At 41.7% G+C, this 230,686-nt stretch carries 214 protein-coding genes and 4 pseudogenes (1 of these 218 cut by a window edge); 116 read left to right on the top strand and 102 right to left on the bottom strand.

The annotated features are described in order from the left end of the window. The 12 genes from DWX61_RS08730 to DWX61_RS08670 all read left to right on the top strand — a co-directional run. Positions 1 to 1,829 carry the 3' portion of an ABC-F family ATP-binding cassette domain-containing protein gene (locus DWX61_RS08730; RefSeq protein WP_118624920.1) on the top strand. 7 nt of this gene lie to the left of the window's left edge, so the window shows 1,829 of its 1,836 coding nt (coding positions 8-1,836); the start codon falls outside the window, past its left edge; the stop codon is at positions 1,827 to 1,829. Between the two features lie 230 nt (positions 1,830 to 2,059). Continuing rightward, on the top strand, positions 2,060 to 3,106 hold the full coding sequence (gene plsX, locus DWX61_RS08725; protein ID WP_118369313.1) for a phosphate acyltransferase PlsX: 1,047 nt from the start codon (positions 2,060 to 2,062) through the stop codon (positions 3,104 to 3,106). Positions 3,107 to 3,154: 48 nt separating this feature from the next. Beyond that, entirely contained in the window at positions 3,155 to 3,403 is a 249-nt protein-coding gene (locus tag DWX61_RS08720) for an acyl carrier protein (RefSeq protein ID WP_118369315.1), read from the top strand. Next, positions 3,393 to 4,073, top strand: a complete 681-nt coding sequence (rnc, locus tag DWX61_RS08715; RefSeq protein WP_118624854.1) for a ribonuclease III — start codon at positions 3,393 to 3,395, stop codon at positions 4,071 to 4,073. Before DWX61_RS08720 ends, rnc begins: the two co-directional genes overlap by 11 nt. Before the next feature lie 13 nt (positions 4,074 to 4,086). Then, positions 4,087 to 7,647, top strand: coding sequence for a chromosome segregation protein SMC (smc, locus tag DWX61_RS08710; RefSeq protein ID WP_118624852.1), 3,561 nt, complete (start codon positions 4,087 to 4,089; stop codon positions 7,645 to 7,647). 18 nt (positions 7,648 to 7,665) lie between these two features. Beyond that, entirely contained in the window at positions 7,666 to 8,604 is a 939-nt protein-coding gene (ftsY, locus tag DWX61_RS08705) for a signal recognition particle-docking protein FtsY (RefSeq protein WP_118062468.1), read from the top strand. Between the two features lie 6 nt (positions 8,605 to 8,610). Continuing rightward, a complete protein-coding gene (ilvA, locus tag DWX61_RS08700) occupies positions 8,611 to 9,822 on the top strand; it encodes a threonine ammonia-lyase (protein WP_015525229.1) in 1,212 nt (403 codons plus the stop codon). A gap of 107 nt (positions 9,823 to 9,929) precedes the next feature. Continuing rightward, positions 9,930 to 11,768, top strand: a complete 1,839-nt coding sequence (glmS, locus tag DWX61_RS08695) for a glutamine--fructose-6-phosphate transaminase (isomerizing) (protein WP_118624850.1) — start codon at positions 9,930 to 9,932, stop codon at positions 11,766 to 11,768. Between the two features lie 383 nt (positions 11,769 to 12,151). After that, positions 12,152 to 14,008, top strand: a complete 1,857-nt coding sequence (locus DWX61_RS08690; protein ID WP_118624848.1) for a DNA cytosine methyltransferase — start codon at positions 12,152 to 12,154, stop codon at positions 14,006 to 14,008. A 252-nt stretch (positions 14,009 to 14,260) separates the two neighbouring features. Further along, positions 14,261 to 16,069 (top strand): Na/Pi cotransporter family protein, encoded by a 1,809-nt coding sequence (locus DWX61_RS08685; protein WP_118624918.1) that lies wholly within the window; start codon positions 14,261 to 14,263, stop codon positions 16,067 to 16,069. 395 nt (positions 16,070 to 16,464) lie between these two features. Next, positions 16,465 to 17,271 (top strand): alpha/beta hydrolase, encoded by an 807-nt coding sequence (locus tag DWX61_RS08675; protein ID WP_015525224.1) that lies wholly within the window; start codon positions 16,465 to 16,467, stop codon positions 17,269 to 17,271. A gap of 130 nt (positions 17,272 to 17,401) precedes the next feature. Then, complete coding sequence (locus DWX61_RS08670) at positions 17,402 to 18,226, top strand: TrmH family RNA methyltransferase (protein ID WP_118624846.1); 825 nt, start codon at positions 17,402 to 17,404, stop codon at positions 18,224 to 18,226. A 23-nt stretch (positions 18,227 to 18,249) separates the two neighbouring features. On the opposite strand, the gene DWX61_RS08665 is transcribed toward DWX61_RS08670, so the two are convergent. Beyond that, complete coding sequence (locus DWX61_RS08665) at positions 18,250 to 19,788, bottom strand: PucR family transcriptional regulator (protein ID WP_118624844.1); 1,539 nt, start codon at positions 19,786 to 19,788, stop codon at positions 18,250 to 18,252. A gap of 200 nt (positions 19,789 to 19,988) precedes the next feature. Here DWX61_RS08665 and DWX61_RS08660 point away from each other — a divergent pair, with 200 nt between their 5' ends. The 8 genes from DWX61_RS08660 (at position 19,989) to queA (ending at position 25,771) form a co-directional block, all read left to right on the top strand. Beyond that, positions 19,989 to 20,984, top strand: coding sequence for a uroporphyrinogen decarboxylase family protein (locus DWX61_RS08660; protein WP_118624842.1), 996 nt, complete (start codon positions 19,989 to 19,991; stop codon positions 20,982 to 20,984). A gap of 183 nt (positions 20,985 to 21,167) precedes the next feature. Then, the gene (gene ylxM / locus DWX61_RS08655) at positions 21,168 to 21,491 is read left to right on the top strand and encodes a YlxM family DNA-binding protein (protein WP_015525222.1); all 324 of its coding nucleotides are present in this window, start codon (positions 21,168 to 21,170) and stop codon (positions 21,489 to 21,491) included. Positions 21,492 to 21,494: 3 nt separating this feature from the next. Beyond that, entirely contained in the window at positions 21,495 to 22,847 is a 1,353-nt protein-coding gene (ffh, locus tag DWX61_RS08650) for a signal recognition particle protein (protein ID WP_118369243.1), read from the top strand. Positions 22,848 to 22,892: 45 nt separating this feature from the next. Continuing rightward, on the top strand, positions 22,893 to 23,138 hold the full coding sequence (gene rpsP, locus DWX61_RS08645) for a 30S ribosomal protein S16 (RefSeq protein ID WP_015525220.1): 246 nt from the start codon (positions 22,893 to 22,895) through the stop codon (positions 23,136 to 23,138). A 55-nt stretch (positions 23,139 to 23,193) separates the two neighbouring features. Next, positions 23,194 to 23,424 carry a KH domain-containing protein gene (locus DWX61_RS08640; RefSeq protein WP_015525219.1) on the top strand — a complete coding sequence of 77 codons (231 nt, stop codon included), beginning with the start codon at positions 23,194 to 23,196 and terminating at the stop codon, positions 23,422 to 23,424. 59 nt (positions 23,425 to 23,483) lie between these two features. Beyond that, complete coding sequence (gene rimM, locus DWX61_RS08635; protein WP_059085894.1) at positions 23,484 to 23,990, top strand: ribosome maturation factor RimM; 507 nt, start codon at positions 23,484 to 23,486, stop codon at positions 23,988 to 23,990. Next, on the top strand, positions 23,991 to 24,743 hold the full coding sequence (gene trmD / locus DWX61_RS08630; RefSeq protein ID WP_015525216.1) for a tRNA (guanosine(37)-N1)-methyltransferase TrmD: 753 nt from the start codon (positions 23,991 to 23,993) through the stop codon (positions 24,741 to 24,743). A gap of 2 nt (positions 24,744 to 24,745) precedes the next feature. Further along, complete coding sequence (gene queA / locus DWX61_RS08625; protein WP_118624840.1) at positions 24,746 to 25,771, top strand: tRNA preQ1(34) S-adenosylmethionine ribosyltransferase-isomerase QueA; 1,026 nt, start codon at positions 24,746 to 24,748, stop codon at positions 25,769 to 25,771. Between the two features lie 103 nt (positions 25,772 to 25,874). Here the strand turns inward: queA and DWX61_RS08620 are convergent, their stop codons facing one another. Further along, positions 25,875 to 27,194 (bottom strand): CapA family protein, encoded by a 1,320-nt coding sequence (locus tag DWX61_RS08620; protein WP_118624838.1) that lies wholly within the window; start codon positions 27,192 to 27,194, stop codon positions 25,875 to 25,877. A 153-nt stretch (positions 27,195 to 27,347) separates the two neighbouring features. On the opposite strand from DWX61_RS08620, the gene DWX61_RS08615 reads away from it, so the two are divergent. Together DWX61_RS08615 and DWX61_RS08610 are read left to right on the top strand one after the other, a co-directional pair. Beyond that, positions 27,348 to 28,193, top strand: a complete 846-nt coding sequence (locus tag DWX61_RS08615; protein ID WP_110104267.1) for a deoxyribonuclease IV — start codon at positions 27,348 to 27,350, stop codon at positions 28,191 to 28,193. Between the two features lie 3 nt (positions 28,194 to 28,196). After that, complete coding sequence (locus DWX61_RS08610; protein ID WP_118624836.1) at positions 28,197 to 28,730, top strand: ribonuclease domain-containing protein; 534 nt, start codon at positions 28,197 to 28,199, stop codon at positions 28,728 to 28,730. 82 nt (positions 28,731 to 28,812) lie between these two features. Here the strand turns inward: DWX61_RS08610 and DWX61_RS08605 are convergent, their stop codons facing one another. From DWX61_RS08605 to DWX61_RS08595, 3 genes are all read right to left on the bottom strand, one after another. Beyond that, positions 28,813 to 29,799, bottom strand: coding sequence for a 2-hydroxyacid dehydrogenase (locus DWX61_RS08605; protein WP_110104269.1), 987 nt, complete (start codon positions 29,797 to 29,799; stop codon positions 28,813 to 28,815). A gap of 240 nt (positions 29,800 to 30,039) precedes the next feature. Further along, on the bottom strand, positions 30,040 to 31,314 hold the full coding sequence (gene aroA / locus DWX61_RS08600) for a 3-phosphoshikimate 1-carboxyvinyltransferase (protein ID WP_118624834.1): 1,275 nt from the start codon (positions 31,312 to 31,314) through the stop codon (positions 30,040 to 30,042). A 71-nt stretch (positions 31,315 to 31,385) separates the two neighbouring features. Beyond that, entirely contained in the window at positions 31,386 to 32,477 is a 1,092-nt protein-coding gene (locus DWX61_RS08595; protein ID WP_118624832.1) for a prephenate dehydrogenase, read from the bottom strand. Between the two features lie 403 nt (positions 32,478 to 32,880). Here DWX61_RS08595 and DWX61_RS08590 point away from each other — a divergent pair, with 403 nt between their 5' ends. From DWX61_RS08590 to DWX61_RS08565, 6 genes are all read left to right on the top strand, one after another. Then, positions 32,881 to 33,603, top strand: a complete 723-nt coding sequence (locus DWX61_RS08590) for a phosphatase (protein WP_110103914.1) — start codon at positions 32,881 to 32,883, stop codon at positions 33,601 to 33,603. A 149-nt stretch (positions 33,604 to 33,752) separates the two neighbouring features. Further along, positions 33,753 to 35,843 carry an elongation factor G gene (locus DWX61_RS08585; RefSeq protein WP_110103913.1) on the top strand — a complete coding sequence of 697 codons (2,091 nt, stop codon included), beginning with the start codon at positions 33,753 to 33,755 and terminating at the stop codon, positions 35,841 to 35,843. A gap of 158 nt (positions 35,844 to 36,001) precedes the next feature. Further along, positions 36,002 to 36,172 carry a hypothetical protein gene (locus DWX61_RS08580; protein WP_015525206.1) on the top strand — a complete coding sequence of 57 codons (171 nt, stop codon included), beginning with the start codon at positions 36,002 to 36,004 and terminating at the stop codon, positions 36,170 to 36,172. Next, positions 36,169 to 37,176, top strand: coding sequence for a LacI family DNA-binding transcriptional regulator (locus DWX61_RS08575; RefSeq protein WP_118515381.1), 1,008 nt, complete (start codon positions 36,169 to 36,171; stop codon positions 37,174 to 37,176). Before DWX61_RS08580 ends, DWX61_RS08575 begins: the two co-directional genes overlap by 4 nt. Positions 37,177 to 37,394: 218 nt before the next feature. Then, positions 37,395 to 39,071 (top strand): glycoside hydrolase family 13 protein, encoded by a 1,677-nt coding sequence (locus tag DWX61_RS08570; RefSeq protein ID WP_118624830.1) that lies wholly within the window; start codon positions 37,395 to 37,397, stop codon positions 39,069 to 39,071. A 14-nt stretch (positions 39,072 to 39,085) separates the two neighbouring features. Continuing rightward, positions 39,086 to 41,077, top strand: a complete 1,992-nt coding sequence (locus DWX61_RS08565; RefSeq protein WP_118624828.1) for a glycoside hydrolase family 31 protein — start codon at positions 39,086 to 39,088, stop codon at positions 41,075 to 41,077. Positions 41,078 to 41,293: 216 nt separating this feature from the next. Here DWX61_RS08565 and DWX61_RS08560 read toward each other — a convergent pair whose 3' ends face one another. Continuing rightward, a complete protein-coding gene (locus tag DWX61_RS08560; protein ID WP_118624826.1) occupies positions 41,294 to 42,523 on the bottom strand; it encodes a dicarboxylate/amino acid:cation symporter in 1,230 nt (409 codons plus the stop codon). A 248-nt stretch (positions 42,524 to 42,771) separates the two neighbouring features. On the opposite strand from DWX61_RS08560, the gene leuS reads away from it, so the two are divergent. The 6 genes from leuS to DWX61_RS08530 all read left to right on the top strand — a co-directional run bounded on the left by leuS (position 42,772) and on the right by DWX61_RS08530 (position 50,774). Beyond that, a complete protein-coding gene (gene leuS / locus DWX61_RS08555; RefSeq protein ID WP_118515389.1) occupies positions 42,772 to 45,192 on the top strand; it encodes a leucine--tRNA ligase in 2,421 nt (806 codons plus the stop codon). Positions 45,193 to 45,540: 348 nt separating this feature from the next. Then, the gene (locus DWX61_RS08550; RefSeq protein ID WP_118624824.1) at positions 45,541 to 46,902 is read left to right on the top strand and encodes a radical SAM/SPASM domain-containing protein; all 1,362 of its coding nucleotides are present in this window, start codon (positions 45,541 to 45,543) and stop codon (positions 46,900 to 46,902) included. A 91-nt stretch (positions 46,903 to 46,993) separates the two neighbouring features. Continuing rightward, the gene (locus DWX61_RS08545; protein ID WP_118624822.1) at positions 46,994 to 47,650 is read left to right on the top strand and encodes a TVP38/TMEM64 family protein; all 657 of its coding nucleotides are present in this window, start codon (positions 46,994 to 46,996) and stop codon (positions 47,648 to 47,650) included. A 78-nt stretch (positions 47,651 to 47,728) separates the two neighbouring features. Then, on the top strand, positions 47,729 to 49,015 hold the full coding sequence (locus DWX61_RS08540) for a chloride channel protein (RefSeq protein WP_118624820.1): 1,287 nt from the start codon (positions 47,729 to 47,731) through the stop codon (positions 49,013 to 49,015). 149 nt (positions 49,016 to 49,164) lie between these two features. Beyond that, positions 49,165 to 49,368 (top strand): hypothetical protein, encoded by a 204-nt coding sequence (locus tag DWX61_RS08535; protein WP_118515397.1) that lies wholly within the window; start codon positions 49,165 to 49,167, stop codon positions 49,366 to 49,368. Positions 49,369 to 49,535: 167 nt separating this feature from the next. Continuing rightward, entirely contained in the window at positions 49,536 to 50,774 is a 1,239-nt protein-coding gene (locus DWX61_RS08530; protein WP_118624818.1) for an AGE family epimerase/isomerase, read from the top strand. 177 nt (positions 50,775 to 50,951) lie between these two features. Here the strand turns inward: DWX61_RS08530 and DWX61_RS08525 are convergent, their stop codons facing one another. Beyond that, positions 50,952 to 52,703 carry an Rqc2 family fibronectin-binding protein gene (locus tag DWX61_RS08525; protein WP_118624816.1) on the bottom strand — a complete coding sequence of 584 codons (1,752 nt, stop codon included), beginning with the start codon at positions 52,701 to 52,703 and terminating at the stop codon, positions 50,952 to 50,954. Positions 52,704 to 52,887: 184 nt separating this feature from the next. On the opposite strand from DWX61_RS08525, the gene DWX61_RS08520 reads away from it, so the two are divergent. The 8 genes from DWX61_RS08520 (at position 52,888) to DWX61_RS08485 (ending at position 59,248) form a co-directional block, all read left to right on the top strand. Further along, complete coding sequence (locus DWX61_RS08520) at positions 52,888 to 53,766, top strand: YicC/YloC family endoribonuclease (protein WP_118515403.1); 879 nt, start codon at positions 52,888 to 52,890, stop codon at positions 53,764 to 53,766. Between the two features lie 45 nt (positions 53,767 to 53,811). Next, complete coding sequence (locus tag DWX61_RS08515; protein WP_021978072.1) at positions 53,812 to 54,084, top strand: DUF370 domain-containing protein; 273 nt, start codon at positions 53,812 to 53,814, stop codon at positions 54,082 to 54,084. Continuing rightward, complete coding sequence (gene gmk, locus DWX61_RS08510; protein WP_015525188.1) at positions 54,077 to 54,697, top strand: guanylate kinase; 621 nt, start codon at positions 54,077 to 54,079, stop codon at positions 54,695 to 54,697. The genes DWX61_RS08515 and gmk overlap by 8 nt, the downstream gene beginning before the upstream one ends. Before the next feature lie 53 nt (positions 54,698 to 54,750). Further along, complete coding sequence (rpoZ, locus tag DWX61_RS08505) at positions 54,751 to 55,101, top strand: DNA-directed RNA polymerase subunit omega (RefSeq protein WP_015525187.1); 351 nt, start codon at positions 54,751 to 54,753, stop codon at positions 55,099 to 55,101. Positions 55,102 to 55,105: 4 nt separating this feature from the next. Then, entirely contained in the window at positions 55,106 to 56,443 is a 1,338-nt protein-coding gene (gene rimO / locus DWX61_RS08500) for a 30S ribosomal protein S12 methylthiotransferase RimO (RefSeq protein WP_118624814.1), read from the top strand. Then, positions 56,427 to 56,966, top strand: coding sequence for a CDP-diacylglycerol--glycerol-3-phosphate 3-phosphatidyltransferase (gene pgsA, locus DWX61_RS08495; protein ID WP_015525184.1), 540 nt, complete (start codon positions 56,427 to 56,429; stop codon positions 56,964 to 56,966). The genes rimO and pgsA overlap by 17 nt, the downstream gene beginning before the upstream one ends. Before the next feature lie 31 nt (positions 56,967 to 56,997). Next, positions 56,998 to 58,254, top strand: a complete 1,257-nt coding sequence (locus tag DWX61_RS08490; protein WP_118515409.1) for a competence/damage-inducible protein A — start codon at positions 56,998 to 57,000, stop codon at positions 58,252 to 58,254. Positions 58,255 to 58,552: 298 nt separating this feature from the next. Next, positions 58,553 to 59,248 carry an Ig-like domain-containing protein gene (locus DWX61_RS08485; protein ID WP_118624812.1) on the top strand — a complete coding sequence of 232 codons (696 nt, stop codon included), beginning with the start codon at positions 58,553 to 58,555 and terminating at the stop codon, positions 59,246 to 59,248. An 86-nt stretch (positions 59,249 to 59,334) separates the two neighbouring features. Here DWX61_RS08485 and DWX61_RS08480 read toward each other — a convergent pair whose 3' ends face one another. Both DWX61_RS08480 and DWX61_RS08475 read right to left on the bottom strand, forming a co-directional pair. Next, on the bottom strand, positions 59,335 to 60,165 hold the full coding sequence (locus tag DWX61_RS08480; RefSeq protein WP_118624810.1) for a Cof-type HAD-IIB family hydrolase: 831 nt from the start codon (positions 60,163 to 60,165) through the stop codon (positions 59,335 to 59,337). 87 nt (positions 60,166 to 60,252) lie between these two features. After that, the gene (locus DWX61_RS08475) at positions 60,253 to 61,836 is read right to left on the bottom strand and encodes a glucose-6-phosphate isomerase (protein WP_118624808.1); all 1,584 of its coding nucleotides are present in this window, start codon (positions 61,834 to 61,836) and stop codon (positions 60,253 to 60,255) included. 305 nt (positions 61,837 to 62,141) lie between these two features. Between DWX61_RS08475 and DWX61_RS08470 the strand changes: the two genes are divergently transcribed. From DWX61_RS08470 to DWX61_RS08445, 6 genes are all read left to right on the top strand, one after another. Beyond that, positions 62,142 to 63,467 carry a Na+/H+ antiporter NhaC family protein gene (locus tag DWX61_RS08470; protein WP_015525177.1) on the top strand — a complete coding sequence of 442 codons (1,326 nt, stop codon included), beginning with the start codon at positions 62,142 to 62,144 and terminating at the stop codon, positions 63,465 to 63,467. Continuing rightward, entirely contained in the window at positions 63,464 to 64,165 is a 702-nt protein-coding gene (locus DWX61_RS08465) for a DNA alkylation repair protein (RefSeq protein WP_118624806.1), read from the top strand. Before DWX61_RS08470 ends, DWX61_RS08465 begins: the two co-directional genes overlap by 4 nt. Positions 64,166 to 64,186: 21 nt before the next feature. Then, positions 64,187 to 65,641, top strand: a complete 1,455-nt coding sequence (locus DWX61_RS08460) for a P-loop NTPase family protein (protein ID WP_118624804.1) — start codon at positions 64,187 to 64,189, stop codon at positions 65,639 to 65,641. Positions 65,642 to 65,768: 127 nt separating this feature from the next. Next, positions 65,769 to 65,969, top strand: coding sequence for a hypothetical protein (locus tag DWX61_RS08455; RefSeq protein WP_118624802.1), 201 nt, complete (start codon positions 65,769 to 65,771; stop codon positions 65,967 to 65,969). 656 nt (positions 65,970 to 66,625) lie between these two features. Beyond that, positions 66,626 to 67,033, top strand: coding sequence for a hypothetical protein (locus tag DWX61_RS08450; RefSeq protein WP_147419615.1), 408 nt, complete (start codon positions 66,626 to 66,628; stop codon positions 67,031 to 67,033). After that, entirely contained in the window at positions 67,030 to 67,482 is a 453-nt protein-coding gene (locus tag DWX61_RS08445) for a PDDEXK family nuclease (protein WP_118624798.1), read from the top strand. Before DWX61_RS08450 ends, DWX61_RS08445 begins: the two co-directional genes overlap by 4 nt. Before the next feature lie 49 nt (positions 67,483 to 67,531). Here the strand turns inward: DWX61_RS08445 and DWX61_RS19255 are convergent, their stop codons facing one another. Continuing rightward, a complete protein-coding gene (locus tag DWX61_RS19255; protein ID WP_286188066.1) occupies positions 67,532 to 67,666 on the bottom strand; it encodes a hypothetical protein in 135 nt (44 codons plus the stop codon). A gap of 434 nt (positions 67,667 to 68,100) precedes the next feature. Between DWX61_RS19255 and DWX61_RS08440 the strand changes: the two genes are divergently transcribed. After that, positions 68,101 to 68,466 carry a hypothetical protein gene (locus tag DWX61_RS08440; protein WP_118624796.1) on the top strand — a complete coding sequence of 122 codons (366 nt, stop codon included), beginning with the start codon at positions 68,101 to 68,103 and terminating at the stop codon, positions 68,464 to 68,466. A 10-nt stretch (positions 68,467 to 68,476) separates the two neighbouring features. After that, a complete protein-coding gene (locus tag DWX61_RS08435; RefSeq protein WP_118624794.1) occupies positions 68,477 to 68,902 on the top strand; it encodes a DUF488 domain-containing protein in 426 nt (141 codons plus the stop codon). Between the two features lie 115 nt (positions 68,903 to 69,017). Here DWX61_RS08435 and DWX61_RS08430 read toward each other — a convergent pair whose 3' ends face one another. The 5 genes from DWX61_RS08430 to DWX61_RS08410 form a co-directional block, all read right to left on the bottom strand. Then, positions 69,018 to 69,230, bottom strand: a complete 213-nt coding sequence (locus DWX61_RS08430; RefSeq protein ID WP_118624792.1) for a hypothetical protein — start codon at positions 69,228 to 69,230, stop codon at positions 69,018 to 69,020. A gap of 34 nt (positions 69,231 to 69,264) precedes the next feature. Then, a complete protein-coding gene (locus DWX61_RS08425; protein WP_118624790.1) occupies positions 69,265 to 69,483 on the bottom strand; it encodes a hypothetical protein in 219 nt (72 codons plus the stop codon). 653 nt (positions 69,484 to 70,136) lie between these two features. Then, a complete protein-coding gene (locus DWX61_RS08420) occupies positions 70,137 to 70,457 on the bottom strand; it encodes a DUF3307 domain-containing protein (protein WP_244790355.1) in 321 nt (106 codons plus the stop codon). A gap of 17 nt (positions 70,458 to 70,474) precedes the next feature. Continuing rightward, the gene (locus DWX61_RS08415) at positions 70,475 to 71,194 is read right to left on the bottom strand and encodes a hypothetical protein (protein WP_118624788.1); all 720 of its coding nucleotides are present in this window, start codon (positions 71,192 to 71,194) and stop codon (positions 70,475 to 70,477) included. A gap of 112 nt (positions 71,195 to 71,306) precedes the next feature. Beyond that, positions 71,307 to 71,543: a hypothetical protein gene (locus tag DWX61_RS08410; protein ID WP_118624786.1), complete on the bottom strand. Its 237-nt coding sequence runs from the start codon at positions 71,541 to 71,543 to the stop codon at positions 71,307 to 71,309. 501 nt (positions 71,544 to 72,044) lie between these two features. Here DWX61_RS08410 and DWX61_RS08405 point away from each other — a divergent pair. The 27 genes and pseudogenes from DWX61_RS08405 (at position 72,045) to DWX61_RS08280 (ending at position 98,255) form a co-directional block, all read left to right on the top strand. Next, complete coding sequence (locus tag DWX61_RS08405; protein ID WP_118624784.1) at positions 72,045 to 73,187, top strand: trigger factor; 1,143 nt, start codon at positions 72,045 to 72,047, stop codon at positions 73,185 to 73,187. A gap of 834 nt (positions 73,188 to 74,021) precedes the next feature. Continuing rightward, entirely contained in the window at positions 74,022 to 74,996 is a 975-nt protein-coding gene (locus DWX61_RS08400) for a transglutaminase domain-containing protein (protein ID WP_118624782.1), read from the top strand. 1 nt (position 74,997) lies between these two features. After that, positions 74,998 to 75,219, top strand: coding sequence for a hypothetical protein (locus DWX61_RS08395; protein ID WP_118624780.1), 222 nt, complete (start codon positions 74,998 to 75,000; stop codon positions 75,217 to 75,219). Between the two features lie 23 nt (positions 75,220 to 75,242). Beyond that, positions 75,243 to 78,590, top strand: a complete 3,348-nt coding sequence (locus tag DWX61_RS08390; protein ID WP_118624778.1) for an FtsK/SpoIIIE domain-containing protein — start codon at positions 75,243 to 75,245, stop codon at positions 78,588 to 78,590. 49 nt (positions 78,591 to 78,639) lie between these two features. Further along, positions 78,640 to 78,909: a WXG100 family type VII secretion target gene (locus tag DWX61_RS08385; protein ID WP_118624776.1), complete on the top strand. Its 270-nt coding sequence runs from the start codon at positions 78,640 to 78,642 to the stop codon at positions 78,907 to 78,909. Between the two features lie 38 nt (positions 78,910 to 78,947). After that, positions 78,948 to 80,120 carry an ADP-ribosyltransferase gene (locus DWX61_RS08380; protein ID WP_182433972.1) on the top strand — a complete coding sequence of 391 codons (1,173 nt, stop codon included), beginning with the start codon at positions 78,948 to 78,950 and terminating at the stop codon, positions 80,118 to 80,120. 231 nt (positions 80,121 to 80,351) lie between these two features. After that, on the top strand, positions 80,352 to 80,996 hold the full coding sequence (locus DWX61_RS08375; protein ID WP_118624772.1) for a hypothetical protein: 645 nt from the start codon (positions 80,352 to 80,354) through the stop codon (positions 80,994 to 80,996). A gap of 75 nt (positions 80,997 to 81,071) precedes the next feature. Next, on the top strand, positions 81,072 to 82,052 hold the full coding sequence (locus DWX61_RS08370) for a type II CBASS E2 protein (protein WP_118624770.1): 981 nt from the start codon (positions 81,072 to 81,074) through the stop codon (positions 82,050 to 82,052). Positions 82,053 to 82,142: 90 nt separating this feature from the next. Beyond that, positions 82,143 to 83,210: a Mov34/MPN/PAD-1 family protein gene (locus DWX61_RS08365; RefSeq protein ID WP_118624768.1), complete on the top strand. Its 1,068-nt coding sequence runs from the start codon at positions 82,143 to 82,145 to the stop codon at positions 83,208 to 83,210. Between the two features lie 2 nt (positions 83,211 to 83,212). After that, the gene (locus tag DWX61_RS08360; protein WP_118624766.1) at positions 83,213 to 84,340 is read left to right on the top strand and encodes a ThiF family adenylyltransferase; all 1,128 of its coding nucleotides are present in this window, start codon (positions 83,213 to 83,215) and stop codon (positions 84,338 to 84,340) included. 20 nt (positions 84,341 to 84,360) lie between these two features. Continuing rightward, positions 84,361 to 84,858 carry a hypothetical protein gene (locus tag DWX61_RS08355; RefSeq protein WP_118624764.1) on the top strand — a complete coding sequence of 166 codons (498 nt, stop codon included), beginning with the start codon at positions 84,361 to 84,363 and terminating at the stop codon, positions 84,856 to 84,858. A 3-nt stretch (positions 84,859 to 84,861) separates the two neighbouring features. Next, positions 84,862 to 85,404 (top strand): VTT domain-containing protein, encoded by a 543-nt coding sequence (locus tag DWX61_RS08350; RefSeq protein ID WP_118624762.1) that lies wholly within the window; start codon positions 84,862 to 84,864, stop codon positions 85,402 to 85,404. A 30-nt stretch (positions 85,405 to 85,434) separates the two neighbouring features. After that, complete coding sequence (locus DWX61_RS08345; RefSeq protein ID WP_118624760.1) at positions 85,435 to 86,070, top strand: YARHG domain-containing protein; 636 nt, start codon at positions 85,435 to 85,437, stop codon at positions 86,068 to 86,070. 60 nt (positions 86,071 to 86,130) lie between these two features. Beyond that, positions 86,131 to 87,180: an N-acetylmuramoyl-L-alanine amidase gene (locus tag DWX61_RS08340; protein WP_118624758.1), complete on the top strand. Its 1,050-nt coding sequence runs from the start codon at positions 86,131 to 86,133 to the stop codon at positions 87,178 to 87,180. 397 nt (positions 87,181 to 87,577) lie between these two features. Next, entirely contained in the window at positions 87,578 to 89,002 is a 1,425-nt protein-coding gene (locus DWX61_RS08335; RefSeq protein ID WP_286188065.1) for a Mu transposase domain-containing protein, read from the top strand. A 206-nt stretch (positions 89,003 to 89,208) separates the two neighbouring features. After that, entirely contained in the window at positions 89,209 to 89,340 is a 132-nt protein-coding gene (locus DWX61_RS19250) for a hypothetical protein (protein ID WP_286188064.1), read from the top strand. Positions 89,341 to 89,352: 12 nt separating this feature from the next. Further along, a pseudogene (locus DWX61_RS08330) lies at positions 89,353 to 89,925 on the top strand (ATP-binding protein); the annotation flags it as partial. A 259-nt stretch (positions 89,926 to 90,184) separates the two neighbouring features. Further along, the gene (locus DWX61_RS08325) at positions 90,185 to 91,828 is read left to right on the top strand and encodes a hypothetical protein (protein WP_118624756.1); all 1,644 of its coding nucleotides are present in this window, start codon (positions 90,185 to 90,187) and stop codon (positions 91,826 to 91,828) included. Between the two features lie 207 nt (positions 91,829 to 92,035). Beyond that, positions 92,036 to 92,296, top strand: a complete 261-nt coding sequence (locus DWX61_RS08320; protein WP_118624754.1) for a hypothetical protein — start codon at positions 92,036 to 92,038, stop codon at positions 92,294 to 92,296. Beyond that, positions 92,289 to 94,805 (top strand): hypothetical protein, encoded by a 2,517-nt coding sequence (locus DWX61_RS08315; protein WP_118624752.1) that lies wholly within the window; start codon positions 92,289 to 92,291, stop codon positions 94,803 to 94,805. Before DWX61_RS08320 ends, DWX61_RS08315 begins: the two co-directional genes overlap by 8 nt. 148 nt (positions 94,806 to 94,953) lie before the next feature. Continuing rightward, positions 94,954 to 95,406 carry a hypothetical protein gene (locus DWX61_RS08310; protein ID WP_118624750.1) on the top strand — a complete coding sequence of 151 codons (453 nt, stop codon included), beginning with the start codon at positions 94,954 to 94,956 and terminating at the stop codon, positions 95,404 to 95,406. 11 nt (positions 95,407 to 95,417) lie between these two features. Further along, the gene (locus DWX61_RS18935; protein WP_182433971.1) at positions 95,418 to 95,585 is read left to right on the top strand and encodes a hypothetical protein; all 168 of its coding nucleotides are present in this window, start codon (positions 95,418 to 95,420) and stop codon (positions 95,583 to 95,585) included. An 84-nt stretch (positions 95,586 to 95,669) separates the two neighbouring features. Beyond that, entirely contained in the window at positions 95,670 to 96,209 is a 540-nt protein-coding gene (locus tag DWX61_RS08305) for a hypothetical protein (protein ID WP_147419614.1), read from the top strand. A 132-nt stretch (positions 96,210 to 96,341) separates the two neighbouring features. Continuing rightward, entirely contained in the window at positions 96,342 to 96,563 is a 222-nt protein-coding gene (locus DWX61_RS08300) for a hypothetical protein (protein WP_118624746.1), read from the top strand. Between the two features lie 20 nt (positions 96,564 to 96,583). Next, on the top strand, positions 96,584 to 97,303 hold the full coding sequence (locus DWX61_RS08295) for a hypothetical protein (RefSeq protein WP_118624744.1): 720 nt from the start codon (positions 96,584 to 96,586) through the stop codon (positions 97,301 to 97,303). 56 nt (positions 97,304 to 97,359) lie between these two features. Then, positions 97,360 to 97,761 carry a hypothetical protein gene (locus DWX61_RS08290; RefSeq protein WP_118624742.1) on the top strand — a complete coding sequence of 134 codons (402 nt, stop codon included), beginning with the start codon at positions 97,360 to 97,362 and terminating at the stop codon, positions 97,759 to 97,761. A gap of 209 nt (positions 97,762 to 97,970) precedes the next feature. Further along, entirely contained in the window at positions 97,971 to 98,255 is a 285-nt protein-coding gene (locus tag DWX61_RS08280) for a hypothetical protein (protein ID WP_118624738.1), read from the top strand. 234 nt (positions 98,256 to 98,489) lie between these two features. Here DWX61_RS08280 and DWX61_RS08270 read toward each other — a convergent pair whose 3' ends face one another. Beyond that, on the bottom strand, positions 98,490 to 99,578 hold the full coding sequence (locus DWX61_RS08270) for a WG repeat-containing protein (RefSeq protein WP_118624734.1): 1,089 nt from the start codon (positions 99,576 to 99,578) through the stop codon (positions 98,490 to 98,492). Then, a complete protein-coding gene (locus DWX61_RS18930; protein ID WP_182433970.1) occupies positions 99,575 to 99,736 on the bottom strand; it encodes a hypothetical protein in 162 nt (53 codons plus the stop codon). The genes DWX61_RS08270 and DWX61_RS18930 overlap by 4 nt, the downstream gene beginning before the upstream one ends. A 320-nt stretch (positions 99,737 to 100,056) precedes the next feature. Here DWX61_RS18930 and DWX61_RS08265 point away from each other — a divergent pair, with 320 nt between their 5' ends. The 5 genes from DWX61_RS08265 to DWX61_RS08245 are packed head-to-tail and all read left to right on the top strand — an operon-like array spanning position 100,057 to position 114,087. Beyond that, complete coding sequence (locus DWX61_RS08265) at positions 100,057 to 102,033, top strand: hypothetical protein (protein ID WP_118624732.1); 1,977 nt, start codon at positions 100,057 to 100,059, stop codon at positions 102,031 to 102,033. 42 nt (positions 102,034 to 102,075) lie between these two features. Continuing rightward, on the top strand, positions 102,076 to 102,765 hold the full coding sequence (locus DWX61_RS08260) for a hypothetical protein (RefSeq protein ID WP_118624730.1): 690 nt from the start codon (positions 102,076 to 102,078) through the stop codon (positions 102,763 to 102,765). Further along, positions 102,752 to 103,558: a PP2C family protein-serine/threonine phosphatase gene (locus tag DWX61_RS08255; RefSeq protein ID WP_118624728.1), complete on the top strand. Its 807-nt coding sequence runs from the start codon at positions 102,752 to 102,754 to the stop codon at positions 103,556 to 103,558. Before DWX61_RS08260 ends, DWX61_RS08255 begins: the two co-directional genes overlap by 14 nt. A gap of 21 nt (positions 103,559 to 103,579) precedes the next feature. Continuing rightward, positions 103,580 to 108,910: a protein kinase domain-containing protein gene (locus DWX61_RS08250; RefSeq protein WP_182433969.1), complete on the top strand. Its 5,331-nt coding sequence runs from the start codon at positions 103,580 to 103,582 to the stop codon at positions 108,908 to 108,910. Between the two features lie 20 nt (positions 108,911 to 108,930). Continuing rightward, complete coding sequence (locus tag DWX61_RS08245) at positions 108,931 to 114,087, top strand: protein kinase domain-containing protein (protein ID WP_118624724.1); 5,157 nt, start codon at positions 108,931 to 108,933, stop codon at positions 114,085 to 114,087. 345 nt (positions 114,088 to 114,432) lie between these two features. On the opposite strand, the gene DWX61_RS19685 is transcribed toward DWX61_RS08245, so the two are convergent. Then, positions 114,433 to 114,828, bottom strand: a complete 396-nt coding sequence (locus DWX61_RS19685) for a TFIIB-type zinc ribbon-containing protein (protein ID WP_118624722.1) — start codon at positions 114,826 to 114,828, stop codon at positions 114,433 to 114,435. A gap of 23 nt (positions 114,829 to 114,851) precedes the next feature. Next, a complete protein-coding gene (locus DWX61_RS08235; protein ID WP_118624720.1) occupies positions 114,852 to 115,580 on the bottom strand; it encodes an HD domain-containing protein in 729 nt (242 codons plus the stop codon). A 236-nt stretch (positions 115,581 to 115,816) separates the two neighbouring features. On the opposite strand from DWX61_RS08235, the gene DWX61_RS08230 reads away from it, so the two are divergent. The 18 genes from DWX61_RS08230 to rsfS all read left to right on the top strand — a co-directional run bounded on the left by DWX61_RS08230 (position 115,817) and on the right by rsfS (position 133,898). Continuing rightward, positions 115,817 to 116,485, top strand: a complete 669-nt coding sequence (locus DWX61_RS08230) for a 3'-5' exonuclease (RefSeq protein WP_182433968.1) — start codon at positions 115,817 to 115,819, stop codon at positions 116,483 to 116,485. A gap of 33 nt (positions 116,486 to 116,518) precedes the next feature. Beyond that, positions 116,519 to 118,819, top strand: coding sequence for an MBL fold metallo-hydrolase (locus tag DWX61_RS08225; protein ID WP_118624716.1), 2,301 nt, complete (start codon positions 116,519 to 116,521; stop codon positions 118,817 to 118,819). Positions 118,820 to 118,830: 11 nt separating this feature from the next. Beyond that, positions 118,831 to 121,476 carry an Hsp70 family protein gene (locus tag DWX61_RS08220; protein WP_182433967.1) on the top strand — a complete coding sequence of 882 codons (2,646 nt, stop codon included), beginning with the start codon at positions 118,831 to 118,833 and terminating at the stop codon, positions 121,474 to 121,476. A gap of 186 nt (positions 121,477 to 121,662) precedes the next feature. Continuing rightward, entirely contained in the window at positions 121,663 to 122,613 is a 951-nt protein-coding gene (locus DWX61_RS08215) for a WG repeat-containing protein (protein WP_118624712.1), read from the top strand. Between the two features lie 244 nt (positions 122,614 to 122,857). Beyond that, entirely contained in the window at positions 122,858 to 123,112 is a 255-nt protein-coding gene (locus DWX61_RS08210; protein WP_118624710.1) for a hypothetical protein, read from the top strand. Positions 123,113 to 123,381: 269 nt separating this feature from the next. Further along, positions 123,382 to 124,053 (top strand): site-specific integrase, encoded by a 672-nt coding sequence (locus DWX61_RS08205; protein ID WP_182433966.1) that lies wholly within the window; start codon positions 123,382 to 123,384, stop codon positions 124,051 to 124,053. Positions 124,054 to 124,075: 22 nt separating this feature from the next. After that, positions 124,076 to 125,416, top strand: coding sequence for a tyrosine-type recombinase/integrase (locus DWX61_RS08200; protein WP_182433965.1), 1,341 nt, complete (start codon positions 124,076 to 124,078; stop codon positions 125,414 to 125,416). A 348-nt stretch (positions 125,417 to 125,764) separates the two neighbouring features. Next, positions 125,765 to 127,636, top strand: a complete 1,872-nt coding sequence (locus DWX61_RS08195) for a TIGR03960 family B12-binding radical SAM protein (RefSeq protein ID WP_118624704.1) — start codon at positions 125,765 to 125,767, stop codon at positions 127,634 to 127,636. Then, the gene (locus DWX61_RS08190) at positions 127,611 to 128,327 is read left to right on the top strand and encodes a TIGR03936 family radical SAM-associated protein (RefSeq protein ID WP_334295811.1); all 717 of its coding nucleotides are present in this window, start codon (positions 127,611 to 127,613) and stop codon (positions 128,325 to 128,327) included. Before DWX61_RS08195 ends, DWX61_RS08190 begins: the two co-directional genes overlap by 26 nt. After that, a complete protein-coding gene (locus DWX61_RS08185) occupies positions 128,320 to 129,534 on the top strand; it encodes a ribonuclease E/G (protein ID WP_330575494.1) in 1,215 nt (404 codons plus the stop codon). Before DWX61_RS08190 ends, DWX61_RS08185 begins: the two co-directional genes overlap by 8 nt. Before the next feature lie 141 nt (positions 129,535 to 129,675). After that, positions 129,676 to 129,981: a 50S ribosomal protein L21 gene (gene rplU / locus DWX61_RS08180; protein WP_015525170.1), complete on the top strand. Its 306-nt coding sequence runs from the start codon at positions 129,676 to 129,678 to the stop codon at positions 129,979 to 129,981. 12 nt (positions 129,982 to 129,993) lie between these two features. Next, positions 129,994 to 130,314, top strand: coding sequence for a ribosomal-processing cysteine protease Prp (locus tag DWX61_RS08175; protein WP_015525169.1), 321 nt, complete (start codon positions 129,994 to 129,996; stop codon positions 130,312 to 130,314). A 5-nt stretch (positions 130,315 to 130,319) separates the two neighbouring features. Next, positions 130,320 to 130,607 (top strand): 50S ribosomal protein L27, encoded by a 288-nt coding sequence (gene rpmA, locus DWX61_RS08170; RefSeq protein WP_015525168.1) that lies wholly within the window; start codon positions 130,320 to 130,322, stop codon positions 130,605 to 130,607. A gap of 64 nt (positions 130,608 to 130,671) precedes the next feature. After that, positions 130,672 to 131,964 carry a GTPase ObgE gene (gene obgE / locus DWX61_RS08165; protein WP_118515427.1) on the top strand — a complete coding sequence of 431 codons (1,293 nt, stop codon included), beginning with the start codon at positions 130,672 to 130,674 and terminating at the stop codon, positions 131,962 to 131,964. A gap of 12 nt (positions 131,965 to 131,976) precedes the next feature. Continuing rightward, on the top strand, positions 131,977 to 132,267 hold the full coding sequence (yhbY, locus tag DWX61_RS08160; RefSeq protein WP_021978046.1) for a ribosome assembly RNA-binding protein YhbY: 291 nt from the start codon (positions 131,977 to 131,979) through the stop codon (positions 132,265 to 132,267). A gap of 16 nt (positions 132,268 to 132,283) precedes the next feature. Continuing rightward, positions 132,284 to 132,925 (top strand): nicotinate-nucleotide adenylyltransferase, encoded by a 642-nt coding sequence (gene nadD, locus DWX61_RS08155; RefSeq protein WP_118624700.1) that lies wholly within the window; start codon positions 132,284 to 132,286, stop codon positions 132,923 to 132,925. After that, positions 132,912 to 133,526, top strand: a complete 615-nt coding sequence (yqeK, locus tag DWX61_RS08150) for a bis(5'-nucleosyl)-tetraphosphatase (symmetrical) YqeK (protein WP_015525164.1) — start codon at positions 132,912 to 132,914, stop codon at positions 133,524 to 133,526. Before nadD ends, yqeK begins: the two co-directional genes overlap by 14 nt. 6 nt (positions 133,527 to 133,532) lie before the next feature. Next, positions 133,533 to 133,898 carry a ribosome silencing factor gene (gene rsfS, locus DWX61_RS08145; protein WP_118624698.1) on the top strand — a complete coding sequence of 122 codons (366 nt, stop codon included), beginning with the start codon at positions 133,533 to 133,535 and terminating at the stop codon, positions 133,896 to 133,898. Positions 133,899 to 134,070: 172 nt separating this feature from the next. On the opposite strand, the gene lexA is transcribed toward rsfS, so the two are convergent. Further along, positions 134,071 to 134,691: a transcriptional repressor LexA gene (gene lexA / locus DWX61_RS08140; RefSeq protein ID WP_015525162.1), complete on the bottom strand. Its 621-nt coding sequence runs from the start codon at positions 134,689 to 134,691 to the stop codon at positions 134,071 to 134,073. Between the two features lie 214 nt (positions 134,692 to 134,905). Here lexA and DWX61_RS08135 point away from each other — a divergent pair, with 214 nt between their 5' ends. The 11 genes from DWX61_RS08135 to DWX61_RS08085 all read left to right on the top strand — a co-directional run bounded on the left by DWX61_RS08135 (position 134,906) and on the right by DWX61_RS08085 (position 145,063). After that, positions 134,906 to 136,348, top strand: coding sequence for a biotin/lipoyl attachment domain-containing protein (locus tag DWX61_RS08135; protein WP_118624696.1), 1,443 nt, complete (start codon positions 134,906 to 134,908; stop codon positions 136,346 to 136,348). Positions 136,349 to 136,367: 19 nt separating this feature from the next. Further along, positions 136,368 to 137,060, top strand: coding sequence for a YggS family pyridoxal phosphate-dependent enzyme (locus tag DWX61_RS08130; RefSeq protein ID WP_118515432.1), 693 nt, complete (start codon positions 136,368 to 136,370; stop codon positions 137,058 to 137,060). A 24-nt stretch (positions 137,061 to 137,084) separates the two neighbouring features. After that, positions 137,085 to 137,738 (top strand): cell division protein SepF, encoded by a 654-nt coding sequence (locus DWX61_RS08125; protein WP_118624694.1) that lies wholly within the window; start codon positions 137,085 to 137,087, stop codon positions 137,736 to 137,738. A 4-nt stretch (positions 137,739 to 137,742) separates the two neighbouring features. Further along, positions 137,743 to 138,495: a YlmH/Sll1252 family protein gene (locus DWX61_RS08120; protein WP_118624692.1), complete on the top strand. Its 753-nt coding sequence runs from the start codon at positions 137,743 to 137,745 to the stop codon at positions 138,493 to 138,495. 20 nt (positions 138,496 to 138,515) lie between these two features. Next, a complete protein-coding gene (gene aroB, locus DWX61_RS08115) occupies positions 138,516 to 139,607 on the top strand; it encodes a 3-dehydroquinate synthase (RefSeq protein ID WP_118624690.1) in 1,092 nt (363 codons plus the stop codon). Further along, on the top strand, positions 139,604 to 140,140 hold the full coding sequence (gene lspA / locus DWX61_RS08110) for a signal peptidase II (RefSeq protein ID WP_118624688.1): 537 nt from the start codon (positions 139,604 to 139,606) through the stop codon (positions 140,138 to 140,140). The genes aroB and lspA overlap by 4 nt, the downstream gene beginning before the upstream one ends. Before the next feature lie 51 nt (positions 140,141 to 140,191). Continuing rightward, a complete protein-coding gene (locus DWX61_RS08105) occupies positions 140,192 to 141,106 on the top strand; it encodes an RluA family pseudouridine synthase (RefSeq protein WP_118624686.1) in 915 nt (304 codons plus the stop codon). A gap of 102 nt (positions 141,107 to 141,208) precedes the next feature. Next, complete coding sequence (locus DWX61_RS08100) at positions 141,209 to 141,850, top strand: cytidylate kinase-like family protein (protein ID WP_021978034.1); 642 nt, start codon at positions 141,209 to 141,211, stop codon at positions 141,848 to 141,850. 167 nt (positions 141,851 to 142,017) lie between these two features. Then, entirely contained in the window at positions 142,018 to 143,445 is a 1,428-nt protein-coding gene (locus DWX61_RS08095; protein ID WP_118515443.1) for an AI-2E family transporter, read from the top strand. Next, positions 143,442 to 143,891 (top strand): D-aminoacyl-tRNA deacylase, encoded by a 450-nt coding sequence (dtd, locus tag DWX61_RS08090; RefSeq protein ID WP_118515445.1) that lies wholly within the window; start codon positions 143,442 to 143,444, stop codon positions 143,889 to 143,891. Before DWX61_RS08095 ends, dtd begins: the two co-directional genes overlap by 4 nt. Positions 143,892 to 144,001: 110 nt before the next feature. Then, complete coding sequence (locus DWX61_RS08085; protein ID WP_118369250.1) at positions 144,002 to 145,063, top strand: tyrosine-type recombinase/integrase; 1,062 nt, start codon at positions 144,002 to 144,004, stop codon at positions 145,061 to 145,063. Positions 145,064 to 145,260: 197 nt separating this feature from the next. Here DWX61_RS08085 and DWX61_RS08080 read toward each other — a convergent pair whose 3' ends face one another. The 7 genes from DWX61_RS08080 to DWX61_RS08050 all read right to left on the bottom strand — a co-directional run bounded on the left by DWX61_RS08080 (position 145,261) and on the right by DWX61_RS08050 (position 151,547). Beyond that, positions 145,261 to 145,518 carry a hypothetical protein gene (locus tag DWX61_RS08080; RefSeq protein WP_059085862.1) on the bottom strand — a complete coding sequence of 86 codons (258 nt, stop codon included), beginning with the start codon at positions 145,516 to 145,518 and terminating at the stop codon, positions 145,261 to 145,263. 159 nt (positions 145,519 to 145,677) lie between these two features. Continuing rightward, positions 145,678 to 146,508: a rhamnulose-1-phosphate aldolase gene (gene rhaD / locus DWX61_RS08075; protein ID WP_118624684.1), complete on the bottom strand. Its 831-nt coding sequence runs from the start codon at positions 146,506 to 146,508 to the stop codon at positions 145,678 to 145,680. A 284-nt stretch (positions 146,509 to 146,792) separates the two neighbouring features. Beyond that, positions 146,793 to 147,665, bottom strand: a complete 873-nt coding sequence (locus DWX61_RS08070; protein ID WP_118515451.1) for a DegV family protein — start codon at positions 147,663 to 147,665, stop codon at positions 146,793 to 146,795. 23 nt (positions 147,666 to 147,688) lie between these two features. Continuing rightward, a complete protein-coding gene (locus DWX61_RS08065) occupies positions 147,689 to 148,330 on the bottom strand; it encodes a GNAT family N-acetyltransferase (RefSeq protein WP_118624682.1) in 642 nt (213 codons plus the stop codon). A 199-nt stretch (positions 148,331 to 148,529) separates the two neighbouring features. After that, positions 148,530 to 149,540 (bottom strand): sensor histidine kinase, encoded by a 1,011-nt coding sequence (locus tag DWX61_RS08060; protein ID WP_118624680.1) that lies wholly within the window; start codon positions 149,538 to 149,540, stop codon positions 148,530 to 148,532. Continuing rightward, positions 149,537 to 150,208, bottom strand: coding sequence for a response regulator transcription factor (locus DWX61_RS08055; protein WP_118515457.1), 672 nt, complete (start codon positions 150,206 to 150,208; stop codon positions 149,537 to 149,539). The genes DWX61_RS08060 and DWX61_RS08055 overlap by 4 nt, the downstream gene beginning before the upstream one ends. Positions 150,209 to 150,218: 10 nt before the next feature. Then, positions 150,219 to 151,547 (bottom strand): uracil-xanthine permease family protein, encoded by a 1,329-nt coding sequence (locus tag DWX61_RS08050; protein ID WP_118624678.1) that lies wholly within the window; start codon positions 151,545 to 151,547, stop codon positions 150,219 to 150,221. 303 nt (positions 151,548 to 151,850) lie between these two features. On the opposite strand from DWX61_RS08050, the gene DWX61_RS08045 reads away from it, so the two are divergent. Then, positions 151,851 to 153,233 carry a citrate/2-methylcitrate synthase gene (locus tag DWX61_RS08045; RefSeq protein ID WP_227752265.1) on the top strand — a complete coding sequence of 461 codons (1,383 nt, stop codon included), beginning with the start codon at positions 151,851 to 151,853 and terminating at the stop codon, positions 153,231 to 153,233. A gap of 220 nt (positions 153,234 to 153,453) precedes the next feature. On the opposite strand, the gene DWX61_RS08040 is transcribed toward DWX61_RS08045, so the two are convergent. From DWX61_RS08040 to DWX61_RS08015, 6 genes are all read right to left on the bottom strand, one after another. After that, positions 153,454 to 155,202 (bottom strand): alpha-amylase family glycosyl hydrolase, encoded by a 1,749-nt coding sequence (locus DWX61_RS08040; protein WP_118624676.1) that lies wholly within the window; start codon positions 155,200 to 155,202, stop codon positions 153,454 to 153,456. Between the two features lie 175 nt (positions 155,203 to 155,377). Continuing rightward, positions 155,378 to 155,608, bottom strand: a complete 231-nt coding sequence (locus DWX61_RS08035) for a hypothetical protein (protein WP_015525138.1) — start codon at positions 155,606 to 155,608, stop codon at positions 155,378 to 155,380. Between the two features lie 75 nt (positions 155,609 to 155,683). Continuing rightward, on the bottom strand, positions 155,684 to 156,916 hold the full coding sequence (locus DWX61_RS08030) for an MYG1 family protein (protein ID WP_118515463.1): 1,233 nt from the start codon (positions 156,914 to 156,916) through the stop codon (positions 155,684 to 155,686). Positions 156,917 to 157,083: 167 nt separating this feature from the next. Continuing rightward, the gene (locus DWX61_RS08025) at positions 157,084 to 157,503 is read right to left on the bottom strand and encodes a twitching motility protein PilT (protein ID WP_118515465.1); all 420 of its coding nucleotides are present in this window, start codon (positions 157,501 to 157,503) and stop codon (positions 157,084 to 157,086) included. A 128-nt stretch (positions 157,504 to 157,631) separates the two neighbouring features. Beyond that, positions 157,632 to 158,873 (bottom strand): DNA polymerase Y family protein, encoded by a 1,242-nt coding sequence (locus tag DWX61_RS08020; protein ID WP_118624674.1) that lies wholly within the window; start codon positions 158,871 to 158,873, stop codon positions 157,632 to 157,634. A gap of 42 nt (positions 158,874 to 158,915) precedes the next feature. After that, positions 158,916 to 159,464, bottom strand: coding sequence for a hypothetical protein (locus tag DWX61_RS08015; RefSeq protein WP_118624672.1), 549 nt, complete (start codon positions 159,462 to 159,464; stop codon positions 158,916 to 158,918). A gap of 195 nt (positions 159,465 to 159,659) precedes the next feature. Here DWX61_RS08015 and DWX61_RS08010 point away from each other — a divergent pair, with 195 nt between their 5' ends. Continuing rightward, positions 159,660 to 160,181, top strand: a complete 522-nt coding sequence (locus DWX61_RS08010) for a hypothetical protein (protein WP_118624670.1) — start codon at positions 159,660 to 159,662, stop codon at positions 160,179 to 160,181. A gap of 82 nt (positions 160,182 to 160,263) precedes the next feature. Here DWX61_RS08010 and DWX61_RS08005 read toward each other — a convergent pair whose 3' ends face one another. The 38 genes and pseudogenes from DWX61_RS08005 to DWX61_RS07805 form a co-directional block, all read right to left on the bottom strand. Further along, complete coding sequence (locus tag DWX61_RS08005; RefSeq protein ID WP_118624668.1) at positions 160,264 to 161,433, bottom strand: D-alanyl-D-alanine carboxypeptidase family protein; 1,170 nt, start codon at positions 161,431 to 161,433, stop codon at positions 160,264 to 160,266. Continuing rightward, positions 161,430 to 162,605, bottom strand: coding sequence for an FtsW/RodA/SpoVE family cell cycle protein (locus DWX61_RS08000; RefSeq protein WP_118515475.1), 1,176 nt, complete (start codon positions 162,603 to 162,605; stop codon positions 161,430 to 161,432). Before DWX61_RS08000 ends, DWX61_RS08005 begins: the two co-directional genes overlap by 4 nt. Positions 162,606 to 162,608: 3 nt before the next feature. Further along, a complete protein-coding gene (gene minE / locus DWX61_RS07995) occupies positions 162,609 to 162,848 on the bottom strand; it encodes a cell division topological specificity factor MinE (RefSeq protein ID WP_015525127.1) in 240 nt (79 codons plus the stop codon). A gap of 45 nt (positions 162,849 to 162,893) precedes the next feature. After that, the gene (gene minD / locus DWX61_RS07990; RefSeq protein ID WP_015525126.1) at positions 162,894 to 163,682 is read right to left on the bottom strand and encodes a septum site-determining protein MinD; all 789 of its coding nucleotides are present in this window, start codon (positions 163,680 to 163,682) and stop codon (positions 162,894 to 162,896) included. A 57-nt stretch (positions 163,683 to 163,739) separates the two neighbouring features. Next, positions 163,740 to 166,637, bottom strand: coding sequence for a penicillin-binding transpeptidase domain-containing protein (locus DWX61_RS07985; protein ID WP_118369264.1), 2,898 nt, complete (start codon positions 166,635 to 166,637; stop codon positions 163,740 to 163,742). Further along, on the bottom strand, positions 166,622 to 167,149 hold the full coding sequence (mreD, locus tag DWX61_RS07980) for a rod shape-determining protein MreD (RefSeq protein ID WP_021652034.1): 528 nt from the start codon (positions 167,147 to 167,149) through the stop codon (positions 166,622 to 166,624). Before mreD ends, DWX61_RS07985 begins: the two co-directional genes overlap by 16 nt. Beyond that, on the bottom strand, positions 167,139 to 168,035 hold the full coding sequence (gene mreC / locus DWX61_RS07975; protein WP_015525123.1) for a rod shape-determining protein MreC: 897 nt from the start codon (positions 168,033 to 168,035) through the stop codon (positions 167,139 to 167,141). The genes mreD and mreC overlap by 11 nt, the downstream gene beginning before the upstream one ends. A gap of 13 nt (positions 168,036 to 168,048) precedes the next feature. Then, positions 168,049 to 169,062: a rod shape-determining protein gene (locus DWX61_RS07970; protein ID WP_118515483.1), complete on the bottom strand. Its 1,014-nt coding sequence runs from the start codon at positions 169,060 to 169,062 to the stop codon at positions 168,049 to 168,051. A 16-nt stretch (positions 169,063 to 169,078) separates the two neighbouring features. Then, on the bottom strand, positions 169,079 to 169,786 hold the full coding sequence (radC, locus tag DWX61_RS07965) for a RadC family protein (RefSeq protein ID WP_118624666.1): 708 nt from the start codon (positions 169,784 to 169,786) through the stop codon (positions 169,079 to 169,081). Between the two features lie 105 nt (positions 169,787 to 169,891). After that, the gene (locus tag DWX61_RS07960) at positions 169,892 to 171,493 is read right to left on the bottom strand and encodes an NAD(P)/FAD-dependent oxidoreductase (protein WP_118624664.1); all 1,602 of its coding nucleotides are present in this window, start codon (positions 171,491 to 171,493) and stop codon (positions 169,892 to 169,894) included. Continuing rightward, the gene (locus tag DWX61_RS07955) at positions 171,490 to 172,695 is read right to left on the bottom strand and encodes a BaiN/RdsA family NAD(P)/FAD-dependent oxidoreductase (RefSeq protein ID WP_118624662.1); all 1,206 of its coding nucleotides are present in this window, start codon (positions 172,693 to 172,695) and stop codon (positions 171,490 to 171,492) included. The genes DWX61_RS07960 and DWX61_RS07955 overlap by 4 nt, the downstream gene beginning before the upstream one ends. Beyond that, positions 172,692 to 173,966, bottom strand: coding sequence for a methionine gamma-lyase family protein (locus DWX61_RS07950; protein ID WP_118624660.1), 1,275 nt, complete (start codon positions 173,964 to 173,966; stop codon positions 172,692 to 172,694). Before DWX61_RS07950 ends, DWX61_RS07955 begins: the two co-directional genes overlap by 4 nt. 21 nt (positions 173,967 to 173,987) lie before the next feature. Continuing rightward, positions 173,988 to 174,941: a tRNA (adenosine(37)-N6)-dimethylallyltransferase MiaA gene (miaA, locus tag DWX61_RS07945; protein ID WP_118515493.1), complete on the bottom strand. Its 954-nt coding sequence runs from the start codon at positions 174,939 to 174,941 to the stop codon at positions 173,988 to 173,990. A 27-nt stretch (positions 174,942 to 174,968) separates the two neighbouring features. Continuing rightward, entirely contained in the window at positions 174,969 to 177,089 is a 2,121-nt protein-coding gene (mutL, locus tag DWX61_RS07940; protein ID WP_353652867.1) for a DNA mismatch repair endonuclease MutL, read from the bottom strand. Next, complete coding sequence (mutS, locus tag DWX61_RS07935) at positions 177,086 to 179,704, bottom strand: DNA mismatch repair protein MutS (RefSeq protein WP_118624914.1); 2,619 nt, start codon at positions 179,702 to 179,704, stop codon at positions 177,086 to 177,088. Before mutS ends, mutL begins: the two co-directional genes overlap by 4 nt. 167 nt (positions 179,705 to 179,871) lie before the next feature. Then, on the bottom strand, positions 179,872 to 181,155 hold the full coding sequence (locus DWX61_RS07930) for a tyrosine-type recombinase/integrase (RefSeq protein ID WP_118515497.1): 1,284 nt from the start codon (positions 181,153 to 181,155) through the stop codon (positions 179,872 to 179,874). 335 nt (positions 181,156 to 181,490) lie between these two features. Further along, positions 181,491 to 182,150 carry a hypothetical protein gene (locus tag DWX61_RS07925; RefSeq protein ID WP_147419240.1) on the bottom strand — a complete coding sequence of 220 codons (660 nt, stop codon included), beginning with the start codon at positions 182,148 to 182,150 and terminating at the stop codon, positions 181,491 to 181,493. 766 nt (positions 182,151 to 182,916) lie between these two features. Further along, positions 182,917 to 183,135 (bottom strand): annotated as a pseudogene (locus tag DWX61_RS07915) (single-stranded DNA-binding protein); the annotation flags it as partial. A gap of 23 nt (positions 183,136 to 183,158) precedes the next feature. Next, entirely contained in the window at positions 183,159 to 183,458 is a 300-nt protein-coding gene (locus DWX61_RS07910; protein ID WP_242858680.1) for a hypothetical protein, read from the bottom strand. A 1,248-nt stretch (positions 183,459 to 184,706) separates the two neighbouring features. Continuing rightward, positions 184,707 to 185,579, bottom strand: coding sequence for an ATP-binding cassette domain-containing protein (locus DWX61_RS07895; protein ID WP_118624656.1), 873 nt, complete (start codon positions 185,577 to 185,579; stop codon positions 184,707 to 184,709). A gap of 3 nt (positions 185,580 to 185,582) precedes the next feature. Then, complete coding sequence (locus DWX61_RS07890; RefSeq protein WP_286188062.1) at positions 185,583 to 186,239, bottom strand: transporter; 657 nt, start codon at positions 186,237 to 186,239, stop codon at positions 185,583 to 185,585. Then, the gene (locus DWX61_RS07885; protein ID WP_118624654.1) at positions 186,236 to 187,306 is read right to left on the bottom strand and encodes an ABC transporter permease subunit; all 1,071 of its coding nucleotides are present in this window, start codon (positions 187,304 to 187,306) and stop codon (positions 186,236 to 186,238) included. Before DWX61_RS07885 ends, DWX61_RS07890 begins: the two co-directional genes overlap by 4 nt. Positions 187,307 to 187,422: 116 nt before the next feature. Next, positions 187,423 to 188,601 (bottom strand): sensor histidine kinase, encoded by a 1,179-nt coding sequence (locus DWX61_RS07880; protein ID WP_118624652.1) that lies wholly within the window; start codon positions 188,599 to 188,601, stop codon positions 187,423 to 187,425. Further along, on the bottom strand, positions 188,589 to 189,326 hold the full coding sequence (locus DWX61_RS07875; RefSeq protein WP_004612310.1) for a response regulator transcription factor: 738 nt from the start codon (positions 189,324 to 189,326) through the stop codon (positions 188,589 to 188,591). The genes DWX61_RS07880 and DWX61_RS07875 overlap by 13 nt, the downstream gene beginning before the upstream one ends. Positions 189,327 to 189,356: 30 nt before the next feature. After that, positions 189,357 to 189,959, bottom strand: a complete 603-nt coding sequence (locus DWX61_RS07870; protein ID WP_243101197.1) for a helix-hairpin-helix domain-containing protein — start codon at positions 189,957 to 189,959, stop codon at positions 189,357 to 189,359. Then, positions 189,950 to 190,489 (bottom strand): hypothetical protein, encoded by a 540-nt coding sequence (locus DWX61_RS07865; protein ID WP_118624650.1) that lies wholly within the window; start codon positions 190,487 to 190,489, stop codon positions 189,950 to 189,952. Before DWX61_RS07865 ends, DWX61_RS07870 begins: the two co-directional genes overlap by 10 nt. 23 nt (positions 190,490 to 190,512) lie before the next feature. Then, a complete protein-coding gene (locus tag DWX61_RS07860; protein ID WP_118515511.1) occupies positions 190,513 to 190,905 on the bottom strand; it encodes a hypothetical protein in 393 nt (130 codons plus the stop codon). Positions 190,906 to 191,387: 482 nt separating this feature from the next. Further along, positions 191,388 to 192,491, bottom strand: a complete 1,104-nt coding sequence (locus tag DWX61_RS07855) for a DUF4179 domain-containing protein (protein WP_118624648.1) — start codon at positions 192,489 to 192,491, stop codon at positions 191,388 to 191,390. Beyond that, positions 192,464 to 193,018, bottom strand: coding sequence for an RNA polymerase sigma factor (locus DWX61_RS07850; protein WP_118624910.1), 555 nt, complete (start codon positions 193,016 to 193,018; stop codon positions 192,464 to 192,466). Before DWX61_RS07850 ends, DWX61_RS07855 begins: the two co-directional genes overlap by 28 nt. 305 nt (positions 193,019 to 193,323) lie before the next feature. Beyond that, complete coding sequence (locus DWX61_RS07845; RefSeq protein WP_118624646.1) at positions 193,324 to 193,500, bottom strand: Ig-like domain-containing protein; 177 nt, start codon at positions 193,498 to 193,500, stop codon at positions 193,324 to 193,326. A gap of 36 nt (positions 193,501 to 193,536) precedes the next feature. Further along, positions 193,537 to 196,182: an ABC transporter permease gene (locus DWX61_RS07840; RefSeq protein WP_118624644.1), complete on the bottom strand. Its 2,646-nt coding sequence runs from the start codon at positions 196,180 to 196,182 to the stop codon at positions 193,537 to 193,539. Positions 196,183 to 196,197: 15 nt separating this feature from the next. After that, positions 196,198 to 196,869, bottom strand: coding sequence for an ABC transporter ATP-binding protein (locus tag DWX61_RS07835; RefSeq protein ID WP_118624642.1), 672 nt, complete (start codon positions 196,867 to 196,869; stop codon positions 196,198 to 196,200). Positions 196,870 to 197,004: 135 nt separating this feature from the next. Continuing rightward, positions 197,005 to 197,904, bottom strand: a complete 900-nt coding sequence (locus DWX61_RS07830) for a sensor histidine kinase (RefSeq protein ID WP_118624640.1) — start codon at positions 197,902 to 197,904, stop codon at positions 197,005 to 197,007. Continuing rightward, a complete protein-coding gene (locus DWX61_RS07825) occupies positions 197,897 to 198,574 on the bottom strand; it encodes a response regulator transcription factor (protein ID WP_118624638.1) in 678 nt (225 codons plus the stop codon). Before DWX61_RS07825 ends, DWX61_RS07830 begins: the two co-directional genes overlap by 8 nt. A gap of 221 nt (positions 198,575 to 198,795) precedes the next feature. Beyond that, positions 198,796 to 199,176, bottom strand: coding sequence for a mannose-1-phosphate guanylyltransferase (locus DWX61_RS07820; RefSeq protein WP_118410626.1), 381 nt, complete (start codon positions 199,174 to 199,176; stop codon positions 198,796 to 198,798). A gap of 53 nt (positions 199,177 to 199,229) precedes the next feature. Then, entirely contained in the window at positions 199,230 to 199,562 is a 333-nt protein-coding gene (locus tag DWX61_RS07815) for a DUF3784 domain-containing protein (RefSeq protein WP_114001665.1), read from the bottom strand. A gap of 126 nt (positions 199,563 to 199,688) precedes the next feature. Beyond that, on the bottom strand, positions 199,689 to 200,105 hold the full coding sequence (locus DWX61_RS07810; protein WP_118253786.1) for a YjdF family protein: 417 nt from the start codon (positions 200,103 to 200,105) through the stop codon (positions 199,689 to 199,691). A 248-nt stretch (positions 200,106 to 200,353) separates the two neighbouring features. After that, on the bottom strand, positions 200,354 to 201,493 hold the full coding sequence (locus DWX61_RS07805) for a hypothetical protein (RefSeq protein WP_118624636.1): 1,140 nt from the start codon (positions 201,491 to 201,493) through the stop codon (positions 200,354 to 200,356). A gap of 551 nt (positions 201,494 to 202,044) precedes the next feature. Between DWX61_RS07805 and DWX61_RS07800 the strand changes: the two genes are divergently transcribed. Together DWX61_RS07800 and DWX61_RS07795 are read left to right on the top strand one after the other, a co-directional pair. After that, positions 202,045 to 202,629 carry a hypothetical protein gene (locus DWX61_RS07800; RefSeq protein WP_118624634.1) on the top strand — a complete coding sequence of 195 codons (585 nt, stop codon included), beginning with the start codon at positions 202,045 to 202,047 and terminating at the stop codon, positions 202,627 to 202,629. 299 nt (positions 202,630 to 202,928) lie between these two features. Then, positions 202,929 to 203,471, top strand: a complete 543-nt coding sequence (locus DWX61_RS07795; protein WP_118069966.1) for an SMI1/KNR4 family protein — start codon at positions 202,929 to 202,931, stop codon at positions 203,469 to 203,471. A 239-nt stretch (positions 203,472 to 203,710) separates the two neighbouring features. Here the strand turns inward: DWX61_RS07795 and DWX61_RS07790 are convergent, their stop codons facing one another. From DWX61_RS07790 to DWX61_RS07730, 13 genes are all read right to left on the bottom strand, one after another. Continuing rightward, complete coding sequence (locus DWX61_RS07790) at positions 203,711 to 205,504, bottom strand: DUF4209 domain-containing protein (protein WP_118624632.1); 1,794 nt, start codon at positions 205,502 to 205,504, stop codon at positions 203,711 to 203,713. 123 nt (positions 205,505 to 205,627) lie between these two features. After that, positions 205,628 to 207,010, bottom strand: coding sequence for a DUF6034 family protein (locus DWX61_RS07785; RefSeq protein WP_118624630.1), 1,383 nt, complete (start codon positions 207,008 to 207,010; stop codon positions 205,628 to 205,630). Positions 207,011 to 207,120: 110 nt separating this feature from the next. Then, positions 207,121 to 208,380, bottom strand: coding sequence for a sensor histidine kinase (locus DWX61_RS07780; RefSeq protein WP_118624628.1), 1,260 nt, complete (start codon positions 208,378 to 208,380; stop codon positions 207,121 to 207,123). Positions 208,381 to 208,382: 2 nt separating this feature from the next. After that, a complete protein-coding gene (locus DWX61_RS07775) occupies positions 208,383 to 209,042 on the bottom strand; it encodes a response regulator transcription factor (protein WP_044961767.1) in 660 nt (219 codons plus the stop codon). A gap of 170 nt (positions 209,043 to 209,212) precedes the next feature. Next, positions 209,213 to 209,641 (bottom strand): CPBP family intramembrane glutamic endopeptidase, encoded by a 429-nt coding sequence (locus tag DWX61_RS07765; protein ID WP_330637471.1) that lies wholly within the window; start codon positions 209,639 to 209,641, stop codon positions 209,213 to 209,215. 4 nt (positions 209,642 to 209,645) lie between these two features. After that, positions 209,646 to 209,825, bottom strand: coding sequence for a hypothetical protein (locus tag DWX61_RS19550; RefSeq protein ID WP_330637472.1), 180 nt, complete (start codon positions 209,823 to 209,825; stop codon positions 209,646 to 209,648). Positions 209,826 to 209,897: 72 nt separating this feature from the next. Then, positions 209,898 to 210,614, bottom strand: coding sequence for an AAA family ATPase (locus DWX61_RS07760; protein ID WP_118513846.1), 717 nt, complete (start codon positions 210,612 to 210,614; stop codon positions 209,898 to 209,900). Positions 210,615 to 210,753: 139 nt separating this feature from the next. Beyond that, the gene (locus DWX61_RS07755) at positions 210,754 to 211,764 is read right to left on the bottom strand and encodes a helix-turn-helix domain-containing protein (RefSeq protein ID WP_118624626.1); all 1,011 of its coding nucleotides are present in this window, start codon (positions 211,762 to 211,764) and stop codon (positions 210,754 to 210,756) included. Positions 211,765 to 211,913: 149 nt separating this feature from the next. After that, the gene (locus tag DWX61_RS07750) at positions 211,914 to 212,102 is read right to left on the bottom strand and encodes a hypothetical protein (RefSeq protein WP_005342828.1); all 189 of its coding nucleotides are present in this window, start codon (positions 212,100 to 212,102) and stop codon (positions 211,914 to 211,916) included. A gap of 47 nt (positions 212,103 to 212,149) precedes the next feature. Next, positions 212,150 to 212,341, bottom strand: coding sequence for a DUF6019 family protein (locus DWX61_RS07745; RefSeq protein ID WP_059085796.1), 192 nt, complete (start codon positions 212,339 to 212,341; stop codon positions 212,150 to 212,152). Positions 212,342 to 212,404: 63 nt separating this feature from the next. Beyond that, entirely contained in the window at positions 212,405 to 212,755 is a 351-nt protein-coding gene (locus tag DWX61_RS07740) for a DUF2116 family Zn-ribbon domain-containing protein (RefSeq protein WP_021651963.1), read from the bottom strand. Between the two features lie 76 nt (positions 212,756 to 212,831). Continuing rightward, on the bottom strand, positions 212,832 to 213,014 hold the full coding sequence (locus DWX61_RS07735) for a hypothetical protein (protein ID WP_118070527.1): 183 nt from the start codon (positions 213,012 to 213,014) through the stop codon (positions 212,832 to 212,834). 97 nt (positions 213,015 to 213,111) lie between these two features. Further along, the gene (locus tag DWX61_RS07730) at positions 213,112 to 214,560 is read right to left on the bottom strand and encodes a L,D-transpeptidase family protein (RefSeq protein ID WP_118624624.1); all 1,449 of its coding nucleotides are present in this window, start codon (positions 214,558 to 214,560) and stop codon (positions 213,112 to 213,114) included. A 531-nt stretch (positions 214,561 to 215,091) separates the two neighbouring features. Between DWX61_RS07730 and DWX61_RS07725 the strand changes: the two genes are divergently transcribed. Continuing rightward, on the top strand, positions 215,092 to 215,505 hold the full coding sequence (locus tag DWX61_RS07725; RefSeq protein ID WP_118624622.1) for a hypothetical protein: 414 nt from the start codon (positions 215,092 to 215,094) through the stop codon (positions 215,503 to 215,505). Positions 215,506 to 215,613: 108 nt separating this feature from the next. Here DWX61_RS07725 and DWX61_RS07720 read toward each other — a convergent pair. The 18 genes and pseudogenes from DWX61_RS07720 to DWX61_RS19240 form a co-directional block, all read right to left on the bottom strand. Beyond that, a pseudogene (locus DWX61_RS07720) lies at positions 215,614 to 216,261 on the bottom strand (UDP-glucose--hexose-1-phosphate uridylyltransferase); the annotation flags it as partial. 219 nt (positions 216,262 to 216,480) lie between these two features. Further along, positions 216,481 to 216,612 carry a DUF2500 family protein gene (locus DWX61_RS07710; protein ID WP_118624618.1) on the bottom strand — a complete coding sequence of 44 codons (132 nt, stop codon included), beginning with the start codon at positions 216,610 to 216,612 and terminating at the stop codon, positions 216,481 to 216,483. Positions 216,613 to 217,111: 499 nt separating this feature from the next. Further along, positions 217,112 to 217,210: a hypothetical protein gene (locus DWX61_RS19540; RefSeq protein WP_158565314.1), complete on the bottom strand. Its 99-nt coding sequence runs from the start codon at positions 217,208 to 217,210 to the stop codon at positions 217,112 to 217,114. A gap of 318 nt (positions 217,211 to 217,528) precedes the next feature. Continuing rightward, complete coding sequence (gene tnpB / locus DWX61_RS07705; protein ID WP_118624616.1) at positions 217,529 to 218,626, bottom strand: IS200/IS605 family element RNA-guided endonuclease TnpB; 1,098 nt, start codon at positions 218,624 to 218,626, stop codon at positions 217,529 to 217,531. After that, on the bottom strand, positions 218,626 to 219,048 hold the full coding sequence (gene tnpA / locus DWX61_RS07700; protein WP_059086115.1) for an IS200/IS605 family transposase: 423 nt from the start codon (positions 219,046 to 219,048) through the stop codon (positions 218,626 to 218,628). The genes tnpB and tnpA overlap by 1 nt, the downstream gene beginning before the upstream one ends. Positions 219,049 to 219,207: 159 nt before the next feature. Further along, positions 219,208 to 219,411 (bottom strand): PF20097 family protein, encoded by a 204-nt coding sequence (locus tag DWX61_RS07695; RefSeq protein WP_015524992.1) that lies wholly within the window; start codon positions 219,409 to 219,411, stop codon positions 219,208 to 219,210. 114 nt (positions 219,412 to 219,525) lie between these two features. Beyond that, positions 219,526 to 219,843, bottom strand: coding sequence for a DUF3784 domain-containing protein (locus tag DWX61_RS07690; protein ID WP_353652866.1), 318 nt, complete (start codon positions 219,841 to 219,843; stop codon positions 219,526 to 219,528). A 381-nt stretch (positions 219,844 to 220,224) separates the two neighbouring features. After that, on the bottom strand, positions 220,225 to 221,466 hold the full coding sequence (locus tag DWX61_RS07685; RefSeq protein ID WP_118624614.1) for an ABC transporter permease subunit: 1,242 nt from the start codon (positions 221,464 to 221,466) through the stop codon (positions 220,225 to 220,227). A gap of 1 nt (position 221,467) precedes the next feature. Further along, positions 221,468 to 222,355 carry an ABC transporter ATP-binding protein gene (locus DWX61_RS07680; protein WP_118624612.1) on the bottom strand — a complete coding sequence of 296 codons (888 nt, stop codon included), beginning with the start codon at positions 222,353 to 222,355 and terminating at the stop codon, positions 221,468 to 221,470. 140 nt (positions 222,356 to 222,495) lie between these two features. Beyond that, positions 222,496 to 223,560, bottom strand: coding sequence for a sensor histidine kinase (locus tag DWX61_RS07675; RefSeq protein WP_118624610.1), 1,065 nt, complete (start codon positions 223,558 to 223,560; stop codon positions 222,496 to 222,498). 13 nt (positions 223,561 to 223,573) lie between these two features. Further along, positions 223,574 to 224,083: a VanZ family protein gene (locus tag DWX61_RS07670; RefSeq protein ID WP_118624608.1), complete on the bottom strand. Its 510-nt coding sequence runs from the start codon at positions 224,081 to 224,083 to the stop codon at positions 223,574 to 223,576. A 16-nt stretch (positions 224,084 to 224,099) separates the two neighbouring features. Continuing rightward, positions 224,100 to 224,795: a response regulator transcription factor gene (locus DWX61_RS07665; protein ID WP_118624606.1), complete on the bottom strand. Its 696-nt coding sequence runs from the start codon at positions 224,793 to 224,795 to the stop codon at positions 224,100 to 224,102. A gap of 95 nt (positions 224,796 to 224,890) precedes the next feature. Beyond that, entirely contained in the window at positions 224,891 to 225,001 is a 111-nt protein-coding gene (locus DWX61_RS19680) for a TnpW family protein (RefSeq protein ID WP_502696286.1), read from the bottom strand. Between the two features lie 242 nt (positions 225,002 to 225,243). Then, on the bottom strand, positions 225,244 to 227,655 hold the full coding sequence (locus DWX61_RS07655) for an ABC transporter permease (RefSeq protein WP_118624604.1): 2,412 nt from the start codon (positions 227,653 to 227,655) through the stop codon (positions 225,244 to 225,246). A 14-nt stretch (positions 227,656 to 227,669) separates the two neighbouring features. Beyond that, positions 227,670 to 228,335, bottom strand: coding sequence for an ABC transporter ATP-binding protein (locus DWX61_RS07650; RefSeq protein ID WP_118624602.1), 666 nt, complete (start codon positions 228,333 to 228,335; stop codon positions 227,670 to 227,672). 175 nt (positions 228,336 to 228,510) lie between these two features. After that, a complete protein-coding gene (locus DWX61_RS07645) occupies positions 228,511 to 229,542 on the bottom strand; it encodes a sensor histidine kinase (protein ID WP_118624600.1) in 1,032 nt (343 codons plus the stop codon). Next, positions 229,539 to 230,231 (bottom strand): response regulator transcription factor, encoded by a 693-nt coding sequence (locus DWX61_RS07640; protein WP_118624598.1) that lies wholly within the window; start codon positions 230,229 to 230,231, stop codon positions 229,539 to 229,541. The genes DWX61_RS07645 and DWX61_RS07640 overlap by 4 nt, the downstream gene beginning before the upstream one ends. Positions 230,232 to 230,282: 51 nt before the next feature. Further along, positions 230,283 to 230,472: pseudogene (locus DWX61_RS19240) on the bottom strand (helix-turn-helix domain-containing protein). Positions 230,473 to 230,686: the final 214 nt, after the last annotated feature.

The raw sequence follows: 230,686 nt of genomic DNA, 5'->3' as shown, positions 1-230,686 counted from the left end.
TTCTTAATATAGAACATATCCACAAAATTTTTGGAGATAAGGTGATATTTGATGATATCTCCTGCGGCATCGATCAGGGAGAAAAAATAGGTATCATAGGTGTAAACGGAACCGGTAAGACTACTTTGCTCCGCGTGATCGCCGGAGAGGAAGAACCGGACGAAGGGCAGGTGATCACTCAGAACGGAATCCGGATCAGCTGGCTTCCTCAGACTCCGGAATTTCCGCAGCATATGACCATTCTGGACTATGTGGCAGAAGGCAAATGGCAGAAGGACTGGAGTACCGAAAGTGAGGCCAGACGCATGCTGAATACACTTGGTATTACCAATCAGAATATTAACATGGACAATCTTTCCGGTGGTGAAAAGAAAAGAGTGGCGCTGGCCAGGATGCTTTTAAATCCGGCTGACATTCTGATCCTGGATGAGCCTACCAACCATCTGGACGGAGAAATGGTCACATGGCTGGAAGATTTTCTCCGGAATTTCCGTGGGACGGTGATCATGGTCACTCATGACCGTTATTTCCTGGACCGTGTGGCAAACCGGATTCTGGAGATCAGCCACGGAAAATTATATTCCTATGCAGGAGATTATTCCAGATTTCTGGAGCTGAAAGCACAGAGAGAGGAAATGGAGCTTGCCAGTGACCGGAAGCGCCGCAGCGTACTTCGGATGGAACTGGAATGGGCAGCAAGAGGCTGCCGTGCCAGAAGTACCAAACAGAGAGCAAGGCTTGACCGTTTGGAAGCACTGAAGGCGGGAAAAACCCCGCTGAAAGAGCAGAATGTGGAAATGGATTCCATTGAGACCCGTATGGGAAAGAAAACCATAGAGTTTCATCATGTAAGTAAAACCATCGAAGGTCGTCTTTTGATCAATGATTTTGATCATATTGTTCTTCGTGACCAGCGCCTTGGGATCATCGGACCAAATGGCTGCGGTAAGTCCACGCTTCTTAAAATGGCAGACGGACTGATCTTGCCGGATTCCGGAGAGATTCAGATCGGAGAAACGATCCGTATCGGGTATCTTGCCCAAAATGTTCCGGATATGGATGGAAGACAGCGGGTGATCGATTATATCCGTGAAGTGGCGGAATATGTTCCGACAAAAGAAGGAAGGATCACAGCTTCCCAGATGCTTGAGAGATTTCTTTTTGATCCGGCCATGCAGTACACTCCGGTGGAGAAGCTTTCCGGAGGTGAGAAGCGAAGACTGTATCTTCTGAAGGTTCTGATGGAGGCACCAAATGTTCTTCTTCTTGATGAGCCCGGAAATGATCTTGATATTCCCACCATGACCATTCTTGAGGACTATCTGGATTCTTTTTCCGGCATCGTGATCACGGTGTCCCATGACCGCTATTTCCTGGATAATGTGGTGAACCGTATTATGGCATTTGAGGGAGATGGCCGGCTTGTCCAGTATGAGGGCGGTTATACGGATTATCTGGAAGCGAAGGAAAGAAAGGGACAGTCTCTGGAAACGCGCGCGGATATGAATGGAGGTACAGTACAGGGAGAAACAGCTGAGCCTGAGAAAAAGAAATCCGCTGCAGATACCTGGAAACAGAACCGGAAACAGAAACTGAAATTTACCTATAAAGAACAGAAAGAATTTGACACTATTGACGATGACATCGCAGCGTTGGAAGAACGTCTGGAGCAGATTGATAAAGAGATGGCTGCCAATGCCACAAATGCGGGAAAACTCCGGGAGCTTTCCGACGAGCAGCAGGAAATCCAGCAGAAACTGGACGAAAAAATGGATCGCTGGGTATATTTAAATGATCTTGCAGAACAGATTGAAAATCAGAAAGAGTAAAAGATATTGACTTCTCAGGCAAAACTCTAGTATCATAAATAACGGCACGTTAACCGGATAAACTGCGAAGCAGTTATTCGTTTATGAGCAGGTAGCGAATGCGGATTTCGAATATCCGCTTAAATTTTGGTACTCTGCAATGAAAATCCTTATACGGATGTGTCTGAGGATTTTCACTACAGTGTACCATATGCATTCCGAAAAGATTTCGGACAGAGAAAGGACAACATATGTCAGAAATAGTAAAAGTCGTTGTAGATGCAATGGGTGGTGACAATGCTCCCGAGGAACCGGTAAAAGCCGCAGTGGAAGCTGTGAAAGAAAAAGAGAACATCCAGGTTATCCTTACAGGAGTACAGGATGTGATCGAAGCAGAGCTCCGGAAATATCCGGATTATCCTAAGGACAGGATCCGTGTGGTGCATGCGTCTCAGGTGATCGAGACTGCGGAACCTCCGGTCATGGCTATCCAGAAAAAGAAAGATTCCTCAATTGTAGTGGGATTAAACCTTGTAAAAAAACAGGAGGCCGATGCCTTTGTTTCCTCCGGAAGCACCGGTGCGGTACTGGTAGGAGGACAGGTGATCGTAGGCAGGATCAAAGGAATCCGGAGACCACCTCTTGCTCCGCTGATTCCTACCGCAAAGGGCGTTTCCCTTCTGATCGACTGTGGTGCCAATGTAGATGCCAGACCAGATCATCTGGTACAGTTTGCGCAGATGGGTTCCATCTATATGGAAAATGTAGTGGGTATTAAGAAACCGAGAGTTGCTATCGTTAATAACGGTGCTGAGGAAGAAAAGGGCAATGCGCTGGTAAAAGCTACATTCCCTCTGTTAAAAGCATGTAAGGATATCAATTTTATCGGAAGCATTGAGGCGAGAGATATCCCGTCAGGTTATGCAGATGTAGTAGTCTGTGAGGCTTTTGTAGGAAACGTGATCCTCAAGCTTTATGAAGGTGTTGGAGCTACTCTGATATCTATGATCAAAAAAGGTATGATGACAAACATTCGCAGTAAAATGGGAGCTCTGATGGTAAAACCTGCTCTTAAGAAAACCTTAAAATCATTTGATGCCAGTGAATATGGCGGAGCACCGCTTCTTGGTCTGAAAGGTCTTGTGGTCAAAAGCCACGGAAGTGCCAGTAGTGTAGAAATCCGTCATGCGATCTTTCAGTGCGAGCAGTTTAAGGAAGAGAAGATCAATGAAAAGATCGAGGAGTTTACAGCAGCTGAGCAGAAAGCACAGGCAAAAGAAAAAAGCGAAAAAAAATAAAACCGGGATTGCCGGAAATATTACAGACAGAACAGGAGGCGAACAGTCGTGGAACTGGAAATGCTGAAGACCATCATCGAAAAAACTCTGGGAAGAAATATGGATGCCATTACAGAAAAAACTACCTTTGTGGATGATCTGGGAGTGGATTCTCTGGATTTTTTTCAGATTCTTATTGATCTGGAGGAAACTTTTGATGTTCGTATCGACCCGGAGGAAGCCGAGGAGATCGTTACTGTCGGCGATGCAGTGGAGACTCTTCGCCGGGTAACGAAGGGAAGAAGAAATGGAAAATAATTTAAAAAAGCTGGAGCAGACTATCGGATACCAGTTTACCGCAAAATCTTTACTGGAGCAGGCAATGACACACAGCTCCTATGCCAACGAAAAACACCTTGGAAAGCTTGGATGCAATGAGCGTCTGGAGTTTCTTGGAGATGCGGTGCTGGAGCTGATCAGCAGTGATTTCCTGTACAAAAAATTCCGGAATAATCAGGAAGGTGAGTTGACCAAGAAACGTGCCAGCATGGTATGTGAAAAGAGTCTTGCCTACTGTGCAAGAGAATTCGGGCTTCCGGAGTTTATCCTCCTTGGAAGAGGTGAGGAAATGATGGGCGGTCGTAAAAGAGATTCCATCGTTTCTGATGCCCTGGAATCTCTGATCGGGGCTATGTATCTGGACGGTGGATTTGAACCGGCACAGGCTTTTGTTATGAAATTTATCCTGAACGATCTGGAGGATAAGAGAATTTTTTATGACAGTAAGACAGTGCTTCAGGAAATGGTACAGGAAGGCGGAAATCATCCGATGGAATATCGTCTCCTGAAAGAAGAGGGACCGGACCACAGTAAGAGTTTTACTGTGGAGGCGCTGATCAATGGAAAAAGTATGGGAACCGGAACCGGCCATACAAAAAAGGCAGCAGAACAGGCTGCAGCCCTAGAGGCAATACGCAGTATAAAGTAACAGCAGGTGGCTAATGTATCTGAAAAATATAGAGGTGCAGGGATTTAAATCCTTTGCACAGAAAATAAATTTTGAATTTCATAACGGGATCACTGGCATTGTAGGACCTAACGGCAGCGGAAAAAGCAATGTTGGCGATGCAGTCCGATGGGTTCTGGGAGAACAGAGCGCCAAGCAGCTTCGAGGCGGGAATATGCAGGATGTTATCTTTTCAGGAACGGAGCTTCGCAAGCCTCTGAGCTTTGCGTCCGTGGCTATTACACTTGATAACAGCGATCACAAGCTCCCGGTGGATTTTGAAGAAGTAACCGTTACCAGAAGACTGTATCGTTCCGGTGAGAGCGAATACCGCATCAACGGCAGCTCCTGTCGTTTAAAGGACATCAATGAGATGTTCTATGATACCGGTATCGGAAAAGAAGGATATTCCATCATCGGACAGGGTCAGATCGATAAGATCTTAAGTGGAAAACCCGAAGAACGCCGAGAACTTTTTGACGAGGCAGCCGGGATCGTCAAATTTAAAAGACGAAAAAATACCACACTGAAGAAGCTTGAGGAAGAACAACAGAATCTGGTCCGTGTCACGGACATCTTAAGTGAGCTGACCAAGCAGCTGGAACCGCTGGAACGTCAGTCTGAGACTGCAAAGATATATCTGGCAAAAAGAGAAAATCTGAAAGAGCTGGATATAAATATGTTTCTCCTGGAATATGAACACACCGGAAATCTGATCCGCGAGCTGGAAGAAAAAACCAGGATCGCAGAAAATCAGTTAAAAGAAGCCCAGGATACTCATAGTCGTACTAAGGATGAATATGAACGTCTGGAAAAAATACTGGAAGAGCTCAATGAGCGGATGGAGGCGTTGCGGGAAGAAAGCAGGGATCGTGCTATCCGTAAACAAAAGCTGTCCGGTGAGATCAATGTTCTTCATGAGCAGATCCTGGCAGGAGAGCAGAATGACAGTCATTATCGCAGCCGTCTTTTAGCAGTTCAGGAAGATACGGAGAAAAAATCTGCAGACCAGGAGGCTCTGGAAGAACAAAAATCGGATCTTCAGGCAAATTTACGGGAGATCAACAGAAAACTTGCTGACGAGCAGAAAAAAATGGATAATATCCAGAGCAGCATAGAAGAATGTACCCAGGCAGTGGAAGATGGTAAGAATGAGATTATTGAGATCCTTAATTCTCGTGCAAACACCAAAGGTAAGGCACAGCGTTTTGATGCCATGAAGGAGCAGTTGGATATCCGGAAAGCAGGGATCAGTCAGAGGATCCTTTCCCTGAAAACCCAGGAAGAGGAGCAGCAGTCAGCGATCGATCAGGCACAGAAGGAATACGACACTATCACGAAGGCCATTCAGGAAACCAGAGAAGAAGGCAGCCGTCTTACAAAAGAGATCCATGCCATTCAGGAAATCCTTAAACAGCAGAATGCACAGCTGGAAAAGGAACAGACGTCCTATCACAGAGAGGCATCCAGACTGGAATCTCTCCGCAATATCACAGAACGTTATGATGGATATGGAAACAGTATTCGTCGTGTCATGGAACAGAAGGATCATGTTCCTGGTATCCGTGGCGTAGTGGCGGATATCATCCACGTAGAAAAAAATTACGAGATCGCTATTGAGACAGCTCTTGGCGGAAGCATTCAGAATATCGTTACGGATAACGAGCAGACTGCCAAGCAGATGATTGAATTCCTGAAGAAAAACCGGTATGGTCGTGCGACTTTTCTCCCATTAAACAGCATTTCTTCAAGAGGCGAGTTTAATCAGAGAGGTGCGTTGAACGAACCGGGAGCTATTGGTCTTGCCAGTGGCCTGGTAACTGCAGAGAAGGAATATGACGGTCTGATCGGATATCTTCTTGGCAGAGTGCTGGTGGTGGATCATATCGATCATGCTATTGCCATTGCCAGAAAATACCGGCACAGTATCCGTATGGTAACGTTGGAGGGAGAATCCTTGAGTCCAGGCGGTTCTATGACCGGTGGAGCTTTTAAGAACAACAGCAATCTTCTCGGCCGTCGCCGTGAGATCGAGGAACTGGAAAAGAAGGTAAAAGAGCTGGCAGCCGGGTATAATGAGATCCGACAGTCCATGGAAGATAACCGCAGCAGGAGAAATGAGATGCGCGATACTGTGGCGGCGCTGCAGCAGAAATTTCAGGAACAATCCATTCAGCAGAATACAGCCAGGTTGAACATTGAACAGCTGGAGAAAAAAGCGGAGGAGATCCGCGGCGGATATACCAGGATCGAGAGGGAGCAGGAGGAGATCCGTCTTCAGGCAAGAAACATGCAGGCAGATAACATAAAGATCACGCAGGAGCTGGAAGCATCCAAAAGGGATGAGGAAGAGCTGGAGACCTTTATCGAGACCCGGCAGAAGGAGCTGGAGGACTGGAAAAAGGACGAAGCGGAGACCTCAGAGAAGCTGGAAAAGATCCGTCTTGACGCATCTGCATCCCAGCAGAAGGAGAGCTTCATAAAGGAAAATCTGCGGCGCCTGAAAGAGGAAGTTGAAGTTCTTTCGAAAGAAAGGGAAGAAATTCTGGATTCTCTGGAAAAAGGCAGCCAGGAAACTGCAGAAAAGAGAAAGACTATCGACAAGGTCCGTAAGGAGATCGAAGGCTTTGCCGCAAAAGAAGAGGCGGCTGCAAAACAGCTGGAAAAATGGCAGCAGGAAAAGGAAGAGCGCACAAAAAGTCATAAGGAGTTTTTTGAAAAGCGTGATGAGCTGTCCGGCCAGATCAGTCTTCTGGACAAAGAATGCTTCCGACTGAAGACTCAGGCAGAAAAGATCGAGGAGAACCGGGAAGCAAGAATTTCCTATATGTGGGAAGAATACGAGATCACTCCGAATAATGCCTTGCAGTACAGAAAAGAAGAAATGAATGACAGGCATGTGATGAAGCAGCAGATCCATAAATTAAAAGAGGAGATACGCTCTCTCGGCTCCGTCAACGTCAATGCAATTGAGGATTACAAAGAGCTGCTGGAGCGGCATACCTTCCTGAGTGGTCAGTACAACGATCTTTTGGAAGCGGAAAAAACGCTGGAGCAGATCATCCAGGAGCTGGATGAGGGCATGCGTAAGCAGTTCAGCGAAAAATTCGGAGAGATCCAGAAGGAATTTGATAAAGCCTTCAAAGAACTGTTCGGCGGAGGCCGGGGAACTCTGGAACTTGCGGAAGACGAGGATATCCTTGAGGCAGGGATCAGGATCATTTCCCAGCCGCCCGGAAAAAAACTTCAGAACATGATGCAGCTTTCCGGTGGAGAAAAAGCACTGACAGCCATTGCGCTTCTTTTTGCTATCCAGAATCTGAAGCCTTCACCATTCTGTCTTCTGGATGAGATCGAGGCTGCACTGGATGATTCCAATGTAGGACGTTTTGCGGGATATCTTCAGAAGTTGACGAAGAACACACAATTTATTATAATAACACATAGACGTGGTACCATGAATGCAGCAGACAGGCTTTATGGAATTACCATGCAGGAAAAAGGGGTATCCACGCTGGTATCCGTAGATTTAGTAGAGAACCAGCTTACCCAGTAACAGAGGGGATGAATCAGTATGGCAGAAGAAAAAAAAGGATTTTTTAAACGTCTGGTAAGCGGACTTACCAAAACGCGAGACAATATCGTTGCCGGCTTTGATTCCATTTTCAGCGGTTTTTCCAGTATTGATGATGATTTTTATGAAGAACTGGAAGAGATCCTGATCATGGGAGATATCGGCATTAACGCAACCACCTCCATTCTGGAGCATTTAAAGGAGCAGGTTGCTGAGCAGCATATCAAGGAGCCGTCCCAGTGCAAACAGCTTCTGATCGACAGCATCAAAAAACAGATGCAGGTAGAAAGCACAGAATATGAGTTCGAGAACCGGAAATCCGTGATCCTTGTGATCGGTGTCAATGGAGTAGGTAAGACTACCTCTGTAGGCAAACTGGCCGGTAAATTAAAGGATCAGGGAAAAAAGGTCATCCTCGGAGCAGCAGATACCTTCCGTGCGGCAGCCGGGGAGCAGCTGACACAGTGGGCCAACCGTGCAGGCGTTGAGATTATCGGCGGCCAGGACGGAGCAGATCCGGCATCTGTTGTCTATGATGCAGTGGCAGCAGCCAAAGCCAGAAATGCAGATGTTCTGATCTGCGATACCGCAGGAAGACTTCATAATAAGAAAAATCTTATGGAAGAGCTTCGCAAGATTTACCGTATTCTGGAACGTGAGTATCCGGAAGCATATTTGGAAACGCTGGTAGTTCTTGACGGAACCACAGGCCAGAATGCGCTTTCTCAGGCAAGACAGTTTGCCGAGGTCGCCAATGTTACCGGAATCATTCTTACCAAACTTGATGGTACAGCCAAGGGCGGAATCGCAGTAGCAATCCAGTCTGAGCTTGACATACCAGTAAAATACATCGGAGTAGGCGAAAGTATTGATGACCTGCAGAAATTTGACGCAGATGCATTTGTAAACGCCCTCTTTGACGTAGAAGAAAGGAGCTAAATACAAATGCTTACATTAGAAAGCTTTGAGGAAGCGGCAGCAAAAGTAAAAGAAGTGACACAGGAAACAAAGCTGATATACAGCAGTTATTTCTCGGATATGACAGGAAACAAGGTTTATCTGAAACCAGAGAATATGCAGCGTACCGGTGCATATAAGGTGCGTGGTGCATATTACAAGATCAGTACACTTTCTGATGAAGAGAGAAATAAAGGTCTGATCACGGCATCTGCAGGAAATCATGCCCAGGGTGTTGCTTATGCTGCACACAAATATGGAGTAAAAGCAGTCATTGTCATGCCAACTACTACACCACTGATCAAGGTGGAGCGTACTAAGAGTTACGGTGCGGAGGTTATTCTTCACGGAGACGTATATGACGAAGCCTGTGCACATGCACTTGCCCTTGCAGAGGAAAAAGGCTATACTTTTATCCATCCTTTTGATGATCCGGCAGTAGCAACCGGTCAGGGAACCATTGCCATGGAGATCGTGCAGGAACTTCCTCTTGTAGATTACATACTGGTACCGATCGGAGGGGGCGGACTTGCTACAGGTGTCTCCACACTTGCGAAGCTTCTGAACCCGCACATCAAAGTCATCGGTGTTGAGCCGGCAGGCGCGGCATGTATGAAAGCATCCCTGGAGAAGGGGGAGGTCGTAACGCTTCCTCACGTAAATACTATCGCAGATGGTACTGCAGTACAGACTCCGGGAAAAAATATCTTCCCATATATCCAGGAAAATCTGGACGATATCATTACCATCGATGATGATGAGCTGATTGTGGCTTTTTTGGATATGGTAGAAAACCACAAGATGATCGTAGAGAACTCAGGACTTCTTACCGTAGCAGCTCTCCGTCATCTGGATGTAAAAAATAAGAAGATCGTTTCCATCTTAAGTGGTGGAAATATGGATGTGATCACCATGTCATCTGTTGTACAGCACGGACTGATCCAGCGTGACCGTATCTTTACCGTATCCGTACTTATCCCGGATAAGCCAGGTGAACTGGTACGTGTTGCAAGTGTGATCGCTGAAAATCAGGGTAATGTTATCAAACTGGATCATAACCAGTTTGTAAGTACGAACCGAAATGCAGCCGTAGAACTTCGGATCACCATGGAAGCTTTCGGAACAGATCATAAGAATCAGATCGTTGCAGCTCTGGAAAAAGCGGGTTGCAAACCGAGAGTGGTACGTGCTATACTGTAGGACATGTTATATTGCAATAACTGAAACTTCTGACCGGACTGTTGCATATGATGTAACAGCCCGGTCTTTTGCGAAAATACCTGCATAGACAGAAAGGACAGATAAATATGTGTGGAATTGTAGGATTTACAGGTAGACACCAGGCAGCTCCGATCCTTTTAGATGGACTCTCCAAGCTGGAATACAGAGGATATGATTCCGCTGGAATCGCCGTACGTGACGGAGAGGGCGAGACTGAAGTGATCAAAGCCAAGGGAAGACTGAAAGTTCTGTCAGAAAAGACAAACGGCGGAGAGACAGTACCGGGAACCTGTGGTATCGGCCATACCAGATGGGCAACTCATGGTGAACCCTCTGAGAACAATGCACATCCTCATATGACAGACGATGGTAATATCGTAGCAGTCCACAACGGCATCATTGAGAACTATCAGGAACTGAAAAATAAGCTCACCCGTAAAGGATATACTTTCTATTCTGAGACCGATACTGAGGTAGCAGTCAAACTGATTGACTATTATTACAAGAAATATGAGGGAACACCGGTGGATGCCATCACACATTCCATGGTGCGTATCCGTGGTTCCTATGCCCTTGCGATCATGTTCAAGGATTATCCGGGTGAAATATATGTAGCCAGAAAAGACAGCCCCATGATCCTTGGAGTGGCAGAAGATGAATCCTTTATCGCTTCTGACGTACCGGCGATCCTGAAATACACCCGCAATGTATATTATATCGGCAATCTGGAGATGGCGCGTGTGAAAAAAGGCGAAGTCACCTTCTACAATCTTGATGGAGATGAGATCGAGAAAGAGCTGAAAACCATTGAATGGGATGCAGAAGCAGCAGAAAAAGCCGGATATGAGCATTTCATGATGAAAGAGATCCATGAACAGCCAAAGGCAGTGCTGGATACGTTGAATTCCGTGCTCAAGGATGGAAAGATCGACCTCAGCGAAGTTGGCCTGGAAGAAGAAAGCATCCGGAACATCCAGCAGATCTATATCATAGCCTGCGGCTCCGCTTATCACGTAGGAATGGCAGCACAGTATGTGATCGAGGATCTTGCACAGATCCCGGTAAGGGTAGAACTCGCTTCCGAATTCCGTTACCGAAAAATGGCCCTTAACACCAACAGCCTTGCAGTGATCATCAGCCAGTCCGGTGAAACAGCAGACAGCCTTGCAGCACTTCGTAAATGCAAGGAAAATGGTATTCATACACTGGGAATCGTTAATGTAGTGGGATCTTCCATAGCACGTGAGGCCGATAATGTATTTTATACTCTGGCCGGACCGGAGATTTCTGTAGCTACTACCAAGGCGTACAGCACACAGCTGATCGCAGCTTATACACTGGCGATACAGTTTGCAATGGTAAGAGGGACGATCACAGAAGAAGCCTGCAGTAATTATATCAGCGAACTGCAGACACTTCCGGATAAGATCTGTAAGATCCTGGAAGATAAGGAGCGTATCCAGTGGTTTGCCTCCAAACAGGCAAATGTAAAAGATGCTTTCTTTGTAGGAAGAGGAATTGATTACGCTATCAGCCTGGAGGGCAGTCTGAAGATGAAAGAGATCAGTTACATTCACTCTGAAGCCTATGCTGCCGGAGAGCTGAAACACGGAACGATCTCCCTGATCGAAGACGGGACTCTTGTGATCGGTGTGCTGACCCAGCCGGATCTCTACGAAAAAACAGTCAGCAATATGGTTGAGTGCAAGAGCCGTGGCGCCTACCTTATGGGCCTGACCACATTTGGCAATTACAATATCGAGGATACCGCAGACTTCACCGTCTACATCCCGAAAACAGACCCGCACTTTGCAACATCCCTGGCAGTGATCCCGCTTCAGCTTCTGGGCTACTACGTAAGCGTAGCCAAAGGACTGGACGTGGATAAACCACGAAATCTGGCGAAGAGCGTGACAGTGGAGTAAAAAATATATATTGATTATAGAGAAAGCCTCAGAGTATGTATATGCGAAAATACTCTGAGGCTTTTTTATAAAATCTTTACGCAAAAATAGTTTCATGGTATCATATAAACATATGATGCTGTGAAATTATTTTGCTTTTCAGGGAATATTAAGAAGGGGTGACGGGTACATGCTTATGCCGGTAGTGCCAGAGAGGAGATTGCACTGAAACTAGAGCACTCGGACAGCCATGGAGCAGATAAAGGAGAAAGATTATCCGGAGTCTTTACAGAAATGTACAGGAAATATCCTGGCTTGTGGGGATCAATTATAACAAACCAATCAACAGTGATAAGCTTTTGGAGCTGCTGTCACAGTACAAAAAATAAGATAGGAAAAAACATATGAAGAATACAGTAGTGATCTTTAATGCCGGTATCGGTGCACTGACTCTGGGTTTTAAAAATGCTGGTTATGAGATTTTGAAAGCATATGAGCCGGACAGGAAAGTGACAGAGATCTATCAAGAAAATATAAGTCAAAATGTAACTGTATGCAGCCTTTCTTCCATAGATCCTGCCACAGTTCCGGACAGTAATGTCTGGGCTTTTGATCTGACGCAGTCGAAAGAAGAAGAGGTGTTTCGTAGTTGGGCCCTGGTGCAAAGAAGACGGCCGCCGGTCATTCTTTTTGTTATGAAAAAGCAATTATGGAAAGGGTTCATAAAGGAACACATTTTTCAGCTACAAGAATATGGATACCATATCACGCATAAAAATATCCAGAGTTCGGAGGTTACTGCATTTCCGCTGCGGGAAGAATTTGCATATATTGTTTTAAAAAGAGTGAATGCTTCGGATATGGTCATGCCGGTGCAGTTCCATAAGAGCAGTATCCTGTTGGATGGCTGGGTGGAAATGAATCCACAGGATTCCTGGTATTACAGGATTGATTTTGCGAAAGAGAAGATCGATGCTTCGCATGCCGGCGACAGCGTTTTGTGTTGGGAAAAAGGCGGTTATCGGGAATCCGGGCAGGTTCGTCTGAATCTGAGAAAAATGCCGCTGATCCGTATCCATGGCGTCTATCATAAGATCACACACAAAGAAATAGCCAGATTAAAGGGATTTCCGGAAGATTTTCCACGTTCTGTGCCAAACAAAAGCCGGATGTACAGAAGCCTGATATATGCGCCGAACATAAAAGTGACAGAACAGATTGTTCGCAATCTCTGCGCAGAACCCTATATAAATTCAGAGGGTGATGTACAAATGAAAAACTGGGAAAATACGGCCCGCTTTAAGCAGCTTTTTGAAGAATTCCTTACATATAAAGGAGGTTCTTTCCAAAGCGATGAGAAATGGGTTTTTGTGACCAGAATGTACAGTGATTCTAAAGAAATCGCTACACTTAACCGGCTGCAGAGTTATAGCCGTCTGGCTGGAAAAGCAGTGTCAGATCAGAAAAAGGATCTGCCATTACAAAATATCTGTGTAGTGGCGAATCTAATCTCTGATGAGACCAAGAGAAAGTACGAAGAGGCGAAGCTTGGATATGTCTGGGACATCCGAAATGTGCTGTGGCTCTTTGAGGACTATCCGGAACTGAAGAATGAACTGATCTCAATCCTGAATTATTCGGTGGAAAACATAGAACCGGAGAGACCGGAGCCTTTTATTTTTGAGAAAATCAGCCAGGTGGAGAATACGGATCCGGAATCTGTTGCTGACAGCTATATAGCGCAGTTAAAAGTGCTGGAGACTGGTAGTGCAGCTTTCAAGAAATATGAGGAACTTTGTGTTTCTATCCTGAAATATATCCTTGGAGAATATCTGACTTTGTGGGAGCAGCAGAAGACAACAGAAGAAAATCTGTATCGCTTTGACATGTGCTGTAAGATCAAAAACGGGGTAACACAGGATTTTTTTGACACGATCTGTAAGTATTTTTCTACGAAGTATATCGTGTTTGAGTTTAAAAACTATGAAAAGCCTATTACCCAGAGGGAAATCTACACTACAGAAAAATATCTGTACGAAAAAGCTCTCCGTAAAGTTGCGATCATTATTTCCAGAAAAGGAGCGGATAAAAATGCGAAAATGGCCGCACGGGGAAGCCTCCGGGAAAGCGGAAAACTGATCATCTGTCTGTCCGATGAAGATTTGGAAGCGATGCTCCAGATAAAAAAAGATGGGGAAAAAACAACGGGCGGGTATTTGGAAGATATTTTGGATGATATGCTGATGCGCCTGGAAAAATAGAAAATTTTGTGAAAAATAACTCAAAAATACTCATTTCGAAGGCAGAGTTTTGGAAGATGATCCGCTGCCTTCGATTTTTTTTATTTTCGAAATAAATCTGTTGTTGTAATATGGAAATTGATGTGGCATAATAAATGGGAAAATGTTAAAAATAAGAAAAATCCAGATTAAGGAAATGTAAAGTTGCATTTTCAGGATAACATGGCTCCTGACAGATTATGACAGGAAGCGAGTATGACAAAGGAGAAAATTATGGCAATTTTTTCAATGATCTTATCTTTGTTGTGTGGAGTATCATTATTTTTGTTTGGTATGTCCCTAATGGGCGATGGTCTGAAGCTGGCAGCAGGTAATAAGCTGGAAGCATTTCTTTATAAGATGACCAATACTCCGCTGAAGGGTGTCGCACTTGGTACTGGTGTTACCAGTGTGATCCAGTCGTCTTCCGCGACGACAGTTATGGTGATCGGTTTTGTAAACTCCGGTATGATGAAACTGAAACAGGCGATCGGTATCATCATGGGAGCAAATATCGGAACCAGTATCACTGGCTGGATCTTATGTCTTTCCTACATTGAAGGGTCCAATGGAATCGCAAGTATTCTTTCCACAGCAACGATTTCTGCTGTTGTGGCTGTAGTTGGTATTATTTTCCGCATGTTCTGTAAGCGTACCTTACATAAGAACGTAGGAAATATCATGCTTGGTTTTGCAATCCTGATGACAGGTATGCAGATGATGAGTGGTGCGGTATCTCCATTGCGTGAGAGTCCGATGTTCATCAAGATGCTGACTATGTTTTCCAATCCGATCGCAGGTATTCTCGTAGGTATCGCTTTTACTGCGGTACTCCAGAGTGCGTCTGCAACAGTCGGTGTGCTTCAGGCTCTGTCTGTAACCGGTATCCTGACGTTTGCAAGTGCGTTCCCGATCGTTCTTGGTATCGGTGTCGGTGCTGCATGTCCGGTCCTGATTTCTGCGATTGGAGCCAATAAAAATGGTAAAAGAACTGCTCTTGTATATCTGATCAATGACCTCTTTGGTCTGATCCTCTGGTCTGTGATCTTCTATACGGCAAATGCATTTGTACATTTTACATTTATGGATATGACCATGACACCGGTAGCAATCGCTCTTTTGAACACAGTCTTCCGTCTGGCAACCGTTATCGTGCTGTTCCCGTTTATCCCGAAGATTGAGAAACTGGTATGCTGGCTTGTGAAGGATAATAAAGAGGATCTGGAAGATGAGGCAGACTTTGATCTCCTGGAAGAGCGTCTTCTGAATTACCCGGCCCTTGCCATCGCACAGTGTCACCGTGTAATGAACGGAATGTCCAAGAAGCTCCGTAAGAATGTCAACAGAGCCATGAATCTTCTGAATGATTATCAGCAGGATAAGTATGATAAGGTTCAGCGAAAAGAGGATCTGATCGACAAGTATGAAAGTCGTCTTGGAGAGTATCTGATCCAGCTGACAAAGAGAGAGATGAATTCTGCACAGACAAGACAGACTTCACTGTATCTGCATACGATCAATGACTTTGAGCGTATCGGTGATCATGCTTCCTATATTGCTCATATGTCTAATGAAATGCATGATAACCATACGAATTTTTCACAGGAAGCCTGGGATGAGCTGAATGTTGTTATGGAGGCAGTTCGTGAGGATATCAATATAACCTGCAATGCTTTCATGAAAGACGATAAAGAAATGGCACAGAGAGTAGCGCCTCTCGGAGCTGTGATCACAGGACTTTGTGATGTACTGAAGATGCGTCACGCAGAGCGACTGAGCCAGGGCAAATGCGGACTGGAAGAGGGAACGGTATTCAGTGATATCCTTAACAGTTTCTGTCGTATCGCAACTCACTGTGCAAGTGCTATGGTGGCACTTATGAAGAGTGGAGAGACAGGATCCGATCTTCATATTCACGATTCCAAGATCTATCCCACAAACAGTGCGGACTACTACCAGTATTTCAAGGAATACGGACAGAAATATGATATTGGAAACCAGGAAGGCCATATGCTCAGCATGGAGCCGGAAGAGGTGGAATAAGAAATGAAAAAAGAAGGGGCTGATTATTGATAGCCTCTTCTTTTTTTTCTACCATGGATATTTTCCCTTTTTAGCGTAAGGTAGAAGTTTACCATCGAATTTCGAATTTGATGATGACACGATGATTTCCTTCTGCATCTTCGGTTACATCTACATCCAGCCCGAAATCGATTGCGCTCGGAGGTACCTCGTTGTACTGAGATGAGCATGGTTCAGAGAACAAAATATGTTAACCCTCTATTTTTTATTATATTTTGTAAAAAAACATATAATTACTGATAATTACAAACGGGGGTTATCAAAATACAGATTTTATGATATGATAAACCTGTTAGATAGCGTGAGACATATAATGGGGATATGTATCTCGCAGAAAGAAAAGGGAGGGTTTTGTTATGGGCGAAAGTATGATTACATCATTTGACGGAACGAAACTGTATCTGAAAAAAGAAACGGCAGCAGACAATAAAGCTGTGATCGTGATTGTCCACGGACTTTGTGAGCATCAGGGCAGGTACGATTATTTTGCGGAAAAACTTCATGAGGCGGGAATCGGAACCTATCGTTTTGATCACAGAGGACATGGACGGTCTGAAGGTGAAGAGACTTTTTATTCAGATTTCAATGAACTTCTGGACGACACCAACGTAGTTGTGGATATGGCAATTGAGGAAAATCCGGATATCCCGGTATTTCTTCTTGGACACAGCATGGGCGGATTTACGGTTTCTCTGTATGGGGCCAAATATCCGGACAAAAAACTCCGGGGGATCATTACCAGTGGTGCGTTGACCGCAGATAACGGCAATCTGATACGTGGTGTGCCGGGAGAAATGGATGTACATACGCGCCTTGCCAATCAGCTGGGTTCAGGTGTATGCTCTGTACAGGAAGTGGTAGACTGGTACGGAAAAGATCCATACAATAAACAGTCCTTTACAGCGGGGTTATGCTATGCGATCTGCGACGGACTTGACTGGTTCAAAGAGAAAAAAGCAGAGTTCCATTATCCGGTCCTTATGACACACGGCGAGAAAGACGGTCTGGTAAGTGTACAGGATACCTATGATTTCTTTAAAGAAGCAGGATCAAAAGACAAGCAGATGAAGATCTACGGCGGACTTTTTCATGAGATCCTGAATGAGTATTGTAAAGACGAAGTGATTGGGGATATGATCCGGTGGATGGAAGTGAGGATCTGAATATAAACAAATTGTTTTACAAGTAGCAGCAAAGCCAGGTGGAAACATATAACACCTGGCTTTCTTTTGCAAAGAGATTCTGTTACAATAGCAGGATGAAAACAAGAAGACAGAACAGGAGAAAATAACCATGTCAAACATCATAGAAATCACAGATTTTAACGCTCCGGAGCTGGATGTATATGCCAGGATCTCGGAAATACAGCTTTTGAACCGAGCAGAACCGGAGAAGGGGATCTTTATTGCGGAGAGTCCGAAGGTTATTGAGAGAGCGTTGGATTCCGGGTGCCAGCCGATTTCTTTTCTGGTGGAACATAAACATGTTGAGGGCGAGGCAAAAGAACTGATCCGTCGTTGCGGAGACATTCCGGTTTATACGGCAGAATTTGAGGTTTTGACGCAGCTGACCGGATTCAAGCTGACAAGAGGAATGCTCTGTGCCATGCGCCGGCCGGCGCTTCCTGATATAGTCGATGTATGCAAAAATGCCCGCAGGATCGCAGTTCTGGAAAATGTGGTAAATCCTACTAATATAGGCGCGATCTTTCGTTCTGCGGCGGCTCTTGGGATGGATGCGGTACTGCTGACACCGGGGTGCAGCAATCCACTGTACCGCCGTGCGATCCGTGTCAGTATGGGAACCGTATTCCAGATACCATGGACTTTTTTTGATGAAAAAACGGAGTGGAAAACGGAAGGAATCCGGTCTCTGAAAGCGATGGGATTTAAGACGGCAGCCATGGCTCTTAGGGAGGATTCCTTTGATATTGATGATCCTCATCTGATGGCAGAAGAAAAACTGGCAGTAGTTCTTGGAACAGAGGGGGATGGCCTTGCTTCGGAGACCATTGCGGACTGTGATTATACGGTATGTATTCCAATGGCACACGGTGTGGATTCACTGAATGTGGCGGCAGCCAGTGCAGTTGCATTTTGGCAGCTGGGAAAACGCTAAATATTTAAGAGAGTTTCCGTTTTTTATGATCTTGCATTCCGGTTTTCTTCTTCCATATCCATCAGATGAAAAGAAAGCAGCAGATACAGGATCTCGTTTCTGTCTGTAAGATCTGAATCCAGAAAAGCTTTGATCTTATCCAGACGATAAAGAAGAGTACTTCTGTGGATAAATAAAGCGCTGGCAGTATGAGAAATGTTCTGGTTGTGCTCCAGAAAACAACGCAGTGTTTCATAGAGATGAGATTGCTTTGCCTCATCCTTATATTTCATTGACAGAAGCTTTTCGTGACAGACCATGTAAGCAGGAAGCTTTCTGGTTGCCTGTTCCAGAATATAAGGCAGAGCGATGGAGTCAAAATAGTGGATACTTTCTGCGGGATTTTTGCGTTTTCCAACCTGCAGGGTAACAGAAGCCTGCGTGTATTGCCGGTGGAAATTGAAATGTCCAAGCATCTTCCGGCTGTATCCGGCGCTTAACATGCTGCTTTTGATAAAGCCCTCGATCTTATCGGAAATCTCATGGATAGTCAGAGTGCAGAGATCCAGATTGATAAAAAGCACAGCATTGCCTTTATGTTCCGTGGCACAGGTGGCAGGAATTGTATTTTCCAGATAGTTACAGATGGCATTAAGGGTCAGATTTTTCTGGTCGATCAGTCCGGTCTGGATCAGGATGCATTGATACATATGGGAAGAAAGCCATCCCACATTTGTCAGCTGCTGACTGACTTTTACATAATCAGCTCCGGGATCTGTCAGAATGGACATAAAAATCTGATGAAGAGGAACAGCTTTATCCCGGCTGTGCATGATACCTGTGGAAAGTGCATGGGATACCATCTGGGAAAGGTACTCCAGAACAAAACCAAACGTATCATCCAGAGGAACCTCACCTTCGGAAAACATCAGCCTGTATACTGCTTTATCATTATTGGAGATATTTACGCAAAGAGAAGGGGCAGTAAGGCCATTTCCCGGATAATAAAAATATCCGGTTTTATAAAAAGCCTCTTCGTAATGAGGATCCTGCTTCAGGCTGTCCACAATGGCCCAGGAATTTTCAGTGGAACCCAAAACAGAATTGGAAAGATCACTTAGATTCCAGTCTCTGGAGGCAATGATAGTAAAATCCATACCGATCAGCATTATTGGATTAGGAATAACGGAAGCTGTAAGATCCAGAAGCTCCTGGATAGAGGCGTTCCGGAGACGGGAATCCATCAGGGACTGATTCCACTGATCATAGAGGATAAAAATATCCTGAATCCTGTTAAAGACAATATTGACTGGAATATCTTCAGGGATGATACACATGTTTGGCTGAGTTAATTCGTAGTTCTGATAGATTTTTCCAATCATCAGGAACAGAATATTTTTGGGATGATGAAAAGTGAGCTGAAAATCCGGATCTGTGATAAGGTAAACACGCCCATCCTGAAGAGAGGTGTTCTTTTCCAAGCGGGAAGGGCAGGAAAGGGTGGGGAATGTATCCAGCCTGGATGTATGCATGGAAAATGATTTCTGCAGGTGATAGCATATGAGTTTTGCACTGAGTTTCAAGGAAAATCCTCCTTCCTATATTTTGTAGGAAAAAACAGGAATAATAGCCATATTATGTGGAATTGTGATTCTTTTGATTTACAGTATAATAGAATCATAAGGAAAAAACAAGTGCAGAAACAAGCCTTTTATGTTGGGGTGTGGCAAAACAAGTGCGGAAAAAAGGCTTTCCTGCATAATAACGTAGAGGAGGTGCGTTTATGTTAACAAAAAGACAAAATATGCTGGAAGTGATCCGTGGAGGAAATCCAGATCGTTTTGTAAAACAGTATGAGGGACTGACATTTGTTCTGAATACTCCGTATCAGACGAAGTATCCGATGATGCCGGAAGGACCTGGTGCACCGACAGTAAAATGCGGATGGGGATATTATAATTCCTGGCCTGCAGGAACACCGGGAGCATTTCCGCTCCATGATCCGGAGCATCTGGTATGTCCGGAAGTCGCAGAGTGGAAAAAATATGTAAAGGCACCGGACATCAACTACACGGCAGAGGACTGGAAAGAATGCCAGGAGACAGTTGCCGGAATTGACCGGAATGAAACCATGGTTACTGCAATGGTCGCACCTGGAGTTTTTGAGATGTGCCATTATCTCTGTGAGATCCAGAATACTATGATCAATTTCTACGAAGAGCCGGAAGCCATGCATGAACTGATCGAATATATTACAGAGTGGGAACTGAAATGGGCAGAGCAGATCTGCACATATATGAAACCGGATGTTATCTTCCATCATGATGACTGGGGAACACAGAAGTCTACATTTATCAGTGTGGATATGTTCCGTGAGTTCTTTATGGATTCTTACAAACGTATTTACGGATATTACCATGATCATGGTGTTGAACTGATCATCCACCATAATGACAGCTACAGTGCAACACTGGTTCCGACAATGATCGAGATGGGAATTGATGTATGGCAGGGCTGTATGTCAGTTAATGATCTTCCGAAGCTGATCAAAGAATACGGAAAAGATATCACATTTATGGGTGGTATCGACAACGGTAAGGTAGATCGCTTTGACTGGAATCAGGAAATGATCGAAGAGTCAACAGATCAGCTTTGCAGAGACTGTGGTAAGCTTTATTTTATCCCATGTACCACCCATGGCCTGAATTTCTCATGTATCCCAGGTGTATATGAGGCAGTGGATCAGGAAATCGATAAAATGACAAAGGAAATGTTTTGAGCGAAGCATAAGGCTTATTAATAAGAAGTAAATAGAATAACAGAGGTCGGAAAAGCCTGCAAAAATAAGCAGAAAAGTGTTTTTCCGGCCTTTTTTTGTGAAATTCAGGAAAAAATAAATTTGTAAAGCAAAAACCCTTGACAGGTGTGGCGGAATCGTGTATGATAGCCAAGGTGATTACAGATGGAGAAATTTGTAGAGCAGACATTTTTATTTGATTTTTATGGAGAGCTTCTGACAGAGAGGCAGCGGCAGGTGTACACCAGTGTGGTATTTGAGGATTATTCCTTAAGTGAGGTTGCTGAGGAACTTGGCATCAGCAGACAGGGTGTGCATGATATGATCAGACGGTGCAATCGGACGTTGGAAGAATATGAAGAGAAGCTTCATCTGGTCGAGAAATTCCTGAACATCCGCAGTCAGGTCATAAAGATCCATGAACTGGCTGACAAGTACCACGCCGAAGATATTGCGGCGATTTCCAATGTGATATTAGAGGAGTTATGATCAATGGCATTTGAGAGTTTAACAGATAAACTGCAGAATGTATTTAAGAAGCTGAAGGGCAAGGGCCGTCTCACGGAGGCTGATGTCAAGGTGGCACTGAAGGAAGTTAAGATGGCGCTTCTGGAAGCGGATGTTAACTTTAAGGTCGTTAAGCAGTTTACGAAATCCGTTCAGGAAAAGGCTATCGGACAGGATGTTATGAATGGTCTGAATCCGGGACAGATGGTGATCAAGATCGTAAATGATGAGCTGGTCAACCTGATGGGAAGTGAGACAACAGAGCTTCCGATCAAACCGGGAATGGATCTTACCGTTCTTATGATGGTTGGTCTTCAGGGTGCAGGTAAGACAACGACGGTTGCCAAGCTGGCAGGCAAACTGAAATCCAAGGGAAAGAGACCACTGCTTGTGGCCTGTGATGTTTACCGTCCGGCAGCGATCACACAGCTGCAGGTAAACGGTGAGAAACAGGGCGTCGAGGTCTTTTCCATGGGAGATAAGCAGAATCCCGTGGATATTGCAAAAGCAGCTATCGAGCATGCGAAATCTAATCAGCAGAATGTTGTGCTCATCGATACAGCAGGACGTCTTCACATTGATGAGGATATGATGCAGGAGCTTGAGAATATCAAAGCGAATGTGAATGTAGATGCTACAGTGCTTGTAGTTGATGCCATGACAGGACAGGATGCGGTAAATGTGGCGCAGAATTTTTCTGATAAAGTTGGCATTGACGGTGTGATCCTGACTAAGATGGATGGTGATACACGAGGCGGCGCTGCGCTTTCCATTAAAGCCGTGACCGGCAAACCGATCTTTTATGTTGGTATGGGAGAGAAGCTTTCAGATCTGGAACAGTTTTATCCGGAACGTATGGCTTCCAGAATCCTTGGAATGGGCGATGTAATGAGTCTGATCGAGAAGGTGGAAGCATCTGTGGATCAGGAACAGGCTCAGGAGATGCAAAAGAAGCTGAAGAAAATGGACTTCGACTTCAATGATTATCTTACCAGCATGGAGCAGATGAACAAGATGGGGGGTATTTCCAGTATCCTGAACATGCTTCCTGGAATGGGCGGTAAGATGAAGGATATCGAGGGTATGATCGATGAGAAGGCTATGGACCGTACCAAGTCTATCATTCTTTCCATGACACCTCAGGAGAGAAGTAACCCAAACATTCTGAACATTTCACGCAAGAACCGCATCGCCAGAGGTGCCGGAGTGGATATTACAGAAGTAAATCGTCTTGTGAAGCAGTTTGAGCAGAGCAAGAAGATGATGAAACAGATGCCGGGATTAACAGGCGGCAAGATGAACATGGGAAAAAGAGGCGGCTTTAAGCTTCCCTTTTAATAAATAACAATAAATTTTCAGAAAGATAATTGGAGGAAAACAAAAATGGCAGTTAAGATCAGATTAAGAAGAATGGGACAGAAGAAAGCACCTTTCTATAGAATCGTAGTAGCAGATTCCCGCTGCAAACGTGACGGAAGATGTATCGCAGAGATCGGAACATATGATCCGAATCTTGACCCAAGCGTATACAAAATCGATGAAGAGGCAGCTAAAAAATGGCTTGCAGCTGGTGCTCAGCCTACAGAGGTAGTTGCTAAGCTTCTTAAACTTGCCGGAATCGAGAAATAATACCTGACAGATTTGGATCTGTGACCTCAATGAGGCAGGAGCAAGGAGGTATGTAATGAAACAACTTGTAGAAGTAATTGCAAAATCTCTTGTTGAAAATCCGGATGAAGTAGTCGTTACTGAGACTGAAAAAGACGACGCGATCGTTGTTGAACTGAAGGTCGGACCAGCCGATATGGGTAAGGTTATCGGAAGACAGGGCAGAATTGCCAAGGCAATCCGTACTGTTGTGAAAGCGGCTTCTTCAAAAAGCAGCAAAAAAGTGATTGTAGATATTCTGCAATGAAAAAGAGACAGGAGCTGTGGATTCCATGGCTCCTGTTTTTACTCTGAAAAGGAGCAAAAATGGAAGATTTATTAAAGGTAGGAGTTATTACAACGACCCATGGCGTCCGTGGTGAAGTAAAAGTTTTTCCAACAACGGACGACGCAGAGCGTTTTCTTGATATTGAATATGTGCTTCTGGATACAGGAAAAGAGCTTCGCAGACTGAATATTCAGAATGTAAAGTTTTTTAAAAATCTTGCGATCCTGAAGTTTGAAGGCATTGACAACATCAATGATATTGAAATGTACAAGGGCCGTGAGCTTTGGATCCCGCGTGAAGAGGCACAGGAGCTTGGCGAGGACGAATATTATGTGGCGGATCTCATCGGAATGGAAGTACTTCTGGAGAATGGGGAGAAATTCGGAGTGCTCCGTGATGTGATGGAGACCGGTGCTAATGATGTTTATATTGTAGATCGTGTGGATGGCGAGGAAATTCTGCTTCCTGCGATCCATGACTGTGTTCTTGATGTGGATGTTGAAAAAAATACCATGACTGTACATTTGATGAAAGGGCTTGTTTAAATGAATTATCATGTACTTACATTGTTTCCGGAAATGATCGAGAACGGAATGAATACAAGTATTACAGGCCGTGCCATTACAAAGGGACTGTTATCACTGGAAGCGATCAATATACGGGATTTTGCATTCAATAAGCACCAGAAGGTAGATGATTATCCTTATGGCGGCGGAGCCGGAATGCTGATGCAGGCGGAGCCGGTATATCTGTCTTATGAATCCATTGCAGAACGTATTGGAAGGAAACCCCGCGTGATCTTTCTGACTCCTCAGGGAAAAACCTTCAATCAGGATATGGCAAAAGAGTTTGCCCTTGAAGAAGACCTGGTTTTCCTCTGTGGTCATTATGAGGGAATTGATGAGCGCGTTCTGGAAGAAATCGTAACAGACTATGTTTCCATTGGTGATTATGTACTTACCGGTGGAGAACTTCCGGCTATGGTCATGATGGATTCTATCTCCAGAATGGTACCAGGTGTTCTGAATAATCAGGAATCCGGTGAGACGGAATCCTTTTCCGGGAATCTTCTGGAGTATCCCCAGTACAGCCGCCCGGAGGAATGGCATGGAAAAAAGGTTCCGGAGGTGCTGCTTTCCGGACATCATGCCAATGTGGATAAATGGAGAAGAGAGCAGTCTATCATCCGTACAGCCAAATGGAGGCCGGATCTTTTACCAAAGGCTGATCTGACCAACAAAGAGTGGAACGAGGTCCGCAGGCTTCGCAAACAGTGGAAAGAGGAAGTGGAAAAATAATTATGAAAACATCAGATTTTTATTATGATCTGCCGCAGGAACTGATCGCTCAGGATCCGCTGGAGGACAGAAGCTCTTCCAGACTGATGCATCTGTCCCTGAAAGATGGAAGTATTGAACATCGTCATTTTACCGATATACTGGATTACCTGCATAAGGGAGACTGCCTTGTGATCAATGATACCAAGGTTATCCCGGCACGTCTTTATGGTCACAAGGAAGAGACTGGAGCGCTGATCGAGATCCTGCTTCTGAAACGCCGCGAAAATGATATCTGGGAGTGTCTTGTAAAGCCGGGAAAAAAAGCACGTCCCGGTGCAAAGATCACTTTTGGTGACGGTATCCTGAAGGGTGAGATCATTGATATTGTAGATGAGGGAAACCGCTTGATCCAGTTCCATTATGAGGGGATTTTCGAAGAAATCCTGGATCAGTTGGGAGAGATGCCGCTGCCGCCGTATATTACCCACAAGCTGAAGGATAAGAACCGTTATCAGACTGTATATGCAAAGAATGAGGGATCTGCTGCCGCACCTACCGCAGGCCTTCACTTCACGCCGGAGCTTCTTGAGAAGGTAAAGGAGAAGGGTGTGAATATTGCACATGTAACTTTACATGTAGGTCTCGGAACCTTCCGCCCGGTAAAGGTAGATGATGTAGAAAAACACCACATGCACTCGGAGTTTTATATTGTGGAAGAAGATCAGGCAAAATTGATCAATGATACAAAGAAAAACGGTGGAAGAGTGATTTCTGTGGGAACTACCAGCTGCCGTACCCTGGAGTCCGCAACCGGAGAGGACGGAATCGTGAAGGCCGGAAGCGGATGGACAGAGATCTTTATCTATCCTGGTTATAAATTCAAAGCTATCGATGGACTGATCACCAATTTCCATCTGCCGGAGTCCACGCTTCTGATGTTGGTTTCAGCCCTTGCCGGAAAAGAACATATTATGGCTGCTTACGAGGAAGCTGTGAAGGAAAAATATCGTTTCTTCAGTTTTGGAGATGCCATGATGATCGAATAAGATTTAAAATTACTTTTTATATAAATAATATCCCAACGGATCGCAGCATGGAAACATGCATTATCACAGGATCTGTTGGGATATTATTTTTGGGTTATTCTATTTATTCTTCACTGTCAGAGCCTTCCGATGTAGCGGATGAAGAATCCGCGGCAGGAATCGCAGCACTGCGTTCCTCTATCTTGGATTTGATCCTGGATGCCTCATCTCCGGATGCAGGAGTTGGCTGGTAGTTGTTGTAGCCATCTGCGGAAGAAATAGAGCAGGGAATGATATTGGTCACGTTATCAGCCTGTACGCCTTCTGAGGTGATAGTGAAGGTCTGCTGGAAGATCATGGTGTCCATATCACTTGGAGAGCTGTTTCCTCCAAAGCAGAAATTACCAAGACTGTAGACGATGTTTTTTCCTTTATAGGTTTCGATTCCCTGGAGTACATGCGGATGATGGCCGCATACCAGATCTGCACCTTCATCGATAGCAAGGCGGCCAAGTGTCATCTGATTGGTATCAGGAACTGTTTCGGTCTCATTGCCCCAGTGGAAGATCACAACAATGAGTTCTGCTCCATCTGTTTTGACCTTTGCGATGTTATCTTTCAGCTGCTGTTCACGTCCAAGGTGGTCGTTCAGCTCATAAATTCCGACAAGACCAACTTTGACCCCTTTGATATCCATAACTGCAGTATCATCATAACCGAAGTGTGTAATGTTTGCATTGTCCAGAGCAGTCAGAGTATCCGTGTAGCTTTGCTCTCCGTAATCATGGCTGTGATTGTTTGCGGTGTTTACGGCTTCAACGGAACCGCTGGTGAGTATCTGAGCATATTCGGCAGGCGCTTTAAATGCAAAGGTTTTATCTTCTCTGGCATCGGAATCGGTGAGGGTTCCTTCAAAATTGGCAATTGTCAGGTCATCTGCCTCAAAGATGCTTTTTACATTTTTAAAGAAATAATCTTTGCCGTTGTTGTCGTAGTATGCGTTCAGACTTGTGTCATAATCAAAGGTCTCATCGGTACCCAACGTGCAGTCACCGACTACACTGAGCGTCAGTGAAACGGGATCTTTCACAGCAGCAGCTTCTTCTTTTGCCTTTTTTGCGGCCTCCTCTTCCTGTGCCTTCTGCAGTGCGGCGGCTTCTGCAGCTTTACGGGAAGAAATGCATGCACGTGCGGAAAAAATGATCACAAGAATAAGTATGATCAGGATCCCGCCAGCTGCAAGAAACATTTTCTGACGGCGTACCTGGTAATATCTGGATTTTTTGCTGATGTCATTCCTGCGAGTCCCAGTGAAATGTGAACGGGAATTTCGGGATGCAGAACCAGATTGCTTCTGACGTGTTTCTCGTGCTCTGGCGGCTTCCCTGCGTGCCTGCTCCGGATCATGGCCATGAGGCGGCCGCCTTCGATTGTCGTTTGCCATTCTTTTTCTCCTTCATATGTAAAGATATCTTTATTATAGAAAGAATGGTAAGTATTGTAAAGAAAGAATCGCGGACTTTTCAGAAAAAGAAGTTTTTGATATAATAGTTAAGCCAGAAGGCAGAAATATAAACTACAGGGAGATGGTGCTGACATGGTATTATATATCGGAAATCATACAAGTTCGTCCAAAGGCTATGCCGCCATGGGACGTCAGATGCTGAAAAACGGCGGAAATACGTTCGCTTTTTTTACCCGCAATCCCAGAGGAGGCAAGGCAAAAGAGATCGATCCCGTAGATGTGGAAAGATTTCTGAAGCTTTCCGGGGAAAATCATTTTGGAAAGCTGGTGGCACATGCACCGTATACCATGAATGCCTGTGCCGCAAAAGAAAATCTGAGAGATTTTGCAAGAGAGATTATGGCAGATGATCTGAAACGCATGGAATATACGCCGGGAAATTATTATAATTTTCACCCGGGCAGTCATGTAGGACAGGGAACTGAGACGGGAATTGCCAAAATTTCGGAAATCCTCAATGATGTCCTTACAGAAGAACAGAGTACGATCGTCCTTCTGGAAACCATGTCCGGCAAGGGTTCGGAAGTAGGAGCAACATTTCAGGAGCTTCGTGATATCATTGACAGGGTGGAAAAAAATAATAAACTGGGTGTTTGTCTGGATACCTGTCATGTATGGGATGGCGGTTATGACATTGTCCATGATCTGGATGGTGTTCTTGATGAGTTTGACCAGGTGATCGGCCTTTCCAGATTGAAGGCTGTTCATCTTAACGACAGTATAAATGGACTGGGCAGTCATAAGGATCGTCATGCAAAGATCGGCGAAGGTCAGATCGGCCTGGATGCACTTGTGAATGTGGTGTGCCATCCGGCTCTTGAGGGAATCCCCTTTATTCTGGAGACACCAAATGATGATGAAGGATGGAAAAGAGAAATTTCACTTTTACGAGAACGATATTCCATGAAAGGAGATTGATCCATGAAAAAGTTCAGATATTTTATTCTGGTGATTGCCGGGGTGGCGGTTATGCTGGGAGGCTGCAAAAATAAGGAAAAATATGACGAATCCGCTTTTCAGGATGACCTGGAACCTCTGAGTGAGGATGAAGTGGAAGCCATGGACCAGAATGGTGATGGTGAGATGGCAGTAGCTGATGAAAGCGACCTGGAGCAGCTGCAGGATTCTGAAGGTGCTGCAGGATCAGGAGATACAGATGGGGCCGCTTCATCGGATGCAGCAGACTCGCAGAGCAAAAAGAAACTGGATGAAAATGGCACTTATACAGATAAAGATGAAGTGGCCCAGTACATTTATGAGTATGGCCATGTACCCTCCAATCTGACTGCTGCAGACTATGATAATGCAGACAGTATGCTTCCGGTAGAGGAGGGTGTCACCTATCAGCAGTGCAGCCTTGATGATGCAGGGAAACAGAAGCTGATCTTTACTCAGGATGCAAAGCGCATTTATTACACAGACGATGACGGACAGTCTTTTGACGAGATCTATTAAAACCAAAAGAACAAAATAAGACCCCCGGATACAGATAAACGATCAGTATCCGGGGGATTTTGCGTGTCAGGGCTGAGAATGATCAGTGGACCAGATTCTTCATTTCAGCTCCATCCATAAAAGCTTTTGCGTTTTCCAGGGTTGTCTCCGCAATATTGGTCAGTGCTTCTACCGTAAAGAATCCCTGATGTGAGGTCATGGTCACATTTGGGAAGGACAGAAGACGCTGGATCGTGGAAGTAGGAAGAATGCTGCTTGACATGTCTTCATATACATATGCGGATTCTTCTTCGTAAACATCCAGACCAACAGCGAAGAATTTGTGATCACGGATACCTGCGATCAGATCATCTGTTTTGATCAGTCCACCTCTGGAGGTATTTACAAGGATCACACCATCTTTCATTTTTGCAATAGTTTCGGAGTTGATCAGATGCTCTGTTTCCGGAGTCATCGGACAGTGCAGACTGATCAGATCACTGGTGGAAAGGAGTTCGTCCAGTGAAACATACTCCAGAAAGTCAAGATTTTTATTAGGGAAAAGATCATAAGCAATTACTTTCATGCCAAAGCCGCGACAGATTTTTGCCATTGCCTGACCGATTTTTCCGGTGCCGATGATGCCGGCAGTTTTCTGATAAAAGTTAACGCCCATGAGACCGTTCAGTGCAAAGTTATTTTCACGGCATTTGATATATGCCTTATGGGTGTGCCGGTTGGCGGTAAGGGCCAGTGCCATGGCGTGTTCGGCAACTGCTTCCGGAGAATAACCGGGAACACGTGCCACCTGGATCCCACATTTTGCTGTAGTTTCCAGATCAACATTATTGTATCCGGCACAGCGCATCAGGATCAGTTTTACACCCTGGCGGTGAAGCTCCTCAATGACCGGTGCGCCGAGATCTGCATTTACAAATGCACAGATGGCATCGTAGCCGTGGGCAAGAGCTGCGGTTTCTTCATGGATATTTGCTTCAATGAATTTAATTTCAATACCTGGATAAGATGGAAGCAGCTTCTCAAAAAAATCCCTATCGTAGCTCTTGGTGTCATAAAACAAAATTTTCATAATCGTTGCTCCTCTCTGGAAATAATTATTTTCCGAAAAAATAATACCATAATAGTAGGAATTTGGAAAGTGGGAAAAGCAATAAAATTTATCAAAAAAATGGTTTTGTTTTGGGATTATAGTATCCATAATAAATAAAAATTATACGAAATACAAAAAAAGAGAGCATTTTATGCATTGTCATCTGATGGAACAGATGTTGTGATACATGAAAATGCTCTCTGTCTGGATAAAAGACAATTATTCTGCCAGACTATAAAGATCGGAATAGAATTCCGGATAGGAGATGTTGACACATTCTCCGTTTTTGATGGAAAGTGCTCCCTCACAAAGCAGTCCTGCTACTGCAAAAGACATAGCTACACGGTGATCCAGATGAGAATCGATCTCTGCGCCATGAAGGGCTTTTCCACCATGAATGATCATGCCATCTTCGGTTGCCTGGATATCTGCGCCCATTTTCCGAAGATTTTCTGTCATAACCTGGATGCGGTCGGACTCTTTGACACGAAGCTCCTGTGCATCCCGGATAACCGTGGTTCCTTCTGCAAAAGCTGCCATAACGGCGATCATCGGAAGTTCATCGATCAGAGTAGGAATGATCGCACCTTCTATCGTGGTCCCGTGAAGAGCAGAGGAGCGGATCAGAAGATCGGCAGTAGGTTCGCCCTCTGTGGTCTTGTTGAGAAGAGTGATATCTGCTCCCATGGCCCTGCATACACGAAGGATGCCGTCACGGGTCGGGTTGATTCCCACATTTTTCAGAAGGATCTCACTGTTGGGAACAAGAAGACCAGCTGCGATAAAATAAGCTGCAGAAGAGATATCCCCCGGAACCAGGAGCTCACGTCCGTAAAGAGATGGATCCGGTTTGATGGATGCTGTTGTTCCCTCTGAGGTTACATCGGCGCCAAAGTAATTCAGCATGATCTCCGTGTGATTTCTGGAAAGGACCGGTTCTGTTACACGAGTAATGCCGTCAGAGTACATTCCGGCAAGAAGTACGCAGGATTTTACCTGGGCAGATGCTACCGGAGAATTGTAGTGGATGGCATGGAGCTTTTTTCCGGAGATCTTAAGCGGTGCACATCCGTTTCCGTTGAGACTTATGATATCAGCACCCATTTGGGAAAGCGGAGTCATGATCCGTTTCATAGGGCGTTTCTGGATGGAAGCATCGCCGGTAAGCTCTGATACAAAGTTCTGTCCTGCAAGGATCCCGGAGATGAGACGGGTGGTAGTGCCGCTGTTGCCAACATCAAGAGTCTCTGACGGAGCACTGAGACCATGCAGACCTTTTCCGTGGACCAGGATCTCTCCTTCTGTATTTTCAATGTTAATACCCATTTTCCGGAAACAGGAAATAGTGGAGAGACAGTCTGCACCCTCCAGAAAATTTGTGATCCTGGTAGTGCCTTCTGCAAGAGAGCCGAACATGACAGCTCTGTGAGAAATGGATTTATCTCCGGGAATGGCGAGAGAGCCGGATAATTTTTTAGCTTTTTTGATTTCCATATTAGTACCTGCCTGTATTGTTATTTTTGAAATACATGGCAGCAGATCGGATATCTGCTGCCGTTTATATATCAGCGTTCGCAGATCTTGTAATTACGTTTTGTAAGAAGCACTTTAGCCTGCTCCAGGGCTGCGTCTGTATAAAATTCGATCTTCAGAACGCCATCTTCAAATTCTCGGTTGTGGATAATACCGATATTTTTGATGTTGACCTTTTCTGTTGCAAGGATGGTTGCAATGGTTGCAATAGCACCGGCCTCATCTGCCACATCAATATAAAGGACATAGGAGCGGGGAATCAAGCTGTTGTCTATAATGTCAATGGAGTCACGGTAATCCTTGGAGCTTGCAAACATGTCAAAGATGTTGTCAGCTTCTTTGTTGTCAATGGAACAGCGGATCTGGATCAGCATACGGATAAATTCATCCAGAACCGTGGAAATGTTTTTCTGATTTTCCAGACAGATCTGTTCCCACATAACAGGTGAAGAAGAGGCAATACGTGTGATATCACGGAAACCGCCGGCTGCGATCATTTTCATATACTGGGCGTCATTATCCAGAAGATTTACAAGATTTACGAGAGCGGAGGCTACAATATGAGGAAGGTGACTGACTCCTGCCGTGATGAAATCATGTTCTTCTGCAGTGATAACAAGGGGGATCGCACCAAGAGAGGAGATCAGTTCTGTGAAATCAGAAATCTTTTCCAAAGCAACTTCTCCTCCCGGAGTGATGATATAGTAAGCATTTTCCAGAAGATGATCACTGGAATTGGAAAAACCGCTGCGTTCGGAGCCTGCCATTGGATGACCGCCGATGAAGCGTCCTTCAAGTCCGAGCTCGGTTACTTTCTCGTGGATAATGTTTTTTACACTGCCTACATCTGTGAGGATACAGTTCTCTCCAAGAGAAGCTTTGATCTTTTCCATGTATTCCACATTGAATTCTACAGGTGCGCAGAGAAAAAGATAATCACAGTTATATAACTGTTCATCTTCAATATCACAGATCCCGTTGATCACGTTTAAACTGACCGCCTCTGCCAGAGCGCTTCTGTCTTTGTCAAAGGCAATCAGGCGATAATCCGGGTGAAATTTTCGTATGGTTTTGGCAATGGAGCCGCCGATCAGTCCAAGGCCGATAAAACCTATGGTTTTCATAGTACTTCAGAGTCCTTTCAGGTTACTTTTTACTTTTATTCTTTAATAGTGTAAATCACGGCTATATTGTAAAAGAAAGTGTAAAAAATGTCAACAAATGTTAGAGGAAACAGGAAGGCCATTTTTATAGCTGTTTACCGTAATGTTTTGCGAACAGGGAAGAGTAATAGAAAGTTACTGTTCATTGGTAATATTCCGCGAGGTGTTTTTTGTGAGCGAAGGTCACGGAAAACCCGAGACATACCGCGCGAATTTATGCGATTAGCATAAATTCTGTGCATCGCGAAGCGTGTTGCTGAGAACGGAGTGAACAGTAACAATAGAAAAAGGCTTGAGAAATCAGAGATTTCGGACGTATAATATAATAAGAAAAAACAATATAAGATACAGAGGAGAATTTAGCATGAAATATCAGTCAGTAATGGATCTTCACACACACACCGTAGCCAGCGGACATGCATACTGCACACTTCGCGAGATGGCCAGGGCTGCTTCCGATAAAGGTCTTGAACTCCTGGGGATCACAGAGCATGCACCGAAAATGCCGGGAACCTGTCATAAGTTTTATTTTCAGAATATAAAGGTAGTACCCCGTGAAATGTATGGGATCCAGCTGCTTCTGGGTTCGGAGGTGAATATCCTGGATGCGGCGGGAACGGTAGATCTTGAGCAGAAAACCCTGGAGAAGCTGGACGTGGTCATTGCAAGTCTTCATGTTCCATGCATCAGACCAGGCAGCAGGCAGGAGAATACGGAGGCCTATCTTAATGCTATGAAGAATCCGTGTGTCAATATCATCGGACATCCGGATGACGGAAGATACGATATCGATTATGAGGCGCTTGTACAGGGAGCCAGAGAATACGGTAAAGTCCTGGAACTGAACAACCACTCCATGGACCCTGACTGTAACCGTGAGAATGCAGTGGAGAATGATACCATCATGCTGGAATACTGCAAAAAATATCGGGTACCTGTGGTTATGGACAGTGATGCCCATTTTGACCTTCTGATCGGGGAGTTTGATCTTGCCAGAGACCTTCTGACCAAACTGGATTTTCCGGAAGAGCTGGTACTGAACCGTTCTGTGGATGCCGTGAAAAAGTATGTAAACCGGAAATTCTGAAAGAAAGACGACTGTTCTGTATTAATTGACGGTAATGCGAAAAATTTTCTGAAAAAAAGTTGTCAAAATTGAATAAAATACTTGAAATTTGCATGGAAATTTAGTAAAATATGAACATATTAAGTAAGACAAACAGGGAGGTATTACATATGGACGTTTTCAGAACAGACCGAATCAGAAATGTAGTCCTATTAGGTCATGGTGGCGCAGGCAAAACAACACTGGCTGAGGCAATGGCTTATCTGGCAGGTATGACGAGCAGACTCGGACGTGTTGAGGATGGCAATACTGTCAGCGATTATGACAAGGAAGAAATAAAGAGACATTTTTCCATCACAACTTCTCTGATCCCGGTACCATGGGACAAGATGAAGGTAAATGTACTGGATACTCCCGGATACTTCGATTTTGTGGGAGAAGTTGAGGAGGCAGTCAGCGCCGCAGATGCAGCGATCATCGTTGTTTCCGGTAAGGCCGGTGTCCAGGTAGGAACACAGAAAGCATGGAATCTCTGCGAGAAATATAAGCTTCCGCGAATGATCTTTGTTACAGATATGGACGTGGATGATGTCAGCTATCGTGAGGTCGTGGAAGAGCTGACAGAGCTGTACGGTAAGAGAATCGCTCCTCTTCATTTCCCAATCCGTGAGGATGGTAAGTTTGTAGGTTATGTCAATGTTGTGAAGCAGGCAGGAAGAAGATATATTGACAAGGCCGGCAAGGAAGAATGCCCGGTTCCGGATTATCTGACAGAATATCTTGAGAAATATCATGAAACTCTGATGGAGTCTGTTGCAGAGACAAGCGAAGAGTTTATGGACCGTTATTTCGAGGGAGATACCTTTTCCGTAGCAGAGATTTCCGCAGCTATTGCAACCAATGTACAGGATGGAAGTATTGTTCCGGTATGCATGGGATCACCGGTGAACCTTCGCGGTGTATCTAACCTTCTGGATGATATCTGCGGTTACTTCCCAAGCCCAAGCGGACGTTCCTGCAATGGTATCGCACAGAAGACTAACGAGATCTTTGAGGCCAATTATGACTTTGCCAAGGCAAAATCTGCCTATGTATTTAAGACCATCGCAGATCCGTTCCTTGGTAAATATTCTCTGATCAAGGTATGCTCCGGTGTGCTGAAATCCGATGATACACTTCTTAATGTAGAGAAGGGAACAGAGGAGCGTGTAAACAAGCTTTATGTCATGGAAGGTTCCAAACCGATCGAAGTTCCGGAGCTTTTTGCAGGGGATATCGGTGCCATCGCCAAACTTGGCAGTGTACAGACCGGTGACAGCCTTGCAACCAAGGCGAATCCGATCCTTTATCCAAAGGCTATACTTTCCACGCCATATACATACAAGAGATTTAAGGCAGTGAAGAAGGGTGACGAGGATAAGATCGCACAGTCCCTTGCCAAGATGATGACAGAGGACAGAACACTGAAGGTTGTCAATGACAGTGCAAACCGTCAGAGTCTGATCTACGGTATGGGTGATCAGCATCTGGATATCGTTGTCAGCAAGCTGAAGGAGCGCTATAAAGTGGATGTGGAGCTTTCCAAACCGAAGGTTCCGTTCCGTGAAACACTTCGTAAGAATTCAGATGTGGAAGGCAAACATAAGAAACAGTCCGGCGGACACGGACAGTATGGCCACGTTAAGATGCGCTTTGAGCCATCTGGTGATCTGGAGACACCTTATGTATTTGAACAGGTAGTTGTAGGTGGTGCAGTTCCGAAGAACTACTTCCCGGCTGTTGAGAAGGGACTTCAGGAATGTGTTCTGAAGGGACCTCTGGCTGCATATCCAGTCGTTGGTGTGAAGGCAACCCTTTACGATGGATCTTATCATCCGGTAGATTCTTCTGAGATGGCATTTAAGATGGCAACTATCCTTGCCTTCAAGAAGGGCTTTATGGAAGCTTCTCCTGTGCTTCTTGAGCCGATCATCTCCATGAAGGTTACAGTTCCGGATAAATATACCGGTGATGTTATGGGAGATCTGAACAAGAGACGTGGTCGTGTTCTCGGAATGAATCCGGATCACGAAGGAAATACCATCATTGAGGCAGATGTTCCTCTTCTTGAGATTTATGGTTATTCCACAGTCCTTCGTTCCATGACCGGTGGAAGCGGAGATTTCTCCTATGAATTTGCACGCTATGAGCAGGCTCCTAATGATATCCAGGAGAAAGAGATCGCGGCACGCGCAAGCAAGATTGACAGTGCTGACGAATAAACAGAGAGATCCTTTAAGGCAGAATAAAGAGTTGACAGGCTGCAGCATTTGCTGTAGCCTGTTTTTAGGTGCATTTGAAAATAAGCAGTCAGAGAAACGAATTGTGCTCATACAGGTTATTGAAGCATGAGCAAAAAGAAAAGAGAGAGGACAAAAAAATGTTAGTATGTGATTATATCGTGGAACAGATTGACGGAGATTATGCACATCTGAAGCGTGTGGATCAGCCGGAGGAGGAACTGAAAGTGGTTGCCAGAGCATTACTTCCGGCAGAAATCTATGAGGGCTGTGAGCTTCATTATGAGCTGATGCAGTATTCAATGAAATGATAAGGCTGCAGGATATCGCGGATATGGCAGGTGTCAGTCGTACAACCGTATCTAATGTGATCAATGGAAATACAAAACGGGTTTCACAGAGCACCATTGACCGGATCACGGCGATCCTGAAGGAGCAGAATTATGTTCCCCACATGGGATCTGTGATGCTATCAGGACACGGCTCAAGGATCATTGGAGTGGTTCTTGGTTTTTCCTTCATTCATGGTATGCAGTCTCTGCAGGATTCTTTTGTGGGAGAGATCACAGGAACGCTGCAGGTCGAAGCAGAAAACAGAGGCTATTATATTATGCTCATTGGCGGTGAACGGATCGATAATGTGGTAGATATGGCATCCCGTTGGAATGTGGAAGGTCTTATCATTATAGGGTATAACGAAGAACAGTATCATCAGCTTTCCAGAAAGCTGAATAAAAAAATGGTATTGATCGATGCCTATCCGAAGGGCGGATATAGCTTTCAGAATGTAGGAGTGGATGATTATTCCGGCGGATATCAGATTGGGGAATATCTGTATTCCTGTGGATACCACCGGGCACTTTTTGTTGCGGAAACAGAGCAGGACAGTGATTATGCCAGATGGCTTGGATTCAAACAGGCTATGGAAAAAAATGGTGGCTTCTGCAGCCGCTCCCGCTATGTGGTGGTTCCCCAGGAACCCCGGCGCAGACTGAAAAAATATGAAGAGCTGCTGCCTCATTTTCTGGAGACAAAAGCACTGGCATTTTCTTCGGATTACACAGCTGTGGAGGCCATCAATTTTTTTACAGACAAGGGAATCCGGATTCCGGATCAGATTTCCATTACCGGCTTTGATGATAATTTTTATGCGCAGATCGTCAGGCCAAAGCTGACCACTATTCATCAGGATATTCATCAGAAAGCAGTTCTGGCCCTGCGGAAGCTGCTTCTTATGGCAGAGGGAAAGGAACCTGCTGAAAAAAATGTAAAAAGCCCTGTCTGGCTTGTAAAGAGAGATTCTGTAAAAGAGTAGCAGGATCTCTTTTTTTTATGTTGTGATGACTTTTCCTGGCGCCTTTCCGGAATGTGGTGGGAATTCTTTCGCCGGACAGCAGTGCTTTATTGTTAAAACTGCATAAAAAAAACAGAAAAGTTTGGCAGTAATTTAAGTTTCACGAGAAACCTGTTGATTTTAAAGGGTGGATAGGATATGCTGATTTCAGAATCAACAGAAAAAGGAGGCCATTTATCATGAAAAAAAGTTGGTGGAAAGAAAGTGTGGTATATCAGATCTACCCGAGAAGTTTTAAGGACAGCAACGGAGACGGAATTGGTGATATTCCCGGGATTATAGAAAAACTGGACTATCTGAAAGAACTGGGAGTAAATGTTCTCTGGATCTCACCCATGCTGGAATCTCCGCAGGATGACAATGGCTATGATATTTCCGATTATCGTAGGATCTATAAAGAATATGGAACCATGGAGGATTATGAAAAACTTCTTGAAGAAGCGCATAAACGGGGCATTAAGATCCTCATGGATCTGGTCGTAAACCATACTTCCGACGAACACAACTGGTTTATTGAAAGCAGGAAATCCAAAGATAATCCTTACAGGGATTACTATATCTGGAGAGAGCCGGTGAATGGAAAAGAACCGAATAACTGGGGAAGTGTATTCGGAGGACCTGCATGGGAGTATGATCCTCAGACAGAGATGTATTATCTTCACCTGTTTTCCAGAAAACAGCCGGATCTGAACTGGGAAAATGAAAAGGTCCGTCAGGAAGTTTATGATATGATGAATTTCTGGTGTGAAAAAGGAATCGACGGTTTCCGAATGGACGTGATCAGCATGATCTCCAAGGATCAGTCATATCCGGATGGAGAAATGAACGGAGGATTATACGGTGATTTCGGTCCTTACTGCGTCCATGGCCCGAGGATCCATGAGTTTCTTCAGGAAATGAACAGAGAGGTTTTATCCCGATACGATGTGATGACAGTTGGAGAAACCTCCGGTGTGACTATCGAAGAGGCACAGAAATATGCAGGTGAGGACAGGAATGAGCTGAACATGGTGTTTCAGTTTGAGCATGTAGAGGGACAGGGATCAGAACATGGTAAATGGACTACCGAGAAATACGATTTCCAGGAATTTAAAAAGGTTATGATCAAATGGCAGGAAGAGCTTGCGGGAAAAGCATGGAACAGTTTGTTTCTTGGAAATCATGACCAGCCAAGAAGTGTTTCCAGATTTGGAAATGATAATCCGGCATATAGGGAAACTTCAGCCAAGATGCTGGCAACCTGTCTTCATATGATGCAGGGAACTCCTTATGTTTATCAGGGAGAAGAGCTTGGAATGACCAATGCTTATTTTACAGAGCTTAAGGATTATCGCGATATCGAGAGCATTCAGTATTTCCATGAATATACAGAAGCAGGTATTTATACACCGGAATACATGATGAAGTGCCTGATGCTGAGAGGACGTGACAATGCCAGAACACCAATGCAGTGGGAGGATTCTCATCAGGCCGGCTTTACGGAGGGAACGCCATGGATCAGGGTAAACTCCAATTATAAGGAGATCAATGCGAAGCAGCAGCTTTCAGACCCGGATTCTATTTTCCATTATTATCAGAAGCTGATCCGTTTAAGAAAAGAAAAACCGGTGATCGTTTACGGCACTTTTGAGGCACTTTACAGAGATCATGATCAGATTTTTGCATATACCAGAACCCTTGAGGGAGAGAAGCTTCTCACAGTCTGCAATTTCAGTGAGCATGTGGCAGAAATGGAAATTCCGGAAGAATTTCAGAAAAATGCAGAATGTCTGATCACAAATCTTGGAAGAAAGGATTTTGAAAAGAAAGTGCTCATGAAACCTTATGAGGCATTTGTTCTTTACAGAAAGCTGTAACAGGAGAGGGAAAAATGATAAAAAAATATGTATATGGAGAGCCCTTTGAGACTGAGGCACTGACAGAAAACATTGAGACAGCAGAAGGAAAGCCAGGATATGGAGAAATCTGTGCAGAAGATGGATTTTCTTTTACTTATATCATGGATGAAGAGGATATCGTTTATGGATTGGGAGAATCCAACCGCGGTATCAACAAGAGAGGATTCATTTACACCAGTAACTGTACCGATGATCCGGAGCATACAGAGGATAAACATTCCCTGTACGGTGCACATAATCTTATCATTGTGTCCGGAAAAGAAACCTTTGGAATGTTTTTTGACTATCCGGCAGCGATCACCTTTGACATTGGCTATACCAGAATGGATACCATGAAGGTAACCTGCGAAAATGCAGACCTGAAGCTTTATGTGATCGAAGGGGAGAGTCCCTATGATATTGTAAAGCAGTTCCGTCATGTGATCGGAAGAAGCTATATCCCGCCGAAATTTGCCTTTGGATTTGGCCAGAGCAGATGGGGCTATACTACAAAAGAGGATTTCCGGAAGGTTGCAGCCGGATATCGTGAAAATCATATTCCTATTGATATGATCTATATGGATATCGATTATATGCAGTCTTATAAGGACTTTACATTAAGTGAAGAGAATTTTCAGGATTTTCCGGGATTCGTAAAGGAACTGAAGAATCAGGATATCCGTCTGATCCCGATCATCGATGCCGGCGTCAAGGTAGAGCCGGGATACGATGTTTATGAGGAGGGTGTCAAAAACCGCTACTTCTGCCAGAGAGAGGACGGCAGTGATTTTGTAGCTGCTGTATGGCCGGGTGATACTCATTTTCCGGATGTATTGAACAAAGATGCCAGAAAATGGTTCGGTGACAAATACCGTTTCCTGATCGAGAAGGGAATCGACGGTTTCTGGAACGATATGAACGAGCCGGCGATCTTCTATTCCACAGAGGGAATGAACGAGGTCAAAGAGCTTGCAGGAGAATTTGCAAAAGATACGGAAGGAAAGATCCATATCTGGAAGATGCAGAGCGCACTTCGCAATGCAGCAAACAATCCTGAAGATTATCGGAGATTTTACCATAATGTGGATGGCAGAAAGATCCGCCATGACAAAGTCCATAACCTGTTTGGCTACAATATGACCAGAGCAGCAGGGGAGGCTTTTGAACGGATCGATCCGGAAAAACGTTTTCTGATGTTTTCCAGATCATCTTATATTGGTATGCATCGCTACGGAGGAATCTGGACCGGCGATAATAAATCCTGGTGGGCTCATATCCTTTTGAACTTGAAGATGATGCCATCTCTGAATATGTGTGGTTTCCTGTATGCGGGAGCAGATTTGGGCGGATTTGGCGCTGATACAACAAGAGAACTGCTGCTTCGTTTCCTGGCGCTTGGAGTATTCACACCGCTGATGCGTGATCATACAGCGATTGGTACCAGAGAGCAGGAATGCTACCAGTTCGAAAATGTGGAGGATTTCCGCCATGTGATCGGTGTAAGATATCGTCTTATTCCATATCTTTACAGTGAATATATGAAGGCTGCTCTGAACGATGATATGTATTTCCGGCCGTTAGGCTTTGTTTACCCGGAGGATAAGATTGCCGTACATGTGGAGGACCAGCTGCTTCTTGGAAATGAGATCATGATCGCTCCGGTTTATGAACAGAACGCAAGAGGCCGTTATGTATATCTTCCGGAGGAGATGAAATTTGTGAAATTCCTTCCGGACGGAACCATTGCAGAGGAGATTCTGGGAAAAGGTGTACATTATGTGGAAGTGGCACTGAATGAGATCCCGCTGTTTATCCGGAAGGGGAAATGTATTCCGGTTGCAGAAGCAGCGGAATGTGTGGCAGCTCTGGATACAAAAAATATGCAGCTTCTCGGATATGAAGGTGCGGAGTATGCCTTATATGAAGACGATGGAATCCATAAGGATTACGACAGAGAAGAAAATTACCGTGTTCTGAAAAAATAAAGTCAGCAAAATGAAATATAAATTTCTGTGTTACATCATTTACGTTAGACATTATAAAGAATATAGGATGTGAACAGTTGATAAACAGAAAAGCCGTAAGTATATGTGAAAGTTTCTTAAACATATATCTTACGGCTTTTCTGCTATTGATTTACATAAAATATCTTATGTAAAGTAATTTGCGTTCTGTTTAAATAACACTTCAGAAAAATCTGTTTATGCTTCTTCCTCAATCTTGATAACATTTTTCAGTACAGAGCAGCATGCCATGTCACCGATAACATTGACGCAGGTGGCGCCCATATCACAGAGGGTATTGATGCTGATATAAACGCCAAGAACTCCGGCAGGAAGTCCGGCCATAGTTGCCAGTGCTGCGAAAGATGCGATAGCGCCACCGGGAACACCTGGAGTACCAACGGAAAGCAGTACGTTTGCAAGAAGGATAATGATCATAAGAGGAATACTTACATGGATTCCGCAGGCGTTTGCAAAGAACATGATCATAAAGGACATCAGGATAGATACAGCATCCATATTAACGGTAGCACCAAGAGGAATGGCGATGCTGGTGATCTGGTTGGATACGCCCATTTCTTCTTCCATACACTGCTTGCTTAATGGAATGGTTGCGGAGCTTGAGCAGGTTCCGAAGGCGTTCAGTGCTGCCGGCAGGATCGCTTTCAGGAATTTCAGCGGACTCTGTTTGCCGATCAGCTTTACAGAGAGACCGTACACTACAATAGCGAAGCCAAAGAATGCCACATACAGAATAACAAGCTGTGTTGCAAGGGAAATGATCGTTTCAGTTCCGTTGGCTTCCACAACCGGTACGATGGTACAGAAAACACCGATGGGTGTAAAGTACATGATGGTTGTGATGATCTTCAGGCATACTTCATTGACGGAATCAATCAGATTCAGGAATGGAGTTCCTTTTTCACCGACTGCGATCAGTGTGAAACCGATGATCAGGGCAAACACCAGAACCTGGAGCATGTTTCCGTCAGCAAATGCGGCGATTGGGTTGGAAGGGATCAGGTTTTTCAGGGTATCAAGGATACTGCTCATTTCTGTAGCCTGGATGTCTGCCGTTGCCATCTCAAATTTGACTCCCTCTCCGAGATGGATCAGTCTCGGGATGATCAGTCCGCACAGGCTGGCAAGTGCCGTTGTGCAGAGAAAATAGATCATGGATGCTGCAGTGATCTTGCCGGTAGTACGTGCGTTTCCGATGGAACAGATCCCAATGACAATGGAACAGAAGACCATGGGAAAAATCATCATGTTCAGGGCGTTCATGTAGATACTTCCGATCAGACTGGTCACAGTGAGGACAGGTTCAAACCGTCCGGCCAGGAAAAGTCCTGTGAGGATACCCAGGATCAGTCCTGTAAAGATCGCACCGGTAATATGCTTCCGGTACCAGGAATAAAAAGATTTCATTTATGCGTTCCCTCCTAAGATAAATATGTATGTATAATATAGGAAAATACATGCAGGAAATTATATCATGTGAAAAAAGAAGCGTCAACTAAACCAGGCCAGGATTGCAGGTTCATGTATATTTTGATGGAAAAGGGCTGTTTTTGGATTTCTGTTTGACAAATACATCATAAGTAGTTAAAATTAATAGCAGTGTGTGAAAGCATTAAAGTATTAATACTGAGTAATTTGTCAGGAGGAATAAAAAAATGGCTGCACCTTATAACCATAGAGCCATCGAAGCGAAATGGCGCACAAACTGGGAGAAAAAGCCGGTAAATGTCAATGATGGCAAGAAACCGAAATACTACTGTCTGGATATGTTCCCGTATCCGTCCGGAAACGGTCTTCATGTAGGACATTGGAGAGGCTATGTGATCTCTGATGTATGGAGCCGCTATAAAATGCTCCAGGGTTATTACCTGATCCACCCGATGGGATGGGATGCTTTTGGTCTCCCGGCTGAGAACTATGCTATCAAGATGGGTGTTCATCCGGCAGTATCTACAGCAGCAAACATCAAAAATATCAAACGTCAGATCAACGATATCGCAGCAATCTATGACTGGGATATGGAGGTTAACACAACAGATCCGGAATTCTATAAATGGACACAGTGGATCTTTGTAAAAATGTTCAAAGAGGGTCTTGCATATGAGAAGGAGTTCCCGATCAACTGGTGCCCTTCCTGTAAGACAGGTCTTGCAAATGAAGAGGTTGTAAACGGATGCTGCGAGCGTTGTGGTACTCCGGTTACCAAAAAGAACCTCCGTCAGTGGATGCTCCGCATCACAAAATATGCAGACAGACTTTTAAGTGATCTGGATAAACTGGACTGGCCGGAGAAGGTTAAAAAGATGCAGACAGACTGGATCGGCAAATCCTACGGCGCAGAGGTCGATTTCCCGGTTGAGGGAAGAGAAGAGAAGATCACTGTCTATACAACAAGACCGGATACTCTTCACGGAGCAACATTCATGGTACTTGCACCGGAGCATGCTCTTGCAAAGTCTCTTGCAACAGACGAGACAAGAGAGGCTGTAGAGAAATATATCTTTGATGCTTCCATGAAATCCAATGTAGACCGTCTTCAGGATAAAGAGAAGACTGGTGTGTTCACAGGTACTTATGCGATCAATCCGCTGAACGGTGAGAAGCTTCCGATCTGGCTTTCTGACTATGTACTTGCTGATTATGGTACAGGTGCTATCATGTGTGTACCTGCTCATGATGACCGTGACTTTGAGTTTGCAAAGAAATTTGATATTCCGATCATCCAGGTTATCGCAAAAGACGGTAAAGAAATTCAGAATATGACAGAAGCTTACACAGAGGCTTCCGGAACCATGATCAATTCCGGTGAGTGGAACGGAATGGAATCTTCCGTACTGAAGAAGGAAGCACCGCATATCATCGAGAAGCTGGGTATCGGACGTAAGACTGTCAACTACAAACTGAGAGACTGGGTATTCTCCCGTCAGCGTTACTGGGGTGAGCCAATCCCGATCGTACACTGCCCGAAATGCGGTGCGGTACCGGTACCGGAGGATCAGCTTCCGTTAAGACTTCCAGAGGTAGAAAGCTACCAGCCAACAGGAACCGGAGAGTCACCGCTTGCAGCTATTGACGAGTGGGTAAATACCACATGCCCGTGCTGTGGTGCTCCTGCAAAACGTGAGACAAACACTATGCCTCAGTGGGCAGGATCTTCCTGGTATTTCCTCCGTTATGTAGATAGTAAGAATAATAAAGAACTGGTTTCCAAAGAGAAAGCTGATAAATATCTGCCGGTAGATATGTATATCGGTGGTGTAGAGCATGCTGTTCTTCATCTTCTGTACTCCAGATTCTACACCAAGTTCCTGTATGATATCGGAGCTATTGATTTCGATGAGCCGTTTGTTAAGCTGTTCAACCAGGGTATGATCACAGGCAAAAACGGAATCAAGATGAGCAAATCCAAAGGAAATGTTATTTCACCGGATGATCTTGTAAATGATTACGGATGTGATTCCTTACGTATGTATGAGCTGTTCGTAGGACCGCCGGAACTGGATGCAGAATGGGATGACAGAGGAATCGATGGTGTATCCAGATTCCTGAAACGTTTCTGGACACTGGCTCTTGACAGCATTGAGAAAGATATCCCGGCTACCAAGGAGATGGAGAAAACTCGTCATAAGATGGTATATGATATCACCAGCAGACTTGAAGCATTCAGCCTGAATACTGTAGTGTCCGGATTTATGGAATACACAAACAAGCTGATCGCTATCGCAAAGCAGAACGACGGTGCTGTTGACAAAGAAACCATCGAGACAGTTACCATTCTTCTTGCGCCATTTGTTCCTCATATTGCAGAGGAGATCTGGGAGAAGCTTGGTCATGAGGATTCTATTTTCCATGCACAGTGGCCGGCTCACGATGAGGAGCTTATGAAGGATGATGAGATCGAGGTTCCGGTTCAGATCAACGGCAAGACCAAGGCTGTTATCAGTATTCCGGCAGAGATATCCAAAGAAGATGCGATTGCCGAAGGAAAGAAGGCAGTTGCAGATAAGATTTCCGGAAATATCATCAAAGAGATTTACGTACCGAAGAAGATCATCAATATCGTAGTAAAGAAATAAGATATATTAAAAACACCCGAAGCAGGGCGGAATATTTTTTCTGCCTTTGCCAGGGTGTTTTTTTGTGGAGAAACATCATGAAAACAGTAAGTATGCACAAAAATAACAAATGTTATTTAGCGAAGATGTTAATAATATTTAGGCATTTTAACAGATTTGCCTAATTTTTGGTCATACCAATTATATTGTCTATTGTTATTCAAATGAAAAAAACGTACAGTAACACCATGAGTCAGGCAAAGACCGAGAGATGGCTTTGCTGCTCAAAATGCAGTGTGACGGAATGAGGATGTCCGTTTAGCTGGATCTGCATATCTACATATTGAGAGAAATAAGGAGAGAGATAGTATGAGCGCAATGAATACACTTAAGAAATTCGGACTTGAACAGGCATTCAACTATGTTTACAAAGATCCGGATAAGAATTTTATCAAGATCATGGACTGGGCAGATAAATTTTCCGGTGGTGGATTTCCTACACAGAGAGCGATGATCCGCGAAGCCATTTCCAATCCGGAACATCCGTATTATCCGTTTATTCATAGATTGGTAACTGATATTGATCCACATGTTATGAAAACTCTGGCTGCAAACTTCTTTATCAATGCAAACCTTGCAGGCTGGCCGAGACAGGATGAATGCCGTAAAAAATATGGCTGTAATATTCCGTGGGCGATCCTTCTTGATCCTACAAGTGCCTGTAATCTGCACTGTACAGGATGCTGGGCAGCAGAGTATGGAAACAAGCTGAACCTCACTTATGATGAGATCGATGATATTATCCGCCAGGGTAAAGAGCTTGGTGTTTATATGTATATTTATACAGGAGGAGAACCTCTTGTAAGAAAAAAAGATCTGATCCGTCTTTGCGAGAAGCATAATGATTGTATCTTCCTTTCTTTCACAAATGCAACACTGATCGATGAGGATTTTGCAAATGATATGCTTCGGGTAGGAAACTTTGTTCCTGCGATTTCACTGGAAGGATTTGAGACTGCAACAGATGGCAGAAGAGGAAATGGTGTATACCAGAAGGTTATCAGGGCAATTAATCTCCTCAGAGAAAAGAAGCTTGTTTTTGGTATCTCCGCATGTTACACAAGTGCGAATTTTGCATCCATTACATCTGAGGAGTTTTATGACAGCCTGATCGATCTTGGAGCGTACTTTATCTGGTATTTCCATTACATGCCGGTTGGAAATGATGCTGCACCGGAGCTGCTCCCAACACCTGAACAGAGAAGAGAAACTTATGAGCGTATCCGTAGATACCGTGCAATAAAGCCGTTATTTGCCATGGATTTCCAGAATGATGCAGAGTTTGTGGGAGGATGTATTGCAGGCGGCCGTCGTTATCTGCATATCAATGCAAATGGTGATATCGATCCATGTGTATTTATCCATTATTCTGATTCCAATATCCGCGAGAAAACACTTCTGGAAGCACTGCAGTCTCCGATGATGATGGCATATCATGACGGACAGCCGTTTAATGACAATATGTACCGCCCATGCCCGATGCTTGAAAATCCACAGAAGCTGAGAGAAATGGTAGAAAAATCCGGAGCACATTCCACAGATCTTCAGTCACCGGAGAGTGCAGAGCATCTCTGTGCAAAATGTGACCGGTATGCTGAAAACTGGAAACCGGTAGCAGAGGAAATGTGGAAGGAAGATCAGGAGAGAAAGGCAGCGAAGAAAGTCTGCTGATCCTGAAACTTAAAAAAACAGAATTTATGAAAGAGCACGGTACCGGAAACAGGTGCCGGTGCTCTTTTTTTGAAAACGGAGGGATCAGACCATGAAAAAAATGATTGATAACATCAGAAAATATCTGCCGGCGGTGCTCTTTCTTGTATTTCTCCTTTTCTGTATCCATTATAGAGAGGATCTGTCTGTGAGAAGGATCTTAAGCTATACACCGGAGGAACCTGTTAAGGCTGCATTACTTATGCTTGGGCTTTATGCTGTGAAAAGTGTTTCTTTTATATTTCCAATTGCGATCCTGCAGCTTGCTGTAGGGCATCTGTTTTCTACAGGAACAGCACTTCTGGTGAACTTTCTGGGAAGAGCAGTCACATTGGCACTTCCATATTGGATGGGACGCTTCTCAGGTGCATCCATGGTGGAAAGTCTTACATCTAAATATCCGAAGCTGAGAACAGTAGTAGATTACCAGAACGGAAATTCCCTGTATATTTCATTTTTTATGCGGACATTGAACTTTTTACCGGGAGATGCTGTGAGTCTGTTCCTCGGAGCTGAAAAGATCCCATTTGAAACCTATATGGCAGGTGGCATGCTTGGAACGCTGCCGGGAGTTATTCTCGCTACAATATTTGGAGCAAATATCAAAAATCCGAAGTCTCCGGCATTCTGGCTCTCCGCAGTGCTTCTTGTGATGATCAGTGTATTCTCGATCCTGATACACAGGCATATTTCCCGGAAGAAAAAATAACAGTGCTTTCTCTTCCTGCTTTTACTGAGAGGAAAAATGTAGTATAATGCAGACAGTAAAGAAAAGAAGGGAAAGAACATGGGGATAGATCATAACAAAAGATTAAAGGAACATTTATATTATTACAGTGCAAGAATCAGCCGGGATATGTCAAATCTGATCAAGTGGCTGGTTCTTGCTGTCATTACAGGATGTATCGTAGGAGCTGCCAGCACACTGTTTTCTTTTACGTTGAAGGCAGTAACCGGTTACCGGAAGGCTCATGAATGGATTTTTCTTTTGCTTCCGTTATCCGGTCTTGTCATTGTATTTTTGTATGAGAAGCTTGGAAAAGAGGATGGAGGGACCAATCAGGTTCTTTCTACCGTGCGTTCCAGAGATAATGTGCCGATCCTTTCTGCACCACTGATCTTTATCACAACGGCACTGACTCATCTTACCGGTGGTTCTGCGGGACGTGAGGGAGCAGCGATCCAGCTTGGAGGAAGTATTGCCAACCAGCTTGGAAGATGGATCCATCTGGACGAGGAGGACCGTCATGTAATTGTCATGTGCGGCATGAGCGCGGCGTTTTCCGCATTGTTTGGAACACCGATGGCAGCGGCAGTTTTTGCGCTGGAAGTGGTTAGTGTGGGAGTGATGTACTATGCGGCACTGATGCCATGTATGATCGCGTCACTGGTCGCTTCCGGATTTGCAGCCGGAATGGGAGTCACGCCGGAAAGTTTTCATGTGACAGATATTCCGGCACTGACTGTGGAAACTGGCCTGAAAATGGGAGTGATCGCTCTGGGCTGTGCAGTTGTCAGCATTATGTTCTGTATTGCCCTGAATGGTGCAGCAGGACTTTATGGCAGATGGTTTAAGAATAAATATGTCAGGGTTGCAGTGGGTGCCTGCCTGGTCATTGTTGTCACCTTTATTCTGAGAACAGATGAATATATGGGCGCTGGTGCGGAGCTTATTGAAAAAGCAGTGGAAAACGGACAGGCGGGTACTTTCGCCTTTTTCTGGAAAATGGTGCTTACTGCACTGACTATGCGTGCAGGATTCCGTGGGGGAGAGATCGTACCTTCTTTCTGCATCGGAGCCACCTTTGGCTGTGTGATGGGTAATCTCATGGGAATTTCTCCGTCAATCTGTGCAGCCTGCGGAATGGCAGCAGTTTTCTGCGGTGTGACCAACTGTCCGATCACTTCGATCCTGATTGCTTTTGAAATGTTTGGATTTAAAGGAGTATCCTTCTATCTGATCGCAGTATCTATCAGCTATGCGGCATCGGGGTATTATGGCCTTTATAAGGACCAGACCATTGTGTACTCAAAATATAAAGCAAAATATGTGAACCGGCATACCAGATTTTGATATAGAGCGAAATGTGAAGGGGTGTGTGTATACTGACATAATATCTTATGGAATACCGCATGGACATGTCTGGAAAATATCTGGACATCTGCGGAAATCTGATGTAATATATTAAACGTTAGTATTTACAGAAAGGCAGATTTTGAAGTATGGAAGAGAAGATTCTTGATTTTATCATGGAGTATGCACAGAAGAATGAGGGAGTTCCGTTTCAGGTGATCGAGGAGAATTTTAATATCGTTATGGATGATAAGCTGAAAGATATCATCAGTGATGCGATCTGGGACAGGGATAATGTTTCCGATGTGATCACAGAAAGTGATCGTTATGTGATCACCTGTTTTGAAGATTAATACAGGACTGTCTGCGACCGCTGCGGTAATGGAATTAAGAAGTCTGAATATGAGGAGAATGCGTATGTGGCATTCTCCTTTTTTATTAGTCTGCCAGAATAATCTAAAAGAATTGAAGTTCCCCAAAAAGAATGATATCCTAAAGAAAAACAGATGGGGTGGTTGAAATGAACAGCAAATATGAGATTAACACAAAAGAAAACCGGGAATTCCTGAAAGCATCCTGTGAGGATCTTTTGAATTTCGGACATCGGTTTCCTTCACCGAATGGAGGTTCCTATTATCTGGGGGACGACGGAACACCATGGAAGGACAGAAACCGGGAAACCTGGATCACCTGTCGTATGGCTCATGTATACAGTCTGGGTCTGATGCTTGGCCATGAGGGAAGCGGAGAACTTGCGGATGCGGCATTGAAAGGTCTGAGGGGAGAGCTTCACGATGAAAAAAACGGTGGCTGGTATGCAGGTGTAACACCGGAAGGAGATATTGTGCCCAATAAACAGTGTTATGCCCATGCATTTGTGATCCTGGCTGCATCTTCCGCACTGACAGCCGGAAGGTCCGGGGCGGAGGAACTCCTTGAGGAGGCTCTGGCTGTTTATGATCAGTATTTCTGGAATGAAGAGGAGGGGCTGGCCTGCGATACCTGGAATACGGAATTTACCGTGCTGGATGATTACCGTGGATTAAATGCCAATATGCACACGGTAGAGGCTTTTCTGGCAGCTGGAGATGTTATTGGAGATAAGAAATATCATATCCGTGCAGGCAGGATCATTGATCATGTAATTGGATGGGCAGAAGATAATAGCTGGAGGATTCCGGAACATTTTACGAAGGAATGGGTGGCAGATCTTGACTGCAACTGTGACCGTCCGGATGATCCGTTCAAGCCATATGGAGCGACACCGGGCCATGGAATCGAATGGGCAAGACTGATCATACAGTGGGCACTTGCAAACTGCGGAGAAGAGAAAGAAAAACTGGAAAAATATCTCCAGGCAGCAGAGAAACTTTACACAACAGCAATAAAAGATGGCTGGAATGCAGATGGTGCACCGGGAATTGTATACACGACAGATTGGAATGGCAAACCGGTGGTACGTGACCGTATGCACTGGACTCTTGCAGAAGCGATCAATACCTCTGCAGTTCTTTATCATGTGACCGGTAAGGAGAAATATGCGAAAGATTATGCTGAGTTTATGAAGTACCTGGATGAAGTGGTCATGGATCACGAAAACGGTTCCTGGTTTCACCAACTGGATGAGACAAATCATCTGAAGGGAACTGTATGGCCGGGAAAATCCGATCTGTATCATGCGCTGCAGTCCACACTAATCCCGTATCATAAAGCAGATACATCCATTGCACCGGCAGTGGAGAAAAAACTGGAGATCTGAACAAAAATCGTTTTGTGATTTTTGTTCATGAGCATATAACAAAGCGGAGTGCGAATGTCCACTGAAAACATAAAAAACCTTCCTGTGTTTACAGAAAAATTTCTCAGGACAGATACTTGCAGAGATACAGGTATCCTGTCTTGGAGAAATACGAGAACACAGGAAGGTTTTTTTAGTTTACTCCGTGACCTCTTTCAGATCCGAAATATCCGGAGAAGCCATGAGAGAATAATTGGTGTAATAAACAACGAAACCGGGTTTTGCACCGGCAGGTTTTTTTACATGTTTTTTCTGGATATAATCGATCTCTACCTTGGGAGCAGAGTGCCCTTTGGAGTACCAGGCTGCCAGGCGTCCTGCTTCTTCGAAGGTACGGTCCGGAAGTTCACCATCTTTGGTGCGGACGATCACATGGGAACCAGCCATCTTCTTTGCATGGAACCACCAGTCATTTCCGGTTGCAAACTTGAAAGTCAGCTCATCATTCTGGAAATTGTTTTTTCCCACATAGATATCAAAACCGTCACTGGATATGTAGTGGAGCGGTTTGGATTTCGGCTGGGCTTTCTGGCCTTTTTTGTTAGTGTAGTGACGTTTGATATAGCCGTACTCAGTGAGCTCTTCCTTGATCTGGGAAAGGTCACTTTCGGATCTGGCGATATCCAGAGCATTGGAGATAGATTCCAGATGAGAGATCTCACTTTCCGTATCTGCGATCTGTTCGGTGACGGCTTCCTCTGTACGCTTCAGCTTTCCGTATTTATCAAAATATTTCTTGGAATTCTGTGCCGGTGTCAATGTCGGGTCAAGAGGGATAGTGATTTCCTCGTTGGTGTAATAGTTCAGTGCCTTAAAGGATCTGCAGCCTTCTTCAAGCCCGTATCCATAGGTGTTGATCAGTTCACCGTAGACCTTGAATTTATCTTTTTTTGAAGTATCATTCAACTGCTTTTTCTGGATGTTGTATTTTTTTCGATTACGTTCCAGAGCGGTCTGTACTACACGGCGAAGATCGGAGGATTTCTGGTGGATGCGTGTCAACAGACTCTTGGTAGCATAATAGGTCTCCAGCATAACAGAAACACTGTCAAAGGTTTCACTGCGGTATTCACTGCCAAACTGCTGATAAGGAAAGACACCGTATTCCACAGGCTCATCTCCGCGGTAGACAATATTCGGGGTGAACTCTCTGTTCCGGATCTGCTCAATAAGGCGGAGAAAGGTATGATAAAGATGGGTGCAGGCCGTTTCATCCAGGGACTGCGCTGCATCACTTCCGTCAATGGATGCACGGTAGCAGATCTCCTCAGCCATTACCGGGCTCATACCGGTGAGGGAAGTATAAAGCGCTTTGGAAATGTTTACCGGTTTTTTGCAGATATGTCCGGTAAATTCTTCCTCGGAAACTGTCAGCGGATTTTCTTTATCTCGGGTATTTGGAATGAAATATTCTCTTCCTGGAAGGACTTCACGGACAGAACTCATATGGGAAGAGACATGTTTGATACTGTCCAGGATCATGCCTTTTTCATCGCAGAAGATGATGTTGCTGTGTTTGCCCATCAGCTCCATGATCAGGCGCTTCCGGCAGGGGTCGCCAAGTTCATTGAGATGCTCCAGCTCAAATTCCACCACACGCTCCATTCCCGGCTGTTTTACATCCAGGATTCGGGCGCTTCCGATATGCTTTCGAAGAAGCATGCAGAAGTTCGGTGCAGTTAAAGGACTGATACGGTTCTTATCTGTAAAATAGATCAGAGGAAGGGATGCGCTTGCACTTAAGAGAAGACGTTTCTGTCCATTTGCGCCTTTTCCTGTGATCAAAAGTTCATCGTTTTCCGGCTGGGCGATTTTATTGATACGTCCGCCTTTTAAATTATCATCAATCTCTGCCACGAGAGCAGAAACTGTAATTCCGTCAAATGCCATGATTTTACCTCCATTTCAGTTGCTGTTCACTCCGTTCACAGCAACTCATTTCAACATCGATCATTATAACAGTAAAAAAAGAGTTTGACTAGGGTTTTGGAATGAACTATAATAAATCCGTATGCAATCATTGGCTGCATTTATCAGCAGCTGATAAACTTAAGAGGCAGTATTGGAGGATAACATGATAAAAAGTATGACCGGCTTTGGCAGGGCAGAAGCAGTTTCCAGAGAACGTAAGGTTTCTGTTGAACTGAAATCCGTCAATCACAGATATCTGGATCTGAACATCAAAATGCCGAAAAGACTCAGCTATTTTGAGGGAGAGATCCGAAATGTGATGAAGACTTATATCCGCCGCGGCAAAGTTGATGTGTTCATCACCTACGAAGACTATACAATGGGCGGAATGGCTCTGAAGTACAATGCAGAGCTGGCAAGGGAATATCTGGGCTATTTGAACCAGATGAGTGAGGAACTGGGGATTGAGAATGATATCCGTGTTTCCACACTTTCCAGATATCCGGATGTGTTTACAATGGAAGAGCAGGCTCCGGATGAGGAAGAACTCTGGAATTTTCTGGAGGGTCCGCTTCATGAGGCCTGTCGGAAATTTGTGGAGACCCGCCAGCGTGAGGGCGCTAATCTGAAACAGGATCTTCTTGGGAAGCTGGACGGACTGGAAGCAAAGGTCGATGTAGTGGAAAAACGTTCTCCGGAAGTAGTGAAGGCTTATCGGGAGAAACTGGAAACCAAGATGCATGAGCTTCTTGAAGATAACCAGATCGATGATTCCAGGATCGCCGCAGAGGTGATACTTTTTTCAGATAAGATCTGCAATGATGAGGAGACGGTACGTCTTCGAAGCCACATCCACGGAATGAGAAAGATCCTGGATGAGAACGAGGGCGTGGGACGTAAGATGGATTTCATGGCACAGGAGATGAACCGTGAGGCGAACACCATCCTGTCTAAATCCAATGATCTTACCGTATCTAACGCGGCTATCGATCTGAAGACAGAGATCGAGAAGATTCGTGAGCAGATCCAGAATATCGAGTAACCGGACAGGAAACAGGCTGTACACAGACAGAAAGGGAGAGCGTAAATGGCGAAACTCATTAATGTAGGCTTTGGAAATGTTGTCAATTCACGCAAGATCGTGGCTGTGGTAAGTCCGGATGCCGCTCCTGTAAAGCGCATGATACAGAGTGTCAAGGGAACCCGAACTCTGATCGATGCCACACAGGGAAGAAAAACAAAAGCAGTGATCGTTACTTCCGATGATTATCTTGTCCTTTCCGCTCTGCAGCCGGAAACCATTGCCAGGAGATTTTCGGAAGCGTATGGAGAAGAAACGAGGGAGGAAGGAAATGAGTAAGGGAATTTTAGTTGTTGTTTCGGGATTTTCCGGTTCCGGAAAAGGTACTGTCATGAAACGTCTGATGGAAAAATATGACAATTATGCATTATCTGTTTCTGTTACTACCAGAAATCCAAGACCGGGCGAGAAGGACGGAGAGGCTTATTTCTTCCGCACAAAAGAAGAATTTGAACAGCTGATCCGGGAAGACGGACTGATCGAGTATGCACAGTATGTGGAGAATTATTATGGCACACCCCGCAAATATGTGGAGGAGCAGCTTTCCGCAGGGAAAGATGTGATTCTTGAGATTGAGATCCAGGGTGCCATGAAGATCCGTGAGAAGTTTCCGGATACACTGCTGGTATTTGTATGTCCGCCGTCTATGGAGGAGCTTAAGAACCGTCTGGTAGGTCGCGGAACAGAGACTCTGGATGTGATCAACGGGCGTCTCAGAAGAGCGGTTGAAGAATCCAGAGGAATGGATAAATATGATTATCTCCTGATCAATGATGATCTGGAGGAATGTGTTGATACACTTCATGAGACCATCCGGTGTGAGCGCATGCGTACATCCAGGAATCATGATTTTGTATCCAGGATCCAGAAAGAAGCGGAAGCTTTTTTATAAATACCAATTAATAAGTTAAATACGGCCCTGCCGTTACAGAAGGGAGAAAAGATATGATACATCCATCTTATTCAGAATTAATTGAGGCTATCAACACAAACAACGAGGACGACGATGAGGCTCTCGTGCTGAACAGCCGTTATTCTCTTGTACTTGCAGCTAGCAAACGTGCCCGCCAGCTGATCGCAGGAGCAGAGCCGCTTGTACCGGGTGCAGCAGGAAAGAAACCGCTTTCTGTTGCCATTGATGAGCTCTACAAGGGTAAGGTAAAGATCCTTCCCGGACAGGAAGAAGAGGAAGAGCTGGAGGCTCTTGAAGCTGAGAAGGAGGCTCTTGAGGCAGCAGAGGGCGAGACCGCAGAAGGCACTGAGACTGCAGAAGCAGCTCAGACGGAAGCGGAGTAATTTTATGAAAATATTATTCATCTCTCTTGGCTGTGACAAGAACCTGGCGGATTCCGAAGAAATGCTGGGACTTCTTACAGCCGGAGGTCATGAGATCACAGACGATGAAACGCAGGCAGATGCAATCGTGATCAATACCTGCTGTTTTATCAAGGATGCCAAGGAAGAGAGTGTGGAAACCATTCTTGAAATGGCAGAGTACAAAAAAACAGGAAGCTGCCATGCACTGATCGTTACCGGCTGTATGGCACAGCGATACCAGAAAGAGATCATTGAGGAGGTTCCGGAGGTCGATGCTGTTCTTGGAACTACATCCTACGGCGACATCGTAAAGGCTCTGGAAGAAGCAGTAGCCGGAAATCATTTCGAAGAATTCCGTGATATTGATTATCTGCCGGATACAGGAAGCAAACGTGTCCTTACAACAGGTGGACATTTCGGCTACCTGAAGATCGCGGAAGGCTGCGACAAGCACTGTACCTACTGCATCATCCCGAAGCTCAGAGGTAAATTTCGAAGCGTTCCTATGGAGCGCCTCATTGCCCAGGCAGAGGATATGGCTGAACAGGGAGTGAAAGAACTGATCCTGGTAGCACAGGAGACCACCGTTTACGGAAGAGATCTTTATGGCAAAAAATCTCTTCATATTCTTTTAAAGAAACTCTGTGAGATCAGAGGTATCCGTTGGATCCGCATCCTTTACTGTTATCCGGAGGAGATTTACGATGAACTGATCGAAACCATTCGTGATGAGAAGAAGATCTGTCATTATCTGGATATTCCGATCCAGCACGCGTCGGACCGCATTCTTAAGAGAATGGGCCGCCGTACTTCCAAACAGGAACTGATCGATATTGTCGAAAAGCTCCGCAGGGAGATTCCGGATATTATACTGCGTACAACTCTGATCACCGGATTTCCGGGTGAGACGGAGGAAGACCATGAAGAACTGAAGGAATTCGTAGATGAGATGGAATTTGATCGCCTTGGTGTCTTCACTTACTCTCCGGAGGAGAATACCCCGGCAGCAGAGATGGCAGACCAGGTTCCGGAAGAAGTGAAGGAAGAACGCAGAGACGAGCTGATGGAACTTCAGCAGGAAATCTCTTACGACAGAGGTCAGGATCGTATCGGACAGGAACTTCTTGTTATGATCGAGGGAAAAGTTGCAGATGAAAGTGCCTATATCGGACGTACCTATGGGGATGCACCGAAGGTTGACGGATATATTTTCGTTCAGACAGGCGAACTGCTTATGACAGGTGATTTTGCAAAGGTACGTGTGACAGGTGCGCTTGAGTATGATTTGATAGGAGTGCTGAGCGATGAATACACCGAATAAACTTACAGTTGCAAGAATGATACTTGTACCATTTCTTGTAGTTTTCTTACTGACAGGATGGGGAGGAGAAGCAAACCGCTGGATCTGTCTTGCGATTTTTGTCGCAGCAAGTGTGACAGATTGGTTTGACGGTCATCTTGCCAGAAAATATAACCTGATAACCAATTTTGGAAAATTTATGGACCCGCTGGCTGACAAGCTTCTGGTATGCTCTGCCATGATCTGTATGATTGAGGTTGACAAGCTTCCGGCATGGGTTGTGATCATTATCATCGGACGGGAATTTATCATCAGTGGTTTCCGTCTGATCGCAGCTGAGAACGGAATTGTCATTGCCGCAAATTACTGGGGAAAATTTAAAACCGTTTCCCAGATGATCATGATCATACTTCTGATGCTGGATTTCGGAGGTGTTTTTGCAGTGCTGACACAGATATTTATCTGGCTGTCTGTTGCACTGACCATCATCTCCCTGCTGACTTATATCATGCAGAACAGAAAGGTCCTTTCCATGCAGGAGTAGGGATCAAAGTATACGAAAGGAGTTTCTTTTCATGATCACAGAGCTGATATCCGTAGGAACCGAGATCCTTCTTGGAAATATCGTAAATACCAACAGTGCCTATCTTTCTGAAAAATGCGCCCTGCTTGGGTTAAGCGTTTACTATCAGGATGTAGTAGGTGATAATGAAGGCCGTATGCGTGACGTGATCCGTACCGCACTGGACCGTTCTGATGTTGTGATCCTCACAGGAGGCCTTGGACCAACAGAGGATGATATCACCAAGGAAGTAACTGCGGATCTGATGGGAATGCCGCTTAAGGAAGATTCCCACTCAAGGAAACTGATCGATAAATATCTGAAGGAATATGAGAAAAACAATCCTCAGAGACGTATCACGAAGAACAACTATAAACAGGCCATGGTCCCTGAGGGAGCCATTGTTCTTGACAATCATAACGGAACTGCTCCAGGACTGATCCTTGAGAAAAAAGGAAAAACCGCAATCCTTCTTCCGGGCCCTCCCAATGAACTGAAGCCCATGTTCGAGGAGTACGTTGTCCCGTATCTGCAGAAAAACCAGCCGGAGATCATTGTATCCCAGATGGTGAAGATCAGCGGGATCGGTGAGAGTCAGGTAGCAGAGGAGATCCAGGATCTGATTGAAAGTCAGACTAATCCTACCATTGCACCTTATGCCAAAACCGGTGAAGTGCATCTTCGTGTGACAGCAAGCGCAGAGAATGAAAAGGTCTGCAGAAAGCTGATCAAACCGGTTGTCAAGGAGCTGAAGAAGCGTTTTGGAAAGAATGTTTTTGCCACAGATGAGAGTAAGACACTTGAGGAAGCAGTGATCGATCTTCTGAAAGAAAAAGATCTGAAGCTATCCCTGGCGGAATCGCTCACCGGCGGTATGATTGCCCAGCGCATTGTCAATGTATCCGGTGCGTCGGAGGTGTTTGGCTATGGCTTTGTGACTTACAGTAACAAGGCCAAGCATAAATGTCTGGGAGTGAAGAAGCGTACTCTGAAGGAGCAGGGGGCAGTTTCCGCCAAATGTGCCAGAGAAATGGCAAAGGGTGCCTGCAAAGCATCTGGAGCAGATATCAGTATTTCCGTGACGGGTCTGGCAGGACCGGGAGGCGGAACAAAGGAAACTCCGGTTGGTACTGTATTTATGGGCTGCTGCTATAAGGGCAAGGCCATTGCCAAAGAGTTCCATTTCACAGGAAACCGCACGCGGATCCGCGAGCAGACTACAGCGCATGCGCTGGCGATGTTACGTGACTGTATCATTATGAGCAGATAGCGAATGTCTTGATCATCTGTCTGGCGTTACAGATCAACCATAATATTTTTTTATACAACAGGACTGATTTTTAAACAGATGAAACTTTTGAATTCAAGTATCTGTATCAAAAATCAGTCCTGTTGTATTTTTGTTTCCTGATAATAAGCCTTGGTATGAGCGACGAAAGAATATAAATGATCATATTTGCAAGGATACTATCATAAGTGCTAGTGTTTTTATCAGGGATTTCCTCTAAAATGTGGTTAAAGCAATATATGACGTAAATATACGTTTTACCGGAAAGAGGGAAATCAGAATGAAAAAGAAAAAAAATCTGTTGTGTTTTGTGCTGCTGATCAGCCTTATTTTTACGATGGCATTCGGAAGTGTGACTGTCAGCGCCGCACCAAAACTGAACAGAACAAAAGTAACTCTATTAAAAGGTGAGAAGCCAACACTTAAGGTTACCGGGACCAGGCAGAAGGTTGCCTGGAGATCGTCCAAAAAGAGCGTTGCGACCGTAAACAGCAAAGGCCAGGTGGTTGCCAAAAATAAAGGTTCCGCAACGATCTATGCAAAGGTAAGCAAAAAAACATATAAGTGTGTTGTAAAGGTAGAGACACCGAAGCTCAGCAGGACATCGCTGACATTAACAGAAAAAAAATCCAGTGCCATTAAACTGACAGGAACAACTGTGAAGGTGAAATATTCTTCTTCCAATCCTAAGATCGCACGTGTGGATTCCAAAGGAAAGATCACCGCAGTGAAAAAAGGAACGGCAGTAATCACAGCGAAGGCAAATACGAAGAAATTTAACTGTAAGGTTACAGTAAAAGCAGCGCAGAAACCGAAGCCGACACCTACACCGATGCCGAAACCATCTTTAAGTGCCACCACCTTAAATATGAATAAAGGTGATGTGAGACAGCTTCAGGTTGGGATCAGTCCTGGCATGATCTTTTTACCAGGATCAAACAGCCGGCAGGAAACTATGAATATTGATCGAATATGAATGCTCCGCCATTCAATCCCATTCTAAAAAAGGAATCGACAGCGTAAAAACTGTCGGTTCCTTTTGGGGATACATAATAGAATATCTCATCGGTGCAGCGCATATTTTTCAATGGCGCGTGCTACACCGTCTTCGTCATTGGAAGCAGTAATATAATCGGCTGCTTTTTTTACCTGGGGCTGTGCATTGGCCATGGCTACGCCAAAACCGACTTCCCGGAGAAGATGGACATCGTTGTCACCGTCTCCGCATGCCATAATGGATTCTCTTGGGATTCCCAGCATTTCGCCAAGAGCAACAAGAGCGGTTCCTTTGTTGACACCGGCGGCGTTGATCTCAATATTGTAGCTTAAGGAGCCTACAAGCTCCAGCTCCTTAAGTTCACTTAATTCCTTCCAGGCGGCGGCACGTTCCTCCATGTCTGCAAAAAGCGCCTGGACTTTATCCATGCTTCTGTTTTCTTTTGTAATGACATCCTGGATGTCTGGAACCGCGATACGGGTAGTACGGACATAATTCCACATATTAGGGTCGTGATGGTATTTTCCTACATTATCAAGCTTGGCAGCGTCTGCATATCCCTGACCGTCAAAATAGATCTCACTTAAAGTATCATATTTTTCAAAGATACGGAGAGCTTTTTTTGCACTTTCCATGGGAAGAAGCTGCTCGATAAGAAGTTTATTATGGTCTGTATCAAGGACTCTGGCTCCGTTGGAGGTGAGAGCATAGTGAATTCCCGGAAAATTTCTCAGTTCCGCGGGAATGCCGGTATATGGCCGGCCGGTAGCCATCAGAACAAGGATACCTGCATCAATAGCTTCCCTGAGAACGCGCCTGGTATTTTCTGTGAGTTCTTTTTTTGTATTCAGAAGAGTTCCGTCCAGATCAAGACCGATCATTTTTATCTGCTGCATATTTAAGATTTCCTTTCCCGGTTAAGGTCACATATACAGAAAAACCGTCCCGAAAAAACATTTTCCGGGACGGTACCTATCTGTTTATCAGATATCAAGAAGATCACTGTAAACTTTCAGTGCTCCGTCTGTATCATGAGCGAGAACACGTTTTGCAAGAACCTTACCAAGCTGTACACCCTCCTGGTCAAAGCTGTTCAGGTTCCATACAAAGCCCTGGAACATGATCTTGTTCTCAAAGTGTGCAAGAAGCGCACCCAGAGACTTCGGTGTAAGTTCCTCACCAATAATGATACTGGAAGGACGTCCGCCCTTGAAGTTTTTGTTCAGGTTCTCATCTTCTTTTCCACATGCAAAAGCAACGATCTGTGCTGCAACGTTTGCACAGAGCTTCTGCTGGCTTGTGCTGTTCTCGATATCAACATCAACACCAAGCTGGCTCTTCTTAAAGCCGATGAACTGAAGCGGAACAATATTAGTTCCCTGATGCAGAAGCTGGTAGAAGGAGTGCTGTCCGTTGGTTCCTGGCTCACCAAAGATCACCGGTCCGGTCACATAATCCACCGGCTCACCAAAGCGGTTTACAGATTTACCGTTAGACTCCATATCACACTGCTGAAGATGAGCAGGGAAGCGGCTTAATGCCTGTGAGTATGGTAAAACTGCAGTAGAAGGATATCCCTGTACATTTCTCTCATAAACGCCGATCAGGGCATCCAGCATATCCGGGTTCTCAAGAATGTTCTTATTTGTTGCAAGCTTATCCTCCTCGGCAGCTCCGTCAAGCAGCTCTGCGAATACTTCCGGTCCGAATGCCAGGGAAAGGATTGCTCCGCCTACACCGGAAACAGAAGAATAACGTCCGCCGATATAATCATCCATAAAGATTGCGGTAAGGTAGTCATCGCTCTTTGCCAGAGGAGAAGTCTCACTGGTTACTGCAAGCATATGCTTGGACGGGTTTAAGCCGGCTTTTGTGAGAGCGTCTTTTACGAATGCCTCGTTAGTCAGAGTCTCGAGGGTTGTACCGGATTTGGATACAACGATGAAAAGAGAGTGAGCAAGATCTACAGATGCAAGAACAGCAGCTGCATCATCCGGGTCAACGTTGCTGATGAATTTTGCTTCCATCTTGAAGGTGTTGTTTGCCTTTGCCCAGTTTTCAAGTGCGATATATAATGCACGCGGTCCCAGGTCACTTCCGCCGATACCGATCTGTACAACCGTAGTGAATTTCTCACCGGCTTCATTTGTGATCTCGCCTGCATGTACTTTGTTTGCAAAATCTGCAGCTTTCTTCTGCTGAGCTACATAGAATTCTCGCTTGTCCACACCGTCAACAACAACAGGCTCGCCAAGCTGTGTACGTGCAAGATGATGAAGGACCATACGTTTCTCGCCTGTGTTGATCACTGCGCCGTTATATAATTCCTGGAATTTTTCGATCAGTTCTGCCTCATCAGCCAGTTTGGAAAGTGCGTCAAGAACGGTCTCGTCCACTTCCTTAGCTGCGTAATTGTAAGCCAGACCTGCTGCCATCGGTACGCTGTACTTCTTTACACGTTCTGCACCCTGCTCGCCGGACATTGCTTCTGCAATGTTCACGTGATCTTTCAGACCGTTAAGTTTGCTGTAAGAAGCAAGAGTGTCCAGATTTTTCCATGTTGCCATAATCATATTCCTCCTTTAATGACTGTGATCAGAGATATCAACATAAATCCTTCGGATATCTTTTTCACAATTGTCTACAGCCAATTATACTGAAAAAAGCTCTGGATTTCAACGGAAGGAACGATTTAATTGGTGAAAATCTTGTTAAATAAGGTAAAAAATATCAGAGATAACAGGATCGTGACGGAAATATGAAGAAGTTTCCGTCAGCAACAGGACAGGAATGGGGAAATATGATATGATAGAAAACAGATCACCCGGAGAAAAAAGCCGGGAAAATAATAAGTGATGAAGGGAATTGTTTTATGGAGGAAATGAAGAAAAAAGGAAATGTGATCGCACTGCTGCCTATCGGTGTTTTTCTGGTCCTGTATCTGGGACTGGGGATTTTGTTTGAGTATGTGATGAAGATCCCTATGGGATTTTATAATGTACCGATCGTTGTGGCTTTTCTGTCTGCGATCCTGGTGGCATGTGTTCAGAACAGAACGATCAGCTTTGACAGAAAGCTGGAGCTTATGGCAAAAGGAGTAGGAGATAAAAATATCATCACCATGCTTCTGATCTTTCTGACCGCAGGCTCTTTTGTGGGTGTTGTGGGGCGCAGCAGTGCAGAAAGTGTGGCCTACTGTATGCTTTCTCTGATACCGGCACGTTTTTCTGTTGCGGTATTGTTTGTAGTTGCCTGCTTCGTATCTGTGGCTATGGGAACTTCCGTTGGGACGATCACGCTTCTTACCCCTATTGCGGTAGCGGTTTCCAAAGCTTCCGGTTTTGATATGGCATTTTGTGTGGCATCGGTGATGGGAGGAGCCATGTTTGGTGACAACCTTTCTTTTATTTCTGATACCACGATCGCAGCCTGCAACGGTCAGGGCTGTCAGATGAAAGATAAATTCCGGGAAAATTTCTGGATCGCATTTCCGGCAGCTGTTGTTACACTGCTCCTGATCCTTATTCTGTCTTTTCAGACAGAGATTCAGGGAAGAGTGGTACAGGATTATCATCTTGTGCAGATCCTTCCGTATGTTCTGGTGCTGATCGGCGGGATTATCGGCATCAATGTATTTGTGGTACTTCTGATCGGAATTGTCTCCGGAGCATTTATTATGCTTCTTGGAGGACATATCACGCCAGTGGAGCTTCTGACAAATATTGGCTCCGGTGTTTCCGGGATGTTTGAGACCTGTATGGTGGCTATCCTTGTAGCAGCCATGTGTGCGCTGATCCGGGAGCATGGAGGCTTTGAAGCACTGCTTTCCGGAATACAGAGAGTTTTTAAAGGGAAAAAAGGCGGACTTCTTGGTATGGGACTTCTGGTTGGAACTATGGATATCGCAACAGCCAATAATACGGTGGCCATTGTTATGGCCAACCCCATTGCAAAGGAAATGGCGCTGGAATATAAGATCACTTCCAGAAAGACAGCTTCTATCCTGGATACATTTTCCTGTATTTTCCAGGGGGTGATTCCATATGGAGCCCAGATGCTGGTTGCCATTTCTGCGGCAAAGGAACTGGGATTTGAGCTTTCTGCTTTTCAGATCATGCCGAAACTGTTTTACCCCATGCTTCTGCTTGTGAGTTCTCTGATCGCGATCTTTGGTATAAAAGGCGGGGATGATAAATGAATCAGGAAGAGATGATCCGGGATGTCCGGAAAAGACTGTTTGAAATGCAGGATACAGGATATCGGGATTTTCATGCAAGGCTGGTTCCGACTGTGGAGAAAGAAAAGATCATCGGTATCCGGACACCGATACTCCGGAAATTTGCAAAAGAATTTGGAAAAACAGAAAGATCCGAAATGTTCCTGAAGGTTCTTCCTCATCAGTATTATGAGGAAAATAATCTCCATGGCCTGCTGATCGAGCAGATCAGAGATTATGATAAATGTCTGAAAGAACTGGAGCGTTTTCTTCCGCACATTGATAACTGGGCGACCTGTGATCTGCTGGCGCTCCATATGATGAAAAAACACCGTGATATATTTATCCGGGAGATTTATCGCTGGATGGAGTCGGATAAGCCGTATATCATCCGGTTCGGGATCAGTATGCTGATGCGCCATTATCTGGACGAAGGATTTAAACCGGAATATCCGGAGAAAGTGGCAGCGATCCGCTCGGAAGAATATTATGTAAATATGATGCGAGCCTGGTATTTTGCTACAGCGCTGGCAAAACAGTATGAGAAGATCCTTCCATTCCTGGAAGAGCAGAGAATGGATATCTGGACTCATAACAAGACGATCCAGAAATCCATTGAAAGCTACCGGATCACACAGGAGCAGAAGGATCATCTCAGGACACTGCGGATAAAGAAATAAACAGCAGGTAAGGGTTGGAATATGAAGGCAATATCAATCTATGCACTTACAAGAAATCAAAATATGGAATGTGTCCAGAAGCTGGAACGCCAGCTTTCCGGCAGAGATTTTTTTCTCAGGATCAAAGAGTGGGAACTGGAAAGTATGAAAGTACTGGTGAAGCAACTGGAACTGCATATGGAAGAAGTATATAAGCTCCGGCTTTTTTATTCGTTCCAGATCCCGAAGCTTGGAAAGGAGTTTGATCTCCTTCAGATCAAGGATGATCAGATCGTAAATATTGAACTGAAAAGTGGCAGTGTATCGGATGAGGCTATTCGAAGACAGCTGATCCAGAACCGGTATTATCTGTCTGTTTTTGGGAAACCGATCCTATCCTATACCTATATCAGCAGTGAAGATCGTCTGGTGAGACTGACCAATCACGATCACATTGTGGAGGGGGACTGGAAACAGCTATGTATTGCATTGGGGAAAGAAAGCCCGGACTATGAGGGAGATATCGAGGATCTGTTTCAGGCAGAGCTTTATCTGATCTCTCCGCTGACAGAACCGGAGCGTTTTCTCAAAAAAGAGTATTTCCTTACTTCCCAGCAGAGAGATATTGAACGGCAGATTCTGAAGAGAATACGTGGAGAAAGAGGAGGATATTTCTGGTTCAGCGGACTTCCAGGAACCGGAAAAACATTGTTGCTTTATGATATTGCGATGAAGTTGTCCGTGCGCCAGAGAGTCTGTATCATTCACTGTGGAGAGGCGGGAAAAGAATGGAAGATTCTTCATGAACGTCTACGGCGGATAGATTTTCTGGCAGATACTCAGCTGGACGGAACGACGGATCTTGGCTGTTACAGCAGCATTCTGGTAGATGAAGCACATCTTCTTTCCCCGGAAAAATTGTCTGTTCTGCTTACCTGGAGTGAGCGCCGGCCTGTGATCTTTTCCAGTGATTCCGAAGATGTGATATCACCGGAGGAGTTGGATCGAAGTATTGTGGAGGGACTGGGAAAGCTGCCGGGAATTCAGAAATTCCATCTGACAAACCGGATCCGTACCAATGCGGAACTGTCTTCTTTTATTCAGAACATGGTACATCTGCCGGAAAAAAGAAGCTCCAGATGGTATCCGCATATTGTGGTGATGTATGCCAACAATAACAGTGAGGCGGAAAAGCTTCTGCATGATCTTGTGAAACAGGGATTTAAGGAGCGGACAGAAGAGGCTTCCGGGCAGCCTGGTGTCCAGGCGGTGAGACCTGAGGAGAAGATTGTCGTATTGCTGGATGAACAATATTATTATGATGAAAACGGATATCTCAGATCCAGGTGTTCTTCGGGAGAATATTCTAATGTACGAAGTCTTTTTCACCTTCTGAACCAGGCAAAAGAGAGCCTTGCCCTGGTGGTGAAGGAGAATATGGCAGTATATGAAGTGCTGCTTGAGATCCTGCAGATGAAGAAAAAGCATATACGTTGAATTTTCGTGACTGTAAACTAACTGACTCTCCCTTGAAATCCCCCACCATTCCGTATATAATGGGAACGTTGTGGGGGATTTTCCCTGCTTGGCATTATGTTAAACAATAACTTCTGAAAGGAATATTATGAGAACTCTAGCTTTAAGCGATGAAATTTTAATGAAGGTTGACAAAGCTGCCCGCTATATCGGCGGTGAAGTCAACTCCGTAATGAAAGATAAAAATGCGGTAGATATCCGTTTCGCAATGTGCTTCCCGGATGTCTATGAAATCCTTTTTCTATTCGATGCCAAAACACAATATATAGTGTCTGGGAATGTTATTTGATAACAATATTTTGATGCCGATAAGTGTTGCTTGATACCAAATGACATTAAATGATACGATGACAAGTACCCATTTTTGACCATATTTTCTCATGATTTTTTACCCCATTTTTTACACTTTATGCCCCTTTCATTTACAAATCTTATTTCTCTAATACAAAAGACAAATATGTTATGACCAATCTTTTATTCTGTACTTAAATAGAATTTATGATGTCAAAAAATAACATACTAAACTCCAAATGCAGCAGATAACCTCTGCCAGAAGATTTTCTTACAGTTCTACTATGTAAGATATTTTTGGCAGAGGTTATTTTTTGTAAAAACATTTGCAATATTAATAAGGTCTTATTTTGGCTTATACTTATTGACTATACCTTCGCTGTTTTCAGCATTGGGGGATGCTGTCATTTCTTTAAGGGTATTTACCAAACTATCTGCTTCATCAAGTCTTAGTCTATAATCCCTTTCCAAGTTTGCTAATCTATTTATAATTTGATGAATTTCATTCTTGTCAAGAACAACACCTGAATTGCAGGAAGAAAATATTGTAGAAAACCGATTTAGCAGAATAACAGATCTAATGTTTGCAGACAGCAGCAGAGAATTGTTGAAAAACGAATTGTAAAAAGATTTGCATAAGAAAATAAATAGTATTTGGCAGAAGAGTTGTTTGTTATTAATCCGATATGGAAAATAGAAGAAACTACCTGGATGGATATCTGCTATGCCCGTCTGACGGGAAAAGATGTCAGTTCGCTGGAATCTTTGTCCTACCGGGAAATCCAGGACAAAGAAAATGATTTTTTATTCCAGGCGGAAGGGCTGGTTCAGAAACAGTTGGAAATGGCTCAGCATAATGATTATCTGGATAAAAGGGATTTTGTGTCTTTTTCTTACAAAGGTCATACCATTTACGATCCATGGATCCGGGAAGATATGCAGGGCGAGCCGTTTGCCTGGAGCCTGCATGAAGATCTAAAAGCAGGTGTAAATCCATTTGAATATTATGGAAAGAAACTTGTTGCAAGATTTATAGTTGAAATTGTGGAGAAAAACCAATGAATACAGATTGGGAAAAATTATCTCCGCTACAGCTCGGACAATTCGGGGAATACTATGCAAAGATGGAATTTGCTTCTTATGGATACGAAGTATATACCTCAGAAGTGGATGACCATGGCGTGGATTTTATTGCAAAGAAAAAGGATACCGGAATTTTTTATGAAGTACAGGTAAAATCCCAGTATAAGGGCAAATATCTATTCGTAAAAAAAGATAAGTTGGTTATGGACGACCATCATCTGGTCTGCTTTCTTCATTTCTTTCAGAACCAGCTGCCTGTTGTATATATTATCCCTGCGACGGCCTGGAGCCATCCAAATGCGGCACTCGTGGACCGGACATATGGTAAGCCGGGACAAACGAGCAAACCAGAATGGGGCATCAGTCTGGCAAAGAAAAACCTTCCTTTGATTGAAAAGTATAAGGCAGAAAAATTTCTTCAGAAATAAGAAAATGGGAAAAGCCAGGGCATATCACATTACGCTCTGGCTCTTGTTTTCATAAGCTGTTAATATATTCCAATAATTTGATTGTTTCTTCGGGGGTCAGATGGTATTCTGGTTCCATACACAATTGTAACAGAATGCTTTGGTCAAAGAAATCTTTGATTTTTAAAATAACAGAATCTAACATAATGAGTTTTCCTCCTTCCGTAACATCCATTGTATCAGTTTTGCACATATCTCACAATGAACAACATCGCCCATAATTATAATTCCATAATTATAATACAAAACAGATACTATTTTTCTGGAAAATCAAAAAATCAGATTGACTTTTTCAAGGATGCTGTTAGAATAGCAGTATAAACATTTGCAACTAAATACGCATTAGGATTCGGATAATTCTTCAAGGGCTTAGTGCGTCATATTGAGAAACTGTACTGAGCTTGATGAATGAATATGGGCTCAGTTTTTTATTTCTTAAAAGCCCTGTAATCCATCCTAATGCGGAGTTGGAACTGCGTATAGTTTTCCAACAGAGACATGCTGCTTCTGACAACAGCAGGGGATGGTAACCGACAGCCGGAAACTAAAAATCGTAGAATTCCATGGAGGTAAATGTTTATGAAGAAATTAGAATTTGCAAATATCGTATGTGAGGTATCGGTTACTGAAAACTATAAAATGTTCTCAGAAGTAACGTGTGAATACGAAAAAGATACAGTTGCTTATGCAGTGGAGCGTTTCTTCTGCCGCAGCAGCCGTTTCCGTCGGGAATGCACTCTGGAGAGCTGGCAGATCCGTACGACAAAGGGAAGAGAAAGAATACATAAGTTTTCTTACCTGATTCCATCCGTTCTTCTGGAACTTCCAGGCAACTGGACTAGACTGGCAGGAGAGATTAATGCAGCAGGTGTAAAAGTATGGAAAGTGGAACTGCTTCTGGAGCATCCTTGTTTTCAGAAAGCAATGCCGAGAAAGGTAGGCTGAAGAGAAAATTATGATTTATATTGATCAGATTCCGAACATCTGCACATCAGACTATGATGAGGTTTGGTGGATTGTCCGTTCTCCGGATAGTTCACCAAAAGAAGAAAAACTGGTCCAATCCCTGGCTCCGTCCAGTGAACTCTTCCTGAGATATCGGAAGGCTTTCCATGCTGGACAGTTTGGTCCGGAATTTTTCCAGAAAGAATATGTTCCGCAATTCATTTCAGAACTATCGAAAAATGAAAATGCGAAAGCTAATCTGGATTATCTGTGCAGAGAAGGCAGCAGAAGAAAGATTGTCCTTGGATGTTATTGCGAAGAAGAGGCGCTTTGCCATAGAAGCATCATTGCAGGGATCTTGCTTGGAATGGGAGCAGAGATTGATACCAGTACAGAATACAGGAAATATTATGAAATGTTCCGCCGTTGCATCTGACATGGCAAAAGTGCAGGAAAAAGGCACCTCCAGAACAGAGGTGCCTACAATTTGCCATTTTGTTTGATATCTTGTACAGCTTAGATCTGCTGAGATTGGACTTGCCTTAAATAAATTACAGCCTGTCCAAATAGTACATGCTGATAATGCGTTCTACGTTGTCATCATAACCGTATTTGCTCCGCATGTAATCAATCAGTTCCTCTGCCTTACGTTCCCATTTTTCTCTTTCAGCACTTGTACGGGCATCGGAATGTTTACGCAGAATCTTATCTGCCTTTTCATTGAATTTGTACCAGTCATCTGAACTTGTTTCTAATCTTGCCATTTTTTGATCCTCCTATAATATGTTTTTATATGTATCAGCGAAGACGGTCGAGGTAATTATCATTGATAATCATCTGAACCTGTTTGTCGCCAAGACCATATTCTGCTCGCATTTCTCTTGCCAGGGCCTCTCCTTTTTCTGCCCATTTGTCTCTTTCGTCATAAGTCGTCGCATCCGCACATTTGCGGTGGATATAATCCGCTTCTTCTTTCAGTCTGTAATCTTCATCTGACCCACTTCTCAAAAAACTCATAGAAAATTCCTCCTTAATGTTTTTTTAATTTTCTGGATGGAACCAGAATGTTATTGGATTTTTTCTTGCCCATTATCTTAGCTATCTGCTACACCTCCGCTCTTATTTTCTTCCCCGTCTGATACAGAGAGGGTGGGAGATGAGAGGTCTGCGCCATCCAAAAGTTTTGCTTTTAACAAATGCACTTTTCTTATAAAAATCGTCCATATTTCTAAAAATATTGCATATTAGTGATGCAATCGCTTTAGGAAGGAGGATGGTTTGTAGAAAAGCAAGAAATCCCCTGCCTCTAAATGAAGCGTAGGCAATGGGATGAATTTTAAAAGAAACTTAACGGCAGCGGTGGGCGGAGAGAAATCGGTATCCCCCCGTTGACATGAGGTTAACCACAGTCGGGATCATCCCGGCGTGTCAGACTCCGTAAATACCGACTGCGAGTTGAAACAACATAGCAGTTTTCATTCCATATGGATGGACGATGCCCAGATGTGGAAGGTTCTGAAACCAGGAATCGGAATCTTCAGGGAACAGATCAGAAGATTCCTTAAAACTGTTTTTCTGGCTTTTGTCTGTATAGGTTATTGTTTTTCGCCTCCTTTCTTGTTGTTGGTATTATCATAAAACAACTTTCTTTAAAATGCGATGTCAGTATATTACGAAAGGGGGATTGACACCATACAATATGAAATCGGCAGCAGATATATGGTTAAAACCATATAGTGCAGGGTCTGATCCATGATAACACTAATTCGGTCGTACCTGGCTTTTAGGGTATCAATTAAGAAATGAGAGAGAAATACCAGCAGTATCCTCTGATCCAAACCGAAACAGAGATAAAATGGAAAACAATACAAACTGCAATGAACGAACATATGATATGAATTTTTTCCTTTTGTTTCTGCTATGTATGGTGTCTGTAGGAAGTAATCCCCAAGCAGATGGCAGAAGAAAAGCTGTATGGTTTTCTCCAGCAAAAATTTCGCTTCCTTTGTTAATCGAAGTTTATATCAGGATTTAACTCTGCCGGACTTTGCCATTCAATTCCAAACTGTTCTTTCAGAATCTTCTTTTTGGTTCCCCAATACAGATGGCAGAAACCAAAACGCTCTTTTTCATTTTCTCCAATCTGCTTTCGGATCAAACGTTCCAATTCCAGCTCTATTTTTAAATATTCGTCTGTATATTCGATAGGATCTTCTTTATGATCTTTTGGCGTATCCCAAAAAGAATATCCATACTTCAAACGGAATTCCATATCTTTGAGCTCTTTCCAAAATGCCAGTTTTTTATCTTCGACCAACTCGTCCGTGAATTGTAAGCTGGCATCTGGCAGCTTTTTGCATAGAATTTCTTCCAGAACACTGTTACTTTTCAAATCAGAATCAATGGCAACCAGAAAATGCTCCATAATCTGGGTCAGTTTCTCCTTTGTGATTTCACCATTTTTATACTCATCAACCAGAGCAAGAAAGAATGATTCTGCAAACTTTGCCGGAAAAGTACCTTCCGGATTCTTCCAGAATATATTCTGGATTTTGAGAGAATCTGAATCAATTGAAAGTTTGTCCAGCACCTCCCGTACTAAAGCTGTATAAATTCTATTATCCAAGATCCAGATAACATCTCCGGGTTCCAGATCTCCATTGTATTTACAAAGATATTTTTTGGTGTGCCCATGTTTGTCCTTTCCAAAAATTACGTAACAATACATAAAAATAATCCTCGTCTTTCTATTATTTTTTACTATACATGCATATATGCATCAGAAGAATATTACCCTGCTTCATAGGCAGACATTCAGAATCCATTTTCATGTCTGATATCTACCTTTCTATATACCACATCAGTTCCTGCTTATCAAACACAATGACAGCCTCAAAGAACTCCCACTCATCATCGTCATCAAATCTACAGATGTAGCGGATGGTGTTTCCTTTCTGCTCTTCCTGAAGTACTGAAAGATCCAGTGTCTTTCCTCTATAGTGGCAATGGTAAGGTTTTACACGACCGTCTGGGTGAAACCAAACAGAGACTGGGATTGGTTCTAATGTTTTATTCATAATCATGTCCTCCTAAAAATATTTCTTGACATAATCCTAACAAATATAATGACTTTTTTATAGCCTACTTTTCGTAATCATCTGACACCAGGACTGTTGCAAATAATCTTAAAAGAGGATATCCGCTTTATGCAGAAAAACGTGAATTTAACGGGACACCGGGGAAACAGAGAAATTGCGGCATGTACCGTATAAGCCTACGCCATGGACGGAAGAGAGAAGGCTCCGTCTGAAAGCTGTGTAAGAACCTTTCAAAAGAAAGGCACTGGTAGACGAAACAGAAAGGTGGAAAGAAAGCCTGGTTCCCTATCAGAAACCAGTAACAGTCGTGAGTCTTTCAATGCTGGCCACTACAAACTATTGGAAATGAACTTTCACTGTATGTTTTTTTGAAAAATTTGTACTATTTAAGCCTGTGACACAAATAAAGTGTTTCAGCTTTTTTACTTCCTTTTGACCCAAATAACATATTAAGATCATCAATATTTAAAAGAGTTTAAAATGCGAAGAAAAACGGTTCTTTTTCTGTGCCTGTTAACCTCTATGGCAGGTATTTTATCTGGATGTGGAGGGAACAAAACAGGCGAAACAAATGTAACACTGGAAACTTTGGCTGAAGACCCATCTGGTTCCCCAACCATTACTTCCGATGCTGGAACCATACAGTTTAAGGGCACAACATCCAAAGATGAAGTGTATGATTTTGGATACAAAGCATCTGATTATATATCCCTGGGAGATTACAGTAACATTAAAGTTGAACAGACTCCGTCTGAAGAAGTGACAGATGATGAAATACAGTCCAGGATTTCGGATCTGATGAAAAAAAAGGAAATATGGATTGATAAAACAGAAGGTAGCATAAACCGATATGATCTTGTGAATCTGGATATTATCTGCACCGTCGATGGGAAAGAGTATACCCCAGGTAGCAAAAAGGATATGAATCTAAATGTTGGGGCAGGAAATTATTTTTCAGAATTTGAAGAAAAATTGATTGGGAAACAGCTCGGGGATACCATTACATTTGAACTTGCTCTTCCAGATAATGATACGTTTACACAACAGGCTGGGAAAAAGGGGGTTTTTACCGTATACCTGAAAGCTGTTCGGACACAACCACAGCTTACTGATGAAATTGCAGTAAAGCTGTCTGATCAAAAGTATCAGTCTGTTAAAGAATACCAGCAGTATATAAAAGAAATGCTGGAGGCAGAAAAAGAAGAGCAGCATAACTATAATGTCTTTATGGAAGTTATGACGCAAATTGCTGATTCTATAGACATAAAAGAAATTCCAGAAGAAGAGTCAGAGAATGATCTGACCTATGAAAAGATCCAGCAAGAAGCAGACGCAAAGGGAATTGCACCTGCAGAACTTGCTCAGGAATATGAAGTGGCTGGCAAAAAAATATCCATGGATAGCACGGAAGAACATTCTATGGATCTTCTGATTCTTTATATTGCAGATCAGAATGGCATTACTGTTACCGGTGGTGATATTGCAGAGTACAAATCCAGTCTTCTGGAAAGAGGTACTTATTCGGAAGAAGAACTTGATAAAACACTGAGTGAACGAAAGCTGGCGCATCTGGCATTAAATAGAAAGGTTTTGGCATTTGTCGCAGAATGTGCTGAAAATTAATTTTTATAAAAATGGGCTGATTGTAATACAAAATAACATATTAGAAATAAAAGCAAGCTTTTCACAAATGAACTTTTCTTATAAAAATCGTCCGTATTTCTAAAAGTATTGCATATTAATAATGCAATCGCTTTAGAAATACGGACGATTTGTAGAAAAGCAAGAAATCCCCTGCCTCTAAACGAAGCGTAGGCAGTGGGATGAATTGTAAAAGAAACTTAACGGCAGCGGTGGGCGGAGAGAAATCGGTATCCCCGCTGACATGAGGCTAACCACAGTCGGGATCATCCCGGCTTGTCAGACTCCGTAAATACCGACTGTGAGTTGAAACAATTAAGCAAGAAGAATTGAAAAAGAAATATAAGTTGATATTTGTTGTTACATCACTGAGCCCTTCGGGGCTCTTTTTATTACCAGAACGAAATCCCAGTGCGAATGTTGCCAGCTTCAGCCGTGCAGAGGACGTCAATCTGCAACTATCTTTCAGACATAGTACAAGATGAATTCGCCACATGAATATAAGATTCTAATGTATTTTATCTTTTGATTTTATATAGATGTCGAAAAATGTCTGTTTTTGTCGAATTTTAAGCATATTTACCAATTTTTTATATTGTTTCATAATAACATATGGTAATATATGCCATAAAATGGTATAATATATGATGCGTTTAATAGAAACTTATTAGCTTTTTTAAGACGTATCAGGTGTCAGTCTGTTACGAAAACCTCAATTGCCAATAGGTTGCTTTCATGAGATAATCTATATGAATTAAAAGTAACTTATCTTCATAAAAAATTGAAGATATCATTTATTTGAGAAATGAGACAAATATGGACAACAGATATTATTATTCCATCTGCAATGAATTAGAGAAAGATATATATACCTGCATTTTAGAAGGATTACTGGATTATCAGGATATTATCTACATAAATAGCCATTATCCAATTACCTCTGCAATGGTTGGCACTATATTTAAGATGGTACTATATGACAATCCAAAAATCTTTTACACAAGCACACAGGGTTGCATGCTTGAACAGACTGGTGCATCTGTAAGGATACGTCCAAAATATTTTTTCTCAGCGCATTCTACTGTTGAATTACTGGAATGGTTAGATGAACGTATTACAGAAATATGTACTCCAATACTTCATGTAGAGGATCAGTTTTCAAAGGAAATCTTCATCCATAATTATCTTATCCAGAATGTAAACTACAGTGCATCTGTTGTTTCCCAGCCTGTGAATGCTTACACTGTAGTCGGAACCCTTCTGGAAAACAACAGTGTATGTGCTGGCGTTGCATTAAGCTTCAAGCTTCTTATGGATTATCTTGGGGTACCATGTATTGTAGCGACAGGAATTACAACGAATGAATCCGGTAACTCAGAACATCATGCCTGGAATCTAGTATCCATTGATCATTCTTATTATCAGGTTGACGCCACGTGGGATTTGCTAAATGGACAGGATAGCCGGATTATTAAATATGATTATTTTAATCTGACTTCCAGTGAAATGTATCAGAGCCGGATTCCTGATCATGAATATCCACCGTGTACCAGCCACCGTTACAATTATTTTTCATATACAGAATCCATTGTGCATTCACCTGGTGAATTAGTTTCTTATGTTATAAAACAGATTCATCTAGGTGAAAACAGGATTTATTTTAAATATACCTTTGATTCATCCACAATGAAGGATAATCTAAAATATTATTTGAAAAAAGTGCCATTTCTTGGTGCTTACCGTTACTGGATTAATGAAACTACTCGAACTGTATTCATTATGAGGATATAAAATGGAAGATTTAGAAAACATCCGGTTAAACATTAACAGCAGTATAGTAAAACTGAAAAGAGAATGGAATTCTGTCCGGGAAACATGGAAGGATTCCAAGGCGAAAGAATATGAAAAAAAATATCTTACTCCTGTCGTAATAAAGCAGTCCAGTATTTCACATGATATTGAAACACTTGGAAAAGTAGCTGATAAATTAAAACGGCTTGGAGTTGACATTTAATTTAATGTCAGGAGGGTTATATTGTGATAAAAATCCACCCAGAAGTAGTAAACATATGTGAAGCTTTACAAACAATGGTTTCGCAGTATATACGAGACTTTTCGGAAATCGAAAACTGGTTTGAAATCCAGGATGATAAACTGCTAAAGCTCAACCAGGACGAAATAAACAAGTGGCTCAGGGAGGCTAACCTCTATAAGTCAGAGCTGAAGACACAAAGAGATCATTTCCTGCATCTTGGGGAAGAACAGCTTGCAGCTATGAAATCTAACGAATCTATTTATTCTTTAAATGACAGAAGCTACTCAAAAAGAAAAAACGCAGGGAAGCTTGTTTTAGCGGATTCTTATGAATACCCATATGAAAACAACAACAATCCTCTAGACCAGCTGGACTATATTAATGAACGACTGCAGGAGCTGATTGCCATTTATTCTAATAAAAATCCGCCGCATATATTCCGGGAGTTCATGTCACGGAAAGGAACAAAAAGGCATCAGGCATATGCTGAGATGGAGTTTCTGATGGATAGGGCAGAGGTGTTAGTAGGGTTGCTGGATAAATCAGCACGATCTGTTGGACGGATTCATGAAGATATCGATACAAATGCAGAAAACAAGATTTCTGAAATTAAAGACTCTTATAATGCGGATGCCAAACAGCTTGATTTGGAATATGTAGAACGGGTTAAAGCTGCACGGCAGCAGTTTGAACAGTCACTTCAGACTGCGTTGCCAGTAGAAGATCTCTTGGATCTGGATAACCGTGCAGAGAAATGTTCCCTTGCTGAGGGGGCCTATAAAACAGTTGCTTCTATGCCAGAAGATATCTGCGTAGGTTCTTTTGAGTTTGAGATAAATGTTACAAAGGAGCATGAATACATAACCGATGTCCTTGCCTCATTATACGGATCCTATATCCAAAACGGGACAATTCTTGTACTGCCTCTTCTGTTAAAAGCAGAGACAACACATTTACTGTTTATCAACAATAAAGATGCAGAGGGTGTGGCTGTTGAATCAGTAAAAGGCTTTATCTGCCATTATCTGCTTAATATGCCAGTATCCAGTGTAAACTGCTTTTTTATTGATGGCTACCATTCCGGAGCAAATTTTAAAATATTTTCACCATTAAATAATGTAGACAGTAGCATTGTCCGGAACGAAGTAGCAACTTCTTCCCAAAGCATCAACAAATTGCTTGACATTATTTTGAAATCAAATGAAGCTCTTGTGCAGAAAAAATTAAATGGTTATGATACCTTGTTTGATTTTAACCACGCATCAGGAAGCATTTATGAGCGTTATTCATTGCTTGTGATTGATAACTTTCCTAAAGGGTTTAACGATGAAGCTCTCGAAAAGTTAGAAAGAATTCTGATTCAAAGTGAACAGTGCGGGGTAAGCATTATAATAAATTATAATGAAAATCTTTTCTCAGATGAATATGGTGACGTAACCAAAAAAATCAATTTGCTGCGGCAACGTATGTGCTGTCAGTTTCACGCATCAGATCTGCTTTTTCCGGAAGAAGATGTCCCATATACATTCCGTTTAAACAAGACGCCTTCTAACTGGAACAGCTTATTAAAAACTTATGCTGAAGAAGTTGTAAGTAATAGTACAAAGTCTGAACCGCTCAGTAAGCTTCTGACAGACGATGCAGAGATGTTTTCCAGAAACTCCTGCAACAGTCTGGTTATTCCATTTGGTATGGGCGGCCCAGGCAAAGTGCAGAACCTGATTTTTGGAAAAGGGGTTTCCCACAGTGGCATTCTAATAGGTACCACAGGATCTGGAAAATCCACACTTTTACATTCCATTATCCTGAGTGCCATTGCACACTATGGACCTGACGAATTATCTTTATACCTTCTGGATTTTAAGGAGGGTGTAGAATTTTCATTATATGCGAATAACCAAGTTCCACAGGTCAAATTTGTTTCCATTGAAAGCCAACAGGAACTCGGATTAAGCATTCTTGGCAAGTTATGTGAAGAAATAACTGAGAGAAGTAAAGCGTTCGGGGAAGCAAAAGTAAAGGATATCGAATCCTATCGCAGGATAACTGGAAAGCCCCTGCCAAGAGTGTTAGTAATCATTGATGAATTTCAGGTTTTATTCGATATTAATACAAACTATAAGGTCGCCGAAGAATGTGCCAACTATATGAATAAATTAATCAAACAGGGACGTTCTTTTGGTATCAATGTCTTAATTGCGTCACAGGGCATTGCGCGTCTCCATGATATTTCCCTGGACGCTGGGCTGTTTGCCCAGATGACGGTGCGTATTGTGTTGAAATGCGATGACGATGATGCTGAATTTATGTTAAAAAAGAATTCAAAAATCACTAATACTTTTGGCTCAACACAAGGAGCTGGCGCATATATTGCAGATGATTCCTGTGATCCGGAAAAGTTTGTAACTGCATTTATGCCAGACTCAGACAGAGTAGAATTCCTGCAAAGCGTTGGAAAATATTATGCTGATCAGGGAATTCTCCCAGAAATTGTTGTATATGATGGTTCAAAAAGTGTTTATTTTAATGAACTCCTTAGTTCAACCGATAAACTCGAAGGAATTGTGGGATATGATGAAGACTACACGCTTGTTCTGGGTGAATCAATGGGAGATGTAAAACCTGCAGTTATGAAATTTAATGCGGTAAATAAGAATCATTTGCTTCTTATTACAAATGATCAGGAAAAATCCAGAAAACTGTTTCTGAATTATATTCAATGTCTGCTGATTGCTAAAAGCAGAGATTCTGAGTTCAGCACAGTTTCTCCATTCATTTTCCTTTGCGATCAAAAAATTCAGACCAGAAAAGCAGATAAAAATGATTTACTTTTAGAATTGAGTAACGGCATGGAAGATATCTTCTATACCAAAAACAGCAAGGGAATTTCAGAAGCACTGAATACCTTATATGAAGAATTTCAACAAAGGGAAGAAGATTCCGATGATATCAATCAACCATTATTTTTGTTTCTTTTTGGTCTACAGAATATGGATAGGATATTGGAAACATTTGATGGAGAAACGGACTTTGATATGGAAGATCCATTTGCACTAGACGATAACGATAATTGTGACAGCAAAAAATCGCCAGGCCAGATATTCCGGATACTGCTTCAGAAAGGCGCACAGCGAAATATTTTTATTGTGGCCTGGATGGACAGTGCCCAAAGTGTCAAAAAACTGGAATTTGGTGACATCGAATATTTTGGAAATAAGGTACTCGGAAAAATGAGCTCTGCCGAATCAGATGTATTAATTGACTCCTCTATCGCAGGAAAACTCAACGAAACCCAGCTCGTTTACAGCAACCTGAATTCTGAAATACAAAAATTGAAGATATACCAGTAATAACTGGATAATATCTATAGGAAACTTATGAAAAAGGAGAGAGATAATTATGGCAAAAGCATCCGCAGATTCTGAAGCAATCAGAAATTTTTCAAAACAGGTAAAACAGTATGTTACACAGCAGGAAGCTCTGATTACAAAGCTGAAATCCCAGTATTCAACAGCCGGCAGCCAGTGGAACGATCTGCAGTATCAGAAATTCGGTCAGGCGTTAGGAGAGCTTGAAAAAACAATCAAAAGAACAGCTCCTGCATTTCTGGAATATTCAAAGAAACTTGATACAAAAGCAAAACAGATAGATGTATATCTTGGTAAATAATGGGAAAGGCAGAAACTACCACGGAATCCATGGAACACATGGCTTCCATTGTCAATGATGTTGCATCTGATATTTCAACAGAATCTCAAAAGCTGCTGAAAATGGTCAATTACATTGAGACAAAAACAAAATCGGCCATACAGCACAGCGAAGACCAGATGTCTGCATGGAAACATGAAATTCAGGATCTTGAAAATGAAATTGCTTCATACAGAGCAATGGAAGATGAAGATCATGACTATAGTGCACAAATTGCCGCATGCCAGCACCAGATCAGCATCCTTCATTCACGTATCCGGAAAGAACGTCTTAGAAACAATGACATCCGACAGACATTATCCAGGTTCCGCCAGGAAAGCTCACAGGCGTTAAAAACTGCTAAACAGGTTCATCTCGCCGCTGAAAATGCAAATACAGACGGAAAAGAATATATTTCACGGAAAACAAATATTCTGAGCACTGGATACGGCAAGATCGTTACAGGGGTTTCCGCCATAGGCATGGGATTAGGACTGCTTTCCCATGGATCCGATACAGATTCTTCATCTGGGGGGCGTTCATCGCTCTTTGGAGGAGGAAACGAGGGACAGGGAGCCTTTTCCGTAACAGATTTTGGAAGCAATAAGGGAAATGCACAAGAATGGGGAATGCAGGCATTTCAGGAATGGAACGATTCATTAAGTATCGTTGAAAGGCAAGCATTGATTGATTATAAAAAAGAATTATACCCGCATGAATCAAGTTATTATGTAAACATCAATGATACACTGAGAGGCAAGGATTCTTTTAGAGATGGGAACCAAATGCGTTATATGCGTATGCATAGTGCCCTCAGCCGTGCATCTGTGCCCTCAGATGTAACTGTTTACAGGGCTATATCGAGGGATGCCTACCATAACATGATAGAAAACGCTCGGGTGGCTGGAGGAGATGGCTTACGGGATAATGGATTTATGAGTTGTTCACTGGTTTCAGACAATATATTTACAAATTCGAGTGACGTAATTATGCGACTCACCGTCACAGAAGGCTCAAGAGGTGCATACATAGGGAACGTTGGATCTGAATTTGCAAATGAATGTGAACTGCTCCTTGATTGTGGCAGCAGCATATTTGTTACCGAAACATCTGATGTCCCAAGAAGTACGATTACCGGAAACCCGGCAGACACAGATACCATCACACTAGTTACTGGTGTCGTTGAAGCTTAATAAAATAAATGGTAAGGAGATGTTTTATCAATGGAAAGAAATAAACGTTTTCTTTATGAAAATGGAGACCTCGAAATAGTGACAAATCAGTGTAAGGACTGTGCGTATAGGACAAACCATCCTTTATCCTGCCAGAAATACGCAAGGATTCCCAATGGGACACGCAGTGGAAAACTGCAGTGTCCATATAAAAAACAGGTCTGAGTAAAAATTTAAGGAGGCGTATCAATTATGTCTTTATCTCCGGACAAGCATATTGAGCTTCAAGAAGCACCTTCTACAGATAAAGAATTTTCGGCCGACAGCATTATCGGCAATAATCTTATTCACGAACCAGAAAAAAACAGAGCGGAAGAAGAAAGGATAAGAATCTATAATCTTTTGCGTCGTGGTGATCCTGTAACCATAAATAAAAATGGAAACGTTGAAATGTCAGCCACTGAAAATACGGATAAAGAAATTACTATTCCTGTACCTGACATTTCTGAAATACTTCCTATTCCTTGTGGTGTTGGAAAATTAGCAGGTCCAGATAAGGTTGAACATTTTGTTGCGTCTGAAAAGCTGGGGTTCCCACCCCCAAAGGGGTTTTCTGAAAAGAAGCAGGAAAAGAAAAGGAAAGAATTGTACAGACAGGTTACAAGAGCTAACAAAAAAGAATTAGAAGAGGAAAGAGTAAGACTCCGTAATCTTTTACTTTCTGGTGATATTGAAACAGCTGATAAATGTAGAGATGTTGAAAGTTCAGCCAATGAAAAAGCGGATAATGAAACTACAATTTATGTACCTAAAACTATCCCTATTTTTAGCGGCGGCCCCAAATTAGCGGGTCCTGACAATGATCCTTGGATTGATAGTGATATGAATTCCAAGTAGAATACGCAGGAGTAAACTGCGCAGTTCTATAAGGAACAAATATAAAAACAAAGAGCTTAAGAGGAGGATGAATTTATGTTTCAGAAGATGATTACTGTACCAAAGGGAAAATTAGCTGCAGATGCTGCGGCAGAAGAAAGAAAGAAAATCCGTGAAGCGCTTCTTAGAGGTGACGGTGAAGTCAAAATCACACAGAGCGGTGATGCAAAACCTGCTTCTGAAGTAAAACCTGGTGACGGTAATACCATCAATGTCCCGAAAGGCAAACTGGCTGCAGATGCTGCAGCAGAAGAAAGAAAGAAAATCCGTGAAGCACTTCTTAGAGGTGACGGTGAAGTCAAAATCACACAGAGCGGTGATGCAAAACCTGCTTCTGAAGTAAAACCTGGTGATGGTAATACCATCAACGTTCCGAAAGGCAAACTGGCTACAGATGCCGCAGCAGAAGAAAGAAAGAGAATCCGTGACGTACTTGTTCGAGGGAACGGCGAAGTCAAAATCACACAGAGCGGTGATGCGAAACCTGCTTCCGAAGTAAGACCTGGAGATGGAAATACAATTAGTGTGCCAAAAGGAAAACTGGCAGCAAGTATGTACTGGTATGAAAATGATCCAGACTTATATAGAGAAGAAGTTAAAGCAATGAACCAGCAATTTCCACAGTTTGAACTGAGAAAATTATCAGATGGACGTCTTTGCTGGATTGGTACTGTAAAACCTACTTCAGTACGTAAGAATGCCTCTTGGATGCTTCAGCTTGTATATGATCATAATCATCCAAGTAATAATAACTATGGTGGTTCTGTAAGAGTATATGTGATTGATCCTGACCTTGAAGAGCTGAAGCGAAAGCTTGGCGGAATTCCTCATCTCTTACGTGATCCATCTGGAAATATCCATCTTTGTACCGCTCGAAGAGAAGATGTAAAAACCGGACGAAATCTTTCTACATCTGCCGTAGCATCTTTAGCATGGGCGATTAAATGGATCTGCGTATTTGAATTATGGCTTGCTGGAGATGTTACCACAGACGAGTTCCAGAATCATACATTTTAATCCTGCAGCGGCTCCCCGCTTTTCTTCATCACATATGTGTGAGGCGGGGAGATCTGCTCACAATACCCGTGAAAGGGAAAGGAGGGCCTTTTGAAAAAAGTTATTTTATCTCAACGTGCATATTTATCAATTCTTGCTGAAGTGTATGAGAGGGTTCAGACAGAGACAGGCGGGATACTGCTTGGTCACCGGGAAGGTGACACATGGTATGTATTGGAATCTGTTGAGCCTGGTCCGAAATCTATTTTTACCCCAACTTACTTTGAATATGATGATGCATATGTTACATACAGGGCTAACAAATTAAGCCGTTTGTATAAATGCTCCATTGAACTTCTGGGCTTATGGCACCGTCACCCTGGATTACTGAAGACCTTTTCTTCTACAGATGATGGCACAAATAAAATATATTCTGATATGCTGGATGGAGCCATTTCGGGAATTGTCACACTGGGAAATGGATTTGAAATTACAATGTACTATGTCCCTTCAGATGTCCGTTACGAAAAAATAGAATGTATTGTTGATAACGAACAGATTCCTGAAAACTACCTGGCATATTATGACACAGAGTATTACAAGGACTTAATAAATGAAGCAGGTACGGGAGTACATTCTGCAGAAACTCCTAGACCCGCTCCGCAGCATATACCTGCAAAGAAAAAAGCACAGTCGGCAAAGAAAAAGAAAGTGCAAAAAACACATCATTATTCACCGGAGCAGGAAGCATTGAGAAAAGGGTTCCTGTACAACCTGGGTGAAAAAATTGCAGATAAGATTTCGGACCTGTTCGAAGGAATCGATGGAGAAGAAGAAACTGCGGAAACATCGGAAAATGAAACTACAAGTGAAGAAGAAGCTTCTGTATTTTATGAAGATAATGACATCGCTTTCATTTTCGATACAATTGAATCAGAAATTGCATATTTACAGCAAATGGAAGCAAACGGTGAAATAAAATCTACGTTAGAACCCAAAAAAGACAGTAAGGGTAAAGATGGGCTGATTGTTTTGATTGAGGATTTACGGCAGCCAGAAGAATCATTCCATTATCGTATCATATTCTTTGTTCATAAAAAGCAGGTTATGGTAAAAAAAGAAGATGGAAAAGTCCAGCCTTATACTGACAATTTAATATCTATGATTCTTGGAGGTTGATTATGATTGATTTCTCTATTGTCCGAAAAAAATATCGTGTATATATTCCCAGCGAAATGATGAATCAAAAATATACAGGACCTGTTTATGGATTCTATCATGAAGCTACCGGAGTTTTCAATATTACAGGATCCATGAGTACCAATGGTGAATCTGTAATCGGTGAAATTTCCCAGGCAAAACCTGAAAACTCTTCTGATTTATTGTGTGGATACTGGGAAGATGGTAAACTGCTTTTTGTTTATCAGGACGAGCCATATGAAATAGCAGAATATACATTGGAGAAAAATCTTTTTTCAAGAAATACAGGCATATTGGAAACAGACTGGATGATGGATAAATGTGCATTTATGCTTGGCTGTGGATCTGTCGGAAGCCTCGTAGCTCTTGAGCTGGCACGTGCAGGTGTAGGCACTTTTGTTTTAATTGATAACGATATCGTAGAATATCACAATTTATGCAGGCATCAGTGCGGCATCCATGATGTTGGATCTTTTAAAGTTGATGCCATGAAAAAAAGGATTCTTGATATCAATCCTCACGCAAATGTGGTAACATGTACCAAGATTGTCGAGGAAGTTCCAAAAGAAATATACGATAAATATGCTGAAAAAAATACCATTTTTATTGGATGTGCCGATAACAGGGAAGCGGATGTCTATGGAAACCGTATTTCTATGATGTATGGAGCAGCATACTTATCAGCTGGCTTTTGGGAAAGGGCATATGCCGGGGAAATTTTTTACCATTTGCCAGAAAAAAGCATGCCATGTTATAAATGTGCATTAGGTAGCGGAGAAAGCCTTTCTGAAAGAACAACGCAGAGCCGACGCATTTATACCACAGAAGAGAACCTTGAAAATGTGAATTTTGCTCCTGGTATTGCGGTGGATATTGATTTTGTTACAATTATTGCAGCAAAACTGGCAATTGATATTTTAAACCGTTTTAATGAGCAGTATATTCCAAAACTTTTGCCAAGTCTCAAACAATTCACACTGGTATGCAATACAAATGATACCCGCATTGGTGGAGAAATGGCAGAAATTTTCTCTTATCCATTACAGGTAACACGCAACCTGAAAGTTGAATTCCAGGATGGGGAATGTCCACCTTGCAAATGTTTATAAAAGAGGAGGCCTGATATATTATGGCTATGAATGAATATGGGGAAATTGTCCGTCCAGACAATCAATCCTCAAGTACTTCTGGCGATATATCCAGTGAAAACAGCAGAAATTATGACTCCTTTTCCTCAGATGTTGTAAATCATTTTACAACAGCAAGAAAACGAAATTTTAATATCATAACTCTGCTGCTTACCATTCCTTTCTATGCTGTGATTGGATATTTTACAGCTGAATATTTTCAATACAAAGATATCACAAACCAAATAGGTGCCATGATCGGGGCAGGTGCTGCCCTGATTTGCACCCTGATCTACAATAATGCACTTGCCAAACAATATGGGGGATATGAATATCTAATCTCCCTGTTATCAGCAGGAATTGCATGGGGTATCGTGGCTGCTATAATAGCTCTCGTTTTAATTATCATTGAAATTATAAAGTTTGTTGTCAAGATAGTGGCAGCCATATTTGGTTTTATTGTCGTAATTGCAATACTCATAGGTGTATTTGGAGGGTAATGCGTGAAATTTTCTGCAAAAAAAATATCTTTATTTATATTGATTATTTTCATGGTAATAGTTTTAAATTATATCCTTCATACGAATGAAAAATTTTTTCTAAATTTAAAAGCATACGGATATATCGGAACTTTTATGGCATGCTTGCTTTTGAATGCAACGGTTCTTTTCCCTTCTTCCAGTACTATGGTTGTCATGTCAATGGCAACCATTTATAACTCTGTTATGGTCGCGCTGATTGGTGCCTTCGGAGCATCACTTGGAGAATTTACCGGGTATTTTACTGGATATTACGGAAGCGCAGTTGTAGAAAATAGTGCTATTTTTGATAAAGTAACAGGCATTTATGCAAAATTTCCTAATTTTGCCATAGTTCTTTTTGCGGCCCTGCCGCTTCCGGTTTTCGATATTCTCGGAATAATGGCAGGAAGCATAAAAATGGAGAAGAAGAAATTTTTCTTGTTATGTTTCATTGGAAAAGCTATAAAAATGTTAATTTATGCATATATCGGCGTATACACATACAACCAGATAACAATCAAATAAAACACATAAAAGCAAAAGAGGATTACAGTTATGCCTATGAATGAATATGGAGAAATTATTCGTAATTCTTCTCCGCCACCACCCATACCTCCTACAAATAATAACAGAAATAGTAATAATAATCCAAAAGGAAGCGGTATTGCCCTTGTTATTGGAATAGCAATTTTAGTTGCAGCAATTTTCTTTATTGTTAATGCAAATAAAAATAAGGAAAATACCAATTATGTCGATGCTGATTCTACAGCAGCTTCAGATTATAGCCAGGATTATAATACTCAGGAAAACAACTCAGATGACAATGATGTTGAATATTATGATACAAACAATACAGATGCTGGCATTGATGAATACAGTAATGAGGAATATTATAACAGTTCTGAAGAAAATTTATCCGATTATATTTTACCTTATAGTGACTCAGAGTACATTTCTTATTCTGATTTGGATGGCCTTTCCCAGGAAGAAGTCCTGCTGGCCAGAAATGAAATCTATGCCCGTCGTGGAAGAAAATTTACTACAGAATCCATAAAAAATTATTTTGAGTCCAAATCCTGGTATGTGCCTCAGTATGAACCGGACGACTTTCCAGATTCAATTTTTAATGAATACGAAAAGGAAAATATAAAAACGATTGTAGCATACGAAACAGAAAAAGGATGGAAGTAAATAAGAAGACAACTCATTGTTATCTACTGAAAAAATTTTCCTGAACGGAGGTCGTTATTAATGAAAAAAAGAAGCGCAGAGGTGCGCAGAAGAAGAGTGAGATTATTCTTTCGTATATTATTAAGCGGATTCATAATAGGGCTTTTAATAGGACTTTTGGCTGGTGTATTTTGGGAAATTAAAATCTCCCAATACAGCAGCAATCAAACAGATCCTGCTACGAAAGAATCTCACCAAACTGAAGCTGTTGACGGATTACAAACAGTTTCCCCAACTGTATCACCTGATACATCATCCAAAGTCAGTACAGCAGTAAGTATTACCCAGGTGCCATCTCCAACTCAGGAACTGGTTCCCAAGATTGAAAAAATTTATTGGGATAATACCTGGCAGTATGCAGATTTTCCCAAAATACATGATGATATCGTAATATTATACCAGTCCGATGCCCAGATAAGAAAAAATCATGTTATAGCAGTAAATGCTGGGCATGGAACTCCTGGTGGTAGTAACGAAAGAACTCAGTGTCATCCCGATGGTAGTGCAAAAGTAACTGGGGGAAGCACGGCTGCTGGAGAAATATATGCAACCGCAATTTCAGGAGGAACCACTTTTTTAGACGGAACCGAAGAAGCCGCAGCAACGCTTTCACTGGCAGAACTTTTAAAAGAAAAGTTATTAGATGGCGGATATGATGTCCTGATGATCCGTGAAACAAATAACTGCCAGATTGACAATATTGCACGGACTGTTTATGCAAATGAAAATGCTGACTGCCATATTTCACTTCATTATGATTCTTCAGAAACAGATAAGGGATTTTTTTACATAAGTGTCCCGGAAAATGTAACTTACCGGTCCATGGAGCCGGTTGCATCCCACTGGACAGAGCATGAAAAACTGGGAGAATCCATTCTTGAAGGTGTGAAAACTCATGGAATCCAAATATTCGGAAGTGGATCTGTAGAAATTGATTTAACCCAGACTTCTTATTCCACAATTCCATCTGTGGATGTTGAAGTCGGAGACCGTGCTTCTGATTATACACAGGAAACACAGGAAAAAATTGCTTCAGGAATTTTAAGCGGTATCCAATTATTTTTTGAATAAAATTGAAAATTGAAATTATAACGGGAGAACTACAACAGTGGTCCTCTCGTTTTTTATTGCCAAAGTTATTTTTATCTTCAGAAAAATCAACAAAAGATAAGGTTCCGAGCCAATATATACCAATACTCCTATTTTCATATCTCATATCAGTGCTTTACAAAGCTTTTGTTGTCAAATCTTTCTGTATCTTTTAATTTTTCTGTTTACCTACATCAAAAATACATATTATCAACGAAGAAATTTGCAAATTCCGGCTCATCTGACCACGCATTCCGCTAAAAATTGATCGGTCTTTCCGGATGTAGCTGAACGTATTTCCGCTTCAGCTGATCAATAAGTTTTCAACATGTTATAGTTCTTTCGTAGTCATCAAATGATTGCGAAAGGAGGCATAACTATGCAAGACTACAACACGATTATCGGCTCCATCCAGATGCGTTTGAATGGATGTCAGACCAGGTCTGTTATGGACCGTTACAAGATTGGCTCAGGTACATTAAATCTGATCATGAGCCGATATCATGCCAACGGGATCCCGATTGAGGAACTCCGAATGATGGCACCTAAGGAAGTTGAGAACCTTTTCTATCCGCAGAAAAATCTACAGAGGAAAGATATCCCTCTTCCAGATTTCAAGTATTACTATGACAGAATCCATACACCAGGAAGCCGCATGAACATTTCGTTCTGCTGGCTGGATTATAAAGAAAAGAATCCTGATGGTTATGAGAAGTCACAGTTTTATGAATACTTCAACCGATTCATAGCGGAAAACTATGATGGTCAGAAAGTATCAATGGCTGTAAACCGAATCCCGGGTGAAAAGATGTATATCGACTGGGTCGGTGATCAGCCGGAACTTTTAACAGACACTGAAACAGGTGAGATTAACAAGGTTCATATTTTTGCGACCACGCTTGGAGTAAGTAGCCTAATCTATGCAGAAGCTTTTCCAAATGAGAAACTCCCATGTTTTATAGAAGGCTGTGCCCATGCTGTTTCATTTTATGGTGCTGTTACGAAATACTTTGTGCCCGATAACCTGCGAACTGCTGTAACCAAACACACAAAAGATGAACTTATCCTGCAGTCTATCTTTGCAGATCTGGAAGATTTCTATGAAACTATAGTTCTTCCGCCGCCCGCTAGAAAGCCGAAAGGCAAGCCTACAGTTGAAAATCATGTACGTTATCTTGAAATATATCTGGTTGAGAAATTAAAAGAAAAGATATATGTGTCATTTGAAGACCTGAATGCTGATATTAAAAAAATAGTAGCGGTCCTCAATAAACGATCTTTTCAAGGAAAGGATTTCTCAAGACTGGATGCTTTCGAAAAGTATGACAAACCATGTATGAAACCACTGCCAGGCGGATGTTACACGGCTTGCGACTATAAAGCGGTCTTAAAAGTTCCCAACAATTACCACATCGAGTATGACGGCCACTACTACTCCGTATTGTACTCTTACTGTGGCAAGTCTGCAATCCTGAAGGCAACTGCATCGGAGATCAGGATTTGTGATCAGTATAATCGGCTGATCTGTACACATAAGCGGTCTTATAGAGAGTTTCCGCTGTATATCACAGTAGATGAACATATGCCGCCAGAACACCTTTATTATAAAGAAGTCAATTCAAAGGATGGTAATTATTACCGTCGTTGGGCTTCTGCCATTGGTCCTGCAATGTCAGAACTGATTGACAGACTCCTAAAATCATCAAAACATGAAGAGCAGTCTTATAATGCCTGTGCAGGTATCCTGCATAAAGTAAAAACAATCCCGAAAGGTGCTGCTGAAGAAGTGCCCGTAAATGTATAGAGATCAATTCCTGTAAATATTTTACCTTCAAGCAGATGCTAAAAAAGATGGATGTGAAGGAACTCCCCGAGCATTCACCAGGAACATTGCCTAATCATGAAAATATTAGAGGAAAGGACTACTATAAGTAAGGGTGACATACTATGGCATACAGATTAAAATACTATCTTTAGAACGATAAACTCACAAAGGAACAGAACATACTCATGGATCGGCTGTATAAACTCCGTATGTCCGGTATGGCTGAAGCCTTTGAAAAGCAGCTTCTGGAACCAAACACAGGTCTCGAACCATTTGAAGTCCGCTTTGCTGATATTGTAAATCATGAGTGGGATTAGCGTGAGAGTAAAAAGTTTAAACGCCTCATGAAGAAAGCGTCCCTGAAATATCCTGCAGCGGATCTTGACAGTTCAATCTACGATCCAGAACGTCAGCTGAATACACACGTCATAGAACTTCTGGCCAAGTGTGATTGGATCGATGAGCCGAATAACCTACTGATGACCGGAGGGGCCGGTGCTGGGAAAACGCACATCGCCTGCGCCTTATGTATCACAGCAATGCATCAGAATCGTACTGTTAAATATATACGTGCGAACACTCTTTTAAAGGAATCAGATTATGCCAGGCAGGAAGGTAATTACTTCGAGTATTCGAATGAAATGGCCGCTTATGATCTCATGGTGATAGATGATTTCGGCTTAATGGATCTGGATATCGAAAAATGCCGCGACCTGTTTGAAATCATCGAGTCCAGAGACTGCCGCAAGGCAACTATTATTATCTCACAGATTCCAGTATCCGGATGGTATCAACTTTTTGGAGATTCCACCTATGCAGATGCCTGCTTAAGCCGAATGACATCCAAGGCATATCGTCTTGAATTTCCTGGCAGGGATCGTAGAGTAAACAACGGTAACTAATAAACCTGCTGAGCTTTGCTCAGTTTGAAGCGGAATGGCGCTCCGTTCCTCTGGAACGGATGCGCAGTTCTTGCGGAATATGCAAAGAAATTTTTTTGATGAAAGGAGAAAATACATTATGAAAAGCAAAAAAGAAGACACAAAACTTTACAAAGGGATTATTGGCTTTGCCAAGACAGCTGCCGGTATGAACTGCGAGTATGGAGATTACTAGGATATCAAACAATATTTCCGGTATCCTGGGGAACTTCTGGAAAGAATGGAAGAGCAGGGAGTTACATCTATCAGTGATTACATCTCTGTTATGAAAGGTCTTTCCAGAATAGGAAAATATCATACAGACGGGACTTTTATTGGATCCCAGCTGGAAGATTTCCTGAAACGGGCAAAGGAAAAAGCAGTAAAAGAACAGAACCTGATCCTGTTATACCAGGTCTTGGTCTTTAGTTATCTGGATTCGGAGCCTGCAACACTGACAGGAGAGGATATCTCTCTTTTACTTACATCTGCCAAGGAAAGCAACCTGGAAGATCTCTTTGAATTTCTATCACTGTTTTTTGAAGAAGAACGATCCCGTTATTGGAAAGAAAATAAGGCAGCTGAGACAAGATTGATCAAAAAAATACTGACTGTCAAAAGAGAAGAAATTATAGGCATATCCAAAATACCAGTGTTGGAGCATGACACCTTTTATATGTCTGTCATTTCCTTCTTTCGCAATCTGAAGATATCTATTCTTAGAGATTGCATGGAAACAAATTTCGAAGAGACTTTCGGTAAAGATCTTGGACAAATGATTCTCGTTTTTTCAGCATTGTACGAAGAACCCGTGAAAACTAAAAATGAAAAGTTCCTGAAAAATTTGGGATATACCGAAATGGATATTTTAAATTTGAATTCTGGTATTTGGTTTCTGAATAATGAACGGACTTATCTTCAGCAAATGTCTGCCATCAAATGGTGGAGACTTTTAAAGAGATGGTTCCAGGAACTGTTCCATCAGGAAACAGAAATTTCTTTTACAGATTGTTTAAGGACCTTTGTAAGAGAATATTTTGACGGTCAAAAAATGCCCCAGAAAATCGATGGTGAAAATATCATTAGGGAATTCCTGCTGAAAGGCTTCCAGCCTGGGGTACCGAATGTTTGGAACTCATACCTTTTATTTGACCTGCTGACCATGAAAATAAGTGATAATTATCGGTATGATGTTTACAATGCCCAAAATCAGGTACCACGCTGGGATGAACTAAATGGTACCCATAAGCTTTCTGCCAGCAGGAAAGAAGAAGAGGAATGGCTTCGCGGCCTGGTGCAGTACCTGTATCCGGAAGGGATCAAAAAAGAATCCGATTATGGTTCTGCACTTCCTGTGCTCCCAAAACGTCTGGTTCAGATTTATGCCCATGTTCTTCAGGAATATATTGCGGACCAGAAGAAACTGGAAGAGAAAGAACCTGTTTTGGATGATATTTTCGATCAGGATATCAAAGAATTCCTGTATCAGCAGGCGTCCTATTTCACTGCAGAGCAACTGCATCCTTTATTTGAATCCGGATATCTGGATTTTTCTGAATTTGTGAAAATCAATTCCATGGAGTCAAGAAAATATCTTAGAGAAATGGACAGTCCATACCTTCTGGCATTCCTGAAAGATTTTTGTGAAAGCAGGAACTGGATATTTACGGGAAAAGAAGCCGATTATCTGGAAAAGGCAATGAAAGACAGCTGGGTGATAAGCATTGCTTATCATAAAACAGATAAACCTGTTCTTTTCCGTAAATTCTCAGAGGAAGAATGCGAAACCATGCTGGGATTGATATGTGAATTGATCACAAGGATTCCGGACATCTGCCCCCTTTCTGATTTAATGGCCGGTTTCATTTCAAACGGACAAAGCTGAAAAATCATTGGGGAAGAGATTTGTGCAAAATGGTACAAGGCTCTTGAAGCCAGAAATTATAATGCTCTGAATGTTCTTCGCCAGGATTATCTCTCCGAAAAAGAATATGAAGCGTATGTTCAGAAGAAAAAAGAACTGGAAGAGGAAAATAGAAAAAACAAGGAACGTGAAAATCTGAATGCTATTAGAGAAAAGCTGGATGCTGAATTGAATGGACTTTCAGACGCAGAAAGACTGGATATTCTCTCTAAGAAAATGCCGTCTTATGTAAGCGGTTATTCTAAAGATTTAACCGTCATTGCAATTCTGGACGCATACCGGAATCTGAGTGCAATGATTCCTGTAACCAAAAAGGTATTCCGTAAATGCACAAATTTCTTTTTGGAATGTTACGACAGTGACTATATCACCAGAAAAGAATTCATGGATTTTGTAAGTAAATTAATGGAGGAAACTAAAAATGAATAAATATTTAGAAAACACAGTTTGGAACCTGGAATTTCTGGATTACACCAGAAAGGTGAACCTGCCAAAATCCGCCCTGACACAGATCAGGGACAAGGCAGCAGCATTGGAGCATATGAAACTGCTCCAGGCAAAACTGCCAGATGCTGGATATCATGTATCTGGTGAAAGGCAGGCAGTTTCCGTATCTTTGCTGGCTGACAGAAAAACAGTAGAAGTACTGAACCTGCTCACAGCCGATCAAAAGATAGATTCTGACTATGTCGAACCACTCGGTAAATTTCTGAAAACTGGTTGGGAATTTGAACCGGATGTCCTGGCAGACTGTATCAAACGTTATGTTCAGTTGGAAGGATATCAGAGCTGTTCCTGCAATATACGGGATGTCCAGCTTTTATATCTGCTGCTGAAGACAGGCCATGAAAAATTAGTGGACATTCTCTATGCAGGACGTTGTTCCAGGGAAGCAAGGAAATTTATACTTGGCGAATGCTGTCATGCAGACAGTTTTAAAGAACTGGAAAACAGTATTGAGAAATACTATGTTTTGGAAAGCCTTCCAAAGGATTTCGATGTTTCCAATGAAGCTTCCCATATCTGTGAATTTCCGGATATCCTCCGCCAGCCAGGAGCTTTGAGCATTTATGCTTTTGGAAAAGGCTACTGCAGCAGTGTTAAGCTGCAGAACGGACGTGATTACCGTGAGTCTGCAGAAATTGTCGGAGAAACCGTAAATAAACTGCGTGAAAGATATTCAAAAGAAAATCCGGATTCAGACCCGGACATGGTTTTATCTGGATATTTTCAAAAAGCTTCTTACGTCAGGTTTGACCTGAAACTGTTAAAAGGCTTTCTTCAGAACATATCTGGTTTTAGCACGGACGAAATTTCCAATGCAGTTGCAACCAATGCCTGCTTCCTAGCTGTGTGTACTGGTAACAGGTATACGGACCTCATCAACCGTATCTATGGATCGGAAGAAGGTTCTGATGACCTTGCCGCTATCGCATTGATGGCGATTAAGGAACATAAGAAATCGTTCCTGAGGCTGATGGAAGAACAGCTTGGCCTGTTCCTGAAACTGCCTCTTAACTCCATCTTTTATTACTACAGGGACAAGTTCTGGAGCCTCTGCAATGTCAATACTTTACAGAAAACAGATATTGAAACTCTCCTGAAAAGGGACAAAGACGAAAAATATCTGTATGTAAGGAACAATGCTGACCTGGAATATCTGAATGGGACTTTTACCTTTGGAGAACTGGCAGCACTTACCCTGCAGCCTGCATGGATCCGGAAAATTTACAGCAGTTTGGATTCCACTATGAAAGTGGACGAAAAACTCAGACGCATCCGGCAGCTGTTCCACGGTGGCATATCAGGAAATGGTCTTTCTGATGAAGCCTGTGAGGTAGTAAGCTGTGCTTTATCTGATGAATCCTTTGAACAATACTGCAAACGCCGTCAAATTGAACATGTAGCGAAAAATGATATGTTTCATCTTATGCTGAAAGAAAAGGAAATTACTGAAATAGTCAGACTGGCTGATTCAGCAAAAACGGGAATGGATGTAACTATTATTCTGCGCAATCTTATGAAGCCGGAACTGTTTGCTCTTGGACTGGAAAAGTTTAAACAGGCTTTTACAGACCTTGACGAAGACAGCAAGTGGCTGAAAGAAAAGCTGGAGATCCCGGAAGAATATGCAGAATCATTTATGAATTTCTGTTTGAAGGGAAATGCATCAATTGGCCATGACTATTATGAAGATCAGGGATACAACCATACACAGCAGTCTGAAAATATTCTGCTGCTTGCAAAGGCTGAAATTTACGGAAAGCTTGACGAGGTAAAATACCAGAATTTCCAGTCAGAAATCGGATTCCCTGTAACAGATACTTTAGAATCTATCTGGAGAGAAAATCTTTCTATTGCAAACGGAAAAATTAAGATCTCCGAATATACAGACTTTCAGAGCAGCATGGAAATCGGTGTAAAACCTGCAAGAACCTGTATGCATTATGCAAACGGTATGTATAATGAATGTTTGCTGGCAACTTTTGATGCCAATAAGAAAGTTGTGTATGTGACGGAAAACGGGGAAATTATTGGACGTGCTTTAATGCGTCTTACAAAGTGTTCGGATTCCAAAAATCCAAAGGAAGCATCTTCTCTGCACTTTACAGACGTTGAAAAAGGCGATATCGTTTCCGATGAAAAGCTGATTCTTTTCCTGGAAAGATGTTATAAAAATGGATTTTCCGGTAAAAAGGGAGACCGCATTTTTGAAGCATTGTATGAACTGGCAAAAGAAAAGGCAGAAAAGCTGGGCATTGAACTGGTTTTGGCTCTGGATTATGGGTGTATTGCATTAAAAAATGGTTATATGCGAAAGTCATCTTATATTTATGTTTCCAGAAGCAAAAATGGAAACCAGTATCTGGATTCACTGGGAGGTAACTGTGAAAAGGGTGGATACTATGTATCTGGAAATTTCTTTTTCGCTTCATGATGTACATAAGAAAAAGCTGGGGAAACCCGGCTTTTTTCTTTGCAATCAGATGGGGAATACATATTAAAGCTGAATCTAAATGTATCGAAGAAAGGAGCCAAAAACAAATATGGATTAGATTCTAAAAATATCGATGGAGGAAATTATTATGAAACTTCAAAAATTCTATGGTCAGACATGTAACCATGCTTTTTTACCAGTATATTCAGGAAAAGGGCATAATTCCTGTAAAGTTTTTGTATCCAAATTTCAGGAAAAAGAAAACAGAGAAATGGAGAGTTTTACCTTTCACGAAGAATTTCCATCCCTGGATGACTGTATCCAGTGGGCACTGTTTCAGCTTATGCCGCTAAGCAAAAATAAAGCAGTCCATGTAGTTGTTTTTGATATGGACGGAAATGCAGCTGTAAGCTATATCTCATTCGATGCCTTAATCCGGGATATCTGGAAGAGTCTGGGAAATATCCCACTTACTGTGGATGACAAGCAGACCGTCAACTGGTTTATCTTCCCAAAAGGGACAGAAAAGGAAACTGTCTGGAACTGGTTTGACAAATATTATACCGGCGGAGTTATGAAACTTATCGGTGGAAATTGTTAAGGAGAAGAGCAATGGTTAATTACAGAACGCAGATCAAGAAAGCTGCGAGTTCCTTTGAACTCAGTTGCATCTGGGAGGATGTCAGAAATGCATATTGGAACAAAAAGACTATCTCCAGAAAAATGTATGACAAAAGAGCAGCTGAAATTGTAGCAAAGAGAAAGCAACTTAATGATTGATTTTGGAGGAATTTATTATGATAAAAAAAGAAGAAAGAGCTGAATTTATAGGACAGGTCATCGATATTTTCGAGGATTTCCTGGATGAAAAGTGTATTACGATTCCCAATGCTCAATGCTGAAAGGGATGCAGATCTAGATTATAATCCGGAAAATCCTATTAATTTTTATGGCAATGATTACGATGCTGTGAAAGAAAAACTGGAACAATTGTTCCGAAACTGGAAGGTTTTAGAAGATGAACGGCCATTAATTGATTATCAATTTAAAGTATCCATTAACGGAGCAAGATGCGAAGGATCTGTTTCCGTGAAGGCAGTGGATTCGGATGATGCATACCAGAAAGCACAGGAGAAAGTCTCTGACAGACTCTGCAGGGCTTTTCCAGAACTGGATATCGAATACGATGTTGAGCCCGTAGAAAGCGAAGGTTATCCAATCTACCGTATCTCATCTAAGCGGAACCGTTTTGATGCCATGTCAACGGCTACGGAAACGGCGAATATCCAAAGGGCGAGAGAACTTTTCCAGATGTTAGTTTCCGATAATGCAGAAGCATGGCTGGAAATACGGACGTCTAAAACCGCAGAGTGGTCTACGATTCAGCGGTATTTCAAAAAATAAATCCATATTTCAGAGAGTCTTTTTGGCTCTCTTTTTTCTTTGCCATTTTTCAGAATTACATATTAGGAATGAATCTAAATATACCGAGTAGAAAGGAGAGAAAATTAAATATGGATTAGATAGGAATTTTTTATGAACAACTTTTATTTTACTTTTGGCTCAGATCCAATTTTTCCGTATTACCGGGGATATCTGATTGTTAAGGCTACAAATGAAGAAGAGGCCTTTGAAAAATTCAGAAATAAATATCCAGATACACATCCAGGATGTCTGTGCTGTGCATTCTGGTATACGCAGAAAAAATGGGATAAGATTGAGGTAGATATGGAAACTTGTCATGAAATAATTGAATGATTTATTACGGAGGAATTTTTATGTTTATATTAATGGAATGCTGTGACCGCGACATGGCCCTGATTGATTCTTATATTGAAGAAAAGGATGCTTTTCGCCAAATGGAAGCCAATCTTGCAGAAGCAATGAGTTTAGAAAAGATCCCTGATGACTGGAATCAGATAGAGTTTGACCGTGAAGAAGACTTCGATATCGAGAAGGACGCTGCATGGTATAACCGATCTGATTGCAAATATGACTGGAAGATTTTCGAAATCAAACCAAAACTGACTTCACAGGAGCTTTCTGAGGCAAATACTGAGTTTGTTACAAACTGGATGCGTGAAACACTGGAAAATGATTTCGATGTTCCTGAAGATAAGTCGCAAGAATATGCTGAATGGGCATATGAAAAATACTGCGAAGGAAATGGTGAAACACAGTACCAGTGTGTGGAAGCAGCATATGAAGAGTATCAGAAAGATTATGGCTCTGAAGAAGAGGATGAGAAAGATTTTCTTCCTGCTGCCACCTGTGGATGCTGTATGCAGTGCTACGAAGGTGGCTGGTGCGACCGCTTCCAGAATAATGTGGTTCCTGATGAGGAAGGCTGTGACCATGTCCATGGTGATTATATCAAGAAAGTATATGCTCTTAATACATATATGAGTACATACGACCTGGAAGGACTCAGTCTTGAAAAAGTATCAAAAAAACTCGGATATGATCCGGAAGATATCCGGATTATGGATGCCATTTAACGTAATTTTCTCCTGGCTATCAACAATAGTCAGGAGAAATCAAAGGAGGAACTTATATGTCTTGGGTAAGAGATAGTCTTGTCATTAATGATATGTCAAAGAAAAGTATTGCAGCCGCATACGCACATATTGACCGGCGTGTGAAAAACAATTCAGATCTGGTTGAATTTCCAAATGCCGGGGCCAGGTTTAAAATTCATGAAGTTTCTGTTCCAGAACCTCTGGCTGACAGGGAAGCAGCTGAAGAGTTTCTGGATGAACGTGATGACTGGCACCGGAACTGGAATGTAGTTGTTCCATTTTATGATAAGGAAAATTGCAAGCCAACGAAAAATATGCAGATCTTGTTAAAAGACTCCAGGCAGAACAGGAGAAGCTTGCTGAATATACCAAAGCACATAGCTTTTCATCATTTAAGGTGGCATTGGTTACCTGTACAGGCTGTGGGTCAAAACTGAATAAAGATTACATCAAAGGCTTTTGCTGCCCTTTATGCCGGCATGATATGCGTTCTGATACCGTCAAGAATACTTGTGAACGGTATCAGCAGAAAATCAAAAACATTCAGAAAGAAATCCGAGTAGAAGAGAAAAAAGCTTCTGGAAAAGCAGTAGTGCGGTATCTGGTAATGTTCGAGGAGTACTGTGGATAAGAAAGGAAATTTATAATGAAAAAAAATAGTGATAATGAGATTTTGAAGGAACTTGTAGGAAAGAAGTTCCAAGTTAAAAATTTTGAAACAGAAATTGGAAAAATTATGAAAAAGAGAAGTTCTGCAAAGCTGTGGTGGCCTAATATGCCAGATACAGTCAGAGACGAAAGTGGTATTTCCCATAAGGTGAATTACCGTTGCATTCCGGAATCTTCTTCCTGTCGGAAGATGTTCTGTTTTGTTTTAGAACATATGGATGGGATAGTGCTGATCAAAGAAAGATATCTGCAAAAAATCTAATCTATGTATTTATGAAAAAAGGGCATCCGAAGATGTTCTTTTTTCTGTTTCAGGAAAAGCAATATGTCGCATACCGTTTCGTATCTCATCCGGAAAAAGAATGGGTTCGTCCTGTTGAAGATTTTTTGAGCAAAGTGAACCGCGAGAAATATCCTGATGTACAGCAGAAATACCGTTTCGTATGTATATAATAAGCACTATTTTACGGGCAGCTTCTGAAAAATACAGAACCTGTTACCTTCTCCCAGCCAAACCGCTGGCTTGATGGGGCAGTGGTATATAACACGTATGCAAATCTGAATATACAGTAATATAACAGGCAGTCTTTTCTAAGGCTGCCTGTCTGCTTATTTTCAATTTCTTTCTCGGATCCCAGTTTTTGATTTCGTAAGGTCCGCCTAAAACTTTGCATTTAAAGATCATTTTGTGTCCATACTCATTATCCTCAAAAGGAATTGCTTCCCATGTAATCTTTTCGTATACCGGATCGACAATTATATCCCCTTGCGCAGAAACCACCCCATATCCGTTCTCTTTTTCTATTATTGCAAAACTATTGTAATGTAATTCCGAAATTTCCAAAACCTCTGGTATTTCCATTACAACAGATATTGTCTCCAATTGTCCATCTGTATTAATGCGGAACAGTACCCCTTTTCCGTCGCGCAGGGCGGTTCCTTCCGCTGTTACCTCGGGCAATGAATTGATCATGGTACATTGGTCAAGGAGAATTTCGCCTTTTTTGTTAATAATTGCCCAACCGTCTGTTGTTTCCACTCTGGCATATTGTCCCTGATTTTCCCATGGATATGCCTGCCTGTAATCCCGGGTTATTCTTTTCCCTTTTTCATCAATGAAAAAATAATTTTTTCCATCTTTGCTAACACAAGCAGAATTTTTATTCATAGGAGTTGCTTCCTGAAAACTTGGCTTGATTAATTCCTCACCGTTATATTTAGAAATATAACCATATAATCCGTTAGAACCTATTATCCGAAGCATGTCGCTATCAAAATTTTCTTCAATTATTGGGTAATAGTCAGATATACGCTCACCATTTTGCTGCAGATAGGCTCCCATATTGCCATATTGAATCAATCTATTTTCATCTGAGATGGTATTTTTACTTCCGGAATAGTCTTCTGAAGCGTTCATGTTACGCTCTGCATAAGCCTTATTGGATGAATACGCAAGAAGCATACATATTCCGAAAACGACGAGAGAGAGAACAATCTGAGTTTTAAGAGGAAGAGAATCTTTTTCGTCAATTGCGTCTTCCAGATAAGGATATATTGAGTTCCAGACTTCTTTCATCTTCATCATTTTGTAAGCTCCTTTGATCTTATTTTTTCCTGCCTGTCATGGATACAGATTAACAGACCTGTGATTGCCAAACAGATCAGCATACTTGCAAACTGCTGCTTCATAGGCATTTCTTCCTCGTATTCTGCCAGTAGCAATTCTAAAACTTTCTTTACCATGTCTAATCCTCCTAGGTTACTTTTATTAATCTATTTAAACATTTGTCAAGAGCTTTGTAAATTCTTGGTTTCATAACATACTGACATTTGCAAAAAGAGGCTTTTCTGGTATAATTTCTTATAGTCAATATGTGAAGTTTAAAGAGGGACAGCCTTATGAATACGAAAGGATTCTACAGCATTCGTGACAACTTTCTAATTGTTGCTTCTTTATGGAGCAGCAAACACCACACCAAACAAATATAGGGAAGTTCCTTATCGATGCAATGGCAGTAATTGTCCGATGTATAACAAGAGATTATTAGAGGAGAACATCATGTATGAATACGAAAGATAAGTGTGATTGCAAATACTGTAAAGATCTTTTTATAGAAAAAGCAATATCAGTTCAAAAACCAGATGTTACAAAAAAACTTAATGATACCATTCAGAATGGGATAATCAGCCGTAATGAATGTATGTACCCTGAAGATTATCAGAAAGAAATTTTAGACAGTTGCTGGGATACATCTCAAAGATGGGCAAAAGCTGTAGATCACTTAATTGATGATAATCTTCAAATTCCTGGAAAAACAATAAAAAAAGGAATTATCTCTGATATTTTTTCAATTACAGACCTTCACGAAAGAGAAATATTTGTAAATCACGAATTTGGAGAAGATTCAATTTCTGATGATGAAGATCGAACTATTTATGAAAGATATTTCCGAAATAAAACACTGGAAAATTTTTCTCTTTCAAGGCAGGCTCTTGGCGATATGGCTTCCAAATGTTATGGTGGTGGAAAATTTACCCGCAATGTAATTGACCAGTGGCGTGGTGGATCCGTTCCATATGACAGAGTCAAGGTTATAAAACTAGCTTTCTGGGCAAAATGTACACTTGAAGAAACAAATAAACTTTTGGAATGTGCCGGTATGCATAAGCTGTATTTGAAAGGAACTTCATCCAGTGCCACCTTACAGAACTCTTTGCAGGATATGGTCTACATATTCATGCTTGGACATAAATGTTATTCATTCGCAACAGCCCAGGAATTCATTGATAAATTAGACTATCATCTGTTAATAACCGCACAACTAGAGATAGATTCCGAAAAAAATAAAGAAACTAGCGAAGATGTATCAACCACAAGTCTGCTTTATGAACTCAATAACTTGAATTTCGAGCAGTCCAGTTTTATTGAATATTTTAAAAAGTATGTTCCGCATTTTATTTCCTCTTACAATATGTTAAATGGAAATCTTGCAATACTGTTTACTGATAAATACTGCATTTGCAAAAACAACCAACTTGATGCCTCTCAGAATTCTATTCGTGCTTTGACAAACAGTGCTCTACGATTTTCCGCAAAAACTAACGGAACACACTCGACTCCAAAGGGTGAGATTGACAAGTGGCCGTCCAGTCTAAGTAATTTGTTATATGCCGCATTCGGAATTGTAAAAAGACCAAAAAAGCAGAAAAAAAATTCTAAAAAGCAGGAAACAGTCCCCGAGCCAATTCACAAACATATGGAACGTATTTTCAGCCGCAATGACATTATTACTATGGGGCTCATATTAAATTGCAGTAAAGCAGGAATCAACAACCTTCTTAATCTGGCACAGGAACCTCCTTTGTATGCAAGAAATTTTATTGAAAACATTGTTATGACAGCATCTGATAATACTACTGGATATATATGCGAAGTGTCATCCCAAGATCTTATTGACCAATTTACAAGTGTTTACAGCAATTGTTATGGAATTACAAAGCAGGATTTCTCTGAAGCAATATCTGCTTTTCAACGTTTTTCAAATTATCCTTCTAAATATGATAAGGAATATATGGATTTCACAGATGCTATTACCGCTATGAAATCTTTGCGGAGGTATGGCTGGATCAGATCTATTTCTGTAGCTGCTGTTATATATCCAACAAAAAGTTTCGATATTCTTCAATTTAAACCTCTGGCAGGAGCAGATAACGAAAGTTTAAAAAGGATACTTACCAGTACAGACAAAGCAGTTAGAAAATCCAGACCAAATCCTGAATCAAATGCATGTCAAAATCTATTTGTAATCAAAGTGAATTTCAGGTATGTGATAAAAAATCAACGACGCAAAACTAAGAAACCCCTTGAACCTGCTGAAAAAACCATTTGTTTAAAGAAACTACAGATTGTACGCCCAATGTCATTCCGTTATTCTAAGGAGTTACTTTCTCTGTATCCGGAAAATGTAATGTTTGATTTTTTGGTAAGGAAAACATCTTTTTATTTAAAAGATAACGATTTCAGAAAATATTTAATATAATTTTAGAAAAATATCATATTTTTTAAAAGGAGAAACTAGTTTATGAGTTATCTTTGCATTTTTGATGGAGATTTTGCTTATTATAATGAGTCTGACTATTTCAAAGAGGGAAAATCGTATATCCTTGAAAAGAAAGACCTGGAATATGAAACAAACATATCTTTCCGTCCATATTCTGCACTACAAAACATGGATATGCAAATAAGCCAAGGAAGAATCACTTATCTCTATCAAAACCTATATTATACAGAGTATTTGAACGAACTTCCAACCCAATTCAATAATCATAGTATTTTTGAGGAAACTTTTCCCATTTCCATGGAAAGAAATTTACCTAATGTGTTTTCATTTATGCGAAAAGATCCTGCAGATCCTGAAAAAATCTTTCCTGTAGTATTTATGTTTTTATCTGCCCATAAAAATAACTGGGATTTTTATTTCATGCAAACCGAGACCATCAGAATCAACGGAAGTGGTATGGGGAGGGAAATAGAATTGGATGACGTTCCATATGATTTTCTTACATTCAGTTATAATGAATCGAAACAAGCATACCAGTTGGATACTTCTGAAGATGTTCGAAATAATTTTTTCTTGATTAATGATGATAACGTCCTGATCTCTCTTGAAAATGAATTATTGCTGGAAAATGCTAAAACATACCGTTTTATTTATGATGATAAATATATATTTATAGTAGGAGGATCATTTATCTTATATGCCAAATTATAAACTTTCTTTTTCTGCTGCTGGTGAAACATGCAGAGGAACTAACCATGAAAATAATGAAGACAATTTCCTCATTGGCTCCCATTATAAAAAGGAATGCGACACAGACAGGGATTCTTTTTCCTTTACAGCCACCAACCGTTGCCGGTACAGCCTGTTTGCAGTATTTGATGGGATGGGCGGCGGTCCTTATGGGGAATATGCTTCCCTGTATGCAGCAGAAGAATTCTATAACGTACATATGAAACTAAATGACAAGCTTTCTCCGGAACAAGTATCCTGCATGATTTCGGATGCTTTTCAAACAGCCAATAACAGGATTATCCGGAGTCCTCATATGATTCTTGGCACAACAGCAGCAGTCTGCGTGTTGGATCGTGAAAAAGAATCGGCACAATTTTTCTGGTCCGGTGATTCCAGGGGATATTTATACCGGGATAAAATCCTTTTCCAGATGACAGAAGATCAGTCTAAAGCGGCGTTATCAGTTAAAAATGGACTGTATTCCAAAGATGACCCACGGTACAAGTCAGATCTTAACAAATTAACAGCTTTCATTGGAATGGATGCATATGGCTATGAGTTTCATCCATTAGAAACCACATGGATTACACTAAAACAGGATGATATGATTTTTTTGATGACCGATGGGATTTCTTCCGTATGCAGTAACTATGCTATTCGGGCGGTTATACAAAAAAATACAGAACTTTTTGCAACTGTGCCATTACTTTATTCTGCCAGTTCCTCTGGCTCACAGGATGACCTTTCAGTGATACAAATTAAAATATATTAAAAAAACATGAGGAAGAATGATATGGGAGTATTTGAAAATAAAAACTACAATTATTCTTTGACAGAAATAAAAGATGAAAACGAGAGAAAAGCAGTCCGGAAATCAAAAATGGAAGCTGTGAAAGAATTCTTCAAAGTTGATACCATTACAGAACTCGGAACCGGATCTGGTGGCAGGACAATCGTTTATCAGGTAAACCATTATGCGGTAAAACTGATTTGTGGGGTTACCCAAAAATGTAACGGTGAAAACCTGAACAGCAAAATGACGGAATTAGATTGCTTAATTGCAGAAAACCTTAATATTAACAAAAATTTCTGCCGTGAAATGATAAACATGACCATATTAAGCAGCATAACTGACAATACTGCAGGTAAGCTTAATATAATCCCTTTTACTGGAACTGCCACACGTCTTTCATGGAAATGTGACAGCTTTAACAGAATTGGGGTAGATTATGCAATTCAGATGCCTTTGGCAAAATGCCTGACTGATGAAATGGATACTTATAAGTTTCAGAAACAGGATATTCCAAAAGAACAACCAGAAGATTTTACCAAAATCCTTACTGTCGGTATTGATCTCTGTGATGCTCTTATTGTGATGCAGATGCACCAAAACAAACTTATCCATCAGGATATCAAGCCACAAAATATTTTTTTGTATCATGATAATTACTGCCTGGGGGATTTCGGTATTGCAAGAGAAGAAGATAGTCCTCAGTTTTTTCAGGAAGGTACCAGGAATTACTGGGCTCCAGAGCAGGCAAATGGATCGTCAGTTGATCACCGATGCGATATTTATTCGCTGGGACTGGTTCTTTACGAATTGGCAGATACCGTTCCGGTTCATAATCATTATAAGCAGAGAATAGATGATAAAAAACTTCCGGAGCTTGAATCAGATATCCCGGAAGGCCTGAAGAAAGTTCTGTCAAACGCCTGTGAATATGAGCCGGATTTCCGTTATCAGACAGCAGAAGCAATGAAGAAAGATTTATGCAGATTGATGGAAGATCCGGATTATGTTCCTAGCTCAACCAGGGATAACTACTATTCTTCCCGAAAAGCAACGTCACAGCCAGGCAGATCACAGATGTCGTCAGGCATTAGTCTCCCATCCCGGAATATTATGAGAAGTGGGCCTGCAAATTTCCAACGACAGCGCCAAGCGAACAGATTCCTTCAACCGGAAACTGCATGGAAAGCCGGGAAATTATGGTATGAAGAAAGCCGGAGAACAGGTTGCCGTTTTGCAGGTCTTAATATTGACAAGACTATTATGCCATTATCTGCAGTTTCTTCCAATGCGATTAATTTCCCAATTAACGTGTCTACAGATCCGGAAGAGACTGTAGGCTTGAAACCGTTGTCTGGAGTTCTGAAATATCCTGAAACACTTCATAATATGTATCTGATTGGAGAGGGCGGTATAGGAAAAACCACTGCTCTAAACTCTATAATGGAAGACACTTACAGAGATAAGGCCTACCACCCAGAAGAAAATGGGAAAAATATAATCCCTTTGTTTGTTGAACTCTCCAAAGCCCCGGCAGATTACTGCAGTGCGTATCATGCTTCCCATTCAACTTTTATTCAGAGATATCTGTATATGCTGCTTGGATCTGTAGACAAACAATACCTTCTTTCTGAAAATACTGAAGAAATGTCAAGAATTATGGAGAGAGATGATACTTCCATTATGGAAAACATTGATCAGCTTCTGCGTGCGGATGAGGAACATACACAGTATCTCCTGCTTCTGGATGGGTTAAATGAGGTCTCTAAGAAACAGCTTTCTACGAAAGAAAAAGATTTCCTTGGTACTCCGTCAGAACTGATTGTGGAGGAAATAAAAGAACTACTGGAAAAACATAAGAATATTACTGTTATTATCACAAGCCGAGCGGATGAGACTTTGAGTGATCTGGATGCTTTCTTTGAACGCCTTTTTTTAACCGGTGTCAGCGAAGATATTATTAAAGAATATTTGGACGGATGTAAGATTTCCTCTGAACAGGTCAATAAAAACAGTCGGCTTATGGAAACATTAAAAATCCCGCTTTTCCTGAAGCTTTATGGAGAACTGTATAACACGGCAGATATTTCTACACCGGGAGAGATTCTTTACTCATTTTTCAGTGAACGCAGCACCAAGTATACTGCCCGCAACCGGATTGCTGAAATCAAGATGGACCGTCAAAAAGCAGGAGACGGATATGAGACCAATTCTCTTGATGAAAAAATGCAGGGATTTATTTTTGATTTCCTGCTGCCGGAACTGGGATGGTATATGGAGAAAAATGATCTGTATGCAGTTGACCTTTCCACATTCAAACAAGTGATAGATTCTGTCCTGAAGGGAGAAAAGGAAACAGATATCTGTGGTATATATGGAAGGAAATTTTTTAAAGAGTATCTGAGAGGAGAAGATCCTGCTCCAAATACGCAGACATATGCAAAACAGTTACTTAACTTAAGAGGGCCTCTTGATGATAATTACGCATCTATGATAGCCAAGTATTGTGTTTATTCTTTAGGTATCTTGTATGCCAATAATCAAAGTTACAGCTTTATTCATCAGCATATCAGGGATTTTTTTGCTGCAACGAAGATTATTACAGATATGAAAATGGCTTACTATATAAACTGCTTGGACAATGACAAAGAAAAAGGGCGTCAATGTTTAAATTGCTTGAATAAAGATTTGCTGAGTGAAGATGTTATCCGGTTTATAGGGGAAATACTGGGTGAATATAAAAATGCACCAGATTTTGTTAATGGAAAATGGAATATAAAGGCAAAAAACTCCGACAATATCTATTTTTCAGATAATGGATGTGTTTTAGTAACCAGTATATTGGATTTATTTCGAAATTATTTTCCGCATCAAGGCAGCACAGAATATGGGGTTTGGAATCTTTTGAAAATCATGTACACAGCAAGAAAGACTTTAGCTGCAACGGATTTAAAAGCTCTGGATCTAAGAAATTGTTCGCTCAATGGTATCGAATTATATGATGCTGATTTATCAGATTCTCTTATCTACCATGAAACTTTATTTCCGAGTGGACATGATGGCGTTATTACAAGAGCATTAATTTCGCCTTCTGGAAAAAATGTTTTTACTGGTGGACGTGATGGAAAGTTGAAATTATGGCATTTGAAAACAGCAAAATGTATTAAAGACGTAAAAAAATATGACTGTCCAATCAACAGTCTTTCTATGTCACAAAATTATATTGCTGTTTCAACAAGTTCATATGTAGAAATCCTTGACATTCATACGTATGAAGTAAAAAGAAAATTCAACGCTTATTATGGGTTATTTAGCCCTAATGGAAAATATCTTCTTTTGTTGTATCATATGAAAAAAGCACGGCTAGTGAGTATAAATGATGGCGAAATTTCTTTGATAAAAAAATTATCACATACTGTCAGGAACTCTTATATAGATGGCATCCCAAATTTCTCAAAGTATGTTTTTTCTCCCGATAGTAATTACTTTACACTTAACGTTTCTTTTCAATCAAAAAGGACTATAGAATTATGGTCCACAAAAAACGGTATGCATATAACTGATATTGACGAAAGTGATTATGGAAACACTGGTATTGCTTTCAGCCCCGATGGAAAATATCTATTGGCTGTAGATTGTTTATCTTATATTATTAAATTGTATGAATTTGATCAGAATACAGGGAATACGCACTTGATTCAAAATGTACAACTTATGAGTGCTCTGGATTACGAAATATCACAAATAACTTGTATTCAATTCGTATCAAATGGACAATATGTGTTAATCGGAAGTAACTATGGAAACCTGTTTCTATGTAACTTTAAAACATTATTAAATTCTCCTCAAGATATTAGTAATAATTGCTGGCACCTGACGGGACATGACGATTCTATAAACAGTATTTCTGAATATGTCCATAATAGTACGAGTTATGTATTAACAGGCTCCAGTGACTGTAAAGTAAAAATATGGAATCTACGAACCAAAAAGTGTATTTCTTTACTACATAAAGGAGATATAAGCTCGACTTTATCTGCTTGTTACATTCTAAATGGAAAATATATTGTTATTTCAGGCAACAGCAGGGAACTGCAAATCTTTGATCCAGCCACGGGTAAATATGTTGATAGAATTGGTACCTTAGAACATTACACATGGAAAGAGACATGGAAAGTATCGTATCATGAAAAAACTAAGCAGCTTGCAGTTGTATTGGATAATGGATCTGTTGCACTGTACCGTTATCTGAATGGCATTTTTGCTCATCAGGAAACAGTAAAAATGATGGATACTTATATCAGCGAATTTAAGTTCAGCCCTGATGGTAATAAACTCTTAACGCTTTCTTATCTGGGTGAGTTTTTATGTATCTATGATATCCCATCTAAAAAATTGATTGTTTTGAATAAAATAAGCAGGATATGTACAGATACTATAAAACAAACTCAGGAGATGCCACAAAACACAACGCATTTATCCATAGATTATTCATTCAGGGGAATGGGCGCATCATTTACCCCTGGTGGAGATACCGTTCTTGTAAGTCTGCGAAATGCTGATTCAATAGGATACTTAGATTCCTACACTGGATCATTTAAAAAAATTGACCATGCATATTATGAACCTTATAGAAAAAACATTCTCCACAGGCTTTACAAAGAGTCAGAAAACATTGCAGGAGAACGACCTATGAAACGTGTTGTAGCTATTGAGTACAGCTCGGATGGCAAATATTTATATATTGCTCGAAATGGAGGACGAGTTGAATTATGGAGTACTTTTACCAAAAAGTGTCTTGCTATTTTAAAGGCATTTAATGCGGAGGCCTATAATTTAGCGATATCATCCGATGGTGACTACATTGCTTTTTCAACATGTGGTCCAAATATAAAAATTTTCAGAATGTCTGACATACAGAAAACGGATTCTTTCGACTTATGTTTTTCCGATAATATTAAAGATTGGAAATGCAAATATAACATAAGAGGTGCATGGAGGTTTGAAGATAAGGAATTTGCCAACAAATTTTACCGTTTAATCTACAACACGAAAGAAGGCCATACGCAGCCAATAACAGGAATGGAATTCAGTCCCGATAAACACCAATTATTAACCACTTCCCATGATAAAACTGTAAAAATATGGGATTTAACCTGCGACACAGAAGGAGCAGAAGGACAGTATAACATGTTGCCGCAATGCTTACATTCTATAGAATTCGTACCAGGCCTTAAAGTAAAAAACACTGTAATCGATAATTTACATGCAGAATCAACCTTAACCGAACATGATTTGAATATGTTGAAAGTATATGGGGCTGTTTTTCATTAACAATTATGAGGTAGCACGATATGTTTGAAAAAATAAATTATAATTATTCTTTGAAAGAATTTGAAGATGGTGAAAAATCAGCAATACGGAAGGCAAAACAGGAGGCAGTGAAAGATTTTTTCAGAACCGATACTATTAAAGAGCTTGGTACCGGATCCGGTGGACGGACAATTGTTTATCAAATAAACAACAACGCTGTAAAACTGATCTGCTGTGTTACAAAAAAATGCAATACAAAAAATCTGAATGATGAAATGACCAGGCTGAATGATATGGTGGAAAGGGATATTCGCATTGGCAACAATGTTTTCCGTGAAATATCCAACTGGGCAAAATTAAGAAGTTCTAATAATATTTCCAATATAAATGCCAATATAATCCCCTTTACCGGAACTGCTACACGTCTTTCATGGAAATGCGACAGGTTTAACAGGATCGGCGTAGATTATGCGATTGTAATGCCGCTTGCAAAATGCATGACGGATATGGTTGGTACTTATAAATATCGAAAACAAGCGATGCCTCAAAAAGAGCCAGAAAATCTTGCAAAGATCCTTACTATCGGTATAGACCTTTGTGATGCCCTTATTTGGATACATAAAAATAATTTATTCCATCAAGATATTAAACCTGAAAATATTTTCTGGTTTAATGAACACTATTGTCTTGGTGATTTTGGAATTGCAAGAGAAGAGAATTACCCTCAATTTTTCCAGGAAGGTACCCGGAATTACTGGGCTCCTGAACAGGCAAATGGAAATGCAAGCGTTGACCACCGCTGTGATATTTATTCGTTAGGCCTGGTTCTTTATGAACTGGCAGATACCGTTCCGATTCACAGTCATTATGAGCAGAGAATAGATGATAAAAAACTTCCGGAGCTTGAATCAGAGGTCCCGGAAGGCCTGAAAAAAATTTTGTCAAACGTCTGTGAATATGATCCTGATTTCCGTTACCAGACAGCAGAAGAGATGAAGGAAGATTTGTGTCGGCTGATGAAAAATCCGGATTATGTCCCTGGAGCAACCAGGGATAACTATTATTCTTCCCGAAAAGCAGTGGCACAGCCAGGCAGATCACAGATGTCGTCAGACATTAGTCTCCCATCCCGGAATATTATCCATAGCGGGGCTGCGAATTTCCAACGGCAACGTCAGGCAAACAGATTCCTACAACCGGAAACTGCATGGAAAGCCGGAAAATTATGGTATCAAGAAAATCAGAAGCAAGGCCGTCGTTTTGCAGATCTTGTTATTAATAAGAAAATTATGCCATTATCAGTCCATTCTTCCCATATGACTGTTTTTCCAATCCGCGTATCTGCTGATCCAGAAGATACTACTGATGTGAAACCGTTGTCCGAAATTCTTGCCCATAAGGAAACTCTTCATAATATGTATCTGATTGGAGAGGGCGGTATAGGGAAAACCACTGCTCTAAACTCTATTATGGAAGACACCTACAGGGATAATGCCTACCACCCAGAAGAAAATGGAAAAAACATAATTCCTTTATTTGTTGAACTTTCCAAAGCCCCGGCAGACTACTGCAGCGCGTATCATGCTTCCCATTCGACTTTTATTCAAAGGTATCTGTATATGCTGCTTGGCTCTGTGGACAAACGATACCTTCTTTCTGAAAATGCTGAAGAAATGTCACGAATCATGGAAAGAGAAGATACTTCCATCCTGGAAAGTGTTGAGCAGCTTCTGCGTGCCGGTGAAGGTCATACGCAGTATCTGTTACTTTTGGATGGATTAAATGAAGTGTCAAAGAAACAGCTGTCTACAGAAGAAGGCAAGTATCTGGGAACTCCTTCAGAATTGATTGTTGAAGAAATCAAGGAACTTTTAGAAAAGCATAAGAATATCACAGCCATTATTACCAGCAGGGCTGATGAAACACTGCCTGCTCTGGATGATTTCTTTAAACGCCTTTATTTAACAGGACTCAGCCCTGATATGATAGAAAATTATTTAACATCCTATGGCATTTCTTTTGATGAAATTAAAAACAACAGCCGCCTCATGAAAACTTTGAAAGTCCCATTATTCCTGAAGTTTTACAGTCAGTTATATGATCATGGAGATGTCTCTACCCCTGGAGAAATTTTATATTCCTTTTATAGTGAATGTGGTCTAAAATACACAGCCCGTAACCGCATCATAGAAATAAGTGCGGATCATAAAAAAGCTGGAGATAGTTATAATACCAATTGTATTGACAAGAAAATGCAATGGTTCATCCTGGACTTCCTGCTGCCGGAACTGGGATGGTATATGGAAAAAAATGATCTGTATACAGTTGACCTTTCCACATTCAAGCGAGTGATAGATTCTGTCCTAAAGGGAGAGAAGGAAACAGATATCTGTGGTAAATATGGCAGAATGTATTTCAAAGATTATCTTTCAGGAGAAGATGCTGTTCCAAATACAAAAACCTATGCAGAACAGATGCTTGATTTAGAAGAGCCTATGCATGACTATGCAGCAGTGATTGCAAGATACTGCGTGTATTCTTTAGGCATATTATATGCCACTGACCAAAACTACAGCTTTATTCATCAGCACATCAGGGATTTTTTTGCTGCGATGAAGATTATTACAGATATGAAAATGGCTGTATTCATTTCAAAAAATGGTTTAAATCAAGCAGCCTGCTTGCAATATTTAATGAATATTAATGACAGCCTGCTCAGCCAAAGTGTTATTCATTATATTGGAGAGATAGCGAAAGAGCATCTTAATCTTCCTGAAAAAAATGGAAAAGAATGGAAAGATATCACGCCTGCTAATGGAATTCGGGCTTTAATAATCAACGTAATAAATTTGTATCGTAATTATTTTTATCCAAATAATGACGTGGTCGGATATGGCGTGAAAAATTTATTAAAAATCATATATTATTCCAGGCATACTCTGAATGGATTAGATTTGTCCTGTCTTGATTTACGTAACTGTTATTTCAATGATATTGATATAAACGACGTAAATATGACTGGGTGTCTTGTTAATTCTAATAATTTGGTTTCAGAAATTAATTGTGGGGAAATTTATAAAACTGCTTTTTCAAAATCTGGTGATTACGTTTTTATAGCAGGAGAAGATGGAACGCTGTCTCTATGGCACCGCAAAACTTGCACTTACATCAAAACGATAAAAAAATATCGTGCCACAATATATAACCTTTCTACAAGCGAGAAGTATATTGCAGTTTCTACCCGTAAGAAAACTGAAATTTTAGATATCCATACTTTCGAGGTTGTAAAAAGGTTTAATTCATACAATGCTGTCTTTAGCCCTGATGGAAGATATCTTGTTTTGGCATTTTATAAGAAAAAAGCCAGATTGTATGATACAGCAACTTTTAAAAATTTTTATGTACTAAACTATACGGCATATCATTATATAAGCGATTTTTGCAGAGGCTTCGATCTCCTTTGTTTTTCATCAGATAATGAGCACTTTGCTATGGCAACAAGAAAGAGGTTTTTATTAAACGGAATATCGGACAAAGTCCTCACGATCCAAGTATGGAACATCAACATAAGAACTTCTTTTCAAATTGAATTAGAACATTATGCGTTGAGCAATGAAATTGTAAGCATGGATTTTTCTAATAAACACAATCTACTGGCGGTCACAACAATGGAATGTGGCACAATACACGTTTTTTCAATATCAGATGATTGGGAAAAAGCAGTATTGTTGCATTCTATTAATCTTGATGCCAAAGGATTTATTTCTTCTGCAAAGTTTGTTCAAAATGACTCTGTTATTGCAGTTTCTTTTGCAAGTGGTCAACTAATTTTTCTGGATTATGATGATTACGATAAGAACCACGAACTGCGCTTTTTAGAAAGGGAAGAACACATTGCGAGCATTTCACATACTACGAAATTTCAAAACGCAAACTCATCATACCTTATAACAGGATCAGCAGATCATAGTGCCAAATTATGGGATACAAAAAAAATGCAATGTATTGGAACCTTTAATAAAATGGGTTTCCAGGGTATAGCGTCAGCTCTTTTTATAAAAAATGGAAAATATATTGTTACTAGTGGAAGAACTAATAGTATTTTAATCTGGGATTCCAAGTCAGGGAAATGTCTAAAAACAATTGACAATTTTCCATTATGTACTTCAAACATGGCATATCATGAAGCAAAACAACAGCTGGCAGTTTCTCTTATAGACGGAAGAGTTTTTTTGTATGAATTTGAGTGTGATTCACTGAAAGCGAATTACCTGTATACTTTTTGGATGCATGATGCCGCAATACTTAGATTGACATATAGTGCAAATGGAGATTATCTGCTAGGAATTGGATATAACAAACATATATCATCTGTGGCAATATATAATTTTGATAAAAAAAACAAAATTAAATTAGCTGGAGATAAAATGGGTATAATCTGCGCTACATTTTATGATAGTGCTGGAAAAACTATTCTGGTAGGAACTTTTTCTGGTTCCTTAGAAATATATTCTTCAGATACCGGAAAATTTATAAAAACGATGACTTGCGATTTTACTTCACCTTATTACGAATCTAAAAGACATCAATTATTTCAACACAATGAAAAGTGTACAATCGCAGTTCATGTTGATTTTAATAATGATTTTTTATATTTAGTAGAAAATATGGCATATTTAGAAGTGTTAAACAGGAACACTGAACAATGCTTAGCCGTATTAAACCGGTCCTATTGCAATGGCATCTATGGGACAGAAATATTCACCAGCAAACAAGGCAATTATATTACTTCAACTACTAGAACCCCAAATATAAAAATATATCGAGCAAACGACTGGCAAACTACATATAGGATATTAGGCTCATGGAAAAAAGAAAATTCTGGAGTTATAAATATGATACATTGTTCTCATTATAAAAAATATAATGGCCATCAAAATATTATAACATATGTGGATTTTGCCCCACAAGAAGATAGAATAATAACGGCATCTGCCGATGGAACTGTAAAAATATGGAAATTACCGCATCCAGAGGCAAATAAATCGATGATATTAACCCCCATTTGTACATTGCATTGCGTTCCGGGATTAAAAATTCAAGGTTTAAAATTAGAAAAACTTCACTCTGAGTCAAACTTGTCAAATGAGGATAAAAGTATTTTCAAAACATATGGTGCAATCACGGATGAAAAATAAAAGTATCCGTTGGCAATGGTTCTTCAAGAACAGCGCAATCCCCATGTTTATAAAATTTCATGACACGGGGATTGCGCCTTAACAGGAACCATTGGATATTCCGTGTTCAAAATTCATCCAACGAAGTCCAAAATGGATTATACATCTTTTTGGTTGACTTTTCCTTTTGGTATAAATCAATCTTTTCTAATGTTCTGTTTTTCCAACAATAATAGCACAAACAAATGATATCTAATATGAAAAGCATCAGAAAGTGCTCGGGATCTTTTATAAAAAGAATTATAAGCATGAAAATCCCAAATCCAACAGAAAATTTGTCCCATATAAGAGACGATTCCAACGCATTTATTTTTTCTGGTGTATTTTTTTCGCATAGTTTCTCATTGGCTGCGAAATTGCGTTTAACTGTTCCAGCTTATCCCATATTTTAGTTGCTTCCATTCTGCTTTTTGCTGTCAAATGGTAATCGGTTAGATCAGAAGTAATGGAAAGCAGCATAATAGTATATGGATCAGGATCCGTGGGATGAATATCGGACAGATCTTTGGCAATCGTGTAAGCACGATCATAGTTTTTCATTTTTAAATGTTCTCCTGCCTGCGAAATGCGGGCAGCATATTTATAGGTCGCTTTGTCTGCAATCCTTTCAGAAAAGACAGTATCACAGTATGTACAGCGATACTTTCCATTTTCAAATACAATTTTGTTTCCACCGCAATTTGGACATTTCTGTTCATACATAGTATCACCTGCTAGACTTTAGATTATTTGCTGAGCATCTCTTTCTTTGGAAAATCTGATCTTTCGACAACACCTTTCTCTTGGTCAAATTTCTCCATCATGATCCGCATGCTGTTGTTCAGTGAATAAATGTTGCTTTTCAGGATGGAAAAGGAATTGGTATAATCTGGATAATAATTCTTGCAATAGGAAGCCATCGGGATCAGGAAGTCATCTGTCTCCTTGATGTACTTACGCATCCGTTCAAAGGTAAACGTATACAGGCTGGTGCTGTTATGCAGGCGGTCACTAAGTTTGATCAGAGATGCCTTACAGTTTCGCTCAATCTTTTTAAAATACACGCTTAGCTCGTATTCATCCAGCCCGGATTCCTTGGTCAGAAGTGTAATAATATCCAGTACCTCCTGGGAAAGATGGTACTCCGTAATCAGTTCCCGCCCTTTCAGAGGGAGCTTATCACTGCAGTCTTCCAACAGGTCATGAAGCAGGGCAGCAGCAAGCGTTGTATCATCATCAATCCCATAATTGATTAAAGTACTGCAGACTTTTAACGGATGGACAATGTACGGCATTCCGTCCTTCCGGTACTGGCCATTATGGAAATGTCTTGCCACTGCCAGCGCAATCAGCGTCTGCTTCAGGTTTTTTGCTACTGCAAATCCTTTGATAAACATGTAGGATTTGATGTACTTTTCTGTATCCACTTCGTTATAAGTTTCAACCAGTGGAATAATGTTTCGTTTCTTCTGCATTTCGATTCCTCCTTATCTAAACCACAATAGTAACCTGTACTATTCTTATACCACACATCCAGATTTCTGAATATCCACCCTTTCGTAACGTACTGACACCCCATTTTCCCTCTGCTCTTTCGCAACATATTGACATTGAGTTGCCCCAATCCCCATGTTATGCTCATATTATCAAATCAATGGAATACCCTCGCATAAAGGCTATTCCGAGAAATAAAACCAGGGAGGAAACCATTATGAAATATGTTGTTATCGATCTTGAAATGAATCCAGTTGCTTCTGTCTACAAGGCAGAGCGCACAATCTGCAAACTCGAAGTAATTGAAATTGGCGCTGTCCTGCTGGATGAGACGTACCAGGAAATTGGCAGTTTTGTCACTCTTGTCAAACCATATTTCAATTCCCGCATTGAAAAAAGATACGAAAAACTGACGGGAATTAAAACATCCATGGTGGAATCGGCACCTTATTTTGATGATGCCTTACATATGTTTTTTTCCTGGTGCAACAGTATCCAGGGTGAAATTCAGATCATCCAGTGGAGCGATAATGATTTTGCCCAGATTTCAAAGGAAATCCAATTAAAAAATATCTCTTTATCCATTCAGGATAAAAAATACATTGACACTACATGGTTTGATTTTCAGGCTGAGTATGGATCCACCCTTGGCCTGGAACACAATATTTCCTTAAAAGACGCGGTCATGTACGCAGGAGAAGACTTCTGCGGACGCCAGCATGATGCCCTTGTGGACGCAAGAAATACAGCGGGGTTATTTGGAATTGTGCGTGATGAAGCCAAATGCCAGAAAACACTCCAGCATGTCATTGAAGCGCTGAAGCCTAAGGATGATTTTTCTCTTGGTGATCTGTTTGATTTTTCAGCACTGTCATTCTCTGCTTAATGTTTTCAGTAGATGAGAAAAGGAGAGTGAACCATGAGTGATTACTTTATCCCGCTGGGAGGGGGAAACGAAATAGGCGCATCAGCCTATTACCTCTCCATCGAGGGTATACATATTCTTTTGGACTGCGGAGCCAGGCTGAAAGGAGATGAGTTATACCCAGATTATGAGAGGCTTCTGTATGAACTGAATGATTATTCTGATCTTGACCTGATCCTCATCAGTCATGCACATTATGACCATATCGGATCCATCGCAAGGATTGCCTCCCTTGCCCCGAATGCAGAGATTATAACCACAGAAGCCTCAAAAAGGCTGATTTATACGCAGCTTCTGGAGTTCGGACGTATATCCGGGCGAAAAGAAATTGACAAGATCAAAAATGAGCGTTACCGGAAAGCACAGATCCTTATGGAACGTATCCATACCCGACCTGTTGCAAAACCATTTCTCATCCATGGATGTAAAATTACTCTGCTGCCAGCCGGACATATGCCAGGGGCAGTTATGATCCATCTGGAAACCGGGCATCATGATATTCTGTATACCGGGGATTTCAGTTTAGCTTCCATGTTTGGGGTAAATGGCATGCGCCTTCCGGAACAGCTTCATCCAAAAACTCTTCTGATCAACATTCCGAATGCTTATCAGAAAGAGGATACGTGGGAAAACCTGTTCAGTGAAGGCACTCCCACGGACTTACCGGCTTCCTATTCCGGACTAAAAGATATCATTCAGGAACACAGAAAACTCGGAGATGGCATCTATCTTGTTTCGAGAAGCATACCGAAACATCTGGATCTGTTTTACTTCCTGAGTTCTGTTTTTCCTGAACTCCCTGTTTACCTGGAACCAAAGAGCAGGGCAGTGGCAGACATTCTTTCGGACATGGGATATCAGATATACACCCCAAACATTCATATCACTGAAAACATACCGACAAAAAACTGTATTGTAGTTGGCCAGGAAGCAAAACGGACAGGATGTGTTTCCATCCCCTTTGACAACTATAGTCTTCATGCATCAATTCCGGAAACACTTTCATTCATCCAGTATCTTATGCCGGATTTCATGTATGTACTGCACACCCGTCCCGTGAAAGAAAAGATACCGCTCGCTCACGCTGTAAAAAAACTGCAGCCCACGCTCAACGCAGTACAGTCTGTGAACGGTGAAAAATATTATTTAAAGAGGACAAAGAAAATGAAATACGATCAAATCTACCGTTCCGTAATGGAAGAAGAACTCGAAATAGCAGAAAAGCAGTTGTCTGAGTACCGAAGAGGACGGCATAAATCCACTTTTGAATGGATTGCCATTTATGGGAGCCTGCTGTATCCGGGACTGCATCCACACGATGCTTATTACAAACTTCAGGATTCTTTTGTGAAAGAGTCTGGCATTACCTATGATGATTACCGCACTGCTTTACATAATACAAATCTTGACAGTGAAGACCGCAGAAGATATGTGCTCGGTTTTGTAGAAAACCAGATGGCTGTATTAAAGAAAGCTCTTGATGGAAATATGGACGCTATATCCAATTTCTCCGAACTCACAGAAAACCTGAATCTGCGCGACCGCCAAAATGGAAAACTCTATTTTATTGGAAAGTACATGGTTATTTTCATGATTATGGCTGATCCAGATCTGAAAGATGACAAATATCTGCCTGTTGCATTTACCTTCGGGGCCCGCTACTGTGACAGACTGCTCAGGAACCTGCGTGGACAGCTGCTGAAAAACAGTGGCATGAAGCGGAAAAGAAAATCTGCCAAAGATGTCCTTCAGGAAACAGAGCATGTGCTTTCTGAATCTGCCAAAGCGGAAGGGATGGCTTCCGGAGATAAATACGAGCAGCTTCAGTTCAAATACGATAACTGCAGAAATTCCCTGGAACTGGTACAGGCCATGCTGGATGAATTAAATGAAACCATCGATGAAACCGCAGCAGAAGCAAAAGACGCGGCCATTGCATCTTTTTATACCAGCATGAACTCCGAATCTTACGGACATCTTCTGGACAGTATTGAACTGGTGGACAGAAGACTCGCCGCATTAAAAGAAAACAAAGTAAAAATCCCGCCGCAAGTTCTTCCACTGACAATTGTATTCAAACAGCTGCTTCGTTTTATCAAAGACAGCGGCATTCACCCACTTGACTCTACCGGACGTGAATTTATGGCAGAAGCAGAGGATCTGTCCGGATACACCTACATCGGAGAGCCATTCAGCTATGAAGGTGAAAAGAAATCTGTTACCGTAGAAAAACCTGGATGGCAATATGGAAATACCATTATTTCCCTTCCAACAGTACGCGAAAAAGAAGAATAGGAGAATCGATTATGTCCGAAAAACAATATTATACTGCCATTGATCTTGGAACGACTAATTCCGTTATCGCTTATGGAAACATGCAGAATAATACCATGAAACCAATCGTACTGGAGCTTGACCGCAAAAACGATACAGGAAGCAAGTCAAGAAATCCCCTTCTTCCCTCCGTTGTATTCTATTACAAGAACAGTGACGGAAAAATGACTGCCGATATCGGAGATTATGCGAAAAGCAGATACGGAACCCGCAGCGGTTATGTATGCAAGTCAGTAAAATCATTAATGGGTACCAGCGACCAGGTACCCCTTGTTGATGAAATCCCGGACAAGACCCCTTCTGATGTTTCCGCACAGATTCTTTCTTTCATGATCAATTCTGCCAAAAAGCGGCTGTTTCAGAATGAACTAAGTGATGTTATTATAACCGTACCTGCTTCCTTTGATTCAGACCAGTGCCAGGCTACTCTCGATGCCGCACGGAAGGCGAGAATCAATGTGGAAAATCTGCATGATGTCCTGCTTTATGAACCTAAGGCAGTTATTTATGATTTCATGCGGATGCAGGAATGCGGGGAGATTCCTTCTGACCTGCTGTCGCTGGATACAGAAAAGAACGTCCTTGTATTTGACCTCGGAGGCGGAACCCTCGATGTTACAATCCACCGGGTAGGTTATACAGAAAAAGGGATCCTTAACATCAAGGATCTGGCAATCAGCAGATATACGCTTCTTGGCGGTGATAATTTTGATGAACTGCTGGCCGCAGATATGTTAAAACGTTTTGAAGATAGCAATGGTATTAAAGTAAGCATTAAACGAAAAGAAGAGGTCATGTGCAAATTAAGAAAACTGGCTGAAAAATTAAAAGTAGACCTGTCCCAGGCCTATGACAGTGCCAGAATGTCTGCCATTGACCTTCCAGAAGATTATGAACTGGAAGTTATGGACATTGATCTTTATGATTCTTATGCTTATGCCGACACTTATACCAGATCGGATGTAGAAAGGATTGTATCCCCACTTATGGGATATAAGTATAAGCTGGAGGATGCATCAAAAATCCAGCATATGGCGGAAAGGGACGTAAATAACATCATCTACCCTGTTCTTGATGTCATCGATAAATGTGGGAAAGATACAAAAATAGATGCGGTTATTTTAAATGGAGGCATGACCAAGTTTTATCTTATCCCAAAACGTTTAAAGGATTTCTTCGGGTTTGAACCACTGACAACCAGTGATCCCGATTTATCCGTAGCAAGGGGAGCTGTATATTACCATTACTGCCTCCACAAATATAATGTACGTAAGCTGGAAGATCCATCATCTTCTGAAAAAACAAACGTATGCACCAGTGCTCTGCATCCAGGCATTGCATTTAATACCAGCACCATTTTAAACGATACCATTAACCTCGGATTACGAGGTGAGTATGTAAGCCAGCTAATTCCGGCAGGTACTGAACTTCCTTATAAATCGGAAGAAATCCGTGACAAGTATAAACTGGATAAGGCAACAAGCTCCCTGGGTATCGAAATGTTCCTCGGACGGGGTAAAACAAAGAACCTCCCAAACCGCAGGATAGCTACAAGGACAGTAAAATTCGGCAGGAGTTATCCGGCAGATACTCCTATCAGTTTTCAGATCTACATTAACCCGCTGCGAATGATGACCATGGAAGCCTGGATCACCGGACAGCCTGAAACAAAGAAAACAATGGAAATGGATATGGCGTCCTTAAAACGTACAGAAAGAACATCCAAAAATATCAGTACCGTCGAGAAAATAAAATTAAACCCCAAAAGCGAACTGAACGAACTGCGGGCTCTGTCTGATAGGAACAAGAATAAACTCGGACATGAATTGAATCCGCAGCTATCCAGAGCCTTGGAAACCATCGGTCAGGCATCTAATCCTGAAGATTTCTTTGAGCCATGTATGGATATCGCGAAAACCTGCAAGCAGTCGGACCTCATGCTGGCATATATCTATATGATTGCAGGAATGTTCAAGGATGGCTGGAACGACCAGCAGAAGAGACAGGTGCTTTCCTATGCCAGACAACATTTTTCCCCATATGCTTCCGCAATCAAACAGAACTACTATGTACTGCGAAGGGCCCTGGAAGTCATCGGACAGTTCGGGAAAAACTTTGCTGATTTCTGCACGGAATATATGGGTCGGATTTACGGTGACAGTACCCAGTTCAAAAATGTCATCCTGCAGATGGTGATCCGCTATGAGCACGACGACAAAAAGGTAGCGGAATTCCTGAACAACTATTTCCAGACAGCAGATTTTAACCAGTGGATCGCTTCCCTTATGGCTGACCGCTTCGGCTCCGGTACTTCTATGGAAAACCAGAAGTACCTGGTGAAATTCATCAAAACAATCACGCCATGGTTATCTCTGGAAGACGAGAACGGTACGGATAAATTCACTGCACTCCTTATTGCAGAACTCTGTACCAATCAGGCTGATAATCCTATCTGTGCGGACAGCTATACCATGAAACATACATGGTCTGCAATCAAAAATTACCTTGCTAAAGAAGACGATCCCATGTTTGTTTCCACGGTAACCGATCTGTGGAATGGAACAGCTCTCAGCTTTGAGGAGACGAGCGTTCTCAACGAACATCTCGCCTGCAACTAATATCTTATGAAAGCAGACATTTTGTATTTCTTAATGTATTGACATCGAAATAACAAAAACTTCTATAGTATACTTTTATCGTGAAGAACCCCTGACTTCAGTCATGGGTTTCTTCACAGGTACCATTAAGTATGCTGGCATGATTTGTAACTGTAAACCCAGTAAATGTCATAAGGAGAAGAGTATATGATTGAAAAATTATTAAAAGCTATCAGTTTGAATGATGAGGATTACACGGAAGAGACGGAGGATACAGACCACAAGGGTCATTTTTTTACAATACTGATCCTTGCGGTTATATTTATAAGTATTGCTGTGGCCGGATATTTTTATATGAGTAACAGTATGAAATACCAGTATGACGATTCCATGACCGTTTCCCAAAATGGAACCCGCATTGTATTTGATAATGACGGAGCGTATTTAATGAGAGGGAAAAGGGTATTGTCCGATGTTTACAGGGCAATCGAAAAGGATCCATTTTCCGATTATTGCCGTGTTATAGATAATGAAGGGCTGATCGGATTTATCTCAAAGACGGACGGGAAAGTAGTTATTAAACCAAAATATACAGACGCTTCGCCCATGTCAGACCACTCATCCTGTGTCAGTGAAGGAAATGGGTTTTATTTTATTTCTGAAGACAGAAGTTATATGACCGGTACCTATGAAGAAGCCAATCCATTAGAACGTAATGGAACAGTGGCGAGAGTAAAGACATCTGAGGGATGGGCAATTATTGACAAAAATGGCACCGTGCTTATTGACAAGTGTGAATCAATCGGCAGGCTTCCGTTCATCGCATCCACGGGAATGGCAGTACGAAATGGACATGTATTACTGCTTCAATATTCAAATGAATCGGATGAAACTGCTTCCGTGCAGGTTATCAAAGAATTTGAAGAGTTCTCTGAGATCTCAGGAGGGTATCTCGAAGAATTTGTTGTTGTAAAGGGAAAAAATGGATATGGAGCTATCGATTTTAATGGAAACATCATTATGCCGGCAGTATACGAGTCTTTAGATTGGGACAGCTACAAAATTCAGGGTGAAGTCTTTAAAAAAGAGATCATTTTTAAAGGAAAAAAGAAAAATGGAAGATTCGATGTAATGGACTGGAATCCAGAAAAAGCGTAAATCTGTATATACAGACAATTTTTACGGACCTGCTTTCGTGGCGGGCCCTTTTTTATTTTTTCTTATAAAAATTCGCCAGAGAATGCCGGAAATGACATATTAGAAATAAACTGAAAAAAATATGGAGGTATTCCCATGGCATCTAATCTTAACGATGCATCATATTGACACAGAATGTTACTGCGTGATAAAGTTAACTTGTCAATGAAGGGGGCATTCTGTGTTACTTTAAAGGAGGATCACAATGCAAGTATCATTGACAGATTATAATGTATTTGAAAAAAATGGTTCATGGAACCATATTGAAAAAAAATCAATGCAAAGACATACTCAATTGAGTATGACATTAAAACCGGATTTCAGTCAAAAGAGGAAGCATCTGAAAGCTATTTTATTTCAGAGGAGATTTACAGGAAGGCAATTTCCCGTATCAAGAATCTTACCCAGAACTCCTATACTTTTGCAGAATATCTGCAGTACTGGCAGGAACATTACCTGACAGAGTTTACAGACAGCAGCAACCAGCTAAAGTATTTCTGGGTAATTTACAAAATAATTCTGCCCAAAATTCGCAGAGATGTTCTATTAAGTATGCTGACAGACACATTTGTAAATGATTTGCTTTCCGAATGTAAAAAGTACAGCAACAGTTCCGGCGAGATGACTTATAAGGTTCTGCGTGTCATTTTAAAAGAAGCAGAAAAGAGTGGTTTCATATCGCCAAAAGTTCTTCTGGGAATAAAACCTTGTTGTTCAGGCAGAAAAAAAATGGATCTATACACCAAAGAGCAAATAAACTCTTTTGTTCGTACCGCTAAGGTTTATCATACTTGTTATTTTGAAATCCTGCTTGCTTTGGTATGTGGGCTGAGAACGGGTGAAATCTTAGGTCTAAAATATTCCGATTTCCACAAAAAATCCCGAACCCTTACAATACAGCGGCAGTATACCAGGGATTATCATTACGAAAGTAAAGGATCCGACAATGACAAACAGGTAAAAGTTTATCCTTCTGAAAGAACCTTCAAACCGCCGAAAACCTTAAACAGTAACCGGTGTCTCATAGTTCCATCTGTTATTTTTGAGGAATTAAAAATCCGCAGGGAAGAAAATGAACGTATCATTGCAAAGACTGAAAATCGTGACTTCAAGGATTATGTTTGCCTTGGAATGTATGGGCGGATAAAAAGTGGTGCAACACTTAATACAGGAATTAATGCTATCACCAAATCCTGTAATCTGCCTCACATTTCCATGCACACACTAAGACACATGTGTGCAACTGCATTAATTGAGATGGACATTCCTATGGAGAAGATTTCGGAAGTACTCGGACACAAAAATATTAATACAACCTTTGATATTTACTGCGGTATTATGGATGCCCAAGATCAGATCAAGACAATATATCTCATACCATGGATCCTGCCATCGCCCTGACAAACAGTGGAGGTGGAAAATAATGCATGTAAAAGAAATAACAAGTCCGGACGTAAGGGAAACATTCTTTTACGGAAAGATTATTTCATGGAAATTTAATGACAGTATTGTATACTTGAAGTCAAGAAAAAAATACTGTTACAGGGTAACGTTTACCTTTGAATCTGGAGATCAGGCGGATTATCAAAAAGGTGGGTTTGACACAAAAGCAGAAGCTTCCAAGGCAAGGGAAATTGTAATAGCACAGTTATATAACCAGGAATTTTTTCCATATGATTATACAGTAAAAGAGTTTTTTGATTACTGGCTGTATTATTATATGATTGACACAAAAGATATTGCATATAACACATTTATGTCTTACCGAAATATCATCTATAATTACCTGATTAAGGCAATCGGTAATAAATACCTCCGCGATTTAAAAAGTGATGACTTTATCAAGGGACTTGATACCATTAAGTCTCCTGATATGCTGAGAGTTGCTTACGGAGTATTATCTGGTTCGTTTAAGTATGCCCGGATAAACGGTTATGTTTCCAATAACCTCGTGGATTCTGCAATCACTCTTCATAAAGCCCAAAAAAGAGGAACCAGAAGAGAGTATGCCAAAAAGCAGAAAAAAGAATTTCAGAAGAAACTAGCAGACCGTTCAAACGTCTATTCTGTAGAACAGGTATCCATGCTTTTATATACCTGCAAAACAGAAGAACCGCATATCTTTATGGCTATGCTACTTGCTGTTACAACTGGATTGAGAATTTCAGAAACGATTGCTGTCAAGTATCAAAACATTGATTTTATGAACAACAAGCTTTATGTAGAAAGCCAGTTGGGACGCACAATTACAAATGACGGTGTCCCAGGACAAAGCTTATTAACGCAGGAAAAATGTACCAAAACTCATAATAGCGTCAGAGAAGTGCCTTTAGCCGACTTTGTAATTGATGAAATCATTCTTCAACGCAGACATTATAATGAACTAAAAGAGTATCTGGGAGACGATTTCCATGACCTTGGATATCTTATATGCCAGGACAATGGTCTACCATGGAACAGAAGTTTTAAAGACAAACCATATAAAAGAGTTGTAAAAAAATGCGGGTTCCGCTTTATTGAATGGAGAAAACTACGAACAACATATGCTACAATACTTTCCCAGTATCATGTGAGCATGAAAGCAATTTCAACCAGCCTTGGGCATTACAGCTCTGATTTTACAAAAGAGATTTATGTAAAATCGAAAATGAAAATGGTTAATCTTGCTTCTATGATGCAACCGTTTGTGGACGAAGTCATTCCTGAATCTAAAAATGCTCATTCACTGGATATGCCGGATATAGCAGGGTATTATGACATATAATCTTGAATTTACCTGTTGATGTGTTTATAATAGCGAAAGATATATGTCAAATTTTCACCCTACATGGCACTAAGTTTTTAAGGAAGTTATTTTCTGACAGGAATTGTTTTTTCGTGCTGTAGGAAACGAAAAATCCCTTGTAAATACTGGTTTTTCATAAAACATGATGTTTATTGTCAAGTAGTTGCAGAAAACCCATTTTTTGACCAAACGCCCTGAACGGCCTTTTTTCAGAGGGTTTTCAGTAGGTAAAATGACATATTATTTTTAATATGAGTTATATATTGTACAGACTGCTTACTAATTCGACTGGTTTGTACAATGTGCACAACTAAAGAAAGGAAAATTATGAGAAAACTAGCATTAAGTGATGAAATATTGCTAAAAGTAGACAAAGCTGCCCGCTATATCGGCGGTGAAGTCAACTCCGTAATGAAAGATAAAAATGCGGTAGATATCCGTTTCGCAATGTGTTTTCCGGATGTCTACGAGATCGGAATGTCAAACCTGGGCATGATGATCCTCTATAACATGTTCAACCAGCGTGAGGACGTATGGTGTGAGCGGCTCTTTTCCCCATGGCCGGATCTGGATAAGGTGATGAGGGAGAAGAAGATCCCGTTGTTTGCACTGGAATCCCAGGAGCCCATCCGGGATTTTGATTTTCTTGGAATTACGATCGGGTACGAGATGTGCTATACCAATATCCTCCAGGTACTGGATCTCAGTGGTATCCCGCTGAAAAGCGCAGACCGTGGTGAGGATTTCCCTATTGTGATCGGTGGCGGTGCCTGTGCGTATAATCCGGAGCCACTGGCACCTTTTTTTGATATGTTTTATATCGGAGAAGGTGAAACGGTTTATGATGCACTTTTTGATGCGTACAAGGCCAATAAAAAGGCTGGTGGCAGCAGGAAGGATTTTCTCCTGACAGCAGCTAAGATTCCTGGAATTTATGTTCCGTCTCTCTATGAAGTTACCTATAAAGAAGATGGTACGATCGCATCCTTTGCACCGACGGCGGATGGTGTTCCTGAGAAGGTCCAGAAACAGCTGATCATTGATATGGAAAAGGAATACCGGGCTGTGGAGGCGCCGGTTGTTCCTCACATCAAGGCAACACAGGATCGTGTAACTCTTGAGATCCAGAGAGGATGCATTCGAGGCTGTCGTTTCTGCCAGGCAGGTATGATCTACCGTCCGACCCGTGAACGTGATGTGGAGACTTTGAAGGAATCGGCGCGTACCATGCTGAAAAATACAGGACACGAAGAGATTTCCCTCAGTTCCTTAAGCTCCAGTGACTATTCCCAGCTGAAAGAGCTGGTGAATTTCCTGATCGAAGAGTTTCATGGAAAGGCTGTTAATATTTCCTTACCATCTCTCAGGATCGATGCGTTTGCACTGGATGTTATGAGTAAAGTGCAGGATGTAAAGAAAAGCAGCCTGACCTTTGCTCCGGAGGCTGGTTCTCAGCGACTTCGTGACGTTATCAACAAAGGACTGACAGAGGAAGTGATCCTCCATGGTGCAGGCGAAGCGTTCAAGGGCGGCTGGAATCAGGTGAAGCTTTACTTTATGCTCGGTCTTCCCACAGAAACAGAAGACGATATGAAGGGAATTGCTCATCTGGCACAGAAGATCGCAGAGACCTATTATGAAGTGGTTCCGAAAGAACAGCGTAAAGGTAAGGTACAGATCAACGTCAGCACTTCTTTCTTTGTGCCGAAGCCATTTACCCCATTTCAGTGGGCACCAATGTATACAGAGCAGGATTTTGTGGAAAAAGCCAAGGTGGTTAAAAATGAAGTCCGTGCCCAGCTGAATCAGAGAAGTATCCGTTATAACTGGCATGAACCGGATGTAACAGCTCTGGAAGGATTTCTCGCACGTGGGGACAGGCGATGTGCGGACGTGATCCTGAAGGCTTATGAAAAAGGTGCCCTTTACGATGCCTGGACAGAAAATTTTGATTATGATATCTGGAAGGATGCTATGGCTGAATGCGGAGTGGATATGACATTCTACACACTTCGTGAAAGAAGCCTGGATGAGATCCTTCCATGGGATTTCATTGATACCGGTGTCAGCCGCAGATTCCTGGAGCGTGAATGGCAGCGTGCAAAAGAGGGTGTTGTGACAGAAAACTGCCGTCAGAAATGTTCCGCATGTGGAGCTATGAAATTTAAAGGAGGTGTCTGCCTTGAAGGTAAGAATTAAATTCAGCAAAGAGGGTCCTATGAAGTTTGTGGGACATCTGGATACCATGCGTTATTTTCAGAAAGCGCTTCGTCGTGCAGAGCTTCCGGTAGCGTTTTCCGGCGGGTACAGCCCGCATATGATCATGTCTTTTGCAGTTCCCCTTGGAGTAGGGATGGAGAGTCTCGGAGATTATTTTGACCTGGAAATGGCAGAAGATATGCCTACTGCAGAGATCGCAGCCCGTCTGGAGGGACAGATGGCAGAGGGGATGCATATCGTAAGTGTTCGCAAGGTAGAGGATGGGAAAGCGGGTAAAGCGATGGCGTTGGTGGCAGCAGCAGATTATCTTGTGGAGTTCCGTCCGGGCAAAGAGCCTTCTATCGACTGGAAAGGACAAGTGAAGGAATTTCTGGCACAGCCGGAGATCAAAGTGACCAAGCAGACTAAGCGCAGCGAAAAGGAAATCGATCTCCGCCCGAATATCTATAAAATGGAAGTAAGAGAGAATGGGTTCTTCTATATGCTGGCATCTGCAAGCTCTAATTATACGAAGCCGGAGATGGTAACAAACACCTTTTTTCATTGGCTTGGAGAAGAACTTCCGGAATTTGCCTTCACAGTGAAACGTCTGGAAATGTATGCCGATGAAGGAGAAAATGCAAGTCCACGTTTTGTGACTCTGGAATCATTAGGTGAGGAAATTGAGTAAACTGATCATTACAAGAATGGAGATCCATGGTGTGTCCTGTACAGTAGCGGCCCTTTCAGAGGAGGAACGGATCGTCGAGATCCGGCTGGAATCCGATCAGGAAAAATCCATTCTTGGAAATATATACACCGGACAGGTCGAAAATATCGCATCCAATATCCAGGCGGCTTTTGTGCAGATCGAGCCTGGAAAGAGATGCTACTACCCTCTTGCGGAGGCACAGAGAGCTGTTTTTTCCGCAGGAAGAAAAGGCAACGGACCATTGCGGCCTGGAGATGAGCTTCTGGTCCAGGTAAGCAGGGATGCCATGAAGGGGAAACTTCCGGCATTGACCTCCAATCTGAATTTTACGGGAAGATATCTTGTTCTCACTACAGGAGATAAAAAGTTTGGTCTGTCTTCCAAGCTGGCACAGGAAGACCGCCATCGCCTCAGCGGATGGCTGAAAGAAGAAGCAGAGCGTCCGGATAAGGAATTCGGGATCATTGTCCGGACCAATGCCGCAGATGCTTCCAAAGAAGAGATCCTGAAGGAACTGGAGTGGCTGAAGGGCCGCTACCATAAAGCTGTGGTCCAGGGACGGAACCGAACCTGTTTCAGTCTGGTACTGGAGACAGAACCATTTTATGTGGCGGCTGTGAGAGATGCGTATGGTCGTGACCTGGATGAGATCATTACCGATGTACCGGAAATCAGAGAAATGATCTTGGGATATCTGGAAGAGATCAGCCCGGAGCTTAAAGAGAAGCTTCGTTTTTATCAGGACAAACTTCTTCCGCTTTATAAGTTGTATCGCGTGGAAACTGCACTGGATGCGATCCAGAAAGAAAAAGTATGGCTGAACAGCGGCGGATTTCTGGTGATCCAGCAGACGGAAGCCTTTGTATCCATTGATGTAAACAGTGGAAAATATACCGGAAAGAAGAAAATGGAAGAAACCTTCCGCAAGATCAATCTGGAAGCGGCAGCGGAAATCAGTCGGCAGCTGAGGCTTCGTAATCTCTCCGGTATTATCCTGATCGATTTTATCAACATGGAAAATCCGGATCACAGAGAGGAACTCTTTCATGTTTTACAGAAGCTTCTCAGAAAGGATCCGATAAAGAGCAGGGCCATTGATATCACACCATTGCATATCCTGGAAATGACCAGAAAGAAAGTAAGACGTCCGGTGATCGAGGACATTCGGGAGCTTACAAAAAAATAATAAAAATATCAAAAAAACTATTGACATAACAGTATGTCACTGTTATGATAATCGAGTATGCCGCACAAAGAGGTTAAAGAGCTTCAGTTTCAGAACAGAAGCCACCGAATTTGGCGAGTAAATAATTAGGAGGTGCCACAGATGTACGCAATTATTGCAACAGGTGGTAAACAGTACAAGGTTGCCGAGGGTGACGTAATTAAAGTTGAAAAGCTCGGTGTAGAAGCTGGTGAAACCGTAACATTTGACAACGTGATCGCAGTCAGCAATGACGGATTAAAGGTTGGCGAGGATGTAAAAGATGCCAGTGTTACCGCTTCTGTAGTTGAAAACGGTAAGAATCGCAAGGTCATCGTTTACAAATACAAACGCAAAACTGGATATCACAAGAAAAACGGACACAGACAGCAGTACACCAAAGTTAAGATCGAAAAGATTAACGGTTAATCTGGTGTCATCATGATTACAATTAAAGTCAGAAAGAAAAATGGATCTTATGAAGAATTTATTTCGAAGGGACATGCCGGTTATGCAGAAGCTGGACAGGATATTGTTTGTGCTGCGGTATCTGCACTGATCATTACCACGGTGAATTCTCTTGAAAAATTCACAGATGATAAATTTGATGTGCAGGAAAAGGATGGATTTGTTTCCATTCATTTCAGAAATGATCTTTCTGAACGGGGGATGCTCCTTATGGATTCCTTACTTCTCGGTCTGACGGAAATTGCTGGTAGTTATAACAATCGATATTTGACAGTAAAAGTCAAGGAGGTGTAACAACAATGATGAAGATGAACCTTCAGTTATTCGCACATAAAAAAGGAGTTGGTTCTACAAAGAACGGTCGTGATTCCGAGTCTAAGAGATTAGGTGCGAAAAGAGCAGACGGACAGTTTGTAAAAGCCGGAAACATTCTTTACAGACAGCGCGGAACCAAGATTCACCCAGGTGAAAACGTAGGCTGCGGTAAAGACTATACTTTATTTGCACTTACAGACGGAGTCGTAAGATTCACAAGAAAAGGTCGCGATAAGAAACAGGTTTCTATCGTTCCTGTAGACGCAGAGTAATGAAATAGGTAAAAGGCTTCAAATCGATCCGGTTTGGAGCCTTTTTTTGGAATAGAGGTGTAATATGTTTGCAGATAGAGCAAGGATCATTATCCGCTCCGGTAAAGGCGGCGACGGACATGTAAGCTTCCGCCGTGAGCTGTATGTACCCAATGGCGGGCCGGACGGCGGCGATGGTGGCCGTGGCGGTGATGTGATTTTTGAGATCGACGAGGGCCAGAATACTCTCGGAGACTACAGACACAGAAGAAAATATAAAGCTGAGGATGGCCAGGAAGGCGGTAAAAAACGCTGCCATGGTGCAGACGGTAAGGATGTGGTCCTGAAGGTTCCGGAAGGTACGGTGATCATGGATGCGGAATCCGGCAAGGTCATCGCGGATATGTCCGGTGAGAATCGCAGACAGATCGTATTAAAAGGCGGTCGTGGTGGAAAAGGCAATCAGCACTATGCAACAGCTACCATGCAGGTACCGAAATATGCCCAGCCTGGACAGCCGGCTCAGGAACTTGAGGTTCTCCTTGAACTTAAAGTGATCGCGGATGTTGGTCTGGTAGGATTTCCGAATGTTGGTAAATCTACCTTTCTTTCCCGTGTGACAAATGCACAGCCGAAGATCGCCAACTATCATTTTACAACGTTGAGTCCTAATCTTGGAGTTGTAGATACTGATAACGGCGGCTTTGTTATCGCTGATATCCCGGGACTGATCGAGGGTGCATCGGAAGGTGTAGGGCTTGGACATGAATTCCTCCGTCATATTGAGCGTACACGGGTTATCATCCATATTGTAGATGCAGCTTCCGTAGAAGGTCGTGATCCGGTAGAGGATATCCACAAGATCAATAAAGAGCTGGAAGCTTACAATCCGGAAATTGCGGCAAGACCGCAGGTTATCGCAGCCAACAAGATCGACTGTATTTTTGACGATGGAGAAGAAAGCCCCATCGATCGGCTGAAAGCAGAGTTTGAACCGCAGGGTATTTCCGTTTATCCGATTTCAGCTGTTACTGGACAGGGTGTCAGAGAGCTTCTTTTCCATGTGAAAGAGCTTCTGGATAAGAGCCCGATGAAACCGGTAGTGTTTGAACAGGAATTCTTCCCGGAAGATGTTCTTGTAAATGAAAATCTTCCATTTACTGTGGAGCGCAGCGAAGAAGATCCGGAAGTATTCCTTGTGGAAGGTCCTAAGATTGAAAAAATGCTTGGCTATACAAATCTGGATTCCGAGAAGGGCTTTGCTTTCTTCCAGAAATTCCTGAAAGAGGGCGGTATCCTGGAGGAACTGGAGAAAGCCGGTATCCAGGAAGGTGATACGGTTCGTATGTATGGCTTTGATTTTGATTATTATAAATAAAGAGGTATGACAATGACAAGTAAGCAGAGAGCATATTTAAAAGGCCTTGCCATGACAATGGATCCGATCCTTCAGCTTGGCAAGGGTGGTCTTACTCCTGAAAATACCGCTGCTGTTGAGGAAGCTCTTGCAGCAAGAGAGCTGATCAAGATCAGCGTTCTTCAGAACTGTCTGGAGGATCCGCGTGAAATGGCACAGGTTCTTGCAGAGAGAACAAGATCTCAGGTAGTACAGGTGATCGGTAAAAAGATCGTTCTCTACAGAGAAGGTAAAAAGGACAAGAAAAAAATCATTCTTCCCTAATCTCGGGAGGTTATAAATGAGCAAAGCAACAAAGAAAATAGGAATCATGGGTGGTACTTTTGATCCCATTCATATGGGGCATTTGATCCTGGGAGAAAAAGCCTATGAACAGCTTGAACTTGATAAGGTTTTGTTTATGCCCTGCGGAAATCCACCTCATAAACGGAACCGTAAGGGCAGAGCGACTGATGAACAGCGTGCGGAAATGGTCCGTCTTGCCATAGAGGATAATCCTCACTTTGAGCTGTCTCTGATCGAGATGCATGAGGAAGGTTATACGTATACTTACCGGACTCTGGAACAGCTGAATAAAGCGAATCCGGACACAGAGTATTATTTTATCATCGGTGCAGATTCGCTTTTTAATTTTGATACCTGGATGGAACCGGAACGCATTTGTCATGAAGCAGTACTGGTAGTGGCAACCAGAGATCATACTCCATTGAAGGAACTTGATCAGCAGATGCAACTTCTGTCACAGAAGTATAACGGGAATTTTATTCGACTGGATACCATGAATATTGATGTTTCCAGTGAACTGCTCCGTTCCTGGCATGAAAGCGGGCAGAGTCTCCGCTACTATGTTCCCCAGCCTGTGATTTCCTATATCGAGAAAAATGATATCTATAAAGGAAATGATTCAGATGGGAAAATATGATTTTATCAAAATAAAAAAGAAACTTTCCAAATATCTGGATGAGGCCAGATTTGAGCATACAATGGGGGTTATGTACACTTGTGCTGCGCTTGCCATGGTTTATGATTATGATCTGGAGGATGCACAGGCTGCAGGACTTCTTCATGACAGTGCAAAGTGTATTCCTAATAAAAAGAAACTGAAGCTGTGCAGCCAGCATGATATTCCGGTATCAGATTTTGAAAAGGATCATCCGTTTCTTCTTCATGCCAAACTGGGGGCTTATGTGGCCAGCAGTAAATATGATATTAAAGACGAAGAGATCCTGACAGCGATCACTTATCATACAACAGGAAGACCGGGAATGAGCCTTCTTGAGAAGATCGTATATATTTCAGACTATATTGAACCAATGCGTGACAAAGCTCCGAATCTTGCGAAGGTGCGAAAGATTGCTTTTGAAGATCTGGATGAGTGTATGTATGAGATTTTAAAGGATACACTGGAATATCTGGAGGAAAATCCCAAGGAAATCGACAGTACGACCAGGGATGCTTATGTTTATTATAAAGAACTCCATGACAGAAAAATGCAGGATGCAGCCAACAGACAGGAGGATTAAAATTCTATGAGTATCGAAAAAGAGATGGTCCGGATCGCCTGCAAGGCACTGGATGATAAAAAAGCAAAGGATATCAAGATCATTGATATCCATGAGGTTTCCGTGATCGCAGATTATTTTGTGATCGCAAGTGCTTCCAACCAGAATCAGGTACAGGCAATGGTTGACAATGCAGATGAAATGCTTGGCCGTGCCGGATATGAAGCAAAACAGATCGAGGGAACCAGAAACTCCAGCTGGGTCCTCATGGATTACGGTGATATGATCATCCATATCTTTGATGAGGAAAACAGACTTTTCTACGATCTTGAGAGAATCTGGAGAGACGGCAAGATTCTTGATACGGAAGAATTTCTTGGTGAGAATGAGTAAAATTCGTTATATTGGTTTACTGTAAAAATATTATGTAAACTAAAAAGGAAATCAAAAAGCAGAAGTTTTCTGCTGAAAAAGAAAAGAGAGATACCTTTGTGGGGCGGTACAGCCACCTTAAAGATATCTCTCTTTTTAGATCACATTACATTGGGATCAGTTGTTTATGCTTTCATGAAAAGAAACGAAATACACCAAATACTTTGCCGAGAATCTGCAGATTACCGGTAATGATGATCGGTTCCATATTGTCGTTCTCCGGCTGAAGTCGATAATAACCATTTTCTTTGTAGAAGGTCTTAACTGTTGCAGAATCATCGATCAGAGCAACCACCATGTCGCCGTTTTCTGCTGTTGCCTGCTGCTTTACAAGAACCTGATCTCCATCAAAAATACCTGCATTGATCATACTGTCGCCTTTGACAGTCAGCATGAAACTTTGTTCATTGGGCATATATTCAGCCGGGATCGGAAAGTAAGCATCGATATTTTCCACTGCCAGGATCGGCTGTCCGGCAGCAACAGTGCCTACAAGAGGAACATTGACAACCTCGCGGCGGACCAGATTGAAATTATCATCAATGATCTCGATCGCACGGGGCTTGGTGGCATCTCTGCGGATATATCCGTTTTTTTCCAGAGCTTCCAGATGGGAGTGAACGGAAGATGTGGATTTCAGGTTTACTGCTTCACAGATTTCACGGACGGAGGGCGGGAAACCTCTGTTAAGGATCTCGTTTTTCATATAATCCAGTATTTCCTGCTGCTTTTTACTGATTCTGCCATATGTCATGTGTACTTACCTCCCTGGGTTGATTTTATCTGCTGTCGACCATAATATGACAGCATCACGAAATTATATTTTAAATAGTATAACATACTTTTGAAAAAATAGCAAACGGATATTCGGAAAGTATGTTCGCACGTTTTAAAGCTTGTATTCATTTAAATAAAATGTTACAATAAAACGAACTTTAAGAGATGAACGATGTAAAGGAGGCATTCATTTGCCGGACAATAAAGTACATTCCGGAAAAACTCCGGGATTCTTAGCAAAGCTTCGTAAAATTTTTGGTCTGAACATTGGAACTGTAATGTTCGGAGCAATTTTTATCTATATGATCTTTAGTGTGATTCTTTATCTTACAGCTTCTCATATGGAATCTTATCAGGTTCCCTCCGGTCCGTTATCCATGAATGAGACATACACAGGGCTGGCGATCATGACAGAGAACGTAGTGCAGGCAGATGCAGGCGGTTACGTTACATATTACGCAAGGGAAGGTACCAAGATCAATGCCAACGGTGCTGTTTACAGCCTGAACAGCTCAAGATCTGCAGACAATGTAACCTCTCTGAGCAGAGAGGAACTGGCGGATATACGCAGTAATATGCAAAGCTTTTCCAAAGGATTTGATCCCAGCAAATTTAACAGTACCTATAGTTTTAAATATCAGCTCAATGGAAGCATCCTTCAGTATGCTTCAGATAGTTCGGGAGCTTCTTCTGCAAGTACGACGTCTGAAGATGGAGAAGAAGCCACAGTTACAACAATAGTTTCCAGTGATCCGAATATCCGCCGTGCGCAGACAGACGGGGTCATCCTGTATTCTACAGATGGCTACGAAACAAAAACCGTTGATAATGTCACAGCAGCTGATTTTGATCAGAATTCCTATCAGGAAACGGATCTGAAAACAGATGGACAGATAAAGGCCGGAGATGATATTTATACGATCATTACAGATGAACGCTGGAGTCTTTTGATCCCTTTAAGTGAGAAGCAGGCTGCTAATCTGAAGGAGCGTACATCGATCCGCGTCAAGTTCCTGAAAGATGATCTGACGCAGACAGGAGACTTTTCGATCATGGAGATCGATGGGGCTAAATATGGCAAGATCGATTTTAATAAGGGGCTGATCCGATATGCGTCAGACCGGTTTCTGGAAATAGAGCTTGTCACGAACAATGTGACAGGTTTAAAGATTCCGTTATCTTCTATCGTAACGAAGGAGTTTTATGCAATACCTTCCAAATATCTTACGACGGATGCTGAAACGCAGCAATCGGGATTTATGCTTTCCGGCAGAAATAAAAAGGGCAACAGTACGAGAACCTTTGTCAGTGCCGGTATCTATGGCCGTGATGAGATCACAGACAAAGAAACACAGAAAACAAGCTATATTTATTACGTAGACAAGAATAAATTTAAAGAAGGCGATGCTCTTGTTGATCCGGATAGTGGAGAGAAGTTTATCATCGGAGATACAGAAGTTCTGGAGGGAGTTTTCTGTATCAATCAGGGATATGCGGTATTCCGCCGGATCGAGATCCTGGATGAAAATGAGGAATATGCAGTTGTATCAAAGGAAACCTATAATGGGCTTGTCCGATATGACCGTATTGTGAAAAATGCAGATAAAGTAAGTGAACAGGATATACTTTACTAATTAAAGGAGGCTTTATATCATGGTAGCGGAAAATTTGGCACAGGTGCAGAAAAATATTAATGAATCCTGCAATAAAATAAACAGAGATCCGAATGAAGTCACACTGATCGCAGTAAGCAAAACCAAACCGGTGGAGATGCTGAAGGAGGCTTATGATGCCGGAGCACGTGTCTTTGGAGAAAATAAAGTGCAGGAGATTGTAGATAAATATGATCAGATGCCTTCAGATGTCAAATGGCATATGATCGGACATCTTCAGCGTAATAAAGTAAAATATATTGTGGATAAAGTTGCAATGATCCATTCTGTAGATTCGCTTCGCCTGGCCGAGACGATTGAAAAAGAAGCAGCGAAAAAAGCGGTTATCGTCCCGATCCTTATAGAAGTAAATGTAGCGCAGGAAGAAAGTAAATTTGGTCTGAAACCGGAAGAAGTTTTACCGTTTATAGAACAGATCGCAGATTTTTCACACATTCAGATAAATGGGCTCATGACAATTGCTCCCTATGTTGATAATGCAGAGGAAAATCGCGAAATTTTCCGTGAACTTAAGAAATTAAGTGTTGACATTGCTGCTAAAAACATTAATAATGTTATTATGAGTGTTCTGAGCATGGGAATGACCGGAGATTACATGGTTGCCGTGCAGGAGGGCGCTACGATGGTGCGGGTAGGCACTGGTATTTTTGGTGCAAGAAATTACGCATTATAAGACTAATAAGATTGGAGATTTAAAATGGGCGTTTTAGACAAGTTTTTAGATGCCATCAAACTGAACGACGATTATGACGATGACGAATTGTTAGATGATAGCCTTCTTGAGGATGAGGACGATTATGACGACGATTTCCTCGATGAAGATGATGATATGGAAGAGAAACCAAAGAAGAAATTTTTTGAGAAATTTTCCAAGAAAAAAAATGACGAGGAAGAGGATTTTCTGGATGATGAGCCGGAAGATGAAGCGGTTAAGGCACCTGTTGCCAAGTCATCTGCAAAGACAGCTGCAGCCAAGGCTCCGGCAAGACAGGACCGTATTTCCAGACCGGCACCTTCTTCCAAGATCACCCCGATGCGTACAAGCAAGCGTTCTTCCCAGGCTGCAAATATGGAAGTTTGTGTGATCAAGCCTACAACAATGGAGGAAGCAAGAGAAATTGCGGATACACTGGTCGATAATTCTACTGTTATCCTGAATCTTGAAGGAATCGATGTGGAGCTTGCACAGAGGATCATCGATTTTACTTCCGGTGCATGTTATTCACTTGGAGGAAGCCTTCAGCAGGTATCCAGCTATATTTTTGTACTTGGACCATATAATGTAGATATTACAGGTGATCTTCAGAATATCCTTGGCGGTTCTGTGCCGTCTGTAAGAGTGGGTTATTAACCTCATGGATAAAGAAGAACTTTTTGTTAAGAGAATCCGTGAACTGGCAAATCTGGCCTATCAGAGAGATATTACCACATTTACGGATTTTCTTAATTTAAATGAACGGAATATTTTAAACAGTCAGAATTTTCATAAGCTGGGTGTTACAGCGGAAGGTTTTGGCGGATATGAGAATGCAGAGCGTCAGATGGTAGCCTTTCACCCTGATGCTCTTGCTTTTACATGGGAGTATCCCATTGATTGTATCCGGCTCGAACCAAAAGCAGTGAAATTTTCAGAAGATCTGACACATCGGGATTATTTGGGAGCGATCCTGAATCTTGGGGTTGACAGGAGTGTTGTTGGGGATATTCTTATAGAAGATCATACTGCGAGCTTTTTTTGTCTGCGTCAGATGACAGATTTTTTTCTGGAGAATCTGTGTCGTGTAAGACATACCACAGTTGTGGCGTCGAAGATAGAAGATCCGGGTGATCTTCCGAGACCGGAACTGAAACCAGTTAGTGGAACCTGTGCATCCGTACGCCTGGATTCTCTGATCGCGCTGGCTTTTGGAACTTCCAGAAGCAGTATTGTGCATTGTATTGAAGAAGGGCTTGTTTTTGTAAATGGAAAACTGATCACATCCAATGGTTATGAGCCCAAAGAGGGAGACATCATATCCGTTCGGAAAAAGGGACGTTTTATTTATGATGGAGTATCCCGTCAGACAAAAAAAGGACGTCTTGGGGTACGGATTCTGCTTTATATCTGAACAGCTAGGAGGAAAACGCAATGACAGCATCAAAATTACTTGTAAAACGAGAAGGTGATTTTCATTATCCCATCTGTTTTGAAGAAGATTTTTCTAATCTGGCACAGGTTATGAAGGAAGAGGGACTTGTCGACAGAAAAATCTGCATTGTGACAGATTCTAATGTGGGACCACTGTATGAAGAATCTGTAAGGCAGGTTTTAAGTGAGGTAAGTTCTGATATTTCTGTGTTCACCTTTGAGGCAGGAGAAAAAAACAAAAACCTTAATACCGTTTCGGCATTGTATCAGGTTCTGATCAAAAATGGTCTTGATCGAAAAAGTCTGCTTGTTGCATTAGGCGGTGGTGTGGTAGGCGACCTTACCGGATTTGGTGCAGCAACTTATCTCAGGGGGATTGACTTCATTCAGGTACCGACAACACTGCTTGCACAGGTAGACAGCAGTGTGGGTGGAAAAACCGGTGTAGATTTTCAGCAGTACAAAAACATGGTAGGAGCTTTTCACCAGCCACGTCTTGTTTATATGAACCTAAGCACTCTTTCTTCACTTCCGGCAGAACAGTTTGCCTGCGGAATGGGTGAGATTTTAAAAACAGGACTGATTTGTGATGGAGATTTTTTCCGCTATGTATGCTGTGAACAGAAAGAGATCAAAAAGCTGGACATGAAACAGATTGCCAGAATGGTACGCAGGTGCTGTGAGATCAAAGCCGGCGTTGTGGAGCGTGATCCAAAGGAACAGGGCGAGCGTGCACTTCTTAACCTGGGACATACTGTGGGGCATGCAGTAGAAAAACTTAAGAATTTCACCCTGCTCCACGGACAGTGTGTAGGAGTCGGATTGGTAGCTGCGGCATATCTTTCCATGAAACGAGGACTTCTGACCAGAGAAGAATATCAGGAAATCTGTCAGGGATGTTCGGATTACGATCTTCCGGTGCATGTAGAGGGCCTTATCCCGGAAGAAGTTCTTTCCGCAACAAAGAAAGATAAAAAAATGGAACAGGGACATATCAGGTTTATCCTGATGGATGGTATCGGAAAAAGCTTTATCGACAAAACAGTTACCGATGAAGAACTGCTTTCCTGTATTCAGGAGATAACTCTATGATCAGTCGTGTTAACCATCATCAGAAAATGTCTTTTAGTAAGTGTATGTCGGGGGACATTTTTTTACTGATCTTACTCGTGGCTGCAGATCAGGGAGCAAAATGGCTGTCATATCTGTATCTGAAAGGACAACCATCTGTTTCGCTGATTTCCGGCATACTTGAACTTCATTATCTCTATCCTGAAAACAAGGGAATCGCGTTTGGAATGTTTCAGGGAAGTGTATTCTTTTTTGCCATTGTGAGTGTGCTGTTTCTGGGAGTGATCCTCTATGCATGGATCCGTATTCCGAAAGAGCGGTTTTATCTGCCTTTGCTCACCATTGCTACAGTACTTGCAGCCGGTGCACTAGGAAATTTTATTGATCGTTTTTTCAGAGGATATGTGATCGATTTTATCTATTTTTCCCTGATCGATTTTCCGGTATTTAATCTTGCGGATGTTTATGTGGTTGTAAGTGGAATTTTTCTGATCCTGTTTGTGTGCACGAAATACAGGGATGATGATTTTGCGTTTCTGAATATCAAACAGTAATTCGGGCAGAGAGACATATAATGCATTTGTCTGTTCTTGTAGGAGATATAAATGGAAATATATGATTATACAGTAGAAAAAGAAGAATCAGGTATACGAATCGACCGCTATCTTGCTGAGAAAGACAGCGGTCTTTCCAGGTCTTTCCTCCAGAAACTTCTGAAAGAAGGACAGATTACCGTGGGCGAGAAAGCTGCCAAATCTAATTATAAGGTTCGTGAAAATGACAGGATCCATCTGGAGATCCCGGATTCCAGTGAGCCGGATATCATTCCGGAGGACATTCCGCTGGATATTCTTTACGAGGATGAAGATGTACTGATTGTTAATAAGCCCAAAGGGATGGTTGTACATCCAGCAGCCGGGCATTATCAGGGGACACTGGTCAATGCAGTTATGGCACATTGTGGTGACAGCCTTTCCGGTATTAACGGAGTGATGCGGCCCGGAATTGTCCACAGAATTGATAAGGATACCACCGGAGCGCTGTTGGTATGCAAAAATGATATTGCTCACCGGGATCTGGCAGAACAGCTGAAATGTCACAGTATCCGCAGACGCTACCGGGCAGTTGTGCAGGGAAATCTGAAAGAGGATGAGGGAACAATAGAGGGACCTATTGGACGGCATCCGACAGATCGTAAAAAAATGGCCATCAATCATAAAAATGGTAAAGATGCAATAACACATTATAAAGTGCTGGAACGTTTTGGCGAGGCCACGTATGTGGAATGTCGGCTTGAAACAGGGCGTACCCACCAGATTCGTGTGCACATGGCCAGTATCGGACATCCGCTTCTTGGGGACACGGTGTATGGTTCATCCAGAAATCCTTATCATCTGGAGGGACAGGCACTTCATGCAATGATTCTTGGATTTGTTCATCCACGTACCGGTGAATATATGGAATTTACAGCCCCACTTCCGGAATATTTTGTTAAATTGCTGATAAAATTGCGAAAATAGCTGGAAAACACGTGAAATATATTGTATAATAACTATATTAAAGAGGAAGCAGAGTTAATATTTACAAATTCGCTGAATCTGGACAGAAAGGATGTGGCTGTTATGAGTAACAATACAACAAGTTCTATTATTACTATCGGTCGTAAATATGGCAGCGCCGGAAGGCAGATCGGCCAGGAAGTTGCTAAATATTTTGGAATCAAATGCTATGATAAAGAGCTGCTGGAGCACGCAGCCAATGACAGTGGGATCTGCAAGGAGCTGTTTGAGCATCATGATGAGAAGCCAACAAACAGTTTTCTTTATTCTCTTGTGATGGATACTTATTCATTTGGGTATTCCTCAGCCGGATTTACAGACATGCCTATGAACCATAAGATTTTTCTTGCACAGTTTGAGGCAATCAAGAAGCTGGCTTCAGAAGGTCCTTGTGTAATGGTCGGCAGATGTGCGGATTATGCACTTGCAGATAATCCGGATTGTTTCAGTGTATTTGTTCATGCAAACCTTGACTGGCGTATCAACCGTATTTCTCAGAAATACAATAAAAATGCTAAAGAGGCCAAGGACATGATCAACAAAACAGACAAAAGCCGTTCCAGCTACTATAATTATTACACCAACAAGAAATGGGGATCTGCGGACAGCTATAATCTTTGTCTGGATAGCAGCAAGCTTGGCATTGATGGAACTGCGAAGGCAATTATCGAAGCCATTCACATTTATGACAGCCTGAAAAAATAAACATCAGATTTTAGACACCCTGCCATTTTTTATGGCAGGGTGTTTCAGCATTATAGGATAATTCTGCAGGCAGAATTATCCTATAAGTTATTAAAAGGAATGTTTATGTTTTTTTTAGACACAAACCAGAGATGCTATGTTATAATCACATGGTGGAGGAAATTACTATGAAAATTCGTTGGAACCATCGCTATGTGCAGTTAGGTGTGACTGCATTTCTGGTTATTGCTGCCAGTATTTTATTTTATTATGGGATTTTCCATATGAAATCTCTGATCACCGGAATTAAAACATTTTTCGGTATTATGGCGCCGATCATTTACGGAGCTGCCATAGCATATCTGCTAACTCCCATTGTTAATTTTCTGGAGCGGAAGATCATTTTTCCGATTTTTGAAAAAAGGAATAAAACACTTCAGAAAAAGGGGAGGAAAGTAGTACGCTGGATCTGTGTGATCCTTTCTGTATTTTTTATGTTTTTGGTCATTTATGCCCTTGTCATGATGATCCTTCCTCAATTGATTCGAAGCATCATGAATATTATCTACAGTTTTCCTCATTATGTAAGTGTAGTGGAAAACTGGTTAAACTCCGTCGTGGAAAAGGGATGGAAACTGAATCCGGATATGATCAGTCAGATCAATCAGTATTCCAGTAGATTACAGGAGTATTTGACAAATACGATCCTTCCCCAGATGCAGTTTATGATGAAAAATATATCTGCGAGCTTTCTGGATCTTCTTGTTTTTCTGAAGAATTTCCTTATTGGAGCGATCGTATCTCTTTATATATTGGCGGATAAAGAGGGGTTTATTGCCAAGGCAAAAATGGCGGTCTATGCAGCGCTTCCAACCAAATGGGCAACTTTTCTTGTTCATTCCATGCGTTTTACGCATAAAACTTTTGGTGGATTTATCAGCGGAAAGATCCTGGATTCTGCAATTATCGGTGTATTGTGTTATGTTGGAACATCGATCATTGGAACTCCATATGCGATTCTGGTCAGTGTGATCGTCGGTGTTACAAATGTTATTCCGTTTTTCGGTCCATATCTGGGAGCAGTTCCATGTATTCTTCTTATTTTGCTGGTAGATCCCATTCAGAGTTTGTATTTCCTGATCTTTATTCTGATCCTTCAGCAGTTTGACGGAAATATTCTTGGACCAAAGATCCTGGGTGAGTCGACCGGACTGTCCAGCTTTATGGTTATTGTTGCAATCATGGTCGGTGGTGGTTTATTTGGAGTTCCGGGAATGATCGTTGGAGTTCCGGTATTTGCCGTGCTGAATGCTGCCGTATGGAAGCTGATCGGACGTAGTCTTGATGAAAAAGATATGTCTGCAGATGCTGAGTTTTATAGAGATATTGATTGTGTAGATCCTGTTTCCGGAAAGGTTCTGCCAATGCCGGTGAAAAAAAACGTATCAAAAGCACAGGAAGTTACAGTAAAAGCGGAAAAAAACAGAATCTGGTCCGGGGCTTGGGATGAAATTAAACGAATGTTTACATTTTTAGTTAAATTTATTCAGGCGAAATATGTAGGTTTTCGACTGAAGCAGAAAAACAGACGGAGACGGAGGAAGAACAGGTTATGAAGTTTGTAATTCAGCGTGTAAATCATGCAGAAGTCAAAGTAGACGGAGAAATTGTCGGAAAAATCGGAAAGGGTTTTCTTGTTCTGATCGGCGTTGGCCGTGAGGATACCAGGGAGGATGCAGATTGGTATCTGAAAAAGCTTCTGGGACTTCGTATTTTTGAGGATGAAAATGGAAAGACCAATTTGTCTCTGGCAGATGTAAACGGGGAATTGCTTTTGGTTTCACAGTTTACCTTATATGCAAATTGCCGTAAGGGAAACCGTCCAAGCTTTATAGAAGCCGGTGCACCGGATGAAGCAAATAAATTATATGAGTATATTATTTCAGAAGCCAGTAAACAGGTTCCGGTTGTGGAACATGGAATCTTTGGTGCAGATATGAAAGTATCTCTGGAAAATGACGGGCCATTTACCGTTATTTTTGATGAAAATCTACGGAAGTAGCCGTTTACACTACCAATCTATTTGAAAAACTCGGGTTTGTCGTATAGATATAGATGGGTGCAAAACCACTTCTTTTAACAGGTGTTTCAGGTATATATTAAGGAGTTTTTATGGATAACAAAATTACTTACCACGAACAAAATGACATTGACAATACTTTAAAACTCCGTGAGGTTTTAAAAACGCTTCCGCCATTTTGCAGGGATTATTTCCGGGCTATTGATGCAACGACTACAACCAAGACCAGAATTTCCTATGCATATGATATTCGTATATTTTTTCAGTTTCTGTTAGATCAGAATCCAATGTTTAAAGACAAAAATATGTCGGATTTTACAGTTGATGTTCTGGATCAGATCAAAGCTGTTGATCTTGAGGAATATGAAGAATTTCTCAAAGTTTATAAATCCGCCGACTCTTCCAAAACGGAAACAAATGGTGAACGTGGCGTCAAACGAAAAATTTCTGCTTTAAGAAGTTTTTATGCTTACTATTATAAACATGAAATGATCACCACCAACCCGTCTGTTCTGATCGATGTGCCAAAGATCCATGAAAAGAATATTATTCGTCTGGATACAGATGAGGTTGCCATGCTGCTGGATTATATTGAGCATTGCGGAGATACGCTGACCGGGCAGAAACGGATGTATCACGAAAAAACGAAGGACAGAGATCTTGCTATTGTTACTCTCCTTCTTGGTACCGGGATCCGAGTATCCGAATGCGTCGGACTGGATGTTGAGGATGTAGATTTCAAAAACAATGGAATCAAAGTTACCCGGAAAGGTGGAAATGAAATGGTTGTATACTTTGGTCCTGAAGTAGAAAAAGCGTTGAAGAAATATCTGGAAGTCAGGGAGAATATTACACCTCTGGCAGGTCATGAGCACGCTCTCTTCTATTCTACCCAGCGTCGCCGGATCGGTGTTCAGGCTATCGAGAATCTGGTTAAAAAATATGCCAGAGAGATCACAACTACAAAAAAGATCACCCCGCATAAGCTTCGCAGCACCTATGGTACTGCCCTGTACCAGGAAACCGGTGATATTTACCTTGTAGCGGATGTTTTAGGACATAAGGATGTCAATACTACCAAGAAGCATTATGCGGCTCTGGATGATGCCAGACGGCGTCAGGCGGCCAAGGCAGTACGTCTTCGCGAGGACTGATATTTGGTATTGTTGGCATTGAGAAGCAGCTGTTTGGTAAAGAGCTATATAGTGAACCAGATGCTTTTATGTGCTTCCCTGTGTATGACATATAAAGATATAAAGAAATGGAGTTGATTTACATAATTATTATTACGTAAACCAACTCCCTCTTTTGTATTATATTCAATTTATATCCATACTCAAAACCGGTAGTATTATTTGTCAAAATCTGTCTCGAATACACCTTCCGGAGTACGCATGGTAAGAACACCCAGATTAAATTCACTGTCCATAATTGTGATATGATATTCAAAGATCACATCATCATCAAACTTGGAAAGCAGCACATAGCTTCCGTTCTCTTTCCCATCGATCTGATCGCAGATGTCATCGTAAACTTCCTCTCCGGAAATCTTTCGCGGGTATCCGCTTGCCTTGATCTTCTCTTCGATCGCTTTATATAATTCTTCCATACCTTATTCATATCCTTTCTGATATTAATTTGCTGATAAACCAGATATGTTTTTATCATATCAGATTTATCAGCAAAAATCAGCAAATATTTGGTTGTTTCCGATAAAGTTTCAGATAGGAGTACAGTTATATGATATAAAACTGTGTAGCCGAAGAATTTATTTCTTCTCGTAGAGGAATTCTTCCGGCAGAGTTACTTTGAAATCCTTTGCGAGGGCGCGGAAGTCATTCGGTGTGATAGTCTGCAGCTTCTGTGGAGCCATAGATAAGATCTTAACCAGGATCTCTGCGGATTTTTCAACGGTATGAAGAAGTCCGAAGGTCAGGTCGAAATCTTCGCCTGAGCAGAACATACCATGATGCGCCCAGATAACAACATCATATTTTTTCATCAGTTCAGCTGTTTTGATCGCGATTTCTCTTCCACCTGGAACCATCCATCCGATGACACCTACACCATCCGGGAATACTACCGGACACTCAGTTGCGGATTCCCAGAGTTCACGGGTAAATACCTTGTCATCCAGGGGAAGAACGAAGGTAAGTGCAATGGTATTGGTGGTATGTGCATGGTAAATAACACGATGTTTACCGTTGGTAAGCTTTTTCTTTACTTCATGGTTCATAAGATGTGTCGGGAGCTCGCTGGTCGGTCTTCCGCCCTCTACAAGACCCCAGCGGATACGGTAATTGGTTCCTGTCTCGTCAAGCTCAATGATCGCAAGACACACTTCCGGGTCAACGATGATATTACGGAAATATTTACCGCTTCCTGTTACCAGAAAAAATTCGCCTGCAAGTCCCGGAACTTCAACACCGATGGGGGTCCATTCTCCGGGTGCGTTCAGTCGTGGGCGGATCATTTCCACTTCTTCTGATTTCAGACGATAGCTTAAGTTTCCGCCGTTTCTTTCATGCCATCCCTGCTTATATCCATCATCTGCCATTTTGATAAAGCCCTGTACGAATTTAGACTCAAGAATTTTCATAATATATTCCCTCCGTGTTCTATGTGGTTTGTTGTTGAATTATAATTGTTTTAATATGGTTTCTTGTTGTTTGTGACTTTATTATATGACTGTTGATGTGGATTGTAAAGAGAAATTTGAAAAAAATATCAACAAATCCACATGTGAAGTATAAAAAACCATGTAAATATTCAACAAACCACATATGCGACAGATATAAAAGAACAGAGAACACAAGCGAGCAATGGTAATATTATGTGATTTAAATGTAGTTTAATGTTGTCTTATAAGGTATTGAGTCCTTTTTATAAAGGCATGCAGGAACATCCGATTCCCAGCCCATCCGGGCCAATATGGCAGGAAAGTCCAAGTGAAAGATCGTCACACATCACATCCATTCCCGGAAAGCTTTCCCGGATCTGTGAGATCCAGTCTGCGGTAACTTCCGCAGTGCTGCTGGATGCAGCCATAAGATATACTTTTCCGGCATCATATTCTTTTTTGAAAGTTGTTTCCAATTCTCTGTGCATAGCATCGATCATGGCTTTTCTTGATTTTTTCATGCCTCTGCATTTCTGGAAAACATCCAGTTTACCGGTCCCAAATTTCATAACCGGTTTGATATTGAGAAGACTTGCGGCCAGTGCTGTGGTGGTATTGATACGGCCTCCCTTTTTCAGATATTCCAGTGTGCTTAATCCGACATAGATCACGGTTTTTTCACGGGAAGCTTCCAGAATATCCTTGATCTGCTGTGCTGTATATCCATCTTCCACCAGGTCTATCGCATCCAGAATGGAACGGTGAAGGGGTGTGGAAACACGCCCGTTATTTACCACAAACACCTTGTTTTCGTATTTTGGTTCCTGAGACAAGGCGGCAGCAGTCATGCAGGAACCGCTTAAACTACTGCTCAACGGAATGTAGAGGATCTGATCATAGGATAAAAGCATTTCGTCCCACATTTCCATAACTTCCTGTGGGGAAGGCTGTGAAGTTGAAACATCTGCTCCTTCACGTAGCTTTTCATAAAATCCTTTTCTGGAAAAATCCAGGTCTTCATGAAACAGTTCTCCATTCAGATAAAAAGGCATAGGAAGGACATGAATATCCAGTTCCTCTGCTTCTTGTTTTAAAATGCCACTGTGGCTGTCAGCCATGATTCCAATTTTTTTCATTTTCCATTTATCTCCTGCGTAATTCATGAATGTGTTTCGCAATGCGGTTCTTTTTTATAAAGAGCTACACTTTCCCGGAAACGTTTTTTGTTCAGCTCCCGCATCTGAGAAACCTCGTTTTTCTTTACGAAACCATGACTTTCCATAAATGTTCTTTGATCCAGCTGGTCCATATATATGGAATAATCCGTATCCTTCTCTGTTGAAATCTGTTTGAGAAGCCCGGTACCGATTCCGTTTCTGCGGTAATCTTTGCTTACATAAAGAAAGAGGATATTTCCGGGAGTCGGTTTCTCCGGGGAAACAGTCAATTGTTTTTTCATATCCTGAAGTTTGTTAAAATGCTCCAGATTCTTCCTGCCTTCCTTAGTAAACTTCAGGCGCAGGAAATGATAGCCTTTTTTTAAACGAAAAACCGGGGCAAAATGGCCATGAGATTCTTTACCGGTAATGAGCACCCCAACTACCTGATCACGGTAGGTTGCCACGGTAACGCTATCTCTGTATATCATATAGGTGTAAAAGAAAAGTCTGGTCAGACGTTTTTCGGTATGTGTTTCTTCAAACTCCCAGCGGTCTTTATAGTTTCTTCGGATAAATTCCCGGATCATTGAAAAATCTTCCTTTTCTGCTTTCCGGTAGGCAGGTGCTTTTTTTAATAACATATTCCATATCTCCTGTATTTTTTCATAAATAACTATTCTATACTTTAAAAGATGATCTGCAACTTAACATCAACTGTTTCTCAACAATTGTTGAAGTTTATGAAAAAGTTTATATAAAATAAAAAACAACGGAAGAACCTCATGAAAAATAAGGTGTCCGCTGTTTTTTGGGTTTATGGATATGTGTAAAGTATTTGTTTTACAGTATAACAGTAAAACGACAGCCGCTTCCGGGAATATTTTCCACGGAAACGGTTCCCTTGCACAGGTTCAGGATCTGTTTTACAAGGGCAAGTCCAAGACCGTTTCCTTCCTGTTTATGGGAACTGTCGCCCTGGTAAAATTTGTCAAAAATATGTTTCATGGAGTATTCACTGATCTGGGGGCCTTCGTTTTCTATGGAAAAACGGATCTTTTCTCCTTCCGGCATCATCCGGATATAGATCGTACCACCACAGGGACTGAATTTGATAGCATTGGAAATCAGATTGTCCCATACATGACAGATGAGATTTTCGTTTCCAAGATACTCCACATCCATCATGTCCACATCAAATTCAATTTCTTTTTCTGACCATTTCGGTTCCATCATAACAATGGATTGTCGGATCTGTTCATCCAGACGGTACCAATTCTGACGGGTCTGGATCGACTGGTGTTCGATTTTGGACAGCAGCAGGATATTTCCTGCCAGGTGGGAAAGCCTTCTGGTGTTAAAAAGGATTTTGTTGATGTACTGCTCCTGCTCTTCTGATATAGGCATGTCATCATCCTGCAGCAGAGTTGCATAACCCTCGATGGCACTGATGGGAGTTTTAAATTCGTGGGAAACATTGGAAACAAAGTCTGTCTGCAGAATCTCCGTTGCTTCCAGTTCCTGGACCATCAGATTGAAATTAGAATAAATATCCCGGATTTCCTTCATTTGCTTTTCAGTTTCCAGTCGGACGGAAAAATCGCCTTCTGCAACCTGTTGCATGGCTTTTTTCAGCTTTAGTACAGGCCCGAAATACCGGATACTGAGGAAGTTGTTAAGGACACCCCCTGCGGCCACGCTGGCCAGGATGATCCATACGATGTTCGGAACGTCTGAAATATGCAGCACATCCATAACGAGCCAGGATATCAGAGATACACAGACAAGCTCCGACATGATCATAAAGATAAAACGTAAACGAATGCTTAAATTTATGAAGGGTTTCTTTTTCATGCCTTTATCACCTTATATCCGACTCCACGGATCGTCATGATCTTAAAATCCGGATTATCGCGGAAGCGTTCCCGAAGCCTTCCGATGTGGACATCTACTGTGTGGGCATCACTTGCGGAATCATATCCCCAGATATCGTCCATAAGCTGTTGCCGGGTAAAGATTTTTCCCGGAAAGGAAACCATCTTATATAAGAGCATGAATTCTTTCTGAGGAAGTACCATACTTTCCGAGGAGGTGGATACCGTCAGGGAATCGCACTCCAAAATGGTATCTCCGATTCGCTGTTTCCGCTCATTGATCATCTGTGCTCTGCGGAGAAGTGCACCTACCCGCAAAACCAGTTCATTGATATTGACCGGTTTCACCATATAATCATCGGTACCGGACAGAAATCCCATACGCATATCATCAAAAGCATCTTTGGCAGTGACCATAAGTACAGGAATGGAATCTCCGGCATCTCTGAGTGAGCGGACCAGTTCATAGCCATCCATATTGGGCATCATTATGTCTGAAATGATCAGATCGTAGTAATCTTTTTCCAGGGCATCCAGCGCTTCCTGCCCGTCAGAGACTCCTTTTACTGTATAACCGTTTTTTAAGAGGACATGCTGGAAAAGCTGGCGGAGTTCCCGGTCATCTTCCGCAATGAGAATTTTAAACATTTTTACATTCCTATTCCTTGATTTTTTCAATGTCCATGTTTTCAGGCAGGATACAGCTTAAAACAATGGAGATGATAAATACAACAGCAACTACATTTTGCGCAAAAACGGACTGTATGATCGACGGGAAAATATTCCAGATCCCGCTCTCGCTTGCTGTGGTGAATCCGATTCCGACAGCAAGGGAAAGAGAAACAATAGTGATATTTCTCTGTGAAAAACCACAGGAAGCGATCATCTGTACACCGGATGTCAGGATAGAACCAAACATCATAATGGTACATCCGCCGACAACAGAATCCGGAAGTGAGGCGAAAAAGTTTCCGATAGGCGGCAGCAGTCCGGCCAGGATCATACATACAGCTCCTGTCATAATGGTAAAACGGTTTACAACCTTTGTCATGGCAACCAGTCCTACATTCTGTGAGAAGGATGTTACCGGAGGACATCCGAACAGAGAAGAGATCGTGGAGGCATAACCATCACAGGCAAGAGAACCGGAAATTTCTTTTCCGGCGATCTCACGGTCCAGTCCGGAGGAAACCAGTGCAGAGGTATCACCGATGGTCTCTGCTGCAGATACCAGGAAGATAATGCAGGTGGAAACAATGGCTCCTGCATGGAATTCAGGTTTTACGGGAAGTAGGTGAGGCAGAGAGATAAGGCCACCGGATAAGATAGAACCAAGATCGACTTTTCCCATAAAGATGGCAATTATGTATCCTACTATCAGTCCAGCCAGTACAGATAACTGTTTTAAATACCCTTTGCTGAGGATATTCCAGAGAAGGCACACTGCAAGTGTAATGGTACCAAGAAGAAGGTTTCGGGCAGAACCGAAGTCTTCGCTATAGCCGCCGCCAAAGGATCTTGCGCCTACAGTAAACAGTGAAAATCCAATAGAAGTTACGACAGAAGCTGCTACAACCGGTGTAATGATCTTACGCCAGTATTTTGCAAGAAGACCAAGAGTTCCCTCCATGATACCGCCGATCATAACCGCACCGATCACGGCAGGATAGCCGTAATTAGCTGCAACAGTGCTTAAAACGGTGACAAAGGTAAAGCTGACTCCCATTACCACCGGAAGTCTGGAACCAATCTTCCATAATGGATACAGCTGTATCAGAGTAGCAATTCCCGCCACAAACATAGCATTTTGAAGCAGAATTGCGATCTGGGCCTGGGTAAGAGCCGGCTGAGCTGAGGCTGCGATCAGCGTGATCGGTGTCAGATTTGAAACAAACATGGCAAGGATGTGCTGAAGCCCAAAAGGAATCGCTTTGGCAATGGGAACGGTTCCATCCAGCCGGTAAATGTTGTTGATGCTGCTTTGCATTTCTTTTTAATTCTCCCTTCTACTATTATAAGAAAAGCCACAGAACAATCATAACACAGGTTCGGTATGGAAACCAGACAGATTTTGGTGAATAAATTTACTAATAGATGAAATAGGTCAGATTATGAATATTTATACACGAAAAAAAGAAATACCCTCTTGCATTTTCGGAGCTTTTACTGTAGAATTATTAACCAGGTGAACACAAATGTATGCCATACCCGAACACTGATTACAAAGATGTAACCAATCTTAACTGTATCAGTGTTTTTTAATATACAATGGGGAAACGAGGAAAAAATTATGGAAAAAAAGCATGAAATGATGAGTCTGGAGGACTCCGAACAGCTGAAAGGCAGAATGAAATTCTTTGAAAAGGAACTGGTAGAGAATCATCACATCGATCCCAACCTTTATGTGGAATACGATGTAAAAAGAGGACTTCGTGATTCCGCAGGTAAAGGTGTTCTCACAGGGCTTACTGAGATTTCCGATGTTACCGGCTATAAGCTGGTCAATGGCAGACGTATTCCTGCAGACGGTGCACTGTATTACCGGGGAATCAATGTGCAGGATATCGTAAACGGATTGAAGGACAGACGTTTTGGCTTTGAAGAGACGATCTATCTTCTGATTTTCGGTAAGCTTCCCAGCAAGGAAGAGCTTTCCAGATTTCTTGAGCTTCTTTCTGACATGGAGGATCTGGGAGGACGTTTTGTCCGTGACGTTGTCATGAAGGGAACCAATGCCAATATTATGAATGCTATGGAGCGCTGCGTACTTGCTCTCTATACATATGATGATAACCCGGAAGATATTTCTGTGGAGAATGTACTCCGCCAGTCTCTGGAACTGATCGCCAAGCTTCCTGAGATCGCGGTTTACTCCTACCATGCATACCGTCATTTCCGTAAAGATGAGACACTTTTTATCCGCAATCCGCAGAAGGGGCTTTCACTTGCCGAGAATATCCTTCTGATGCTTCGTCCGGACGGCAAATATACAGAGCTTGAGGCCAAGGTTCTTGATATCGCACTTGTACTTCATGCCGAGCACGGTGGTGGTAATAACTCTACTTTTACCACACATGTAGTAACATCTTCCGGAACAGACAGCTACTCTTCTACCTCTGCATCCATCGGTTCACTGAAGGGACCGCGTCATGGTGGCGCCAACCTGAAGGTCCAGAACATGTTTACAGATCTGAAGACCAATGTAAAGGACTGGGAAAGTGATGAGGAGATCACAGCATATCTGCAGAAAATACTGAATAAAGAAGCATTTGATCATGCAGGTCTGATCTATGGTATGGGACATGCAGTTTATACACTCTCCGATCCGCGAGAAGTGATCCTGAAGCGTTTTGCACAGGCTCTTGCAGAGGAAAAAGGAATGATGGAGGAATTTAAGCTCTATGATAAGGTTGAGAGTATTGCCGGAAAGCTGATCATGGAACACAGAAGGCTGTTCAAAAATGTTTGCGCAAATGTTGACTTCTACAGTGGTTTCGTTTACTCAATGCTTGGTATTCCGGAAGAACTTTTTACTCCGATCTTTGCCATCGCACGTATGCCTGGCTGGAGTGCACATCGTCTGGAAGAACTGATCAGTGCCAATAAGATCATCCGTCCTGCTTATAAGTATGTGGGGCATCATGCAGATTTTGTACCTTTTGATGAGAGATAATAAACAGAATGATAAAAGCAGTGGGGATTTCTGGCCTGTTTAAGGTAGAAATCTCTGCTGTTTTTTTATTCTCTTAAATTACAGAATAACAGGATCATAACTTTACATAATATATATTATGTGAAATAAATATCTTTTTTCACAAAAAAACAAGGCTTACCGCATAAGATATGATCGGATTGCCTTGTTTTTTATGGAATCTTACTTTATTATTTTTTTCCTATCGGAAGCTCTTCAGCCAGTTGACAAGCGAATCATGCCAGATGTTGTCGTATACGGTCTTTTTCATCTGGTCGTCTACAGGACCGTTTCCTGCCATTTTTGCAAGGATAGCAGCCTGAAGTTCGCCTACTGTCATTTCTTCCGGTGTTTTGTGCGGATTTGGTGCAGCGGCCGTTTCCTGCAGATTGGAAGACTCTGCTTCAGGAGTTGACGGAACATCCGCCGGGTTTGCTGTATTGTCAGAAGCTTTATCTGTATTTTCAGCGTTTGAAGCTTCTTTTTCCGGGGCAGCTTCTGTTACAGTGTTGTTTTCAGCCTCCTGCTCCTCTTCTGCCTCAGATGCAGCGTCTTCGTTCTCTTTTGCTGCAGCAGTTTCCGGAACATCAGTCTGAACCGGTTTGTATTCCGGCATATCTCCTGCAGGAATCCAGATCTCACCGCTGTTTGCTGCAACACGGACACGGATCCGTCCGCTCTGTGCGGAAACCTTCTGACCTGTGAGAGCACCTACGTATTCCGGTGCACTTCCAGTTGGAAGGTTCATCTCTGCATCACTGTCATCATTATTCACAGTAACGATCACTCGTATGCCTTCCAGATCTCTTGCAAAGGCAAACTGACGGTTTGTAAGAGCCAGTTCTGCGTAGGAACCGTAGCTTAATGCAGGAGTTCCCTGGCGGACCTTTCCGAGGGCTGCGATCAGTGCAGTACATGGGTTCTTTGTTGCAGCATCCGCATAATCGTTAAGATCAAGTGCCGGACGTAAGCTGGCATCGGAAAATTTTTCTTTTTTTCCGTTAATACCGAATTCTGAGCCGTAATAAATGCTTGGAACGCCAGGTAAAGTATAAAGAAGTACATGTACGGGAGCAAAATGTGCCTTGTTTTGCAATTTGGTATGAATTCGCTCTACGTCATGGTTGTCCACGAAATTGTAGAGGTCAAGATCTCCCATATTCTGAAGATATTTTACTGTATGAGCGATTTCAAAATAATTGTGGTCATTATGTCCGCTGTAAAGTGCTTTGTGAAGGGCATAGTTGGTTACACTGTGGAGAGTCTGCCCGTTTACCCAGCGGCTGTAATCTCCGTGAATAACCTCTCCCATAAGCCAGAAATCTTTCTTGACCTCGTCTGCGGTATGGCGGAGAATCCGCATAAAATCAAAATCCAGTACATCAGCGGCATCCAGGCGGATTCCGTCAATATCAAATTCGGAAACCCAGAAACGGATCACATCACAGATATAGTTCTGTACTTCCGGATTGCGCTGGTTCAGTTTTACAAGAAGATTGTATCCACCCCAGTTTTCATAGGAAAAACCGTCATTATATTCGGTATTTCCGCCGAAATTTACATTACAGTACCAGTTAACGTAAGGGGAATGCTCACGGTTTTTCTGGATATCCTTAAAAGCGAAGAAATCACGGCCTGTATGGTTGAATACACCATCAAAGATCACACGGATGCCTTTTTCATGGCAGGCTTTTACAAAATTGGTGAGATCTTCATTGGTTCCGAGACGGGAATCCAGTTTTTTGTAATCGGTTGTCTCGTAGCCATGTCCGACACTTTCAAAAAGCGGCCCTATATATAAGGCAGTACATCCGATTTCTTTGATGTGGTTGATCCACGGCAGCAGTGTGTTCAGTCGATGTACAGGAGTTCCGTAATCATTTTCTTTTGGAGCGCCTGTAAGTCCAAGTGGATAAATATGGTAGAAGATTGCTTCGTTGTACCAGCTCATAATATTACACCTCTGTTCTAAAAATTTATAATTTCCTGATAATTAGGGAAATTACACAAATATCTTCTCTATAATACCAGATTCCTATAATATAATCCAGAATAAATCAGCCAGTTTTTCAGCGAAAAATCCGGCAGATTGCTAATTGCCGGATCTTATCTGATGGATACTATGTTTATTCGTCAAATTCTGCAGTAACTATAAAGCCGCGTGGCGTATGCTCAATGCTTTTGATGATTCCCTCTTTGGATCTGATGCGGTCTGCGTTTCTGTAGCAGCCGGACATGGCTACTGCAGGCTCAATGATATAGCTGTAGTTAGTGGCAGAGAGAAATTCGGAGATTTTTACTTTATCTCCCACCTGGATCAGCCCCTGTCTTTCCATTTTAAATTTTTCTTCTCGCATAAATATGCCTTCTTTCTGTATAAATACGCAGTGCGAATATATCTGTAAATACAATTAATTACACGGTTAAAATATTTAAGAACCGGATGGGATCCGTACCAGAAGCTTCTGTCCGTCTTTTTCTACTGCTGTAAGAACGGGAATATGTTTTTTTCGCAGAGCATGAACGATGGGATACAGGGAAAACATGGCATTATCTGCAAAAACTGCTTCTGGTTTGCAACTGAGGATTTCTTTAATCCTGTCTTTTATAAAGCTTTTCCATTCTGCCTTTTCCATGGAGAGTTCTCCATAGATCCCGTTCAGCGTCAGCTCGGGTAACCGGGGAACCGGCAGATGTACGATCCTGGCAGAAGAAAGATCCGGAAGCTTTTGAAGCAGTATGTCTGTTTCTTTATTTCCGCCAAGGCTTACGATCACAGCTTCTTCATGGAAGGCGGCAAGGCTGCTCCTGCAGGCAAGAACAGAATCCTCAAGGGTTCCGCATATCATGAGAAATCCTCCTTTATGACAAAAGGCTGCACTTTTAAGACCGGTTACCAAAGACAACTCCTCGCCTTCCAGGCCCAGCCAGGAAGAAGGAAAACTGCATTTGTAATTCATGGAATATTCTTTTTTCTGTGGCTGGATACAGTAACCGCCCCGGTTGGACGGAAAGATCACAAAAGCAATGTTGGTTTCCGAAAGGCGCTTTTGGCAGGGAATAAATTCCGGAAGTATAAGGATATTGGTATTTTCTGCCGGGGTATCGCCCGAAGCGAGGGAAGCAGCATGTTCTGTAAGAACTTCTTCCACCCGTCTGTCTGCACGTTCGTTTCCAAGGTAACGCTCGAATTTATTTTCCAGGATCATGCCTGCCACACTGACTGCCTGAAAAAAGGCTTCGTCATTGTTGCTTTTGGAATCCCATCCCGGATTGAAATTGCCGATCAGTGTGGCAAGTTCATTTTTTTCACCGGTATTATCATTGATATCCAGAGGCTGGACAAAGGATTCATCAAATTTTAGTGCCAGCTCCTCACCTAGGATTTCCGGTCCAAGCTTCTCCCAGAGAAGGCCGAAGGCCGCATATGGGACGCCATTATCGCGAATACGGCTGTCTTTCTGATGATGATCATACTGTCCTCTGCCAATATCAAAAACAAGACCTTCATAGTTTTCAGGAACCTGGTTTCCACGTGTGATGGTGATCTCGGGATTCAGATATAAAAGCAGTGCGGCGGAAAAAACATCGTCTGCGTGAAATTTCCCGCTGTGGGTGAATGCGGATGCATTTTTCTGTTTGATTTTTTCCAGTAAATGATTCATATGAAACGCTCCTGTGTGTTTATTCTGTTCTTCAGTATACCACAGAAATGAAGAATAAACAAAGTCCTCTACAGTTAAAAAGGAATCCGTCCTGAAGACAGATTCCTTTAAAAATTTACGTTCTTTTATGCTTTATGTACAAAATAGGACGTTCATATTCAATTTTATTATAATGCGCAGATAATTTTATCCTGATATGCTTCCGGAACTTCTTCTTTATCCAGAGACATACTGATAATAAAGGAAACTTTGAAGGTTTCACCGATGGCACTTAACTGATCCAGTGTTTCGGTTGCGTCCTTTCCTTCAAGCTTGGCTGTTGTAAGGAAGCTGTCCAGATATATCTGCTCCAGATCATGATCCTGAGAGAGGATACCACAGATAAATCCTACAAATTCGTCCCCATTCTTAACCGGAAATCCGGAAACATCGATAAGGCGGACCTTGTTGTTCAGCTCATACATGTGCTTAGTACTCTTGTCTAAGTAAACAATACTGCCGTTGGCGTCTTTAACAGCTCCGTTTACTTTGTCTAACAGTACTTTTGTTTTTCCTTTGCCTTTCTTTCCTACGATCAGTTCAACCATCCTGTTTTCCTCCTTAGACACATATAATAATTTTGAATAAAATTGCTATTGATATGCTTCAAATTATAGTGCATTATGAATAAAATTGCAAGGGTTTTTTGAAAAAATCTGGTAATTTTAATCAGGTCTTACTGCTCTCTTTCATTTTCCATCTGTGCTTTTGCTTTCCTTCCGATCCGGGCAGTGCTGTTCATGATACTGGCCCGGGTAACCTTGTCGTTTCCGTACTTCAGACGGATTGAATCCAGTGCGGCATCCAGTTTCTGCTGGCGTTCCTTCCTGTGAGTATCCTCAAAAAAGGAAAGCTGTTCAAAGGAATCATCCGTAAGACCGGTCAGTGATACTCCCAGGAGCCGGAGTGGCTGTTTCATCCAGGATTCCTGAAAGAGATTTTGGGCATTTCTGTAAATCTCTTCTGTGATGTCGGTGGCATTTGGCAGTTTAGTCTGATGAGATTTGTTTTGAAAATCCAGGGTACGGAAGGTTACAGAAATGCAGGTGCATTTTTTCTTTTTGCGGCGCATGCGGGCAGCCAGAATATCGCATTGTTCCAACAGGATCGGAAGTGCCTGCTCCAGGGAGACAAGATCATCGTTAAAGGTAGTTTCCAGACTGAATCCTTTTGCTTCATCAGGTTTTGCTTTCACAGGGGAGTCATCCAGGCCACGGGCATACTGATATAACTGCTGTCCTGCCTTTTCACCGAGAAGTGCCTGTATTTTTGCTTTTTTTTCATGAGCCAGATCTCCGATGGTTCTGATTCCTGTATCCTGCAGCTTTTTTTCGGAGGATCTGCCAAGAAAAAGGAGTTCTCTCACTGGAAGAGGCCACATTTTTACAGGGATTTCTTCCGGAAATAAAGTATGCACTTTATCTGGCTTTTCGAAATCAGAGGCCATTTTGGCAAGAAGTTTATTGGTGGAGATGCCGATATTTACGGTAAAGCCGAGTTCTGTACGGATCTTATCCTTCAGTTCATGGGCAGTTGCCACCGGATCCGGGTAAATATAGGAGGTTCCGGTCATATCCAGAAAAACCTCATCAATGGAAAAGGATTCCATTACCGGTGCATAGGACGCACAGATTTTTTTGAAGGCTCTGGAACATTTATCGTATAATTCAAAGTCAGATGGAACGGCCACAAGATTCGGACATTTGCGAAAAGCCATAGCCATGGGCTCTCCTGTCTGAATCCCGTATTTTTTTGCGGGAATGGACTTGGCGACAACGATGCCGGTACGTTTACTGGGGTCTCCGCCAATACAGGAAGGGATGTCTCTCAGATCAGGAAGTCCCATCTTTACTCTTTTTGCTGCTTCCCAGGAAAGAAAAGCACTGTTTACATCAACATGAAAAATCAATCGTTCCATATAGGGTTCTTCTTTCAATTGTATAAAGTTTGTCTGTTATATCTATTTACAGATTTTTACAGACAACTGGTTAAAAAGGTTCCGATATTCCTCTTCCACCTGTGAAAAAGGGTATTGCCGGTATTGGATCGGAACATGGACAACCGGTTTTGGAGTGTCCGGTGTTTCATTCAGAAGATATTTCAGGTCATACCAGAGCAGGTCATTGTCGATCTCCTTCAGCTTCTGTTCTTCTATGGCAGAAAGTCCGGATCCTAGATATTTCTGATAGATAATGTTTAAAAGAGCTTCCTCCTGTTTCCGATACTCAGGAAGACTTTTCTTAAATGGTCTTGGAACATCGGACATATAACATTCGCTGGCATCGTGAAGAAGAGCCGCCAGTATAAGACGGCCGGAATAGCCACGTGCCTCGGCTTCTTTGGCACAGAGGATGCAGTGCTGCCCTACGGAGAAAAAAGTTCTTACATGGCCATTCCCGCGGCATAGAAGAGAAAGTGCGTGTGCAATGTCCTCAATGCAGATCAGCTCTTCGGCCGGATGTGTCGGATCAAAGTGTTTTCCAGTGTATGTGGTAATGCAGTCGCCCATAAAATGTTACGCCTTTCTTTAAGCTTATGAATAAATATGATTATTTATTATAAACATCCAGAGAAAGTGTGTCTATATGATCGTGAAATAAATTCCGGGAACTGTTACAGAAAAACAAAAGAAATACAAGGCTGTTTTACAAATATGAGTGATTCTGTGCTATAATACAAAAAAACGACAGGGAGATCATCAGCGATGAAACATATGGAAGAAATGAAGATTGCCGGATTAGCCATGGCATTATGTATCGTAATGCTGGGAATCTATATTGTCGTCCCAAAGGATGGAACGGTTTCTCGTCTTACTGCTATTCCGGATAATAATGCGGCGGAGCCTGTTACAGATTCTACATCAGAGGGAACTTCTGATGCGGATTTTCCAATCTATACAGAGGACAGCTACAGCAGTGAGTCCGAGAGTTCGTATTCTTATGACGATACTGGGGACGGAGATTCCTATACGGAAGAGCCGACTTATGATCCAGGTGATAATTCTTACGATGGCAATACTGATAGTGAAGCGAATGGAGCAGATACCTCGGATACTTCAGATACATCTTCAGATGGAACCGGCGAAGGCGCAGGCAATTATGAAGATCCGGACAGTGGCTCCGGTGAAGTGGTCAATGACAATGATTACAGTGGTACTTCGGATACGGATCTTGATAGCAGTGAGATCGAAAATACCGGCAGTGATGGCACAGTAGAAATTAACTGAATGTAAAAAAAAAATAAAAAAGCAAATCTGCGAAATAAAATTTCAAACAGATTTGCTTTTTTATTTTTTGTTTGTAATCCTGTCAGTTGATGTTCTGGAGCAAGGATGTCATTTCCTGATAAAGAACATCCTTTGAAGACGCACCCATGACGATGGAAATAAATGGCTTCCCATAAGCATTCTGGCTTAAAAGTGCGAGACAGTTACCGGCTTTATCGGTTGTTCCAGTTTTTCCTCCAAGGATAGTGACATCCTTAGGAGTTGCTGCCTCTCCGGTAAGATAATGATCTGTAGCGGGTAAGGTAGCACTTGCGTCGGAGCCATCGGAATGCTTATAGCTAACTGTATAAGATGCCATTTGTGTGATGTCTGTAAACTCCGGATAATTCAGGGCTTCTTTCAGCATCAGATAAATGTCATAAGGTGTTGTATAATGATTTTCGTCCTGAAGACCATGGGGATTGGTAAAGTGAGTTCCTGTACAGCCAAGTTCTGCAGCAAAGCTGTTCATCATTTCTACAAATTTATCTGTTGTTCCACCTATGTGTTCCGCAATGGCAGATGCTGCATCATTGGCAGAATAAACAAGAAGACAATGAAGAAGCTGATCCATGGTAACCTGATCTCCCGCCTGGAAACCAGCTACCTGAGAACCGGATTCCAGGGTAACATTCTCCTGTGAGATCGTTACTGTATCATCCATGTTCCCATATTTCAGTGCAAGCATAGCTGTCATGATCTTTGTGATGCTGGCAGGATAAACCTTGTTGTAGGCACCTTTTGCATAGAGTACCTTTTTATCACTGAGATTCAGAAGCACACCGGATTGGCTGTCATCCAGACTGACAGAATCCAGAGCAACATCTTTTGTAACAACACAGAGATCATGGGCGAAACCTGCCGCGCGCTGTTCTTCCTTGGAAGTCAGAGTATTATCAAATTCGGAGAATGCATTGAAAGAATTTGCAGGAGTGGAAAAATCACCGCCCTTCAGCATGTAAACACCAAAACCGCCAGCTGTACACAGTACGATCAGCAGAAGAAGGAGAAAAATGGTGTTGCGGATCCTTTTACGACGCATCCGTTTCATCCGTGTATTCTGAGCTTTACGTCTGGCAGAAACAGTTCTGTCAGACGGCGTGGTGGAAGTTCTTTTTGTCCCCCTGGAGGCTGTATGTGCAGCCCGGGAATCCTGACCTCTGGAAGGATTGCCAGAACGTACATGAGTTTTTACAGGTTCTTTACGTGTCATAAGTATTCCTCTTTCCGAAAGTAGGTATCCGATTTCTGACCTTTTTTCTGTAATTCTTTATTATATGCACTGCTCTGCAGTCCTACATTGAGAACAAGTCCCATACCCATAAACAGACTGATCAGAGAAGTAAGACCATAGCTTACAAAAGGAAGCGGAGTACCTGTGTTTGGTGCAAGGCCGGTAGCAACACAGATGTTGATGAAGCTCTGTATGGAAACAATGCTTCCAACACCGCAGCATATGATCTTACCGGCAAGATCCTTGGCCCGCAGGCTCATACGGATACATTCAAAGGTGATCAGAAACAGCAGCAGTACGATCAGAGTACAGCCGATAAATCCGTACTGCTCTCCAGCCACCGCAAAAATAAAGTCGGTCTGATTCTCAGAAACAAAGTTTCCATCATTTACGGATGTAACACTGGTGTCATTACTGAAAGCACGTCCCATAAGCTCTCCGGAGGCGATGGCTGTTTTTGAGTTGTTCTGCTGTTCAATATCATCTGCGTATTCTTCGTTCTCCGGATACAGGAATGACATGATACGGTTTCTCTGGTAATCCTGTATCAGTTTCTGATCCGGCTGCACGATAATGGACAGAAAGATGATGGCCAGAGGAATCGCGATCAAGGCTACACCTCCGATGATCTTATAACTAAGTCCTGCGATGTAGATCAGAATACAGAACAGAACTGTTACGGTGATGGTGTTTTTCATATCCGGCTGTACATAGATCAGCATCAGTGGGATGACCAGAAGGACAGCTGATTGTATCAGAGTCTTTAAGGTATTCAGATCTTCCTCATGATCCATAAAAAATTTGGCAAAAAACAGGATAATAATGATCTTTGAAAGCTCGGTAGGCTGGAATCGGATAAAACCTAAATCCACCCATCTGGCAGCACCATTGGCGCTGGATCCGAAGAATCGGACAGCCAGAAGCATAACGATATTAAATCCATACATGATCCATTGAAAGTTCAGCAGCCAGGAATAATCCATCAGTGAAAGGATCAGCATAAAGACCACACCGATGATCACACCCAGAAGCTGACGTGTGCGAAGGTAGTCGGCAGCTGTTCCTACAAGCTGAATTCCAATAAAGCTGATCGCCAGGAGAAAGGTCACCAGTCGAAAATTGTAAAACCGCAGCTTATACTGTTTAATCATAAATTATGCATCTCTTTTCTTAAGTACGGGTATGACTGCATGCAGAACAGGTGGTTCCTGTGTGATCTGTATGGTCACCCCTGGTTCATCAATTACAACGTATTTTTTTACGGCATGTATCAGATCGTTCCGTAAAAGCTTCATCATCTGTGGAGAACAGTCTATGCGTTCCGATACAAGAAGAAGCTTCATCCTGTCGCGTGCATAGCCTGCAGAGTGGTTTTTCCCGGAGAAAAATCCCATAATCATTCCTCCTGTGATGAAAAATGTCAGACAGCAAAGTGTCTCTTATTTTCGAAAAATGCTGCCAAGACGGTGGAATACACCATTTTTCCGGCGGACAGTAACATAAGGGACTTCTTCGCCCATAAGCCTCCGGCAGATATTGCGATACTCTTCTTCTGCCTGAGAATTTTTTCCGGATAAAGGTTCTCCCTGATTTGTGGAGATCACGATTTGTTCATCATCCAGGATCGCACCGATCAGATCCACAGCCAGGATTTCCAACACATCTTCTACAGACATCATATCACCTCTGGCGATCATTTCCGGTCGAAGCCGGTTGATGATCAGCCGGATATCCCGGAGCCCTCCGGACTCCAGCAATCCGATGATACGGTCTGCATCACGGATCGCGGAAACTTCCGGTGTGGTCACGACCAGTGCACGGTCCGCTCCGGCTACTGCATTTTTGAATCCCTGTTCAATTCCTGCCGGACAATCCAGAAGGACATAATCGAATTCTTCCCGGAGATCATCGGTAAGCTTGATCATCTGTTCCGGAGATACGGCAGTTTTGTCCTTGGTCTGGGCAGACGGAAGAAGATACAGTTCTGAATGCCGACGATCCCGGATCAGTGCCTGTTTCAGGCGGCAGCTCCCATTGATCACATCAACCAGATTGTAAACAATACGGTTCTCCAGTCCCATGACAACATCCAGATTTCGGAGTCCGATATCGGTATCTACAACTGCAACCCTTTTTCCCATGGCAGCCAGTCCGGTCCCGATATTTGCCACGGTGGTGGTTTTTCCAACACCGCCTTTTCCAGATGTAATGACAATGACTTCACTCATGTTTTCTGATTCCTCCTATAAAATGTTCCACACTTCTGGTATCCTCATAAAGTTTGTTTAGTCATTCGATACATTACTGGTATCGCTTGCTGCATAGCCAGTGAGAATGGTGCTTTCATCTGCAAGTCCGAAAATGTATTTAAAGATATCATTAGCTGCAAGGCAGGCATTACCGGATGCATATCCGTTTGCGATTCGAACAGATATTGCGTACTTGGGATCAGAAACAGGCGCATATCCGATAAAAAGTGCATTGTTCGGATGATAATAGTCAATCTCGGCAGTACCGGTTTTTCCTGCTGCTTCAACTCCAAGTCCGTTAAACTGATCATGAGTCTGCACCACACGATACATACCGTCATGGATGTCATCCCAGATATTGCTGGAAAGATCCAGCTGTCCAGCTGTTTCGGAAGGATATTCCTTTATAAGTTTTCCTTTGGAATCCGTCACACGGTCCAGAAGGGAAAGCTTATAGATCGTACCGGAAGTGGCGATCGTTGACGCATAACGTGCAAGCTGGCTGGTCGTAAACGCATTGGTACCCTGTCCAATATAGGAAGGGACAGCGTTTTTGTCAGAAACCTGCGGAGAAGCCTCGGAAATTTCAATGCCGGTTTTCTGATCCAATCCCATGAGGGAAGCATATTTCTGAAGCATTCCAAGACTTCTGGCTTCAGAAAAGTTACCTTCGGAATCTTTACCAAGTTCGAAACCAATCGTAGTGAAAAATACGTTACAGGACTGCTCAATGGCTTCACGGATATCAAGAGAACCGTGGCCCTGTTTATTCCAGCAGTTGATTGGAGGTGTTACAAGGTCAAAGCTTCCTGTACATTCAATATATGTGCCATCATCTATTACGCCCTCAGACATGCCGGCAACAGTAGATAAGATCTTTAAGGTAGATCCTGGAGCCGTCTTCTGCTGTGTTGCCTTGTTGAAAAACGGGCTGGAAAGATCTGTGGAAAGCTTTGCATAATAATCAGTATCCATATTGTTGGTCAGACGATTATTATCATATCCCGGATAGGAAACACATGCGAGAACATTTCCGGTTGCAGTATCTGTGATCACCGCAGATGCAGAGCACGGAGCCAACGCAAGCTGGGCCGGTGTGATCTCAAGATTTGCGATCTTGCGATACATGAAGGTGTAGGCATCAAGACCACCGGAGGCCATTGTCTGATACAGCTCGTCTTCTTTGGAAAGAACGCCCTGTTCATAGAGAACAAGACACAGATCTTCTCCACTGATGGTGTCTTCCTGAAGCATATATTTATACAGAAGCTTTGAAAAGCCTGTATCTGTTTTCAGGTAATCAATGATATAGGCGGTAAGAGCCTGATAGATCTCTTCAGAATCCAGATATTCTCCGGAGGTTGAGATCTGGGAAATATCGATCCAGTTCTGACTGGCAGCGTAGTTCAGATAATCCTTCAGACTGATACTCTGATCATTTTTCCAGGCTTTGTATGTTTCATCCGCGGTATCAATGGAATCACTTTTCAGTACCTTCAAGGTATTGGTAAGAAGATCATCACAGATATAGGTAAGATATTCCTGCATCTGCGTATCTTCATCCTTATAGGCTGGAGGATTGTCGCCTGTCAGCCTGTTACTTATTGTATCAAAAACCTGTTGCTGTTTTTGCTGAAATTTGACGTATAAATTTTTTTCTGTATCGGAAGCATCTGCATCACTGAATTTATTGATATCGATCACACTGTTTGCGATCAGTGCATTGTATACATCATAGATTGGGATGGTGATCTTACTTGCATCTTTCTCTGCTTCATAATCAAAGCTTTTATTCGGTGTCAGTTTAGAGAGGACAATACCAGCAACACGCTGTTCCAGGATCTGGTAAATACTCTTCTGCCAGTCGGAATCAATGGTCAGATAAACATCGTTTCCGGCCACAGGATCAACAGTTTTAGAATTGTCAATGTCAAGGACTTTACCAAGATTATCAACTGTGACCGTTTCTTCTCCGTCTTTTCCCTGAAGTTCAAGCTCCATATACTGTTCGATTCCGGCTTTTCCAACAACCGCATCATTGGAATAATCAGGATTATCCTTACGAAGGGTTTCCAATTCCTCAGAAGAGGCCTGGCCTGTGTAACCGAGGATCGGCGCCATACTCTCATCGTCCACATATTTTCTGGTGGAATCTTCTACAATGTCAATACCCTGGAGAGCGGCCTGATTTTCTTTTATGGCTGCCACAGATTTTTCACTGACATTTGTTGCAATGGTCACCGGCATATATTTCTTGAAACTGTTGGTGTTCAGCTGATAGCGCATGATCGCAATTTCGAGGATTTCCTGTTTAGTAAGTTCTTCCGGAAGAGAATGTGCGGCAAGTTCTTCCGGGGTGTAGGCATCTTTTCCGTAAAGAACGATAGAAAATCCGCTGCTTCCGGTAAGATGATCCATGATCTGGGCTGCGGTTGCGTTTTTCTGCTCATCACTGAGATCATCAATCTGTGCTTCTCCGTAAATATCCGCACGGAAACGGTTAAGAGTAAATCCTTCATCTACATCAAAAGCATAATCTCCATGATCATTGACGGTAATATGAAAATTATCAGATAAGCTGTCCCCGTTTTTGGAAAGAATCTGTAATACCTGATAGGCGATACCGTTCAGAGTCAGATTCTTTTCTCTGGTGCTGTTGTATGTACCGCTATCTTCGAATGTGACAGAATATGCAAGTACATTGGAGGCGACAACTGTGCCGTTACGGTCATAAATATTACCACGGGTGCTTTTGATCACGCGTGTTTTGGTGGTACGAGTCTGAAATTTACTGATGTAATCCTCTCCCTGTATGATCTGCAGACTGAAAAGCTGCCGGACCAGAACAGATGACAGAAAAATAAATACGATCACAAGAACTGTAGTACGTTTCAGACGGATTTTTTTGATGATTTTTTTTATTTTAATTCCCAAATAGACTCACTTTCTTTCCTTACAGTATCCATTAAGTGGTAGTTGATCCAGTAAAATACCCGGTATACGATGATGGTGAGAAAAACCGTATATACAATTTCGGGGATAATGATCCTATATATGTAGGTCCAGAATCCAAGACGGCCTCTGAGCAGAAACTGGAGGCCATACACAGCCAGATTATAAAGAAGATCTGTTCCTGCTACAAGAAAAAGCGGAACTTTCAGATCATCATCATAAAAACTGCGGAATGCATAGCCGCTGATAAAACCTATATACATATAGATCAGTGCATAAAATCCAAACAATGATCCATAAAAGAGATCGACAAAAAGCCCGGAAAAAAATCCAGTCCACAGACCGACTTTTCTTCCACGCATAAGTCCCATGGATACACACAGGATCAGAAGCAGATTTGGAGTGATGGATCCAATGGAAATACGGTCCATTACTGTGCACTGAAGGAGAAAACAGACAATGATAGTGATAAATAATATAATCCTATTTTTCATTGGACGCATCCTCCGATTTGTCTATCGCGTCCTGTTTATTGGTGGTGATCACAAATACATCTTTCAGATGACCGAAATCAACCGGTGTAACGATCGTACCTGTTTTTGTCAGGTTATTGGGATCCTGTTGGATCTCACTGACATAACCAATAAACAGTCCTTCCACATATTTTTCACTGATATTTGATGTGACAATACGTTCTCCGACTGTTACCTTGTTATCCTGATCGTAAAGCTGCTCAAAGCTTAATTTACCTTCATCGATCAGTTTCAGATCTCCGGTGACAACGCAGTTGTCGGAGGTACTGACTGCCATAGCACTGACATTGCTGCTGTCATCGATGATGGAACGGACAGTAGCCCAGGAAGGTCCCACTTCTGTGACAATACCCACAAGACCCTTTCCGGCGATCACGTTGTTATCAACCCGGATCCCGTTATTACTGCCTTTGTTGATCATAAAGGTATCATACCAGTTTCCGGGATCTTTGGAGATTATCCTTGCGGCAACCTTGGGATAGTCGGTATATTCCTGATCAAGATCGTAAAGTTCCTTCAGGCGTGTGAGCTCTGTCTGGTCCTGGATCAGGATGTTATTTTGCTCCGTAAGACTGTTGATCTGACTTTTCAGCTCTTCGTTTTCCTGAAGCACGTCCTGTTTGTCACGAAGATTGTTTTTTACATTTCCAAATATATCGCTGACACCGGCGATCCCCTTTTCAAAGGGAACGATAAGAAAACCGGCGGCCTCCTGAAGTGGTGCGGAAGAGGTTCCGGAGGCTGCTGTGGCTACAATGCAGCTTCCACAGAAAAGTGTCATGATTACCAGAAGATGTTTACTTTTTAAATTAAAATGAAAACGCACTTTTTTTCGGATGTTTTTCATTATATATGCCCCTTTACAGTTTTTTCTGCTTTACCGGCTGGGCCCATTTGCGCAGGTTTCTGTCGCGGATGATTTTTTCCAGGCCGTATGCTGCAGAAGTTTCATACAGATCAGAAAGATTAAAGGCAAATCCTGTATAGCTAGCCAGATAGTTATCTATATAAGGCAGCCGTGTACTGCCGCCGGTCAGATAAATGCCCTCTTTTGCAATATGATAAGCGATCTGTGGCGGGGTACGTTCCAGAAAAGATTTCATCTCTGCTGCGATCTGGTTCACACAGTTGGCGATCCCCTCATTAACAACGTAGGCAGAAATAACTTCTTCTCGTGGAAGTCCGGAAATACTGTCGATCCCGACTACTTTTCGGGCTTCTTTTTTCTGATCGTTCAGTCTTCCCATAACTACTTTCAGACGTTTTGCAGTTCGTGTTCCGATCTGAAGATTATAATGTTTTCGGATCTCGCTGCAGATAGATTCGTTCATCTGTCTGCCTCCGATGGGGATCTTACGGCTAATGATGATCTTGCCATCGGTTATGATGGAAAGCGCTGTACTCTGTGCACCGATGTTTACGATCATGCTTCCCTGATTTTTTTCAGGGTCGATTCCCATGGCAATGGCATCTGCAATAGGGGACTCCACCATAAAAACACGGTTTTTTCGCAGCCAGTGGCCATTGACCAGATAATAATATGCCCTCTTTTCGATAGCCGTCATATCAAGTGGCACGGAAAAATACATGTCTGCTCCGAGACCGGATGTATGATCGATCTTTTTTATCATGCTGTAAAGGACGATCTCCTGCAATTCCAGATTTGCCAGCATACCGAAAGCCATGGGAGAATTTACGGAAATATCCGCAGGTGATTTTTCAAACATTTCATAAGCTTCGTTCCCTATGGCAAGGATTCGGCGTCCTCTGTAGGCTACCATGTTCTTTTCTATGTAACTTTTGTTTCTGAAAAATGAATAGACTTTTACAGAGCTGCTTCCAAGGTCTACTCCGTAATTATTTCTAAAAAGCATAAATCCGTCCCTTCACTTAAGTATATTCATCAAAAATCCCTTTTTCGCGGAAACTGACATACCTGTGATCACCGATGATGATATGATCCAGAAGATGGATGCCGAGGAGTTCACCGCAATGATAAATCCGTTCCGTAACATCCAGATCAGCTTGACTGGGGGATGGATCACCACCTGGATGATTGTGGACCAGGATCAGGTTCACCGCACGATATTTTAAAGCTTCTACAAAGACTTCTCTTGGTGTGATCAGTGTGGCATTGACTGTACCGCGGCTTAAAAGCTGTTCACCCGACAAATGGTTATGTCCGTCCAGCATCATGCAGTAAAGCAATTCCTGTTCTTCATGCCTGAGCTGCTCCATATAATATTTCGCAATGGTTACCGGATGGTGAAAAGACAATTCCGGTTTTGCGGCTGCGGTTGCCATACGCTTGGAAAGTTCCCCGATACATTTCAGCTGTACGGCTTTTACCTTACCGATCCCATGGATCTTCATCAGTTCCTGCATGGAAATATGAAACAGTCCAAGCAGGCCACTGTATCCGGTCTGTTTCGATAAATTCAGGATTTTATCTGCCAGAGTCAGGGAACTGGATCCCTGTACGCCACAGCGCAGAATCACAGCAAGAAGCTCTCGATCGCTTAAGGACTGTTCTCCTTCCCGCAGACATTTTTCATACGGGCGCTGATAATCTGGCATTTCCATTATAGTATCTTTCATATGATTTCCCTTTTCGCTCTCGAAGAAGGGGATGCAAAATTGCAGAAGTTATTTTAGCATAAAAAGGCAGGGATGTACACTCTATCCCGGAAATTTCCACTTTTTTCATATTTTGTTTACAGGCAGGGCATAAACGGAAGCGACTGCTTCTGCCACCTTGATCCCGTCCATCGCTGCGGATGTAATGCCTCCGGCGTAACCGGCGCCCTCTCCGCAGGGGTAGATCCCTTCTATATTGGAAGTGAGCTTTTTCGGTTCCCGAACGATCCGTACAGGAGAAGAAGTACGGCTTTCTACTCCTTCCAGCAATGCATCCGGCCGGTCAAAACCGGAAAGCTTTTTTCCAAAAGCATGGATTCCTGCTTCAATGGAATCGCCGATCTCTTTCGGGAAAATACTGCGGACATCGGTAAGTGTATAAGCTCCTTTGATACAGGGAATCACATCTCCAAGCCTGGTACTTTTCTGATGTGTACAGTAATCTTTGAAAAGCTGTACCGGGATTTTTCCATTTCCGGCTTCCCAGGCAGCGCGCTCCAGTTTTCTCTGCAGAGCGATTCCGCCGAGAACTCCCTCTTCAGGAAAATCAGAAGGGTTTACCGTAACGATGATAGCACTGTTGGCATTATGGCTGTCACGTGCCTGATAGCTCATACCATTCACTGCAAGCATATCTTCTTCAGAAGATGCATTTACAACATATCCGCCGGGACACATACAGAAAGAATAAACGCCACGTCCGTTTTCCAGTGTATGGGTAACTTTGTAGCTGGCTGCACCCAGACGGTCGTTTTCCGGTTCTCCGTAAAGATCCCGGTTGATCATGGTCTGAGGATGCTCCACGCGTACCCCCACCGCAAAAGATTTCGGCTCCATATTTATATTGTGTTTATCCAGCATGGCAAATGTATCTCTGGCGCTGTGGCCGGGAGCAAGAATACAGATTTCTGCTGGTATTTCCTCTTTTGCATTGACAATGACTGCGTTAAGCTTCCGGTCACGGATTAACAGATCAGTTACTGTGGAACGAAAACGGAATTCCCCACCCATTTCTTCAATCTGATGACGCATAAACTGAACGATACCTACAAGCTGATCTGTGCCAAGATGAGGCTTTTGCTGGTAAAGGATCTCGGAAGGAGCTCCTGCCTCCACAAATCGGGAAAGAACCTCCCTTCCTCTTCCAAAAGTATCTTTTACCAGAGTGTTCAGCTTTCCATCGGAAAAAGTCCCTGCACCGCCCTCTCCGAACTGTACATTGGAATCCGGATCCAGGATGCCGTTTTTCCAGAAATTTTCCACTGTTTCCTGTCGTTTGTCTGCTTCTTCTCCCCGTTCCAGTACCAGTGGACAGTACCCGGCTTTGGCCAGGTACCAGGCACAGAATAATCCTGCAGGTCCGCTTCCGATCACTACAGGACGATGGGACAGAGTTTCAGAGCCAGATGAGGGAAAATGATATTTCTTCTCAGAGGTTAACATAATATTTTTATTGTGAACTTTTTTGAGAACACGGGATTCGTTATCCAGTTTAATATCTACAGTGTAGACAAATTTTTTTTCCTCTTTGTGCCGGGCATCCAGAGATTGTTTTCGGATCTCATAGGTGAACGGCTGATTTCCAAGACGAAGTATTTTTGCTATTTTTCGGTGAAGCTGCTCTTCTGTATGGGTGATGGGAAGCTTCAGCTGTGTGATCCGGATCATTTTTCTTCCTCCTTTGCTGCCCAGATACCGGCGGCAGCTCCGCTTGACCATGCCCACTGCAGGTTATAACCTCCGCAGGTACCGTCAATGTCAAGGAGCTCTCCGGCAAAATAAAGACCTTTATGAAGTCTGGACTCCAAGGTTTTGCTGTGAACTTCAGACGTATCCACTCCACCGGAACAAACCTGTGCCTGTTCAAAGGAAAGGCCGTTTTTTACCGGGAGACGAAAATCGGTGATCCCGCGGATAAGATCCTTCTGTGCGCATAAAACACGGATCAGTTTTTCAGGAAAAAGTCCGATTAGAAGTTCTTTTTCTGTTTTGTAAGGGCAGGCTGCTTTTCTGTGCTCCAGGTATTCTTCCAGCTCTTTCCGGCTCAGTTCCGGAAAAAAATTTATGGAAAGCTCCACATTTTTGTTTTCATGGACGGCACGGATAGCATAGCGGGAAATCTGGAATACCGGGATCCCGGATACACCGTAATCGGTAAGCTGCAGCTCTCCCTGCTGGGAGACTGTCGGTGTGCCGTCTATATAAAGTGTTATCGTCCCTTCTGTTCGTACACCACTCCAGCCGGAAAAAGAATTTCCCTTACATTTCAGAGCTGTCAGAGCTGGAAGGGGTTCGATCAGATGATGTCCAAGACTTTTTGCAATTTCGTATCCGCTTTCGCAGGAACCTGCAACGGAAGAAGCACGGGAACCATTTGCAAGGATCACGGCATCACCACTGTAGGTCCATCCGTCAGTATGGATCTTCCACCGTCCGTCTGCAAAAGACACGCCGGTAACAGTCTGATTGGTTTTCAGCTTTACCTTCAGGCTGCGTGCCTTCATGACAAGAACATCTACTACACTCTGTGCCTGGTTGCTTCGGGGATAGATCCATCCGCTGCGGTCTGTGGTACAGATTCCTAATTCCTGAAAGAATTTCAGAGTTTTTTCCACAGGAAACTGTGCCAGAGCATCTTTGGCAAATTCAGGATGAGATCCCCGGTAAGCGTTTTCATCCTGATTCAGGTTCGTCATATTACAACGGCCATTTCCCGTAGCACAGATTTTTCTGCCGGGACGGTCATTTTGTTCCAGAACCGTAACTGCAGCTCCGTTTATAGCAGCCTGAATAGCTGCCATAAGACCGGAAGCACCGGCTCCTACGACAAAGATCTGTTTTTTTAAGTCCGGTCCTTCGGATTTTTTCATAATCTCACAAGTTCCTTATCAACCATATACTGAAGGGATTTCAGGATTCCCAGCTTTGCATGCTCCCAGGTAAGACCACCCTGGAAATAAACTGCATAAGGAGGTTTCATGGGGCCATCGGCAGAAAGCTCAATGGAAGAACCCTGGATGAAAGCACCTGCTGCCATGATCACCTGACTGTCATATCCCGGCATATCCCACGGCTCTGGTGTCACAAAGCTGTCTACCGGTGCAGCAGCCTGGATACCCTGGCAGAATGCTACAAGACCCTCCGGTGTTCCGAGAGTGACTGCCTGGATGATATCCTGACGTGGCTCTGTGCTGTTGGGAACTACCGGGAAACCAAGCTTTTCATAAATGTTCGCTGCAAAAACAGCGCCCTTTAAAGCTCCTTTGGTGATCATCGGTGCAAGGAAAAATCCCTGATACAGAGAACGGTTTACACCAAGAGTTGCACCGACTTCCATGCCCAGTCCCGGGCAGGTCATACGGTAGGAGGCATTTTCCACACAGTCTTTTCTTCCTGCGATATAACCACCGATAGGAGCAAGGCCGCCACCTGGATTTTTGATCAGGGAGCCGACCATAATATCCGCACCTACATCACTTGGCTCGATGGTATCTACGAATTCTCCGTAGCAGTTATCTACCATGCAGATCACATCCGGCTTGATCTGTTTTACAAAAGAGATCAGCTCACCGATCTGTTTTACGGAGAAAGAAGGACGGGTCTGATAGCCTTTGGAACGCTGGATGGTTACCAGCTTTGTTTTTTCATTGACTGCTTTTCTGATGTTTTCATAATCAAAGGTGCCATCCTCGAGAAGATCCACCTGACGATATTTTACGCCATATTCCGCAAGGGAACCATTGGACGGGCGGATGCCGATCACTTCTTCCAGGGTATCGTAAGGCTTTCCTACAGGGGAAAGAAGCTCGTCACCGGGGCGCAGGTTTCCGAAGAGAGCAATGGCAAGTGCATGAGTTCCGCAGGTGATCTGCGGGCGTACCAGACAGGCTTCTGTGTGGAAGGTATCGGCATAGACCTGCTCCAGAGTTTCGCGGCCAAGGTCGTTGTAGCCATAACCGGAGGAAGCTCCGAAACAAGCCTCACTGACACGGTTCTTCTGCATGGCGCGGATAACCTTCATCTGGTTGTATTCTGCAGTCTTATCAAATTTCTCAAAACGTTCTTTCAGGGAATCTTCCACGGATTTACCGAAATCGTAAACTGAGGAAGAGATTCCAAGCTGTGCATATAATTCTTTCATGATCATTTTTCCTTTTTTATTTTATTTGGCATGGAGGATTCCCTTTTCCCTGCATACAGAAAGCATGTAGGAAAGGATCCTGCTGTCATCGTAATCAAAGTTATTTTTATCTACCCAGGTTACCTCGCCTTCTCTGCGGAACCAGGTAAGCTGACGTTTGGCAAAGTGTCTGGTGTCACGTTTCAGGACCCGTACGGCTTCCTCATAAGAATATTTTCCGTCCATCCAGTCCAGGATTTCCTTATAGCCAAGCCCTTGCATGGAAACCATTCCCCTGTGGCAGCCAAGCTCCCGAAGTTTTTTAACTTCTTCTGTCAGACCGTTTTTCAGCATTTCGTCCACTCTTGTGTCAATGCGTTCATAGAGAAGGGGGCGTGGTGCGTTCAGGACGAAATAAGCCAGTGCATAGGGACTGGTATGCTCCTTCTGTTCTTCATTATGCTCGGAGATCCTGGTACCGTTCTGTTTATAAAATTCCAGGGCACGTATCACCCGCTTGACATTGTTCTCATGGATATCTTTGGCTGACTTGGGATCGACCTTGGCAAGCATGTCATGGAGAAATGCAGGCCCCTTCTGCTCTGCCAGTTCTTCCAGCTCACTGCGGTAATGTTCATCCTGGTCGGAGCTGGTAAAATCAATATCTCTGGTCACAGACTGAATATAAAATCCTGTGCCGCCTACCAGGATCGGAATCCGGCCTTTGTCATAAATTTTGTCCATGGCATCTTTTGCCATCTGCTGAAAAAGAACAATGTTAAAATCTTCTGTTGGCTCCAGTACATCCACCAGATGATGTGGGACGCCATCCATTTCTTCCGGCGTGATCTTGGCGGAACCGATATCCATGTGGCGGTAAACCTGCATGGAGTCCGCGGAAATGATCTCTCCGTTTACTGCTTTTGCAAGGGCAATGGAAAGCTTTGTTTTTCCCACGGCAGTAGGCCCGGTAAGCACGATAAGAGGTTTTTTCATATATTTCCTCCGTTTATGTTAAGTATCTTACACGATACGTTTGAATTTTTTTTCGATTTCTGTCTTACTCATGGCAATGATCGTTGGTCTTCCATGAGGACAGTTATAAGGATTTTTCAGTGTCAATAATTCATCGATCAGCTTGTCAGCTTCCTGAGGCGACATAGAATGATTGCCTTTTACAGCAGCCTTACAGGCCATGGTCGCAAGCCTTGAGGCAAAAATTTCAAAGGCATCCTTGGAACCGTCTGCAGTGAGGTGGTCCAGCATTTCCAGAAACAGCTCTTCTTCTGTCATTCCCAGAAGGCTGGAGGGAACCGCACTGATACTGTACTCCCTTCCGCCAAAGGGTTCGATCTCAAAGCCGAAATCTCGGAAATACTTTTCGTTTGCCTTCAGCAGATTCTCCTCCTCAAGGCTGAGTGAAACGATCAGTGGCGGACTTACATACTGGGACTGGATGTTCTGGGACTGAAACAGCTTTACGAATCGCTCATAATATACTTTTTCATGAGCAGCATGCTGGTCAATGATATAAAAATTATCCTCGAACTGTACCAGCCAGTAGGTGTCAAACAGCTGTCCGATCAGCCTGTGGCGGCTTCTGGATTCAGGAGCAAGAAGCCGTTCTTCGAACAGTTCCAGCTGTTTTGGCGGTTCCTGTTCCTGAGATTTGATCGGCTCGTTGTCTACCTCAGGAGATGCCGATTCAGCAGGCTTTTCAGAAATCACTTCAGAATCTGCTGTTTCTGCAGCGGAATTTTCATTCCTTCCGTCTTTTAATGTTCCGGAAAACATTTCCTCTTCTTCTTTTGTAAAAGGCTGCGATCCATATACAGGGATTTCCCGCAGAGAATCCACATGCTTGTATTTATCTGCAGAAGAAGCTGAAGAACTGTGAGCTGTTTCAGCTGAGCCATAGGAGACGGTACCATTTGTCGACTTATTATAAGGTATCGATGGAATCGGCGTTGTACGTACTTCAGAAGCTGCCGGTGCAGTATGGAAAGCTATATTTGCCGTCCGGTTCGGGTGACCGTACATCTCCTGCCGCCGTTTTACTTCAAAAGGCTCCGGAATATTTCCTGGCTTTATCTGTTCTGTGCGGGATGTCGGTTCGTCTTTTCCCACAGATACCTGAGGAATCAGTTCTCTGTGGGTCAATGCCTTGCGGACAGTTTCATAAATGGCCGTATAAACTTCGGTTTCTCTGGCAAAACGCACCTCTCTCTTTGCGGGATGCACATTAACATCCAGGTCATTGCCGTCCATTTCGATCCGAAGGGAGACAAACGGAAATTTATGCTGCATGACAAGTCCCTTATATCCGTCCTCAATGGCCTTGGTAATGATCTTGTTTTTAACATACCTGCCATTGATATAATAATTCTCAAAAGTACGGTTTCCTCTGGAAATCTCCGGTTTCCCCACAAAGCCCTCGATCTTCATGAAATCATTTTCATAGGAAACATCCAGAAGCGCCTTGGCGATCTCCCGTCCGTAAACACTGTAGATCACGTCTTTTACACTGTAGTTTCCGGAACTGGAAAGCTTCACCTGACGGTTCTGGATATATTTAAAGGAGATTTCCGGATGGGAAAGCGCCAGCTGCTCCATCAGAGTATTGATGTAACCGGCTTCTGTCATATCGGATTTCAGGAATTTGCTTCTTGCAGGTGTATTGTAAAAGAGGTTTCGAATTAGAAAGGTTGTTCCCTCGGGTGCCCCCATTTCCTCCAGAGACTGTTCTTTTCCGCCTTCGATCACATAACGGGTACCACTGATCCCGGAAGGCGTCTTTGTGATCAGCTCCACCTGGGAGACAGCGGCAATACTAGAAAGTGCTTCACCACGGAAGCCAAGAGAGGCAATGTGGGTCAGGTCTTCTACCTTTTCAATTTTACTTGTGGCATGGCGGAGAAAAGCAAGCGGAACCTGCTCTGCATCCATTCCGGAGCCATTATCCGTGATACGGATCAGCTTTTTTCCACCGTCTGTGATCTCCACAGTAATAGCGGTAGCACCTGCGTCAATGGCATTTTCCACAAGCTCTTTTACAACAGAGGAGGGGCGCTCTACGACCTCTCCTGCTGCGATCTTATCAATGGTATTCTGGTCTAAAACTGCAATTTTTTTCAAGGGTATCACCACCGGTTCTTAATTTTGTTCTGCAGGTTATAGAGAATATTCAAAGCTTCCATTGGTGTCAGATTTCCAATCTCCAGGTTTTTGATCTCTTCAATGATATCATTGTCCTGTACCGTGTCAAACAGTGACATCTGTGCCATATCTACCTGATCGTAGGTGATTTTCTGCTTTTTCTTTGGAGCGGTCAGATCTTTTACAGCTGCGGTGATATCTGCATCACTGAGCTCCTCTACCAGTTCCTTGGCACGCTGGATCACGGAATCCGGAACTCCGGCAAGCTTGGCTACCTGGATACCATAGCTTTTATCTGCTCCGCCTTTTACGATCTTACGCAGAAATACGATGTCGTCGCCTTTTTCCTTGACAGCGATACAGTAGTTGTTGACACCGGAAAGCTTACCTTCCAGTTCGGTAAGCTCATGATAATGGGTCGCAAATAAGGTCTTGGCGCCGCAGAGTTTGGTATTGCTGATGTGTTCGATCACTGCCCAGGCAATGGAAAGACCGTCAAAGGTACTGGTTCCACGTCCGATCTCATCCAGGATCAGAAGACTTCGGGAAGTGGCATTACGAAGAATGTTGGCAACCTCTGTCATCTCCACCATAAAGGTACTCTGTCCGCTTGCAAGGTCATCGGATGCTCCCACACGGGTGAAGATCCGGTCAACCACACCGATATTCGCACTGTCCGCAGGAACAAAGCTTCCGATCTGTGCCATCAGTACGATCAGCGCTGTCTGGCGCATGTATGTGGATTTTCCGGCCATGTTCGGTCCTGTGATAATGGAGATGCGTTTTTTGTGGTTGTCAAGATACGTATCATTTGGAATGAACATATCGTTTTCAATCATTTGTTCCACAACCGGGTGGCGGCCATTTCGGATATCAATGAGGCCGGTTTCATTGATCTTGGGCCGGACAAAGTTATTCCTCTGTGCAACCAGTGCAAGGGAAGCAAAAACATCCAGAGCCGCTACTGCCTTTGCAGTACGCTGGATACGGACAACCTCAGCTCCAACCTGATCACGGATATCTGAAAACAGTTCAAATTCTAATGCATAAAGTTTATCTTCCGCTCCAAGGATCAGATCCTCCAGATCCTTCAGCTCCTGGGTGATGTAACGCTCTGCGTTGGTAAGAGTCTGTTTGCGGATATAGTTCTCCGGCACGAGATCCTTGAAAGTGTTGGTAACTTCCAGGGAATAGCCGAATACACGGTTATATTTGATCTTCAGGCTCTTGATACCGGTGCGTTCTCGCTCTCTTGCTTCCAGTTCAGATAACCACTTCTTTCCATCTGTCCGGGAGCGGCGGAATTTGTCCACATCTTCGTTATAACCTTCCCGAATGATACCGCCATCCTTCTGGGCAAGGGGCGGATCATCAGCAATGGAATTACGGATCAGAGCGGTAATGTCTGACAGTGGATCCATGTCTTCGTTGATCTGCATAAGCAGCGGAGATTTAAATTCTGCAAGGATCTGCTTTATATACGGCAGCATTTCCAGGGAAGAGGCAAAGGAAACCAAATCTCTTGGGTTGGCAGATTTATAGCTGATACGGCTTATCAGACGTTCCAGATCGTAGATCGGATTTAAGTATTCCCGGATCTCATCACGTTCCATAGGTTTTGCGTTCAGTTCTTCCAAGGCACCAAGTCTCTTTTCAATTTCCTCTGCATCGATCAGAGGCTGTTCCACATAAGAACGAAGGGTTCTTGCACCCATGGCGGTTTTGGTCTTATCCAGAACCCAGAGAAGAGAACCTCTTTTCTGCTTTTCGCGCATGGTTTCCACAAGCTCAAGGTTACGACGGCTGGAGCTGTCGATGAGCATATATTTTTCAGCAGAGTACGGGCGGATGCTTGCCATATGGGAAAGTGCTGTTTTTTGTGTTTCCTTCAGATACAGGAACAGTGCACCAGAGGCAATGATCCCGCTGTCATAATCTCCGATCCCGAGACCTTCCAGATTTCCTACGTGAAAATGCTCTTTCAGGGTTTTCTGACACAGCTGGTCGTCAAAGTACCAGGGATCCAGAGCAAATACACAGATCCCAAGACGCCCCTTCAGATCCGCTACATCCACACCGCTTAAAAGAAAGGCGTCGTTGCAGATGATCTCTGCAGGTGTAAACTTATTGATCTCATCCAGAAGCTTCTGTGGTTTATCCAGTTCTGTGAGAAAACAGTCACCGGTTGTGATATCTGCAATTGCACAGCCAAAATGATCTCCGATGGAGACAATGGACATCAGATAATTGTTTTTGGACTCGTCCAGTGACATGGTATCCAGAGTAGTTCCCGGTGTGACAATGCGGACAACCTCTCGTTTAACAAGACCCTTGGCTTTTTTCGGATCTTCTACCTGTTCGCAGATGGCAACCTTATAGCCCTTTTCGATCAGCCGGTTGATATAAGTTTCCGCAGCATGAAAAGGAACGCCACACATGGGCGCTCTCTCTTCCAGTCCGCAGTCTTTTCCTGTAAGTGTAATTTCCAGTTCCCTGGATGCAGTCAGTGCATCCTCAAAGAACATTTCATAAAAATCGCCCAGACGGTAAAAAAGGATACAGTCGCTGTACTCTTCTTTGGTCTTTATGTATTCTTTCATCATCGGTGATAATGTACTGGTATCAGCCGGAAACCCAGTGTTTATGCGGGTTGCGGATGCCTCATATTCTTTTTTGACCCACTTTTGACCCATTTTTTTTTCTTCTTCAGTGTTTCTTGCTTTTTCCAAATATTTAAACCTCTTCCTAAATTGTCATTTTATCAGTAAAATTAGCTTTCTTTTCCATATTTTTTATCGTACCGTTCGTATTCATCTTTCACATACCCCTGTTCAAGATGCGTATAATACTCTGTCATTTTCTGAGTAGAATGGCCGCTAATCTTACCTACTGTAGCTGGCCCCATTCCAGACTGAACACATCTTGTTACAAAAGTATGACGAAAGCTATGCGGAGTTACCTCTAACATTTCTGCTTCCCGCCCCTCTTTTTTGGCCACCAGTGATTCCTGCTTATTTACAATATTCTTGATTCGTTCGCATTCATCTTCAGCATTGACAGGAAGATAGCTCATTCCTGTAGATGTTGTAAATATCAGCCCAGGGTATTTTTCCAGAAGCTCATTTTCAGCACCCCATTTCTTGCCTAATGCTTTTTTGTCCTGGTCCTGTTTTTCTTTCCAGTTTCTAAAAGCTTCAATTGCGATATCTGGCAGCGGAATCAGTCTGACACTTTTCTTTTTTTTCGGGGATGTAATCTGCGTAATATAATATGGCTCTGTAAGTCTCTTTCCCTGCTTGTCATAATACAATTTAACTCTGTTCAACGTTTTGTATACACGGAGATATTTTTCATCAAAATTAACATCTCTCCATTGTAGGGCAAGCGCTTCACCTATACGCATTCCCGTATGCATTAAGATCAAGAAAAGCTCCTCGTAACGGTTTCCTTCAATAGTTTCCAGAAAACGGTGGCTTTCGACTGTACTAAGACAATTCTCTTTTGCATCCAAATTTTCTTCTGCTGGTTCTGCCAATGTTTCTCCCGGTACCTCTTTAGAAAGCTTAACATCTGCTGTGGGATCCGATGGAATCATTTTACTGGCAGCTGCCCTCTCAAACATTTGATGCACGACACTTAATGATTGTATTATTGAAGTCCGGGCATATCCCTCGTCCTCCAGTTTCTTTATCATGCTAAGAATATGTTCCGGTTTGACCTCTGCCAGCTTCATATAGCCAATGTATTCCTCAGTTCTTCTAAAACCATCTTCATAATTTCTTATTGTAGTTGCTTTGATCTTAAAAACTTTATAGAGTTCCATCCATTTCTCATACCATTTTGAAACAGACATACTCGAATCAAAGCCCGGGACTCCCGGAAGAACTTCTGTCAAATACATATTTCTTTGTTTTTTCAACTGTTGCAAGTTTGTTCCATAAATCGAAAAAGGCGGTTTGCCAGAACCCTTAATTGTGATTCTGGCCTCATAACGCCCATCTTTTCTTTGGCGAATCCCTTTACCTATTTCTTTACCTTTTAGATTCTTTCCCATAACATCACCATCCTCTTTCCATTAATAGATGATCATGCATGGCACTGGGCTTAATTTTAACACAACCCCTAAAACCTTTCAAGACTGCCGATCAATCCATTTCTGAAATTTTTTCTTATCAATCAGGGTTCTTCGCCCAATTCGTACCATGAAGGTATTATTCTTCATAAGAGTTCACAGGCTTCCTTGACCGATATAAGAATCTTATCGTTATCTGCTGCTTGTGTTTTTTTATGTATCATATATATTACAGCCAATATCTGCAGGCAGATGATATTGGCTGTTCCTCCTCTCCTATGGATTCTATAAACGACTGCCTGCTGGTCAATACAATTTTATTTTGTGTGTTGCTTTTTTACATAATATTCCACTGCTTCTTGTAAGCTGCATCCACTTCGACGACTTTTACTTACTACGCTGTTTTTGTTTATCTCCAACTTTTCACAGCATTCCTTAAGCGATGGGTAAAGGATTCCCCGATATTCAAACTCCTGATTGTTTAGCATATACTTTCTTTTTCTAGTCATAAAATGCTCAAAGGATTCTTCCAGGGAACAATTTTGGTTCCTGGCCCGCTGCCTTACACACGCATCTTCGATGCCATATTTCTTGCAGCAGGCCCTGAGACTAGGATATTCCCTTCCTCTAAATGTAAATTTCTGTATTCTTTTTTCTATCATTTCTTTATTCTTTATAAAATGTTCCAGAGATTCCTCTATGCTGCACCCTAATCTGTATTTTCTTGAAGATACGCTACTTGCACTCACGCCATAAGCTTTACAGCATTCTTCCATTGTTGCATAACTTTTATCTCGGAATACAAATCCCTTTTTTATCTCTTTCTTTTTCATTATAAAGTGATCCAAAGCCTCTTCTAGGCTACATCCCTTTGATGATGTGCGATTACGAACACTGGCAGCACGAACATCATATTTCCTACAACATTCAGCAACACTTTGATACTCTTTCCCTTTATATACAAATATCTTTTTCAACTTGTTTACACTGCTTTTTTCTATAAAATGTTTTACAGCATCTTCCCATGTGCAATGAGTCCTCCAGGCTCTGGCCCGTACACTGGATTCATTAATTCCATATATCTCACAACATTGTCCCAGCGAAATATATTTTTCCCCTTCATAAAAGAATGCTTCCTTTGCACGATGCCTTTTTTTTGGGAATTACATAGTTTCCAGTAATTTCCTTTTTTTCCATTACTTCTTGTGGGATACATCCTTCCACATGAGAGACAATTTTTTCCAGCACCTCTGCATGGGGACGATTCTCCTTAAAAACTGCAGAACTTACTGACTTTGGCTTCAATCCATATGCAAGACAACATTCCGCAAAGTTTTTATATTCTTTTCCCCGAAATGTAAAAGCCCGTCTCTCTTTGGATTTAATGTAATGCGTAATCGCACGTGTGGAAGAAACCCCATTATTGTCCATATATAAATGTACTGATATACAGAAAGGCTTTTTTACATTTATGTCAGGCAATAATTGCATAAATCAAAATTGGAAATGAAATAAACATAAGCCCAAAATCAACAAAGATCAATATCAACCAAAGCAACTGCAATTTTTCTTCCAAATGTCTTCCCCTTTTTCCGTATATTTAAGGACTTCCATAAATCCCTTATACCTAATAAAAGAGAATTTCAGAGCTGTTTCTGTAAAGATCTCCAAATTTTCACAGGAATTTTATTTTTGCCTTCAAAATTGCTTTTTTGATATATCAAACTGTTTTTATGCGGCGCCGATCACAATTCTCGTTCCCTTGTGAAGATATTTCTGTGCAAACTCTGCACTCTTTCCAAATGTGACATAGGAGATAAAATCTGCTTCCTGTTCTCCGTCACGTTTATATCTTCTATTTACCGCAAGTGTATATCTTGCTACTGCCATATCATTATCTTTTCCGGCATATTTGATCTCCGGATTCTTTGTCAGTCTTCCCATTAAAATCACTTTATTCATAATCGCTACTGTCCTTTCCGCAGCTACGCTGCCATTGCATATTCTTCATCATCTGGTTCATTGTCCGGCATAAACATTGCACATGCGTCCGGTGGATTAGTATCATCCGGCGAAAACATTTTCCGAATCATTTCATATATGCTCGGATACCGATATGCGATTTCTTCTCTTGCGAGGAATCTGCATACCTTGTAAAGATTCTTTTTCATTTCTGCATCCGTTGCAAGCATAGCTGCCAGATGGATTCTCTCCTTTGTACAGTTCAGATTCGGGCATCCAAACCAGTGGATTATCTGCATTTCTTTCATTTTCAGTTCTGTCATAAACTGCTCCTTTCCAGGCATTTCGCCCTGTAAACATTGTTATCAGTTTCATTCGTCCGGCGGTCTGGCGTGCGTTTCCCTGTCATCTGCAGTCGTCTCAGACTGCCTCTGCCTGCATCAGCAGGCCACTGACCATAAGGCTTTGGTCAGCCGCCCATCATCGGGAGTGTCATTATGATTCCGCTCACTCTCTGTAAAAGAAAGGTTATGGCAGAACTCCTGGTAGACTTCCAGGGTGCACTTATCGGTTGTCAAGGTTCAGCGAAGGAACATTCCAAAACGTCCTCTGATTACTAAAGTCAAATGACTTGGCATGATGCAAAAAATTCGTGATATTTTTTTGTATTTTTATCATTTTTTCTTTTACTTTTGTTAGTCCCTTTACTTACTCTGTATTAGGAGAGATAAAAGCGAACATGATTTTGAAAAATTATGAGAAAATTTTGTTCCTCTACCTATAAAGCTTTTGAAAGTATATTTACCAACCCCCTTTTGCAAGTTTTTTTCGCAAAAATGAACTATTCCCACACTAATTGCAAGTTTCAGAGGGTGTTTGGACGGTATTTTCGCAGAAAAAATCATTTTTCTACTAATCACACGTGGCAATGGGAATCATGTCAGCTGCTTTTGAAAAAAGGTCAAAAAAGAAGCACCAACTTTTATAGTCAGTGCCTGCCATATGTTTCTATTGATTCTGAAATACTCCTGTGGTAAATCCACAGGGGTGCTCGTTATCTTCTTTATTACATTTTTTCTTTCTTAAGATTAACCATCCGGTGATTACTGTTACCGAAGCAATCAGCAAAATCACATACCCTGACAAGTCTGTTGTATCACCTGTCTGCGGTGAATAGATTGACGTTGGGGTATTTCCTGTTGGTTTATCTTTCTTTGTGCCGTTACTGTCATTTCTGCCCGTCTGTCCGGACTTTTTCACGTCTTTATATGCAATGGCACAATCTGAAAACTGATTGGTCTGGAATGTAAGTGTCTGGTTATCTGCATCATATCGGGAACCTCCATCCTACAAAAATTGTCAAAAGTTATCAAAGAATATAACTCTGATTGTACTCTTGATTATGCTACAGTACAAGAAACTCTGGGCTGATGAACCGGAAATGATTGAGAAATAATATCAGGAGATTCAGGAGTTATATCCACAGATTGGATTTTCCATTGGAAAAAATCTATCCGGTCTTTTAACAAAATAAGTACAATTTACGGCGGGCAACTTGCCCACCGTTATATTCAGCTATTCGTCAAATAAATATACGCATCTTCCAAAGTGATATCATTATCCGGGACACAATTCTCATTTGGCTTTTCTTTGCTTAATACTTTCATATGAATTCCATTTTCTACATACTGCTTAGATGAAATAGAATAATTGGCTTCTAACAAACGGGCTTCTTCTGCATTTTGTACCGTACAATTCCAAACACAGCCCTTTGCATTTTCCAGCAACTCACTCACGCTTCCGGAATATAAAAAACTTCCTTTTTTCATAATGGCAAGCTGTGTACAGGTTGCTGCTAAATCTTCTACTACATGAGTGGAAAACAGCACAGTTCTATCCTTTGAAAAATCAACCAAAAGATTGCGGATCCTGATTCTTTCTTCCGGATCTAACCCGGTAGTAGGTTCATCAATAATCAAAAAATCCGGATTATTAAGAAGTGCCTGTATGAGTCCGACACGTCTCTTCATACCACCAGATAATTGCCGCATTTTTTTATTCTGATGCTCTGTAAGAGAAGTCTTTTCCAGATAATACGTAATTCTTTGTTTGAGGTCATTTGTGGATACTCCTGATAGTCCACCCATATATACAAGGCATTCTTTCACCGTAAGATTCGGATATAAGTCGATTTCCTGTGGAAGATAACCAATCTTTTTCTGTATTTTTTCATAATTTCCCTCGTTATACAGAATTCCATCAAGGGAAACCATTCCTTCCGTTTGTTTTAAAACAGTTGTAAGAACCCTCATCAAAGTGGTTTTTCCAGCACCATTCTCACCCAAAAGTCCGTAAATTCCCTTAGGTATTTCAAGAGATGCCTTATTTACTGCAACTACACCATTTTTAAATCTAACTGTTAAATCATTTATTCTAATACTCATAATCTATCCTCTTTTCTTTAAAGCCATTGGTAATACTGCAAATAAAAATAGCCCCGATATAAAAGACACAAGCGTTCCATAAATCCAACTCTCGGACATTAATTGAGTAGGTTCACAAAAGCTGAAAGAAAACAATCCCAGATTTCCGAAAAATGAACTGCCCGCTTTCGATATAAGACCAATGACAATTCCAAATAAACATCCAATACCTGCCCACATATTTCGAAGCAATGTACACAAAATCACAGAGCATATACTCCAAAGCCAGATAGTTCCAAACATTGCAATGAAATATAAAAGAAATATCTGAATACCCGAAATGCCTTCGTTTACACTGCCCGGTTTTTGCCAGAAAAACAAAACATATCCAACACAGGAAAGTATTAGTAAATATAATATTTGAACGCCCACTCTCTGCGATATTACTTTTAACTGCTTTTTTTGATCATACAAATGAAATACATCGGCACGCTTACTTTTTACTTCCATCAAATATGTGTCACTACAAAAAATAATTGTTAAAAATGCTATTGGAGACTGAATTGCTGAACCGATTTCTTCATAGTATATAATCGGATGAATAACACACAATATCAGTATAAATGCACATGAATAAAAAATCTTATATAACGACAGGCAGTTTTTTAGTTCCGTTTTCAATGAACCCTCCTCCTTTTCCAGATTATGACAGAAATACATACTAATATAACAGATGAAATCACAAGCATAATCTGATTTATATTTGACATTTTGGCTGCATGTGTTTCAAAAAACCTGCCAGGAAATCGCACCATAATAGAGAACGGTCTCATATAATAAATATCATTCTTCTCGGTCAGCATATTTGAATATATAATGTGCAAAAACAAAACTGGTGCTGCCGGAAGCGGATTTTTAAATATTAATGCTGTAATTGTATAGACACAACATATCATCAAAAGATTCGGCACAATATAGATCAGAGAATTCACGCAAAAATCAATTGGTGTTACCGGAAATCCCGATTCTAAAGACGTTTTCAAACACAGCATAAAGAATATAACATTCAAAATCACTAATACGCCCAACATACTAATGAATCCGCTTATTACTTTCCCGCATATATATTGGATTGCCGTAACAGGCTTTGTATGTAATAATTCATAGGTATTTTTTCGTGTATCCTGAATAAATAAAAATGATAGCAATACTGTTGCAAAAAAGGCCATATGCAATCCTGCAAAATCCGTGAACTTTTTGGCAAAGTACCAGGAAAAAGAATGTTCGGATAATTTCCGCTCGATATAATGATTGATTTCTTCTGCTGTCCCCTTATGAATTTCAAGGTCCTCATAAGCATATATTGCATTATAATAGCCATATTGGGATTCCAAAAACTCAGAAGCAGTCTTTACATCCATATTCTGAATTTCTTTCATTACATGATCTGCTTCCTGCCTGCTAAATCCAAAACCATTTTTGGAGGTGTCCATTAACGTCTCTTTGATCGTATCTTCCCACTCCCTTCTTCTTTCTTTATCATCAGATGTGGGAATGTACCCATCCATGACATCAGCATCTTCCAATGCTACGTCATTTTGTGTGATCTGTTCATTCTGTTTGATATAATGAATTTGCAAATACGGTGACAGACATTGATACATACTGGCAACTATAATAATCAAGCCAATCCACAAAACAGGGTTCTTTAAATAATCAAGTATACTTCTTTTTATGATTGTTTTCATTGTATCTCTTCCTTTCTTTATTTCTTTAACAACATCATACAAATCAATTCTCAATAAATTCACAACAAAAAAGACTAAAACCACTTTATTTGTGATTTCAGCCTTATAAAGTATTTTTATTCAGCTTTGAAAAGAGCTTCTACATGAGCACCGCCTTGTCTGGCATTATATATTTTCAAATTTCCTCCATGCTTTTCACAGAAAATACGAGAAATATACATACCAAGGCCAAAATGCTTTAAATCATCTTGTGGATTCTTATGATAAAATGGCTCTGTTACTTTTTCCTCAGTATCCACAAATCCTATTCCATCATCTTCAACAGAAATTATAAGAAAACCATCCTTTTTCTTTATCTGCAAAGCAATACTTTTTTGTGCATATCGAACCGCATTTTCCAGTAAATTGTCTGTCACTTCCATGACAAGTTCCTCATCCACTTTCACAATGTTTTGTTCCTGCGCTCTTTCTACCTTACATAATTTACTTTCCTTCTTGGACAGCATGGCAGCTTCTGCCTCAATCTTTTTTACCAGTTCCGATAATTCAATCTCTGAGCATTGCAGTTCCCTCTGTTCTAAATGGGACATTTTTCTCATGTTTTCCGTGAAATGCTCTATACGGTCAATCTGATACATGCCTGTTTGTAAGATATCAATAACATCCTCTGTTTTTATACTCTCAGAAGAAACAAACTCTAAGAGCATTTCCTGATACCCTCGCAATATGGAAAGTGGAGAACGTATATCATGTGCAATTGCATTCCGCAAAGCCTTCTCGTCATCAATCATTCGCCACATCTTTCTGTTGTTATCTGCTAAAGCACTTCGCATCATTTCAAATTCTTTACACAAAGTTCCCATCTCATCTTTATTTTCATAGGACACATGAAAATCCAGTTCATTATCTGCAATCATTTGCGAGGCATCTTTTAGTTCCTGTAGAGGTGTCTTTAACTTATTTTTATAAAAAAAGAATACCGCAGCAACACTCCCAACAATCGAAAAAATCAGTACCGAATATGTTTCCATAAAGTCACACATTTCCGAAAGATGATAGTCCAAACGATTCATCTGCGATTGATTAGGTCTTGATATCTCAATCTCGTATTTCTTTCCATATTGCTGAAACACGTCCGTATAATCTGCATAATCAATATATTTTTCCCATATTTTATTCTGCATATTTCTTGCAAAATGAACTGTAAATCCAGATAACAGAAATGCTACCGTTAAGCTGATCACAAAATAAAGCAGAATTGTTTTTTTCAGTGACAAGTTTCTTATTTTTTCCATCGGTATCCAATCCCCCATACAGTTTCTATGTATTCTTTTTCTGAATAATCCGCTATTTTTTTCCTTATACGCCGTACTAATTCCGTTATCGTTCTACTGTCCCCTTCCGCATCATATCCACAGACTTGTGCATATATACGTTCTTTATCAAACACCTGCCCCGGATGCATGGATAAGAATTCAATAATCTGATATTCAATTTTTGTGAACTCCATCCTGTGTCCAGCTATAGCTACTATTTTTTCAGAATAATCAATCAGCATTTCATCCATGAAACGGTATTCCGTTTTTTGTTGATGCCTTTCTTCTCTCTTTATGTTTGTGACAATCCTTGCTTCCAACTCCCGAAGACTAAATGGTTTCGTAATATAATCATCCCCACCCGAAAGCAACCCATTAATTTTATCATCTTCATCAACTCTTGCTGTTAGAAACAAAATCGGACATAACACTTTACTGCGTATCAGACGACATACTTCAATCCCATCCATACGTGGCATGTTGATATCCAATAAAATAATATCCGGTTTCATTTTTATTTTATTTAATGCTTCCATTCCATCTGTAGCCGTAATGGTTTCATATTGTTTCATATTAAAATAACTACAAAGCATTTTCACCAATTCTTTATCATCATCGACAACTAAAATCTTGTATTTCATCCAAACCACCTCCAGTATCCATATTATACGATAAAAAACAATGAAATCACAACAAGAGTACATGAAGAACGTAAGCACAATATATTTTTTTTCTCAATTCCAGCTCAATTTCCCCTCAATGCCTTTTTCTTCCGATTTTCGTATGCTTATCTCACGGCAAAGCAGTACCACACCGGTATGACCTGCTGAATGCAAAATAGCAGCCTTAATGCGAAGGGGATCGTCTGCACGGAAATGTTTTGCCTTTACTGCAATCTGGTCAACAGTCAAAAATCCAAATCCATGAACCTCACAGAGCCGGAAAGGCTCCTCTTTCACGATCATAACTGCAGAAGGACCAAATTTCTCCTGTATTTTTGATACTTTTGCAGGAGTCACCCCAAAAGGGGACAAATACATCATCAGTTCCCGGATGGCACTGCTTTTTTGATATCCTTCCAAAATGTCATCTAAGCGTTTCTGCGTAATTCCTTTTACCTGAAGAAGTTTCTCCGGGCTGTCATTAAAAACATTTAGTGTATCTTCCCCAAACATTTCTACGATGCGGGCTGCCATTGCCGGTCCGATCCCTTTGATCAGGGATGACGACAAATAAGTCCGAATACCTTCTTTTGTGGTTGGCATGGTTACTGAAAAATTGCTCACACTATACTGCATTCCATATTTTGTGGGTTTCCAGTCTCCCGTCAGTTCCACATCCAGGCCTTCGTTCGTCGGAAGTTCGGTTCCAAATTCCTTTTTCCAATGGAAATACTGCAGATTCCTTCCCTGTTTACTGAAAAACGGTTTCGATTTTCAGATTTCAGAGTTTTCCGAATCGCCTGGATCCGCTCAAAGCCTTCATTTTCGTACCATATGGCAGCCTGTGCCCTGCATCTTGCCTGCTTCTCCTGATTATCGAAATTTACCGTTTCCAATCCCTTCTCATGATTTTTCGGTAAATCCTCGGTCTTTTCAGCATCTGCATGTACTTTACGGGCATCTGCATGGTTCTTTTGCTGTTTGTTGTCATCATCATTCTCATTCGTTTCCTCCTTGTCCTTTTTCATAATAAATTTTTCATAGAGAAACAGTCCTGCTGCAACCGGAATGACCAGTGAAAGGGAATGTATGATCACTGCCAGAAATACCGGCCATAAAAATGGTGATACTAACAGACCAAAAATTCCAGTTATCACGCACAGCTTTTTATGTGCAGACAACCATTTGTTCATTTTCTCCATCATAAGCATTTTCTCCTATGATTTGCTCAGTCAAAATCCAGTTTTTCATCATCTGTTTCCATGTACCGGTCATCAATATCCTGACTACGCTCCCGGCTTCTTGCCGAAGTTCCTCTGGATCTTGTCCCGCCAGAATTTGATCTCTGTCTGTCATCCGATGCATCTGTTCTGGTATTGCTTCTGTATCTTCCACCTTCACGTTCCCTGTCATAGTCACGGTCATCCATTTCTGCTGCTCTTTCACTTCTGGTGCTTCTGGAAGCTGAACGCTGGTTTTCTGCACGGTCAGAACGGTTTCGATTAGAAGATGCCCTTGTTTCTTTTCCATCTGGATTACATACAATCTGCCATACTCCTGGATATTCGATAATCCATTCAAGAAGGTGCACAACCTCCTTTTCCATCTTTTTTCGTTTCATAACGCCCTCCTTGCATTCTGAGTTTCCTTGTGTTTTTTTGTGATCCTCCTTTCCTTATTTGCTGATCTGTACTTGTTGTCTGCCATATTTTTGCAACAAAAAAAGGCCATTTAGAAATTTTCATTCTAAATGACCTTATTCATTACAAAGGCAGGAGGCTTTTGGCTCCTTAATGTTTTACTTCCGGTCAGATCCGGAACCAGCGTTTCTTATCTGTGTCTACAGATACAAATACAAATCTCACAATCATATTAACACAAGATATTGTTGGCGTCAATCGTGCTTTTGCTATATTTGGTGTTTTCGATTTTCAAAGATTTAATCAACTTCTCTTATTACTTACGGAAATGTAATTTTACCATTTTTATTTATACGAATCTTAAATGTACCACCAAACATTTTATTGTTATTTTTTTTATCTCTACAGCAAAAATATCCAATTGCGGTATCTCCTCCCTCTCTTCGGTCAAATTATTCTTTTGTCATCTGATTTTAATTTCTATTTTTCCTTCCACTTGGCTATATAAATCCAGAGGATCTTCATCACTTTCATAAACACGTCCTTCGCCTTCTCCGTAAGTATCTTCTATTCCTGTTTCATATTTTTTATATGTTGTTCTGTTTTTTTCTTCTTTATTTACATATAATTCTAATGTTACCGTTTTAGCATTTGGAGAAATTCCTTTATATTTTGTATTATTTCTGCTTTCTTCAAACACAGTCTCCGTGTCTCCATAAGTTGTCATTCTATAAAGCCCCTGATTTCCTTTATCGTCGGTTCCTATTAAATAATAATCTTCATATTCTTTATTATCCAAATTTCCATAAATTGTACTTGCCAAATCGTTTAAGCTCATTTTTGAAATCGTCAGATTTTGATTTGGAGATATCGTTATTTTTTTATTCACATTTACATTTATTGTATTCTTCTCTAATTCTTCCCAATTTGATGAAAATTCAAAAATATAGTCATCCGTATCTTCTGTATCAGCAGTATCCATTTCTGTTGGATTAAATAACCATACTTTCATTTTTATATCTGCTGTATTATCTTTAATAGTTGTATCTTCCAACCTATAATGACAAACCTGACCATCTGTTCCGTTCTCCTTTTTCTCCAGAGCATATGTTCCATCTAACTGCGCCGCTTTTCCATTTATCTCCACTTCTGTTAGTAGAATAGTCTCCTTTTCTTTTGAAGCATTTATATTATCAGATATTGCCACCCATAAATTCTCCTTATCAGCAGCAATTTCATCTAATGTAATAGAAATTCCATTTTTAGTAATCGTTTTTCCAACACTATCTATATATGATTCTACATTTTCATTAATCCCCAATGCAGTTTGAATCCACGAAGTAATCTGTTCCCAGGCCGCCTTTATCTCATGCGGATGTCCCAAACCTCCTATCAATAATGCTATTACAACTCCTGCTGCTGCAATCTTTGCTAATTTTAATTTCAAATTAACATTTCGCTTTTTCCATGGCAAGGAAGCTTCGTAAACAAATTTTTCATCTATTTCTCCCATCAGATCTAAAAAATTGTTTTCTTTTTTCATATGATTTCTTTCACCTCTTCCCATAATCTGTTTCTGCTTCGAAAAAGACTAGATTTAATTTTAGTCTCAGAGCATCCATGTCTTTTTGCAATGTCTTTAATATTATCCATATACCAATATCGCCTGACAAAAATATCCCTGTCCCCTGCTTTTAAATCACTTAAAAATTTTTCTAAAATATTCAAAATTTCCTTTTTCTTTATATCCTCTTCCACATAATCCTTTATTGTATTTTCCAGTTTTTCCACTTCACCACAAATATCCATCATATGTGTATCTGCTCTTTTTGAAGCATTTTTCTTTCTGAAATTGTCCAATGCCAAATTTCTGGTTATTTTTCCAAGAAATGCAGGTAATTTTGTTGGCGTTTTAGGCGGAATCTTATTCCACGTTATCAGCCACGTATCATTTACACATTCTTCTGAATCTTCTGTGTTATATAAAATATTCCATGCAATCTTAAAGCAAAATTTTTCGTACTTTACTTCTACCTGGCGAATTGCATCTTCTGATCTTTCTAAAAATAAATTTATAATATGTGTATCTTCCATATCACATTTCTCCCCTGTATATTAGTGTTTTTATGCAGATAGGTTATTTGCAGTGTGCCATATTAATGTTTTCTATTATATAGAACGTATTTTTTTCTGTTTGGTTGCACTTTTTTTCTATTTTTATAATTTTTTTGTTACCATGCTTCCATTATCACTATAACATATTATCTAAACATTCTTCTCTCTTGGTCAACTATTAATATCGTAATCTACTTCTGCAAATAAAACTACATGCAAAAAATGAAAAAAGGAGCTGCCATTCCATGTGTATTCATGAAAGGCAGCTCCTGCTTGAATCATTTTTATTTAACAACTACTTTTACTTTTTTACGGATCTTTCCAGATTTCACTGTGATATAGGCTGTTCCCTTTTTCTTTCCTGTGATCACACCATTGGAACTTACCGTCGCGATCTTCTTATTTGAAGAACTGTAAGTAACCTTCTCCTGGGAAGTGATCGGGCTGATGACCGGTTTCACCGTAAGTTTTTATTCCTTGCAACGGTCACGCTTGATTTATTGAGCATCCCTTAACTGATCTACAATGCTGCATTTCGCTGCGTTATCATACATCATGCAGGGAATCAGCCACCCAAGCAGAAGAAATACCGGAATTGTCAGCAGGACAGGCAGAACGGTGAACCGATACTCAAAGAACCAGAACATACTGCCCAGCATTTTCCCCGCAAGAGGTCCCACCGCCAGTGAAAGCACAAAGGCCACCGATACGGAAGACATTGCGTAAAACAACCCCTCGTAGATCAGCATGGTTTTGAGCTGTCGGGGCGTCATTCCCACAGCCTGAAGCACCGCAAATTCCCGGCGGCGGGAAAGAATACCGGTCATCATGGCGTTGAAGAAATTTAAGAGTCCCACCAGCCCAATGATAGCACAGAGGATACCACCGATCAGAAGGAACATCTGCCGGAACTGAGCAAACTCAGAGCGAACCGTGGCTTTGCTTTCATACATCAAGGGCGAAAACTCACCGGCCGTGAGCTTTGACAGATATTGCTCTGCTTCGGCCTCGTCAGCTTCGTCCGCTGTGTCGAACAGGTAGAGCATCGGAACGACTGCACCACCGCTGTCCCTCTGTGCGGTGTCCACAGGCAAAACTGCGTTATATCCAATACCACCATAACGATAACCCATGGAGTTCGGAAGTTCTACCAAGGCGCAGACCGTGTACTCTACATCTCTGGCCCCATACAATTTTGCCTGAAGGTACTCCTCCGGTGTGTCTTCGTTGCACAGTTCCCCGGTGCGGCTGTCGATATATTTCACATCATCCGCATAGGTAGCCGTGATCGTGTCTCCCACCTTGGGGTAGTATTCAGGATTGGGCAGATTGCCGTAATCATCCAAAGAAACCGCAATGGCAATGGCGTTATTGTCCGTCTCCAGCATAGGAGAAATATCTCCGTCGAACACTTGCAGCTTGTCAAACAGACTGTTATCCAGAGCCTCGATTCTGGTATCTCCCATCACCATATTGCCCCGGTGCTCCATGCGGCTCATATGGCTGTCCAACTGCTCGGCACTTTCGTACCTTGCATAGTCCTGCCGCAGAGCATCCTCCGTCATCCACAGGTATGCGCTTTTTCGCACAGCATATCCCGTGCCGGAAAGACTGGCCTTTGTGTTTGCTGCGATCTCCTCGATCTGTTCTGGCGTGATGAATTCATCTGCCGGGTTGAAACGGAAATAGTCGGGAGTGCTGACGATAAAATCGGCGCAGGTCATGGAGGATACATACTTCTCCATGCTGAAGCCTCCCACAAAGGCACACAGCGCATTGAACAGTGTCACCGACAGTGCCAGAGACACCACCACCAGCACCGTCTTTTTCTTGTTTCGTCCCAGATTGGCAAAGGCCATCTGATGGAGCTTGGCTCCCCGGGTGCTGCGCTGTTTTTTCTTAGTCTGCATCACATCCGTATATTTGGTAGCCTCCACCGGAGAGACCCTGGCTGCCATTTTTCCGGGCTTGGAGCAGGACAAAAGCACCGTCAACAGGGCAAACAGCATAGAACCAAGGAAGATCACAGGAGAGGTGCTGATGGTGGTGATGCCCGCATCCAACTGGGTGGAGCGCAAGACAACAGGTACCAGAACAGCACCGATGCCGTAGCCCAGCAGCAGCCCCGCCGGAATACCGATCAGACAAAGCAGAAGTGCCTGCTGACGAATGATGCGTTTGAGCTGCCGGGGCGTTGTGCCAATGGTCTTCAGAAGTCCGTAAAACCGGATATCTCCCGCAACAGAGATCTGGAAAATGTTATAGATGATAAGATACCCGGCGAAAATCACCAGCAGCAAAAAAGCTGCTATGGCGACCATCAGCTCTGGATCGAGCTGCGACTCCAGCTGGGATGAGGTATATCCCCAGTTGACACCGATTCGGACGCTGTTGGGATCGGTATAGCTGTCCCATGTGTAGCCAAGATCGGTATCCACCTGCTCCATCTGCCCTTGAATGTTTGTGCCGGAAGCCATCATGACATTCAAATCGGTGCGGAAGGGCTGTAACCCTGTTTTCACTGCCTGCGCTTCGATGTCATCTGCGTAATCACGGCTGATGTTGATGTAGTGAACAGGCATTAGTTCATCATAGTCCCAATAGCCCACCAGTGTAAAGGTGTCCGTTACAGCAAAGGCGGTTTGATCCTTGTCCGTGATGGAATAGGAAACCGTGACCTCTGTGCCCAGTTCCGGCGTCACGCCAAGCAGCTGCAACGCTGCCGTATCCATGGCAACTTCTTTGCCGCTTTCGGGCATCCGCCCGGTAGTGGGGGTGGCATAGCTCCATTTAGTGCAGTTGGCGTCCATGTAGCTGATCTCTGCCGGCGTTTTGGAAAAGACACCTTCCGCAGTGATACCGATTACCTTCCGTGCCCCCGCAGCCTTCACCTTTGGGTGGGCAGCGATACGTTCCGCCTGCTCGGGGGAAACATCTTTAAAGGTGCCGTGTGCATAGCCGCCTACCTGCCGAAACTGGTAGGTTTCATAACTGGCGTTCAACGACAAGACAATGGTGAACATGGACGTAAATAGCAGCGTTGTCAGCGCAATGGCAAAAATGGCGATCAGATTACGGCGGCGGTTCGCATAAAGGGATTTTAAGCTGAGCTTCCGAATACATTTTTTGTTTTTGACATTCATCGTAGCCACCTCCCGTTAGTTCTGGGAGACGATCCGACCATCTTCGATACGGATAATGCGGTCTGCCATCTGCGCAATTTCTTCGTTGTGGGTAATCATTACGATTGTCTGGGCGAACTTTTGACTGGTGACTTTCAAAAGGCTCAATACATCCTGGCTGGTTTTGGAATCCAGATTACCTGTCGGTTCATCTGCCAGTATGATAGCGGGTGCCGCTGCCAAAGCACGGGCGATTGCCACACGCTGCTGCTGACCGCCCGAAAGCTGATTGGGCAGCGCATCCAGACGCTCATCCAGCCCAAGGGTCTGTACAATCTGCTGCACGAAATCCTTGTTGACCTTGCCACCGTCCAGCTCAATGGGTAGAACGATATTTTCATACACATTCAGCACCGGAACAAGATTATATGCTTGGAACACAAAGCCAATTTTTCTGCGGCGGAAGATGGTCAGGGCTTCATCCTTCAGGGAGAAAATATCCTGTCCGTCCACCATGACCGTGCCGCTTGTAGGGCGATCCAGCCCGCCCAGCATATGCAGCAGCGTGGACTTGCCGGAGCCGGATGTGCCGACAATCGCCACAAATTCACCTTTCTGCACACTTAAATCCACTCCGTCCAGCGCATGAACTGCGTTATTGCCGGAGCCATAAATCTTTTTCAGGTCTTTTGCCTGTAAAACCTCCATAAATAAGTACCTCCATGAAAAAATCTGTATGTATGAAAGGAAATGCTCCTTTGATACATACAGATTATCGCACAGGATTCTTTCCACATTCTTTCCGGCGGAAAATGAAATCTAACAATTTTGATAGAATTGTTGTTATTTCGGCAGAAATATGGAAAACGTACTTCCTTTTCCCGGAACGGAAGCAACCTTGATATAACCGCCTTCGCCGGATATAATCTGTCGGGCAAGGTATAAGCCGATGCCGACCCCTTCCTGCTCCTGAACTGACTTTGAACGATAAAAGCGGGCAAAGATTTTCGCTTGCTCACTTTCCGAAATGCCTGAACCGGTATCCGATATATCGATCCTTGTAAACATTTCGTAACTTACGGTAGAAATCGTGATTGTTCCATGCTCCGTATATTTGATGGCATTGTCTACAATATTAGCCAGTGCTTCCGCTGTCCATTTGAAGTCAAATGTAGCGGAAATATCTGTATCGTACAGATATATGGATAATCCTTTTCCAGAAGCCTTGGCGGCATATTGTTCTACTACGCTTTCAAGCAGCGGCTGAAGTGATGCTTGCTGAGGGGAAAGTGAAATGATCCCATTTTCCAGTCTGGAAAGTTTTACGAGAGAATCAATCAGAAATCGTAGCTTTTCCGATTGTTTGTACAGTGCCTCCACGTTTTCCTTTGCCGATGCAGGCAGAGTTTCCTCCATCAAAAGCTCGCTGTATAACAGCAGGTTTGCAATCGGCGTTTTCGTCTGGTGGGAAATGTCCGCAATCAAGGATTTGATTTTGTCTTTTTCCTGTGCCATATTTCGAGAAGATGCTTCTGCGGCAGAAAGATAGTGTGCAAACTTTGTTTCCAAAGCAGACAGCTGGCTTTCATCAAAAGTGATTTCAGAAAAAGAACCGGTCATGGCAGCGTCCAGCATCCTTTCGATTTCTTCCATCGTTTTTCTGACCTTTCTCCGCTCCCATAATACAACAGCTACCGCCGCCAGAAAACACAACAGTATGATCACGATGCCGCTTTTATTCATCTTTTGTCACCCAGCTATAACCGATTCCATAGACGGTTTTAATGTATTTCTGTGCCCCAAGCTTATCCCTCAGACGCTTGATCGTAACAGACAAAGCATTTTCATCCACATATTCTGCGCCATCTGTCCAGATCCTGTCTATAAGGTTTCCACGCGTCATGGTCTGACCGCGGTTTTCAACAAGAAGACGCAGTAATTTTTGCTCTGTTTTACTTAATTCCACTTTTGAATCTCCCACATAAAAGGTCATTGCTTCAAAGTCAAAGTGAAATAGATCAATATGGATCGGTGCATTTTTATGGCTTGACGCTTGCTTTCGCAGTTGGGTATTCACTCTTGCCCGCAAAACCGAAAGAGAAAAGGGCTTGGTAATGTAATCATCAGCGCCCCTCTCCAGTCCGTCCACGATGTCCAGATCGGTATCATTGGCAGTCAGCAGAATAACAGGAATCCCGGGTGTGGTTTCCTTGACATCCCGTAGCAATTCAAGCCCACTGCCATCCGGCAGATTGATATCCAACAGGATCAGGGATACACCGCCGCAAAGCAGCTGCTCCTTCGCCGTTTTCAGGTCTTTGCAGGAAATGATTTTCCGATCATCTACTTTCAGTGCTTTGCATAAACCTTGATTCAAACCAATATCATCTTCAACAATCAATAATTGCTCCATATATCTCACTCCTTCGTTACTCAAAGGTATTCGGCAAAGATAATAACAAGACAAAAAAATAACCGTCACCAGCCTCGCAAAACTGAACGGTTATTTTTTATCAATTAAGTATGGGGATTAACCGTCTAGCAGTAATACTCTTTTTCTATAATCATATTAGCACGCATGTGTGAGAATGTCACAATTTTTTTATTCTCAATATTGTAAGACTGCTGGCATTGTTATTTCTTTTCATTCAATAATTCTTTTACTCTTTTAACCGGAAATCTATCTTCAATATCAACTACTTCAAACAGATTTAATGGCAATTCCTTTTCACCAATCAGGAAAAGGTATTCATTAACAGCTCTACGATCAATCATAATCTTTCCATGTCCTGCCCAATGACGATTGCTCTCTTCCTTTTTCAGTCCGGAAATCCAATATTTATTACCATTCTCAATATCTATATAATTTGCATAGTTACCGATATTCTTCTGAAAGGCATGGTCATTAAAATAGATTGTTTTCTTACTTTTTGAAATTTTGACATATCCAATCCATGCCGGACCATCATCAGAATATCCCGTTTTTAATTCAATGTACATCAAATTGTTAATCATTCTTATTCTCTCCTGATTCCAAATTTTGCAACATCTCAACTAACTGGAAGTTATTACTTTCTGCATAGCGTGTTTCCCAAAATGATAATTACCACGACATCAATCAAAATAATCCCCAATGCAATATATACAAAAAATGCAGGCAAAATATTTTCAAGCAAGCCCATAATTAATGCAAGAATTGCTATAATAGACATTCCAATTCCCATTGTTCTGCATAACTTCTTTTCATCATATTTTTCCTTTTCTTCTTTTGTAGCTGTATTATATCCAGAAATAAACCAGCTCCCGTGTCCAGAAAGTAAAGTTATAGAAAGTACAGCAAATATTGCAAAGACAATCCACACTATCCAATCAGAACCTGTTGCTAAATCTGCTAATTTCATCTATATGCTCCTTAAATTCAAGTTTTTCTAAACTCTTCAATTCCATCTTCTTTCCCTTCAAATAGGAAGTATCCCTCGCCCAATGTGCTCGGTCAATTCCGATTTGGGCTAAAGCCCAAGAGGCTTTTAATGCCCCTTATGCTTTTCTCTTTTCTTTTGCTGTTTCAATTCAAACATTCGCTGTTCTTTCGCCTCTTTTTTCTTGCGATTTCTCTCTTTACGCTCCTGTTGGTTATGTTCCTGCTGTAATTTCAATGCTTGCTGCGATTTTGTGCCAATACCTGTTCTTATTGTCTGCTTTTTTACTTCTCGATGCATCCGTTTCGGATTTCTTTTTATATCCTTTACAACAGTTTCAACAGCCGGACTGAATTTCAAACTGAAATAGTATTGTTGAATATATTCCTGCACTTCGTAATCTTTTGGTTCTGCACCAAATATTACCTTCGCTACAGATAATTTACCATCCTCAATACGCTCAAATACGCCTACCCAAAATGGTTCTTCAAAATATACCGTCAGTTTTCCATTTGTTTTGTCCATAAAAATCCCTCCTAAAATGAATTGAACAAAGAATGGACAACCCGGAGGGGCAGGTTACTTACCCTATTTACATAGGACGGCTGGGCTACCTACCAGCTCTAGCATATCTTAAAAATATGCATTGCGTTTTTATCTTGTTTTTATCATATAAAGTGCAATATCACACAATATATCCTTACAATTTATATATTCTAATTCCTATAGTAAATCTATACAATCATCTTTTCCATTGATAGTACGAGACGATTTTAACATAATACTTTATCTGCTTTCAACACATAATCATGGGAACATATAATTCTGCTTCTCTGAATGATATCACCTCTAACAGAACAGTTTCCTTTTGCACAGCCTTCTATCGGTGTAAAATTTTCGCAGGAACCACATTTTCTGCGTTCCTTTTTCATTCCACGTCCATCGCACCGGATCATTTCATAACCAACAATGTATTTTTGCAGTTCATCTTCCGGGATTGTTTTTTCCAGCTTTTCCCCTGCATCATTTCTCAGTTCAAAATGAATATCCTTGCCATTTATGTCTGCTTGCAAGGCTATATTATTATTTAAGAGACCTTCCTCGTTTAACTCATTGATTTCTTCACAATCCAGATTTTCAATAAATTGCAAAATATCTTCCATTATGTCCACAGACAAGCCATATCCTCCAGAGCTGTATTCATAGAATATATTTCCATAATAATCGCCTTCTTTTAAGGTTATCGCAATAACATAGTCCCTGGATTTGTAATCATCAGATAGATCATGGTACATTTTTGTCTTCTCCTTATACTGATATCTGTTCTGGTTTTCTTCCCTGTACTTTTCATTTTTTATTTTATCGACTGCATTTTGTTTTTCTATCTTTGCTTCCATTGCAGCATAACCGTTTTGCTTAAATTTTTCTATCAGCTCGTCCCCATAACAATCACGAAATTCTTCTCTACATTTCTTTAATGCATCCAGTTGTGTAGATAAAAACTTATCAAAGAAGCTTTCCGGAATATGCAGCCTGCTTGAAAATTGTCTTTTTCTCTTTGGTATCGTTTTTTGTGTGCTGGCATATCCCAGCACTCCCATAGACACATCTAATACCCCTGCTAATTCTACTGAATTTAATTCATAGACCTTTTCAATCGCATCATAAATATTTATTTCTACATCGACTCCCTGTTCATCCTGTTGTAAAAGATCCAGAAATTTTTCATAACTTATTTTACATCTATCATAAGGTCCCTTAATATACCAAGGTGCTTTTTTCGTAATCTCCGTATAATACTCCAAAGAAGCTTCCCAGTCATCGCACTCTTCGTCTTCCTTACATGTGCTATACATACCACACACACCATTAGAGTCAAATCCACAAGTTTTGCAAGTTTTGTCAACCCTCATACTGATCCCCTCTCAATCCATCAATACTTTTTTGCATAGATAAATTTTTTCATCGAATTCTTTCCTTGTAATTATACACTTTTTCTGATGATATTACTATCTGTATGGATATTTGAACTTACTATTGAACTCTTCTTACTGAAAACTATAGATACTCAATTTGAACATACGTTTTTGACAATTACATTGTATTTCAACCCGAAGATTCTTATTGTCATTCAGTGTGTTTATAAATGAATTTTATTATATATTCATAAAATTTTATACTAAAAACTTCAAAATAGTGATACTATATTTATATTTAGATTAAAAAACCAACAACATATACAACGTCACCTTTTTTCTTTCCAAATACACTCTTTTGGGTTCAATTACTCAATTCTTACTGTAACTACTTTTCTAGTGATATTATGTTTTTTCATAATAATCTCTATACAAATCTTATAAATGCGCAAAAAACTATTGAAAAAAACATAAAACGTGCTATAATTGCTCTCCGTTGTTGAACAAAGCGCTAATTTGACAGCTAAATATTTTTCGGGAGGACAACTATGCGTAAAAAAAACAAATTAAGAATAATACTCATGTGGATGTTATCGCTTACATTGATATTAAGCGTCAATTTTAGTGTTTTTGCCTCAAATCAAAATATTACTCAATCTGATATAAAAATATCCTCATTACATGATGAAGAGGGATTATCTTTAAATGCTACATCTTTAAGCACTGACTCTGTAAATCTTCATAATAGAAAAAATGCCTCTTCTTTAGCTTCCAGAGAACAGGAAGTTGTCGGTGAGTTTACATATCATACTAATTATCTTTATGTTGACGGAAAATTACGTTATGGTTTTGTTATAGACTCTATGATTGGAGAAAAACCTAAAGTTCTCACTGTTCATTTCACACTACGTCATGGATCCAATATAAAACAAGTAACAGCTAATACAAATTTAGGAACTGTAACTTTTAAAAGTAGTGAAATAAGAAAGGGACAGGTTAAATATGTTACTACCGCTGCTAATACAATGTTTTGGAAATTAAATACTTCCTTTAACGCGGTTATGGCTGATGGCACTTCTAATCCTGGTGCAAACGGACAAATAACTCCTATTTTAACAAATAAAAAAGGATAAATCTTCCCTCAATATGTTGATCCCGTATCTAAAAAAGATGCTGAATCTACAATTAGCACCACTTGGAAAAAGCTTGCGAAATCTCCTACATGGAATGGAAGATCAAAGTATATAAAACAATATGAAGAAAAATATGGAAAACAGCCTTCTTCCTTCTGGTCAAGTGTTCAAATTCATCATATACGCCCAAGACAATATGGAGGTGCATTAAATGATTTTAATAATTTAATGCCCGTCAAAACCGAAAGCCATAGAGCAATAACTTCTTGGTTTAGAAATTATTAAGGAGAGAGTACATAATGGAAGATGTAAATGCAATACACAGAATTTTCAAAAATTTAAAATATGAGATGGATAATAATGGTTGGGTCTATCAATGGCATTTAGGTGATGAGCCTATAAAAGTAACTCATAAATTTTACCCACCTGTATCCTCCGAAGAAATTCAGTTATTTGAAAAATATTTTCCCAACATGAAACTTCCCGCTTCGTATAAAGCCTTTTTATCTTGTTCAAATGGAATGGAGCTTTTTTGTGGAGAAGAGGGTAGTTCTCTAGTCAGCTGTACCATCTACTCTTTAAAAGAAGCTCTTAATCAAAAAGAGGTTTGGAATAATACACCCATTTTATCTGATCCAGAATTCACCTATCATCTTCCCATTCTTTTTCTGCAAGATATAGGTGATATAACCATGGATTTACAAGCTGTATTAGAAGGTAGAGAAGATTATTTATGTTATCCAGCTCCTGACACCGATCGTTTTAACCTTCCTTTTAATGAGTGGTTGGAGCGCTATATTGTATGCCAGGGACATGAATTTTGGTTTTTCTTAAATCCGTAACTACCAAAATACTTTCTCTCTATTTTTATAAAAAAAATATATGCTTATGAAAAACACTCTGACTACTAAGTTGGAGTGTTTTTATAATTCATATTATATTTATAGATTTACTCTCAGTGCTACACATTCCGGGGGGTGAGGGCGTCCCCAAAGTGCGTTTTGATATCCAAACGATATGCTTGCCGGGTACTTCCAAACACTTTTTAAGGAAACCATACCATCCGTCCAACCATTTTATATTAATTCTCATCCGTATTATCGTTCTTCTCCATCAGCTGTTTCAGCTTTTTATTTATTTTACTTCTATTCTCCTCCTGTAATTTTCCGCAGAATAGATAGCAAAATTTCAGTGCAAACCACCAGATATACAAAGCTTTAAAGCTCTGGAATGCCTGATCATCCAGCATTCCATGTGCTACATTGTTGCGCATGTTAAATCCAAATTTTGAACAGAAAATCGTATTTAAAGCAAATATAAGGTCTTCATCCAGGCTTTCTTTTACTCCTTCCAATTCTAAGACAGCGTGCATTGGTTTTACTTCTTCAATCCCTTCTTCATTCATGTTGTAAACAAGTTCTCCACATTCCACTGCCAGATATTTTACTGCATTTTCTATCTGTGGAATCAGGATACTTAGCGCCGTCAAAAAATCTCCTGAAAAGCCAAACATAAGACCCTTGGTATACGATTCTTTTCTCCCCTCTGGAATCGCACAACTTACATCTACAATCTTTTTTACATCACTCTCTTCGATCACAAATCTGGAACGAATATATTCAAACGTATTTCTCACCAGAATCTGTGCAAAATAATCCATCTCCATGGCTGCTGTCCGCTCCATATTATCCTTAAGCGCACCTTCATCGATTGTTCCATCAGGCTTTTTCACAGGCCTGCTTTTAGCAATTAATTTTCCTCCTTTTCCAAGGATTGCCGCTGGAAATATCGTGTTCAGGATCCCAGTCCTATTTAATACTTGATTCTTTACCTTTTCTCTTACCGGAATCGGAAGAAATGAAGCAAAATAACATAATGCCTCTTCTTTATCAAGATCTTCCAGTTGGCGGAACAGTTCTTTTACAATGCCGCTGGCATCCTGTTTATCACTCCATACCATCATCTCCGAAAGGGAAGCTTCTTCTATCTGTGCTATTTCCTGCAACAGTGCCTTTCTTTCTTCTTCCGTACCCTGTATGGTCTTTAACAACTGAATAACCTCTTTCAAATAGTGAATCTTTCTCATTAAATTTCCTTTAGAAGAGGCCCCGGCATATTCAGCCTCCATCCGGATAGTCTGAATCTTACGTCTTCGTATCGCAATCAGTTTAGGTTCAGTAATACACTTTTTCTTCTGCCAGTTATTTTTTCTGCAATAGAGTTCTTCCAACAGATCACAAAACTTACCAATGAGCGGTGCATCACAGCTATTATCATCGTAAGTTTTCAAGATATTTTCCACATAAGGGATCAGATATCCTGTATCCACTTTTTCCTCCATGGCAGTTTTTATCAAATATCCAATTTTTGCGTGGCTGCTGTTATCATACTCTTCTAATACTTTTATCAGCAGATTCTTTCGCACCTCTTCATTGATTTCCTTGCTTCGGATTTTTTTAGAGATAAACAAGATCCGGTTTATAGCCATGATATGATCTGCAAATGCACCGGTGTTCTTCAAGTATTCGCAATAAGCCGTTTCTGCTATTTTAGCATTTGAAAAATCATTTTCCACAACCCATAAAAAATCCGATATCTTTGCCTTGTTGATCGGGGCGATGGGATAGCTTCGGATTTCCTCCAGCAATGCCTGATACTCTTCTTTATTTATATCTTTCCGATTCCAAATGCTGCGGGCATAGGAAAACGGTACGTCTTTAGGCGTATCGATCCATCGTTCCACAATAATATCCACCAGAAGATTCCTGAATTTCCCATCCATCGTTCCGCAAAAATCTGTCAGTGCTTTCTCTGCCGTTTGAAAATTAGGTTCTTTTAAAATCTCTGCGATCTGCTCTGCCATTTTTTCTGCCATATATATTCTTCCAGCCTTTTTCTATAGGAAAAGTATAACGTATTTTTCTTTTTCCTATAAAGCAGAAAGACCTGAAAATCCAGGTCTTTCTGTCATCATTTATTAGGAATTGAAATTCACACTCTATTTTATATCCTTAGAGTCCATAGAAGCCGCCCATCCAGCCTGAATCCTTTGTATTACGCTTCCATCCCGTGCATCGATCGTAAGGAGTGAAACACCTGCATCATCCATCGTCACGTCTCCCATGACCGGTCCATCCTCCCCATTTCCGTACTCATACTCTGGCTCTTTGGATGTCCAGGTTCCATAAAAATCCCACACCGGGATCAGAACTGCTTCGGTATCGCTGCCTTCACTGTCTGGCATGCACATATAGCCCAGCTGTACCTTTGTTATGGTTATCTCCGCACTCTGTGCATCAATGGACGGATAACGGTAGTGGCTTCCTCCATCGACAGATATCATCCGATTCTTGTCTTCTGTCATGACCTGCAAAGTGATCGTTTTTTCAAAAATATCCTTGACCTCATCAAAAGGAAGTAAGAACAGCGTCTCATCGGAAGCATTCGAAGCTTCTATGGGATTTCTGTGCAGAAAACTTTGAAGTGTCCCACTGCAAAAGTCCATTGTCAGTACTTCATTTTCCCATCCTTCAGGCTGTCCTTCATGAAGTGTTCCGTCCTCATTTTCCCATTCAAGAGCCTGCTCATTAACAGGCAGAGAGGTTTCCCTCACATAATTAACCGGAACCCCGTCTATCATCCGTTCAAAAATGAAGTCATCTTTTTCCAGGGTAGTGCTTCCTTCAGTAAGTGCTTTTGAGGAACTTTCAAATATCTCCCAGTCTCCGGACACAAGACCTGAAACCTTCTCCTTTGCTTCCTTTTCAGACACTTTCCCGCTTCCTGCCTTTATATAATTTTGAAAGCGTTCTTCTCTTTCTTTTTTCTCACTTGATGCCAGGGTCATGTCCCCACAATCATCAAAGCTAAACTTCGCTATCTGAAATCCAAGTTCCTCCACATCCGATACCTGCTCGCTCTGTACATAAGAATACCGATAGGTCAGTCCATCTACTGTATATGTCCCCGCCTGTTCGTTCTCATTCTTCTCTTCCTGCATGGGCTGTCCTTTTCCGAATGTGTCTTTTATTTTATTCTGTTCTTCTTCAGGAATCGCCACCCTTTTTACTTTTTTTAAACAGATTGCATCTACATCCGGGACTTTTACCGGTGCATCCGCTGTCAGGGTAAAATTCATCGGGGTTTCTTTATCCTCCCGGTCCGCTGATCTTAGATCTGCTTGGATTGTTGTCTGGTATGTTTCCGGTGCCTCTACCTGTTCTGCGACGGTTTTCTGAACTGTTTCCTTTTTCTCTTCATTTTTCTGTTCTGTCTGATTCTTTTCTTCCACAACAGCAGACTGGACAACACGGTCACATCCGGATAATGTCAAAAGATTCATACACAGAACGGCTCCCATAAACATTTTTATTTTCTTCATCCTTTTTCCATCCTTTCCTTTCGGTATTAAAAAAGGTACTCTCTTCTTATGAGAAAAGAGTACCATATTGCTTTGCCGATGTATTCATCAAGATGTAAACAAATTGTAAATCAGAAGATGGCTCTTACCGTGGTCCCCTCTCTCTGTATACTTTCGATTTTTAGGCATCCACCATGGATTTCTGCCACCTTCACACAGAGTGCCAGCCCAAGTCCGGATCCGCCTTCTTTTCGGCTTCGTGATTTGTCCACCATATAGAATGCATCTGTGATCTTTCCCAGTTCTTCCTCCGGGATCCCCATTCCGGTATCCGACACTTCAAAGATCTTTTTTCCAGCTTTCTCATAAGCCTTTACCCAAATGCTTCCACCGGCATCCGTAGCCTTTAGGGCATTGTCGATCAGGTTTATCAGAAGGCTTTCCATCAGGGCCGGATCCATTTTCATGGAAAAGGCTTCACATTCCATCTTGAGGTGCACCGCTTTCTTTTCTGCCTGTTCTTTTTCCATGTCTATGACATGGTTTAAAAGATCACCTGCCGTGGTCATTTCCATCTGTATGGCATGGTTCTGATAAAGCCCCAGCATCTGCAGCATCTTCCCTGAAAGAGCCTCCAGGCGCTTTCCCTCCCGGTTGATATGTTCCAGTGCCCGGTCTTTCTGTTCGTCTTTCAGCTTTACATGACGCAGGGTATCCGAATACCCGATAATGGATGTTAACGGGGTACGCATTTCATGGGAAAGTGCCCCCATGAGCAGCTCCTGTTTCTCTGCCACTTCCTGTAGCTTCTCCATCTGTTCCACAGTTCTTCGCATCATCATATAAATAAAAAGGCCGGCGATCAGGAACACAGACAAATAAATTCCCAAAAACCAGACAGCGGTCTGTCTCAGCTCTGCAAAAAGCCCTGTGACTTCCCGAACAGAGAGGACTTCGTATCCTTCCGGTCTGGATAATGGTTCCAGCTGGAGAAGGAGGTATTTCTGTCCCAGTTTCTGTATCTTGTAGGCATAAGGATCTCCTTCATCCTTTAAGCCTAAGTTTTCGAGCCCCACCACTTTATAATCTGTCAGGTTTTCAATGACGGCATTGCTTTTTCGGTCGATGAGAGCCATGCCTTCCCCACAGCATCGCTGGAACTGAAAGCCCATATAAGCCCGCTTTCCAGTCTCGGACATCTGCTCATATTTGCTGTTATCCCAAAATTGTTCCAGGAGTATCTTGCCATTTTCCAGCTGTCTTCCGTAGGTCTCTGCAGCATTATTGAGGCTTCGTTTTCCTGTGATATAAAGACTTAGCGTTCCCACTGGGAGCAGGGCACATAATAACGTTACCAGCATAAGAAGTACCGTTCGTTTCCACAGCTTCATCCTTATTCCTCCAGACGGTATCCAAGTTTCGGGATCGTCCTGATCTCATCATAAAGTTCCAGCTTTTTTCTGAGCTGTCCGATATGGACATCCACCGTCCTGCTTTCTCCCAGGTAGTCTTCTCCCCAGACCCGTTTTAACAGTTCTTCCCTTCCAAGCGCAATATTCTTATTTTGCAGGAGCAGCACAAAGAGGTCATATTCCATTGGCTTTAGGCTTACCGGAAGCCCGTCTTTGTAGACCTGATGGCTTTGCATGTCCACCAGGATGTTCCGGACCGTTAAGACTTTCTTGGCCCGTCCCGTCCTCTCCAGTACCTTCTCAATGCGTACCAGAAGTTCCAGCATCTCAAAAGGTTTTACCATATAATCTTCCGCACCCAGCTTTAATCCCTTCACCTTGGAAGCCACATCATCCTTTGCAGTCAGGTAGAGCACCGGAATATCTTTCTTTTTAAAATCCTCCATAAGTGCAAATCCGTCTTTTCCCGGCAGCATGATATCCACCACTGCCATATCTGCATCCTCATGCCATAAGAGCAGCCGCTGGGCTTCTTCCCCATCATACGCTGCCACAGTCTCATACCCTGCTGCCTCCAGGTTCATGCACAGCAATTCTGAAATTGCACGGTCATCTTCTATCACCAAAATTTTATTTTTCATTCCCGCTGCCACCTCTAACGCTTTTCTATAGTATAGTTTTTTAAATCCCAGGTCTACATTGCATTTGTTCTTGCTTTCTCATAATTTATACGCATCAGGGCACGATAATGTGACCAGCTCAATTCAGGGCACAGTGTGTCTCAAATTAGAAAAGTACAATAAAACTGAAATTATAGATTTTTGTCCCTTATCTTTTTTGCCATTACGAATCCAAACATTAAAATCAAGTTCATAAACAGTACAACTATACTACCTTCAATTTTACAGCTGCCACCCGACAAAATTGAATTTCCACTAATTACCATGTTGAACAAATGCGGATAATCTTCTGCTAATGATACTCCACCCAAAATAATTGCACCAACTCCATTCCATAAAAAATGGATTACGATCGGAGCAACTAAGGATTCTGTGTATTCCAAAACTGCCGTCACGAAAAGACTCATTGTTATAACGTTTAGTACAGGAAGTATTCCTGCTTCAAAAGCCCCACCATGTGCAAATGTAAATAATCCGGTAGATATAAGGACAGCGACAACGATGTTGTAATTATTTTTTATCATCTGATACAAGTAACCACGAACTAACACTTCCTGCATAACGCTATTGATAAAAGCTGAAAATAATTGTAAAACCAATAACTGACAATAATGGAATCAATTCTGCCCAAAATCTCCAGACTGCCGCACTTTTTGTATCTGGTATAGGCAAAATTGAAGCACATATAGCCCAGCCTACAAAAAAGGCAAACGTTTTTAATGATACCAATACTAATTTCTTCATGTAATATTTTCCTTCTCTACAATCCTGATTTTCTTAATTTCATAGACTTGAATCCGTCAATTCCTTTATTGTCTAATATGTTAGCAATTTATCCAACAGCATCTGCCTGTTGTTTATGAACATTTCTGTTACCCGATAGCTCTCTGTATCTTCATATTCGCATAAATGTATTCGTCCATCATCAAAACAATAGATATCTGCATCAGGTATTCCTAACAAAATTGGCGAATGCGTAACTATAATAAACTGTGCTCCCTCTTTTGCACAACTATATATTTGCATCAACAATGTAAGCTGTCTCTGTGGGGATAATGCAGCTTCCGGTTCGTCAAAAAGATACAAGCCATTTGGACGCAGATTATTCTGTGCCAATGCGAGAAAACTCTCTCCATGTGATTTTTCATGATATTTAGCGGAAGGATGTGTGAGATCCGCATATTCTTCTTCCTTCGTTGCAACATTATAAAAACTTTCAGCCCTAAGAAAATAACCCCACTTTTCCTTCCGATAGCCTTTGGAAATTCTTATCGCATCACACAATTCTGAATGTGTATCATGCGTAGAAAAAACATAATTCTTTGTTCCACCCTCCGGATTAAAACCATGTGCTACAGCAAGTGCCTCCAATAAAGTCGATTTACCACAGCCATTTTCTCCGACAAAAAAGGTAATTGGTTTATTGAAAACAAGTTTTTCAATCTCTTTAAAAGCCTTAATTCTCTTTAAATAACTATCGTTATCAATTCTATTCCAATCGAATAATACTCCTTGTAAGAATTGATCATTCATCTAATCACCTGCCTGTAAAAAACACTTTCTAATCTACCTTTTCTTGCTCTTTGGACAAGAAGCATCATTCGCTCTAAATAGCTCGGTCAACTGGAAGTTCTGGATGCGTATAATATGCGAAAAAAAACTTAACTCCATCTTAAATATGGTGCTGAGTTTCACTGTCATTCTTTAACACCATTTTTACCACACCAAGCAATGCTGCAAACAAAACACCTGCAACCGGCCATACAATCCATGTAATATCCCAGCTCATCGTCCAGAAGCTCCATGCAAGGTAAATCGCTGTAGTCAAGCACCAATATACACCAGAAAACGTGTCAGTCTTTTTCTTAAACAGTTTTTCTTCTTTTGTATATTCGCCTTCCTGAAGAAGGGTATCGTAACTGCTTTTTACCATCCCAACACGAACCAACAGATTCACTCCTATTGCAAGTATGAATAGCAGTAATCCAACGGAAAGACCACAGTAATAGTCGGACGCTTCCATAGATTCGGCAATAATTGTCGGAATCACTGCCAGTATACAAAGCACTACCCCAACAGCTGTTCCTCTGATAAAAATTGGTTCATAGGAATCTTTTTTTTCTCGTACCATTCCAGATACACCATACTCTGTTTCAAAGCATTCTTTTTCAAAATGTTCCATATGTGATTCACGCATTCCATATGTAATAAACAAAAAGACGGCTGCCGCAACCATTCCAAGCAAAAAAACACATCCAAATACTGTTGCCAGAGATTCCGAAACATGAAATACGCTATCTTCTGCCATTGTCACAAGAACAATCAATAATATTGGACTTAAGATACACATACTTGTTGCGTTTGCCACTACTTTGGATCCATTTCTTTTCATGTCAAGAAATTCATTTGCATTCTCCATAGTTACTTTTTTCAACGGTTCTGCATAGCTTTCAGTACTTTCGCGATAGGTGATATTTTCTGCTTTCATTTCATCTTTTAATAGATAATCTGTACTAACACCAAATAGCTCCGACATCTGTAAAATTCTTTGCAAATCTGGAACAGCCCCTGCACTTTCCCACTTAGATACTGCCTGTCTGGATACGCCCAACTGATTGGCTAGTTCTTCCTGTGACCATCCATTCTTTTTTCTTTCCTCTGTAATCTTATCAGCTAAAATCATTTTTTCCTCCTTTTGCAGATTCTATGAGCTAAATATAACAATTTTACTGTTTGCATTCCACCATTTCAGGCTGTAAATCTGTCAACCAGCAGTTGCAAATCACAAAAGGACTCGATAAATCCCTATTTTCCAACAATACAAGCAGGAAATTATTTATCATCTGTATTGTTTTCCTTTTTCTTATGAGTCGAACCCAAGCAAAGAAATGAAGAACCAAGACATAACCATACTATAGCCATAGAACTTTCATTTCCACTCGTAAAGCCAATAGCTGACGCTATGAAAAACAGAACTGATGCAATGTAAAATAAAATTGATTTGTTTATCCCTTTTTTCATAAATAAGAATCTCCTCCAAATCCCGATTTTCTCAATTCTCCAAACTTTTATTTATCTTCTAACTCAAATCCGAGTTCTTTCAATTCTTTTTCGTTTCTGACATCTTCTTCCGTTTTCTTTCCAGTAATGGCACTGTAGGCTTCTTTGATTCCATTTTTCACTGCCCATTTGATGACGAAATACAGCGCAATCAAAATAATAATTGCGGTTCCCCCGCTTAAGCCTAATTCATTCCACATAATCATTAACTCCTCCGATTTCGTGACTTTCAATTTATTTTCAATTTTGCAGGCTGGGATTTATCATTGAATAAAACACATCCATACTCCAACTGCTATAAGCAATATGCCTGATATTCTTCCTGCGAATTTTGACTTTTGATATCCTAGAAAATTAATTGTTTCAGGAGTTGTAAATGGCAATAAAACAACATCTATACCCATTACTATAATCCCAATTCCTATTATAAAGACATTATTGTTAGAAATAATGCCATAAAACATAACTAAGAATCCCAAAATAATGCCTAATGTAAAATACTTGATTTTATGGCTGTCTTTATCCATCATCTTTTCATAACAATTTTCACATTTACTGTTACAAAATTCAAAATTATCATTGAGTTTTTTGCCACAATATTTGCATTTTTTCACACTCTATTCCCTCCATAATTTCCGTTTTGTTACTAACATGATATCATATTTTTTCCTCAATTACATCCACCTAATTTTAATACACTGCCATTCGTTTTGCTTCTGTAACCAGCATCCTCTTGCTTTTCTCCTGCAAGATTTCCTTTGCATCTTCATCAATCGAATAGTTCTCATTTGTCTCGATTTTTTTCGGTTGCCGGTCAAAATGGTCAAAGACTTCTTTCCATATCTGGACGGAACATACACACTTTTCTTCCATGAAATTATTGCTGATAATTATAAAAAAACAGAAGACCAATTAAGATCTTCCATTTTATAAACAAACCTCTATATAAAACTATATATCCTGCCCATTTTTAATAAAAACAGACAATCGGCACACTTTCGTCTATCCTATTATAAAGTTCTGCCGCTTTGTCCGCCGGAAGATTAATGCATCCATGGGATCCACCACCTTCTCGGAAACGATTTCCTCCAAAGTATGGCTGCCATGAAGCATCATGAAATCCAATCCCCCCATTAAAAGGCATCCAGTAAGTTACTGGTCTTTCATATTCATATTTCCCATTTTCCAACATCTTTCCTTTCAGCACAGATGGACTTTTCTTGTAATACAGTTGAAAAATCCCCGGTGGTGTCTGCCGTTCTGCATACTGCATATCTCCTGACACAATATCCGCTTCCAAAATGATAGAACCATCCTGATAGTAATATAAATGCTGTGCAGACAGGTCCACTTCAATATACGTGCTACCTATATCATTCATTCCCCGTGCATTTGCCCGCATAGCGTATACCGGTTCCCGGTTTATCTGTACTCCTGCAATCATTTCCTGCATGATGGTTTCTATTTCTTTTTCCTGATCGATCTTCCATCCATAAACGGAACTATACACCTGAACAGTACGTCCGTTTGTTGTGCAAAATTCCCTCTCTGTATTTACGGTATCATGTGTGGCAGCCAGCTGTGCCACATATTCTGCCACACACTGTCTCAGTTCATCCTCATTTTTTTGCAACTTTCCTCTTTCATCAAAAATAAGCCAGTTTCTGATCTCGTCTCCCTCCAATGTTACCGTTTCTTCTCCAAATATATATACGATTTTGGTCCGGATCAGATTTTGGCATTCTTCCAATGAATTTTTAAGATCTGGATCATCTTTCATTACTGCCGCTTTTACATAAACAGCCGGACAGCTATTCAGGTCAATTGTTCTTTTTTTGCTAGCAACCGCTTCTGACAGTGCCTGATAAGCTCCATTGAAATCCAGGGTATTCCCTTCTGTTTCCGGTACGATTTCAAACTTCGAATCTTTATAAGCTACATAAGCATCTTCTGGTGCTGTCTGATTCTCTTTTTTTACACATTCCAGTTTTTCCAGCTGTTCTTTTAACTTCACTTTATCATAGGTCATATTTTCCTTGGCTGTATAATTTTGCTTTTTCCAAAATCCCTGAACCCATTTATATGGTTTTTGTTCATCCAGATATTGGGAAATACTGCCATCCGAAACATAACGATATCCGATCAATTTTCCATTGATACTCTGTGATTTCAGATTTCTTGCCTTTACTTCCAGCAGATAGTCCTCTGCTTTTTTAGCAACCGCCTGTTCTGTCTCTTCCGATGTTTTTCCAGAACAGTTAATTCCATTGATCGTTGTTCCCCGAAAAAATCTGTCTGAATAGTAATAAGACATTCCTGCATAGCCAGCCATAGCAAAGAACACTATGATGACAGAGATTATTATCCACATTTTTTGCTTTCCATTATCCTTACCGGTTATCTCTTTTCTTTTTCCCATCCATGCCCCCTGTTTTTAACGATAAACAGCATTCAGACAAATTTTTTAAATCGTCTGATTTTAATATCTCCGATTTAATAAAAAATAACCAAGGCTGCTGAAAAAAACATTTTCTTTTACAAACAGTAAGCTGATTTCTACAAAATATTTTCCCTCTGCTCTTTTACGGATAGGAACACCGCATCATCATTTATCTCACATTTAGCACTTTTGGGGTACTTTCAGACACTTTCCTTTTTCTCTGTGAACAGAACCCTGAAAACAGGAAAAAAAGGGCTGCCATGACCGGTCAGGGATTTTTCATCCTTGACTGATTCACGACAGCACCTAATCAGATCTCACTTATTTTCTTCTATACAAAATCGCTTCTCTGTTTTCTCCTTCTGTCCGGCCGGATTGTACACGTGTTTGTTTTACACTAATTAGATGCAGATACAAGCAAATCGGTTCTCATAATAATAAATTTTTTCTTTCTATCGAATTTTCCTGGTTCATTTGATAAAATGTCCTTATCTGACAGGAGGGAATTTTTTGAAAAGAGTATTTGATAGTCCTTTTTTGAATAAAGCTGCACTGGTGTTGATCTGGTTTCTATTAATGGGCGGGACATTCTTTTATGCCAATAAAAACTATTTTCTTTACCATGAAAATCCAAATTTAATCAAAGCAGACGGATATTATCTTTATAATTTTGGTAGTCCGCGTCATTATTACTGGGCACTGCCTGTTAAATTCACCCATGAAGGCAAAGTATATCATTCTCAGCTTCCTTTAGATATACGAGATGAAAGTTCATCCTGTACTGTAGATCTTCGCATTTACATACCGGCAGATTCTTCTGGCAGTGCATTTGCATTCCGAAACAATATCACCATTCCTGCACTATGGAGGATCTTTATTTTTGTTCCACTGCTACTTCTTCTTACATCCAAAAGAAAAGCCTAGGAAGGTTTCACACCTTATAAAAAATATTCTATTTTCATCATCTTCCTTTTAAAAAATGGGAGGTTTCAATTACCTCCCATTTTCCCAAAAATCCTTTTATTTCAGTTTTTATAATGTTTCAAGAAAACGCATGAATGCTTCTCTTCCCTCGGTCGTACATTTGTATACTCCTGCATTTTCCAGAACATGGGTAAATACGATTCCAATCTCTTTCTGAAGAATGCCATGGATGTTTTCTTTTGTGATTTCCGGATATTTCGGAAGAAACTTCTTAACCCACTCTGCATGTTTCTCAATCTGTTCATTTGAAGAAATATCTTTGCCTTCGAGAATATACTCTTCCAAAAGTTCCATCTCACCTTTTAATCTGGCCGGAAGAACTGCAAGTCCCATAACTTCGATCAGACCGATATTTTCTTTCTTAATATGATGATATTCTGCATGCGGATGGTACACTCCCAGCGGATGTTCTTCTGTTGTGATGTTGTTCCTTAATGTCAGATCCAGTTCGTAGGTATCACCTACTTTACGTGCAATTGGTGTAATTGTATTATGTGGTTCTCCATTGGTCTCAGCATAGATAAATGCTTCTTCATCGGTATAGCCTCTCCATACTTCCAGCACATGTGTTGCCAGGTCCACCAAGCGGTTGGAATTTTTATGACGAATACGAAGCACAGATAATGGCCATTTTACAATTCCAGCCTCTACATCTTCAAATCCCGGAAGTACCACATGCTGCTCAATTGGTGCTTTTTAACATTTTTCTTCCTCCTGTGCTTCACTTTTAAATTTATATTTTTGGTAACATATATACCGATTTCCCTGATAAGTCAGCATGCTTCGATCGCCTTTTTCCAATTCACGAAAATCTCCCTGTTGCATTTGGAATTCCATCAAACTTCCATCTGTCATCTCAAATACAACGCGAAACCAAGGTACATGTGCTTCAGACTGCATATGGGTATAGATTCCTTACTTCTTTTCAACTACAGTCGCATCAACAGATTCAACTGCCGCACTGCTGTTATTGCTAAAACTTAACAACATTTTGGTAAATACAAACATCATGATTATGAGTGCTGCTATACTGATTATAAATGCCATCCTATTTCTCCTTTAGACCTCAAATCCTGTATCCATGCAAATGTCTGTGATGCTCTTATCAGTACATTCCAATTAATCTCCTGCAAGTTTTGTCTACTTTTTCTTCCCATTTGGCAAGTAATATACGTCTTCTGATATTATAATGTGCTTGTAAGATAAAGGAAGGAGGAAAACGAAATGAAAAGATTTAAAGCATACGTCAACTACCTTATGAATTTCTATGCAAACTACTTCAAAATTTACCGCTATATGTAAAGGACATTCCTGCCATCACAGGAATGTCCTTTACGGAAACCCAGTTTCAATGGTTTCCCTTATTATACGCTAATTTAGTTGCATTTGTACATGAACAGGATTCTCGAAAACATAGACAAAATTGAACAGAATTATGAAAATACTTTTACCACGTTTTTTGATTTGTAAACCACTTATTAGCAGACGGATCCGCCAATGCTGAAAACGGATAGGCTGTTTTTCTTTCAGCTTTCAATTTGTCCAATTAATAATCTCTGAATTTCCATACATCTGATGGATTTGCATTTTTCATCCTCAGCATTCTTTGAAGCTGCTCTTCTGTAAACCACAGATCGTGTAGTATTTTTCCGAAATATAGCGGCTAGATATCAGACTGCTTCATTGCAATTATAAACTGTTGATTTACCAAGATTATTTACATATACGGTAATCAAGTCACCTTTCTTAAGATCCGGCTTTTTCCATACCAAACGGCTTTTATGATAATACACTTTATTATGATATGTAAAACTATTTGACACTCCCCACAGCTAAAGCAGGGGGATTCTTGCTTCTCCCACTACTGCATTGGCAAACACCTTACGGTACTGCAATGTCTTACACAGTGTCCACAAGCTATATTTATACTGTTCCCGTATGCCCTACGGTACAGTTTTTATCTTTATGCAGACTGCATCTGCAGTCCTTTTTTCAGAATATTGATACTTGCATTCGTATCCCGGTCATGAACCCCATGGCATTTGGGACACTCCCAGATACGAATGCCCAGATTTTTTATCCGTGGATTTCTGTAGCCACAACAGCTGCAGGTCTGACTGCTCGGATACATCGTTGGTACTCTGTGAATTTCATTTCCATACCAGCCAGCTTTATATTCCAGCATTTCAAAAAATTTTGCCCAGGAAACACTCGCTATCGATTTTGACAGTTTATGATTCCGGATCATCCCCTTGACATTCAGATCTTCAATACAGATGGTTTGGTTTTCACGCACCAGCATCGTTGACTGTTTCTGCAGGAAATCATTCCGCTGATTGGTTACTTTCTCATACACTCCTGCCACCCTGATCCGCTGCTTCTCGCGGTTATGGGAATCTTTTTGTTTTCGGGAAAGCCTGCGCTGTTCTCTTATGAGTTTTCGCATTGAGCGTTCCAGATATCTGGGATTTGATACCGTATTTCCACTACTGTCGGAGTAGAACGCTTTGATTCCGACATCAATCCCTATCGTTCCGCCAGCATTTGAGCGTGGTTCCGGTTCAAAATCAACATTTAAAACCGCAAAATATTTTCCAGCCGGTGTGTGCTCAATGATCACGTGATTAATCTTTTCCACTTCCATCGACTGCCGTATTTTAACAAATCCAAGTTTCGGAAGTTTGATATATCTTCCCACAATACGAATATTATCTTTTTGATTTACCGTTCTGTATGACTGGAACCGGTTATGTTTACTTTTGAAGGTTGGATAGGAAGCCCGTTTCTGAAAGAAATTCACAAATCCCCGGTCGAGATCCCGCAAAGACTGCTGTAATGCAATGGAATCTGCTGCTTTCAGAAAGGCAAACTCCTCTTGCTTTTTCAGTTCAGTCAGCATGGCGGAAGTCTGGGGATAGCCGATCTTTTCCCCATTTTCATAGCCTTCCTTACGCATGGCAAGTCCCCGGTTGTAGATGAACCGGCAGCATCCCAGGGTCTGATGGATGAAGTTTTTCTGTTCTCTGTTCGGGTAGATCCTGAATTTAATTCCTTTTTGCATTATCCCATCTTATCCTTTTGTCTCTGCGATGTTTTCTGGTTTTCAATATACTGTTTTACTGTTTCCAGCGGAGCACCGCCCACCGTCGATACAAAATAGCTGTTTGTCCAGAGAGTCGGCATTTTCGTTTTAAGATAGGGAAATTCCTGTCTTAAAATTCTGGACGTATAGCCTTTAAATGACTTTACAGCTTTGTGGATGCCAAACTGAGGATCTACTTCCAAAAGCATATGAACATGGTCTGGCATGATCTCCATTTCCAGAATGTCTACAGAAAGATTTGCAGCATACTCTGTGAGCAGCTCCTTCAGCCGGACGTCCACACCATTAATTAATACTTTTCGTCTATACTTTGGACACCATACTACATGGTATTTACAGGAATAAACGACATTGTTGTTTGATTTATATGTTGTGTTCATATTTATATTATACTATGGTTTATTAGTTAATACAATTGCTATTTTGTCCATCTTCAATTACTTGCATAAATTCGATGGACTCGTCTTATATCCCCATAGCGGAAGCAAGGGGTTTTACGACGCATTGGATAAAGCATATTTTTTAAAGAATTGAAAATCTCAATATTCGTAAGAAACAATAATCTTTCTGCAGAAATCACAATTATAGGCAGCTATGCGGTCTCCAGATATCCTTGCTGCCAACTCTGGATCCGTATTTAACCGCAAACTCTCAGAGCCTTCTTTCCACTCCAGTCCTGCCCCTGCACCAACCGCATGCAACTGACCCTTTCGCATTTTTCCTTCACAATATGGACATCTCATATTCACGTCATCTCCTTTAAGTAATTAAAGTTCCTCGTATTACCGAGAATTATCCTATTTCTGGATAGCTTGTATATCTTCTTTCGCATATAATTTTTGCCTAAATGTTCTTTTCTATTTTTCTCGTTTCTTACGTTCTTTCATCAATAAAACAAATTGGACTGTCCATATTACCCATGCTGCCAGACACCCAACTCCACTATATAAAAAATCTATGGCTGCACCGGCTATAAATGGCAGTGCCATCCACATCATCCGATTTCCATATACTCTGCACATTTCTTTTTCATCATACTGTTTTCGTTTTTCCTTAGATTTCATATTATAGCCAGACAGAAAAGCAGCGGCCTTTCCATTTGATTTTACAAAGCAGATTCCGAATAAAAACATAATCACTGCCATTCCCAAATCAAAGATAACACAGATTATCATTGCAGACACCTCACTTCCCGCTCTGGCTATTAAATAAAAAAAGCCAAACACAAAAGTAAAACTTATTATGTTTGGCTAGGTCAACTTGTTATTTTTTTATCACTTCTTATGGTTGTATTATACTATATATTTCTCTATAGTAAAACAATTTTTTATATTATTTTTTATTTTAATATTATATTTCTACTATCATCAATTTTTCAGATATTTTCAATGCATAAACAATGCTATTAACTACAATATTTCCGGAAAATTCATCATAGGTTTGTATTGCCACAAAGAAACGCTGGCTCTGAAAATCAAAGCCGTCGTTCCAAATTGTCTGCTTTTTCTTTTGCCGTCGTGCGGCAGATAATCAATTCATTCTATTTTGAACTTCTTTTATGCTACCTGATGTCTGCAATAGGAATGAATCGCCAAGAATGTAAACACAAATAATTCAATTCCTGCCGAAATCAAAATAACATGCGGTGTCCAGAAACTCGTTCCACCGATATTCAGATAATTGAAATCTGCAAGCTGAGAAAGGAAATTGTTCTGCATACCAATTCCGGCAGGTGGAAGTATGGTAGAGAGCCATGTTGCTCCCATCGCCACATATGCAAAAAGCGGCATGAGAAGAACTACAATAGAGATCAGCAAAACGGTCAATGTGTCTTTACATTTTGCAGACAGGAACAGCGTACAGCTAACCGTTGCTAATACAGAAAGTAAGCCCGCTGCTGCGAGAATTATCTGCAACTGCCCCAGATTGATGTTTGGCAGATTAATGATAGAGTATCGCATCTGAAACGATGTTTTTAAACAATCCGTCCCGAACGCTGCATCTAAAATCAGAATGTGTACCGTGATCCCGACAAGGAATGTAACAACGAAAAGTGTAAATGCCGCCAGAATTTTGGTAATTGCTAATTGTTTATGCCCGTATTTGGTGGTTCGCAGGATGCTGTCACCGCCCGTTTGATATTCTCCGGCAAAAGTAGGAGCTGCGATTGCCACGCACAAAATAGCAAGGAACAAAATATAAAACTCAATATAATCAAATGCATCTTTAGAAATTCCAGAATGAAGATAAAATGGCGTATCAAGTTCTGAATATTTTTCAAGAGCTTTCTGCTGTGCGGTTTTGTTTTCTCTTTGCTCGTTCCGCATGACATCCTGTAAATGTTCTGCGCACTTTTCATAATAGGCTCCGTCAATGTCATTCGGGTCAATATCCATTAAATCAGCACCAATGCCTGTTAATGGATCAGCAAACGCTTCGGACAGACCATTCAGCCAGGAACGGATCGGGACGATTTTTTCAATATATACAGCCAGAGGAAAGCCATCTTCCTCGACCGGCCCATATTCTCGAACGCAGCTTTGATAAGTTTCCAAAGCCGATTTGATCCTATCCGGGGTCACTTCACCAGCGGATGTTTTATAAAAATCTTGTTTGTACTTGATCGCTGCCAAGCCATCTAATTCTGTAACCGTTCCATCTTCGTTTGGACGGTTAATACCCTCAAATGAAATAGGCAGGTATGCCATGGCTACGGAAAGCAAAAGTGCGATTGCAAGTAAAATCAGGGTGCGCTGTGACTTCAAAATACGTTTTAGTTCAAGTCTAAAGAGCCGCATATTATCTGTCCTCCTTTTCCAAGTCTGTCTGCGGGAACAACCACAGATACAGATCTTCCAATCGTGGCTCCGTTGTAACAGACCCATCAATTTCCGAATGTTCGGACAGATAACGAATAGAAACCTGATTGTGATCTTCGCCTCGCTGATTGATAATGCGCAGCCGCATTTCACATTCCGGCAGCTTTGAGGCCGGAATTATGCAATTCCAAACCTTGCCTTCAATCTGCTTGACAAGTTCTGCGGTAGTTCCGACATCAACAATTTCTCCGGCTTTCATAATTGCGTTGCGCGTAGAAATATATTCTATGTCAGATACGATATGGGTGGAAATCAACACGATTCGATCATGCGAAAACTCGGAAATGAAATTCCGCAGACGCACGCGCTCTCCGGGATCGAGTCCTGCTGTCGGTTCGTCCATGACAAGTATCTCCGGGTCGTTCAACATAGCCTGCGCAATACCAACACGACGCTTCATGCCGCCTGACAGATTGGAGATTTTTTTCTTTTTCACATCGGAGAGCGAAAGAAAGTCCAACAAATGATTGATCTTTTTGGTAGTTGCCATTGTGGGAATATCTTTCAGCGCAGCCATATACTCCAAATAATCTTTGACCGTAAAATCCCGGTGATACCCAAAATCCTGCGGCAGAAAGCCAAACTTGCTTCGGTAGACTTCACCTAACTCTCGAATGTCTTTTCCGTCATAGTAAACCGCTCCGTTGGTTGGTGTCATAATATCAGCAATCATGCGCATGAGCGTGGTCTTCCCTGCACCATTCGCCCCCAAAAGTCCCCAAATGCCGGGAGTCAATGTCAGATTGACATCATTTACTGCTGTTTTGTCTTTGAACTGCTTGCTTAAATGCTCTATTTTCAGTTCCATGCTTACACTCCTTTCTTTTGCTTCAGCTGAACAATAAAAAGCCCTTGTTCGATAATCATTGTACCGAACAAAGGCTTTTCAATCTCAAAAATCACACGCTTAAATTCCTAAGTAATTCCTAAGATCACAGTCTTATTTTCCTAAGCGGAAAGGGGTAATGTAATCACAAAGTCTATGGTTTCGTTTTGACTGGATGCAGTAATCGTTCCACCGTGTAAATGTATAATTTCTTCCGAAATAGAAAGACCAAGTCCCGCGCCGCCTGTATTGGAAAGCCGGGCTTCATCCAACCGATTGAATTTCTCAAATATACTGTTAAGCTGTTCCTCCGGGATTGTTTCCCCACGATTTTCAAAAGTGATCTGAATATCATGTTCTAACCGTTTGGCCGATATAGTAATCTCTGTCTGTGGGTAGCTGTATGACGCGGCGTTCCGCAAAAGGTTACTGAAAACTCTCGCCAGTTTTTCAGGGTCAGCGTTCACGGATAAGTTATCCTCCGCAGTAAATACCGCTGTATTGCCATTTGCGGAGAGTGTCGGATATATTTCATCTATTACCTGCGCAATCAAACAATGTAAATCTACATTTTCTTTTTTGATAATGACCGCATGTGCATTGTACTTGGTAATTTCAAAAAGTTCATTGATGAGCTTTTCAAGGCGTTCTGCCTTATTCAACGCAACTTTTACATACTTTTCCTTTTGCTGTTCAGGCATGTCAGGGGCTTCATGGAGCAGGCTCAAATAGCCGATTACCGTTGTGAGAGGGGTGCGTATATCATGTGCCAGATACATAACAATTTCATTTTTCTTTTCTTCTGCCTGCTTTGCAGCCCGTTTGCTCAACAGAACAGACATTTTGATTTGATTGAGTTGTGCCTCCAATTCTTTCAGTGGGTCAGACAATGATACGGTATGATTGTTCTGCTCATAGACCGTTTGGGTCGCATCAATTACTTCATCCAGATAGCCCCACGGCTTTTTCCAATAGTAATTGAAAATACATACAAAGCCGATCATCAGATACAAAATAAAAAGCAGATCGAGCCTCCAGTAGAGCCATGCAAAAATATCGTTTTCAAATTTTGAAAAGATGTAGTCCAAGATAAGGGTCAAACCATATCCAACAACGGTATAAACCAACAATGATAGGTATAAGCGCACTTTAAGGTGCTTTTCTGTTGTCATTTCTTTCTTCGACATGAGAATACACCTCCTACCGATTAGCAAACAGAAGAAAGCCAAGTAGGCCAATCACGACAACACTTACTATGCCTGCCAGAATGGAAAACAGTCTGTTTGCTTTTATTCTATTTCCGATTAACCGGGCTGCCATCGAATATACAGCAAGCCCCAAAAGACCACCTGCCGTATTTGTGAGTACATCAGTAATATCAGAACGCCCGACTACTAAGATATACTGCATAGTTTCCAATAAAAAACTTGTTCCAGCAATCAGCATGAACTTCACATATAATTTTGTTCTTGGCAGAAGCATTTGAAGATAAATGCCCATAGGAACAAAAATCAAGAAATTTTCGAATACCTCTGTTAAGTGAAATGCTGCGCCAACTTCTTTGTCATAGTGAAAAGGAATAAGGTTTATACTTCTTACTTTATCCAGATCACTGATTGAAAACTGTAGTTTGAACAGTATGATCCAAACCAGAAGTACCAGATAAATTAAGAATAAAATGGTTATGAAGCAATTTGATTTTCTTTTCATAGCGTACTCCTTTCGCTTAAATTTTGTAACCAACACCCCAAATCGTTTTAATATACTGCGGAGTATCGGAAGTATCTTTCAGTTTCTCACGCAGATGCCGGATATGCACAGTAATTGTGCTGCTGTTTTTAGAGTAGTATTCATCTTTCCAAACTGCATGAAACAGTTCCTCAATACTTACAACATTCCCAGCACTTTCCAAAAGAACCTGGAGGATAGAAAATTCTGTCGGTGTCAGAGAAACCGGCTCACCGTCTAACAGACATTCATGGGTCTGCACATTCAGGCACAATTTGTTATAGGAAAGTTCCGATGGAACTTTTTCTGTGATGATACCGGGCGAATATTTCTTGTAACGTCTTAACTGTGCTTTCACTCTGGCAACTACTTCAAGTGGGCGAAAAGGTTTTGTCACATAATCGTCCGCTCCCAATGTCAGCCCCGTTATTTTATCCGTTTCCTCAATTTTAGCTGTTAGCATTATGATTGGATAAGTGTATTTCTTTCGGATAAGCTGGCAAAGTGAAAAGCCGTTCATATCCGGGAGCATAATATCCAGAATGGCAAGATCAATGTCGCCGCTTTCAATACACGACATGGCATCCGTTGCGCAGTAAAATTTATAAACGATGTAATTTTCGTTTTTCAAGTAGACCTCCAACAGATTCGCTATATCTTGCTCGTCATCTATAATTAGTATCTTTTCAGACATATTTTCAACTCTCCTTTTTGCTTGTACTCGATTAAGTATAACAAATACAGCATCTAAATTCACAATGGATTGCATGCGAAATTATTAAGATTTTCCTAACTTTCAAATTTACAAAAAGCTCGCATCTGCCGCACCTCGTTTTTCAGCATCCGTTTGATTTTGTCGCTCATGGTTTCAGTGCTGGTGGTGCTGAAATGTACGCGCACCTTTGTAGGTTGTCTTTCCAATCTTCCGTACCAGCGCCGGGGCGTTCTGCTCCGTCTGAACGGTCGTTGTGTGGGGTGTATTTTCAATGTTCATCTACATAGCTTTCTTTAGGTGACACGATCTCTTTTGCCGCCGTTCTCGTTGCCGCCGCGTTTTCCTCCCTGAAGTTCTTTCTGGCAAAAATGAAAAATCAGCAGAACAGCATTTATCGAGTGTTCCGCTGATTTATTATCATTTGTGTTTATTCTTCGTGAATGGCAGATAAAATCCCGGTTTTCCTTAATTCAGCTTTTGCGTATGCCGTGAAAATCATATAGATAACTACCATTGCAGCAATAAGTGCTATGATGAACAGCCACGGTAGTTTTAGTGAGATACAATGATTTACTGCCTCCAAACGCTGGCAAGCTATGATACTGATAATCGTACCCAATGCAAGTGACACTGTCAGTGATCCACTGAGGTAGATACCAATTTCTTGGCTCAACATAGCTTTTAGCTGCTTTTGTGTTGCTCCGACAGCTTCCAGCAGACCAAATTCCCGTTTTCTATTCTGAAAATCAACCATCAACATATTCATAAGGCTGATACCGCCAAATGTAAACAGGATCGCTGTTGCCATGTATAGTGCCTTTATCGATGAACTGTATCGATACTGAATGTTTTTAATCGTCTGCTCAATCGTATTGACCGATATTTTTCCATTTTGCTCTGCAATTTCCTGAACAACGTTCAGGACTTCGTCAAAATGACCGGGCGTGACTTTAAGTGCCAAGATACCAGTCTGTTCCGTTATACCTGTCAGATTCTTTGCCATATCGTACGTCATCATAAAATACGGACTGCCTGGAACAACCGGACTACGTTCCATCAAATCGGTTTGGTTGTAGGTGCCTACAACAACTGCGTCAACATTAAATGTGCTGCCATCCGGAGAACGCCCTTCCAATTGCAAAGTGTCGCCAACATTCGCAATCTTTTCGGATGCCAGTATTCCATATTTTTCAGTCATAACATCGTAATCTGCTGTTCCAGATGATAGAACTGCTTGCTTTTCAGCCAGTTGTTCACGATTTAAGGTCGGGAAATCGTTCATAATACTGGTAAGGGAACCACTTCCGCCGGGAAAGGTAATAGACATCTGGACGCTGTTAAATGCAGTTACGCTTTCTATTCCGGCAGTATTTTCTAAGTTGTGCCGCAGTGTTTGACTTTCAAGCGGGTTTTCTTCCAGTTGCAGTTTTGAACTTCCGTACGGCTCAGATTCTTTATCAAACGAACTTACAACGTGATTCTTCACCTGCAAAAGAATACTGCCAGCAGGATAGTATTTGAAAGCTGCCTGTTTTTCTGGATCGATAGAACCTGCAACTGTAGATGCACCCAGCAAAAGCGCACCGCTCACACCCAGCATTACTAACGTCAAAATAGCTTTTTGCCGATTCCGTTGAATATTGATTTTTGCAAGATTGTTAGGTGACAGCTTGCGATGCAGCTTTGAACTGACCTTTGCTTTCCCGGAATAGGCAAGGTATTTTGCACCCTCAACGGGAGAAGTGTTCATTGCGACTCGAACTGGCTTGAAAATTGCAATATTCACCATTACAATGCCCACTATAGCAATCAGTACCGCATAGACCGTCGCCGTTTTGATTTGAAATCCCTTCGGATACGCAGCGAACCCAATCAGCAAGCCAGCAATTAGTCCAAGAGGAATACCAGTAAAAGCATACAGGAGTCCTTCTTTTCTTGCCATTCGTTTTATTTGCTTTTTTGTCATTCCAATTGTCCGCAGTTGGCCGAACATCTGCATATTTTTCGCAATCTTTGTGTAAAAGACACCATATATAATCGTTGCAGCCAGCACAGTAGTTAATGCAGCCAGCATAGGGATAGGGAGTTGGATACCGGACTGAATAACCCCCGTCATAACGGCAGAATACTCCGTAAGATATATCTGATCTTCTACAATGCCAGTGTTTTCAATGATTTTATCCGTAAAGTCAAGGATGGCATCAGACCGGATTGCATCTGTATTCAGACGGGTATATGCTGTTACTTGAAGGTGATCCATCAGGCTCATGGCGAGATCTTTGCTCAGATAGACAAAATACCCATCGCTCTTGCGATCCTCGTTCAAAATGCCTGAAAGTGTATATTCTGCTTTATCCCCCGTACCGGTCACATCAAAAGTAATGGTGTCGCCGGGACGATATGATTCTCCCAAAAAGTCAATATAATTTTGCGGGAGCATGATTTCATTTGCCTTTTGTGGGAGGCTGCCTTGTAAAGACATTTCCTCCTGATGCGTAAAATAATCTTCGCTCCCATAAGCGACCGTAATTGTCTTATTGCCTGAATAGGATAGTCCGATTGCAGCATACTCGCCAATCCATTGAACGTCTTTACTTTGACGCAAACTGGATAGCTGGTCGTCGGTTATTCCCAGAATTGCGATCTGCGCTTTAGTGCGCTGTGTATTCTTAAATTCTTCCTGCTCACCTGCGGATATTAAAATGATTGAAAAAATCATGCAGACAGAAAGCGCAATCGTAAGGAGCAAAAAGGCTTTGCTTCGCTTATCTGCTTTCCTGCTCCGTTTGGCCAGCTTCTTTGTAATGGCACTGGTATCATTTTCAAAAGGCCATGTCATAGCCTGTCACCTCCTTACTCCACAATCTTTCCGTCCTCAATGCGGACAATCCGATCTGCAAGGCGGGCAATGTCGTTGTTGTGGGTAATCATCACAACAGTTTGCCGGAACTCCGCACTGGTGCGCTTGATAAGCCCCAGCACCTCGGCGCTGGTTTTACTGTCAAGGTTGCCGGTCGGCTCGTCGGCCAGCACGATAGCCGGTTTGGTAATCAGAGCGCGGGCAATCGCCACACGCTGCTGCTGTCCGCCGGAAAGATTGTTTGGCATATTTTTCAGCTTATCTTCCAGTCCCAGCAGGTGAACGATCTCGTCCAAAAACTTCTGATCCACCGTGTCCCCGTCCAGTTCCACCGGCAGGACGATGTTCTCATACACATTCAGAATAGGAACAAGGTTATAGTTCTGGAAGATAAAGCCGATGTTGCGGCGACGGAAAATAGTGAGCTGTTCGTCATTCTTCTTTGCCAGTTCCTCACCGCGGACGATCACGGTTCCACTGGTGGGCGTATCCAGTCCACCCATCATGTGAAGCAACGTGGACTTGCCGCTGCCGGAGGTTCCAACCACCGCAACAAATTCGCCATCGCCTACAGAAAAATTCACGCCATCAAGAGCACGGGTAATGTTTGGCTCTGTGCCGTAATACTTTTTCAGGTCAATTGTCTGTAAAACGCTCATATAGAAACTCCTTTCAAGGCTACCCGCCTTTTAATGGGGATATTGTAAAACCTAAATGTCCGTGAAATGTTACAACGGTCAATTTGTATCACTGCAAATCAGGATGGAATGTTACAGCACTCGGACATTTCAAAAAATGGCAGGCAGCCAAAAGCGACTACCCACCACATACATACTATTTTGCGGGAAGCATGATGGAAAACTCAGATCCATTTCCCGGCACAGAAACCACCTTAATATAACCACCCTGTCTCGTTATGATCTCGCGGGTAAGGTACAATCCTATGCCGACGCCGGGCTTGATATGTACCTCTTCCTCGCGGTAAAAGCGCCGAAAAATAGCTGCCTGATTGCTTTCAGAAATTCCTTTACCATTATCAGCCACTTTAATCTCCACATACATTTCCCATTGTACGACTGATACGGAGATTTTTCCGCCAACCGATGTGTATTTCACCGCGTTATCCAAAAGATTAAAGAGTGCTTCGACCGTCCACTTGTTGTCATGGGAAAGCATCAATTCTTCCGGACAGTTTACGGACACAGAAATCTCTTTTTTCTCTGCGGCATATACGATTCCACTCATGGCCTGCGCCACTGTGTCATATAGGTTGCTTACTTTCTTCTCCAACTGGATTACGCCTGTTTCCAACCGGGAGGTTTTCACAAGTGCCTGAAAAAGAAAATCCAGCTTATCTGTCTGTGTACGGATTCCACGAATAAAGTCCGTGCGCTCTGCCTCAGCCATAGGCTTTTCCAACAGTGTATCTGTTGCTATTTTCAGATTGCTTACGGGGGTTTTCACCTGATGGGAAATATCCGATACAAGTGACTGCAATTCCTGCCGATCTTCTTCCACCCGACGACGATCCTCCTGCATGATCTGATATAGTCTTGCCAGCCTGTGACCAATTCTGGCAAGCTGTGTCTCACTGTCCTCGGAAAGAGAGATGCCTTTATTTCCGGCAATCATATGATCTAAGGTCCCGCACAGATCGGAGGTAAAGAGAGCGAGTTTCTTTCCCAATATTTGTGTCAAAGCAAGAAGCCACGCAAGGGCGCACAAAATCAGCACAGCACCGACAACTAACACCGCAGCTTGCTCTGTTATAAAATATAAAATGGCAGCGGCCACGGTCATGGAGAGGATAAGTCCTATTATCACATAAAAAAATAACCGCTTTACTGAAAGACCTTGCAGCTTCACTTTGCTTCGCCTCCTGTCCATTGATACCCCAAACCATAGATTGTCTTGATGTAGGGCGCACCGCCATCGGATTCTATCTTGCTGCGGATTCTGCTCACAGAAGTTGTCAGCGTGTGTTCGTCTACAAAACGCTCGTCAATATCCCATAGTTTTTCTAATAACTGTCTGCGCGTCAATACCTGTTTTGGGTTTCTGCGAAACAGATTCAGCATCTTAAATTCCATTGCTGACAGGGTTAGTGAGATGCCGTTTAGTGAAGCGGAATGCTCTGAGAAATCCAAGAATAGCCGCCCATCGTCGTAAACTTCCTTTGCAGACTTATGATGTTCCAACAACGAAAACATCGCTTTGATTTTCCTCTGCAAGGTTCCTACCAAAAAAGGTTTTGTAATATAATCTACTGCACCAACTTCATATCCTCGTATTTGGTCGCTCTCTTGATCGTTGGCAGTCAAAAAAATCACAATTGCATCCGGGCAGTTAGGCTTTACGAGTTTGCACAGTTCAAAGCCGCTGCCATCGGGGAGATTGACATCCAGCAGTATCAAATCAAATTCCCGCTGACGAATAGCTTCAGCAGCGGTTCTGAAATTCAGGGCAGAAGTCACGCCGTAACCGTCTGCTGTCAGATTATAGGACAGCATCTTATTCAAAAAGCTGTCATCCTCAACAATCAAAATTTGCTTCATATCCTCACTTCCTTTGCATCTACAGTATAACAGGCAAATGTCCGTGAAATGTTACATATCCGTAGATTTGCTAATTTTCAGTTGCCCATCAACGTGCTTTTCTGCATCCTTTGGTATCAGCCACATACGGCTGAGTCTTGCTGCGCCAGATATGCGGTTTTCTTCGCACAACTTCTGTACTTGCCACTCAGAGATACCCCCACTTTTTCGCCGCTTCTGGAGAAGAGATATATTCGAGCATTATAGTTTCCTCCAGCAAATCAATTTGGCATTTATTATATATGGCCAGCTGAATGATTACAAGAAAGAAAATGCGAATTATTTAAGCTAATTATATGAATACGCAAGACATTTTCTGTGGAAAAGAGGAATTGCAAAATATAGCTGGGTGATTGAATAATCGAGTAGGAGGGAGTGATTAGCTCCCGTCCTCTCACACCACCGTGCGTACCGTT

This window comes from Ruminococcus sp. AF20-12LB (assembly GCF_003478985.1).
In the GTDB taxonomy this organism is placed as follows: Bacteria; Bacillota; Clostridia; order Lachnospirales; family Lachnospiraceae; genus Blautia_A.
Note: the sequence above shows the minus strand (reverse complement) of the source record. Positions and strands in the feature narration are given on the sequence as shown.

Excerpts from the sequence above, each read along its gene's own strand:
- plsX (WP_118369313.1), top strand. The coding sequence starts at position 2,060 with ATGTCAGAAATAGTAAAAGTCGTTGTAGATGCAATGGGTGGTGACAAT.
- rnc (WP_118624854.1), top strand. The coding sequence starts at position 3,393 with ATGGAAAATAATTTAAAAAAGCTGGAGCAGACTATCGGATACCAGTTT.
- smc (WP_118624852.1), top strand. The coding sequence starts at position 4,087 with ATGTATCTGAAAAATATAGAGGTGCAGGGATTTAAATCCTTTGCACAG.
- ftsY (WP_118062468.1), top strand. The coding sequence starts at position 7,666 with ATGGCAGAAGAAAAAAAAGGATTTTTTAAACGTCTGGTAAGCGGACTT.
- ilvA (WP_015525229.1), top strand. The coding sequence starts at position 8,611 with ATGCTTACATTAGAAAGCTTTGAGGAAGCGGCAGCAAAAGTAAAAGAA.
- glmS (WP_118624850.1), top strand. The coding sequence starts at position 9,930 with ATGTGTGGAATTGTAGGATTTACAGGTAGACACCAGGCAGCTCCGATC.
- DWX61_RS08690 (WP_118624848.1), top strand. The coding sequence starts at position 12,152 with ATGAAGAATACAGTAGTGATCTTTAATGCCGGTATCGGTGCACTGACT.
- DWX61_RS08685 (WP_118624918.1), top strand. The coding sequence starts at position 14,261 with ATGGCAATTTTTTCAATGATCTTATCTTTGTTGTGTGGAGTATCATTA.
- DWX61_RS08675 (WP_015525224.1), top strand. The coding sequence starts at position 16,465 with ATGGGCGAAAGTATGATTACATCATTTGACGGAACGAAACTGTATCTG.
- DWX61_RS08670 (WP_118624846.1), top strand. The coding sequence starts at position 17,402 with ATGTCAAACATCATAGAAATCACAGATTTTAACGCTCCGGAGCTGGAT.
- DWX61_RS08660 (WP_118624842.1), top strand. The coding sequence starts at position 19,989 with ATGTTAACAAAAAGACAAAATATGCTGGAAGTGATCCGTGGAGGAAAT.
- ylxM (WP_015525222.1), top strand. The coding sequence starts at position 21,168 with ATGGAGAAATTTGTAGAGCAGACATTTTTATTTGATTTTTATGGAGAG.
- ffh (WP_118369243.1), top strand. The coding sequence starts at position 21,495 with ATGGCATTTGAGAGTTTAACAGATAAACTGCAGAATGTATTTAAGAAG.
- rpsP (WP_015525220.1), top strand. The coding sequence starts at position 22,893 with ATGGCAGTTAAGATCAGATTAAGAAGAATGGGACAGAAGAAAGCACCT.
- DWX61_RS08640 (WP_015525219.1), top strand. The coding sequence starts at position 23,194 with ATGAAACAACTTGTAGAAGTAATTGCAAAATCTCTTGTTGAAAATCCG.
- rimM (WP_059085894.1), top strand. The coding sequence starts at position 23,484 with ATGGAAGATTTATTAAAGGTAGGAGTTATTACAACGACCCATGGCGTC.
- trmD (WP_015525216.1), top strand. The coding sequence starts at position 23,991 with ATGAATTATCATGTACTTACATTGTTTCCGGAAATGATCGAGAACGGA.
- queA (WP_118624840.1), top strand. The coding sequence starts at position 24,746 with ATGAAAACATCAGATTTTTATTATGATCTGCCGCAGGAACTGATCGCT.
- DWX61_RS08620 (WP_118624838.1), bottom strand. The coding sequence starts at position 27,194 with ATGGCAAACGACAATCGAAGGCGGCCGCCTCATGGCCATGATCCGGAG.
- DWX61_RS08615 (WP_110104267.1), top strand. The coding sequence starts at position 27,348 with ATGGTATTATATATCGGAAATCATACAAGTTCGTCCAAAGGCTATGCC.
- DWX61_RS08610 (WP_118624836.1), top strand. The coding sequence starts at position 28,197 with ATGAAAAAGTTCAGATATTTTATTCTGGTGATTGCCGGGGTGGCGGTT.
- DWX61_RS08605 (WP_110104269.1), bottom strand. The coding sequence starts at position 29,799 with ATGAAAATTTTGTTTTATGACACCAAGAGCTACGATAGGGATTTTTTT.
- aroA (WP_118624834.1), bottom strand. The coding sequence starts at position 31,314 with ATGGAAATCAAAAAAGCTAAAAAATTATCCGGCTCTCTCGCCATTCCC.
- DWX61_RS08595 (WP_118624832.1), bottom strand. The coding sequence starts at position 32,477 with ATGAAAACCATAGGTTTTATCGGCCTTGGACTGATCGGCGGCTCCATT.
- DWX61_RS08590 (WP_110103914.1), top strand. The coding sequence starts at position 32,881 with ATGAAATATCAGTCAGTAATGGATCTTCACACACACACCGTAGCCAGC.
- DWX61_RS08585 (WP_110103913.1), top strand. The coding sequence starts at position 33,753 with ATGGACGTTTTCAGAACAGACCGAATCAGAAATGTAGTCCTATTAGGT.
- DWX61_RS08580 (WP_015525206.1), top strand. The coding sequence starts at position 36,002 with ATGTTAGTATGTGATTATATCGTGGAACAGATTGACGGAGATTATGCA.
- DWX61_RS08575 (WP_118515381.1), top strand. The coding sequence starts at position 36,169 with ATGATAAGGCTGCAGGATATCGCGGATATGGCAGGTGTCAGTCGTACA.
- DWX61_RS08570 (WP_118624830.1), top strand. The coding sequence starts at position 37,395 with ATGAAAAAAAGTTGGTGGAAAGAAAGTGTGGTATATCAGATCTACCCG.
- DWX61_RS08565 (WP_118624828.1), top strand. The coding sequence starts at position 39,086 with ATGATAAAAAAATATGTATATGGAGAGCCCTTTGAGACTGAGGCACTG.
- DWX61_RS08560 (WP_118624826.1), bottom strand. The coding sequence starts at position 42,523 with ATGAAATCTTTTTATTCCTGGTACCGGAAGCATATTACCGGTGCGATC.
- leuS (WP_118515389.1), top strand. The coding sequence starts at position 42,772 with ATGGCTGCACCTTATAACCATAGAGCCATCGAAGCGAAATGGCGCACA.
- DWX61_RS08550 (WP_118624824.1), top strand. The coding sequence starts at position 45,541 with ATGAGCGCAATGAATACACTTAAGAAATTCGGACTTGAACAGGCATTC.
- DWX61_RS08545 (WP_118624822.1), top strand. The coding sequence starts at position 46,994 with ATGAAAAAAATGATTGATAACATCAGAAAATATCTGCCGGCGGTGCTC.
- DWX61_RS08540 (WP_118624820.1), top strand. The coding sequence starts at position 47,729 with ATGGGGATAGATCATAACAAAAGATTAAAGGAACATTTATATTATTAC.
- DWX61_RS08535 (WP_118515397.1), top strand. The coding sequence starts at position 49,165 with ATGGAAGAGAAGATTCTTGATTTTATCATGGAGTATGCACAGAAGAAT.
- DWX61_RS08530 (WP_118624818.1), top strand. The coding sequence starts at position 49,536 with ATGAACAGCAAATATGAGATTAACACAAAAGAAAACCGGGAATTCCTG.
- DWX61_RS08525 (WP_118624816.1), bottom strand. The coding sequence starts at position 52,703 with ATGGCATTTGACGGAATTACAGTTTCTGCTCTCGTGGCAGAGATTGAT.
- DWX61_RS08520 (WP_118515403.1), top strand. The coding sequence starts at position 52,888 with ATGATAAAAAGTATGACCGGCTTTGGCAGGGCAGAAGCAGTTTCCAGA.
- DWX61_RS08515 (WP_021978072.1), top strand. The coding sequence starts at position 53,812 with ATGGCGAAACTCATTAATGTAGGCTTTGGAAATGTTGTCAATTCACGC.
- gmk (WP_015525188.1), top strand. The coding sequence starts at position 54,077 with ATGAGTAAGGGAATTTTAGTTGTTGTTTCGGGATTTTCCGGTTCCGGA.
- rpoZ (WP_015525187.1), top strand. The coding sequence starts at position 54,751 with ATGATACATCCATCTTATTCAGAATTAATTGAGGCTATCAACACAAAC.
- rimO (WP_118624814.1), top strand. The coding sequence starts at position 55,106 with ATGAAAATATTATTCATCTCTCTTGGCTGTGACAAGAACCTGGCGGAT.
- pgsA (WP_015525184.1), top strand. The coding sequence starts at position 56,427 with ATGAATACACCGAATAAACTTACAGTTGCAAGAATGATACTTGTACCA.
- DWX61_RS08490 (WP_118515409.1), top strand. The coding sequence starts at position 56,998 with ATGATCACAGAGCTGATATCCGTAGGAACCGAGATCCTTCTTGGAAAT.
- DWX61_RS08485 (WP_118624812.1), top strand. The coding sequence starts at position 58,553 with ATGAAAAAGAAAAAAAATCTGTTGTGTTTTGTGCTGCTGATCAGCCTT.
- DWX61_RS08480 (WP_118624810.1), bottom strand. The coding sequence starts at position 60,165 with ATGCAGCAGATAAAAATGATCGGTCTTGATCTGGACGGAACTCTTCTG.
- DWX61_RS08475 (WP_118624808.1), bottom strand. The coding sequence starts at position 61,836 with ATGGCAACATGGAAAAATCTGGACACTCTTGCTTCTTACAGCAAACTT.
- DWX61_RS08470 (WP_015525177.1), top strand. The coding sequence starts at position 62,142 with ATGGAGGAAATGAAGAAAAAAGGAAATGTGATCGCACTGCTGCCTATC.
- DWX61_RS08465 (WP_118624806.1), top strand. The coding sequence starts at position 63,464 with ATGAATCAGGAAGAGATGATCCGGGATGTCCGGAAAAGACTGTTTGAA.
- DWX61_RS08460 (WP_118624804.1), top strand. The coding sequence starts at position 64,187 with ATGAAGGCAATATCAATCTATGCACTTACAAGAAATCAAAATATGGAA.
- DWX61_RS08455 (WP_118624802.1), top strand. The coding sequence starts at position 65,769 with ATGAGAACTCTAGCTTTAAGCGATGAAATTTTAATGAAGGTTGACAAA.
- DWX61_RS08445 (WP_118624798.1), top strand. The coding sequence starts at position 67,030 with ATGAATACAGATTGGGAAAAATTATCTCCGCTACAGCTCGGACAATTC.
- DWX61_RS19255 (WP_286188066.1), bottom strand. The coding sequence starts at position 67,666 with ATGTTAGATTCTGTTATTTTAAAAATCAAAGATTTCTTTGACCAAAGC.
- DWX61_RS08440 (WP_118624796.1), top strand. The coding sequence starts at position 68,101 with ATGAAGAAATTAGAATTTGCAAATATCGTATGTGAGGTATCGGTTACT.
- DWX61_RS08435 (WP_118624794.1), top strand. The coding sequence starts at position 68,477 with ATGATTTATATTGATCAGATTCCGAACATCTGCACATCAGACTATGAT.
- DWX61_RS08430 (WP_118624792.1), bottom strand. The coding sequence starts at position 69,230 with ATGGCAAGATTAGAAACAAGTTCAGATGACTGGTACAAATTCAATGAA.
- DWX61_RS08425 (WP_118624790.1), bottom strand. The coding sequence starts at position 69,483 with ATGAGTTTTTTGAGAAGTGGGTCAGATGAAGATTACAGACTGAAAGAA.
- DWX61_RS08415 (WP_118624788.1), bottom strand. The coding sequence starts at position 71,194 with ATGTATTGTTACGTAATTTTTGGAAAGGACAAACATGGGCACACCAAA.
- DWX61_RS08410 (WP_118624786.1), bottom strand. The coding sequence starts at position 71,543 with ATGAATAAAACATTAGAACCAATCCCAGTCTCTGTTTGGTTTCACCCA.
- DWX61_RS08405 (WP_118624784.1), top strand. The coding sequence starts at position 72,045 with ATGCGAAGAAAAACGGTTCTTTTTCTGTGCCTGTTAACCTCTATGGCA.
- DWX61_RS08400 (WP_118624782.1), top strand. The coding sequence starts at position 74,022 with ATGGACAACAGATATTATTATTCCATCTGCAATGAATTAGAGAAAGAT.
- DWX61_RS08395 (WP_118624780.1), top strand. The coding sequence starts at position 74,998 with ATGGAAGATTTAGAAAACATCCGGTTAAACATTAACAGCAGTATAGTA.
- DWX61_RS08385 (WP_118624776.1), top strand. The coding sequence starts at position 78,640 with ATGGCAAAAGCATCCGCAGATTCTGAAGCAATCAGAAATTTTTCAAAA.
- DWX61_RS08380 (WP_182433972.1), top strand. The coding sequence starts at position 78,948 with ATGGCTTCCATTGTCAATGATGTTGCATCTGATATTTCAACAGAATCT.
- DWX61_RS08375 (WP_118624772.1), top strand. The coding sequence starts at position 80,352 with ATGTCTTTATCTCCGGACAAGCATATTGAGCTTCAAGAAGCACCTTCT.
- DWX61_RS08370 (WP_118624770.1), top strand. The coding sequence starts at position 81,072 with ATGTTTCAGAAGATGATTACTGTACCAAAGGGAAAATTAGCTGCAGAT.
- DWX61_RS08360 (WP_118624766.1), top strand. The coding sequence starts at position 83,213 with ATGATTGATTTCTCTATTGTCCGAAAAAAATATCGTGTATATATTCCC.
- DWX61_RS08355 (WP_118624764.1), top strand. The coding sequence starts at position 84,361 with ATGGCTATGAATGAATATGGGGAAATTGTCCGTCCAGACAATCAATCC.
- DWX61_RS08345 (WP_118624760.1), top strand. The coding sequence starts at position 85,435 with ATGCCTATGAATGAATATGGAGAAATTATTCGTAATTCTTCTCCGCCA.
- DWX61_RS08340 (WP_118624758.1), top strand. The coding sequence starts at position 86,131 with ATGAAAAAAAGAAGCGCAGAGGTGCGCAGAAGAAGAGTGAGATTATTC.
- DWX61_RS08335 (WP_286188065.1), top strand. The coding sequence starts at position 87,578 with ATGCAAGACTACAACACGATTATCGGCTCCATCCAGATGCGTTTGAAT.
- DWX61_RS19250 (WP_286188064.1), top strand. The coding sequence starts at position 89,209 with ATGGATCGGCTGTATAAACTCCGTATGTCCGGTATGGCTGAAGCCTTT.
- DWX61_RS08325 (WP_118624756.1), top strand. The coding sequence starts at position 90,185 with ATGGAAGAGCAGGGAGTTACATCTATCAGTGATTACATCTCTGTTATG.
- DWX61_RS08315 (WP_118624752.1), top strand. The coding sequence starts at position 92,289 with ATGAATAAATATTTAGAAAACACAGTTTGGAACCTGGAATTTCTGGAT.
- DWX61_RS08310 (WP_118624750.1), top strand. The coding sequence starts at position 94,954 with ATGAAACTTCAAAAATTCTATGGTCAGACATGTAACCATGCTTTTTTA.
- DWX61_RS18935 (WP_182433971.1), top strand. The coding sequence starts at position 95,418 with ATGGTTAATTACAGAACGCAGATCAAGAAAGCTGCGAGTTCCTTTGAA.
- DWX61_RS08305 (WP_147419614.1), top strand. The coding sequence starts at position 95,670 with ATGAAAAGTGTATTACGATTCCCAATGCTCAATGCTGAAAGGGATGCA.
- DWX61_RS08300 (WP_118624746.1), top strand. The coding sequence starts at position 96,342 with ATGAACAACTTTTATTTTACTTTTGGCTCAGATCCAATTTTTCCGTAT.
- DWX61_RS08295 (WP_118624744.1), top strand. The coding sequence starts at position 96,584 with ATGTTTATATTAATGGAATGCTGTGACCGCGACATGGCCCTGATTGAT.
- DWX61_RS08290 (WP_118624742.1), top strand. The coding sequence starts at position 97,360 with ATGTCTTGGGTAAGAGATAGTCTTGTCATTAATGATATGTCAAAGAAA.
- DWX61_RS08280 (WP_118624738.1), top strand. The coding sequence starts at position 97,971 with ATGAAAAAAAATAGTGATAATGAGATTTTGAAGGAACTTGTAGGAAAG.
- DWX61_RS08270 (WP_118624734.1), bottom strand. The coding sequence starts at position 99,578 with ATGATGAAGATGAAAGAAGTCTGGAACTCAATATATCCTTATCTGGAA.
- DWX61_RS18930 (WP_182433970.1), bottom strand. The coding sequence starts at position 99,736 with ATGGTAAAGAAAGTTTTAGAATTGCTACTGGCAGAATACGAGGAAGAA.
- DWX61_RS08265 (WP_118624732.1), top strand. The coding sequence starts at position 100,057 with ATGAATACGAAAGATAAGTGTGATTGCAAATACTGTAAAGATCTTTTT.
- DWX61_RS08260 (WP_118624730.1), top strand. The coding sequence starts at position 102,076 with ATGAGTTATCTTTGCATTTTTGATGGAGATTTTGCTTATTATAATGAG.
- DWX61_RS08255 (WP_118624728.1), top strand. The coding sequence starts at position 102,752 with ATGCCAAATTATAAACTTTCTTTTTCTGCTGCTGGTGAAACATGCAGA.
- DWX61_RS08250 (WP_182433969.1), top strand. The coding sequence starts at position 103,580 with ATGGGAGTATTTGAAAATAAAAACTACAATTATTCTTTGACAGAAATA.
- DWX61_RS08245 (WP_118624724.1), top strand. The coding sequence starts at position 108,931 with ATGTTTGAAAAAATAAATTATAATTATTCTTTGAAAGAATTTGAAGAT.
- DWX61_RS19685 (WP_118624722.1), bottom strand. The coding sequence starts at position 114,828 with ATGTATGAACAGAAATGTCCAAATTGCGGTGGAAACAAAATTGTATTT.
- DWX61_RS08235 (WP_118624720.1), bottom strand. The coding sequence starts at position 115,580 with ATGCAGAAGAAACGAAACATTATTCCACTGGTTGAAACTTATAACGAA.
- DWX61_RS08230 (WP_182433968.1), top strand. The coding sequence starts at position 115,817 with ATGAAATATGTTGTTATCGATCTTGAAATGAATCCAGTTGCTTCTGTC.
- DWX61_RS08225 (WP_118624716.1), top strand. The coding sequence starts at position 116,519 with ATGAGTGATTACTTTATCCCGCTGGGAGGGGGAAACGAAATAGGCGCA.
- DWX61_RS08220 (WP_182433967.1), top strand. The coding sequence starts at position 118,831 with ATGTCCGAAAAACAATATTATACTGCCATTGATCTTGGAACGACTAAT.
- DWX61_RS08215 (WP_118624712.1), top strand. The coding sequence starts at position 121,663 with ATGATTGAAAAATTATTAAAAGCTATCAGTTTGAATGATGAGGATTAC.
- DWX61_RS08210 (WP_118624710.1), top strand. The coding sequence starts at position 122,858 with ATGCAAGTATCATTGACAGATTATAATGTATTTGAAAAAAATGGTTCA.
- DWX61_RS08205 (WP_182433966.1), top strand. The coding sequence starts at position 123,382 with ATGGATCTATACACCAAAGAGCAAATAAACTCTTTTGTTCGTACCGCT.
- DWX61_RS08200 (WP_182433965.1), top strand. The coding sequence starts at position 124,076 with ATGCATGTAAAAGAAATAACAAGTCCGGACGTAAGGGAAACATTCTTT.
- DWX61_RS08195 (WP_118624704.1), top strand. The coding sequence starts at position 125,765 with ATGAGAAAACTAGCATTAAGTGATGAAATATTGCTAAAAGTAGACAAA.
- rplU (WP_015525170.1), top strand. The coding sequence starts at position 129,676 with ATGTACGCAATTATTGCAACAGGTGGTAAACAGTACAAGGTTGCCGAG.
- DWX61_RS08175 (WP_015525169.1), top strand. The coding sequence starts at position 129,994 with ATGATTACAATTAAAGTCAGAAAGAAAAATGGATCTTATGAAGAATTT.
- rpmA (WP_015525168.1), top strand. The coding sequence starts at position 130,320 with ATGATGAAGATGAACCTTCAGTTATTCGCACATAAAAAAGGAGTTGGT.
- obgE (WP_118515427.1), top strand. The coding sequence starts at position 130,672 with ATGTTTGCAGATAGAGCAAGGATCATTATCCGCTCCGGTAAAGGCGGC.
- yhbY (WP_021978046.1), top strand. The coding sequence starts at position 131,977 with ATGACAAGTAAGCAGAGAGCATATTTAAAAGGCCTTGCCATGACAATG.
- nadD (WP_118624700.1), top strand. The coding sequence starts at position 132,284 with ATGAGCAAAGCAACAAAGAAAATAGGAATCATGGGTGGTACTTTTGAT.
- yqeK (WP_015525164.1), top strand. The coding sequence starts at position 132,912 with ATGGGAAAATATGATTTTATCAAAATAAAAAAGAAACTTTCCAAATAT.
- rsfS (WP_118624698.1), top strand. The coding sequence starts at position 133,533 with ATGAGTATCGAAAAAGAGATGGTCCGGATCGCCTGCAAGGCACTGGAT.
- lexA (WP_015525162.1), bottom strand. The coding sequence starts at position 134,691 with ATGACATATGGCAGAATCAGTAAAAAGCAGCAGGAAATACTGGATTAT.
- DWX61_RS08130 (WP_118515432.1), top strand. The coding sequence starts at position 136,368 with ATGGTAGCGGAAAATTTGGCACAGGTGCAGAAAAATATTAATGAATCC.
- DWX61_RS08125 (WP_118624694.1), top strand. The coding sequence starts at position 137,085 with ATGGGCGTTTTAGACAAGTTTTTAGATGCCATCAAACTGAACGACGAT.
- DWX61_RS08120 (WP_118624692.1), top strand. The coding sequence starts at position 137,743 with ATGGATAAAGAAGAACTTTTTGTTAAGAGAATCCGTGAACTGGCAAAT.
- aroB (WP_118624690.1), top strand. The coding sequence starts at position 138,516 with ATGACAGCATCAAAATTACTTGTAAAACGAGAAGGTGATTTTCATTAT.
- lspA (WP_118624688.1), top strand. The coding sequence starts at position 139,604 with ATGATCAGTCGTGTTAACCATCATCAGAAAATGTCTTTTAGTAAGTGT.
- DWX61_RS08105 (WP_118624686.1), top strand. The coding sequence starts at position 140,192 with ATGGAAATATATGATTATACAGTAGAAAAAGAAGAATCAGGTATACGA.
- DWX61_RS08100 (WP_021978034.1), top strand. The coding sequence starts at position 141,209 with ATGAGTAACAATACAACAAGTTCTATTATTACTATCGGTCGTAAATAT.
- DWX61_RS08095 (WP_118515443.1), top strand. The coding sequence starts at position 142,018 with ATGAAAATTCGTTGGAACCATCGCTATGTGCAGTTAGGTGTGACTGCA.
- dtd (WP_118515445.1), top strand. The coding sequence starts at position 143,442 with ATGAAGTTTGTAATTCAGCGTGTAAATCATGCAGAAGTCAAAGTAGAC.
- DWX61_RS08085 (WP_118369250.1), top strand. The coding sequence starts at position 144,002 with ATGGATAACAAAATTACTTACCACGAACAAAATGACATTGACAATACT.
- DWX61_RS08080 (WP_059085862.1), bottom strand. The coding sequence starts at position 145,518 with ATGGAAGAATTATATAAAGCGATCGAAGAGAAGATCAAGGCAAGCGGA.
- rhaD (WP_118624684.1), bottom strand. The coding sequence starts at position 146,508 with ATGAAAATTCTTGAGTCTAAATTCGTACAGGGCTTTATCAAAATGGCA.
- DWX61_RS08070 (WP_118515451.1), bottom strand. The coding sequence starts at position 147,665 with ATGAAAAAAATTGGAATCATGGCTGACAGCCACAGTGGCATTTTAAAA.
- DWX61_RS08065 (WP_118624682.1), bottom strand. The coding sequence starts at position 148,330 with ATGTTATTAAAAAAAGCACCTGCCTACCGGAAAGCAGAAAAGGAAGAT.
- DWX61_RS08060 (WP_118624680.1), bottom strand. The coding sequence starts at position 149,540 with ATGAAAAAGAAACCCTTCATAAATTTAAGCATTCGTTTACGTTTTATC.
- DWX61_RS08055 (WP_118515457.1), bottom strand. The coding sequence starts at position 150,208 with ATGTTTAAAATTCTCATTGCGGAAGATGACCGGGAACTCCGCCAGCTT.
- DWX61_RS08050 (WP_118624678.1), bottom strand. The coding sequence starts at position 151,547 with ATGCAAAGCAGCATCAACAACATTTACCGGCTGGATGGAACCGTTCCC.
- DWX61_RS08045 (WP_227752265.1), top strand. The coding sequence starts at position 151,851 with ATGGAAAAAAAGCATGAAATGATGAGTCTGGAGGACTCCGAACAGCTG.
- DWX61_RS08040 (WP_118624676.1), bottom strand. The coding sequence starts at position 155,202 with ATGAGCTGGTACAACGAAGCAATCTTCTACCATATTTATCCACTTGGA.
- DWX61_RS08035 (WP_015525138.1), bottom strand. The coding sequence starts at position 155,608 with ATGCGAGAAGAAAAATTTAAAATGGAAAGACAGGGGCTGATCCAGGTG.
- DWX61_RS08030 (WP_118515463.1), bottom strand. The coding sequence starts at position 156,916 with ATGAATCATTTACTGGAAAAAATCAAACAGAAAAATGCATCCGCATTC.
- DWX61_RS08025 (WP_118515465.1), bottom strand. The coding sequence starts at position 157,503 with ATGGTTGAACTGATCGTAGGAAAGAAAGGCAAAGGAAAAACAAAAGTA.
- DWX61_RS08020 (WP_118624674.1), bottom strand. The coding sequence starts at position 158,873 with ATGGAACGATTGATTTTTCATGTTGATGTAAACAGTGCTTTTCTTTCC.
- DWX61_RS08015 (WP_118624672.1), bottom strand. The coding sequence starts at position 159,464 with ATGGGCGACTGCATTACCACATACACTGGAAAACACTTTGATCCGACA.
- DWX61_RS08010 (WP_118624670.1), top strand. The coding sequence starts at position 159,660 with ATGAAACATATGGAAGAAATGAAGATTGCCGGATTAGCCATGGCATTA.
- DWX61_RS08005 (WP_118624668.1), bottom strand. The coding sequence starts at position 161,433 with ATGACACGTAAAGAACCTGTAAAAACTCATGTACGTTCTGGCAATCCT.
- DWX61_RS08000 (WP_118515475.1), bottom strand. The coding sequence starts at position 162,605 with ATGATTAAACAGTATAAGCTGCGGTTTTACAATTTTCGACTGGTGACC.
- minE (WP_015525127.1), bottom strand. The coding sequence starts at position 162,848 with ATGGGATTTTTCTCCGGGAAAAACCACTCTGCAGGCTATGCACGCGAC.
- minD (WP_015525126.1), bottom strand. The coding sequence starts at position 163,682 with ATGAGTGAAGTCATTGTCATTACATCTGGAAAAGGCGGTGTTGGAAAA.
- mreD (WP_021652034.1), bottom strand. The coding sequence starts at position 167,149 with ATGAAAAATAGGATTATATTATTTATCACTATCATTGTCTGTTTTCTC.
- mreC (WP_015525123.1), bottom strand. The coding sequence starts at position 168,035 with ATGAAAAACATCCGAAAAAAAGTGCGTTTTCATTTTAATTTAAAAAGT.
- DWX61_RS07970 (WP_118515483.1), bottom strand. The coding sequence starts at position 169,062 with ATGCTTTTTAGAAATAATTACGGAGTAGACCTTGGAAGCAGCTCTGTA.
- radC (WP_118624666.1), bottom strand. The coding sequence starts at position 169,786 with ATGAAAGATACTATAATGGAAATGCCAGATTATCAGCGCCCGTATGAA.
- DWX61_RS07960 (WP_118624664.1), bottom strand. The coding sequence starts at position 171,493 with ATGATCCGGATCACACAGCTGAAGCTTCCCATCACCCATACAGAAGAG.
- DWX61_RS07955 (WP_118624662.1), bottom strand. The coding sequence starts at position 172,695 with ATGAAAAAATCCGAAGGACCGGACTTAAAAAAACAGATCTTTGTCGTA.
- DWX61_RS07950 (WP_118624660.1), bottom strand. The coding sequence starts at position 173,966 with ATGAAAGAATTATATGCACAGCTTGGAATCTCTTCCTCAGTTTACGAT.
- miaA (WP_118515493.1), bottom strand. The coding sequence starts at position 174,941 with ATGAAAAAACCTCTTATCGTGCTTACCGGGCCTACTGCCGTGGGAAAA.
- mutS (WP_118624914.1), bottom strand. The coding sequence starts at position 179,704 with ATGATGAAAGAATACATAAAGACCAAAGAAGAGTACAGCGACTGTATC.
- DWX61_RS07930 (WP_118515497.1), bottom strand. The coding sequence starts at position 181,155 with ATGGGAAAGAATCTAAAAGGTAAAGAAATAGGTAAAGGGATTCGCCAA.
- DWX61_RS07910 (WP_242858680.1), bottom strand. The coding sequence starts at position 183,458 with ATGACAGAACTGAAAATGAAAGAAATGCAGATAATCCACTGGTTTGGA.
- DWX61_RS07895 (WP_118624656.1), bottom strand. The coding sequence starts at position 185,579 with ATGAGTATTAGAATAAATGATTTAACAGTTAGATTTAAAAATGGTGTA.
- DWX61_RS07885 (WP_118624654.1), bottom strand. The coding sequence starts at position 187,306 with ATGAAAACAATCATAAAAAGAAGTATACTTGATTATTTAAAGAACCCT.
- DWX61_RS07880 (WP_118624652.1), bottom strand. The coding sequence starts at position 188,601 with ATGGAAAAAATAAGAAACTTGTCACTGAAAAAAACAATTCTGCTTTAT.
- DWX61_RS07875 (WP_004612310.1), bottom strand. The coding sequence starts at position 189,326 with ATGTACTCTTGTTGTGATTTCATTGTTTTTTATCGTATAATATGGATA.
- DWX61_RS07865 (WP_118624650.1), bottom strand. The coding sequence starts at position 190,489 with ATGATGGAGAAAATGAACAAATGGTTGTCTGCACATAAAAAGCTGTGC.
- DWX61_RS07860 (WP_118515511.1), bottom strand. The coding sequence starts at position 190,905 with ATGAAACGAAAAAAGATGGAAAAGGAGGTTGTGCACCTTCTTGAATGG.
- DWX61_RS07855 (WP_118624648.1), bottom strand. The coding sequence starts at position 192,491 with ATGGGAAGAGGTGAAAGAAATCATATGAAAAAAGAAAACAATTTTTTA.
- DWX61_RS07850 (WP_118624910.1), bottom strand. The coding sequence starts at position 193,018 with ATGGAAGATACACATATTATAAATTTATTTTTAGAAAGATCAGAAGAT.
- DWX61_RS07840 (WP_118624644.1), bottom strand. The coding sequence starts at position 196,182 with ATGAATGTCAAAAACAAAAAATGTATTCGGAAGCTCAGCTTAAAATCC.
- DWX61_RS07835 (WP_118624642.1), bottom strand. The coding sequence starts at position 196,869 with ATGGAGGTTTTACAGGCAAAAGACCTGAAAAAGATTTATGGCTCCGGC.
- DWX61_RS07830 (WP_118624640.1), bottom strand. The coding sequence starts at position 197,904 with ATGAATAAAAGCGGCATCGTGATCATACTGTTGTGTTTTCTGGCGGCG.
- DWX61_RS07825 (WP_118624638.1), bottom strand. The coding sequence starts at position 198,574 with ATGGAGCAATTATTGATTGTTGAAGATGATATTGGTTTGAATCAAGGT.
- DWX61_RS07820 (WP_118410626.1), bottom strand. The coding sequence starts at position 199,176 with ATGATTAACAATTTGATGTACATTGAATTAAAAACGGGATATTCTGAT.
- DWX61_RS07815 (WP_114001665.1), bottom strand. The coding sequence starts at position 199,562 with ATGAAATTAGCAGATTTAGCAACAGGTTCTGATTGGATAGTGTGGATT.
- DWX61_RS07810 (WP_118253786.1), bottom strand. The coding sequence starts at position 200,105 with ATGGACAAAACAAATGGAAAACTGACGGTATATTTTGAAGAACCATTT.
- DWX61_RS07805 (WP_118624636.1), bottom strand. The coding sequence starts at position 201,493 with ATGAGGGTTGACAAAACTTGCAAAACTTGTGGATTTGACTCTAATGGT.
- DWX61_RS07800 (WP_118624634.1), top strand. The coding sequence starts at position 202,045 with ATGCGTAAAAAAAACAAATTAAGAATAATACTCATGTGGATGTTATCG.
- DWX61_RS07795 (WP_118069966.1), top strand. The coding sequence starts at position 202,929 with ATGGAAGATGTAAATGCAATACACAGAATTTTCAAAAATTTAAAATAT.
- DWX61_RS07790 (WP_118624632.1), bottom strand. The coding sequence starts at position 205,504 with ATGGCAGAAAAAATGGCAGAGCAGATCGCAGAGATTTTAAAAGAACCT.
- DWX61_RS07785 (WP_118624630.1), bottom strand. The coding sequence starts at position 207,010 with ATGAAGAAAATAAAAATGTTTATGGGAGCCGTTCTGTGTATGAATCTT.
- DWX61_RS07780 (WP_118624628.1), bottom strand. The coding sequence starts at position 208,380 with ATGAAGCTGTGGAAACGAACGGTACTTCTTATGCTGGTAACGTTATTA.
- DWX61_RS07775 (WP_044961767.1), bottom strand. The coding sequence starts at position 209,042 with ATGAAAAATAAAATTTTGGTGATAGAAGATGACCGTGCAATTTCAGAA.
- DWX61_RS07765 (WP_330637471.1), bottom strand. The coding sequence starts at position 209,641 with ATGCAGGAAGTGTTAGTTCGTGGTTACTTGTATCAGATGATAAAAAAT.
- DWX61_RS19550 (WP_330637472.1), bottom strand. The coding sequence starts at position 209,825 with ATGAAGAAATTAGTATTGGTATCATTAAAAACGTTTGCCTTTTTTGTA.
- DWX61_RS07760 (WP_118513846.1), bottom strand. The coding sequence starts at position 210,614 with ATGAATGATCAATTCTTACAAGGAGTATTATTCGATTGGAATAGAATT.
- DWX61_RS07755 (WP_118624626.1), bottom strand. The coding sequence starts at position 211,764 with ATGATTTTAGCTGATAAGATTACAGAGGAAAGAAAAAAGAATGGATGG.
- DWX61_RS07750 (WP_005342828.1), bottom strand. The coding sequence starts at position 212,102 with ATGAAAAAAGGGATAAACAAATCAATTTTATTTTACATTGCATCAGTT.
- DWX61_RS07745 (WP_059085796.1), bottom strand. The coding sequence starts at position 212,341 with ATGTGGAATGAATTAGGCTTAAGCGGGGGAACCGCAATTATTATTTTG.
- DWX61_RS07735 (WP_118070527.1), bottom strand. The coding sequence starts at position 213,014 with ATGGAAGAAAAGTGTGTATGTTCCGTCCAGATATGGAAAGAAGTCTTT.
- DWX61_RS07730 (WP_118624624.1), bottom strand. The coding sequence starts at position 214,560 with ATGGGAAAAAGAAAAGAGATAACCGGTAAGGATAATGGAAAGCAAAAA.
- DWX61_RS07710 (WP_118624618.1), bottom strand. The coding sequence starts at position 216,612 with ATGGCATTTATAATCAGTATAGCAGCACTCATAATCATGATGTTTGTA.
- tnpB (WP_118624616.1), bottom strand. The coding sequence starts at position 218,626 with ATGCAAAAAGGAATTAAATTCAGGATCTACCCGAACAGAGAACAGAAA.
- tnpA (WP_059086115.1), bottom strand. The coding sequence starts at position 219,048 with ATGAACACAACATATAAATCAAACAACAATGTCGTTTATTCCTGTAAA.
- DWX61_RS07695 (WP_015524992.1), bottom strand. The coding sequence starts at position 219,411 with ATGAGATGTCCATATTGTGAAGGAAAAATGCGAAAGGGTCAGTTGCAT.
- DWX61_RS07690 (WP_353652866.1), bottom strand. The coding sequence starts at position 219,843 with ATGATAATCTGTGTTATCTTTGATTTGGGAATGGCAGTGATTATGTTT.
- DWX61_RS07685 (WP_118624614.1), bottom strand. The coding sequence starts at position 221,466 with ATGCGGCTCTTTAGACTTGAACTAAAACGTATTTTGAAGTCACAGCGC.
- DWX61_RS07680 (WP_118624612.1), bottom strand. The coding sequence starts at position 222,355 with ATGGAACTGAAAATAGAGCATTTAAGCAAGCAGTTCAAAGACAAAACA.
- DWX61_RS07675 (WP_118624610.1), bottom strand. The coding sequence starts at position 223,560 with ATGTCGAAGAAAGAAATGACAACAGAAAAGCACCTTAAAGTGCGCTTA.
- DWX61_RS07670 (WP_118624608.1), bottom strand. The coding sequence starts at position 224,083 with ATGAAAAGAAAATCAAATTGCTTCATAACCATTTTATTCTTAATTTAT.
- DWX61_RS07665 (WP_118624606.1), bottom strand. The coding sequence starts at position 224,795 with ATGTCTGAAAAGATACTAATTATAGATGACGAGCAAGATATAGCGAAT.
- DWX61_RS07655 (WP_118624604.1), bottom strand. The coding sequence starts at position 227,655 with ATGACATGGCCTTTTGAAAATGATACCAGTGCCATTACAAAGAAGCTG.
- DWX61_RS07650 (WP_118624602.1), bottom strand. The coding sequence starts at position 228,335 with ATGAGCGTTTTACAGACAATTGACCTGAAAAAGTATTACGGCACAGAG.
- DWX61_RS07640 (WP_118624598.1), bottom strand. The coding sequence starts at position 230,231 with ATGAAGCAAATTTTGATTGTTGAGGATGACAGCTTTTTGAATAAGATG.